The sequence below is a fragment of the Nonomuraea sp. PA05 genome (assembly GCF_008086045.1).
Taxonomy (GTDB): Bacteria; Actinomycetota; Actinomycetes; order Streptosporangiales; family Streptosporangiaceae; genus Nonomuraea; species Nonomuraea monospora.
Genome location: NZ_VSEY01000015.1, coordinates 56,113 through 253,036, shown reverse-complemented (window position 1 = coordinate 253,036; position 196,924 = coordinate 56,113). Strand labels below are relative to the sequence as shown.

Genomic DNA, 196,924 nt, shown 5'->3' with positions numbered 1-196,924 from the left:
GCCCCACGGGCCCCTGCGCCCCCACATCGGCGCTCCAACCCCCACTCGTGCCTGCCACCCTCGCCCGCGCCTCTCACCCCGGCGCCGTTGCTTCGCGCCCGCTGCTCCGTCGCCCAGCTCCACCCCCCGCACCTCCCGCCCGCGCCTTCGCCCACCCCATTGACAAGCCAGATTTTTACGTAAAAAATCCCTTTTGCAATGAGAGACGTCCTGTACCTCGAAGAGATCGAGCAAGCCGAGGCCCTGCTCAAGCCGCAGCGCATAGAAGTCCTGCGGCAACTAGCCGAGCCCCGAACCTGCTCAGAGATCGCCGAACGCCTAGGCCAAACCCCGCAACGCGTCTACTACCACGTCAAACGCCTGGTCGAAGCAGGCCTGGTCGACCAGGTTTCCGAGCGCAAGGTACGAGGCGTCCACGAGGGCATCTACCAGGCCGGCGCCCGCTCGTACTGGTTGTCTCCCCGCCTCGTGGGCAGGCTCGGCCTGCGCAAGACCCGCGACCACCTCAGCCTCGGCTACCTGCTCGATCTCATGGAGGAGGTCCAGGCCGACATCGCGGCACTCGACAAGACCGCCCCGGAGCTGCCGTCCATCGGCCTGTCCGGAGAGATCCGCGTACGTCCGGAAAACCGCCAGGAGTTCCTGAACGACTTGCAGAACCTGCTCCAAGACCTGTTCACCCGCTACGGCGGGGCGGAGGGCGACGCCTTCAAGCTGGCCCTCGCCTGCTATCCCCAGACCGCCGCCCAACCCCCAGAAGGAGAACGAGACACATGACAGAGCCACTGACCATCCGCGCGAGCATCCCGGCACCGGTCGAACGCGTGAGCCGTGCCCTGACGGACCCGGACGACCTGCGCGTCTGGCTGGCGGAGCACGTCGAGGTGGAGCTGCCGGAACGGTTCGCGTTCTGGGGACGTACGACGCCGGAGGGCGACGCGCCGCACCAGCGGCTGTTGCACGCGGACGAGCACACGGTGCGCTTCGCCTGGACGCTCGACGGTGAGGAGACCACCTCCGAGCTCTCGCTGGAGGCCGACGGGAACGACCGGACGATCCTCACCCTGTCGCAGACCCACTTCGACTTCCAGGACGTCATCACGGGCAAGAGCATCCGGGGGGTGCTCGAGACGTACTGGGGCCAGGTGCTGACCAACCTGGCCGAGCACCTGGAGGGCCGCACCCTCACACCGATGCAGGACTACACCTCCGCGGACATGCGGGTCGAGGTCGAGATCGACGCGCCGGCGTCCAAGGTGTTCCACGCGATCACCGACTCGGAGGCGGTGACGCGGTGGTTCGGCTACACGATCGAGATCGAGCCGTACGACGGCGGACGCTACGCCATGGGCGGCTTCGACAACAACCCGGCCCCGGCCAAGGTGCTCGAGGTCGTGCCCGACCAGAAGCTCTCCGTCGACTGGGGTGATGTCGGCGTCGGGACGTGGGAACTGGCCGGGTCCGGCGGGAAGACCCGGCTGACGCTGGTGCAGAGCGGCTTCGACCAAACGAATCCCCCGTACGCGGGGTGGGGCGGCTTCCTCTCGGGGGTGGCCGAGCTGCGGCGCTACCTGGAGGTGCCCGATTGGAAGCCGGTCATCATGGCGTAGACCGGCCTGGCCTGGCATGGGTTCGCGGCGCAGACGTACGCCGGCCTCCGGGTTCGACAGCGCCTGCGCCCGTTATCCACAGAACCCCGTTCGGCCCCTCCCGCCCAACCCCCTCACCGGCACCCTAAGCCCATGACTCCGCCCCCCCCCCCGCCCCCGCTTCCGCCCTCACCTCCGAAGCCACCCACTCCACGCACCCTTCCACCGAGCCCAGCGCCACCGCCACCGCCAGCGCCGAGCCCGTCACCGACGCAGTCCTCACCCCCGCCGCCACCGCTCTCACCGCGGCCACCGCTTTCCTCGGACCCAGCTCTCTCACCGGGCGCGCCTCTCTCAGCGGAGCCGCTGCCCTCACCCTCGCCGCCACCGCGCCCCTCGCCTTCACCGCCGCCACCACCGCGCCCCTCGCCTTCACCGCCGCCACCACCGCCCCCCTCGCCCTCGCGGCCGCCCTCCACTTCCTCCTCGCCCTCTACCTCGCCCTCAGCCTCCCTCCCGGAGCGCGCCCGCAACATCACCCGAGCAGTCCCCCAAGCCACCATCAGCCGTCAAACCGCCGCACACATCTGGGGAATAAAAACCCTCCCCACCCAGGAGGACGACTGGCCGGTGGAGCTGACCGCCCCCACCCACCTCGCAATCCCCGGCTGCGTCACCTACGTGGTGCCTCTCCCCGCCGAAGACATCACAGAGCACCGGGGCATCCGCCTCACCACCATGGAACGCACGGCCCTCGACTGCGCCCGCTGGCTGCCCCGCATGGAAGCAGTGGCCGTCCTCGACCAGTTCGCCCGCAGGGGCGTCGACCTGGAAGCCCTCTGGTACCGCCCTCTCAACACCTGGGCCCTGCGCGAAACCCTCAGCCTCGCCGACCGAGGCGCCGCCTCCCCCCGGGAGAGCTGGCTCAGGGTCATCCTGGTGGACGGCGGCCTCCCCAGACCCACCACCCAGATCAGAGTGCAACTGGGCGAAGACCGCTTCGCCTACCTCGACCTGGGCTGGGAGGAGTTCAAGGTCGCCGTGGAGTACGACGGCCAGGCCCACCACACCTCACCCGCCGACCAGCAGCACGACGCGGATCGCCGCGAGGAGCTCCGCCGACGTGGCTGGCGCGTGATCGCCGTCCGCCGGGACGTCATTCCGGGCCAGATCGCCGACCTCCTCCACCACGTGGCCAGCGCCTTGATCGAACGCGGCTGGAGCCCAGGCCCGCAAGGCACAGTTCGCATCCTGAGCCGCATCCGCGCCGCCCGCCGCAGCCGCCGCTACCGCTTACCCCCGGCCCCGGCACCCGGCCCCGGCACCCGGCACCGGCACCCGGCACTGGCACCCCGGCACTGGCACCCCGGCACTGGCACCCCGGCACTGGCACCCCGGCACTGGCACCCCGGCACTGGCACCCGATCCGGCGCTGACGTCGGCACCCTGGCACCCGATACTCGCACCAACACCGGCATTGGCACCTGCGGTGGCTCCCGCCGCTTGAGCTGACGAGGGCACCGGTCACCCCCTGCTGGCACCGGTCACCCCGAGGTGGCACCCCCGACTACGGCTGGCAGCGGCCTTGGCCTCGGCGCTGAAGGTCGTGCTCGTGTCGTGCTCTTGCCGCCTCGGCGCTGAGGTGGCCGGTCAACCGATGGTCGCCGGCAGTTCCTTGATGCCGTTGATGAAGTTGGACCGCAGTCGCCGAGCCTCGCCCGTCTGGCGCAGGCGCGGGTGACGGCGGGCCAGTTGCTCGAAGAGGACGCGCAGTTCCAGCTTGGCGAGGTGGTTGCCGAGGCAGAAGTGCGCTCCGCCGCCGCCGAAGCCGATGTGGGGGTTCGGATCGCGGGTGATGTCGAAGGTGCCGGCGTTCGGGAAGACGGAGGTGTCGCGGTTCGCGGAGGAGTAGAAGACCACGACCTTGTCGTTCTCCTTGATCTCCTGCCCGCCCAGTACCTGGTCGGTGGTGGAGGTGCGCCGGAAGAGGTTGACGGGGGAGACCCAGCGGACGATCTCGTCCGCGGCGGTCTTGGCCAGGGTCGGGTCGGCGACGAGGCGCGCCCACTGGTCGGGGTGCTCGAAGAGCGCGAGCATGCCGCCGGAGGCCGCGTTGCGGGTGGTCTCGTTGCCGGCGACGACCAGGAGGAGGACGAAGAGGTCGAATTCGTCTTCGCCGAGGGTTTCGCCGTTCTCGTCCGGTTGGAGGAGCTTGGTGACGATGTCGTTCTTGGGGTTCGCCTTACGCTGGGCGGCGAGCTGGTTGGCGTAGGTGTAGACCTCCATGGCGGCGCCGGAGCCCTCCTCGGGGCTGGCGGCGTAGTCGGGATCCTGGGAGCCGATCATCCGGTTGGACCAGTTGAACAGCTTGTCCCGATCGGCTGCCGGGGCGCCGAGCAGTTCGCAGATCACGTAGAGCGGCAGAGGCGCGGCGACCTCGGTGACGAAGTCGATCTCGCCGGTCAGTTTGTCGAGGAGGTCGTCGCAGATGTCGCGGATGTGCTGTTCGAGTGCTCCGATCGTGCGCGGGGTGAAGCCGCGGTTGACCAGGGAGCGCCGTCTCGTGTGCTCCGGGGGGTCCTGGTTGAGCATCATGAGGCGCTGGAGTGCGATCTGGTCCTCGGGCAGATCGTCGAAAAGCGCGAGTTTACGGTGGGAGGAGAAGAGGTCAGAGTGCCGCGACACGTGCACGACGTCTTCGTAGCGGGTCACGGCCCAGAATCCGGGCTCGCCCTCGTGCCAGTGGACGGGGGAGTTCGTGCGTAGCCAGGCGAGCTGGTCGTGGGGTGGTCCTGCGTTCGCGTAAATGTCCCTGTCGACGAGGTCGATGTGCACGCGGGTCACCTCTTGATCAAGCGCTTGGTTATGCGTATCTGAAACGTGTTCTATTACGGAGCTGTACGGGCGTCAAGGATGGGTGTGCATCGTTCCTGATTCGTCGTCTCTTTGGCTTGCCGTCGAGTTTGAATGACCGGGATCCTCTCGCTGGGGCTGGGGCTGGGGCTGGGGCTGGGGCTGGTCTTGCTGCTGTTGCGTTGCTGGCGTCGTCGTCCTGTGCTGCCGCCGTCTCACCTACCACTGTCGCGTCGGCTTATGTCGGATCGTCCCTATTTGGTGGTCAGGGCTGGGGTCGGCGCTTCGTGTAGGTGCCGCGTCGCCGTGTGGCGCCGTGTGTCGGGTGCCAGGCGTCAGGTCGGGCGTCAGGCATGGGTGTCGCGGGCGGGCATCTCGTGTGGTGGGTCGCGCCAAGAGTCGTGTTGCGGGGTGCGGCTCGCAGGTCTCGTGTTTTGGGTGGCGCGAGCGGGCGCCTCAGGGTGATGCGTGTCAGGAGGTGACGCCTCGGGTTTCTGGCGCTTCACCGCCCGGCTGGTGACGCCGGTGCGGTGTCCGGGCCGCTGGGTGATGGGAGGGGTCAGCTGGAGGGTTTGTGATCCGATGTATGAGGGGACGAAAATTCGGCTTTGCGGAGGGGGTGGGTGAGCGGGTTAAGTGTGTTCACAGGCGAATAAGGGCGATCTAGGGGTGTATGCCGGGTCGCGGATCCGATGTATCCGTCTTGTGGGCCTTGACACGCTCCTACCCCCAGCACCAGCATCATGAGACGAGACATCCGATGTATCGAATAAGAAGGATGCGGTGTGAAGCTGCTGCGAGTAGGACCCGTCGGTCAGGAGCGGCCGGTGGTCATGGACGACGCCGGTAACCTGCGTGACATCGGAGAGCCCGAGATCGACGGTGCTTTCCTCGCTTCCGGGGGAGTGGCGCGTGTCCGCGAGGCGCTCCAGCGTGGTGATCTGCCCGTCGTCGAGAGCGAGGGGGTACGGGTCGGGGCGCCGATCGCGCGGCCAGGGAAGATCGTCTGCATCGGGCTGAACTTCAGCGATCACGCCGCAGAATCAGGCGCTGCGGTGCCGGCCGAGCCTGTCGTGTTCATGAAGGCCAGCAACACCATGGTCGGTCCGTACGACGAGGTGCTCGTGCCCCGGAACAGCGTGAAGACCGACTGGGAGGTGGAGCTGGCCGTCGTCATCGGGCAGCAGGCTCGTTACCTCGGCAGCCGGGAGGAGGCGCTGGGGGTGATCGCCGGGTACGCGATCTCCAACGATGTCTCCGAGCGCGAGTTCCAGCTGGAGCGGGGCGGCCAGTGGGACAAGGGGAAGTCGTGTGAGACGTTCAACCCGCTGGGCCCGTGGCTGGTGACGGCCGATGAGGTGGGCGACCCGCAGAACCTGGCGATGCGGCTCTGGGTGAACGGGGAGCTGCGGCAGGACGGCGACTCCAAGAACATGATCTTCGATGTGGCCGAGGTCGTGCGGTATCTGAGCCAGTTCATGGTGCTGGAGCCGGGCGACGTGATCAACACCGGGACGCCGGCCGGGGTGGCCATGGGGATGTCCGGGCAGCCGTACCTGCGGGCCGGGGATGTGATGGAGCTCGAGATCGAGGGGCTCGGGCGGCAGCGGCAGACGGTGGGGCAGGCATGACCGCCGCCATGGATCCCAGCAAGGCAGGAGTGAGCACTGCCACGGCCGCTGGCGGGGCCAGCGTGGCCGCCGCCGATCCCGCTGCTGCCGGTGCGGGGGCCGGTGTGGCCGCCGCTGATCCTGGTGCTGCCGGTGGCGTGGCCGGTGTGGCTGCGGCCGATCCTGCTGCTGCCGGCGGCGGGGCGGTCGCGGGCGGGGCGTACAGGATTGTGCGGATGGAGACGCACGACGTGCGGTTCCCCACCTCGCGTGAGCTCGACGGCTCCGACGCCATGAACCCCGACCCCGACTACTCCGCCGCCTACGTGGTGCTCAAGACGGACGACGGCTTCGAGGGGCATGGGTTCGCGTTCACGATCGGCCGTGGCAACGACATCCAGACCACGGCCATCAGCGCCCTGGAGCCGTACGTCATCGGCAAGGACGTCGAGGACCTCGGCGCGCTCTACCGCGACATGGTCGGCGACTCGCAGCTGCGCTGGCTGGGCCCGGAGAAGGGCGTCATGCACATGGCGATCTCCGCCGTGGTCAACGCGCTGTGGGACCTCAAGGCGAAGCGGGCGGGCAGGCCGCTGTGGCGGTTGCTGGCCGAGATGTCGCCGGAGGAGATCGTCGAGCTGATCGACTTCCGGTACCTGAGCGACGCGCTGACCAAGGACGAGGCCCTCGAGATCCTGAAGAGGCAGGAGGCGGGCAAGGGCGAGCGGATCGAGCGGCTGATCCAGGAGGGATATCCCGCCTACACCACGTCTCCCGGCTGGCTCGGGTACGACGACGAGAAGCTGCGGCGGCTCTGCAAGGAGGCGCTGGAGCAGGGCTTCGGCCAGATCAAGCTCAAGGTCGGCGCCGACCTGGAGGACGACAGGCGGCGGTTCAGGGTGGCGCGCGAGGTGTGCGGACCCGACTTCCCCATCGCGATCGACGCGAACCAGCGCTGGGACGTCGGCTCGGCCATCGAGTGGGTCAACGCGCTGCGCGAGTTCAGGCCGCACTGGGTCGAGGAGCCGACCAGCCCCGACGACGTGCTCGGGCACGCCGCCATCGCCAGGGGCATCGACCCCGTCCCGGTGGCGACCGGGGAGCACGTGCAGAACCGGATCGTGTTCAAGCAGTTGCTGCAGGCCGAGGCCATCTCGTACGTGCAGATCGACTCCGCCCGCGTCGGCGGCGTCAACGAGAATCTGGCGATCTTGCTGCTGGCGGCCAAGTTCGGCGTGCCGGTGTGCCCGCACGCGGGCGGGGTCGGGCTGTGCGAGCTGGTGCAGCACCTGTCGATGTTCGACTACGTGGCGGTCACCGGCACCATGGACGGCCGCGTGATCGAGTACGTCGACCACCTGCACGAGCACTTCGTGGACCCGGTGGTGATCCGCGACGGCCGGTACGTGACGCCGTCCCTGCCGGGATTCAGCGCGCAGATGCACGCGGAGTCGATCGCCGCCCACACGTTCCCCGGCGGCGAGGTCTGGAGGGACGGCGGCACAGCATGAGCGGAGGACGAGGCGCGAAGGAGAGCGGCGTGAGTCTGAAAGCGGTCGTGACGGGCGGCGGGTCCGGCATCGGGCTGGCGGCGGCGCAGGCGCTGGCCGGGCGCGGCATGACGGTCGCCTGCCTGGACCTGAACCCGCCCGGCGAGCCGTTCGTCGGCATCAAGGCGGACGTCACCGACGACGCGCAGGTACGCGCGGCGGTGGCGGAGGCGGCCGAGCGGCTGGGCGGCATCGACGTGCTGGTGAACAACGCGGGCATCGGCGCGCAGGGCACCATCGAGGACAACCCGGACAGCGAGTGGCACCGGGTGTTCGACGTCAACGTGCTCGGCATGGTGCGGGTGGCGCGCGCGGCGCTGCCGTACCTGAGGAGGTCGGAGCACGCCGCGATCGTGAATACCTGCTCGATCGCGGCCACCGCCGGGCTGCCGCAGCGGGCGCTGTACAGCGCGACCAAGGGTGCGGTGTTGTCGCTGACGCTGGCCATGGCGGCGGACCACATCCGCGAGGGCATCCGGGTCAACTGCGTCAATCCGGGCACCGCCGACACGCCGTGGGTGGGCAGGCTGCTGGACGCGGCCGACGACCCGGAGGCGGAGCGGGCGGCGCTCAACGCCAGGCAGCCGATGGGCCGCCTGGTCAGCGCGGAAGAGGTGGCGGCGGCGATCGCCTACCTGGCGAGCCCCGACTCCGCCTCGACCACCGGCACCGCGCTCGCGGTGGACGGTGGCATGCAAGGGCTACGGCTCCGGCCCACGAGCTAGGCCTGCGAAGGTCCACGGGTCGAAGGCTTGTGAAGGTCCGCGGGCTGAAGGCTTGTGAAGGTCCACGGCCTGGGCCTGCGAGGGCCGCGGCTCCGGCCCACCAACTGAGGGCCAGGCAACTCAAGGAAGGTACCCCCCATGAAGTTCGGACGGGCGGTCGCGGCAGCGGCCCTCTTGGCGGTCGTGACCGCGTGTGGCTCAGGCACCACGGCAGAAGGAGGAGGCGGCGGCGGGAAGGTCGGCATCGACCACCCACGCGCCGACTCCGACTTCTGGAACTCCTACATCAAGTACGTCCCGCAGATGGCCGGCGAGCTCAAGGTGGACCTCATGCCCGCCACGAACTCGCAGAACGACGTGGCCAAGCTGGTCAACAACGTGCAGGCGCTGACCGGCCAGGGCGCCAAGGTCATCGTCATGGCCCCGCAGGACACCGGCGCCATCGCCAACACGCTCACGCAACTGGAGAACAAGAAGATCCCGGTCGTGACCGTGGACACCCGTCCGGACAAGGGCAAGGTCTACATGGTCGTACGTGCGGACAACCGCGCGTACGGCACCAAGGCGTGCGAGTTCCTCGGCGAGAAGCTCGGCGGCAAGGGCAAGGTGGTGCAGCTCCAGGGCGCGCTCAGCTCGATCAACGGCCGTGACAGGTCGGAGGCGTTCCTGGAGTGCATGAAGGCGAAGTTCCCCGGCATCACGGTGTTCAGTGAGCCGACGGAGTGGGAGGGCAGCAAGGCGGCGTCCATGCTGCAGACCCGCCTGGAGCAGAACCCGGACATCAAGGGCATCTATCTGCACGCGGGCGGCGTGCACCTGGCGCCCACGCTGCAGGTGCTCAAGCAGAAGGGCCTGCTGGTCGCGCCGGACGACCCCAAGCACATCTTCGTGATCTCCAACGACGGCATCCCGCAGGAGTTCGAGGCGATCCGCAAGGGCGACATCGACGCGACGGTGTCGCAGCCGGCCGACCTGTACGCCAAGTACGCCCTCTTCTACGCCAAGGCCGCGGCGGAGGGCAAGACGTTCAAGCCGGGCCCGACCGACCACGACAGCACGATCATCCAGCTCCCGAACGGCCTGGAGGACCAGCTCCCGGCGCCGCTGGTGACCAAGGAGAACGTGGACGACAAGGCCCTCTGGGGCAACCAGGTCAAGTAGATGAGCATTCACGTCGAAGCCAGGAACGTGGTCAAGCGCTTCGGTCCGACGACCGCGCTGAACGGCGCGCAGATCGCGATCGCGGAGGGCGAGACGCACGCGCTGGTGGGCAGGAACGGCGCGGGCAAGTCCACGCTCGTGTCGATCCTGACCGGGCTGCAGCGTCCGGACGAGGGTGAGGTGCGGTTCTCGGGAGAGGCCGCGCCCGCCCTGGCCGACCGGGACGCCTGGCGGCAGCGCGTGGCGTGCGTCTACCAGAAGTCCACGATCATCCCGGCGCTCACCGTCGCCGAGAACCTGTTCCTCAACCGCCAGTCGGACAAGCGCGCCACCATCAACTGGCGGAGACTGCGGGGCAGGGCACGCGAGCTGCTGGACACCTACGAGGTGGACGTGGACGCGCAGGCGCTGGCCGGCGACCTGAGCGTGGAGCAGCGCCAGCTCGTGGAGATCGCCCGCGCGCTGTCGTTCGGCGCGCGGTTCATCATCCTCGACGAGCCGACGGCGCGGCTGGACGGCCCGGCCATCGAGCGGCTGTTCACCCGTATGCGCTCGCTGCGCGAGCAGGGCGTCACGATGATGTACATCTCCCACCACCTCGACGAGGTCTACGAGATCTGCCAGAGCGTCACCGTCTTCCGCGACGCCCGGCACGTCACGACCAGGCCGGTCGCCGACCTGCCGCACGACGAGCTGGTGGCCGCGATGACGGGGGAGGCGACGGCGGCGTACGAGGCGCGCGAGCACACGCCCGGTGAGCGGGTGGTGCTGGCGGGCGCGGGCCTCAGCCTGACGGGCCGCTACACGGACATCGACATCTCCGTCAGAGAAGGCGAGGTCGTCGGCCTGGCGGGCTCCGCGAGCAGCGGCAAGGTCGGCCTCGCCGAGACCCTGGTCGGGCTGCGCAGGCCCGACACCGGCACGGTCACGGTGAACGGCACCCAGGTCAGGCCCGGCGACGTGCCCGCCGCGATGCGGGCCGGGCTCGGGTTCGTGCCCGAAGACCGCCACCACGAGGGGTTCGTCCCGCTGCTGTCGGTGGGGGAGAACGCCACGTTCCCGATCGCCCGCAAGCTCGGCCGCTACGGCATGGTCTCCCCGGCCAGGCGCCGGGCCAGGGCCGAGCAGCTGATCGGGGCGCTGGACATCAAGACGGAGGGCCCCGACCAGCCGGTCGGTGACCTGTCCGGAGGCAACGCGCAGAAGGTCGTCTTCGCCAGGGCGCTGGTGGACGACCCGACCGTGCTGGTGGTGATCAACCCGACCGCCGGCGTGGACGTCAAGGCCAAGCAGGCCCTGCTCGGCGCCGTCGAGGACGCGGTCGGGCGCGGGGCGGGGGCCGTGGTGGTCTCCGACGAGCTGGACGACCTGCGCATCTGCGACAGGGTGCTGGTGATGTTCCACGGCAGGGTGGTGAAGGACGTGCCGCGTGGCTGGACCGACCATGAGCTCGTGGCCGTGATGGAAGGCATGGAAGAGTGACGACTTTGACCGCACCGGCCCCCCGACTGAAGCTGGCCAGGTTCCGCGACCTGACGCTCGTGCCGGTGATCGTGCTCCTGCTGATCGTGGGCGCGTTCCTGGACCCGACCTTCCTGACCGCGGGCAACCTGACGAACGTGCTCCAGCAGCAGGCCGCCATCTCGCTGCTGGTGCTGGCCGAGGCGATGATCCTGATCGCCGGCAAGTTCGACCTCTCGCTGGAGTCCACGGTCGGCACGGCGCCGGCCATCGCGGTGATGCTGGTGGTCCCGGTGGCGGCCGGAGGGTTCGGCATCGGGCTGCCGGGGGCGCTGGTGATCCCGCTGGCGCTGCTCATCGGGGCGGCGATCGGCGCGTTCAACGGCTTCCTGATCATCAGGTTCCAGCTCTCGGCGTTCATCGTCACGCTGGCGATGCTGATCATCGTGCACGGGTTCCTGCAAGGCCCGACCGAGGGCAAGACGCTGTTCCAGCTTCCCGACTCGATCCTCTACCTGGGCAGCGCCATGTGGCTCGGCCTGCCGGCCGCCATCTGGATCGCCGGCCTGCTGTTCGCGGCCGGCATCTTCGGCCTCGGCTACCTCAGGATCGGCCGCGCGCTGTACGCGATCGGCGGCAACATCGACGCGGCCCGCGCCGCCGGCATCCGGGTGGACCGGGTCCTGTACGGCGTCTTCATCCTGGGCGGGACGCTGGCGGCCCTCGCCGGCATCCTGGAGACCGGTCGCCTCGGCGCCATCGGCAACAACCAGGGCGTCGGGTGGATCTTCATGGTGTTCGCCGCGGCCGTCATCGGCGGTGTCAGCATGGACGGCGGCAAGGGCACGATCCTCGGCGCGCTCACCGGCGTGCTGGTCATCGGCCTCGTCCAGAACATCCTCACCCTCATCGGGGTCTCCGGCTTCTGGCAGCCGGTGATCTACGGCTCGATCATCCTCATCGCGCTCATGATCAGCCGGATCGCGGGCGGAAAGGCACAAGATTGATGGCGATCACGGGTGAAGGGGCGCACGACTGATGGCGATCACGAGTGGAAGGGCGCACGACTGATGGCGATCACGAGTGGAAGGGTGCACGACTGATGGCAATCGACCTGCCCCGCCAGGGCTTCGGCGGCGCACCCATCGGCAACCTCTACGACGAGGTCGCCGAGGAGCAGGCCCGCGCCACGGTGGACGCGGCGTGGGAGAGCGGGGTGCGCCTGTACGACACCGCGCCCCACTACGGCCTCGGCCTGTCGGAACGCCGCGTGGGCGCGGCGCTCGCCGGCCGCTCCGGCTACCTGCTGTCCACCAAGGTCGGCCGCCTGCTGCGGCCCAAGGCGTCCGGAGACGGCCGCGACGACGACGTCTTCGACGTCGCCGGAGACCTGGAGCGGGTGTGGGACTTCTCCGGCGCGGGCGTCCGCACGTCCCTCGACGACTCCCTGGTACGCCTCGGGCTCCCGGCCGTGGACATCGCCCTCATCCACGACCCGGACGACCACGTGGACCAGGCGATCGCCGAGGCGTACCCGGCGCTGGCCGAACTGCGCGCCGAGGGGCGGGTGCGGGCCGTCGGCGTCGGCATGAACCAGTGGGAGGCGCCGCTGCGCTTCGTCCAGGAGACCGACATCGACGTCGTCATGCTCGCCGGCCGCTACACGCTCCTCGACCAGTCGGGCCTGCCCCTCCTGGACGAATGCGCCAAGCGGGGCGTGCAGGTGCTGGCGGCCGGGGTGTTCAACAGCGGCATCCTGGCCACCCACGAGCCCGCGGGCACCTACAACTACGCGCCGGCGCCGCCGGAACTGCTCGATCGGGCCACCAGGATCGCGCGGGTCTGCGAACGGCACGACATCACGCTGCCGCACGCGGCCATGGCGTTCCCGCTGCGCCATCCGGCGACCGCCACGATCGTGCTGGGGGCGCGCACGCCGGAGGAGGTACGGCGGAACGCCGAGCTCTGGTCGCGGCCGGTGCCTGAGGAGTTGTGGGCGGACCTGGAGAGGGAGGGGCTGCTGGCGGCCGTCTGACAGCCGCGGGCCCGTCACCTCGGCGGGCCTACCCGACCTCCCACAGCGCGCCGACCGGCATGGCTCTCATCCGATCCCTGAACGGGAGAGCCTGCGTGCCGGTGTAGAGGACCACGCCGGCGACGAAGTCGTCCCCGAGCCGGTCGGCGAGGTGTTTGAGCCCCTTGAGATCGTCGGCGCGCACGGTGGAGGCGGCCTTGACCTCGACGCCCACCACGCGCCCCTGCCGGTTCTCCAGCACCGCGTCCACCTCGGTGCCGTCCTTGGTCCTGTGTTGGTAGAGATCCAGCAGCTCGTCCGACCAGGTGAGCTGGCGGGCGAGCTCCATGAGCACGAACCCGAAGCGATCGGCCGTGCCGTCGATCTCGCCCTGGGCGAACGGCCACAGCTCGATCGTCTCCATCCTCCCCGGCGGCGTGTCGGGAAGCTCCTTGAGCCCGAGCAGTCTCGACGAGCCGGTGAGGAGGAAGCGGCCGGGCCTCGGGTCGTGATCCACCTGTGCCTTGATCGCGAGCAGCAGCCCGGGAGCCCGCTGTATCTCGTCGATCACCATCAGCTCAGCTCGGGGAAGGCCACGAAGCCGTCCGGATCGGCGGGGGCCGCCTGCCTATCGGCTGCCGGTTGTGTGACGGGATGGCCGTCATTCTCGGGCTCTGGCGCTGATCTTGTTCTGGTGCCGGCCAGGTTCGTGTCGCTCCCGCGTCGAGGTGAGTGGGTTGGTGATGCTGGTTCGCGTGCATAAACCAGGGGTTTGAGTTACTTCTGCCGCACCTTGCATCAGCCCGGGTGGAGTCAGTGCAGATCGAGGAAGGTGCGGTCGTATTCGCGGTCGGCTCGGCGATGCCCACGGCTACGTGCCCGAGCTGCGGCACGGTCTCGGCCAGGACGCACGGCAGCTACCGCCGGAGGCTGGCCGACTTGCCGATTTCTGGTCGTCCGGTGCGGATGGACGTCGGCGTCCGACGGTTCCGTTGCGATGATCCCGGATGCGGTGCGGCGACGTTCGCCGAGCAGATACCCGGCCTGACCGCGCCGTTCGCGCGGCGCACGGCCGGGCTGACTGACTGCTTGGCCACGATCGGGCTGGCGCTGGCCGGCCGGGCCGGAGCCCGGCTGGCCTCGAAGCTGGGCATGCCTGCCTGCCGAGACACGCTGATCCGACTGGTCCGTGCGCTGCCCGAGCCGCCCGCAGCGGTGCCGACGGTGATCGGGATCGATGATTTCGCCCTGCGCAAGGGCGCCGTGTACGGAACTGTGATCGTCGACATGGAGACCCACCGGTCGATCGACATCTTCCCCGGCCGCGACGCCGACACGCTGGCCGCATGGTTGGCCGAGCGTCCCGGCATCACGGTGATCTGCCGCGACCGCGGCGGGTCCTACGCCGACGGAGCCCGCCGCGGCGCACCGGACGCCATTGAGGTGGCCGACCGGTGGCACCTGTGGGCGAACCTGGGCGCGGCGGTGGACAAGACGGTCTCTGCACACGCCGCCTGCCTGCCTGAGCCGCCGCCGGCGGACAACCTCGCAGCCGACGGGCGCAGCGAGGCCGGCCCGCCACCGCAATCGGATCCACCGATCGAGTATCCGCTGGCCCGGCGGCATCGGGAACGCCACGCCGCGATCCACGAGTTGCTGGCTGCAGGCTGTTCCCGCGCCGAGGCCGCCCGCGAGCTCGGGATCAGCGAACGCACCGTCTACCGCTTCGCCGGCACACCCCTGGAGCAGCACCTGGGCAGGGCCAACAACCGCGCGAGCCGTCTGGACCGGTTCATGGACCACCTGCATCAGCGCTTCGCTGACGGGGTCCACAACGCCAGGGTGCTGCACCGCGAGATCGAACTCCTCGGCTGGCGCGGCAGTCTGCGCACCGTCGAACGCTACATCGCCCAGTTGCGGGAACGGGCGAACCCGCCACCGACCGCGCCGACACCCCCAAAACCGCGCAAGGTGGCCGGCTGGATCATGTCCGATCCCGACCACCTGACCGCGGGCGCCGCCATGCAGCTCAAGGCCATCCTCGCGCGTTGCCCCGAGCTGGAGGCCACGCGCAAGCACGTCGGCAGCTTCGCCAACATGATCCAGAACCTTACCGGAGACAGGCTGCCGAGCTGGATCGACGCCGTCCGGGCCGACGACCTGCCCGCCCTCCACAGCTTCGCGACCGGCCTCACCCGCGACCAGGCCGCCGTCACCGCCGGACTCACCCTGCCCTGGAGCAACGGCCCTACCGAGGGCACCGTTAACCGACTGAAAATGATCAAGAGAAGCATGTACGGCCGCGCCAACCTCGACCTACTCCGCCGACGACTCTTGATCACCTGAACGCAACAAGATCAGCGCCAGAGCCCATTCTCGTGACGGGATGGCCGTCATTCTCGTGACGCGTTGGTCGCCGGTCCTGTGACGCGACGGTAGCCACCACTCACGACTCGATGAACAGCCAAGCCTTCGACGGCCCCGCCTCGTACGGCGAATCCAGCCGCTTGGCCACCACCCCCGGCAACCCCTGCTCCCGGGCCGCCTGCCGCACCGCCCCCGCCTCACCGGGCCAGGACGGCGCGGTCTGCCAGTGCGGGCCGGTCAGCTCAAGCGCCTCCAGGGCGGCTCGCCGCACGGTGTAAGGCGCGTCGAGCAACGACCGCCCGTCGTCGTACAGCAGGTCGTAGAAGAGCAGGATCTCCGCCCCGCCGAGCGTGGCCACCTCCCCGTCCAGCACGGCGGTCCGGCTGCCGAAGGACTCGGCGAGCCCGCGCAGCCACGGGTGCTCGCGGGCCGCGTCGGTGCGCCCGCCGTCGATGGGCACCAGGAGCCGCCGCCCGCCCCAGGCGAACTCGAAGGCGTAGGCGGCGGCGTCCTTGGGGAGCCTGGCGCGCGGCGTCGGCAGCATGGGCCGCACGGACGGGAACGGGTCGCGGACCGCGGCGCCCATCCGGTGGATCATCCAGTTCTTGCCTCGCGTCTGGAACAGCACGAACCGGCCGGAGGCCCGCTCGCCGCGCAGGACGAACTTGACCTCGCGATCCGACCACTTCTCCGTCTCGTACGTGCCGGTGTCCCAGACGGTCATGGTGCCGCCGCCGTACTCGCCCTGGGGGATCTCACCGTGGAAGGTGAGGTACTCCATCGGGTGGTCCTCGGTGTGCACGGCCAGATGGTTGGTGCCGGGGTCGGCGGGCAGGCCCTTGGGGACGGCCCAGGAGACGAGCACGCCGTCGCGTTCGAGGCGCAGGTCCCAGTGCAGGGAGCGGGCGTGATGTTCCTGGATGACGAAGGCCCTGCCACCAGCGGGGCCGTCAGGGGATGGGGAAGGGACGTCGGGGACGGGCTCTGGGGTGCGTTTCGGGTCGCGTTTGCTCCGGTATTTCGAGAGTTTGTCGGACACAGGACCGGTACTACCCGTTAGTGGTCTCCCTGATCACCAGCAGGTACGGCACTAGCACCTGTCCGGTTGAGCCCGCCGGGGCAGCCCGCGCGAAGTCCTCCGATGTGTAGCGTCAAGCACGCAGGTCCTGGGTGCCGATGACCTTGAGCAGCCGCAACGCCTCGTACGACGGTGAGCCGGGCGCGGCCGTGTAGAGCACCACGAACTGGTCGCCGTCCGCCACGTGCAGCGTCTCGCAGTCGAGCTCCAGCCACCCCACGGCGGGATGGCGCAGCCGCTTGCGCATCGACCGGGCGACGGTCACGTCGTGCCCGGCCCACAGCTCGGCGAACTCGGCGCTGCGTTCCAGCAGCCGTTCGACCAGCCGCCGCAGGGCGGGGTCGTCGGGGTAGCGGGCGGCGGCGGCCCGCAGGTCGGCCACCGATTCCCTGGCGAAGCGCCGCGCCCCCTCCGGGTCGTGGCGCTCTCTGGCGGCCGGGTCGGTGAAGAAGCGCCAGATGAAGTTGCGCTCGCCGGGCGGCAGCGCGGAGAAGTCCGCGATGAGGGCCGCGGCGAGGGGGTTCCAGGCGAGCACGTCGTAGGTGGCGTCCATCACGAACGCGGGGGTGTCGTCGAGGCGGTCGAGCAGGTGCAGCACACCGGGGCGCACCTCGCGTGACGGGCCGGGCGGCGGTCCGGGCGGCTCGCCGGTCAGGTAGTGCAGGTAGGCGCGCTCGTCGTCGGACAGGCGCAGCGCCCTGCACAGCGCGCCGAGCACCTGGCGGGAGGGCCGCGGGCCACGCGCCTGCTCCAGGCGGGCGTAGTAGTCGACGGACATTCCGGCCAGGCGGGCGACCTCCTCGCGGCGCAGCCCCGGGGTGCGCCGGCGCTCGCCGCGCTCCAGGCCCACGTCGGACGGCTGCACCAGCTCGCGCCGGCTGCGCAGGAAGCCGGCCAGCTCCGTTCTGCTCCTCCTGTCCATGTCCTTCAGCATGCCTGGCCTGAGGCGGTGCCATCCAGGGACTGCTGGTCCGAGGCTGCGCGCTCCGGGAACCGGCACGTCTCTCCCGCTCCCGCTCAGGCGCGCCGAAGCTGGGCGCATGATCGTAGTCATCACAGGAGCGAACAAGGGCATCGGGTACGCCACCGCGCGCGTGCTGGGCAGGGCCGGTCACACGGTCTACCTGGGCGCCCGCGACGAGGAGCGGGGCACGAAGGCGGCGGCCGAGCTGACCGCGCAGGGCCTGGACGCCCGCCACGTCCGCCTCGACGTCACCGACCCGGACACGGCCGAGGCCGCCGCCGCCCGCGTCGAGCGCGAGCACGGTCACCTCGACCTGCTCATCAACAACGCCGCCATCAGCCTCGACCACCACCACAAGCCGAGCGAGCTGCCCGTCGCCGCGCTGCGCGAGGTCTACGAGACCAACGTGCTCGGCGTCGTCACCGTCACCAACGCGATGCTGCCGCTGCTGCGCAGATCCTCCGCCGGCAGGATCGCGAACGTCTCCAGCGGCCTCGGCACCGCCGCCTTCCTCTCCGACCCGGATCCCGCGCTGCGCGGGTACGCCACGCTGCTCGGCTACAACTCCTCCAAGGCCGCGCTGAACGCCGTCACCCTCATGTACGCCGAGGAGCTGCGCGACACGTCCGTCAGGGTGAGTGCCGTGTCGCCCGGCTTCTGCGCCACCGACCTGAACGGGCACCGCGGCGTGCTGACCGCGGACGAGGGCGGCGCGCACGTCGCCCGCCTGGCCACCCTGCCCGACTTCCCGACCGGCGCCTTCCTCAGCGAGCGGGGCGGCACCTACCCCTGGTGAGGGCTCAGTCCATCTCCAGCGCACGCCGCAGCCACGACTCCACGCCCGCCACGTGCACGGTGGCCCAGGAACGGGCGACGTCGGCCTGACGGGCGGCGATGGCCTCGTAGATCGCGGTGTGCTGCTCGCGGGTCTTCTCCATCGCGCCCTCCTGTGTGAGGCCGCGCCAGATCCGCGCCCTGGTGGTGGGCCCCGACAGGCTCTCGATGAACGAGCACAGCACGCTGTTGCCCGACCCCTGCGCGATCCGGAGGTGGAACTCCAGGTCGTTGGCCACCAGCTCCTCCACCGTGGGCCGGGCGGGCAGTGACTCCAGGATCACCCGCAGCTCGGCGATGTCGGTGTCGGTCATCTGCTCCGTCGCCATCGCCGTGGCGGCGGGCTCCAGGATGCGCCGCACCTCGAAGAACTGCAGCACGGTGTCGTCCCTGTGCAGGTCGAGGACGAACGACATGGTGTCGAGCAGCAGCCCGGGCTCCAGGCTGGTGACGTACGTGCCGTCGCCCTGCCGCACGTCCAGCACGTTGATCAGCGACAGCGCGCGCACGGCCTCGCGCAGCGAGTTGCGTGACAGGCCGAGCCGTTCGGCGAGGTCGGCCTCCTTCGGCAGCCGGTCGCCTGGGGCCAGCTCGCCGGAGAGAATCATCTGCTTGATCTTGTCGATGGCCGCATCGGTGACCGCCACGCTTTTCTCCCTAGACATCGGATGTCTAGGAGTCTAGAGCGTGAAAGCGGACGGCATCGACCCCGGCGACGCGGCGCACCTGGCCCCTGGCCTCCAGGGCGCGCAGGTGGGCCGCGGCCTCGCCGGCCGCCATGCCTCTCAACGCGGGGGCCAGCTCGTCCCACGGCCTGTTCCACGTCATCATCGCGGCGACCTCCCAGATGGTCAGCGGTTGCGGCCGCTGGGCCAGGAGGGCGCGCAGCCGTTCGAGCTTCTCCTCGTGATGGTGGCGGATCTCGGCGGCGCGCGCCGCCACATCAGGAAATATCCACTCATGAGCGGGGAGGGCGTCGAGAGGGCCGAGGTCGCGCACGCGGTCCAGGGAGTCCAGGAAGTCGCCGAGGGGATCGACGTCCTCCCGGTCGTAGGGGTAGATGCCGACGTGGGGGGTGATGTCGGGGAGCACGTGGTCGCCGGTGAACAGCCGGTCGGCGTCCTCCAGGTGCAGGCAGATGTGGCCGGGTGTGTGCCCTGGGGTGTGCACGGCGCGCAGTTTGCGGCCCGGCAGGTCCACCAGGTCGCCGTCACGCAGCTCCCTGTCGGGCAGCGCCGGCGGTGGCGGGCGCTCGCCCATGGCCTCCTGAGCCTCGTCCGGGCCGGCCCCCGCGCGCCTGAGCATGTCGGTCTGGAACGCCGCGTGCTCGCGGGCGGCGAACTCGTTCATCAGCCTGACCAGCGCCGCGTCGTTCTCGTGCATCGCTATCCAGGCGCCGGACGCCTGCCTGACCTGCCCGGCCAGCCCGGCGTGGTCCGGATGAAAATGGGTGACGACCACCCCGCTCACCGCGCTCACGTCCAGCCCGAGCGCGGCCAGCCCGCCGCTGAGCGCCTCCCAGGCGTCGGGGTGGTTCCAGCCGGCGTCGACCAGCACCGGGCCGCGCGGCGACTCGATGGCGTAGACGAGCGTGTACCCGAGCGGGTTGCCTGGTATCGGCACCGGCACGCTCCACACCCCGCCGCCGAGCTCCTGCGGGCGCTGCTCTGCGTACGGCCTGCGCCTGGACTTCATCTGCCCCCCGATCGAGAAAAGTGCATACGTTCTCCGAGCGCCTGGGACGGCGCCCAGATACCTGGTCAGCCGATGCGTTCGAGAATGGTCGCCGTGGCCAGCGCGCCGCCCGCGCACATGGTGACCAGCGCGGTCGCCGAGTCCGACCGCTCCAGCTCGTGCAGCGCCGTGGTGATCAGCCGCGCTCCCGTGGCGCCCACGGGGTGGCCGAGGGCGATGGCGCCGCCGTTGACGTTCACCCGGTCGAGGTCGGGCTCGTGCACGCTCGCCCAGGACAGCACGACCGAGGCGAAGGCCTCGTTCACCTCGAACCTGTCGATGTCGCCGATGGTCATGCCGGACGCGGCCAGCACGCGCGCGGTGGCGTCCACGGGGCCGTCCAGGTGGTAGTACGGCTCCGCGCCGACGAGCGCCTGCGCCAGGATCCTGGCCCTGGGCCGCAGCCCGTGCCGCCGCGCGGCCTGCTCGCTGGTCACCAGCACGGCGGCGGCCCCGTCGGAGATCTGCGACGAGGTGCCGGCCGTGTGCAGCCCGCCCTCGATCACCGGCTTGAGCGCGGCCAGGCCCTCCGCTGTGGTCTCGCGTAACCCCTGGTCCCTGCGGACGTCGCCGATGGGCACGATCTCGCGCTCGAACCGCCCGTCGGCCCACGCCTTCCCGGCCCGCTGCTGCGAGCGCGCGCCGAACCAGTCGAGCCGCTCGCGGGTGATCCCGCGCCGCCGCGCGATCCGCTCGGCGGCGGTGAACTGGTCGGGCAGGTCGATGCTCCAGTCGTCGGGCCTGGGCCGGGCGGGGCGCACGTTGCTGCCCAGCGGCGCGCGGCTCATGACCTCGACGCCGCACCCGATGCCGACCTCGATCACGCCCGCGCCGATCATCGCCGCGGCCAGGTGCACCGCCTGCTGGGAGGAGCCGCACTGGGCGTCGACCGTGGTGACACCCGTCTGGTACGGCAGCCCGGCGTACAGCCAGGAGTGCCGGCCGACGTGGCCGCCCTGCTCGCCGGCCTGGGTCACGCAGCCGGCGAACACCTGCTCCACCGCCGACGGATCAAGGCCTGAGCGTTCGACGAGCCCGTTCACCGCCGCGGCCAGAACCTGTTGCGGTTTGAGCTCCGACAACCATCCAGCCCGCTTGCCGATGGGCGTGCGAACGGCTTCGACTATTACCGGTGTGCTCATGGCCGCCTCCAGAACGACGCTCTGGCGCGACTGTAACGCGTTCTACTTTGTTTCGGAAGGACCCTCCCACTTGGACGGCAGCCCGAACGTCTCGAACAGGCCCTCCTCGAAGAACATGCCGACGTGGCCGATCCGCTCGCCCGAGAACGTCAGCACCGCGATCGCGAACTGCTCGTAGACGTCGCCCCGGCGGAAGTAGAGCGCGAAGGCCGGCTGGCCGTTGGCCGCGATGGGCACCAGCTTGAGATCGCCGGGCTTCTCGGCCGGGCACTGCGTCCTGGTGAGCTCCGCGATCGTCTCCGGCCCCTGGTACCAGCCGACGAACGGCGGCATCTCCCAGACCGCGTCCTCGGTGAACAGGTGCACCAGGCTGTCGACGTCATAGCTCTCGAACGCCGCCACGTAGCGGTCGAGCAGGGCCCGCTGCTCCTGCGTCAGCGGCTCCACCGGGTCGTCGAGGCTCGGCGACACCTCGCTGAGCTGCGCCCTGGCCCGCTGCAGGATGCTGTTGACCGCCGCCACGGAGGTGCCGACGGCCTCGGCCACCTCGGCGGCCCGCCACTTGAGCACGTCGCGCAGGATCAGCACGGCCCGCTGCCGGGGCGGCAGATGCTGCAGCGCGGCGATCAGCGCGAGCCTGATGCTCTCGCGCGAGGTCACGATCGAGGCGGGGTCGTCGCCGCCCACGCCCGCGAGCGCGTCGGGCACGGGCTCCAGCCACGGCACCTCGTTGTCCTGCACCAGAGGCGCGCTCGCGTCGAGACTCGGCGCGCCGAGCCCCGTCGGGAGGGGTCGCTTGGCGCGGTTGTCGAGCGCGGTCAGGCAGGTGGTGGTGGCGATGCGGTAGAGCCAGGTGCGCAGCGAGGAGCGCCCCTCGAAGTTCTCGTAGCCGCGCCACGCGCGTAGATACGTCTCCTGCACGAGGTCCTCGGCGTCGTGCACCGAACCCATCATGCGGTAGCAGTGCGCCAGCAGCTCGCGCCGCATGGGATCAGCCTGTCGGAGGAAATCCTCGTTCGTCGGCTTGTCGGTCATACCCCCTGTATAGCTCCCGGCACCGACAGAAAGCCGGGCGCCCGGACGAGGAGGCCCAACACTTAGCCCTTGCGCTAACCATCGCGCGCCGAAATACTTAGCCGCATGGCACAGTATTCGGCGCAACTGGACGGCGTGCTCGTCGCCCTGGCCGACCCGACCCGGCGCGCCGTGGTCCGGCGGCTCGGCCTCGGGCCCGCCAGCGTCGGCGACCTCGCCCGCGAGTTCCCGATGACGCTGCCCTCGTTCATGAAGCACGTGCGGACACTCGAGGCGAACGGCCTCATCCGCACCGTCAAGTCCGGCCGGGTGCGCACCTGCGTGCTCAACCGCGAGCGCCTCGTCCTCGTCGACGACTGGCTCGCGGAGCAGCGCCGGATCTGGGAGGGGCGCACCGACCGCCTCGAACGACTCGTCACCGGCCCTGAGGAGAGCAGCCCGTGAACCCCGATCTCGACCTCGTCCTGGAGCGGATCATCCGCGCCCCGCGCGCCACCGTCTGGAACGCCTGGACCGACCCGGCCAAGCTGGAGCAGTGGTGGGTCCCCGCCCCGTCCCGCTGCCGCGTGGACCAGCTCGACCCCAAGCCGGGCGGTGCGTTCGTCACGCGGATGAGCGAGGACGGGGCCGTGTTCGTCCCGAACCTGGACGCGTGCTTCCTGGTCGTGGACGAGCTCGAACGCCTCGTCTTCACCAACGCCGTCACCAGCGCCTGGCGGCCCGCGAACCCCGCCCCCGTCGCCATGACCGCCACCGTCACCCTGGGCGACCACCCCGACGGCACCGACTACCGGATCATCGTGCGGCACGGCGACCCCGAGTCCCGTGCCCGCCACGAGAAGCTCGGCTTCGCCGAAGGCTGGGGCCTGGTCGCGGCCCAGCTCGCCGCCATCGTGGAAGGCGCCGCGTGAAGATCACCCTCATCGAGTTCGTCACGCTCGACGGGGTCAGCCAGGGGCCGGGCTCGCCCGACGAGGACACCAGCGGCGGCTTCACCCGGGGCGGCTGGCTGGTGCCCCACCTCGACGAGACGTTCGTCCGGCGCACCTCGGAATGGCTCGGCCTCGCCGACGGACTGCTGTTCGGACGGCGCACCTACGAGGCGTTCGCGCGCGACTGGCCGAAGATCACCGACCCGGCCGATCCGTACGCCGAGCGGATGAACACGCTGCCGAAGTACGTCGTGTCCAGCACTCTCACCGAGGGGGCCTGGCATCCCACGACCGTGCTCGGCGGGGATCCCGTCCACGCGGTCACCGAGCTCAGGGCGCGGGCGGGGCGGGAGATCCAGATTCACGGCAGTGCGCGGCTGGGGGACGCGCTGCTGGCGGCGGGCCTGATCGACGTCCTGCGCCTCGTGGTCGCCCCGACGGTGCTGCGCACCGGCCGGCGCCTCCTGTCGCCGGACGCCACCCCCACGTCCGGCCCTGCATCCACAACCGGCCCGATGCCCGCGTCCGGCCCTGCATCCACAACCGGCCCGATGCCCGCGTCCGGTCTGCGCCTGGTTTGTCATGAGGCGACGCCGAGCGGGCTGCTGCTCCTGGAGTACGAGCCGGCGGGGCAGGCCACCCAGGGCACCTACGAGGGCGTCGCCGCCTTCGTGGTCTAGATGCCGGACAGCAGCCTGGCGGCGGCGGTCTCGATGCGGCGCTGGATCTGGTCGTAGGTACGACGGCCGCGCAGCATCTCCAGCAGCTCCTGCACCCACACGCTGGACAGCGACCCCGCCAGGTCGATCTGCTCCTCGCTGGCCTCCTGCAGCGTCAGCCCGTCGGCCGAGACGCGCAGCAGCAGCCCCGTCATGCGGTCGCCGAACGGGGTCTGCACCTCCGCCAGGATGAGCGACCGGATCAGCGCGTCGGCCAGCTCAGGCTCGCGCATGAGCCCCCGGGTGGCCCGCATCAGCACGTCGACCGCACGGCTCGACGCGGTGGCGGCCCCCGGCGGGCGGCGCTCGATGCTGCTCTCCAGCAGGTCGATCTCCTCGCCGACGACGGCCACGACGAGGTCCATCTTGGAGGGGAAGTAGCGGTAGAGCGTGCCGAGCGCCACGCCCGCGCGCTCGGCCACCGTGCGCATCTGCATGGCCTCGACACCGCCGCGTGAGGCGAGTGCGGCGGCGGCCTGGACGATGCGCTTGCGTCGTTGGTGCTGGCTGCGCGTACGGACGCTGTGGCCGCCCGGCGCGGGGTGGCTGTCCAAGGATCCCTCGGTCTCGCTCGGGGGTGCGGGGATTGCGGGCTGCGGCGTACGCATAAGAACACGTTATCTGATTTCTCGATTACGCGGCTTGTTACTCGCGAGTTACAAACGAGGCGTATCGGCCCATGTCTCCGGCGTTACACGGATATATCGGGGTTTATCTACACAGGTTGATACTGGACAGCTATTAGAATCTGTTCTAGTTTGCGAATCGGCTTACCTAGCGCTTGCTGGAGGAGCGATGACCGCGGACACGCTCGCCTCCCTGCTGCTCGCCCGGGCCGGCGACGACCGGCCGGGGCTCGTCTTCGAGGGCGGGGTGTGGTCGTGGCGCGAGCACATCGCCGCCTGCCTCGCCGCCGGCGCCCGGCTGTCCGCCCGAGGAGCAGGGACGCACGTCGGGGTGCTCAGCGAGAACGTGCCCGACCTGGTCTTCCTGATCGGCGGCGCGGCGCTGGCCGGGCACGTGGTCGTGGCGCTGAACCCGACGCGGTCGGTGGACGAGCTGATCCGCGACGCCCGCGCCACCGACGTGGACCTGGTGCTGGCCGACGGGCCCTACGAGGGGACGGGGCGGGCGGTGTCGGAGGCCCTGGGCGTCCCGGCGCTGCCGCTCACACCGGAGTCGCAACTCGCACCGGAGACGCCGTTCGCGTCGGAGGGCGACGCCGTGCGGGCCCCCGGCGACCTCGTCATGCTGATCTTCACCTCGGGCACGTCCGGCCGCCCCCGCGCCGTCCGGATCACGCAGCGCAAGCTGGCCGTCCCAGGGCTCAGCCTGGCCGCGCTGCTCACCCCCGAGGACGCCGTCTACTGCTCGATGCCGCTCTTCCACTCCGGAGCCCTGATGGCCGCCTACGCCCCCGCCGTGGCGTCAGGTGCGGCGCTGGTGTTGCGGCGGCGCTTCTCGGCCTCTGGCCTGCTGCCCGACATCAGGCGGTACGGCTGTACGTACCTCCACTACGTCGGCAAGGCGCTCTCCTACGTCCTCAACACCCCGGAAAGCCCCGACGACGCCACCAACCCCCTCAAGATCGCGTTCGGCAACGAGGGCAGCGCGGTGGCCGTCAAGAGGTTCGGCGAGCGGTTCGGATGCCTGGTCATCGACGCGTTCGGCTCCACGGAGACCGCCATCTCGCTCACCCCCGACCCGTCCGGCCCGCCGGGCTGCCTCGGCCGCCTGCCCGAGGGCGTGCGGATACTCGACCCCTTCACCGCCCGGCCCTGCCCGGCCGCGCGGATCGAGGACGGCCGCCTGCTCAACCCGGAGGAGGCCATCGGCGAGCTGGTCAACACGGCCGGGATGGGCCTGTTCGAGGGCTACTACAACGACCCGGACGCGGACGCCGAGCGGATCAGGGACGGCGCGTTCTGGTCAGGAGACCTGGCCTACATGGACGACGGCGGCTTCGTCTTCTTCGCCGGCCGGGGGACCGAGCGGCTGCGCGTGGACGGCGAGAACCTGGCGGTCGCGCCCATCGAGGCGGCGATGCGGGAGTTCGGCGGGGTGGTGGAGGCGGCGGTCTACCCGGTGCCCGATCCGGCGGCCGGCGACCAGGTCATGGCGGCACTGGTGCCGGAGGGCGCGTTCGATCCGGGTGCGTTCGGCGCGTTCCTGGCCGCGCGGCGCGACCTCGGCGTCAAGTCCCTGCCCCGCTTCGTCCGCATCTGCCGGGAGTTACCCCAGACGGCCTCGCACAAGGTCATCAAGCGGCACCTGGCCAGGGACGCCTGGCGCACCGCCGACCCGGTCTGGGTGCGCGGCCCGGACGGGTTCCGGCGGCTGACGGACGCGGACGTGAAGGGGATCGAGGAGGAGTTCGTACGGCACGGCAGGCAACACCTCTTGGAGACGTAGTGGATTTCAACCTGGACGAAACCCAGCAGGATCTGAAGAAGCTGGCCGCCGAGGTCCTCGCCAGGGAAGGGGACGAGGAGCGGCTGTGGCAGGCCGGGCTGATGGGCGTGTGCGTGCCGGAGGAGGCGGGCGGGGCCGGGCTCGGGCCGGTGGAGATGGCCGTGGTGCTGCGTGAGGTGGGCGCGCGAGCGGCGATGGTGCCCGCGCTGCCGACGTTGGCCGCCACGCTGCTCCTGGCCCGCCACGGCACCCCGGACCAGCAGCGACGCTACGCGGACCGGCACGCGGGCCGCCTCACGCTCGCCGTCCGCGAGCCCGGCCGCGCCCTCGCCGACCCACCCACCGCCACCGCCGCGCAGAACGCCCAAGGCACGGCGGCGGAAGGCGCGGCGGCGGCCGGAGGGCGGTCGGTGGGGGAGCCGGGGTGGAGGCTGACCGGTAGGAAGGTGGCGGTGCCGTACCCGGGAGGCGCGGCGCTGGTCACCGCCGACGAGGGCCTGTTCCTGGTGGCGGAGCCCGTGACGGCGGCCGAGTTCACCTCCACCGGCGAGCCCGCGGCCACGATCGTGCTCGACGGCGCCCCGGCGGAGCGGGTGGCGGGCCCCGAGGCGGTCGCGGACGCGCGGCGGGTCTTCACGGCGGCCGTCGCCGCGCAGGCCAGTGGCGTCCTGGCCGGGGCGCTGGAGCTGACGACCGCCTACATCAAGCAGCGCAGGCAGTTCGGCCGGGCGCTGGCCGAGTTCCAGGCCGTGACGATGCAGATCGCCGACGTCTACATCGCCGCCAGGGCGCTGGACGTGGCCATGTGGTCGGGGGTCTGGCGGCTGGGCGAGGGGCTGCCGGCGGAGGAGGACCTGGCGCTGGCGGCGTACCACGTCAGTGAGGCGCTCAAGGCCCTCTACACCTGCCAGCACCTGCACGGCGGTCTCGGCCTCGACGTCACCTACCCGCTGCACCGCTACTTCGCCCAGGCCAGGCACCTGTCCCAGGCGCTCGGCGGCGCCGACGCCCAGCTCGACCTGATCGGAGCGCTCGTCTGATGCTCATCGACCTCACGCCCGAGCAGCGCAAGCTCCGTGACGAGCTGCGCGAGTACTTCCAGGGCTGCCTGACCGCGGAGGACCGCGCCAAGATCACCCAGGATCCGTTCGGCGAGGCGTACATGGAGCACTGCCGCCGCCTCGGCCGCGACGGCAAGCTCGGCCTCGGCTGGCCCAAGGAGTACGGCGGCAGCGGCTACGGCCCCCTGGAGCAGCAGATCTTCGCGAACGAGATCGCCCGCGCCGGGGTGCCGTACCCGATCATCACGGTGCAGACGGTCGGGCCGACGATCATGCAGTACGGGACGGACAAGCAGAAGGAGCACTTCCTGCCGCGCATCCTGGCGGGCGAGTGCCACTTCGCGATCGGCTACAGCGAGCCGGAGGCGGGCACCGACCTGGCCTCGCTGCGCACCACGGCGGTGCTCGACGGCGACCACTACGTCGTCAACGGCCAGAAGATCTTCACCAGTGGCGCGCACTACGCCCAGTACATCTGGCTCGCCGCCCGCACGAACCCCACGGCGAAGAAGCACAAGGGCATCACCATGATGATCGCCTCCACGGACGACCCCGGCTTCTCGTGGACCCCGATCGTGACCATGGACGGCCGCCACCACACCAACGCCACCTACTACTCCGACGTGCGCGTACCGGTGGACATGGTGGTCGGCGAGGTGGACAAGGGCTGGGACCTGATCGTGAACCAGCTCAACCACGAGCGCGTCACGCTCGGCCCCGCCGGGAACCTCGGCCAGACCTACGACCGCTTCCGCGCCTGGGCCCGCCGCACCGGCCTGGACGCCGACCCCGACGTGCGGCGGGCGCTGGCGCGGGTGTGGGCGGCCTTCCGCACGAACGAGCTGCTCAACTGGCAGGTGGCGGCGAACATGGACCTCGGCTGGCTGGGCGCGCCCGACGCGTCGGCAACCAAGATCTACGGGTCCGAGCGCATGCAGGAGATCGGCCGGATCGTCGGGGACGTCCTGGCCAGGCACGGCGACCCGGCCGACCCGGAGACGGCGGAGCTGCTCGAACGCCTGGACCACGGCGTGAAGGGGGCGGTGGTGCTGACGTTCGGGGGCGGCGTCAACGAGGTGCAGCGCGAGCTGATCGCCATGCTCGGCCTGAGCCTGCCGAGGCCGCCGCGATGACGGAGAACACCGCGCGCTCCATGACGGACGAGGAGTTGCACGAGCTGGCGGGCAAGCAGGTGGCGCTCGGCGAGATACGCGGCGCCCCGGCCGCCGACCCCGTGAACATCCCCATGATCAGGCACTGGCTGACCGCCATGGGCGACGAGAACCCGCGCTACCTGGAGCAGGGCCTGGCCCCGCCCGCGATGGCGCAGGTGTGGACCATGCCCGGCCTGCGCAGGGGCCCCAGGGAGCGCTCGCCGGTGGACGACATGATGGCCGCGCTCGACGGCAGCGGCTACACGGGCGTGGTGGCGACCAACTGCGAGCAGACCTACCACCGCTACGTCAGGGTCGGCGAGCTGCTCACGCCCGCCACCAGGTTCTCGGGCCTGGTGGGCCCGAAGCGGACGGCTCTGGGCGTCGGCTACTTCGCCACCTGGAACATCACCTGGTACACCGAGGACGACGAGCCGGTCGCCGACATGATGTTCCGTGTCCTGAAATTTCGCCCACCGGCGAAGAAGGAAGCCACCGAGCCGTATCCCCTCCAGCCCGCCGTCAACCAGGACACCGCGTTCTTCTGGGAGGGCGTGGACAAGGGCGAGCTGCGCGTCCAGTCGTGCGCCGACTGCGGCGAGCTGCGCCACCCGCCAGGCCCGCTGTGCCCGCGCTGCCGCTCCACCGAGCGCGCGTACCGGCTCGCCGCAGGCACGGGCACCCTGTTCAGCTACGTCGTGCACCACTATCCGCCCGTGCCGGGCAGGGAGGCGCCGTTCGTGGTGGGCGTGGTGGAGCTGCCGGAAGGCGTGCGGATCGTGGGCAACGTCGTGGACTGCCCCGTCGAGGAAGTGAGGATAGGCATGCCGCTGCGCGTGACGTACCGGCGGATGGACGACCGGCTGGTGCTGCCCATGTGGGCGCCGGCATGATCGGGACCGCGCTGCCGGAGCTGTCGATCGAGCTGACGCCCACCATGGTGGTCTCCACGGCCCTGGCCACCATGGACTACACGCCGGTGCACCACGACACGGCGCTGGCCCGCGCCCAGGGCTCCACGGACATCTTCCTCAACATCCTGACCACCATGGGCCTGGTCGAGCGCTACGTCACCGACTGGGCGGGCCCGGCTGCCGTGATCAGGAGCATCGACGTCAAGCTCGGCGTCCCCGCCTACGCCGGCGACCGCCTGACCTTCAGCGGCACGGTCGTGGCGGGCGAGGGCGACCGGCTGACCGTCGAGGTGCGCGGCCGGGTGAGCCTGGGCGAGCACGCCACCGGCACCGTCACGCTGGAGGGCACGTGAGCACGGCCATCGCGGGCATCGGCGCCACCGAGTTCAGCAAGCAGTCGGGACGCTCGGAGCTGCGGCTCGCCGCGGAGGCCGTGCTGGCGGCGCTGGACGACGCCGGCCTGTCACCCGGCGACGTGGACGGCCTGGTCACCTACAGCCAGGACGCCAACCAGGAGATCGCCGTCGCCAGGGAGACGGGCATCGGCGAGCTGACCTTCTTCTCCCGCGTCGAGTACGGCGGCGGCGCGGCCTGCGGCACCGTCGCCCACGCCGCCATGGCGGTGGCCACCGGCGCGGCCCGCACGGTGGTCTGCTACCGGGCGTTCAACGAGCGCTCCGGCCGCCGCTTCGGCCGCCCGAACGCGGGGCTCACCGGGCAGCCCAGCTCGCAGGGGCTGGAGATGAGCTGGCACGTGCCGTACGGGCTGATGACGCCGGCGGCGTGGGTGGCCATGTTCGCGCGCCGCTACATGCACGTCCACGGCGCCACCTCCGAGGACTTCGGCCGCGTGGCGGTGGCCATGCGCAGGCACGCGGCCACCAACCCGGCCGCCTGGTTCCACGGGCGGCCGATCACGCTGGAGGAGCACCAGGCGTCCAGGTGGATCGTGGAGCCGCTGCACCTGCTCGACTGCTGCCAGGAGAGCGACGGGGCGGTGGCGCTGGTCGTGACCTCCACCGAACGCGCCCGCGACCTGCGGCGCTCGCCCGCCGTCATCGCCGCCGCGGCCCAGGGGGCGGGCGCCGACCAGCTCATGATGACCAGCTACTACCGCGATGACATGACCGGCCTGCCGGAGATGTCCGTGGTCGGCCGCCGGCTCTGGGAGATCTCCGGCCTGTCGCCCGCCGACATCCAGACCGCCATCCTGTACGACCACTTCACCCCGTTCGTCCTGACCCAGCTCGAAGAACTGGGCTTCTGCGGGCGCGGCGAGGCGCCCGGCTTCCTCGCCGGCGGCGGCATCGAGCTGGACGGCCGCCTCCCGGTCAACCCGCACGGCGGCCAGCTCGGCGAGGCCTACATCCACGGCATGAACGGCATCGCGGAGGCCGTCCGCCAGATCCGCGGCACCGCGGTCAACCAGCTCCCGAACGTCACCAACGTCCTCGTCACGGCCGGCACCGGCGTGCCGACCAGCGGCCTCATCCTGTCGGCCGGTTAGGCCCGCGCGGCCCCTCCGGCGCGGTCGGGGGGCCGACGCGAGCGACGTCACATCCACCCGCTTTCATGGGTCACAGCAATGACGCGGAAGGATTGTGACGGATGAACGACGACGAGTTCCTGACCAGCCTGTTCGAGGCGCAGCGCGGCCAGTTGAGAGCGGTCGCCTACCGGATGCTGGGGTCGGTGAGCGAGGCCGACGACGCCGTCCAGGAGGCGTGGCTGCGGCTCAACCGGGCCGACACCGGCGACGTGCGGAACATGGGCGGGTGGCTGACCACGGTGGTGTCCCGCGTCTGCCTCAACATGCTGCGCTCCCGCGAGCACCGCCGCGAGGACCCGCTGGAGGAGCGCATGCCCGAGCCGGTGGTGAGCTCGGCCGACGGCGCCGACCCCGAGCAGGAGGCGCTGCTGGCCGACTCGGTGGGGCTGGCGCTGCTCGTGGTGCTGCAGCAGCTTGAGCCGACGGAACGGCTGGCGTTCGTGCTGCACGACATGTTCGCCGTGCCGTTCGACGACATCGCCCCGATCATCGACCGCACGTCCGCCGCCACCAGGCAGCTCGCCAGCCGCGCCCGCCGCCGCGTGCGCGGCGCCGCGCCGGCGCCCGACCCGGACGTGTCGCGGCAGCGGGAGGTGGTGAACGCCTTCATGACGGCGGCCCGCGACGGCGACTTCGACACGCTCGTGTCGCTCCTGCATCCCGACGTCGTCCTGCGCACCGACGTGGGGCCCTCGGCGGCCAGGGGCTGGAACGAGCTGCGCGGGGCGCTCACGGTCGGGCAGCAGGCGCTCATGTTCCGGCGGATGGCGCCGTACGCGCACCCCGTGCTGGTCAACGGCGTCGCGGGGGCGATCGTGGTGCTGGACGGCAGGACGACCGCGGTGGGGTCCTTCACCATCGCGGACGGCAAGATCGTGACCATGGAGATCCTCGGCGACCCGGCGCGCCTGACCGGGCTCGACGTGGCCGCGCTCACCGGCCGGGCCTGATCACCGGCCGGGCGGCGGTCCGGGGTTCCCGGCCCGCCACCCGGTGGTCCGGTCAGTGGTTGAAGACCGGCATGGAGAAGAACACGATCATCGCGATCGCCACGCAGAGCAGGAACCCGACGACCTCCCAGACCCAGTCGTAGTGCCGGTCCTTGCGGCGGCGCACCTTCTTGGGACGGGCGGCGTCGGGGCGCCGCTTGGGGACGGGCCTGGCACGGACGGGGCGGGGCGCCAGGACGGAGGTGTCCTTCCTGGGCGGCTCGCCGGGCCGTCCGGGCCTGTCGAGGGGCTTGTCCAGCGGCTTTTCGAGTGGCTTCTCCAGGGGCCTGCCGAGCGACTCCGCCGGAGCCGGACCGTCCTGGCTCGGGCCGGGCAGCCGGTAGACCGGCTCGGCCGGGGGCTTCGGCGCCTGCTTGGACGCCTGCTTGGGCGCCTGCTTGGGCGCGGACTTCGGCTTGGTGCGGGGCTTGAACAGCGGGGCCGCGGGGCCGCGTGCCGGAGCCTCGTCCGCCCGGGACGGCTGCCGCCGCAGGGCGGGCGCCGAGGGCGGCCGGGCAGGCGCTGAGGGCGGCCTGAACCCCTCAGGAGCCGGCGGCGGGCGCCGGAACTCCTCAGGCGTCGGCTGTGGCTCAAGCGGCGGCTGGCGCCGTTCCGCACCCCGCCCGCGCGGCGGGGGGAGCGGCCGGGAGATGCCCTCGTGCAGGAGCACGTCGCCGGTCATGTACGGGTCCGGCGCGTCCTTGGGCAGGATCACGTCACCCGTCGCGAACGGCTCGGCGGACCCGGGATCGGGAGCGGCCATGAAGAACGGCCGCTCCGCCGTCCCGGAGGACGGCCCGGCGACCCACCGGTCCCCGGCGTACGGTGCGGAGTCCCGCCCGTTCCCCACGGATGGGGTGGGCGGCCGGGACTCGCCGAGCGGGTCCCGCAGCGGCGGGCCGGGGGCGAGCACGTCGCGCGGCGGTGAGAACGGGTCGCGGAGCTTGGGCATCGGCGCGGTGGTCGCCTCGTGCACGGGGGTGCGCGACGGCGACGGCGGCGACAGCAGCTCCGTGGGGAAGATCACCGTGCTGGTCGCCGGATCGCCGTCCGCCAGCGGCTGCGGCCAGACGGGCGGGCTGGGCCAGCGCGGCTTGACGAACAGCGGCGCGGGCGCCGCCGTACGGGAGCCGGCGAAGTGGATGCGCAGCGCTCCGGGAGGCTGCGGCCACGGCAGGCGGCCGAGCACGTCACGCAGGGGGGCGACCCCGAGCGCGCCGTAGACGTCGGCCACGGGCTTGGGCACGCGGACCCCGGTCGAGGCCAGCGCCGTTCCCAGCGACTGCCTGAACCGGTGCCCCGCCCCCACCGCCAGCTCCTCGGCGGTGTCGGGCGCGACGTCGAGCACCCAGGCCAGTTCCTGCTTGCTCAGCCCGCACACCGCGCACAGCATGAGCACCTCGCGCTGGTGCGGGCGCAGCTCGCGCAGGGAGCGCTCGACGAGCGCGGTGGCCGGGTCGATGAGCGGGTCGACGGCGGGCGGGGCGTAGACGACGTCCCGCCGGTGGATCTCTCGGCGGGCGAACGCGTAGAGCGCCGCGCGGGGCGGCGCGGTGGCGGGGACGCTGCTGAGCACGGCCACCAGGACGTCGGAGGCCGAGCCGAGGTCGCCGAGCTGGTCGGCGCAGTACGCGAACAGCCCGGCGGCATGGAGGTCGTAGAGCTCTGCGATCAGTTCTGCGCGCTGGCGCTGATCGGTGAGCGACTGAGACACGGGGCCGGTTCCTCTTGCTGGATGCGGACGCTGGGGGGTGAGGGGCGCGTCAGGAGATTGTGAGCTGATGCGTCAAGAATTGTGAGGGTTATCATGCCAACTCACCGCGGTCCGGCGCACTACCAGATCGAGATTTGGTCGGAATCTCCCAGCTCAGCTGAAACGCTTCAGGAAAACCCGAGGGGACAGGGCGGCGGGCGTCGCCGTAGTCTGTGGGTTCAGCAGATCATGCGGCGGTCGTGGCACGGGGGCTGCGGCGCTGCCGCCGGAGGCCCCTAAGCGAGAGTTCGCGCGTGATCACATTCGAGTCTGTCACCAAACGTTATCCGGACGGAACGGTCGCCGTGGACGACCTCAGCCTGGAGGCGCCCACCGGGGAGATCACGGTGTTCGTCGGCCCGTCGGGCTGCGGGAAGACGACCTCCCTGCGGATGATCAACCGGATGATCGACGCAACGGAGGGCCGCATCCTCCTCGACGGGGAGCCGGTGCAGGGCATCGACCCGCCGGCGCTGCGGCGCGGCATCGGATACGTCATCCAGCAGGCCGGGCTCTTCCCGCACCGGAAGATCGTCGACAACGTCGCCACCGTCCCCTACCTGCTGGGCTGGGACAAGAAGAAGGCCCGCGCCACGGCCATGGAGCTGCTGGAGCGCGTCGGCCTCGACCCCGCGCTGGCCGATCGCTACCCGTTCCAGCTCTCCGGCGGCCAGCAGCAGCGCGTCGGCGTGGCCAGGGCGCTGGCCGCGGACCCGCCCGTGCTGCTCATGGACGAGCCGTTCAGCGCCGTCGACCCCATCGTCCGCACCAACCTCCAGGACGAGCTGCTGCGGCTGCAGAGCGAGCTGAACAAGACGATCGTGTTCGTCACCCACGACATCGACGAGGCCATCAAGCTCGGCGACCGGGTGGCGGTGCTGCGCGTCGGCGGGAAGCTGGCCCAGCTCGCCGACCCGAAGACACTGCTGTCGGAGCCGGCCGACGACTTCGTGCGCGAGTTCCTCGGGCAGGACAGGGGGATCAGGCGGCTGCGTTTCGTCTCCACGGCGGGGCTGCGGCTGCGTACCGACCTGACGGTGCCGGAAGGTTTCGAGGGCAGCTCCGCGGAGCAGTGGCTGCTGGTGGTGGACGACGACGGCCGGCCGCTCGGCTGGCGCCGCGGTGACCGGCCGGGCGAGCTGGAGCCGTACGGGACCTTCGTGCACGGCGGCGACAACATGCGCTCGGCCCTCGACGCGGCGCTGCTGTCGCCGTCCGGCTGCGCGGTGGCCGTGGACGAGCGCGGCAAGGTCGTCGGCGTGGCCACCCGGCAGGCGCTGGACGAGGCGCTGACGGAGGCGGCGGATGGGTGACGGGCCTCCTTCCATCTGGGAGTGGATCGCGCGCAACTGGGACACCGGCCGGGCCGACAGCATCAGGAACCTGCTGACCGACCACCTCACCATGTCGCTGGTGCCGATCGTGCTCGCGCTGCTGTTCGCGCTCCCGCTCGGCCTGGCCTCGGTGCGCTGGCGCTGGCTCTACCAGCCCACCACGGGGCTGATGAACGTGGTGTACGCGCTGCCGTCGCTGCCGGTCTTCATGTTGCTGATCTCGGTGACCGGGCTGTCGCAGACCACGGTGATCATCCCGCTGACGTTCTACGGCATGGCGGTGCTGATCCCGGCCGTGGTCGACGGGCTCAACTCGGTGCCCGACCACGTGCGCCAGTCGGCCGTCGCGATGGGCTTCACGCCGCTGCGCCGCCTGGTGCAGGTCGAGCTGCCGATCGCGGTGCCGGTGGTGCTGGCCGGGATGCGGGTGGTCGCGGTCTCCAGCATCAGCCTGGTCAGCGTCGGGGCGCTGATCGGGCAGGGCGGGCTCGGCGGGCTGTTCACCCGGGCCTACCAGAACCCGTTCATGCCGCCGGTGATCGTCGGCATCGTGCTGATCGTGCTGCTGGCGCTGATCGCCGACGGGCTGCTGGTCCTGGCGCAACGGCTGCTCACCCCCTGGGTGCGGGCGCGGAAGGGGCAGGCGTCGTGAGCTGGCTGACCTCGTTCCTGAGCTGGCTCGGCGAGTTCTTCGGCAACCCCGAGAACTGGTCCGGGCCCGGCGGCATCCCCGCCCGCCTGCTGGAGCACCTGGAGTTCTCGGCGCTGGCCCTGGTGCTGGCCGTGCTGATCGCCGTGCCGCTTGGCCTGGCGATCGGGCACAGCGGGCGGGGCGAGCTGCTGGTCGTGGTGTCCGCGAACCTGGCCAGGGCGCTGCCCACGCTGGGCCTGCTGGTGATGTTCGTGCTGCTGCTGGGCACGGCGTCGATCTGGCCGGTGATCATCCCGCTGGTGCTGCTGTCGGTGCCGCCGATCCTGGTCAACACGTTCGAGGGGATCAAGGGGGTCGATCCCGAGCTGCGTGACGCGGCGTACGGGATGGGGCTGCGCGGCGGGCAGGTGCTCGGCCGGGTGCTGGTGCCGGTGGCGCTGCCGCTGATCCTGCTCGGCTGCCGGCTGTCGGCCATCCAGGTGGTGGCCACCACCACGGTCGCCGCCTACACCGGGCTCGGTGGGCTCGGGCGGTACGTGATCGATGGTTTCGCGACGAAGGATTACGCGAGCGTGGTCGGCGGTTCAGTACTGATTGTGCTGTTCGCGCTCGTGGTGCAGGTCTTGTTCGCGCTCGTCCAGAGGGTGACGGTCTCCCCGGGGGTGAGCCAGCGACTCAAGGTCCGATAATCTCCTGTATTACCTCCCGGCTTAGAAGGGAAAAGCAAGATGAGACGCAAGTACGGCATCGCCGGCGTGTTCGTCACGGCGATGCTCGCACTCGCCGCGTGCGGAGGCGGCGGCAGCACCGGGGGCAACCCGCTCGACACCACGAGCGCAGCCCCCACCGGCTCGGCTTCGGGCGCAGGAGACACGGGGGGTAAGGCCGTCATCGGCTCCTTCGACTTCGACGAGAGCGTGCTGCTCGCCTCGATCTACGCCCAGGCGCTGGAGGCCAAGGGCGTGCAGGTGGAGGAGAAGCCGCGCATCGGCAGCCGCGAGGTCGTCTACGACCAGGTCAAGAGCGGCGGGCTGACGATCGTCCCCGAGTACAACGGCAACCTGCTCGCCTTCATCGACCCGAAGGCCACGGCCGCCACCACCGACGAGGTCAACACGGCGCTCAAGGAAAAGCTGCCCGCCGAACTGGAGGCGCTCGACTCCTCGCCCGCCGAGGACAAGGACAGCCTGTCCATCTCCAAGGACGCCCAGACCAAGCAGTCGCTGAACACCATGGAGGACCTCGCCAAGGTCTCCAAGGACATGGTCGTCGGCGGCCCGCCCGAGTTCAAGAAGCGGTGGGAGGCGCGCTTCAAGGAGGTCTACGGCCTGGAGTTCAAGGAGTGGAAGCCCACCGGGCCGACCACCTCCGACGCCATCAAGGACGGCACGATCCAGGTCGGCAACGTCTTCACCACCGACCCGAAGATGGCCGCGAACAACCTCGTCGCGCTGCAGGACCCCAAGAACATCTTCCCCGCCCAGAACGTGACGCCCCTGCTGCACAAGGCCTCGGCCAGCGAAACGATCAGGACCACCCTGAACGGCGTCTCCGCCAAGCTGACGACCGAGTCCCTGCTGCAGATGATGCAGAAGATCTCCGTCAACAAGGACGAGCCCGCGACCGTGGCCAAGGAATGGCTGACCACCAACGGTCTCGGATGACCTGCGCCACACGGGCCCCCGGAACGCGGGGGCCCGCGCGGTGAGCGAGCTGTTCACGGAGGCGATGGCGCAGCTCGCGGCCGGCGTGGCGGTCGTGACCGCGCGCGACGGCCGCGACGACCTCGGCACCACCGTGTCGGCGCTGATGTCCGTCTCCCTGGAGCCGCCGCTGGTGCTGGTGAGCCTGGCCGGCAGCGGCTACCTCACCGAGGTCCTGCTCCGGCAGGACCGCTGGGCGGCCTCCCTGCTGTCGTCGGGGCAGGCCGCCGTCGCCAGCCGCTTCGCCACCGCCGGACGGCCCAGCGCGCGGCTGCTGGTGGCGGGCACCCCGCACCACCGGGGAGAGCACACGCAGGCGCTCGTGATCGAGGGCGGGGTGGCCGCGATCGAGGCCGAGACCACCAAGGTGGTGCCGGCCGGAGACCACACGATCTTCATCGCCGCCGTGCTGGCCGTCGACTACGTGGAGACGGCCCTGGCGCCGCTGGTGCGCCTGCGCGGACGCTACCGCCCGGCCTGACCCCGACGCCGGTCAGCGGATGGTGTACCAGCCGGGCAGGATCAGCGGCCCCACCGCGGGCAGCCCCAGCTCGGCCGACAGCCGGGCGAGCGGCCCCCAGGCGTCCATCCGGATCCTGGCCAGCGCCGCCGACTTGTCCTCGCTCGAATCCGGCCCGCGCAGCCGCTCCAGCGGGTTGAGCCGCGGATAGGTGCGCACCGGGGCGTCGTCCGCCAGCCCCGCGCGCTTCCTGGCCATCGCCAGCGCGTCCTCCAGGCCGCCCAGCTCGTCCACCAGGCCGCTCGCCCGCGCGTCGGCGCCCGTCCAGACCCGGCCGCGGGCCAGCTCGTGCGTCCGCTCGCGGGACAGGTCGCGGCTCTGCGCCACCTTGCCCACGAAGTCGTCGTAGATGCGGTCCAGCCAGGCGTTGATGCGCTCCCACTGCTCCGGGGAGAAACTCCGCGAGGTGGAGAACATGCCGGCGTTGGCGCCCTCGGCCACCAGCTCCGAGCTGACCCCGGCTTTCTCCAGCAGCTCCGAGAAGACGGGCTTGCCGCCGTACACGCCGATCGAGCCGGTCAGCGTGCCGGGCTGCGCCACGATCACGTCGGCCGCCATCGCGATGAAGTAGCCGCCGGAGGCCGCCAGGTCGCCCATGGACACGATCACCGGCTTGACCTTGCGCGTCAGCGTCACCTCGCGCCAGACGGTGTCGCTGGCCACGTACGAGCCGCCGGGGCTGTCCACCCGGAACACGACCGCCTTGACGTGGTCGTCGCGCCTGGCCGCGCGCAGCGCCGCGCTGATCGTGTCGGACCCCATCGCGCCGCCACCGCCCAGCGGGCTACGGCCGCTGCGGCCGGTCCTGATCATGCCGGTGGCGTGGACCAGCGCGACCGCGTCGGCCATCGGATGCGGCAGCTTGCGGACGGCCGCGCCCCTGGCGTAGCGGGAGACGTACAGCAGATGGGCGTCCTCGCCCGCCGACCGCTTGAGCTCGTCGTACACCTCGTCCCGGTAGGCCAGCCCGTCGACCAGCCCGGCCTCCTGCGCCTCCGACGCGGTGAACGGGCCGCGGTCGATCAGCTCCCGCACCTTGCCGGGGTCCAGCCGCCGGCCGTCGGCGATGCCCGCCACGAGCCCCTCGGTGACCGACTCGACGATGCGCGCCATGGACTCCCGGTGCGGCTCCGTCATGTGGTCCTGCGTGAACATGTTGGGCGCCGTCTTGTACTCGTGCCGCTGCCCGGCCTCGAACCCGACGCCCAGCTTGCTCAGCGCCCCCTTGACGAAACGCTGCTCCAGCGCCACCCCGGTCAGCCCGACGTCGCCGCTGGGCTGCAGGTAGAGCCGCTCGAAGGCGGTCGCCAGGTAGTACGGCACCGTCCCGCCGCCGAACTCCCCGAACGTCTCGGAGAACGCGACGGTCAGCTTGCCGGAAGCCCTGAAGTGGATCACGGCCTGGCGCAGCTCCTGCACCATCGCCAGCCCCAGCGGCTGCCCGCCGATCTTCACCACCAGCGCCTTGACCCTGGGGTCCTGCCTGGCCCGCTTCAGCCCGGACAGGACGTCGGCCAGGCGCGTCTTGCGCATGGACAGCACCGCGGCGAGCGGATCCGCCGGCGGGCCCTCGGTGAGGCCCTCGGTGAGATCGAGCTCCAGGATGAGCGGGGCCGTGCGCCGCTGGCGGAGCTTTTCGACGGTTTCGATGATCGCCTTGCCTGCGTCCATAGAAGCCACCCTAAGCGACACAAATGGAAAAGCGCCTGAGACCGTTCGGGCAGGAGGTGTAGACCTCCTGCATGAGATGCATGGCCAAACCCGCGCATGTCTTCGAGCGTGATCGTGAATGGGCGGGTCTGGTGCGATTTGCGACCTCTCCATGCCCGGACGCGCGGCTCGCCATCGTGAGCGGCAGGCGCAGACAGGGCAAGACGCTTCTCCTGAACGAGCTGGTCAAGATGGTCGGCGGGTTCTTCTTCGCCGCGACAGACGAGACGGAGCACCAGGCGTTGGCCCGGTTCGGACGGGCGCTGGCCGCGCAGACCGGAGGCGGGCGGTACGCGTTCGCCGATTGGCACGAGGCGCTGGAACGGCTGTACATCGACGTGCCGGAGGGGCTCATCGTGATCGACGAGTTCCCCTACCTGACCAAGGCGTCTCCATCACTGGCGTCGGTGTTCCAGCTCGCCCTGGACCCACGTGGCTATGCGAGAGGTGCGAAGTCGCGGTTGCTGTTGTGCGGATCGGCCATGGGGGTGATGGGCCGGCTGCTGGCGGGCAACGCGCCCCTGCGAGGCCGGGCGAGCCTGGAACTGGTGGTGAAGCCGCTGGACTACCGGGCCGCGGCCAGGTTCTGGGGCATCGATGACCCCCGTCTCGCGGCGCTCGTCCATGCGATCGTCGGAGGCACACCTGCCTATCGGCGGGAATTCGTGGCACATGACACGCCGCAGTCCGTGGACGACTTCGACGACTGGGTGGTGCGTACCGTACTCAACCCGCAGATCCCGATCTTCCGTGAGGCCCGCTACCTCCTGGCGGAGGAGGCGGACATCCGTGAGACGGCCATCTATCACGCGGTGCTCGACGCCATCGCCTCCGGCAACGCCACGCGTGGCGGGATAGCGAATCACATCGGACGCAAGTCTCCGGACATCGGCCATCCGCTGACCGTGCTGGAGGACTCGCAGCTGATCACCCGCGAGGCGGACGCGTTCAGAAGGGGAAAGTCGCTCTTCCGCATCAGCGAGCCGCTGATCGTCTTCTACGAGGCCGTGATGCGCCGTGAGTGGACGCGGCTCGAACGCGGTCAGCAGGAAGCCGCCTGGCGCGACTCCCGTGCGACCTTCCTGTCCCAGGTGGTGGGGCCGCACTTCGAGGCCCTGTGCCGGGAGTGGGTGTGGACGGTGGACGCGGACGTGTTCGGTGAGCTGCCCAGCGAGGTGGCCGCCGGCACGGTGGCGGACCCCCACAACCGTACGCAGATCGAGGTGGATGTGGCCGTGCTGGCCAGGGAGGAGCACGGCCGGCCACGCCGGGTGTTGTCGCTGGGCGAGGTCAAGTGGGACAAGGCCATGAACGCGGGCCATGTGGACCGGCTCCGCCGGGCCAGGGATCTGCTGTCCGTGAAGGGATACGACACCAAGGATACGATCCTCACCTGCTACACCGGCGCCGGCTTCCAAGGGGACCTCCCCAGAGACGCCCGGCTGGTCACCATCGAGGACCTGTACGCCTGACCCCGCTCACACCCGGACGACGACCTTCCCAGGGGCGTGTCCCTCCTCCTGGTACCTGACCGCCGCCCGCAGCTCCGCGAAGTCGTAGACCCGGTCCATCACCGGCATCAGCTTCCCGTCCTCGACGAGCCCGGACAGCTCCTCCAGGTTCCGCCGGTTCCCCTTGGCGCTGAGCACGTCCGTGAGAACCGCCTTCTGGGAGACGAACGCCGACGCGGCGAGCGTCCCGAAGACGTGGCCGGCGGGCTGCAGCCAGCGACTCGCCGCGCCGCCGATCAGGACGCAGACGCCCTTGCGCGTCATCACCCTGCGGCACTGCGCGAACGAGCGGTTGCCCGCGACGTAGAGGAGCACGTCGTAGACCTGGCCGCTGCGGGTGAAGTCCTCCTTCGTGCGGTCGAAGACCTCGTCAGCGCCGAGCGAGCGCACCAGGTCCAGGTTGCGGGTGCTGCACACGCCCGTGACGTGGGCCCCGTACGCCTTGGCGATCTGCACCGCGAACGTGCCCACGCCGCCCGACGCCCCGTTGACCAGCACCCGGCTGCCCGGCCGGACCCCGCCCTGGTCGCGCAGGGCCAGCAGGGCGGTGCAGGCGGCCAGCGGCACGGCCGCCGCCTCCTCGAACGACAGCTTGGCGGGCTTCGGCGCGAGCTCCGTCTCCGGGACGCACACGTACTCGGCGAACCCGCCGCCCCCGGCCGCCATCGCGAACACCTCGTCGCCAGGCCCGAACCCCGTCACGCCAGGACCGACCGCCTCCACCTCCCCGGCCACGTCCGCGCCCAGGATGGTGATCCTGGGGCGGCGCAGCCCCAGGGGGCCAGGCATGAGCCGGGAGATGAACGGCTCGCCGCGCATCAGGTGCCAGTCCGCGGGCTGGACGGAGGCGGCGCGCACCCGCACCAGCACCTCGCCGGGGCCGGGGACGGGCTTGTCGAGGTGCTTGAGCTCCAGGGCGTCGGGGGAGCCGTACGAGCTGAGAACGTAGGCCTTCATCGGGGTCTCCTTCCGGGGTCGATGGGCCTCAGTGTGCGAGCGACCTGCGGGAAGGCTCAACGGTCGAAAGTACGATCTCCGGACTGGCCGAACGGCTCATCCAGGACGGGCCGTCAGGGCGATGAGCGGGGGCGGCCCAGGCGGTCACCATCGGGGCATGTCCAACGACCTCGCAGCCCCCAGGACGAGCTGGCTCGTGCCGGCCGGGCTGATCCTGCTCAGCCTCGTCCCCGTGCTGGCGGGCGGCGTCCGCCTCACCGAGCTGGCCGGGGGCGCCGAGATCACGGCCGCCAACAGCCGGTTCTTCGCCTCGCCAGGGCCGATCGTCGCGCACATCGTGGCCGTGACCGTCTACAGCGTGGTGGGCGCCTTCCAGTTCGCGCCCCGGTTCCGGCGGCGCCGGCGCGCGTGGCACCGGGCGGCGGGGCGGGTGCTGGTCGGGTTCGGGCTGGTGGCGGCGGGGTCCGGGTTGTGGATGACCGCCTTCGCCGAGCTGCCGCCCGGTGACGAAGGGCTGGTGGGGGTGTTCCGGTGGGTGGCAGGGACGGTCATGCTCGGCTCCCTGGTGCTCGGCCTCGCCGCCATCCGCCGGCGGGACGTGCGGCGGCATCGTGCCTGGATGATGCGCGCGTACGCCATGGGGCTCGGGGCGGGCACGCAGGCCTTCACCCAGGCGGTGTGGATCGGGGCCGCGGGGGAGCCCGATCACTTCACCCGGGCGATGCTGCTGGGCGCGGGCTGGGCCATCAACGCCGTCGTGGCCGAGGTGATCATCCGGCGGCGGGGGTGGCGGGTCAGCGCGGCTTGACGCGGTTCGTCTCGTACGCCCACATGGCGATCTCGACCCTGTTGCGGACGCCGAGCTTCGTCATCAGGCTCGCGACATGGCTCTTCACCGTGGACAGCGAGATGTGCAGCTCGTCGGCGATCTCGCTGTTGGTCCGCCCCCGCGCCACGGTGAGCAGGATCTCCTCCTCCCGCTCCGTCAGCGGCTCGATCGGCTGGACGCGCGGCTGGGCCGGGTCCGTGCCCGCGAACGCGGACAGCAGGCGGGCCGTGATGCTCGGGGCGATGAGCGCGTCCCCGCCCGCCGCCGCCCGCACCGCCTGCGACAGGAGCTGCGGGCCCGCGTCCTTCAGCAGGAAACCGCGGGCGCCCGCCCTGAGCGCGGCGTAGACGTACTCGTCCAGGTCGAACGTGGTGATGACGACCACGGCCATCGGGTCGGCCACGTCGGGGCCCGCCAGGGAGCGGGTGGCCTCGATGCCGTCGCAGCGGGGCATGCGGATGTCGAACAGGCACACGTCAGGGCGCAGCCGCCTGGCCAGCTCGACGGCGCGGTGGCCGTCGGACGCCTCGGCGACGACCTCGATGCCGGGCTGGGCGTCGAGGATCATCCGCAGGCCGGTGCGGGCGATCTCCTGGTCGTCGGCGACGATCACCCGGATGGCTTCGCCCTGGCTCGGGTGCCCCGCCGGTGCTGTGGTCATCTGGAGGCTCCCGTTCGAGGCAGTACGGCGGTCACGGTCCAGCCGCGACCGGGGTTGGGACCGGCTTCACAGGTACCGCCGAGCAGCCCGGCACGTTCGATCATGCCGAGCAGCCCGTATCCGGGCGAGGTGACGGAACGCCCCGCCGTGCTGTCGCCGTCGTCGCTCACCCGCAGGCGCACGGCGGTGTCGTCGGCGGCCACGCTGACCTCGATCCGGGTGGCGTGCCGGGCGTGCCGCCGGGCGTTGGTGACCGACTCCTGGGCGATCCGGTAGACGGCGGCTCCGACGGACGAGGGCACGCCGTCGAGGTCACCGTCGATCCGCACGTCCACGGCCGGCCCGACGCGCCCCCGTCCGGCGAGCTGCTGGAGGTCGGCGAGGTGCGGGTTGGGCGCCAGCTCCGGCATCGCCGCGCCGTGGTCGCGGCGCAGCACCCGCACCATGGTGCGCATCTCGGCGAGAGTACGGGACGCCTCCGCCTCGATCACCCGTAACGCGTCCACGGCGGCGTCCGGGTCGGCGGCGGCGGTCGCGATGCCCGCCTGGGCCCTGATCGCCATCGCCGAGACGTGATGGGCCACGGTGTCGTGCAGGTCGCGGGCCAGTTGCTCGCGTTCGAGCAGCTTGACCTGGTCGAGCTCGCGCAGCCTGGCCCTGGCCCGGTAGCGGAAGGTGCCGCCCAGCGCGACCCCCGCGAGCACGACCGCGTACGCGCCGGCGGTGTCCGGCCCCCTGATGTGCCCGGTCACCACGGCGGCCAGCACCGCGACGGTGATCAGCAGCAGCCCGGCGGCGATCTCCCGGCCCGAGCCCCAGCGGGACAACGCGTACAGGAGAATCAGGATGTAGGCGGAGGTGGTCATCTCGGCCGGATCGGCGCCCGTGACGAGCTGCACCAGCGCCGAGCCGACGACGGGGATCGCCAGGGCGGGCAGCGGTCGCGTACGGCGCCATAACAGCGTCGGCACCATCACCAGCGGGAAGATCACCGAGATGGGGCGCCACTGGAGGTCGGTTCGCAGCGCGCCCTCCAGGAGGGTGGCGACGGCGAGCAGCCCCACGAGCGCCCAGTCGCGCCACACCCGGCGCGGCGCCTGGGGCGGACGGGGCTCGTCCCACAACGAGCGGAGAAGGCCCTGCACGCAATCATGGTACGAGAGCCTGCCTCAGGGAGTCGTGCCTGAGTTCGCCAAGCTGTCGCCCAGGGACGTCACCGCCGCGGCGAGCGCCGCGTCCACCTGTCCCGCCTCACCCAGCGCCGCCCGCAACGTCTCCTCGTACGTCCGGCTGGCCTCGGCGTACCGATCACGCCCCGCCTCGGTGATCACCGTGTAGACGCCGCGCTTGTCATCCGGGCACAGATCCCGATACGTGAACTCGGCCGTGTTCAGGCGAGCCACCAGCCGCGTCACCGAGCTCTGGTTCAGCCCGAGCCTGTCGGCGAGCTCCTGCATGCGCAGCTCACTGCGGGGAGCGGCCGCCAGGTGGCCGAGCGCACGGTACTCCGACAGCCCGATGCCGTGCCGCCGCTGAAGGGCCGTGCCGAGCCTGCTCTCCACGCGGGCGTGCAGGAGCAGGACGTGGTTCCACATCGAGGCCACGTCGGAGACGGGCGGTGCGGCGGTCATGGTGCCTCCCGGGTGCTGGGGCGTGCTCTCGCGAGTGCCCGCTTGACAACAAGATACATGTACATACATTCTCTTGCTGTTCCTAACTGCTTGCATATACATGCATATTTCTGAGGAGAGCCCCCGATGGCCTGGATTTACCTGCTCATCGCGGCAGTGTTCGAAGTCGTCTTCGCGCTGGCGACCAACGCCACCGAAGGATTCACCCGGCTCGGCCCGTCCCTGCTCACCGCGGGCGCCGCGGCCGGCGGGATCTTCTTCCTGAGTCTGGCGCTGAAGACCCTGGACGTCGGCGTCGGCTACACCGTCTGGACCGGCATCGGCTCCGTCGGCACCGTCGTGCTTGGCACTGTGATCTTCGGTGAGGAGATGACCGTGTGGAAGGCACTGGCCTTCGTTCTCATCATCGGCGGCGTGCTCGGCCTCAAACTCGCCGACCGCCTGTCCTCCGCCCGCCCCTCAGCCGCTGCTTGAACTCGTCTGAACCCGTCTGAACCGCAGGAGCGTCATCATGGCCTGGATCTACCTGTCCGTCGCGATCGTCTTCGAGATCGGCTTCGCGCTCGGCACCAACGCCACCAAGGGTTTCACCCGGCTCTGGCCGTCCGTCTTCACCCTGCTCTCGGCCGCCGGCGGCATCTTCACGCTCAGCCTGGCACTCAAGACCCTCGACGTCGGCGTCGGCTACACCATCTGGACGGGCGTCGGCTCCATCGGCACCGTCGTGCTCGGCGCCCTCATCTACAAGGAGAAGATCACCCCGGCCAAGCTCGGCTCGTTCGCGGCGATCATCGCGGGCGTCGTCCTCCTCAAGGTCGCGGCGGGCATCTGAACGCGCTGGCGGACTCGGGTGGTGGGGTGGTGATGGCCATGGGGGGACCTTGGCTGCGGATTGATGCGTCGCACCGCTTCTCAAGGTCGTGCGGACAGGCGAATGCATGCCGGACAGGCTCGTGTAGCCGTGGGCAGGAACGGCAGGCACCAGCCGAGAGTCGGAAGCGGCCGCACCACCTCACCGCACAAGCTGACCTTACGGTTGGCTGGTACGGCATGTTGTACGGCGTTCCTCTTCTCGTCGGAAAGACCGAGTCGGTAGCCGCGGGCCGCATGTCTTGCCAGCTCCGTCGCGTTGCCGTGGATCAGGAGATCGTCCCACTGGATCGGCCAGCGCCGCACCCCGCCGGGCATCTCACCCGCTTGCCCGTCGAGTTCGAGCACGGCCAAGGTGTCGTTACGGAGCACCCCCACGACGGTGCCGTGCCGGCCGAGCAGCAATGCGGCGAAGGTGCGAGTGCGTGCCGGGCTGTGCAGCATGCCCACGATCTCGGCGCGACGGCCCATGCGTGGCGAGGAGAAACTCATGGTGCCTCCTCCACTGCTTCCTGCCGCCTCAACTGCTCAGCGAGCGAGGCGACGTCGTCAGCGTCGAGCGTCTGGCACAGGCCATGATTCACCTCCGCTCGGGATAGCCGCCTGCCGTTTCTGGTGGCCCATAGGCGCCCGGCAGAACTACGCCATATACACCAACCGGGAAAGGCGTCCTGGAGGTCTTCGAGAATGACCGGTGTAGGCATGAGGCCAGCGTGCTTACCCGGGCGTGACAAACACACCGCGTTATCAAGACGTCCAGGACGTTCTGGCATTACGCTCGAAAACGTCCCTGACGTCCTTCGCTGAGAGGTGACTGTGGCCAACGTCTCCCTGCGTAGCGCCATGCTGAACGCCCAGGTCACCAACCGGACCTTGGCGGATCGATGTGGCGTGGACGTCAAGACGGTGGAACGCTGGCTGCAGGACGAAAGTCGAATTCCGCACCTTCGACACCAATGGGCCGCTGCAGAGGCGCTAGGAGTTGAGACAGTCGTGCTTTGGCCGGATGCAATCCGCAATACAGTGAAAACAGGGCCGGATAAGGAAGTATTGACGGTTTATCCGTATCGGTCCGCATGTCCGAAATCGATCTGGCGCAATCTCATCAACACGGCGCGCAATGAGATCGTGTTCGCCGGTTACACGAACTACTTCCTCTGGCTGGAACACCCGAACCTGGCCAAGGCCCTCAAGCGGAAGGCACAGCAGGGCTGCAAGATCCGATTCCTAGTCGGTGACCCGGAGAGCGACGTCACCCGGCGCCGCGAGGAAGTGGAGAACGTCCCGCTGACCGTGTCCACGCGGATCCGGATCACCTTGTCGGAGATCGAGCGGCTAAGCGACGTCCCCGGAGTCGAGGCCCGGTACGGTGACGAGCACATCGCCATGAGCGTGTTCCGGTTCGACGCGGAGATGCTCGTCACGCCTCACCTGGCCAAGCTCGTCGGGCACGACTCGCCGATGTTGCATCTGCGGCGGTGTCAGGACGATGGGTTGTTCGATCGGTTCGCTTACCACGCGTCCGAGTTGTGGAGTGGGGGGCGTGACGTCTGGCATCAGACCCAGCCCACGGGGTGAGGGCTGGGGTGATGTTGGGTGGGACAACGCTGGGTGGGAGCCCTTGCGGGGATCGGGAGACGGGCAAGGACGCGGGCCGAATGGCGCCGCAGGCGCTGGGGTTGCGCCGGAGGCGCCTCATCAAGCGCCTGAGCGCGCCTGCGCGAAGCGCCTCTCGCGAAGCCCTTGTTTCGGGGTGGGCTCTCAACGGCCAACCCGGTAAATGGGATTGGGGCGGGCGAGAGGCGCCGGAGGCGCCTGGGGTGCGCCGGAGGCGCCTGAATAAGACGCCTGAGCTGTGTGCGCGAAGCGCCTCCGGCGAAGCCCTTTCGGGGCGGGCAACTACCCCACCGTGCAAGTGGTTACCCCTTGCGCAGGGCGGACCAGACGTCGATGCGGGGCGTGGTGATCTCCGTGTCCCCGCTCAAGTAAGCGATCGGCTTCCCCGTCCGCTGCAACGCCCCGACCAACTGCTCCACCGTCGCACGTTTACGCTGCTGCCGCAGCAGCGCAAGAGCCCCCGTGACGTGCGGGGCCGCCATGGAGGTGCCGTTCAGGCCGGCGTAGGTGTTGCCGGCGATGGCCGCCGTGATGCCGACGCCCGGGGCGTACAGGTCGAGGAGAGGGCCGCGGTTGGAGAAGGCGGCGACGGCGTCCTGCTTGGAGGTGGCGCCGACGGCGACGGTGTTGGAGACGCAGGCCGGCCATGAGACGGCCGCTTCGAAGCCGTTGTTGCCGGAGGCGACCACGGTGGCGGTGCCCTTGGCGAGGAGTTTGTCGACTTCGGCCTTGAAGTCGGCGCCGTCGCCCTCGTCGCAGGCCTCGTCGTACTGGCCGCCGCCGAGGCTGAGGTTGACGGAGGCGATGTTGTGCTGGTCGGCGAGCAGGTCGGCGTAGGCCATGCCGGTCAGGATGGAGGAGTCGTAGGCCAGGACGCAGACGGGGCGGCCCGGGCAGTAGGGGGAGTTGTCGAAGCGGCTGAAGACCTGGACGGCGACGATCTTGGCTTTGGGGGCGACGCCGGAGGCGGGGAACTCGGGGGTGCGCTGGCCGGCGGCGATGCCTGCCACGTGGGTGCCGTGGTAGCAGAGGCCGTACTGGGGTTGCGGGGCGCCGGTGGTGCACGCGGGCGTGTCGGCGTCGGCTGCTCCGTCGCCGATCTGGAACTGGCTGCCGTTGGGGCACAGCGGGGTGGAGCCGTCCACGGGGTCGGTGGCGGAGAAGCAGGCCTGGGCGACGATGCGGTCGCCGAAGGCGGGGTGGTCGTTGTCGATGCCGGAGTCGAGGATGGCGACGGCGGTGCCCTTGCCGGTGTAGCCGACGCGGTGTGCCTTGTCGGCGCCGATGAGGGGGATGCTCTCCACGAGGGTGGGCTCGTTGAGCTTGTCCTTGCGGATGGAGATCACGTCGGACTGCTGGGCGATCTGTTCCAGCTCGGCGCGGGTGCCGCGGTAGACGAAGAAGCCGAGTTCGAGGGGCGGGGACGGCTCGACGTTCCTCCTGTCCTGCTTGACCGCCTCGGCGCTGGATTGCGCGGCCGTGACCTGGGCGGGGCGGCGCACGTGGACGATCGTGCGGTGCTCGCCGCCGGCGGTGATCGCGGGGTCGATCTTGGTTTCCGGGTCGGCGAGGGCGGGTGTGGCGACCAGGGCCGCCGAGGCGGCGGCTAACGCGATGGCGCCGGCCAGCAGAGACGAGAGTCTCAACTGCTCCTCCGGGGGGTGATTTCTACGGGAGTGTAGTAATTGAACAGCTGATGTCAGAGTTATAGCCCCGAAAGGGGCCGGGGAACAGCCCCCGGCCCCTCAAGGTCAGACGCCGGGGTTGACGGGCGCGCGGGTGGTGGTGGTGGCGCGTTCCATGTCGATCCGCGACTTGATCACGGCCGTTCCCGACGAGTCGAACGAGATCGGCGTGCCGGTGTCCTGCAGCCGCTGCAGGCTCTGCGCCACCGTGAACTCCGGGAACGCCTGCCGCATCAACGCGAACGCCCCCGCCACGTGCGGCGCGGACATCGAGGTGCCGGCCTTCTCCCCGTACGCGTCGTCCGGCACCGCCGAGTTGACGGCCACGCCCGGCGCGAACAGGTCGAGCAGGTTGCCCCGGTTGGTGAACGGCGCCAGCGCGTCGGCGTCGTCCGTGGCTCCCGTCGCCACGGCCGTGGAGATGCAGGCGGGCGAGGAGACGGCGTTCGGCAGGCCGGCGTTGCCCGCCGCGACCACCGGGGCCACCCCGAGGCCCACCAGCGCGTCGAACTCCGGCTTGACCGCCGCGGCGGTCGCGTCCGTGTCGCACGCCTCGGTGTAGCCGCGGGCGCCGCCCAGGCTCATGTTCACCGACGCCACGTTGAACGTCCGCACCACCCGCGTCACGTACTCCAGCGCCAGCTTCTGATCGGAGGTGTAGCTGAGGAAGCACGGCGCGGTCGAGCCGCCGATCGCGCAGGTCAGCGGGTTGTCGATACGGCTGAACACCTGGATCGGCAGCAATCGCGCCTCGGGCGCGACGCCGTTGGCGGGTGCGCCCGTGGCCATCTTGCCCGCGGCGATCCCCGCCACGTGCGAGCCGTGCGAGCAGGCGTTCTGGCCGTTGACCGTGCACTGCGGGATCTCGACGTTGGCGGCGCCCGGGCCCGTCTGGCTGGGCTGGTTGTTCGGGCAGAGCGAGACGGCGCCGTCCCGGCCCGAGGATGAGGAGAAACACGCCTCGTCCGCGATCCGTCCCGTGAAGAACGGGTGGTCGCTGTCGATCCCGGTGTCGAGCACGGCGACGGTGGTGCCCGTGCCGTTCCACCCGGCCGCGTTCGCCTGGACGGAGCGGATCCTGGCCGTGCTGGAGTCGAGGAAGGGCGCGCTCAGCTCGTCCTTGTAGACCGACTGGACGCGCGCGTCCTGCTTGAGCTTCTCCAGCGTGGCGCCGTCGAGCTCGGCGACGAAGAAGTTGGGCGACTCCGCCGCCTCCAGGACGCGGCTGCCCTCCGAGGCCTGTTCGAGGTCGGCGGCCACGGCTTCGACGCTCTGGCCTGGCTTGAGCTGGATGATGGAGCGGACCGCGCTCTTCTCGGCGATCTCCGAAACGAGCGCGGGGCTGATGATCGGGTCACCCGTGTCGGTGGTGTCGGCTTGCAGAGCCGGCCCGGCGCAGAGGGCGCCGGACGTCATGGCCAGCGTTGTCGCGCCGACCAGTAGAGACCGTAGCCTCACTTTTCCTCCCGGAGGCTGGAAGCCGTGAAGCTTTTGCGGCTCCCGGCTGCGTACAGCCGCTTACATCCCCACCTGCGACAACTGTGATGTCAGTGACGTATGTAACCCGATTAAACGTTGGAGGCGTTTTTGCTTAGTAGCGATAGAAGAGAAAAGACCGGTCTGAAGTGACCGGCCTTTTCAGGAAATCGAGTTATTTGACGGTTTTGAGGATGTTAGTGGTGGCCTTCTTCAGCGCCGCCGCGGACGGCTTGCTGCTGAGCCTGACCTTCTCGGCAGTGGCCAGAGCCGTCGTGCCGTTCGTGCCGTTCGCCCAGTTCAGCCAGGCCGTCAGCAGCGCGCTGTCCAGCTTGGCCTTGCGGGTCTTGGGGCTCTTCAGCACGCGGTAGGCCTTGCCCAGCGACGAGGCCTTCGTCAGCTCGGGGAACACCTTGCTCGACTTGCCGACCAGCTTCAGGTAGCAGGTGAGCGTCTCGTCCGAGATCGTCCCGGTCGAACGGTGCAGCTCCACGGCCCACTTCTTGGCCGTCAGCTTCTCGGCGGAGGTGCCCCGCGTGCAGACCGCGGCCGGCGGCTTGGCCGTCTCCGTCACGGTCACCGTGACCGTCACCGTCGGCAGCGGCACCGGGGTGGAGGACGACGACGGCGTGGGCTCCGGCTCCGCCGGGTCGTCGGGCTCCGGGGTGGGGCCGCTGCTGTCGCTCGGGTCGGGCTCGGGGGTGGTGTCGTCCGTCACAGGGGACGGGCTCTGCGTGACGGGCGGCTGCACGGCCGCGCCGGTCAGGGCCGCCGCCAGGTCCAGGCGCGGGGTGGTGACCTGGGTGCCGGCCACGTCGTAGACGTACGGCCTGCCGGTGCTCTTCAGCGTCTCGATCAGCTCGGTCATCGGCTTGTCCGGCGAGGCCGCCTTCATCAGCGCCAGCGCGCCGGCCACGTGCGGGGTCGCCATCGAGGTGCCGCTGTAGGCGACCGTGGTGTTGTCGGGCACCGACGACTCGATGTCCACGCCCGGCGCGAACAGGTCGAGCAGCGGGCCGCGGTTCGACCAGTCGGCGATGACGTCGGAGTTGTCGTTGGCGCCGACGGCCACCGCCGTGGAGACGCAGGCCGGGTGGGCCGTGCCCTCGTAGTACTCGTTGCCCGCCGCCACCACCGTCGCGATGTTCTTGGTCAGCAGCGCGTCGAACTTCTCCTTGAAGATCGCGCCTTCCTCGGTGGCGTCGCAGCTCGCGTCGTACAGCATGCCGCCGAGGCTCATGTTGACCGCCGCGACGGGCTGGTTCAGGCTCGCCACGTAGTCCAGAGCCTGGCGCAGCGACGACTCGTACGCCACCAGGCAGGCGGGCTCGCCGCAACTGTCCTCGTCGTTGAGCCGGCTGAACACCTGCACCGCCACGATGCTCGCGCCGGGCGCCACACCTCCGGTGCCCGCCGCGATGCCCGCGACGTGGGAGCCGTGGTCGCACAGGTTCACGCCGTCGAGCAGGCAGTTGGCGGTCATCGCGTCCGCCGCGTTGCCGTCCGTCTGCTGGTTCTGGCCGTTCGGGCAGAGCGAGACGACCCCGCTGTCCTCCGTGGCGGAGAAGCACGCCTGGGCGACGATCCGGCCGGCGAACCACGGGTGGTCGACGTCGATGCCGGTGTCGAGGACGGCCACGGCCTGGCCCGCGCCCGCCTGGCCGTTCGCGTGCACCTTGTCGGCGCCGATCAGGGAGAGACTGGGGGCGACCTCGGCCGGCGTGTACGTGCGGTCACGGTGGATGGAGGAGACCCGAGGATCCTCGGCGAGCTTGGCCAGCTCCTCCGCGGTGCCCTCCACGACCATGAAGTTCTGGCTCTGCGGCTGCAGCACCACGTCCACGCTCTCGGCCGCGGCCTGGGTGGCGACGGGGGCGGTCTCGGCCGGGTCGGTCAGCTCGACGATGGCCCGCTCGGTGCCACCGTCCACGCCTAAGCCGTCCTCGACCTTGCTGCCCGGGTCGGCGGGATCCTCCGTCGGCGGCTGTTGAACAGAGGTCGGCGTCGGCGTCGGATCCTCCGCGTAAGCGGGGCCCGAAAGCGGCAGCAGGGCCAGGGCGATCGTGCTGACGATCAGTGGGCGGAATCGCACGCGTCCTCCGAAGGGGATGATCTCGGAGTTTAGGGCGATTTGCCCCAGAGGCACAGGCCCCCGGGGCGTTTCTCACCGAACTTTCAGCGGGTGCACCTCAATCGTTCAGCCTGCTTCCCTCGTGCGTGAGCCACACCGCGCCCAGCGGCGGCACCCGCAACGTCGTGGAGTACGGCAGCCCGTGCCACGGCTCGCTCTCGGCCTCGACCGCCCCGAGGTTGCCCACGCCGCTGCCCCAGTAGTCATAGGCGTCGGTGTTGACCGCCTCCGTCCAGCGCCCCCCGTACGGGAGCCCCAGCCGGTAGTTCTCGTACGGCCCGCCGCTGAAGTTCACCACGCACGCCACCGCGGACCCGTCGGCCGCGAACCGGACGAACGACAGCGTGTTGCCCGAGGCGTCGTCGGCGTCGATCCACCGGAAGCCCTCCGGCCGGGAGTCCTGCTCCCACAGCGCCGGCGTCTCGCGGTAGAGCCGGTTCAGGTCGCGCACCAGCCGCTGCACGCCCTGGTGCCCGTCGAACTCCAGCACCCACCAGTCGAGCCCGCGGCTCTCCGACCACTCCGAGCCCTGGCCGAACTCGCCGCCCATGAACAGCAACTGCTTGCCCGGATGCGCCCACATGAACGCCAGCAACGCTCTGAGCTGCGCGAACCGCTGCCACTCGTCACCCGGCATCTTGCCCAGCAGCGAGCCCTTGCCGTGCACGACCTCGTCGTGCGACAGCGGCAGCACGTAGTTCTCCGAGTAGGCGTACAGCAGCGAGAACGTCATCTCGTGGTGGTGGTACTGGCGGAAGATCGGCTCGTGGCTCAGGTACTTGAGCGTGTCGTGCATCCAGCCCATGTTCCACTTGAAGCCGAAGCCCAGACCGCCCAGATGCACCGGACGCGAGACCCCGGGCCAGGCCGTCGACTCCTCGGCCACGGTCGAGATACCGGGGGCCTCGCGGTAGGCGACGGAGTTCATCTCCTTGAGGAACTCGACCGCGTCGAGGTTCTCCCTGCCGCCGTACACGTTCGGCGTCCACTCGCCCTCGCGCCGCGAGTAGTCGAGGTAGAGCATCGAGGCCACCGCGTCCACCCGCAGGCCGTCGATGTGGAACTCCTTCAGCCAGAACGAGGCGTTGGCCACCAGGAAGTTGCGCACCTCCCTGCGGCCGAAGTCGAACACGTACGTGCCCCAGTCGGGGTGCTCGCCCCTGCCCGGGTCGGCGTGCTCGTACAGCGGCGTGCCGTCGAAGCGGGCCAGCGCCCAGTCGTCCATCGGGAAGTGCGCGGGCACCCAGTCGAGCAGCACGCCGATGCCGTGCTGGTGCATGCGGTCCACGAAGTGGCGGAACTCGTCAGGCGTGCCGAAACGCGCCGTCGGCGCGTAGTAGGAGGTCACCTGGTAGCCCCACGACCCGCCGAACGGGTGCTCGGCCACCGGCAGCAGCTCCACGTGGGTGAAGCCCAGGTCGGCGACGTACTCGGAGAGCTGGTCGGCCAGCTCCACGTACGACAGGCCGGGCCGCCACGAACCCAGGTGCACCTCGTAGATGCTCATCGGCCCGGTCTGCGCCTGCCGCTCGCGGCGCTCGACCATCCAGGCGTCGTCCTGCCAGCTGTAGTCGGACTTGTCGATCACGGACGCCGTCATCGGCGGCACCTCGGTCCGCCTGGCCATCGGGTCGGCCTTGTCGCGCCACACCCCGTCGGCGCCCAGGATCTGGTACTTGTACCGCTGCCCCGCACCCAGCCCCGGCACGAACAGCTCCCACACTCCCGACCGGCCCAGCGACCGCATCGGATGGGCGACGCCGTCCCAGTGGTTGAAGTCGCCGACCACCCTGATGCCGCGCGCGTTCGGCGCCCAGACGGCGAACGCCGCGCCCTGGACGTCCTCGTGCTCCAGCACGCGCGCCCCGAGCACCTCCCACAGCCGCTCGTGCCGCCCCTCGCCGATCAGGTGCAGGTCCACCTCACCGAGCGTGGGCCAGTGCCGGTACGGGTCGCGCACCTCCAACGGCTCCGAGCCCGCGTACTTGACGCTCAGCGTGTACGCGGGCACCTTGTCCAGCCCCGGCACCGTCACCTCGAACACCCCATGAGCCTGATGTCTCATGTCGTGGGCAGAGCCGTCCTCCAGCACCACCCGCACACGCTCGGCGAGCGGCCGCAGCGCGCGGAACACCACCCCGCCGCTCACGGGGTGTGCTCCGAGTACGGAGTGGGGATCGTGGTGCGCGCCGCCCGCCAGGCGGTCGAGCTCTGTCCTCATCGGCATGCTCCCAACAGTGCCTCATGATGACCCGTCCATCACAGGCACTGCCCGCTTTCACCGGGACAATCACGGGAAGTGCGAAAATCAGTGGTGTTCTTGGGTTTAGGGGATGGCTCGGGCGACTCCCATGACGATGCCGTCATCGGGCGAGGACACCCCGCTGGGACGGCCCTCCCGCGCAGGGCCGCCGTGACCCGACCCACGTCGCCCCGCTCGCCGCGCGGCAGCGGCGCGCCCACCGACTCCCTGAGCGCGGCGGCCCTGCCCAGCAGCCCCGCCACGTCCTCGACCCAGCCCAGCCAGGCCCGCAACCGCCGCTCCGCCTCCTCCAGCCTGCTGCTGCCGCTGAAGGCCCTCATCGACCAGCGCACCGCCCGCGGGCTGGGGCACGAGGGTCTGTCGGGCCTGGTCGAAGAACTCCAGGCGAAGGAGCGTCAGGCGGCGCGGGGGCGGAAGGCGGCGAGGGGGATCGGGATCCAGGAGGGCCGGTTGCGGGCCTCGTACACGACCTCGTAAACCGCCTTCGACAGCTCGAACGCCCGCAGCAGCGCCGCGTCCGCCGGGGTGATGACGCCGCCGCCCTGCGTGTAGCCGTCGAGAAAGGCGGCCCGGTTGCGGTCGGCCCACTCCTGGGCCCTGGTCTCCAGCTCGTCGGCCTGCGGATGGCCGGCCAGCAGGTGCCTGGCCGCGTAGTCGAACGAGCGCAGCATGCCCGCCACGTCCCGCAGCGGCGAGTACAGCGCCCGCCGCTCGGCCAGCGGCTGCCCTGGCTCGCCCTCGAAGTCGAGGATGATCCAGTCGGTCGGCGTCCGCATCACCTGGCCGAGGTGGTAGTCGCCGTGAACGCGTTGCACAGGCACCTCGTTGGTGAGCAGCTCCACCTGGTGGTAGGCCTCCTCAATGGCGCTCACATGCTCGCGCAGCTCGGGCACCTCGGACACGGCCCGGCCCAGCCGCCGCCTGAAGCCTTCGGCCATGCGTTTGACCTCGTGGATCTCCACGACGCCCGTGGGGAAGGCCGCGGCCAGCTCGTGGTGCACGCGGGCGGTGGCGCTGCCGAGCCGCAGCGCCTCGGCGGCGAAGTCGCCGCCCGCGTCGCCGGCGGGCAGCTCGGGCATGGAGGCGTACAGGTCGCGGACGCTGGCCAGGGCGAGGTCCCAGCCGTCGTTGGCGGGGCTGAGGAACTCCTGCGTGATCGCGAGGGTGGTGTTGACGCCGTCGAGGTCGGCCTCGATCCACCCGTACGGCTGAGCGATGTGCGGCGCGTTCCTGGCGGCCAGGGCGGTGACGATCTCCAGTTCGGGGTTCACGCCGGGGATGAGCCGGCGGAACAGCTTGCAGATGTAGGAGTCGCCGAACACCAGGGAGGTGTTGGACTGTTCGGCCCCGAGCACGAGGCTGCGCGGCGTGGTGTCGATGGTGACGCCGTCCACGTGCCGCATGCGCAGGCCGCTGCGGGTCTCGTCGTGGGCCATGCCGTCGAGCAGCCAGCTCGTGCGCTCGCTGTCGTGCACGGCGTCGTAGAGATAGCTGTCGCCGATGGTGCCGATGAGGGCGTGGGTGAGCCGGTCGGGAAGATCGTCCCGCTCGCCCAGCAGGACCTGGTAGCGGTCCCGCGAGCCCTCCTGCCAGACGGCGACGATCAGGTGCCGTAGCCCGGGCGTCAGCTCGACGTCCGAGTCGATCGACAGTTCGTCGATCGGGCGCCCCTTGCCGCCGAACCATCGTTGGCGGTTGATCCATGCGGCAAGGAGCTCGTCAAGCACGGCTTACTCCTCCTGGATGATGGCCGGCGGGAGTGTGAACCAATAGAACCCATGCCCGGGAAGCGTCAAAAGATACGGAAGTTCGCCAATTGCCGGGAATGGTACGCCTCCCATGGTTTCCACGGGGGAGACACCGACGAACCTGCGCAGGTCGAGCTCGACCGGTTGCGGGAAGCGTGACAGGTTGTTCACGCACAGCATCCGGTCGTCGCCCAGCTCCCTGACGAAGGCGAGCACGCTGGGGTTGGAGGAGTTCAGCTCCGCGTAACCGCCCAGCCCGAAGACCGGGTGCCGCTTGCGGATCTCGATCATGCGGCGTGTCCAGTGCAGCAGCGAGCCGGCGTTCTTCTGCTGCGCCTCGACGTTGATCGCCTGGTAGCCGTAGATGGGGTCCATGATCACCGGCAGGTAGAGCCGGCCGGGGTCGCAGTCGGAGAAGCCCGCGTTGCGGTCGGGGTCCCACTGCATGGGGGTGCGGACGCCGTCGCGGTCGCCGAGCCAGATGTTGTCGCCCATGCCGATCTCGTCGCCGTAGTAGAGCACGGGGGAGCCGGGCAGCGACAGGAGCAGGGCGGTGAACAGCTCGATCTGGTTGCGGTCGTTCTCCAGCAGCGGCGCCAGGCGGCGGCGGATGCCGACGTTGGCCCGCATGCGGGGGTCCTTGGCGTACTCGGTGTACATGTAGTCGCGTTCCTCGTCCGTGACCATCTCGAGCGTCAGCTCGTCGTGGTTACGCAGGAAGATGCCCCACTGGCAGTGCTCGGGGATCTTCGGCGTCTGGGCGAGGATCTCGGAGATGGGGTAGCGCGACTCCCTGCGCACGGCCATGAAGATGCGCGGCATCAGCGGGAAGTGGAAGGCCATGTGGCACTCGTCCCCGCCGCCGACCGGGTCGCCGAAGTACTCCACGACGTCGGAGGGCCACTGGTTCGCCTCGGCCAGCAGCACCCGGTCGGGGTAGAGCCTGTCGACGTCGGCCCTGATCCGCTTGAGGTACTCGTGCGTCCTCGGCAGGTTCTCGCAGTTGGTGCCCTCCTCCTCGAAGAGGTACGGCACCGCGTCCAGCCGGAACCCGTCGATGCCCAGGTCCAGCCAGAACCGCAGGACCTCCAGCATCGCCTCCTGCACGGCCGGGTTCTCGTAGTTGAGGTCCGGCTGGTGGTGGAAGAAGCGGTGCCAGTAGTACTGGCCGCGCACCGGATCGTAGGTCCAGTTGGACGTCTCGGTGTCGATGAAGATGATCCGGGCGTCCTGGTACTTCTCATCAGTGGACGACCAGACGTAGAAGTCGCCGAACGGGCCCTCGGGGTCGTGCCGGGAGGCCTGGAACCACGGGTGGGCGTCGCTGGTGTGGTTCATGACGAGGTCGGCGATGACGCGCATGCCGCGTTTGTGCGCCTCGTCGACCAGTTTCACGAAGTCCCCGAGGTCGCCGAACTCGGGCAGGATCTTCATGAAGTCCGCGATGTCGTAGCCGCCGTCCCGCAGCGGCGACTCGTACAGCGGCAGCAGCCAGAGACAGTCGACGCCCAGCCATTGCAGGTAGTCGAGCTTGCTGATGAGCCCTCTGACGTCGCCTGTCCCGTCGCCGTTGGAATCGGCGAACCCGCGGATCAGGACCTCGTAGAAAACCGCTCGCTTGTACCAGTAAGGATCGCGCGGCTTTTCCTCGTCAAAGGTGTTGGGAATGGGTGTGGAGCTCATGAGCCGCCCCGCAGGTGGCTCATGAGGGAGGCGCTAACACACACGTTGAAGACTCCCCGCTGAATTCAGTTCTACCGTGGCGCGGCTCGTACGGTGAGAATGTGGGCAGGCTGGATGTGGGGGTCGAGGCGCACATAGTTGCGCTGCCGCCATCGGTACGACTCGCCTGACAGTTCGTCGTCCACGACGAACTCGGCGTTCCAGTCGAGACCGAGGGCGGGCAGGTCAAGTTCGACCGTTGCCTCGTGGGTATGGTGCGGATCAAGGTTGATGACCGCCAGAACGACGTCGCCCAGCCCGTGCCTTCGTGTGGCCGTGTCATAGGCGCCCGGGAGTCGTTTGGAGAAGCAGACGATGTCCGCCTGGTCGACCCTGTGGAACCGTAGATTACGCAATTCCTGTAGCGCCGGATGCGCTCTTCGGAACAAATTCAGATGCGTGATGAAGGGAGCCAGGCTCCGCCCTTCACGTTCAGCCGCAGCCCAGTCGCGCGGTTTGTATTGATATTTCTCGCTATCGAGGTATTCCTCGCTTCCCGGGCGAACCGGGACGTTCTCTGTGAGTTCATACCCCGAGTAGACGCCCCACGTGGGTGAGGCGAGCGCCGCCAGAACGGCCCTGATCTTGAACGCGGGCACGCCGCCGTGCTGCAGGAACTCGTGCAGGATGTCGGGCGTGTTGACGAACAGATTGGGCCGCAGATAGCAGGAGGTCTCGTGGGCGAGCTCCGTCAGATATGTCTCCACATCGGATTTGGAGTTTTTCCAGGTGTAATACGTATATGACTGGTGATAGCCGGTCTTGGCCAGCGTGCGCATCATCGCCGGCCGGGTGAACGCCTCGGCCAGGAAGATCACGTCGGGATCGGTGCGGTGCACGTCAGCCAGCAGCCGCTCCCAGAAGGCCACCGGCTTGGTGTGCGGGTTGTCCACCCGGAAGATGCGCACCCCGTGGTCCATCCAGTGCCGCAGCACCCGCTTGACCTCGGTGTAGACGCCCTCGGGGTCCTTGTCGAAGTTGACCGGGTAGATGTCCTGGTACTTCTTCGGCGGGTTCTCCGCGTACGCGATCGACCCGTCGGCCCTGACCGTGAACCACTCGGGGTGCTCCTTGACCCACGGGTGGTCGGGGGAGCACTGCAGGGCGAAGTCCAGCGCGATCTCCATGCCGAGCTCCCTGGCCCGGCCGACGAACTCGTCGAAGTCCTCGATGGTGCCCAGGTCGGGATGGATGGCGTCATGGCCGCCGTCCTCCGAGCCGATCGCCCACGGCGAGCCCGGCTCGTCGGGCTCGGGGCTGAGCGTGTTGTTGCGTCCCTTGCGGAACGTGGTGCCGATCGGGTGGATGGGCGGCAGGTAGACGACGTCGAAGCCCATCTTGGCGATGGCGGGCAGCCGCTTGGCGGCCGTCTGGAACGTGCCCGACTTCGAGATGCCGAGCTCGTTCACCACCGCGCCTTCCGACCTGGGGAAGAACTCGTACCAGGAGCCGTAGAGCGCCCGGCGCCGGTCCACCCTGATCTTGTGGAACTTCGACCTGGTCACCAGCTCGCGGAGTGGGTGGGCCTCCAGCAGCGCGGCCGTCTCGGGAAGCTGGGCGATCGAGAGCCTGGCCCGCGGGTCGAGGTCCTCGTCGCGCAGCGTGGCCGAGATCGACAGCAGGGCCGCGCGGTGCCCGCAGGCGGTGTCGCCGTTGCCCGTCTGTCTGGGAGTACCACTCTTCTGCTTGGCGGTACCACTCTGCTGAGAAGTGCCGTTGGGACAGTCGGCGGCGCGCACGCCCTTGGCGGCGCGCTCGAACAGCCGGGCGCCCTCCTCGCACATGAGGTCGACGTCCATGCCGCGCGGGATCTTGATCTCGGCGTCATGCAGCCAGGTGCTGATCGGGTCGCTCCACGCCTCCACGCGGAACAGCCAGTCGCCCTCGGCGGGCAGGCACACGTCCACGCCCCACCGGTCGGTGCCCGGGGCGAGTTCGCGCATGGGTTTCAGGCGGCCTCGCTGGCCGTCGGGCGAGGTCAGCACCACACCCGAGGCCACGGCGTCATGGCCCTCTCTGAAGACGGTCGCCGAGACCTGGAGGGTCTCGCCGGCGACCGCTTTGGCGGGCCACTGCCCGCAGTCGACGACGGGGGAGATGTCCGTGATGGGAATTCGTCCGATCATCGCATTCGAGAGTTTGCGGCGGCACTCCCGGTGCCGCCGGAGGCTTCCCTGGCAGGAACGATCCTTGCATGTAAATTGTGGACAGGCTCGGATAGACCTCCCGTCGGTGTGTACGGGAGAGCCCAACAACCTGGAAAGTTGCCCCAATAGTCCCTCTTCATGCTTGTTCCCGGAAGGGGTTTGAACGGCCTTCATGAGGGTGAAGGACTCAGAGGTCCCTCCTAGCCCGTAGGGTGCAGAAACGTGAGAGCTATCCGTCGGTTTACCGTCCGCACCGTCCTGCCCGCGGAGCTGGCCGCCCTCGGCGAGCTCGTCCACAATCTCCGATGGTCCTGGCATCCGGAGACGATGGACCTCTTCGCGGAGGTCGACGCCGCTCTGTGGGAACAGGTCGGCCACGATCCTGTCGCGTTGCTCGGCGCCGTCTCGCCGGCCAGGCTGAGCGAGCTGGCGGCCGACCGCCGCTTCCTGCGCCGCCTCGCCGACGCGGCCGACGACCTGCGCGAATACATGACCTCGCCGCGGTGGTACCAGACGTTGCCCGAGGCCGCGCGGGCCATCGCCTACTTCTCGCCCGAGTACGGCATCGCCGCCGCGCTGCCGCAGTACTCCGGCGGCCTCGGCATCCTGGCCGGAGACCACCTCAAGGCCGCCAGCGACCTCGGCGTGCCGATCCTCGCGGTCGGCTTGCTCTACCGCCACGGCTACTTCACTCAGTCGTTGTCGCCAGAGGGCTGGCAGCTCGAGCACTACCCGTCGCTCGACGCGGGCGGCCTGCCGCTGAGCCTGCTCAAGGACACCGAGGGCACGCCCGTCAAGATCCGCCTGGCCCTGCCCGATGACCGCGTGCTGCACGCGCAGGTGTGGGTGGCGCAGGTCGGGCGGGTCCCGCTGCTGCTGCTCGACTCCGACGTGGCCGACAACGACACCGCCGCGCGCGACATCACCGACCGCCTCTACGGCGGCGGCACCGACCACCGCCTCATGCAGGAGCTCCTGCTGGGCGTCGGCGGCGTGCGCGCCATCAGGGCCTACTGCAAGATCACCGGCCACGCCGAGCCCGAGGTGTTCCACACCAACGAGGGGCACGCCGGCTTCCTCGGCCTGGAGCGCATCCGTGAGCTGACCGAGGCCCGGATGTCGTTCGACGAGGCGCTGGAGGCGGTGCGCGCGGGCACCGTGTTCACCACGCACACGCCCGTCCCCGCCGGCATCGACCGCTTCCCCGTCGACATGATCGCGCGGCACTTCGGTGGCGCCAGCGCCTGGCCGACGGTGCCGGTGGAACGCATCCTCGCGCTGGGCGCGGAGGCCGACCCCGGGCGGTTCAACATGGCCGTCATGGGCATGCGGCTGGCCCAGCGGGTCAACGGGGTGTCCGTGCTGCACGGCGAGGTCAGCCGGGAGATGTTCAAGAATCTTTGGCCCGGGTTCGACCTGGACGAGGTGCCGATCGGCTCGATCACCAACGGCGTGCACGCGCCCACCTGGGTCGGCAGGGAGCTCATGGAGCTGGCCGGCCGGGAGGTGCCGTCGCTGCTGGAGCGGGCCCGCGGCTGGGAGGCGATCCAGAAGATTTCCGACGCCGACATCTGGGAGATCCGCGGCGTGCTGCGCAGGCGGCTCGTCGAGGGCGCCAGGGAGCGGCTGCGCAGGTCGTGGCGCGAGCGCGGCGCCTCCGACGCCGAGCTGGGCTGGATCGACGACGCGCTCGACCCCGGCGTGCTGACCATCGGGTTCGCCCGGCGGGTGCCGTCGTACAAGCGGCTCACGCTCATGCTGCGCGACCCCGCCCGCCTGACCGAGCTGCTGCTCGACCCCGACAAGCCGGTGCAGATCGTCATCGCGGGCAAGGCCCACCCGGCCGACGAGGGCGGCAAGAAGCTGATCCAGCAGATCGTCAAGTTCGCCGACCGCGCCGACGTGCGGCACCGGATCGTGTTCCTGCCCGACTACGACATGTCGCTCGGGCAGCTCATGGTGCAGGGCTGCGACGTCTGGCTGAACAACCCGCTGCGCCCGCTGGAGGCGTCCGGCACGTCGGGCATGAAGTCCGCGCTCAACGGCGGGCTCAACCTGTCGATCCGCGACGGCTGGTGGGACGAGTGGTACGACGGCACCAACGGCTGGGCCATCCCCACCGCCGACGGCGTCAGCGACGCCGACCGGCGTGACGAGCTGGAGGCCGCCGCCCTGTACGACCTGATCGAGCACGAGGTGTCCGACCGGTTCTACGACCGGGCGCTCGACGGCCTGCCGCGGCGCTGGATGGAGATGGTCAAGCACACGCTCACCTCGCTCGGGCCGAAGGTCCTGGCCGGGCGCATGCTCCGCGACTACGTCGTCGACCTGTACAACCCGGCCGCCGCTTCCGCCCGCGCGCTCAGCGCCGACACCTACGCCCCGGCGAAGGCGTTCGCCGCCTGGCGGGTGCGGGTGACCAGGGCCTGGCCGGGGGTGCGGGTCGAGCACGTGGAGGCCGCCGGGGTGGGCGACACGCCGGAGGTGGGCGCCGCCATCGAGCTGCACGCCACGATCGCGCTCGGCGACCTGGAGCCCGACGACGTGCTGGTGGAGGCCGCGTACGGGAAGGTCGGGCCGCACGACGAGCTCGTGCACCCGTCGTACGCGAAGCTGACCGTCCGGTCGGTGGACGACGACGGGCGCGCCCACTACACGGGCGTGGTCCCGCTCGACCGCACGGGCGCCTTCGGTTACACGGTGCGCGTGGTGCCGTCCCACTCGCTGCTCGCCACCCCGTCCGAGCTCGGCCTGGTCGCCGTGCCGGAGGAGCCGGCGGGCATGACGAACGGGACCCTGCGCTAAGGATCGCCGCCGGACGGCGGGATCCGGCGCGTGGGCCACGGCGAGCGCGGCGGGTCTCCGACACGCATGGCGGCGGCCCGCCCGTGGGGGTTCCCAGAGGCTCGTGATCTTTGGAGGGGTGGCCGGCACGCATGACGGCGCCCCGCCCGCGGGGTTGATCTTGAAGTGGTGCGGAGCGTTGGCGGAAAAGGCGGCATAATCGGCATGGTGGACGACAGCGGCCTGCGGGCCGACACTCTGGTGGCCACGGTCCGCGGTGTGCTGCCGTCCCTGACGCCTGCCGCCCAGACCGTCGCCCGCCTCATCCTGGAGGACCCGGCGACCGTCGCCAGGAGCACCATCACCGAGCTCTCGGCCGCCTCCGGCACCAGCGAGGCCACGATCGTGCGCACCGCGAGGCTGCTCGGCTTCGCCGGCTACCCCCAGCTCAGGCTGGCCCTGGCGGCCGCCGCCGCGCAGCCCGACCGGCTGGTGCCCGGCGACCTGGCCCCCGACGACCCCCTGTCGGAGGTCATCCAGAAGGTGGCGCGGGCCGAGTCCGAGGCGATCAACGACACCGTCGCCCAGCTCACCTCCGAGCGGCTCGGCCTGGTCGTCGACGCGATCGTCGGCGCCCGGCGGATCGACGCCTTCGGGGTCGGCGCCTCCGGCCTGGTCGCCGAGGACGTCGCCCAGAAGCTGCTGCGCATCGGCCTGTCCAGCCACGCCTTCCAGGACGCGCACCTGGCGCTGACCAGCGCGGTGCTGCTGCGCGAGGGCGACGTCGCCATCGGCATCAGCACCTCGGGCGAGACCCCCGACGTGATCGAGCCGCTGAGCCGGGCCAAGGAGGCAGGGGCCACCACGGTGGCGATCACCAACAACCCTCGTTCGACCATCGCGGAGCTGGCCGAGCACGTGCTGATCTCGGCCGGGCGCGAGACGGAGTTCCGTCCCGGCGCCCTGGCCAGCCGGATCAGCCAGCTCCTCGTGGTCGACTGCGTGTTCGTCGGCGTCGCCCAGCGCACCTTCGACTCCTCTCAGGAGGCGCTGGCGAGCACCAGGCGCGCCGTCAAGGAGTTCACCCGGAGAACGTCACCTGCACGTCGTCAGCCTTGACGAACATCACGCGGTGGCCGAATTGGATCTCCAGGTACTTCGTCCTGCCGCGGACCACCTTGTGGTCCTCCAGGTTGAAGGTGACCGCGCGGTAGTACTCGGTGGCGGCAAGTCCCGCGAGCGTGTACTTCTCGCCCGCCGAGAACGTGTACTGCAGCGGCGTCACCGCCTGGTACGGGATGCCCTCGGGGTAAGCCTCCTGCTCCGGGTACGCCCTGCCGTACACCGGCACGGTCGCCTTGCCCGGCTTGGGCGTGACCACCAGCCCCATGGACGGCACCGCGGTCGGCGCGTCCGCCGGGTTGTGGAACCAGGCCTTCTGCCCCAGGTACCAGATGGCCGTCCAGTCGCCCTGGCGCTCGGCCACGGCGTAGCGCTGGCCGGTGGTGGCGCGGGCGCTGTGGTCGTAGACGCTGTAGAGGGAGTCGCCGGTCGGGTGCTTGCCGATGTCCTTGACCAGCGGCGCGTCCGCGCGGGGCTCGGTGCGCAGCCACACGGTGCTCGCGGGCAGCGGCGGGCAGGCGGCCGACGGGTTCTTGCGGTCGCAGCCGTAGAAGTACGGCTTGTTCGTGGCGAAGTCCGGCTTGATCATGATGGAGCCCGACCTGGGGCTGCCGAAGGCGTGCAGCGGGGCGCCCATGAGCTGGAAGTAGTGCGCCCAGTCCCAGAACGGCCCCGGGTCCTCGTGCATGCCGCGCACGGTCGTCGGCAGGGTGCCGGGAACGTTGTCGTGGCCCAGGATGTGGGCGCGGTCCATCGGCACGCCGTGCTTGAGCGCCAGGTAGCGGACCAGGCGGGCGCTCGACCGGTACATCGCCTCGGTGTACCAGGTGCCGCCCTCGGCCAGGAAGCCCTCGTGTTCGAGACCGATGGACTTGGCGTTGATGTACCAGTTGCCGGCCTGCCAGCCGACGTCCTTGGTCTTGATGTGCTGGGCGATGTGGCCGTCCGACGAGCGGAGGGAGTAGTGCCAGCTCGCGCCGTAGTTCGGGTCCTGGTTGAGGCGGATGGAGGGCAGGAAATATCCCTCCATGTCGTGGATGATGATGTAGTCGACCTTCTGGCTGAACGGGCGGTTCGCCAGGTCGTAGTGGCCGTAGTCGTTGTCCGGCAGCTCCTGGTAGGCGGCCGGGATCCACTCGCAGGAGATCGAGGCGGGGCACTCCACGCCGTCGGTGCGCGCCGGGCGCAGGCCCAGCTTCTCCAGCCACTTCTCGATCTTCTCCAGGCCGGGCACCGCCGGGAGCGCGATCCGCTCGCCGTCGTCGGTGGTCCGGGTGACGCCCTGCTCGATCGTGGCGAAGACCTCGTCGGCGAAGAACTTGGCCGCTCCGGCCTCCTCGGCGCCCGAGTAGCGGGCGACCGCGCCGTACCACTCGCCGGGGTCGTCGCTGAGCGGCGCGCCGAGCGCCTTCTGGTAGTCGGCCAGCAGCGCCGCGCCGCCGCGGATGTTGGCGGCGTCGTCGGTGCGCAGCTTCTCGTGGCTCTCACCGGTCAGCGCCGCGGCCCGCTCCATGGTGCGCAGCGAGGCGGGGACGTCGGCCGGGGCGGGCTGCTCCGCGGGGGCGGGCAGCGGGCGGCTGTCGTCGCCGCGGGCGTCCTCCTCCCCCTCGTCGTGGTGGTTGCCGCCGGTGAACGCGGCGGCGTCGGTCAGGTGCATGGGGCCGAACCCGGCGTCGCTGGAGGGCTGCCCGGCGTGGGCGTCCCAGCGGGACTCCAGGTAGGAGACGCCGAGCAGCACGCTCTGCGGCACCTGGAACTGCGCGGCGGCGGCCGCGAACGCCTGCTGCCGGTCGGCGGGCTCCTGGGCGTGAGCTGCGCTGATATTGCTTAACGGGAGCACGGCGACCAGGGAGATCGCCAGTAGTCTGCGCATGGACCACTCCTCGGGACTGGGGGGCGCGTACGTGCGATTCAGCGTCTCAACATTTTCCTTCGCAGGCGAGATCTTTGCGAAGATATTTTTCAGTCCTTAACGTCCATGCCACGAGTGCCACAGAGCCGCGTACGCCCCCTCGGCCGCCACCAGCTCGTCGTGTGTCCCCAGCTCAGTGAGCCGCCCGTCCTGCATCACCGCCACCCGGTCCGCGTCGTGCGCGGTCTGCAGCCGGTGCGCGATGGCGATGACCGTGCGGCCCCGCAGCACGGCCGCCAGCGCGCGCTCCGTGTGCCTGGCCGTGCGCGGGTCCAGCAGCGCGGTCGCCTCGTCGAGGATCAGCGTGTGCGGGTCGGCCAGCACCACGCGGGCCAGCGCCAGCTGCTGGGCCTGCGCGCCGTCCGGGTGGTGGGCGCCGTGGCCGAGGCCGGTGTCCAGGCCGCAGGGCAGGTCGTCGATCCAGTCCGCGCCCACCGCCGCCAGGGCCGCGCGCAGCTCCGCGTCCGTGGCCGAGGGGGCGGCGATCCGCAGGTTGTCGCGCACGGTGCCGAGGAACACGTGGTGCTCCTGGGTGACCAGGATGACGCGCTCGCGGAGCTGGGCCGGGCCCAGGTCGGCCACCGGGACGCCGCCCACCGTGACGGAGCCCGCCCTCGGCGCGTCCATGCCCGCCAGCAGCCGGCCGAGCGTCGTCTTGCCCGCGCCCGACGGGCCGACGATCGCCAGCCGCTCGCCGGGGCGCACCCGCAGGTCAACCCCGTGCAGGACGTCCGGGCCGCCCTCGTAGGCGAAACGCACCCCCGACACCTCGATGCGGTCGTCGGCCGGCACGGGGGAGTTCTCGGCCGGCGTGGCGGTCAGGGCCAGGCCCTCCACGCGGGCGAACGAGGCGGTGCTGCTCTGCAGGCGTTCGAGCTGCTCCAGAATGGTGTTGAGCGGCGCGGAGAGCTGGGTCAGATAGAGCGCCGCGGCCACCACCGTGCCCAGCGTCACCGTGCTCGGCTCCCGCATCAGCAGCGCCCCGCCCAGCAGCAGGACGGCCGTGACCGGCAGCACGTGCGAGACGTCCACCACCGGGAACAGCACGCTGCGCAGCCCGAGCGTCTTCAGCCGGGTCCGCCGGCACTCCTCGATCGCGCCCTGGCAGGCGTCGATGCGGCGCTCCTCCAGACGCAGCGCCTCCATCGTGCGGGCGCCGCCCGTGGTCGACGCCAGCTCCTCGGCGAGCGCCGAGTTCGCCGACCCCTCATCCAGGTACGCCGTCACCGCCCGCCGCAGGTACCACCGGGACGCGAACCAGATGCCCACCAGGCTCAGCAGCCCGCACGCGCCCAGCAGCGGATCCAGCACGAAGACCGCCACCAGCACGAACACCGCCCGCACGGCCGAGATCGCCACGTCCGGCCCCGCGTCACGCAGCGTCGCCCCCACGGAGGCCACGTCGGTGGTGCCCCGCGTGGTCAGGTCGCCCGTGCCGGCCCGCTCGACCGCCGACGACGGCAGGGCCAGTGCCCGCTCCGTGAACTGCTCCCTGATGCGGGCCAGGGTGCGTTCGCCGAAGCGGTGGCCGACGTAGCTCGCGTACCTGGACAGGATGAGCTGGGCGACGGCGCAGACCAGGATGGCCAGGGCCAGGCGGTCCACCGTGGTCAGGCCGGCGCCGGCCTTGACCTCGTCGATGATGCGGCCCAGCAGCCATGGTGCGGCCAGGCCCGCGATGGCGGCGAGGGCGTTGAGGGTGAGCATGCCGGTGAAGGCGCGGGCGTCCAGGCGGATCAGGCGGAGGGCGGCGCGGCGGGTCTGCTCGGGCTCGGCGATGGGCAGGGCGCCGGGGGCGTCGTTCTGGGCGGGGGTCGGTTGCGGGGCGGCGGCGCTCATCCGACCCGCTCCTCGGTCGCGACGCCGCCACTTCCGTCCCTCCCGCTGCCTTCGCCGCCACCGCCACCGCGGCCACCGCCGTTAGCGCCGCCACCGCCGCCACCGCGGTCACCGCCGCCGGCGCTGTCGTGGCCGGAGTCGTCGGCTTCCGTGCCGTTGTCGTCGTCGTCATCCGTGCCGCGCGAGACCAGCGCGCGGTAGCCGGGCTGGTCGCGTAGCAGGTCGTGGTGGGTGCCCGAAGCCGCCGGCACGCCGTCCACCAGGTAGTGCACGATGTCCGCCCGGTCCAGGACGAGCGGCGAGGTGGTGGCCACCGCCGTGGTACGCCCGGCGCGGGCCGCCCGCAACCGGGCCGCCACCGTCGCCTCCGTGTGGGCGTCCAGGGCGGAGGTGGGCTCGGCGGCCAGCAGGATCTCCGGGTCGGCCAGCAGCGCGCGGGCCAGCCGAAGGCGCTGCCGCTGCCCGCCCGACAGGTTGCGGCCCTGGGCGGCGATCGGCGCGTCCAGCCCATGCGGCAGAGCCTGGACGACGTCGTCCGCCATGGCCGCGTGCACCGCCCGCATGACAGCCTCGTCCACCATGGCCGTGTGCGCGGCCCGCATGACAGCCTCGTCCACCATGGCCGTGTGCGCGGCCCGCGTGACGGCGGTGTCCGCCGATGCGGTTCCGCGGCCCGCGATGACCGTGCGCAAGGTGCCCGCGAACAGGTCGGCCTCGTTGTCGGCGACCAGGATCCGCTCCCGCACCTGCGCGGGGTCGATGTCGCCGAGCCGCACCCCGCCCCACGTCACGTCCGACGCCGCGAACCCGCCCAGCCGGTCCAGCACCGCCACCGTCTCCGCCGGACGCGCGCTGACCAGCGCGGTCAGCGTGCCGGGCGGGATCTCGACGCCGGACGCCGGGTCGCGCAAGGGGGCGGGCGACGAGGGGGCGTCGAGGCCGCCGTCCGGCCGGCCGGGCTTGAGGGTCAGGAAGTGCACGACCCTGCGGGCGGCGACGAGGCCGCGCCCGATGTCGTAGCCGCCCTCGACGAAGAACGCGACGGGCACGACCAGCACGGCGGCGTACCCGTACACGGCGACCAGTTCGCCGACGGTGATGTCCCCCTGCACGGCCATCCGGGCCGCCAGCCACGTCACCGCGCCCAGGAACAGGGTGGGCAGCCCGACCCCCAGGGCGTGGATCCAGCTCGTCACCGCTCCCACGCGGTACCCCTGCTCCCGCAGTTCCTGGGAGCCCTGCCGGTAGCGGGCGGCGTACACGTCCTTGCCGCCGATGCCGTTCAGCACCCGCAGGCCGCCCGCGATGTCGGCGAAGCGCGCGGCCAGGTCGCCCTGCCGGATCCGGTAGGCGGTCTCCGCGCCGCGCAGCCGTCCCAGCAGGGGGCCGAGCAGCACGACGAGCAGCGGCACGCCGAGCAGCACCACGGCGGCCAGCAAGGGGGAGACGGTCAGCAGCAGGCCTGCCACGACCGCGTAGGCCAGCACCGCGCCGACGCCGGGCCCGGTGACGGTGAGCGTGCCGCTCATCATGGCGGCGTCGCCGAACCCGATCGTGACCACTTCTCCGGCCGTCACCTTGCGTGGCAGCGCCGCGCCCAGGCGCGTCGCCTGCAACGCCACCACCTGGACGGAACGGAACGCGGCGTCCATGCGCACCCGGGTCATCGTCCGGTGCCGCATGATGGCCAGCCAGGCGTTCAGCACGCCGACGCCGAACACGGCGGCGACCCAGCCGGCCAGCACGGGGTAGCGTCCGGTGGCCAGGCCGTCGTCGATGGCGCGGGACAGGAAGTACGGCGGCAGCGTCAGGGTGACCATCCACGCCGTGCCCAGGGCGGCGCCCGCCATGACCCGGCCGCGCTGCTGGGTGACGAGCCACCACAGGTAGCGTCCGGCGCTGCGGCAGTCAGGGGTCCCCGGGTGCATTGTCCGATCCGCCATATCTCGCACCCTATTGAGCGGGAAGTCCCGTTCCTGGGGCGGGTCACGGCACGAGGACGACCTTGCCCGTCGTCTGCCTGGCCTCCAGCGCCGCGTGGGCCGCGGCGGCCTGCGACAGCGGGAACACCTGCACGTCCGGCACCAGCGTGCCGTCGGCCGCCGCCGCCAGCGCCTTGACCTCGTACGCCGGACGCTCCTCCGGCCGGCCGATCAGCAGCAGCAGGGCGTTCGTCACGGTCAGCCCGCGCTCCTCGACCGTTGCGGCGTCCGGCGTGAAGTCGCCCTGCGAGGCGTTGCCGATGGTGACGTACCGGCCGCCGTCGGCCAGCAGCTCGAACGCCGCCCGCGCCTTGTCGCCGCCCACCCCGTCCAGCAGGGCGGTGACCTTCCTGCCGCCCAGCCACGAGGCGACCTCCTCCTGCCAGGACGGCCGGTCGTAGTCCACGGCGAAGTCGGCCCCCAGCTCGCGGACCGCCGCCACCTTGGCGGGGCCGCCCGCCGCGCCGATCACCTTGGCGCCGAGGCGGCGGGCGTACTGGATGACGAGCCGCCCGATCCCGCCCGCCGCCGAGGTCACCAGGACGACGTCGGACGCGGTCAGCTCGGCCACGTCCAGGAACTGGAGCGTCGTGACACCGGTGACGATCATCGACACGGCGGCCTCGTGGCTCAACCCGGCGGGCAGCCGATGCACGCTCCGCACGTCGGCCACGGCCAGCTCCGCGTACCCGCCTGGCCGGCCGCCCGCCGTCACCACCGCACGGCCGATCCAGGCGGCGTCCACCCCGGGGCCGACCGCGTCCACCACTCCGGACACCTCACCACCGAAGATCGTCGGCAGCTCGGGCTGCGGCGGCAGGGAGTCACTGGCCCGGCCGGAACGCAGGATGGCCTCCACGAAGTGCACCCCGGCCGCCTTGACGGCGATGCGCACCTGGCCGGGGCCTGGCTCGGGGTCGGGGACGCTCTCGTAGGACAGGTTCTCGGCGGGGCCGAAGGCGTGCAGGACGACGGCGCGCATGATGTTCTCCCGTAGGTCGCGGTACTTGCCTACGAGCCTGCAACCTCAACTTTGCTTCAGGTCAAGCCGTCGTCCGCTGCCTCGCTCGTGCGACCGGCTCGCCCTGTCATCGGACGTCGAGCACCGCCTTACCGTGCAACCGGCCCTCCATCAGGGCGGCGACGGCCTCGTCCGCCCGCTCCCACCCACCCCGCCACGAGATGCCGGGATCGAGGTCACCGGCGGCCACCCGCCCGGCCAGCCAGGTCAGATCGGGCACCAGATCCCCGCCGTCCAGCAGGTAGAACGTGACGAGAGCCCGATCGTGCCGCCCGTCGTTCCCGAACAGCGCCCCGAACGGGAACGTCTCCGCCTCACCCGTCCCGTGACCGACGGCGACGAGCGTGCCGTGCGGCGCCAGCTTGCCGAACGCCGCCACGAGCTGGGGCCCGCCCACGTTGTCCACCACCCCGTCCACCAGGCCGTCGGCCTGCCCGGGGTGCGCCACCACCTCGTGGGCGCCCAGCGCGCGCAGCCCGTCGCCGTGCCGCGCAGGGTCGCCGGTCGAGGCGATGACGTGGGCGCTGGCGCGGCGGGCGAGCTGCACGGCGTACCGTCCGACACCGCCGGTCGCGCCCGTGACCAGCACCCGCCTGCCCAGCAGCGGCCCGATCCTGCGCAGCGCCCGCACGGCGCTGGCCCCCGCCACCGGCACGGTGCTGATCGCCCCGAGGTCGGCCCCTTCCGGAACGACGCCGAGCGCCGAGGTGTCCACGGCCCGCGACTCCGCCCACGCGCCGCCGAGCCCGACAGTGACCACGGAGGTGCCCACGGCCGGGCCCGAGCCGTCGGCGGCGGCGCGCTCGACCACCCCGGCGGCGTCCCAGCCGGGCACGGCGCCGTCGGCGGAGCCGCCGATGCCGTGCTTGACCTCGCCGAAGTTGAGCGAGGTGGCGTGCACCCTGACCAGGGCCTGGTGCGGCTCGGGCACGGGGTCGGGCGCCTCGCCGAGGCGCAGGCCGGAGGCGGTCGAATGGTCGATCAGCAAAGCACGCACGAGAAGGCGCCTTCCCACTGGGACAGCAACAACCCCTCCTTTATGCCACTCAGTGGCGAAAGCGCGCAAGTGGCCTTCGCGCCTCGAATACACTGTTGCCCATGACCGTCGCACCGCCCCCACTGCGCGAACGCAAGAAGCTGCGCACCCGGCAGGCCCTGATCGACACCGCCCTCGACCTGTTCACCAGCCGCGGCTTCAGCGGGGTCACGCTGGACGAGCTCTGCGAGGAGGTGGAGGTCTCCAAACGCACGTTCTTCCGGTACTTCGCCGGCAAGGAGGACGTCGCGATGGCGCCGCTGCACGACATGTGGCGGGCCTTCCTGGAGGAGCTGGAGACGGTCCCGGCGGATGGGCGTCCGCTGGTGGAGCTCATGGAGGCGACGCTGCTGGCCGCGCTGGAACGGGTCGCCGACGAGGCGTGGGCGGGCCGGGCGGTGCTGAGCTACCGGCTGTCGCAGGAGACGTCCTCCATGGACGCGCACAACCTGCACTTCTGCGAGAGCACCCTGGGGACCGTGGTGGAGGTGCTGCACCGGCGGCTCGATCTGCCCGACGACCCGCGTACGCGGCTGGCGGGGGACATGCTGGTGGCGGCCTGGCGGGTCGCGGCCGGTGGGTGGGCGGCCACGGCGGGCGATCCACCGTCCGTGCCGGACCTCGCCGCCCGCTTCCACGAGGCCGTCGCCGCCCTGCCGGGCAGCCTCACCCTGACCGCCAGCCCACGCCCTCAGCAGCCCTGACCACCGCGGGTCAGGGAACGAGCTTGAGCGAAGGCCGCCGATCCGGCAGCCCGATCAACTCACGTACCCGCGCGATGGGCCAGGCCAGCTCCTGCGCCAGCATCGCGGCACTCAACCCGCTCTCCCGCCCCGCCAGCTCGAAGGCCTGAGCCAGCAGCACAGGCTGCTCCCCCGGATACCCGGACACCGGCTCATTCGTGAACCCGGGCTGCTCACGCAACGCAGCCAGCCGCTGATAGGCGCGCCCAGCGGCGGAGTCGGACAGCAGCCCCGTCTCCCTGCACCGGTACAGCAGCGAGTCAACCGAAACCCCCCACGTGAGCCGCAACTCCGCCAGCCGCCGCAGATCGGCCCGGAGCGGAAGCTGAGGCAGGATGCTGTCGCGCGGCGTGAGGAACTCGGCCGCGAACGCGTCGGCCTCCCGCTCCTGATGCGTGTCACCCGCCGCCGTGTCGCCGTGCAGCACCAGATGTCCCAGCTCGTGAGCGGCGGTGAAGCGGTGCCGGTAGATGTCGTCGAACCGGTTGGGCGTCAGCACCACGATCGGCCGCGGCAGGCTGGAGGTGGAGAAGGCGTCGACGGTGACCGCGTCGGGGTCGTGGCGCGGGAAGGCCACGACGATGCCGTGCGACTCCATGCGCCGCACGAGGTGCCCGATCGGGCCGGTGCCGAGCCCCCAGTGGGCGCGCAGCGCGCGGGCCGCGCCCGCCGGGTCGCGCGGCAGGTCGGAGTGCATCTCGCCGCCCGCGAAGCCCGGCAGGTCGACGAGGGGCAGCTGGACGCGTTTCTCCAGCGCGTACGTGAGCTCCCACACCTGCTCGACGAACGCCACGGCCTTGGCCCGCTGGTAGGCACGCGTGGAGCGGAGGCTGCGGAAGTGCGCCATGGAGCCGTCGAGCTTGCCGTGCGGCCGCCCCGGCAGGAAGAACGCCATCGGCACCGCCAGCACCTCGGCCAGCCTCGGGATCAGGTCGGGGCGCGGCCGGGTGACGCCGGACTCGTACTGGCCGACGGCGGCGGGGGAGACGCCGAGGTGCTCGGCGACCTCCTTCTTGGTGAGCGCGGCCAGATGGCGGGCCTGGGTGAGGCGGGTGGCGTCGAACGCGTCGGCGACCGCCTGCGGGCTCGGCCCGCCCGCCCTCGCACCCCGCCCGCCCGCCTCCCGCTCCATGCCGACGTCGCGCACCGATGGCGGCTCATGCTCCGTCCTGGAGCCGCGCACCGATGGCGGCTCATGCTCCGTCCTGGAGCCGCGCACCGATGGCGGCTCATGCTCCGTCCTGGAGCCGCGCACCGATGGCGGCTCATGCTCCGTCCTGGAGCCGCGTACCGACGGCGGCTCGTGGCCCGTGCCGGAGTCACGCACCGCTGGCGGCTTCTGGCCCGAACGGGAGCTGCTCGCTGACCGGCACCGCGAGCCGGCCGGCGCCCGTGCGCGGGTTGAGCGCGGGCGCGGGCGGCACGCCCTGGTCGAACGCCGCCGCCTCGCCCTCACGCCGGGCCGGCGCCGCGCTCTCCTGGACCAGCGGGATCTCCTCGCAGTGGTGCCAGCGCAGGCTGCCGGTGCGGTCGAGCAGCTCGGCCTCGCCCCACCAGGCGTCGAGCAGCCCGGCGTGCGCGTTGCAGGCGTACGCGATGAGCACCAGCCGGGTGTCCTCCGGCAGGTCGCCGAGCGCTTCGGCGACCGGGACGGCGTGCGGCGCGACATCCTGCAGTGCGAGCTGCCGCATCCGCGGCTCGGGCCCGAACCGGTTGAACAGCGCCTGCACCAGCGCGGACGGCCGCCCGTCGCCGATGCGCGCGCTCATCACGCTGATCGAACGGTCCTTGGCGTAGCGGAACGGGAACAGCAGCTTGCCGTCGAGCACCACCAGCTCGTGCTGGGAGCCGCCGGGCTTGACGACGTGCACGTCGCCCAGGTCCTCGAAGGCCTCGGCCAGCGCCTCGAACTTGCGCGACATGAGCGTGAACCCGAACGGGTGCAGGTGATCGGTCTGCGCCACCTTCTGCGCGTCGAGCGCGTTCTCCAGCGCCACCGACAGCGCCTCGGCCACGCCCTGTCTGATCAGGGGAACGCGCTGCCCGAACGTGTCCTGGGCCCACTGGGACATCCGCATGCCCGACCTCCCGCCGCTTTACTTTCCAACATCATAGACCCGCTGCGGCTTCATGTTGCCCTTGCGACACACCCGCCTCTTGGCCGCCTTGTAGGCGTGTATGACAATATTTCGCGCGTGACCAAGTGGACCGTCAACTGCTCGATCCTCTACACGGATCTCCCCCTCCTCGAACGCCCCGCCGCGGCGGCGGCCGACGGGTTCGGGGCCGTGGAGTTCTGGTGGCCGTGGCCGGTGGCGGTGCCGGGTGACCGCGAGGTGGACACGTTCGTCCGGGCGGTCGAGGACGCGGGCGTACGCCTCACCGGCCTGAACTTCTTCGCCGGCGACATGCCCGGCGGCGACCGCGGCGTGGTGTCGTGGCCGGGCCGAACGCGCGAGCTGCTCGACAACATCCCCGTGGTGGCGGCGATCGGCGAGCGCCTGGGCTGCCGCGCCTTCAACGCCCTGTACGGCAACCGCGTCCCGGAGTCCGACGCCCGCGAGCAGGACGAGCTGGCCGTCGAGCTGCTGGCCGCCTGCGTGGCGGGCGTGCCGGGCACCGTCCTGCTCGAACCGGTCAGCGGCGCGCCCCGCTACCCGCTGCTGACGGCGGCCGACGCGGTGGCGGTGCTCGACCGGGTGCCCGGCGCGGGGCTGCTCGCCGACTTCTACCACCTGGCCGTCAACGGTGATGACGTGCCGGCCGTCATCGAACGGTACGGCTCGCGCATCGCACACGTACAGATCGCCGACGCGCCGGGCAGAGGCGCGCCGGGGAGCGGCGAGCTGCCGCTGCGGCAGTGGCTCGACGACCTGCGCGCCGCCGGGTACGACGGCCACGTAGGCCTGGAGTACCAGGCGAAGGGCGGCCAGGACGCGTTCGCCTGGCTCCCCAGAGAACACCGCACACCCGCGTAACCCACCACCTGGAAGGGACATCGACGTGACCGCCATCGCCTTCATCGGCCTCGGCATCATGGGCAGCCCCATGGCCGTCCACCTGGTCAAGGCGGGACACGCCGTGTCCGGCTACAACCGCACGCCCGGGAAGGCCGGGCCGCTGGCGGGGGCGGGCGGCCGGGTGGCGGAGTCGATCGCCGACGCCGTGACGGGCGCCGAGGTGGTCGCGCTCATGGTGCCCGACTCACCCGACGTCCAGGACGTGCTGACCGGCCAGGACGGCGTCTTCGAGCACGCCGCCCCCGGCACGCTGATCATCGACTTCTCCTCGATCCGCCCGGACGTCACGCGCGAGCTGGCCGGGGAGGCGGCCCGGCGCGGTCTGCGCTACCTGGACGCGCCCGTCTCGGGCGGCGAGGCGGGCGCGAAGAACGCGACCCTGTCGATCATGGTCGGCGGCGAGGCCGACGCGTTCGAGGCGGCGGGGCCGGTCTTCGAGGCGGTCGGCAAGACCGTCGTGCACGTCGGCCCGAGCGGCTCCGGCCAGACGGTCAAGGCCGCCAACCAGCTCATCGTGGCGGCCAACATCGAGGCGCTGGCGGAGGCGGTGGTGTTCCTGCGGGCGTACGGGGTGGATCTGGAGGCGGCGCTGGACGTGCTCGGCGGCGGCCTGGCGGGCTCGGCCGTGCTCGCGCAGAAGCGCGCCAACATGGCCGGCCACTCCTTCGAGCCGGGCTTCCGCCTCGCGCTGCACCACAAGGACATGGGCATCGTCACCACGGCCGCCCGCGAGGCCGGAGTGGTGCTGCCGCTCGGCGCGCTGGTGGCCCAGCTCGTCGCGTCGGCGAACGCGGTCGGCGACGGCGACCTCGACCACTCGGCCCTGCTGCGCGGCGTCGAACGCCTTTCCGGAACCACCTGACATTCCCAAGGCAACCCCAAGATTGTCACTCTAAGTGACAAGTGCTGCGGGTCTTTGATTACTTAACGTAATCACCGCTGTAGACGTGGGCCATGTTCACTTTGCGATCATGGCCTGCCCGCGCGGCGGCCGCCACGACCATGACCCTCCTGGTCCTGGCCCCGGCGTCCCCCTCGGGCGCAGCCTCTCCCACCGAACTCCCGCCCACCCTCTCCGCCCCCGCCGCCCACGCCCAGCTCCAGCGGCTCACCGTCGCGGAACCCCGAGCCATGGCCGGCTACAGCCGCGCCCGCTTCCCCCACTGGACGTCGCAGGGCCGCTCCTGCGACACCCGCGAGACCGTCCTCGCCCGCGACGGCGCCGACGTCAAGCAGGACGAGAACTGCCGCGCCATCAGCGGAACCTGGCACAGCGTCTACGACGGCAAGGACATCACCAGCGCCTCGGCCATCGACATCGACCACATGGTGCCGCTCGCCCAGGCCTGGCGCTCAGGAGCCGACACCTGGACCGACGCCCGGCGCAAGCAGTTCGCCAACGACCTCGAAGGGCCGCAGCTCCTCGCCGTCTCGGCCGGCTCCAACCGGTCCAAGGGCGACCAGTCGCCGGACCAGTGGAAGCCGCCGCTGCGGTCGTACTGGTGCACGTACAGCCGGGCCTGGATCGACGTCAAGGCCCGCTACGACCTCACCATCACCGCCGCCGAACGGGACGCGCTGGCCGAGATGGTGGCGACCTGCTACGGGGCGCAGTGAGCGTCGAAACCTACGAGAGCAGCGTCGTCGCGGGGCCCGGCGGGGTGATGACCGAGGAGGTCGGCGTCATCACCGGCGAGGTCACCGTGCGGACCGTGGTGGCGGGGGAGCGCGTGACGGTGCGCGTGCAGTACCTCGACGCGGATGAGTGGTACGAGGTCGAGGGCAGCCCGCTCGGGCGGGCCGCCGATCGGGGGGCGCACCTTCATCAGGAGATCGTGCAGGCTGTGCGGCGTGGCATGCCGACAGGCCTGAACGGGTTCCGTTCACCTGCCTGACCGTCCGAACAGGCCGCGGCGCGTCGCCTCCATGTGCGGCGCGCCGTCTCGGCACCCCGGCGTGTCGCCTTCGCGTACGGCGCCCCAGCCCTACCCGGAGACGCGCCGGGCCAGCTCCTCGACCGTCAACGCCGCCCCGGGCGGCGCCGGCGCGGGATGGGCCCGCATCCCGGCGAGCACCAGTCGGGCGGCCCGCTCCCGCAACTCCTCACCCACCCCGGCAGGCACCGTGGGCAGCCCCCGGACGACCAGCCCGACGACCCCCACCACATCGCCGGCCCCCACATCGGCACGCAGCGCACCTTCGTCATGCCCTGCCCGCACGATCTCCTCGAGCACCTTCACGAGCCGGTCACCCGCCGCACCGTCCTCAGACGCGTCCGCCCCTCCGCCCTCAACGGCCACCAGCGGATCCAGCCCAGCCTCCGCGCACCCCACCACGAACCGGCTGAGCGCATCGAACGCCCAGGTCTCCTCCGACTGCGCCTCCTCGGCCAGCGCGATCATTCGATTCACCTGGTCAGCGAGCACAACCCCTCGATCGTTCGGGTTCCCCGCTGTCGGATGGCCCGGCGCGCTCATGCGGTCAGCCGCCTTCCCTGCTAGTCCTCAGCTTCCTCACAGCACCCTAACCCGCAGTGTGCGGGCCTGCCGTCCTACGCATTACTGTCGGTGCCGCCCCGTTCAATGTCCCCATGGAGACACGCGAAGGCCCGTTCTGGGACGTGATGGCCGGCCGGGTGCCGCCACCTCCCGCCGCGACCACGCTCGGCTGGGAGCTGCTGCGCATCGACCCCGACGAGGGGACGATCGAGGTGGCGTTCGAGGCGGACGCGAGCTTCACCAACCCGGTGGGCGCCGTCCAGGGCGGTTTCCTGGCGGCGATGCTCGACGACACGCTCGGTCCTGCGCTGGTGGCGACACTCCCGCCGGGCCAGTTCGCGCCGACGCTCGACCTGCACGTGCAGTTCCTCCGCCCGGCCCGCCCTGGCCGCCTGGTGGGCCGGGGCAGGGTGGTCCGGCGGGGGCGTCAGGTGTGCTTCATGTCGGGCGAGCTGCTCGGCCCGGACGGCGAGCCCGTCGCCGTGGCGACCGCGACCGCGCACATCCAGGCCATCACCCAGCCCTGACCGCCCAGCCCTGACCGCCCAGTTCCGCTGGGGCCTGGAGCGGGTGCTCGCCGGCGTGTCCCGCTGACCTGGCCGCCTCGGGGTACGGGGCAGGCATGACGCACACCATCGCCCGCGAAGCCGTACAGGATCTGCTGGCCACCAGGCAGGCGCAGCTCGTCGAAGTGCTGCCGGAACCCGAATACCAGTGGGCGCACCTGCCCGGAGCCGTCAACCTGCCGCTGGGCCGCATCGACGGCTCGCCGCCGCTGGAGCGGGATCGTCCGGTCATCGTCTACTGCCACGACGCGCTCTGCGACCTGAGCCCGCGCGCCGCGCACCGCCTCGAACGGCTGGGGTTCGGCGAGGTGTACGACTACGTGACCGGCAAGATGGACTGGCTCTCCGCCGACCTGCCCTACGACGGCCACGCCGCCCTGGTGTCCAGGAACGTGCGCAGGGACCCGGTGATCGCCGCGCTGGACGACCCGCTCGGCACGCTGACCGAGCGTCTCATCGCCGACCCGGCGGGGATGGCCGTCGTGGTGGACGAGGACGACGTCGTCCAGGGCGTCGTCGGGTCGCGCGGCTGAGGGGCGCCGACCTCGACGGCACCGCCGAGAGCGTGATGCGGGCCGGCGCCACCACCGTGCGGCCGAGCGAGGAGATCGACCCGCTGGTCCAGCGCATGGACCGGGCGAAGGTGGCTCACGTGGTGGTGACCCGGGCGGACGGGACGCTGGTGGGCCTGTTCGGCCTCGGCGACACCCGCCCGCCCGAGAACGACTCCGACCAGGGCTGACCCGGCCGGTGCCGGAACAGGCGCCACAACCGGGGCGTGGCTCAGGCGCGCCGGTCGAGGCGGAACGTCGGCTGCCCCGGCGCCCCCGGCTGCGCGTCGAGCGCCTTGTCGTCGAGGATCGGCACCGCGTCCTCGGCGACGAACACCCGCACGTCCTCCTTCTCCACCACCTGGTCCCCGGCCTGCGGGGTGCTCGTGAGCGTGACCTCCAGCGTGCCCGCCTCGTCGGCCTTGGGGGAGATCCGCAGCCCCGCGTCGGCGGGCACGTCCTCCCCGACCATGAGATCCCGGATGGCGACCACGGCGTTGTCGGTCAATGTCAGCACAACTTGCTCCTTCACTAGCGGAAGAACTCCGACTAACCCGCCTCCACGTACCCAAACACGGCATGCCGGGGCGGGGACCGGGTAGGCGCAACGGCATGGCTGAGACCGATGGAGCCGTGCTGGACGCCCTGCTCGACCGCTACGGCCGCACGTACGCGGCGGAGGCCGGCATCAAACTGTCCGACCAGCCGAAACCGCTCTACCAGTTGCTCGTCCTGGCCACCCTGCTCAGCGCCCGCATCTCGGCGGAGGTCGCCGTGGCCGCCGCGAAGGAGCTGTTCGCGGCCGGGTACGGCACGCCCAAGGGCATGCGCGAGGCGAGCTGGCAGGACCGGGTGGACGCGCTGGGCCGCGGCCACTACCGCCGCTACGACGAGCGCACTGCCACGATGCTCGGCGACGGCGCCGCCCTGATCGTCGACCGCTGGCGGGGCGACCTGCGCCGCCTGCGCGACGAGGCGGACGGCGACGAGCGGCGCATCACGGACCTGCTGATGGAGTTCCCCGGCATCGGGCCGACCGGCGCCGACATCTTCCTGCGCGAGGTCCAGGCCGTGTGGCCGCAGGTCGCCCCGCACCTGGACAAGCGGGTGCTGGACGGCGCGGGCAAGCTGGGGCTGCCCCGCCAGGCCCGCCCGCTGGCCGAGCTGGCGCACTCGGGCGCCGAGCTGGCTCGCCTGTCGGCCGCGCTGGTGCGCGTCTCGCGCAGCAAGAAGTCGGTGGACGCGGTCAAGTCCGCGGCGGCGGGCCGGTGACCACCTGTTAGGTTCGATCACATGGGTGAGTTTGTGAGCGTCGAGGTGGCCGACCAGATCGCCACGATCCGTCTCGACCGGCCGAAGATGAACGCCCTCAACGGCCAGGTCCAGCGCGAGCTGGCCGAGGCGGCCGGCATCGTGGACGCCGATCCGCAGGTGCAGGCGGTGATCCTGTACGGCGGGGAGCGGGTGTTCGCCGCCGGTGTGGACATCAAGGAGATGGCCGACATGTCGTACGCCGACATGGCCGCCCACTCCGGCACGCTCCAGGCCTGCTTCACCGCGGTCGCCAAGATCGGCAAGCCGGTCATCGCCGCGATCACCGGCTACGCCCTGGGCGGCGGCTGCGAGCTGGCACTCTGCGCCGACTTCAGGGTCGCGGGGGAGTCGGCGAAACTGGGGCAGCCGGAGATCCTGCTCGGGATCATCCCCGGCGCGGGCGGCACCCAGCGCCTGCCGCGCCTGGTCGGGCCCGCCCGCGCGAAGGACCTCATCTTCACCGGCCGCCACGTGCCCGCCGCCGAGGCGCTGGCGATCGGGCTGGTCGACCGGATGGTGCCGGACGAGCAGGTCTACACCGCCGCCCTGGAGTGGGCCGCCACCTTCGTGGGCGGGCCGGCCGTCGCGTTGCGTGCCGCCAAGCAGGCCGTGGATCACGGGCTGGAGACCGATCTGGACACGGGCATGGAGATCGAGCGGCTGCACTTCTCGGGGCTGTTCGCCACGGAGGACGCCAAGATCGGGTTGCGGGCGTTCGCGGAGAAGTCCAAGCCCAAGTTCACAGGTCGTTAGCGGGCTCAGACGAACAGCTCCTCGACGGTCAGGGCGGTCGCCGCGCGGTGCGCCCACTCGTCGAGCTGCTCCTGATCGCCGCACCCGGTGATGGCCGTCAACGCGTCGTCCGTGACGTTCACCCCGCGCGCCCGCAGCACGGCCAGCACGGCCCGCACCTTGCCCTCCGACAGCCCGGCGGCGCGTCCCCTGGCGAAGTGCTCGCGGGCGAACGGGCTGTACACCGGCCAGGTGGTGGACGACATGGTCTCCTCCAGAACCCGCCGGACGTCGGTCGAGGCCAGGCGGTAGGCGTACTCGTAGTAGCGGGCCCCGTGGCTCTCCTCCGTCTTGGCCAGCGCCTCCAGGAACGTCCCTGCGACCGCCGCGTCACCCCCGTGGGACAGGACGGACAGCACGGCCAGTTCCAGGCACTCCGCAGCCAGGGCGGGGTCGGAGATGGGCGTCACCTGGTCGGGCCCGACGACGAGCGGGTGCAGCACGTACCCGGGCAGGCTGGTGACCACGGGCTGGGCGGCCCAGTCGCAGACCAGGGCGTCGGGTGCGAGCACCAGCACCAGCACGGGGCGCCGGAGCAGCAGCCAGAGCGCCGCGCTGCGCCGCGCCCAGCCCTGCCGGTCCTCCTCCGACACGGTGTGCTGCAGCTCGACGATGACGCCGTGCGCGGGCTCGCACCAGGTCATGGGCACCGCCACGGCCGTGCCGGCGGGGGCCACCTCGACGAGGGTGCCGGAGGGCAGATCGATGTCGAACACGTCGCAGAGCAGATCGACGGCGAGGGTGGGCCGGTTCCGAAACAAGGCGTTCAGCGCCTCATGCACGGAGGAGGGCATGTCGCGGAACGTTAGCAGTCATGCACTGCATGTGTCCGACCGTTCGCCATATCCGGTCCGCGAACGGGCGGGCGCGGGCGGTGCAAACAGAAGTCAATGCATTCGGTAAGGGTCGTCCATACCGATGTTGGTTTGCCACTATGGTGGCCTTTCATGATGCGCGTCCCCGTCCCTGCCCGGCTCAGAAAGGCCGTGCGCACGTGGTTCGACTCCCGCTACATCTCCATCGCCGATCATCGCCAGGACATCCGGGACGCGCTCTGGGAGGTCCAGACCCTGAGGCGGGAGATGGCGACCCTGCAGAACGAGGTCGAACGGCTGCGGGACGCCCGTCCGGCGTCGTCGTCCATCAAGACTGACCCCGCGCTCAAGGCGAGGATCGACGACACCCAGCGGCTCGCGCAGGAGACGGCCAAGGCCATGGACGGGGTGCTGCAGAACGAGGTACTGGTCTGGCAGGCCATCGACGACCTGCGGGCCCGGCGCGACGAGCCGGGCCGGCCGGAGGAGCAACCGTGCGCGTGACCTGGAGCGCCGGCGCGAACCTGACGTTCCGGCTCGACCCGGAGGACGAGATCACCGGCCAGGCGTCCGACGAGTACCCGATCAAGCTGGCCATCAACTCGTGCTCCATCGGCGGGGTGCCCGGCGACGCCCACCCCGACCTGTACGCGGTGGCCGCCTGGACGATCGTGGCCCCGTGGACCAGGAAGCGCATCACGTTCGACCGGGCGATCTCGGCGGAGCTGGCGCAGGCGCTGCACGACGGCTGGGGCGTCGAGGCGGGGCCGGTGGGCGCGGAGCCGAGGCGGCCGGGGGCCAGGCTGGCGATCTCGTACAGCGGTGGCGCCGACTCCGTGGCGGCGGCCACGATCTTCCCCGAGGCCCCGTTCGTGCACTTCCGCCGGGTGGCCCACCCACGCGTGCCGAACCGCTGGCCGCACTACCGCTCCGACGTGCTGGCCAGGCTGGCCGCGAAGACCGGCCGCGAGCTGAGCACGGTCACCTCCGACCTGGAGTACACGCTCGCCGAGCCCCGCCCCGGCTACCCCGAGCACCACGCGGTGGCCGCCGGCGCCCTGCTCCTGGCCGACCGGCTCGACCTGGGCGGCCTGGGCTTCGGCTACGAGATGGGCTCCCGCTGGCTGGGCGGCGGGCGTTATCTGTGGCGCTTCACCCCCGACAACCCCATGTGGGCGCCGCACGGCAGGTGGGGCCGCCTGTTCGCCGCCTCGGGCGTGCACATCGTGCTGCCGGTGGGCGGGGTGAGCGAGGCCGTCACGATGCGCCTGGCCCTGGGCTCGCCGCTGCGGGAGCAGGTCCGCTGGTGCCTGCGCGGCACCGACGGCCCGTGCCGCAACTGCGGCAAGTGCCTGTACAAGGAGCTCATCCAGGCCGCCGTGGAGCGCCGCCCGCTCGACACGCCGATCACCGCCGACCGCCCCATGGCGCGCAAGTACCTCAAGAAGCCGCCGTACGGGGGGCAGGAGATGATCCAGTACGGGCTGGCCCGCGTCCCCGGGATCGAGAACACGCTGTTCGCCCCGGCCCTCGACTACTTCGACGTGTCGGAGGAGGCCACGAGCTGGCTGGAGCACTGCTACCCGCCGGCCCTGGAGGAGATCCCGGAGCGGTGGCGGGCGCAGGCGGCGGCGTTCGCCGAGGAGAACGTCGGGCTGATGACGGAGTCCGAGGTGCGCAGGGTCGAGTCGTGGGGGAGCGCGTGAAGGTCTATCTGTCGGTGGACATGGAGGGCGTGACGGGGCTGACCGACCCCGAGGAGATGCACGCCGGCAAGCGCGGCTACGAGCGGGGCTGCGAGCTGATGACCGCCGACGCGAACGCGGCCGTCGAGGGCGCCTTCGCGGCGGGGGCGAGCGGCGTGCTGGTCAACGACGCCCACGGCTCCACCAAGAACCTGCGCATCGACCTCCTCGACCCCCGGGCGAGCCTGATCAGGGGGCCGGGCAAGGCGCAGCGGATGGCGCACGGGCTCGACGGCTCCTTCCAGGCGGCCTGCTTCGTGGGCTACCACGCCCGCGCCGGCGTCCCGCACGGGGTGCTCAACCACACGTGGATGGGCAAGGAGATCCAGAACGTCTACCTCAACGGCGAGCTGTGCGGCGAGACACGGCTGGTCGCGGCGTGCGCCGGGTTCCACGGGGTGCCGGTGGTGCTGGTGACCGGTGACGAGGCCGTCGGCGACGAGGCCCGCGAGCTGCTCGGCGACGTGGAGACCGTCGCGGTCAAGAAGGGCATCGACAAGTTCTCCGCCGAGCTGCTGCCGCCGGTCGTGGCCCAGGCGCGGATCCGTGAGGCCACGGAGCGGGCGCTGGGGCGGTTGACCGACTTCACGCCGTACGTGGTGGAGGCGCCGTACACGCTCGGGGTGGAGTGGAACTCCACCGCCATCGCCGCGGCCGTCTCGCTGATCCCCGGCGTGCGGACGGCGGGAGCGCGGCACACCGAGTTCACCACCGAGGACTTCACCCAGATCATGGCCCTGTTCGGCCTGTTCGCCAGCATCGCCGGGCAGGTGGCCTGCGGCAGCGGCCCCTATGGCTGAGAACCAGCGTGCCACGCTGACCCGGCGGGGGCTGCTCGTCGGGATCGGCGCCGCCGGCGGCGCGGGCGCCATGTACGCCGCCATGGGCGCGCTCGGCCTGGCACCCGCCGAGCAGGACAAGGAGTTCACGCCGCCACGCACCGGCGACTTCACGCTGAGCGGCAGGGCGTCCGCCAAGGTCGTGATCATCGGGGCGGGCGTGGCGGGGCTGACCGCCGCGTACGAGCTGGGCAAGGCCGGCTACGACTGCACGCTGCTGGAGGCCCGGCAGAAGGCCGGCGGGCGGAACCTCACGCTGCGCGGCGGCGACCGCCTGACCGAGCTGAACGGCGCGGCCCAGGACGTGAAGTTCGGCGCCGGCGTCTACTTCAACGCGGGCCCCGGCCGCATCGCCCAGTGGATGGTGACCCTCGACTACTGCCGCGAGCTGGGCATCCCCATCGAGACGTTCATCAACAACAACGCCTCCGCCTATGTCCACACCAACGGCCGGACCGTCAGGGCCCGCACGGCCCGAGCCGACATGTACGGATACATCGCCGAACTCCTGGCGAAGGCCACCGACGCCGGAGCGCTGGACAAGGCTCTCACCAGGAACGACAGGGAGAGCCTGCTGGAGTTCCTGCGGCGCTTCGGCGACCTGGGCCCCAAGCTCGACTACGCGGGCTCCGAGCGCCGCGGTTTCACGAAATTTCCGTCTATAGACGGCGGGACGCCCATGCCGGACCCCGGCACCCTCCACCAGGTCCTCGCCGCCGGCACCGGCCGGGCCATCACCAACGACTTCGGCTACGAGCAGGCCACCCCCATGTTCCAGCCCGTCGGCGGCATGGACGCCATCGTCACCAAGCTCCAGCAGGCCGTCGGCCAGGACAGGATCAGGACCGGCGCCAAGGTCACCAGGATCACGACCATGGCCGACGGCGTCGAGGTCACCCACACCGGCGGCACCGTCAAGGCCGACTACTGCATCGCCGCCCTCCCGCCGCACGTCCTCGCCAGGATCCCGCACAACCTCGGCGCCCAGATCACCACCGCGCTCGCCACCCCCGTCCCGATCGCCGCGGGCAAGATCGGCCTGGAGTACGGCAGGCGCTGGTGGGAGCTGGAGGACCGGATCTACGGCGGCGTCACCGAGACCGACCTCGACCTCACCCACATCTGGTACCCCTCGCACGACTACCACGCCGAGCGCGGCCTGCTCGTCGGCTACTACAACACCGAGCGCGTCGCCGAGCTCTACAGCGCGCTCACCCCGGAGGACAGGCGGCGCAGGGCGCTCACCCAGGGCAAGAAGATCCACGGTGAGAAGTACCGGCAGAACCTGCTGTCCAGCGTCTCCATCGCCTGGGAGCGCCAGGAGCACATCCAGGGCGGCTGGGTGCGCTGGCCGTCCTTTGATTCGTCCTTCACTCTTCTGCAACGCCCCGCCGGAAGGGTGTACTTCGCGGGCGACTGGCTCACCCATCTGATCGCCTGGCAGGCGGGGGCCATGGAGTCCGCCCGCGCCGCCGTCACGCAACTGCACAGGAGAGTGCTGCAGTCTCCGTGACGCCGCCCGCGGCTCCCGGAAGCGCAAGTAGGCTCCTGGGAGAGGCGATCGAGGAGATGGAATGACGTTGCACTGGGTGCCCGCCACCGAGCGGATCGACCTCCTGGCCGATCCGGTGGCGCGGGCCGTACCTGACATGGAGGGCGTCGAGGTGGCCGAGATCGATCCCGATCTGGCCGACACGGCGGCGTTCTGCGAGAAGTACGGCGTGACCCTCGACGAGTCGGCCAACTGCGTGGTCGTGGCGGCCAAGCGGGGCGGCGAGACGCGTTACGCCGCGTGCATGGTGCTCGCCACGATGCGGGTCGACGTGAACGGCGTGGTGCGCAGGCACCTCGACGCCCGCAAGGCCAGCTTCGCCCCGATGGCGGAGGCGGTCGAGCTGACCGGCATGGAGTACGGCGGCATCACGCCGCTCGGCCTGCCGGAGGAGTGGCCGATCCTGGTGGACGCGCACGTCGCGGAGCACCCGAAGGTGGTGATCGGAAGCGGTGTGCGCAGGTCGAAGCTGGCCGTCTCCGGCGCCACGCTGGCCGGGCTGAAGAGGGCAGAGGTGCTCTCCTTGGCCGGCTGAACGAAATCGAGGCCGATTCGAGACCGTTGGATGGGAAACCGATGAGGCCGTTCTGGACGTTGTACGAGTGGGAATGTGGCCTCATGGTTCATCTCGTGGGCGGGGATTAAGCCGGTATGGTGCTTCATGCCATGAACGATGACCGACTAGGCCCTTACCGGCTGCTCAGGCGGCTCGGTGAAGGCGGGATGGGCGTTGTCCACCTGGCTGTCGACCCTCAGGGGCGGCAGGTGGCCATCAAGGTCCTGCGCGGAGAGGTCGCCGGCGACGAGGTCGCCAGGCGGCGGCTTTCGCGCGAGGTCGAGACCATGCGCCGGGTCCGCAGCAAGTACATCGCCGAGGTGCTCGACGCCGACGTGACCGGTCATCGTCCGTACATCGTCACGCGTTACGTGGCGGGCCCGCCGCTTGACGAGATCGTCAAGAACGACGGCCCGCTCGACCTGCCCGCGCTGCTCAAGGTCGCCCACGGGGTGGCCTCGGCGCTGGCCGTCGTGCACTCGATGGGCGTCATCCACCGCGACCTCAAGCCAGGCAACGTGCTGATCCTGGACGGCGAGCCCGTCCTGATCGACTTCGGCATCGCCCAGGCGGTCGACGCGACGCGGCTGACGCAGACCGGCATGTTCATCGGCACGCCCGGCTACCTCGCGCCCGAGATCATCGAGGGCCAGGAGGCGGGCCCCGAGGTCGACATCCACGCGTGGGCCGGCACGCTGCTGTACGCGGGCACGGGCCAGCCGCCCTTCGGCAAGGGCACGCTGGAGATGATCTTCTACAACATCACGGCGGGCAAGGCCGACATCAGCGCCGCCCCCGCCGAGCTGCAGCCGCTGCTCAAGGCGGCCTTCCAGCGCAACCCCAGCAAGCGCCCCAAGGCCGCCGAGCTGGCCGAGCAGACCGCCCGCATGCTGCCGAAGCCGGCGCGGAGCACCTCGCCCGACGAGATCTCCACCGTGCCCAGGCCCGACCCCGTCGTGCCGCCCAAGGTCACGGAGCGGCCGTCGTACGAGATCTCCACGCCGCCGGTCACGCCCAAGCGGCTGCTGGAGAACCAGGAACAGCCGGCCCCGCCGGCGCCCGACCAGCAGTACGTCTCGCTGCTGCCCAACCAGCCCGACCCGTGGCCGACCCGCAGGGTCTCGCCCGAGGAGCTGCGGCAGATCCAGCGCGAGGCCGGGGTCTACCCGCCGCAGACGCCGCCGGCCACCGGCAACGGCCCGGCCGCGCCCGCGCCCGCGCCCGGCGAGACCGACGTGCCCACGAGACGGGTGCGCCCCGACTCCGCCGACTACCGCCGGATGAACCCGGGCCCCGGATCAGGCCCGCAGCCAGGTCCCCCCGGGCCTGACTACGGCCGCCCGAACCCCATCCCGGTGCAGCCGCCGCCCTACATCCCGGCCCAGCAGCAGTTCCCGCCCGCCCAGCCCGACCGGCTGACCAAGCGGGAGCCGTACATCCCCGGCGTGCAGCCCGGCAAGCCGCTGCAGCGGTCCAGGGCGTACGGCGTGGCGGGCGCCATGCTGCTGATCCTGATGATCGTGGCGGCCGTGTTCAAGCCGGTGCTGGTGGCGATCGTGGCCCTGCCGGTCGCGATCCTGCTGCGTGGGGCCGACCTGGCCCAGCCGCAGCTCGCCACCCGCAGGGCGGCCGGCGCGGCGGCGCTCGACGTGGTCCGGGTGTTCGCCTTCCCGGCGGCGCTGGCCAAGTCGGCGGGCATCACGCTGGCACTCGTGCTGTACGCGCTGATCCTGGGCCTCCCGGTGACGCTCCTGCTCACCGTGGTGGCCGGGATGAACTCCTACTACGCCCTGGCCTGGGGCGCGGCGATCGCGTTGTGGACCGTTTGCGCGGGCCCGGGAGTCGAGGGTCCCGGCAAGCAGATGCGCAGAACGCTCTCATCGCTCGTACCCTCGAGAACAGCGGCGATGGTGATGGCGGGAGTCCTCGCGGCGGGTGCCGCGCTCTCGCTCACCCTCGCTTACAGCACGTTCGGGGACAAGCCTGAGGGGGAGGCCGTATGGACTCCGCTGAACGTCCAAGAAGTGGCGAACCAGCTCGACAACCTAGGGGGGAATTCCGGGGGATGACGCGGGGAAGGCGGCGATGAGCACCCAAGCACCAGAACGCCTCGGCCCCTACCGCCTCGTCAGGAAGATCGGCGAGGGCGGGATGGGGGTCGTCCACCTAGGTCTCGACGGTGAGGGACGCGAAGTCGCCATCAAGGTGCTGCATCCCCACGTCGCCGCCGACCTCAAGGCGCGCGACCGGCTCACCCGCGAGGTCGAGACGATGCGGAGGGTGCGCTCACCGTTCGTCGCGGAGGTGATCGACGCCGAGCTCGTCGGGAGCCAGCCGTACGTGGTGACCCGCTTCGCCCCCGGCCGCACGCTGGAGGACACCGTGCTGGCCCAGGGGCCGCTGGAGGCCAGGCAGCTCATCCAGCTCGCCCAGGGGCTCTGCCAGGCGCTGGTGGCCATCCACACGGCCGACGTGATCCACCGTGACTTCAAGCCGTCCAACGTCATGCTGGTCGACGAGCGGCCGCTGGTCATCGACTTCGGCATCGCCCACCTGGTCAACGCCACCCGGCTGACGCAGACGGGCATGTTCGTGGGCACGCCCGGCTATCTGGCGCCCGAGATCATCCGCGACTCCGACATCACCCAGGCGGCCGACGTGCACGCGCTGGCCTCGACGGTGTTCTTCGCCGCGACGGGGGCGCCGCCGTTCGGCACGGGCACGTTCGAGTCGGTCTGCTTCAACATCATGGAAGGGCGGGCGCAGATCGACAAGGCGCCCGCGTGGCTGCGCGGCTGGCTCACCCGGGCGCTGCAGGTCGAGCCGTCGGCCCGGCCAGGCGCCCACGAGCTGCTACGGCTGGCCAAGGCGCTCGACCCGGCGGTGACCACGTTCAACGAGGGGCCCACCGGGACGAAGCCGGTGGTGCCCCGCACGCGGACCATGGACACGTTCTCCGACCTGCTGCCGCCGGTCGAGTACGGCAAGGCCGCGCCGCCGCCCGCGCCCTCACCTGCGCTGACCCGGCACGAGGAGCGGCCGAAACGCCGCGAGGAGCGGCCGAAGCGCGGAGAGGAGCGGCCTCCGCCCTACGTGCCCGCGCCGATGTCCGCCAGGCCAGCGCCCCATCCCGACCAGCGCGTCGCCGGCTACCCGCCGCCCGACCGGCGACTCGTCCCGGCGCCCACCGCGCCGTCGCAGGTGCGGCCCTACACGCCGCCGCCGCAGTACACGCCGCCGTCGGAACGCAAGCGGTACCTGTTCGGCAGCCAGGTCGTCGGGCTGCTGCTGCTGGTCACGCTGGTGGCGCTGACGGTGATGATGCCGGTCATGGCCGGGGCCGTGGCCGTCGCGCTCGCGCTCGTGCTGCGCCTGGGCGAGTACCTCTTCGGCGACCTGGTCAAGCGCCGCCAGGTGCGCGGCAGCAGCGCGGCCGACCCGCTGCTCGCCCTCGTCGGCACACCTTGGGCGCTGGTCAAATCGGCCCTGGTGACGCTGGTGCACGTGCCGCTGGCGCTGCTGTTCGGCGTCTGCGTCTGGGGCGTGCTGTACTGGGCCGGGCAACTGGGCGTCAACGAGGCCGCGGCGTACGCGGCGGGAGCCTTCGCCGCCGGCCTGTTCGTGCTGCCGGGCGGCGGCGCGCCGCGCAAGGCCGTCACGCGCACGCTCACCGGCGTGCTGCGCAGCCCCGGCGCCGCCCTGGTTGCGGTCGTGCTGGTGGGCACGGCGGCGCTGTTCGCGGTGATGTTCGCGCTCGGCCAGGACGCCTCGTGGGCGCCGTGGCGGCCGCCGGAGTCGGTGATCGACGATCTGGCGAGCGACGCCAGGCAGAGCACGATCGGCCTGATCACAGGGCTGATCGGCGATCTGCTGAACGGTCTGGGGCTGGGGTGGCTGAATCCCTGGGCATGAGTGTCCCCGCCGTCCCCGCTGGGGAGAGATGAGGTATGAGCGAGCGCCTCGGCCCGTACGAGCTTCTCTCCCGTCTGGGGGCCGGCGGGTTCGGCGAGGTGCACCTGGCGCTCGACCCTGAGGGTCGTACGGTCGCGGTCAAGGTCCTGCACCCGCACGTCGCCGCCGACGGCGTGGCGCTGGCGCGGCTGGCGCGCGAGGTCGAGACCATGCGCATGGCCGGCGGGCCGCACATCGCCGAGGTGCTCGACGCCTCGCTGAAGGGCCCGAGGCCCTACCTCGTCACCCGGTACGTGCAGGGCCGCCCGCTCAGCTCCGTCCCCCTGCCCGTGGCCGACCTGCGGCGGCTGGCCTCCGGGCTGGCCGACGCGCTGCAGGCCATGCACGAGGCCGGGGTCGTGCACCGCGACCTCAAACCGGCCAACGTGATGATGACCGAGGGCGAGCCCGTCGTGATCGACTTCGGCATCGCCAGCGCGCTCGACTCGCTGTCCGTCACCGCCTCGGGCGCGGTGGTGGGCACGCCCGGCTACCTGGCCCCCGAGGTGCTCGAAGGGCGGGCCGTGGGGGTGGAGGCCGACGTGTTCGCGTTCGGGGCGACGCTGGCGTACGCGGCCACCGGGCGGCAGCCGTACGGGCAGGGGCCCGCCTCCGCGGTCGCCTACCGGGTCGTGCACCATCCGCCCGACCTCGAAGGCGTGCCCGAGTGGCTGGAGCCGTTGTTACGCGAGTGCCTGTCCACCGATCCCGCCGCGCGCCCCACGGCCGCGCAGATCTGCGCCAGGCTGGGCGTCGCGCCGATGTCGTACGTGCCGCGCCCCGTTCCCGCTCCCGCCCGTCAGGCCACCGATGAGCTGGACACCAGGGAGTGGCGGCCCGGCAAGGAGCGGTACCGCCGTTCGGTGGAGGAGTCCAGGGCCAGGCATCGGGAGAAGGTGCGCAGGCGGTGGCTGATCGGTTCGGGATTGTTCGTGGCGTTGCTGGCGGCTGCCGCGCGCGAGCCGCTGCCCGAGGTGTCGCTCTTCCTGCTGGCGGCGTACGCGCTGGGTGTCGTGGCCGACGGCGGGGTGGCGCTGTTCTCGCGTGGGCCGTTCAGGCGCAGCCGCATGGTCGTCGACCTGGTCAGCGTGGTGGGGGCGGTCGGATTGTGCTTCGGGCTGGCGGCGTCGTTCAGCACGTTCACGCTGGCGCTGTTCGCGGGGACCGCGTTGGTGGTGGGCGTAGTGTTCCTGCTGTCGGCGTGACCGGCGACCTGTGAGCAACGACCGAATAAAGTTCGGTATGGTGGGGATGGTAGGCACGGGCTGTGGGTTTGCACGTAAGCTACCCATGGGTAACATAACGGCGAAACCACGGCAGACCCTCTGTCGGATGCCCGTCGGGCACCTGGCAGTCTGGACAGATGCATTTCGGCGCCCACCGCAGCGAGGCGGGGGCGCACGCGAACTACGGGAGGTCGGCCACCGGCCATGAACATCGTCGTCTGCGTGAAGCAGGTCCCCGACACGGCGACCGAGCGCAAGCTGCGGTCCGATGACAACACGCTCGACCGCGACGCCGCCGACGGCGTGGTCAACGAGCTTGACGAGTACGCGGTCGAAGAGGCGCTGAAGCTGAAGGAGGCCCACGGCGGTGAGGTGACCGTCCTCACCATGGGCCCCGGCAAGGCGACCGACACCATCCGCAAGGCGCTGGCCATGGGCGCCGACAAGGCCGTCCACCTCAGCGACGACGCGCTGCACGGTTCCGACGCGCTGTCCACCTCGTACGCGATGGCCCAGGTGCTCAAGAAGATCGGGTTCGACCTGGTCATCCTGGGCTCCGAGTCGACCGACGCGCGCACCGGGATGCTGGCCGCCATGCTCTCCGAGCGGCTCGGCGCGTCCCAGCTCACCCTGGCCAACAAGGTCGAGGTCGACAAGGGCGCCATCACCATCCAGCGCCTGACCGACTACGGCTACGACCGGGTCGAGGCCCCGCTGCCGGCCGTCATCTCCGTCGTGGAGAAGATCAACGAGCCCCGCTACCCGTCCTTCAAGGGCATCATGGCGGCCAAGAAGAAGCCCGTCGAGACGCTCGCCATCGGCGACGCCTCCATCGACGCGGCCCAGGTCGGCCTGGCAGCCGCCTGGTCCGAGGTCGTCGACTTCGCCGCGGCCCCGCCGCGCGCGGCCGGCACGATCGTCAAGGACGAGGGTGACGGCGGCGAGAAGGCGGCCGACTTCCTGGCGTCCAAGAAGTTCATCTGAGAGCGGGGGTTACACGGAAATGTCGGAAATTCTCGTTCTCGTCGAGCACGCCGAAGGCGAGGTCAAGAAGGTCACCCTTGAGCTGCTGACCCTGGCCCGCACCCTCGGCACGCCCGCCGCCGTCTGGGCGGGCCCCGGCATCACGCCCGAGGCCAAGGCCCGCCTCGCCGAGTACGGCGCGGAGAAGATCTACGTCGCCGGCGCCGACGACATCGTCGACCACGTCGTCGCCCCCAAGGCCGAACTGCTCGCCCAGCTCGTCGCCGGCAAGTCGCCCGCGGCGGTGCTGGTCGCCGCCACGGCCGAAGGCAAGGAAGTCGCCGGCCGCCTCGCCATCAAGACCGACTCCGGCGTCATCACCGACGCCGTCGGCCTCAGCGACGGCTTCGTCGCCGACCAGTCCATCTTCGGCGGCGGCATCAACGTGCACTCCCGGGTGCGCAAGGGCACGCCCATCGTCGCCGTCCGCCCCAACTCCACCGCCCCCGTCGCCGCCCCCGGCGCCGGAGCGGAGGAGGAAGTCTCGGTCACCCTCTCCGACGCCGCCAAGGCCGCCCGCGTGGTCGAGCGCGTCAAGCAGGAGAAGGGCGCCCGGCCCGAGCTGACGGAGGCCGCCATCGTCGTCTCCGGCGGCCGCGGCGTCGGCTCCGCCGAGAACTTCGTCGTCATCGAGGGCCTCGCCGACGCCCTCGGCGCCGCCGTAGGCGCCTCCCGCGCCGCCACGGACGCCGGCTGGTACCCGCACCAGTTCCAGGTGGGCCAGACGGGCAAGACCGTGTCGCCCCAGCTGTACGTCGCGGCCGGGATCTCGGGCGCCATCCAGCACCGGGCCGGGATGCAGACCGCCAAGACGATCGTGGCCATCAACAAGGACCCTGAGGCTCCGATCTTCGAGCTGGCGGACTATGGGGTGGTGGGCGACCTTCACCAGGTCGTGCCGCAGCTCACCGAGGAAGTCAACAAGCGCAAGTAGGGGAAGAGCACGGTCTTTCCTGATGGTCAGGCTGTGACAGCGGGAGGCCCAGGTCTACAAGCTCGGGCCTCCCGGTCGGCGCTTTCGCGCCTTGGGGTCAGGCTGTGACTTTGGGGGGCGCAGGCCCCCAAACCCCCGCTCACAAGCCGCTTGCGCCGTCTGGTTGGGCGGTTAGTTGCTGAGGATGAGGGCCGATGCTTCATCCCGTGCTCGTGTCGCCAGGGCCGTACAAGGATTGTGTAGCCGCAGTGTGATGCTGGGCAGGTTCAGGGCTGGCCGATGGGCGACAATGATCGGCATGACGGAGCGTGTTCGCGCCATTGCAATTGACCCAGACGGTCGGTTGCTGACCATCAAGCGCATCAAAACCGGTCAGAGTCCCTACTGGGTGCTTCCAGGAGGCGCCAGGGAGCCGGAGGACGCGTCCCTTGAAGATGCGTTGCTTCGTGAGCTGCGGGAAGAAGTGGCAGGCGATGCCGAGATTCTGGCGCTCGCCCATGTCCTGTCCGTAGGCGATGAGCGTCAGTACTTCTACGTCGCCCGGATACGCTCCTACGACTTCAACCAGCGCACTGGTCCTGAATTCACTGAGGAGGGCCGAGGGCGGTACGTCCTGCAGCCAGTACCGCTCACCGTCGACGGCCTCGATGCGATCGACTTGAAACCACCGCAGATTGCGGCCTTTCTCCGGAAGGGTGTGGATGCCGGGTTTGACCTGCTCGCCTTGCCGGGCGTCGTCGACCAGGGAGGGCGTGGACGCGTTCACGCGTGAGGGGCAGCCTTTCTCAAGGCAGGATTAGCACTGTCAGTGCAGCAAAAAGCCGCCGTCGACGTGCAGGCTCTGACCGGTGATGAACGCGGCACCGGGGCCGGCCAGGAAGGCGACAGCCGCGGCGACGTCCGCCGGTTGCCCGCGCCGGGGAAGGCACTGGCGGGCGATCTGCTCCTGCACGGGTGTGCGGTCGGCGAGCGGCAGTCGGCGTTCGTGGCCTACCTGGATGGGGCCGGGCACCACCGTGTTGACGGTGACGCCGTAGCCGCCGAGTTCCCGGGCCAGCGCGCGGGTCAGGCCGTGCAGCCCGGCTTTGGCCGCTGCGTAGGCGGCCAGACCGGCGCGGCCGCTGCGGGCGGTGATGCTGCCGACGTTGATGATGCGCCCGGCTCGGCGTTCGACCATGGACGGAGTCACCGCCCGGGCACACCGGTAGTGGCCGGTCAGGTTGAGGTCGATGGCCGCCGTCCAGCGGTCCTCGGTCAGGTCGGCCCAGGCGGTGCGCGGGTAGTCCCCGGCGTTGTTGACCAGGATGTGGATGGGGCCGATCTGTTCGGCGGCGTCGGCGACCATGGCGGTCACCTCAGCGGTGCGGGTGATGTCCGCTCTCACGCTGATTCCCCGGCTGCCCGCGCGGCTGATAGCGGCGATGATCGTGCTCGCCTCGTACTCCTGGTGGCCAGGGTGGGCGACGGCGACGTGCGCACCCGCTTCGGCCAGGGCGAGGGCGATGGCGGCTCCGATGCCGGTGCTGCCGCCGGTGACGATGGCGGCCTGGTCAGCGAGGGGACGTATCGGCTTGGGCATGGTCTGGTCCTGAGGGGAGGGTGGTGGCCAGGTCGGTCAGGCTTAGTGAGGGGTCGAGGATGCGGCCGAGCTCGGCCAGGCAGATCGCCCCATCTGAGGGGGACAGCGACGCCAGCGGGACGACACCGAGGATGCGCAGAGCCAGCCAGGGAGCCAGCACAGTGGCCGGCCCGGGGGCCCGCGCGGGGGCATGCATGGTGGCCGAGTCGTGGCCGGGCGGGGTGAGCAGTCGGCCCAGGTCGCCGTTCAGCCGCTCCAGTAGCGCGTCGAGGGCTGTGCGCCGGCCGGGCCCGGCGCACAGCGACGCGTCCACGTCGATGCGCCCGCCGGTGATGTGCAGGTGGCGGACGTGGGGCCGGTCCACGGCGATGGCGCGCCGGCGTACGGTGCGGGCGTAGGTGCCGGGCTGGTAGGCGGGTACTAGCCAGCCGCCGAAGAAGAGGAGGTAGGCCAGGAGGTTGGCCACTTCTCCTGCGACGGTGGTGCGTCCGGCATGCTCGAGGTCGAGCCAGCACAGCGACGGGCCACCGGCGATGTTGGGCTCGGTCGGGTCGCCTTGGGAAATCATGCTGGGCCACAGGCTGCCGGGCGGTAGCTGGGTTCGCAGGCGGGTGAGGAGGGCGGGCAGATCGAGCCGATAGCTGCCTGTCGGGATGTGAACGGTGCACGGGCGGGCTCTGCCGTACCAGCGTTCCAGGCGGCCGCCGGGGTTCAGCCTGGTCGCGTACAGGGCGGGCACGGTGGCGTGCAGCGGAGTCAGGCGGCCGGTGCGGTCGTGGCTTTCCTGCCAGGAGTCGCAGACGGCGTCGATGAGCGCGCGGATGGCCGGGATCCGGGCGGGGTCGGCGTCGGCCTCGGTAAGGAGGTCAGCGAGCAGGTGCGTGCAGCGACCGCTGGCGAATACGTCCTCGTAGATCAGTGTGGTGCGGGAGCCGTTGTGGCGGCGGCGGAGCAGGTGCGGCACCGGCGCCAAGCCGCGCAGCGCGCGCCAGCCCTGATATTCGCCTTCGGCTCGGTGGGTGGACATGGTCTTGTGGAAGGTGCCGTCGGCGAGGTGCTGCCAGCTGCGTTCGCCGCGGATGCGGGTGTGCTGGTCGGTTGCATCGGTCGGGCTCATCGCGCCTCCAGGCCGGCCAGCCACCAGCCGAGCACCCGCTGAGCCAGCGCGGTGACGTCCTCCGCGCTGCTGCCGGGACCCCGGCAGCTGATCGGTTCGCCGGTCAAGGCGGCGAAGGCAGCCAGGGCCTCGTGGTCGGCGGCGTGGTGGCTGCCTTGCGCCCCGAGGACGATCTTCGCCAGGAGCGCGGCCGTCTTGTACAGCGCGCGTACCTGGAGCGGGCGGCGCAGCAGCAGCCGCCGGATCTGGACGGCGGCTTGGGCGGCGTCGGTGGCGCCGGCCACCGCCACGGTGTGCGGGTCGGGGCAGGGCAGGCGCAGGCCGGGCACGTGCCACAGAACCGCCGTAGTGCCGGCGGCGATGGCGGCGACAGCGTGCAGCAGCCGGGACGGCAGCACGCCGGCGCGGCATTCGGCCGTGCTGATCAGGGTGATTCCGAGTTTCACGCCGCCCAGCAGGCCTTCGTGGCGGGCCACTACCTCGGCGGTCGCGGTCACGGCCGCTTCGTCGGCCAGCAGCAGCACGTCCAAGTCGCTCCACCCGTCGGTGTAGCCCCCGCGGGCCGCACTGCCGGTGACGGCGACGAGGTCGACGAGCGGCCGCGGGTGCGTGAGGCCGGCGGTGAGCCGGTGCAGGAAGGCGTTCAACGGCTCAGGCAGGGACAGGCCGGCCAGACTGGTGCGGTGCGGCGCCGTCTGCGGCCACGCCTGGGCGTGCTGCCGGATCAGCCGGTCCAGACGGTGCTGCAGCGCGTACAGCGGGCCGTTGTTGGGCACGACCACGTCGGCGATCTGGTGGATCCGGTCGGCTCCCCTGGCGTGTTTGACCGTGTCGCGGTCGGCCACGTCGCCGGGTCCGTCCACCCCGCGCTCCTGCCGGGCCTGCAGCACGGTGTCGAGGTAGCAGAGCAGGACGCCGTCGCCGAGCAACGGCTTGAGTGCGGCCGCGAGCTGGTCGCTGTGCAGGCTCTCGATGCTGGCCAGGCGCTGGTAGTGGTGGGCGGCGCAGAAGCGGTCGAGTTCGTCCACCAGTAGCTCGGCCGCCTCCACAGGCGTCACGGCATACACGTCGGCGATGCGATGGCGTGCGGCGGCCAGCTCCAGCAGGTAGCCGATCTTGAGCCGGGCGCTGCCGTGGCGCTCGGCGAGGTAAGCGCCGGCGGTGCTTTTGCCGCTCTCGGACAGCCCGCCCAAGGCGATGACGCGCACCCGGTCGATCACCGGTAGAGGGACGTCGATCCCGCGCGTGCGCAGGCGGTGGCACAGCTGCCGGTGCACCTGCATGATCGGGGCGGTTCCGGTCACGATGGTCTCGTCGCTGGGGTGCGGGTCGGCGTGCAGGTGCTGATGCAGCGTGTGCTGGTAGGCGCGGTAGAGCGGGCTGGTCGAGTTTCGGCGGGCCAGCGCCTGGGCGGCGCCGTCCTGCGGGTCGGCGGCGTGCAGCAGGAGCAGCTCGCTCACACCGTCGAAGGCCGCCGTAAGGTCGTCGGCGTAGGGGGCGAGCAGCGCGCGGGCGTGTTCGGCGGCCCGGGCGTGGCCGAGGCCGAGCCGTACCGCGGCGGTGGCGGTCACGCTGGCTTCCAGCATGGCCGGGCCACGGTCGATCAGCACCAGGCCGCGCCGGGTGCGGGCGTGCCGGGCTCGCTCCAGGTAGGAGCAGGCCAGCACGTCGGCCACTTCGGACAGCGGTGCGTCGGTGAACCACCACGCGGCCAGGCCGCCATCATTGTCGTGAGCGGCGCGCCATCGCGGGTCGAAGGCGTCCAGCGGGCCGGCGTCCCAGGTGTCGGCCCTGCGGCGGGTCAGCAGCCGGATCTGCGTGGTCTTGCCGACGGCATCGGGGCCGCTGAGAGCCACCATGGTCAGCGCCGTCGCGGGGGGCGCATCGAGCGCCGCCCGGAGCAAGGGGCCGGACTCGCCGGATGGCTCGGCGAGCAGGTTGCCAGGGTCAATCATCGGATCGAGGGCCTTTCGCGTCCCGGCACCTTCGCGGCCGGCTCAGCCCCTACCGTGCCCGCGTGATCAGCGCACTGTGAGAGGGCGTGCACGAAGTGCACGCGGCATGCGGATTCTGCAATCTGTCTGTGCATCTGCCGCGACGCCGCGTAGCCTCTGGCTGGCACCTGCTCCGACCGGCCGGGGAGCTCGATGGGTAGCGATCCGTGGACCACGACGCGAGCCGCAGGCTTCCTCAGTACCAGGGACGTGGGAAGCGCCCTGCGTTATGCCCGCACCCTGCTCGGCCTGCGTCAAGCCGATGTGGGGCGTGCCGCCTACTGCTCGGCCTCCACCATCTCCCGCCTGGAGACCGGACGCCACGGCGCCGATCTGGATCTGATCCGCCGGGTGGCCACCGCGGTGGCCATCCCGCCGCACGTGCTTGCCGCTCTTACCGGACTGGGACCGCCTGCTCGCGCTACGGTTACATCACCGACCACCGCCGAGCGGGAGGACGACCCGATGCGCCGCAGGACGCTGTTCACGGCCGCCGCCACGGCAGTGCCCGCCGCCCTGCTGGCCCGCATCGAGGACGCGCTGGCCGTGATCCCTTCCGCCCCGGCACGTCCACTCACGCTCACCGCCCGGCTGGCCCACGCCACCAGGCTCTTCGACCGAGGCGAGCTCGCTCCGCTGGTGGCCGACCTGCCGGACCTGCTGGCCGTCGCGCACGAGAACACCGAGCAGGAGCGCACGCCCGATGCCTTCATCCGGGCTGCCGCCTGCTACGGCCTGGCCACCGAGGCTCTGTCCAAGGCAGGGCGGCAAGCCAGTAGCCGGCTCGCCGCCGACCGCGCCGTCATGTTCGCCCGCCTGTCCGGCTCGCCCACCAGCGTCGCTCTGGCGGCGCGCTGCCTGGGAGTGGTGCTGCGCCATGAGGGCAGGCACGCGCTCGCCGACCAGGTGGTCCTGGAGTCGGCCGGCCACCTGGAAGCGACCGGTCTCACCCGCGCGTCGGAACTGGCGGTCTATGGGCAGGTACTCTGTTCCGCCGCCTACACCGCCGCGCAGCACGGGGACCGGGCCCGCGCGCTGGAGCTGATCCGTGAAGCCGCTGCCGCGGTGCGACGACTTCCCCGCCCGCTGCCTGCGGCCCTGCCTGGACAGCCCCCGGTCATTACGCCGGCCCAGGTGCGGCTGTACGAGATTGGCGTGCATTGGAGCCTGGGCGACCCCGCCACCGCCTTGCGCGTCGGCCGCACACTCACCGCCAGCCAGTTCGCGACCCCGGAACGTCGCGCACGTCTTCACACGGACCTGGCCAGAGTCTGTTGGCAGCAGGAACGACCAGAGCGGACCATCGCCCAACTACTGGCGGCCTACCAGCACGCCCGGGGCGAAGTGAGTCATCGCTTCAGCATCCGCCAGATCGCCGTCGAGGTCACTGACCGGTTTCCCCGCGCCTCTGGCGCGGTGCGGCTGCGCACCGCGATCGGACATGGACCCGACGCTGTGACCTGATCTTGGGCGGTACACCCGATCACTCAATGAACTGGTGATCGCTACGGACCCGGCCGTCTCCGTCCACAGCCAGAACGTCCAGCCCACCCCCCACAACCTCCCCCGTACGCGTGGACACCATCGACCACCGCACGCCGACCACCTGCGGCATGAGCAGCACCGCCTCCCCAGCCGGCTCGAAGACGTGCTCGCCCGGCTCCACGAACATCTCGTAGGCGCGCCCCACCCTGGCCTCCAGCGCGGCATGACCCCGAGCCTCCAGCGGCGGCGCGGGGAGTGCGAGTGACGCGGCGGCGTCGCGGATCGCCTGGGGCGGGTTGGTGAGAACGTGGACGGCGTCGCTCGTCCACAGCTCGTGGACGAGGGCGGCGCGGGTCGCCGGGTCGGGCTCGTTCCACTGGGCGATGTAACGGTCGGTCAACTGCTGGACATCGAAGCTCATGCGCAGCAGTGTGCGGGCGCGGGCTGCGGCTGCGCGATTCCCCGCAGGGAATGGCGCAGCAGCAGGGGTGCAGTATGAATGGGGGCATGACGGTGTCGACGGAGCCTGATCGGTTCGCGAGCGAGCTGCGGCGCTGGCGGACGCGGCGCCGCTTCAGCCAGCTCGATCTGGCGATCAGAGCCGATACGACGCAGCGGCATCTGAGCTTCCTCGAACAGGGGCGTTCCCGGCCGGGGCGGGCGATGGTAGTGCGGCTGGCCGAGTCGTTGGATTTGTCGTTGCGGGAGCGGAACGGGCTGCTGCTCGCCGCTGGGTATGCACCCGTTTACGCGGAGTCGAGGTTGGATGCTCCTGAGCTGAGTCCGGTGCGGGAGGCGCTGGAGCGCATTCTGGACGGGCATCTGCCGTATCCCGCCGTCGTCGTGCGGCCGTATGGGGAGTTGGTGGCGGCGAACGCGGCGTTCGGGGTGCTGGGGGAGGGGGTCGCGCCCGCGTTGCTGGAGCCGCCGGTCAATGTGTTGCGGCTGGCTCTGCATCCGGAGGGGATGGCGCGGCGGGTGGTGAACCTCGCCGAGTGGGGGCGGCACATCACCGGGAGTCTGCGGGAGCAGGCGTTGCGCAGCCCCGATCCGGGGCTTGACGCGTTCATCGCCGAGTTGGACGGTTACCTGCCCGAGCTGGAGCCGCCGGCTGAGCATCTCGGGTTCTCCGTGCCGTTGCGGTTGCGGGCGCCTGAGGGGGAGTTGCGGCTCATCACCACGCTGACGTCGTTCGCGACCGCTGTGGATGTGACGTTGTCCGAGCTGCGGCTGGAGGCGTTTCTGCCCGCTGATGAGGCTACGGCGAAGGTCCTCAGGCAGCGGGGGTGAGGCGGACGGATCCGGATCGATCAAGGCCGGCATCTCACTCAGATCTCCACGAACCCTGCAAGTGATCGTCAATCGCGCCGGCCTACCGTGATCACGCACCGGTACGGAGGAGCGTGGTGATGAGAGGGTTCGGGCTGGTCGTGGCGGGCGTGCTGGCGGGGGCGGCGCTCGTCGGGGGCGGCGTGGCGCTGGCGGACGGGCTGCCATGGAGGGGCGACGCGGAGATCGGTTACGTCAAGGAACGCAGGCTGATCCCCGCCGGATACCTCTCCACGAACGTGGTGTGCCCGGAGGGGCGGCAGGCTGTCGGCGGCGGTTACGCGCATCTCGGCGAGCACGACAGGGAGAGCCCAGTGATCGCCGAGGTGAGCGCCCCCAGCAACACCAGCGGCGATCCAGGCAAGGTGAACAACGCGTGGAGCCTCTTCTTCATGAACGACAAGGAGGACCCGACCCCCGTCGACGTGTACGTGATCTGCGCGCCGATCGGCGGCTGACGGGTCAGGGCGAGGCGGCGGGCGCCGTCCAGCTCGTGAGGAGGCGGAGCGCCTCGGCGGTGGGGGAGCCCGGCTCGACGTTGTAGACGCACAGTGTCTGGTCCGGGTCGCCGGGCGGCTGGAGTGACTCGTAGGAGAAGTGCAGCTCGCCGACGAGCGGATGGTGGTAGCGCTTGGTGCCGTGGGTGCGGCGCAGCACGCGGTGGTCGTTCCACCAGGTGCTGAACTCGGGCGAGCGCAGGGTGAGCTCGCCGACGAGGTCGCCGAGGCGGCGGTCCTGCGGGTAGCGGCCCGCTTCGAGGCGGAGCATGGCGACGGTCTCCGCCGCGATCTGCTCCCAGTCGCCGGTACGGGTGCGCGCCGCCGGGTCGAGCAGGTAGTAGCGGGCCAGGTTGCGCTGGGTCGCGGGCAGGGCGTCGAAGTCGGTCAGCACCTCGCGGGCCAGGCGGTTGGCGGCCAGGACGTCCGTGCGGCGGCCCAGGATGAAGGCGGGCACGTGGTCGAGGGTCTGCACCATCAGGTGCAGCCCCGGCCTGACCCGTTGCGGGGCGATCGGGGCGTGGCGGGCGGGACGGGCCAGCAGGTCCGTGAGGTGCTCGCGCTCGGCGGCGTCGAGTTGCAGAGCCTGCGCGAGCGCCTCGGTGACCTCGGGCGACGGGTTGCCCGCGCGGCCCTGCTCCAGCCGGGTGTAGTACTCCGTGCTGACACCGGCCAGCCGGGCCACCTCGTCGCGGCGCAGGCCCGGCACGCGGCGGGCACGCCCGTCGGCGGGCAGCCCCGTGCGGTCGGGGGTGATCCTGGCGCGGCGTGAGCGCAGGAAGTCGGCTAGCTCGCGGCTGCGGTCCATGGTTTCCAGTGTGGCCCGCCTCTCGTGGGCGCGATGACCCAGGGGTGGCCCCGCCAGTACCTGCCTCACGATTACCTGCCTGGTCAGGGCATGCTCGGGCGCCCTGCGGAGGGTGCTTTCCCTGGTGTGCTGTTGGAGGAACGCGGTCAGCCGGCCGCTTGTGACTTTGGAAGGGCGTACCTCATGAGCACCTCTCTTTCCGGACGTGTCGCCGTCGTCACCGGTGCCTCCAGCGGGATCGGCGAGGCCACGGCCGAGCACCTGGCCGGGCTGGGCGCGCGGGTCGCCGTGCTGGCGCGGCGCGCCGACCGGCTGGACGATCTGGTGGCCCGCATCGAGCGGGCCGGGGGCCGGGCCGTGGCGCTGGCGGCCGACGTCACCGACGCGGCGGCCGTGCAGGCGGCGGCCGGGCGGGTGGCCGCCGAGCTGGGCGGGGCCGACCTGCTGTTCAACAACGCGGGCGTCATGCTGCCCGCCCCGGTCGAGGAGCTGGCCGCTGACCAGTGGCAGCGCCAGATCGACCTCAACGTGACGGGTCTGATGAACGTGATCGGCGCGTTCGTCCCCCAGCTCGTACGGGCCGCAGGGGAGCGCGGAGTGGCCGATCTGATCAACACCTCGTCGATCGCGGCGCAGAACATCTTTCCGAACTTCGCCGTCTACTCCGGCACCAAGGCGTTCGTCACGCACTTGTCGCGGCACCTGCGGGCCGAGCTGGGGGCCAAGAACGTGCGGGTCTCGGCGATCGAGCCGGGGATCGTCGGCACCGAGCTGCAGGGGCACGTCACCGATGAGGGGGCGCTGGCGTGGCTGGAGGGTTCGAAGCAGGCGATGGAGTGGCTCACGCCTCAGGACGTCGCGCAGACGGTGGGGTTCGTGGCGAGCCTGCCGCCCCGGGCGAACCTGCAGCAGGTCACCATCATGCCCACCGGCCAGGCGAGCTGACGCCGTCCTGACGGGGAGCTCACCGCGTGGCCCGTACGATCAGCGCGGCGAGCCGTTCGCCGGCAGAGTCGTCCAGCGGCGCGTGGTCGAGCAGCAGCCGGTACCAGAGCACCCCGTAGACGACGTCCATGAGCAGTTCGAGGTCGGCTCCCTCGGCCAGCTCGCCCCGTGCGGCGGCCCGCTCCAGCACGACCCGCAGCGCGGCCCGCCGCTTGAACAGGAACTTCTCCTTGAACGCGGTCGCGAAGACGGGATCGAGCAGCGCCTGCGCCATCAGCCCGACCAGGGTGGGGCGCTGCCCCCGCTGCCGGAACGTGGCCGTCAGGAAGGCGAGCAGGTCGTCGGAGAGCGACCCCTCGTCCGGGATCTCGATCGTGGTCTCGGCCCGTTCGAGCAGCGCCTCCAGGACGACGTCCGCCTTGGACGGCCACCAGCGGTAGATCGTCTGCTTGCCGCATCCTGCGCGGCGCGCGATGCCGTCGATGGTCAGCGCGGCGTAGCCGCCGGTCTCCAGCTCTTCCAGGGCCGCCGCGAGGATCGCGGTGCGCGTGCCCTCGCTGCGGGGTCGTCCCAGCCGTCGCTCGCCTGTCATGCCGCCCACTTTACAAGACTCAACGTCTCGTATAAAAACGAGACAGAACGTCTAGAAAAGAGGATGGAAGATGCGTGTAGTGATCATGGGCGGTACGGCGGGCATCGGGCTGGCCACGGCGCGGCTGCTGGCGGGCGACGGCGCCGAGGTGATCGTCACGGGCCGCGACCCGGAGAGGCTGGCCGCCGCCAAGGAGAGCGTGGCGGCGGCGGAGCAGGTGGACGGCACCTCGCAGGAGGAGGTGGCCGCCTTCTTCGACCGGGTGGGCGAGCTGGACCACCTGGTGCTCGCCTTCAGCGGAGGCGCCGACGCGATGGGGCCGCTGGCGGAGCTGGAGGTGTCCGCCGTGCGGGACGCGTTCGACGGCAAGCTGTTCCCGTACCTGTACGCCATCCAGCGGGCCCGCGTGACCGGCTCCATCACCATGGTCTCCGCAGCGAGCGCGCGCGCCGCCCTGCCGGGGACCGCGGGTCTGGCCGCCGTGAACGGGGCGATCGAGCGGATCGTGCCGCCGCTGGCCGCCGAGCTGGCCCCGGTGCGGATCAACGCCGTCTCGCCGGGCGTCGTGGACACGGCCTGGTGGTCGTTCCTGCCCGAGGAGCAGCGGCGGGCCCAGTTCGAGGCGGTCGCGGGGACGCTCCCCGCCGGCCGCGTCGGACGGCCGGAGGATGTGGCTGGCGCGATCAGGTACGTGATCGGCGCGCCCTACGTCACCGGCTCGATCCTGCCGGTGGACGGGGGGTTCACCGTGTCCTGACGGCGATGCGTGATCCCGGGCGATGAGTTTCCTGAGCGGGATCGGTCTGCACGGGCCGAAGACCCGCGCCGCTCCAGGAGCCCCAGCCCCGGCCTCTTGCCCGCCTCGTTCGGGCCCAGGCAGCCGCGGAATGTCTCAGGACAGCGCCGCCCTGAGGCGGGCGGCCAGCTCCTCGGCCTGTTCCTGGGTCCAGGGGAGCACGCCGTTCTCCGCCATCAGGGCGTGGAACTGCTGCTGGTCGTACGGCGTGCCGGGAGGTAGCGGGGCGATGTGCCAGTGCAGGTGGGCGTTACCCTGCCGGCTGCCCAGGGACAGCACGTACGTGCGCTCCGACGGGACGACCGACTCCACGGCCAGGGCCACCCTTCTGACGACGGCCATGATCGCGTGGAAGGCTCGCTCGTCGAGGTCGCGTACGACGTGCTCGACGTGCCGCTTCGGGCTGACCAGGACGTAGCCGGGCAAGGTGGGGTAACGCGCCAGGAACGCCAGATGCTCCTCGTCCTCGTAGACGATCTGCTCCAGCGCGTACTCCGGGTCACCGGCCGCGATGGCGCAGATGAAGCAGGGGCCTGATCGCACCCGTTCCACGTAGGCGGCGACGTCGAAGGGCACCTTCTGCTCAAGATCCATCGCCCGATGATGTCAGGCCGCGGCCTCCACGGTCTCGCGTACGGGCAGGGAGTCCAGCTCGGTCACGGGCTCGCGGCGGGGCAGCATCCGCGCCGACAGCGCGATCAGCACGCCGAGCACCACGCCGATGCCCAGCGCCGTACGGAGCGAGGTGGCGTCCGACAGGAACCCGATCACCACGGGCCCGAGCAGCAGCCCGGTGTACCCCATGGCCCCCGCCTGGGCGATCGCGGGCCCGGGGGTGTCGGTCGCGGTGCCGGCGAGCGACAGCGTGAGCGGCGAGATGGTCGCCACGCCGAGCCCGACGAAGAACATCGCGGACACCGCCACCACCGCCGCCGGCGCCAGCAGCACGACCGCGAAGAACCCGGCCGTGGCCACCCCGGACACAGTCAGCATGCCGCGCACCCCGAACCGGAGGCGCAGCCGGTCACCCGTGAGCCGGGCGATCAGCATGCCCACCTCGAAGACCGGGTAGCCGAGCGCCGCCACGGCCTCGGGTGCGCCGAGCTCGTCGCGCAGGTACAGGCCGTTCCAGTCGGCGACGGTGCCCTCGACCATGAACGCGAAGAACATGATGACGCCGAGCAGGTAGACGATCGGCGGCATGCGGCGGCGGCCCGCCTGCGCGGTCTCGGCCGCCGGGGGCTCCGGCAGGTACGTGCGGCCCAGCAGCACCATGACCGGCAGGGACACGAGGGCGATCAGCGCCACGTTCGCGGTGAACGGCAGGCCGACGGCGATCGCCAGGCTGCCGAGGCCGCCCGCCGAGATGGCGCCCACGCACCAGCCGGCGTGCATGCCGTTCATCAGGGGCCGCCCGTAGGCCTGCTCGACAGCGGAACCTTGGGCGTTCATGGAGACGTCCACGGTGCCGAAGGCCATGCCGAACAGCGCCACGGCCACCAGGAGCAGGGGAAGGTCGGGGGCGACGGCGACGCCGAGGAGGCTGAGTGCCGTCAGGGGGCCGCCTGCCCGCAGGAGCGTCCGGCTGCCCACGCGTGCCATGACGCGGCGCATGGACTGCATGGTCACCAGCGCGCCCAGGCCCCACACCAGCAGGATGGTGCCGACCATGGCTTCGGACAGGCCGAGCTTGTCGGTCAGGGCGGGGATGCGCACGGTCATCGTGCCCACCATCAGGCCGGCAAGGACAAAGGTGAGGATCGCCCCGTAACGGGCATTCCTCAGCTCGCGGGTCATCAGGCCACCTCACAAGAAGTCATGAAAAGGGCGGGCGGGTTGGGGCCGCCCGTGAAATGTGTCTGTCTGGGATGTGGGCAGAACGCCCCGATTGCGCGCTGGGCAGCGGTGACCGGCGGGTCGCCGCTTCAGCGTTCCGTGGCGCGGAGCCGTGCCGGTCGGATGCGGGAACCGGGCGGGCGGCGCGGCGTGGCGGATGAAAGGGGGAAGGACTCAGGCGGACGTCGGGGCGATCAGCGCTTTGAGGCGCCGCTCCAGGGCCTGGAGGTCGGCCTCCGTGTTCAGCTCGGGGTCGTGGCTGGCCACGTCCCACAAACCTTCACACGCGAGGCGGACGATCTGCGAGGCCACCGGGTCGGGCTCTTCGCTCAGCTCCTCGCGATGCCATCGGGTCATGGCCTCGCGCAGCGGTGCGAGCAGGAAGAGGTTGCCCGACGCCCCCGTGACGACCGCCCATCGTCGCAGCCGGCCGGAGCGGACGGCTGCGAGGGTGGCACCCAGGTAGCGCTCGGTGTACGTGTCGCCGGGCTGAGCGGCCGTCAGTGCGTCGAAGTCTTCGATCAACCGCTCCACCATGCCCTTGATCAGGGCCTCTTTGGAGCCGTAGTGATAGAGGAGACCGCCCTTGCTCACGCCCGCCCGGTCGGCCACGGCCGCCAGGGTGAGCGCGGCCGAGCCCTGGTCGCAGAGCAGATCCTCTGCCGCGTCCAGCAGCTCGTCCCTTCGCATGCGATTACTGTACCGTCCGGACGGTACAGTTGCAAGCGAGATACCCTGAGCACGTGACCAGACCGTCTGCCTACCTTGATCATGCGGCGACCACCCCCATGCTGCCCGAAGCGATCGAGGCCATGACGGCTCAACTCAAACGCGTCGGAAATGCTTCCTCCCTGCACGCGACCGGCCGCCAGGTGCGCAGAGTGGTGGAGGAATCGCGCGAGACGATCGCCGGCGCGCTCGGCGCCCGTCCCAGCGAGGTCGTCTTCACCTCCGGCGGCACCGAGGCCGACAACCTGGCGATCAAGGGCCTCTACTGGGCGCGCCGCCCGCGCAGGCGGGTGCTGATCAGCTCGGTGGAGCACCACGCCGCGCTCGACCCCGCCCACTGGCTGGCCGACAGCCAGGGCGCCGAGGTGGAGCTGCTGGAGGTGGACGAGCACGGCCGCCTGCACCCCGAGACGCTGCGCGCCGCCATCGAGCGCGACCCCGGCGACGTGGCCATGATCAGCATCATGTGGGCCAACAACGAGGTCGGCACCGTCCAGCCCGTCCACGTGCTGGCCGCCATCGCGCACGACCACGGCATCCCGTTCCACACCGACGCCGTCCAGGCCGTCGGGCAGTTGCCCGTGTCGTTCTCCGGCTCGGGGGCCGACGCGCTCACGCTGACCGGCCACAAGATCGGCGGGCCGATGGGGGCCGGGGCGCTGCTGCTGGCCAGGGGGCTGACGCCGGTCTCCGTCCAGCACGGCGGCGGGCAGGAGCGCGACGTGCGCTCCGGCACGCTCGACGCGCCCGCCATCGCGGGGCTCGCCGCCGCCGTCAGCACCGCCGTGCGCGAGCAGGAGGAGCTGGGGCGGCGGCTGGTTGAGCTGCGTGACGAGCTCATCCAGCGCGTCCGCGACGCGGTGCCGGACGTGGTGCTCAACGGCGACCCCGTCGACCGGCTGCCCGGCAACGCGCACTTCTCCTTCCCCGGCTGCGAGGGCGACGCGCTGCTCATGCTGCTCGACGCCAAGGGGGTGGAGTGCTCGACCGGGTCGGCCTGCTCGGCCGGGGTCGCGCAGCCGTCCCACGTGCTGCTGGCCATGGGCGCCGACGCGGCGGCGGCCCGCGGGTCGCTGCGGTTCACGCTGGGGCACACCTCGACGCGCGAGGACGTCGATCGGCTGATCGAGGTGCTCCCGGCAGCAGTCGAACGCGCCCGCCGCGCGGGCCTGGGCTAGACCAAGAACAGGCTCAGGTCAGGAACGGGGCCACCGCGGTCCAGGCGGGGTCGGAGGTCACGTCCACCCGGGGCTCGCCCTCCTCCCACCCCACGATCAGCTCCTTGGCGTGGATCGCCGCGTCCCCCGTCGGGTCGGCGTACACGTGGATGATCCGATGCCCCTCGGCGCTGAGGTGGGCGGCCAGCACGGCGTCGTCGCGCAGCTTGAGCAGGCGGGCCGCCAGGCGCTCCTCGAAGTCGCGCAGCGCGGTCAGGGAGTCGCCGACCGGCAGGCCGTTCTCGTCGCGGTGCGCGTACGGCAGCGTGATGGCGATGTGCTGGTCGAACAGCGGATGGTCCACCGGCCGCAGCGGGTGGCGGGCGGTGGCGACCAGGGGCGCGCCGGTGCCGGTCTGGCCCTCCAGCAGCACCCACTCCTCCTGCGCGTAGCCGGAGGCCACATCGGCGACGACGGCGGGCAGGTGCACGGCCGCCACGGAGTCGATCGGCTCGAACGTGACCGCGGTGATCTCGCCCACCCACCTGGCCACGTCGTCCTCGCCGAGCAGCCAGTCGAGGGCCAGCAGCGTGGTCTCCATCCTGGTGTCCTCGTCGAGCTCGCCGAAGATCGGATGGTAGGCGGACACGTCCACCCTGGGCTGGTTGCGGGGCACGCGCAGGCCGAGCGTGAGCTTGTCGAGCTCGAAGACGAAGCCGCCCACGTCGATCCTGAGCTCCGTCGCCTGCGGGTTGGGCTGGCGCGAGGGGTGGAACTCCCACAGCAGGTCGGACGGCGGCGCCGCCTTGGCCCACCGGTGCGCGAGCGAGCGCAGCTCGGCGTCGCCCGCCGCGGTCACCACGAGGGCGTGCGCGGCCTCCTTGCCGGGGGCCACCTCGTAGACCAGCCCCGGATGGATCGCGGTGACCGCCGGGGTGAGCAGCTCCTCGACCCCCTCGCCGTCACCCGCCCCCAGCAGGGCGTCGAGTCGTGGCCTGGCCTCCTGCCACCACGTCCAGAATCCGGCGATGGCCTCGGCCGGCCCACCGGCCCCTTCGTCCGCGTCCTTGCGCCCGAACAGTCGCATGGTCGAATACTCCCAGACGGAGGGCATGGTCGCGCACCCCCGGGCGGACAGTACGCTGGAACGGTCATGGGACTGCGTGTGCTTGCCGCCATGTCGGGCGGCGTCGACTCGGCCGTGGCCGCCGCTCGCATCGCCGAGGCCGGTCACGACGTCACTGGTGTCCATCTCGCGCTCTCGGCCAACCCCCAATCCCACCGCACGGGAGCCAGGGGCTGCTGCACGATCGAGGATTCACGCGACGCGCGGCGGGCCGCCGACGTGATCGGCATCCCCTTCTACATCTGGGACATGGCGGAGCGCTTCCAACGCGACGTCGTCGAGGACTTCGTGGCCGAGTACGCCGCGGGCCGCACGCCCAACCCCTGCCTGCGCTGCAACGAGAAGATCAAGTTCGCGGCGGTGCTCGACAGGGCGCTGGCCCTGGGCTTCGACGCCGTCGCCACCGGGCACCACGCCAAGCTGGCCGACGGCGTCCTGTCGAGGAGCGTCGACCAGGGCAAGGACCAGTCGTACGTGCTCGGCGTGCTCACCCGCGAGCAGCTCGGGCACGCGCTGTTCCCGCTGGGCGACTCGACCAAGGCCGAGGTGCGCGAGGAGGCGGCCAGGCGCGGCCTGACCGTCGCCGACAAGCCCGACAGCCACGACATCTGCTTCATCGCCGACGGCGACACCCGCGGTTTCCTGGCCGAGCGGCTCGGCTCGGCCGAGGGGCCCATCGTCGACCAGAGCGGCGAGGTCGTCGGCAGCCACCTGGGGGCGCACGGGTTCACGGTGGGGCAGCGCAAGGGCCTGCGCATCGACCGGCCGGCGCCTGACGGCAGGCCGCGTTACGTGCTGTCCATCGAGCCGGTGTCCAACACGGTGACGGTCGGCCCGCGCTCGGCGCTGCAGGTGACCACGATCGTCTGCGGCACCCCGGTGTGGAACGGCCCGTCCGGCCGCGAAGACCTGACCGTGCAGCTCAGGGCGCACGGTGAGGTCTATCCGTGCCGGTTCGAGGAGCGCGGGGGCGGGCTGTCGATCGAGCTCGACCGGCCCGCCACGGGTGTCGCGGCGGGCCAGGCCGCGGTGCTCTACTCCGGTGCGACGGTGATCGGCTCGGCGACCATCGTCTCGGCTAGCTGAGCGTGGTCGACTCGCCGACCGGGATACGGCGGATGTCGGCGCCCTGCTTCTGCGCCTCCAAGCGCAGCCAGTTGTCCACCAGGCCGAGGCCGACCTCGCTGTAGAGGCCGTCATGGGTGGAGTACGCCCGCGCGGGACGGATCTCGCGGAGATACTCCACCATGTCCCACAGCTTCATCCACGGCGCGCCGGTCGGCACCAGCAGGGTGCCCACCTCCGCCTGGGGGACGGTGAGCGCGTCACCCGGGTAGAACAGCTCGTCGTCGAGCAGGAAGCCGACGTTCTGCACGACGCGCATGTCGGGGTGGTTCTTGGCGTGCCACTCGCCGAACACCCTCACCTGGAACCCGGCCGTCTCGAAGTCGTCGCCGTGCCGGACCACCTGCACCTTGCCCGGCACCTCGGTCAGGTCCGCCGCGACGCCCTCGCAGGTCCAGATCTCCAGCTCGGGTGAGGCCGCCTTGAGCTTGTCCACGTCCACGTGGTCCGCGTGCTCGTGGGTGATGAGCACCGTGTCGGCGCCGTCGAGTGCCGCGCCGTCCGTGAACGTGCCCGGGTCGATGACCAGAGTCTTGCCGTTCTTCTCCACGCGGACGCAGGCGTGGCCGAACTTCGTGAGCTTCATTCGGCAGAGCCTACGCTTGTGCCCATGTCTACGTGGGAAGCCACCGGGGTCGGTTCGCATCCGGGTGAGGATCATCTTGAGGCGATCAGGGTCGTGTTCGGCGAGGTGCCAGGGCTGCCGTACCTGCCGGAGCTGCCCGCCAGAGGCGTCGGCGCGGACATGGTGGGGCGGACGGCGGCGCTGCTCGTCGATCTGCCCGTGGAGGTGCAGCCCTCCGGATGGCGGCTGGCCGACCGGCCGGGGCGCGATCACCAGCGGGCCGTCGATCATCTGCGGCGCGACCTCGACGGGCTGGAGGAGATCGGCCACGACTACGCGGGGCCGCTGAAGGTGCAGGTCTGCGGGCCGTGGACGCTGGCCGGGTCGATCGAGCTGAGGTTCGGCGACAAGATGCTCTCGGACGCGGGCGCCGTCCGCGACCTGACCGCCTCGCTGGCCCAGGGCGTGGCCGAGCACTGCGCCGAGATCCGGCGGCGGCTGCCGGGCGTGAGCGAGATCGTGCTGCAGCTCGACGAGCCGGGGCTGCCGGGGGTGCTGGCGGGGACGGTGCCGACCGCCTCGGGGTTCGGGCGGCTGGCGGCGGTCGAGGAGTGGCGGGTGGAGGACTCACTGGGCTCCTTCGAGTCGCCGGTGATCCACTGCTGCGCGCCGGGCGTGCCGTTCGCGCTGCTGCGCAGGGCGGGGGTGCGGGGCATCTCGGTGGACGCCGCGATGCTGCGGCGCAGGGACGACGACCGGCTGGGCGAGCTGTTCGAGGCGGGCGCGACGCTGTTCATGGGGGTCGTCCCTGGTACGGACACGCGGCTGGCCGGGCCGGGAGTGGTGGCCAAGCCGGCGCTGGAGCTGTGGCGGCGGCTGGGGTTCGCGCCTGACCGGCTGGCCTCGCAGGTCGTGCTGACCCCGGCCTGCGGGCTGGCGGGGGCCTCGCCGGCGTACGCGCGGGCGGCGCTGGCGGCCTGCCACAAGGCGGCGCAGGTGCTCAGGGACGATCCGCGGGAGGGTTGAGCGGTGGTTCTGTCGGTGCTCGGCGATAGCGTTTGCACAGGTCGTCGTACGGAAGGGGGCTCACGTGGCTGAGGTCGAGGGTGTGCCGGTCGAGGTGTTGAAGCGGCACGCGGAGCTCAGTGAGCTGGTCGAGGACGCCCGCTGGCGTTACTACGTGCTCGACCAGCCGACGGTGAGCGACGCCCAGTTCGACGGGTGGTTCAAGGAGCTGCTCGCGCTGGAGGAGGCGCATCCGACGCTGCAGACGCCCGATTCGCCCACCCAGAAGGTGGGCGCGCCGGTGTCGGGCGATTTCGCCAAGGTTCAGCACCTCAACCGGATGGAGAGCCTCGACAACGCCTTCAACGCCGAGGACATCGCGGCCTGGCAGGCGCGGGCCGAGCGGCTGGCCGAGGGCGACCCGGGTCCCTACCTGTGCGAGCTGAAGATCGACGGGCTGGCCGTGGCGCTCGTCTACCGGGACGGCAAGCTGGAGCGCGGCGCGACCCGCGGCGACGGGCGCACGGGTGACGACGTGACGGCCAACGTCCGCACGATCAAGGGCGTCCCGCACCGGCTCACGGGCGACGACATCCCGAGCCTGGTCGAGGTCCGCGGCGAGGTCTACATCCCGGTCGAGGATTTCAAGCAGCTCAACGAGCAGCTCGTGGAGCAGGGCAAGCCGCCGTTCGCCAACCCGCGCAACTCGGCGGCGGGCACGCTGCGGCAGAAGGACCCGCGCATCACCGCGCAGCGGCCGTTGCGGATGCTGGTGCACGGCATCGGCGTCTGGGAGGGCACCGAGGAGCCGCGGGCGCAGTCGCACTGCTACGACCGGCTGCGGGAGTTCGGGCTGCCGGTCAGCGATCTGGTCAAGGTGGTGCCGGGGCTCGACGAGATCAACGAGTTCATCGAGCACTACCACGCGCACCGGCACGACCCTGCCTACGAGATCGACGGCGTGGTGGTGAAGGTCGACGACTTCCGCACGCAGCGGGAGCTGGGCTCGACCTCGCGGGCGCCGCGCTGGGCGATCGCCTTCAAGTATCCGCCGGAGGAGGTCAACACCAAGCTGCTCGACATCCAGGTGGGGGTGGGCCGCACCGGGCGGGTCACTCCGTTCGGCGACATGGAGCCGGTGGTGGTCTCCGGCTCGACCGTGCAGCGGGCCACGCTGCACAACGCCGCGATCGTGGTGAAGAAGGGCGTGCTCATCGGCGACACGGTGGTGCTGCGCAAGGCGGGCGACGTCATCCCGGAGATCGTCGGTCCTGTCACGGCGCTGCGCGACGGGTCCGAGCGGGAGTTCGTGATGCCCACGCACTGCCCGGAGTGCGGCACGGAGCTGGCCTACGAGAAGGAGGGCGACGCCGACCTGCGCTGCCCGAACGCGCGGGGCTGCCCGGCGCAGATCCGTGAGCGCATCTTCTTCGCGGCGGGCCGGCGCGCGCTCGACATCGACGGGCTCGGCTACGTCGCGGCCACGGCGCTGACCCAGCCGCTGCCGCCGCAGCAGCCGGTGGTGCGCACCGAGGCCGACCTGTTCGACCTGACGCTGGAGCAGCTCATCCCGATCAAGTCGGTGGTGCGCGACCAGGACACCGGCCTGCCCAAGGTCGACCCCAAGACGGGTGAGGAGAAGGTCGTCACGTTCTTCTCCAACCTCAGTGGCGAGCCCAGCCAGAACGCGCTGCGCCTGATGGAGGAGCTGGAGCGGGCCAAGGAGTGCTCGCTGGCGCAGGTGCTGGTGGCCCTGTCGATCCGGCACATCGGCCCGCCGACCGCGCGGGCGCTGGCCGACGCGATGCGCTCGATCGACGCCGTCATGAACGCCTCGGAGGAGGAGCTGGCCGCGGTCGAGGGCATCGGGCCCAGGGTGGCGGCCACGATCAAGGAGTGGTTCGAGGTCGACTGGCACCGGGAGATCATCGAGCGGTGGCGGGCGGCCGGGGTCCGCATGGAGGACGAGCCGGCGCCGGAGAAGGGCCCGCAGACGCTGGAGGGGCTGACGTTCGTGGTGACGGGCACGCTGGAGGGCTACACGCGTGACACCGCCGCCGAGGCGCTGACCAGCAGGGGCGGGAAGGTCTCCGGGTCGGTGTCGAAGAAGACGTCGTTCCTGGTCGCGGGGGAGAACGCCGGGTCGAAATACGACAAGGCGGTCACCCTCGGCGTGCCGATCCTCGACGGGGCCGGGTTCGAGGTGCTGCTGGAGGAGGGGCCTGAGGCGGCGGCAGGGGTGGCCGTGACGCCGGAGGGTTAGCCCTGGAGATCGAGGAGAGGGTCCGTTCGCGGGTGACGCGGGCGGGCCCTTCGTCGTTGTGTGTTCGGTTTGCTACTGAGGGTGCTTTTTGGGTATATGTCGGAAGAGAGAATTACGGACCGTACGCGGTTGGTTTCGCGAAGTGGGGTGAAGGTCGTACCCTCCCATAGTGACCTAATGGGGGTTCTGTTACCGATGACTGACCCAACCGACACCCGCGACACCGGACCACGCGTCGGCACACCCTTGTGGGGCTACCTCGCGGGCATCACTGTGATCGGCTTCACCGCCCTGGTGGTGGCCATGCTCAGGCTGGACTCGGCCGGGGTGGCCGGGCTCGCCCGCACGCCGCTGTTCTGGGTGCTGGCCGTGCTGGTGGTCCTGGGAGAGCTGCGGCCCGTCATGGTGTCGTCCGCGACGGCCGTGGGCGGCACGTACCCGTCCACCATGTTCACCTTCGCCGTGCTGCTGCACCTCGGGCTGCCCGTGGCGGTGCTGATGCAGGCCGTCGCCGTCGTGATCAACGGCGTGGTGACGCGCAGGTCGTGGCACCGGGTCATGTTCAACATCGCCCAGTCCACGCTCGCGCTCACCGCCGCCGCCGTGGTGCTGGGGACGTTCGGCATCGTGCCGAGCCCCGCCGAGCCCTGGGTGCCGGGCGGGGACGACCTGCTGGCGATCGCGCTGGCCGGCATCGCGTACTTCGTCACCAGGGCCACCCTCGTGAGCGGCGCGGTCGCGCTGCACGAGCGGCGCTCGATCATGCGGGTGGTGAAGGTCACCGTCGGCCCGCAGAGCCTCGTCTACACCGGACTGCTCGGCCTGGCGCCCCTCGTCGTGGTGGTCATGAGCCACTCGCCCGGCCTCGTGCCGCTCTTCGTCGCCCCGCTGGCCGCCGTCTACTTCACCGCCACGCTGTCCATGCGCCGCGACCACCAGGCGCTGCACGACGAGCTGACCGGCCTGCCCAACCGCAAGATGCTCATCGTCAGCACCGAGGAGGCGCTGGCCGAGTCGCGCCAGGACGAGCGGGTCGGGCTGTTCCTGCTGGACCTCGACCGGTTCAAGGAGGTCAACGACACCCTGGGGCACCCCGTGGGCGACCGGCTGCTGCAGCTCATCGCGCACCGGCTCACCCACTCCGTGCGGCCCGGCGACGTCGTGGCCAGGCTGGGCGGCGACGAGTTCGCCGTGCTGCTGCCCTCGATCAGGGACGCGCACGCGGCCAGGGAGGTGGCCGCCCGGCTGCGGGCCGCGCTGACCGAGCCCGTCCGCCTGGAGGGCATGACCTTCGACCTCGACGCGTCCGTCGGCATCGCGCTCTACCCCGACCACGCGCCCGACTTCGAGCTGCTGCTGCAACGCGCCGACGTGGCCATGTACCTGGCCAAGGAGGGCCGCACCGGCGTCGAGCTCTACCAGCCGGACAAGGACCGCAACTCGCCCGAGCGGCTCACCCTGCTCGGCGACCTGCGCCGCGCCATCGACAACCGCGAGCTGCGCCTGCACTACCAGCCCAAGGTGGGGCTGGGCGGCGGCGACGTGCGGGGGGTCGAGGCGCTGCTGCGCTGGCGGCATCCGGTGCACGGGCCGATCGCGCCTTCCGACTTCGTGCCGCTGGCCGAGCAGTCGTACCTGATGCGGCAGCTCACCGCGTACGTCATCGAGGAGGCCCTGGAGCAGGCCGCGGCCTGGTGGCACACCGGGCTGCGGGTGCAGATCTCGGTGAACATCTCCGCCCGCGACCTGCTCGCCTCCGCGCTGCCCGAGCAGCTGGAGGTGGGCCTGGCCAGGTACGGCCTGCCGCCCGCCGCCATCCAGCTGGAGGTCACCGAGCGCATCCTGACCGGCGACCAGGCCTACACGCAGGAGACCATCAAGGCGCTGGCCGCGCTCGGCGTCCCCCTGGCGCTCGACGACTTCGGCACCGGCTACTCCTCGCTGATCAGGCTCCAGCGGCTGGCGGTGTCGGAGGTCAAGATCGACGCCTCGTTCGTGCGCCGGATCGCCGAGTCGGAGGACGACTACCGCATCGTGCGCTCCATCGTCGACCTGGTCCGCTCGCTCGGGCTGCGGTCGGTCGCGGAGGGCGTGGAATCGGACGACGTGGCGATGCGGCTGGTGGAGATGGGGTGCGACGTGGGGCAGGGCTGGCTGTTCTGCCACCCGATGCCGGCCGAGGAGGCCGCGGTGTGGCTGCGCGACCGGGCGGGCGCCTCCGTCGAGTACGGCTACCAGCCTGAGGTCAGCAGCTCGGCCTGAGCGGTAAAGGTTCGGGGCTGCCGGGTCAGGCCCCCTAGGATGGCAGTGTCCAAAGACTCCATCCACGAAACGGGTTCAACGACTCATGTCCGCCATAACCCGCGACGAGGTCGCCCACCTGGCTCGGTTGTCCAGGCTGGCGCTCACCGACGACGAGCTCGATCACTACGCCACCCAGCTCGATGCCATCATCGAGTCGGTCGCGAAGGTGGCCGAGGTCGCCGCCGAGGACGTGCCGCCTTCGTCGCACGCGCTTCCGCTGACCAATGTCTTCCGTGCCGACGAGGTGCGACAGTCCCTGACGCCCGACCAGGCGCTCGCCGGCGCCCCCGCCGTCGAGGACGACCGCTTCCGGGTGCCGCGCATCCTCGGGGAGGAGGCATGAGTTTGATCCGCAAGACCGCCGCCGAGCTGGGCTCGATGATCGCCGCAGGCGAGGTGTCGGCCGAGGAGGTGGCCGCGGCGCACCTCGACCGCATGGCCGAGGTGGAGCCCAAGGTCAAGGCGTTCCTGCACGTCGATCGCGAGGTCACGCTGGAGCAGGCGCGCGCCGTGGACGCCAGGCTCCGGGCCGGCGAGAAGCTGGGGCCGCTGGCCGGCGTGCCGATCGCGCACAAGGACATCTTCACCACCCGCGACATGCCGACGACGGCCGCCTCCAAGATCCTGGAGGGGTGGCGGCCGCCGTACGACGCGACCGTCACCGCCCGCCTGCGCGAGGCCGGGCTGGTCATCCTGGGCAAGACGAACCTCGACGAGTTCGCCATGGGCTCCTCGACGGAGAACTCCGCCTACCACGCCACCCACAACCCGTGGGACCTGACGAAGATCCCCGGCGGCTCCTCCGGCGGCTCCAGCGCGGCGGTGGCCGCCTACGAGGCGCCGCTGTCCACGGGCACCGACACCGGCGGCTCGATCCGGCAGCCCGCCTCCGTCACCGGCATCGTCGGCATGAAGCCGACCTACGGCGGCTCGTCCCGCTACGGCCTGATCGCCTTCGCCAGCTCGCTCGACACGCCGGGGCCGTTCGCCCGCAACGTGCTCGACGCGGCGCTGCTGCACGAGGCGTTCTCCGGCCACGACCCGATGGACTCCACCTCGATCGACGCGCCCGTGCCGTCGGTCGTCGAGGCCGCGAAGAACGCCGACGTGGCCGGCATGCGGATCGGCGTCGTCAAGGAGTTCGCCGGCGAGGGCTACCAGGCCGGCGTGCTGGCCCGCTACCACGAGACCGTGCAGCTCCTGGAGTCGCTCGGCGCCAAGGTCGTCGAGGTCTCCTGCCCGTCCTTCACCACCGCGCTGCCCGCCTACTACCTGATCGCGCCGTCGGAGTGCTCGTCCAACCTGGCGCGCTTCGACGCGATGCGCTACGGCCTGCGCGTCGGCGACGACGGCACCCGCAGCGCCGAGGAGGTCATGGCGCTGACCAGGGCCGCCGGGTTCGGTCCCGAGGTCAAGCGGCGCATCATGCTGGGCACGTACGCGCTGTCGAGCGGCTACTACGACGCCTACTACGGCCAGGCCCAGAAGGTGCGCACGGTCATCGCGCGCGAGTTCGAGGCCGCCTACCAGCAGGTGGACGTGCTGGTGTCGCCGACCACGCCGACCACGGCGTTCCCGATCGGCGAGCGCGCCGACGACCCGATGGCGATGTACCTCGCCGACCTGTGCACGATCCCGTCCAACCTGGCGGGCAACGCGGCCATGTCGGTCCCGTGCGGCCTGGCCGACGAGGACGGCCTGCCGGTGGGCCTGCAGATCATGGCCCCGGTCCTGGCCGACGACCGCTGCTACCGCGTCGGCGCGGCCGTGGAGCAGGCGCTGGAGAGCCGCTGGGGCGGCAGCCTGCTGTCCAAGGCCCCGGAGCTGTAGGGCTTAGGAGGACGGCGGCATGCTCACGCGAATCGAGATCGACGGGTTCAAGTCCTTCTTGGACTTCGAGCTCGACGTGCCGCCGTTCCTCGCCCTGGTCGGGCCGAACTCGAGCGGGAAGTCCAACCTTCTGGACGCGCTTGCCTTCGCCCGCGCGGCGATCGGGCTGGGCGAGCCGCACATGAGGAGCGGGGAGGACCCGCTGCTCGACGCGCGGCGAGGAAAACCACAGGAGCTTTTCCACCAGCCGGCGGGCCAGCAGCCCGTCCCGCGGTTCGACATCCGCGTGGAGGCGGAGGTGGGCCTTCCTGGCCAGATCGAACGCTTCCGCGCCGTCATGGAGGCCCACCGGGCATCGGGAGACTGGTCCCTGGACGTGATGCCGGAGTGGTCGGCGATCGAGGGATGGCGGCGAGAGGCGGAGGCCTGGCACTTCCACGTTCCGGCTCCGCAAGCGATGCGGCGGCCGGTCACGGCCTTCAACCAGAGGCCGCTGACAGAGGACGCCGGCAACCTGGCGGCCGTGCTGGGCAGGATGAAGGCTACGGGCGAGCTGGACGACCTGGTGGTGGATCTGTCCGCTCTGGTGCCCGACGTGACGGGTGTGCGGCCGGTGCTGGACGAGCGCGAGCAGGAATGGTCGTTCGACATCCTCGTCGACCACGAGCCCATGCCGGCCCGGCTCGCCTCGGACGGCACGCTCCGGGTGCTCGCCTTGCTGGCGGCGCTCTACGACGAGCCCTCCGCGGGTCTGCTCATGGCGGAGGAGATCGAGAATGGTCTGCACCCCAGTAGGCTCGGCCAGTTGCTCGAAAGGATCTCGCAGCGGGTGGGCAGGTCCGGGCAATCGTGGCGGCAGGTCATCCTGACGACCCACTCACCTGTCGCGGTGTCCACGCTCTACAGGACGGCTCCGGAAGCGCTGGTCTTCCTCGATTCGGCGTGGCGGACTGGAGGGGGAAGCCCCCGCTCCCGCGTCACCGTCGCCAAGCCGGTGCGTCAGGAAGGCGCGCTGGGAACATTCGTCTCCCCGCGTCAGGTTCGCACCTACCTGAGCTCCGTAGGACAACCATGAGCCGGCCGCTCGTCGCCGGGTTGGTCACGGAGGGCGACACCGACGAGCTCTTCCTCGGGCCTGTCATCGGGCGTCAGCTCCGCGCGCTGACGGATCTCGCGCCACGTCCTGTGGACGTGCAGGCCGTCCAGTACGGTTCATGCCGCATGACCAAGGACGACGCCCGGATCCGGCGAGCCGTCGAGGACCTCGCGAGTGACTGCCACCTGATCTTCCTGCACAGCGACCATCGTGAGCGGGAGAAGGCGGCCAGGCACGCGGACGACGCCGTTGTCCCGTTGGTCCCGGTCAAGGAGACGGAGGCGTGGTTGCTGGCCGATGCCGAGGTGTGGGCCAGCGTGCCGGGCGCGGACCTGCGCCACTTGCCCGCCAGGCCGCGTGACGTGGAGAGAGTCGCCGACCCGAAGGCTGTGTTGCGTGCGGTGCTGGCAGGGGTCTCCCATCGGAAGGTCTCCGAGCACTTCGCCTTCGCCGGCGACCGTGTGGGTCTTCCCGTACTGGCACAGCTTCCCGCCTATGCCACCTGGGTGGAGGCGACCGCCAAGGCGCTGAGGAACCATGGATTCCTCTGAGTATCGACGCGATAACGTGAACGAACGATCTGAACGAAGGACCTCACCATGACTGCCGGCACGATCATGCCGTACGACGAAGCGCTCGGGCGCTTCGAGCCGGTGCTCGGCCTCGAGACGCATGTCGAGCTGGGCACCAAGTCGAAGATGTTCTGCGGTTGCAAGACGACCTTCGGCGCCCCGCCCAACACGCAGGTCTGCCCGACCTGCCTGGCCTTCCCCGGCGCGCTGCCGGTGGCCAACGCCCAGGCCATCGAGTCGACGATCCGCATCGGCCTGGCGCTCAACTGCTCGATCGCCGAGTGGTGCCGCATGGCACGGAAGAACTACTTCTATCCGGACATGCCGAAGAACTACCAGATCTCGCAGTACGACGAGCCGCTCTGCTTCGACGGCTACCTCGACGTCGAGGTCGGCGGCGAGACGGTGCGGATCGAGATCGAGCGGGTGCACCTGGAGGAGGACACCGGCAAGTCCACCCACGTGGGCGGCTCGACCGGGCGCATCCACGGGGCCGACTACTCGATCGTCGACTACAACCGCGCGGGCATCCCGCTGGTCGAGATCGTGACCAAGCCCATCCCGGGCACCGACCGGCTCGCGCCCGAGGTGGCCAGGGCGTACGTCACCGAGCTGCGCGAGATCATGCGCTCGCTGGGCGTCTCCGACGTGCGCATGGAGGAGGGCTCGCTGCGGTGTGACGTGAACGTCTCGCTGATGCCGCGCGGCTCGTCCGAGTGGGGCACCCGTACGGAGACGAAGAACGTCAACTCGCTGCGCAGCGTCGAGCGGGCGGTGCGGAGCGAGATCGAGCGGCAGGCGGCGATCCTGGCCGAGGGCGGCACGATCTTCCAGGAAACCCGGCACTTCCACGAGGACACCGGCACCACCACGTCGGGCCGGTCCAAGGAGGAGGCGCAGGACTACCGCTACTTCCCCGAGCCCGACCTGGTGCCGATCGCGCCCGACACGGCGTGGGTGGCCGAGCTGAAGGCGGCCCTGCCGGAGCTGCCGTCGGTCAAGCGCAAGCGGTTGCAGGCCGAGTGGGGCCTGTCCGACCTCGACATGCAGGCCATGCACAACGCCGACGCGATCGAGCTGGTCGAGGCCACGGTCGCGGCCGGTGCGCCGGCGGCCGACGCGCGCAAGTGGTGGATGGGCGAGCTGGCGCGCAAGTCCAACGAGAGCGGCACGCCGCTGGCCGACCTGCCGATCACGCCTGAGCAGATCGCCCGGGTGACCGAGCTGGTGGCCTCGGGCGCGCTCAACGACAAGCTGGCGCGCGAGGTGCTGGAAGGCGTGCTGGCCGGTGAGGGCACGCCGGACGAGGTGGTCGAGCGGCGCGGCCTGAAGATCGTCAACGACGAGGGCGAGCTGTCGGCGATCATCGACCAGGTGCTGGCCGACAACGCCGACGCGGCCGAGAAGGTGCGCTCCGGCAAGATCGCCGCGGCGGGCGCGCTCGTCGGCGGCGTCATGCGGGCCAGCAGGGGCAAGGCCGACGCGGCCAGGGCCCGCGAGCTGATCCTGGAGAAGCTGGGCGTCTCCGAGTAGTGAGACCGGTTGGCCCCGTCGATCCGGACAGATCGGCGGGGCCACTCCAAGAACCACGATGAGGATTCCCGGCCCGGGCCCCGGCTACTCCTCGTTCCTGGGCGCGGGAGCGAAGCCGCGCCGGGCCAGGAGCTTCCTGAACAGCGGTGTCAGCAGCGCCAGCGCCGACAGCGCGAGCAGCACGGCCGCGATCGGGCTGCGCACCAGCACGCTCACGTCGCCCGCTCCGATGGCCAGCGCCCGGCGGAGCTGGATCTCCGCCATCGGGCCGAGGATCATCCCGATCACCGCGGGCGCGACGGGCAGCCCGAAGCGCCGCATGGCGTAGCCGAGCAGGCCGAGCACGTACAGCACGAACAGGTCCACCACGGTGCCGTTCAGCGCGTAGACGCCGAGGGCGGCGAAGAGCACGATCCCCGCGTACAGGTAGGGCCGGGGGATGCGCAGGACGCGCGCCCAGAGCGGGGCCATCGGCAGGTTCAGCACCAGCAGCATCGCGTTGCCGATGAACAGCGACGCGATCATGCCCCACACCAGGGCCGGGTTGTGGTCGAAGAGCTGCGGCCCCGGCTGCAGGCCGTACTGCTGGAAGGCGGCCAGCAGGATCGCGGCCGTGGCCGAGGTGGGCAGGCCCAGCGTGAGCAGCGGCACCAGGGTGCCGGCCGCGGAGGCGTTGTTGGCCGCCTCGGGGCCCGCGACGCCCTCGATGGCGCCCCTGCCGTACTCCTCGCGCGCCACGCCGCGGGCCAGGCGCTTCTCGGCCGCGTACGACAGGAACGTGGGGATCTCGGCCCCGCCGCCGGGCAGCGCGCCGAACGGGAAGCCCAGGGCGGTGCCGCGCAGCCAGGGCCGCCAGGAGCGGCGCCAGTCGGCGCGGCCCATCCACGCCCGGCCCACCGGCACCACCTCGGGAGGCGCGTGGCGCAGGCGGGAGGCCACGTACAGGGCCTCGCCGAGGGCGAAGAGGCCGACCGCGACGATCACCACGTCGATGCCGTCGAGGAGCTGCGGGATGCCCATCGTCAGCCGGGCCTGGCCGGTCTGCTGGTCGATGCCGATCAGGCCGATCACCAGGCCGAGGCCGAGCGAGGCCAGGCCGCGCACGACCGAGCGGGACAACACCGACGACACGGCCGTGAAGGCCAGGACGGCCAGCGCGAAGTAGTCCTCGGGGCCGAACGCGATCGCGAAGCTCACCACCGCGGGCGCCGCCACGACCAGCAGCGCCGTGGCGATGGTGCCGGCCACGAACGAGCCGATCGCGGCCGTGGCCAGCGCCTGGGCGGCGCGGCCCCGCCTGGCCATCTTGTTGCCCTCCAGCGCCGTGATCATCGAGGCGGACTCGCCGGGCGTGTTGAGCAGGATGGAGGTGGTGGAGCCGCCGTACATGCCGCCGTAGTAGATCCCGGCGAACATGATGAACGCGCTGGCCGGCGGCACCGTGAAGGTGATCGGCAGCAGCAGCGCCACCGTCATCGCGGGGCCGATGCCGGGCAGCACGCCGACCAGGGTGCCGAGGGTGACGCCGACGAGCGCGTACAGGAGGTTGACGGGGGTGAGCGCGGCGGCGAAGCCGTCGAGCAGGAGCTGGAGCGAGGTCACGGCGCGAGCACCCCGCCCGGCAGGTTCACGCCCAGGCCGTGCACGAACAGCAGGTACGTCGCCACGCCCATGACCACGGCCACCACGGCGGCCCGCAGCCTGTGCTCGGCCCCGAGCACCACCGACAGGCCGAAGAACAGCAGGCTCGCGCCGAGGATCCAGCCGAGCAGGTCGAGGAGCGCGGCGAAGGCCAGGAAGACGCCGCTGACCAGGCCGACGCTGCGCCAGTCGGTGGGCGCGGCGGCGTCCACGTCCTCGCTCTCCTCGGGGTCGCCGTGCCCGCCGCGCAGCACGTCGGCCACGTAGAACAGGCCGATGACCACCATGGCGCCGCCCACCAGCATGGGGAAGAAGCGCGGCCCGACGCCGAGCTGGGAGGCCGCCGCCGACACGTCCAGCGTGCCGATCACCACGAGCACGCCCAGCACCAGCACCACGACCGCCAGCCCGAGCTCGGGCCGCCACCGGAACCTGATCATCAGGAGACGAGCCCCATCTCGGCGATGATGCCCTTGACCCTGGTCTGCTCGGCGCCGAGGAAGTCGGCGAACTGCTGCCCGGTCTGGAAGGAGTCGATCCAGCCGTTCTTGGCGACCGCGTCCTTCCACGGCTGCGAGCCGTGCATCTTGGTGACCGCGTCCGTCAGGGTCTTCTTGTCGGCCTCGGACAGCCCGCCGGGGGCGACGAAGCCGCGCCAGTTGGCCAGCACGACGTCCAGCCCGCCCTCCTTGAGGGTGGGGGCGTCCAGGCCGGACACCCGCTCGGCGGAGGTCACGCCGAGGGCGCGCAGCTTGCCGGACTTGACGTGCTCGGCGAACTCGGCCACGCCCGAGATGCCCGCGCTGACCTTGTTGCCGAGCAGCTCGTTCAGCGCCTCGCCGCCGCCCGAGTGGGCGATGTAGTTGACCTGCTTGGGGTCCACGCCGGCGGCCTTGGCCATCAGCCCGGCCACGATGTGGTCGGTGCCGCCCGCCGAGCCGCCCGAGATCGACACCTTCGCCGGGTCGGCCTTCCAGGCCGCCACCAGGTCGGCCAGCGACTTGTACGGCGACGCGGCCGGCACCACGACCAGCTCGTACTCCTCGGTCAGCTTGGCGATGGGGGTGGTCTCGGCGAGCGTGACCTTGGACTTGTTCTGCTCGATGGCGCCGACCATGACCAGGCCCATGGTCATCAGCAGGTTGCCGTTGCCCTTCTCGCCGGCGAGCTGCGCCAGGCCGATCGTGCCGCCCGCGCCGGGCACGTTGTAGACCTCGACCTTGCGCTGCGGGTCGGCCGCCTTGAACGCCTGCTCCGCCGTTCGGGACGTCTGGTCCCAGCCGCCGCCGGGCGCGGCGGGGGCCATGATGCGCAGGGGGCCGGCGGCGGAGGCGCCGCCGCCCGACTGGCCGCACGCCGTCAGCGCGCCGAGAGAGAGTGCCGCGAGAGCGGCGAGTACGCGCAAGCGCATGATCACTCCAGGGGGGATTTTCACCGTTATGGAACTGGCATGGTGAAGTCCCGGCCGCGACGCGTACAGCCTTTGCGCGCTTGGCGTCATAGTGGTCGTATTGGTCGCGACCCGGACGTGACCTGGGTTTGTTTCCATGGGCCGGGTGAGACGGGTTCGTGACGCCTCCCTGGGGACTCAGCTCTTCGTCCTCCAGATGGTGATCGTGCTGCTGGCCGTCGGCGGCACCGGTGGCGTGTGGGCCGAGCACACGCGTGCCCAGCTCGACGAGCTGCATCAGCAGCGGGCGCTGGCGATCGCGCAGGCGGTGGCCGGGCTGCCCGAGGTCAGGAGGGCGTTCGCGCTGGAACGCCCGGAGGCCGTGCTGCAGCCGCTGGCCATGAGCGTCCAGCACGAGACCGGCGCCGACTACGTCGTGATCGCCAACGTCGAGCAGGAGCGCTACGCCCATCCCAACGCCACCCTGATCGGCAAGCGGCTGTCCACCGACGGCAGCACGGTGCTGCGCACGGGCCGGAGCTGGGTCGGCACCGAGACCGGCACGATCGGCACCACGGTCAGGGGCAAGGCGCCGATCCGTGACGAGTACGGCACGGTCATCGGCCTCGTCTCGGTCGGCGTGCTGGAGACCACGGTCATCAGCCAGGTCTTCCAGGCGCTGCCGCCGCTGATCTGGACGGCGCTGGCGGTGCTGCTGGCCGGGCTGGCGCTGGCCGTGCTGATCACCGCGCGGGTGCGCAGGCAGACGTTCGGGCTGGAGCCGCGCGAGATCGCGGCGCTGCTGGAGCAGCGCGAGGGCGTGCTGCACGGCGTCAAGGAGGGCGTGCTCGCGCTCGACCTGGCGGGCAGGGTGACGCTGGTCAACGACGCCGCCCGCGAGCTGCTCGGGGACGTCGGCGAGGACCTGACGCAGATGCCGGTCTCCGAGCGCATGCGCGACGTGCTCGGCGGCGCCGACCCCGGCGAGGACCGCATCGTGCTGCACGGCGACCGCGTGCTGGTGCTCAACCGCACCCCCGTCTGGGTGCGCGGGCGACACCGCGGCTGGGTGGTCACCCTGCGGGACCGCACCGAGCTGATCCGCCTGGCCCGCGAGCTGGACGACGCCTCCAGCGCGACCGAGGCGCTGCGGGCGCAGGCGCACGAGTTCGCCAACCGCATGCACACCGTGGTCGGGCTGCTGGAGCTGGGCGAGCACGAGGCGGCCGTCGGCTTCATCACCCGCATCACCCACGGCGCCTACGCCACCGGCCTGCGCGAGCGCATCCAGGACCCCACGCTCGCCGCCCTGCTGCTGGCCAAGTCGGCGGAGGCGGCCGAGCGCGGGGCCGAGCTGGTGCTCGCCGACGACTCCTCCGTGCCCGACGGGCTGATCGGCGACCCGCGCGACGCGGTCCTCGTGGTCGGCAACCTGGTCGCCAACGCCATCGACGCGCTCGACGGCGCGCAGGGCACGATCGAGGTCTCGGTGCGGGCCGACGCGGGCGGGCTGCGCGTGCGGGTCGGCGACTCGGGCCCCGGCATCGCGCCCGGCCTGGTGGAGGAGGTCTTCAGGGAAGGCTTCACGACGAAGGCCGCCCAGTCGGGGCCGCGCGGGCTGGGGCTGGCGCTGACCCGGCAGGTGTGCCTGCGCAGAGGCGGCTGGGTACGTGTACGGAACGCGGGCGGGGCGGTCTTCACCGCGCTGCTCCCGGCGAAGGCAGGCTCATGATCGGCGTACTGGTCGTCGACGACGACTTCATGGTCGCCCGCATCCACAGCGGCTACGTGAGCCGGGTGCCGGGCTTCAGCGTCCTCTCCGTCGCGCACAGCGGCGCCGGCGCGCTCGCGGCGGCGGCCGAGCTGCGGCCCGACCTCGTGCTGCTCGACATCTATCTGCCCGACATGTCCGGCCTGGAGGTGCTCAAGGCGCTGCACGACGTGGACGTCCTCATGGTCAGCGCCGCCCGCGACGTGCCCACCGTCAGGGAGGCCATGCGCGGCGGCGCCGTCAACTACCTCATCAAGCCGTTCACCGCCGCCGCCCTGGCCGAACGCCTCCAGCAGTACGCCGACACCCGCAACCGCCTGACCGCCATCGGCGCCGAGGCCCGCCAGGACGACGTGGACCGGCTCTTCGGCACGCCCAAGACCGCCGCGCCCATGCCGAAGGGGTTGTCGGCGGCCACCTGCGCGCTGGTCGCCGATACCCTGCGGGACGCGGGCCGCGACCTGTCGGCCGCCGAGGCCGCCGAGCTCACGGGCCTGTCGCGGGTCAGCGCCCGCCGTTATCTGGAACATCTGTGCGCGGCGGGGCAGGCCGAATTTCGGCCACGTTACGGCACGGCCGGCCGACCTGAACATCGCTACCGGTGGCTAGGTTGACACATTTCCGTAGCCATTTCCCGTGACATATGCGGATGCGCGTGCCTTACTGTTGCCTGAGACTTGGCTGCGGACCGGGAGGAGATTGAGGCGTGCGTAACGCCGGACCGATCGAATCACCGACCGACCCGTTCGCCTCGGTGCCCTTACCGACGTCGGCCGTCTCCAGAAAACCGCGGATCGAAGGACTGCCCCCGGGGGTCTCCCGGGACATCTTCGGACCGCCGGAGAGACAGGAACCCCGGCCGGCCCAAGGCCCGAGCGCTCCGGGCGGTCCGGCGGGCAACGGCGCGCTGCCACCGGTGGCGCCGCCCGCGCAGCCCTGGCCCATGGCCGCGGAGAAGGATCAGAAGGGCCAGCCCGCCGCGTTCGGCATGCCGGAACGGCCCTCGCCGTTCGAGCCCGAGCCGCCCCGCCGAGGCCGGCTGCTGCCGAGCCTCGTCGTTCTCGTGCTGGTGCTGGCCGCGCTCGCGTACGTGGTGCCGGCCGTGCTCATGTCCGGCTCCGTCCTGCGTGGCACCCACGTGTCAGGCGTGGACATCGGCGGCCTGACCGTGACGCAGGCGGCCGACAAGCTCCGCACCGAACTGGGCGCCAAGCTCGCCAAGCCCGTCATCGCCGACATCGGCGGCAAGAAGGACACGATCCAGCCCGACGAGGCCGGGCTCGAACTCGACGTCGTCGCCACCATCGGGCAGGCGCCCAGCGGGTTCCCCGGCCCCGAGGAGGTGTGGCGCGGGCTGGTCGGCAGGACCGACCTCCAGCCCAAGATCACCGTCGACTCCTCCCAGCTCACCAGGACCGTCGAGGGCCTGGCGGAGAGCATCGACAAGCCCGCCGTCGAGGGCCGCGTGACCTTCACCGGCCTCCAGCCCAGGGCCCGTCAGCCGGAGGACGGCGTGCTGCTCGACAGGGACGACGCCGTGAGCAGGGTCAGCCAGGCCTTCCTGAACGGCGGCGGCCCCGTCGTCCTCACGCTCAGGCCCGCCAAGCCCGCCACCACCCCGGAAGCCGTCACCACGGCCGTCGCCAAGGCCAAGGCCGCCGTCGCCGCGCCGCTCACCCTGACGCTCGGCGACAAGCAGGTGCAGATCCCGCCGGCCATGATCGCCGCGAACCTCACCTTCAACGCCGACGGGGACGGCTCGCTCGTGCCCGAGTTCGACGCCGGGAAGGTGCTCACCTCCGTCGAGGGCAACCTCGTGGACGCGGCGCAGCAGCCGCGCGACGCCTCGTACCAGATCGTGGACGGCAAGCCCGTCCTGGTGCCCGCGCGCGCGGGCCGCGGCGTCAACGACAAGCTGCTGGCCAGGGACGCCGAGAAGGTGTTCGCCGAGGGCGGGACGCGCGTGATCCCGGTCCGGCTCGGCACCGTCGCGCCCACCGTGGAGACCACGCAGATCCAGGGGCTCGGCATCAAGGAGCTCGTCGGCGAGTTCACCACCACGTTCGACTGCTGCCAGGCCCGGGTGAAGAACATCCAGCTCATGGCGCAGGAGGTGGACGGGTACCTGGTCAGGCCGGGTGACACCTTCTCCGTCAACGACGTGCTGGGGGAGCGGACCGTCGAGGACGGGTACGTCGAGGCCGGGCAGATCGTCGGCGGCCGCATGGTCAACATCGTCGGCGGAGGCGGGTCGCAGTTCGCGACCACCATGTACAACGCGGCGTTCTTCGGCGGCTTCGACGACGTCGAGCACCAGCCGATGGACTACTACGCGCCGCGCTACCCGGCCGGGCGCGACGTGGCGCTGCTCCATCCCGACCTGGACCTGAAGTGGCGCAACGACTCCGAGCACGGCGTGCTGATCAAGACCGCGTCCACCGCGACGTCGGTGACGGTGTCGTTGTGGAGCACCAAGCGGTACGACAAGGTCGAGGCATTGGAGTCGGAGCGGCGGGACTTCACGCCGTTCCGCAGGGAGAGCAGCTCGGCGGCCGACTGCCTGCCGACCGTGGGGGAGCAGGGGTTCACCATCGACGTGACCCGGGTGTTCCACCAGGACGGCAAGGTGGTCAAGAAGGACAAGAAGCTGACCACCAAGTACCGGCCGCAGACCCAGATCACCTGCACCGCCGTCACCCGCTGAGGTCCGTCACCCGCTGAGGTCCGGGCCACGCTGCGGGCCGGGGCGCCGTACTGCACGCCAGCGCCCCAGCCCCAGCGCGCCCCAGCCCCAGCGCGCCCCAGCCCCAGCGCGCCCCGCCTCAGCGCCCCGCCTCAGCGCCCCGCCTCAGCGCCCCGCCTCAGCGCCCCGCCTCAGCGCACCTCCGCGCCGGCCCCAGCGCGCCAGCGCCCCCGCGTTCTCTGAAGGACCTCAGCCCGCTACGGCGGCGTAGCGGGGTCAGGACGGCGTCACGGACATGATGCGGTCGTCGCCGTCCTCGGGTGAGCCCCGCCCGTCCTTGTTACTGGTGCCCACCCAGAGCTTCCCGTCGTCCGGCGTCGCAGCGACCGCCCGCAACCGCCCGTACCGCTCGGTGAAGTGCGCCACCGGAGCCCCGGCGGAGCCGTCCTCACCCAGGGGGATCTGCCACAGCCGGGCCCCGCGCAAGGCCCCCACCCACAGTGACCCGTTCGCGTACGCCATCCCCGACGGCGACGCCTCCGCCGTGGACCAGGTGAGGATCGGGTTGACGTAACGCTGGTCGTTGCCCCGCCCCTCCACCTCGGGCCACCCGTAGTTGGCCCCCGGCTCGATCCTGTTGACCTCGTCGTAGCTGTTCGCGCCGAACTCGGAGGCGTACAGCCGGCCGGAGCCGTCCCAGGCCAGCCCCTGCACGTTGCGGTGGCCGTAGCTGTAGACCAGCGTCCCGAACGGGTTGCCAGGCGCGGGCGCGCCGTCCACGGTCATGCGCAGGATCTTGCCGCCGAGCGAGTCGCGCTGCTGGGCCAGGTCGCGGTCGCCGGTCTCGCCGGTGGTGGCGTACAGGAAGCCGTCGGGGCCGAAGGCGAGCCGGCCGCCGTTGTGGATGCCGCCCTTGGGGATGCCCTGTACGAGGAGTTGCTGGTCGGTGAGGCCGTCGCCGGTGAGGCGGTAGCGCACGATCCGGTTGTCCAGCTCGGCGGTGTAGTAGAGGAAGACCTGGTCCTCCTTGACCGCCACGCCCATGAGGCCGCCCTCGCCGTCGGGACGGGCGTCCTCGATCCTGGCCAGGTCCGTCACCTGGCCGGTACGGCTGACCCGCAGCACGCGGGCCGTGTCGCGTTCGGTGACCACGGCGTCCCCGCCTGGCCCGGGCAGGAAGGCGATCCCCCACGGCACGGCGAGCCCGGTCACGACGTCTTCGGGATCACTCGGGGCGGCCCCCGCCGACACGGCCGCCGTGGGGAGCACTTCTCCGCCGCGGTTCGTACAAGCCGTGAGCCCGGAGCATGCCGTGAGTGCGGTCAGTAGCATGATCGTCCAGAGCTTCCTCATGTGTTCCATACTTCCCCCGTAGTCGTAAGGTTCTCGGCATGAAGACCTGGGTTCCGTCCGATTCGGTGGCTGATGAACTGTCCAAGCTTCCCGGCGTCGAATGTGCCGTATATGACGGCACGTCCCCGATGCCGGATGGGGTGGAGGAAGTGGAGGTGTGGATCCCTCCGCTGGTCACCGTGCCGGACGTGCCGGGGACGCTGGCCAGGATGAGCTCGCTGCGGCTGCTGCAGACCGTGACGGCGGGGGTGGAGCCGTACCGGCCGCACATGCCGGAGGGCGCGGTGCTGTGCAACGCGCGCGGCGTGCACGAGGCGGGGACCGCCGAGTGGGCCGTGGGCGCCATGATCGCGGTGCTCAGGGAGTTCCCGGGGTTCGTGGACGCGCAGCGCAGGGGCGAGTGGACCTACCACCACACCGGCGTGCTGGCCGACTCGACGGTGCTGATCGTCGGGTACGGCTCCATCGGCGCCGCGCTGGAGCGCCGCCTGGACGGGTTCGAGGTGGAGGTCGTCCGGGTGGCCAGGAGCGCCCGCGACGGCGTGCACGGCATGGACGAACTGCCCGCGCTGCTGCCGGAGGCGGACGTCGTGGTGCTGCTGGTGCCCGCCACCGCCGCCACGGCCGGGATGGTGGACGCCGCGTTCCTGGCCAGGATGAAGGACGGCGCGGTGCTGGTGAACGCCGCCAGGGGCGGGGTCGTCGACACCGAGGCGCTGGTGGCCGAACTCAAGACCGGCCGGCTGCGCGCCGCGCTGGACGTGACCGCGCCCGAGCCGCTGCCCGAAGGTCACTCTCTGTGGAGCGCGCCGGGCGTGCTGATCACCCCGCACGTGGCCGGCAGCACCCCCGCCTCCGTACGCCGCACGCTGCGTCTGGTCCGCGCCCAGGTGGAGAGATACCTGGCAGGAGAGCCTTTGGTGAATGTCATCACCGACTCGTACTGAGAGGATCCCGGAACGTGGCTGGTCCGTGACCTTCGGTGCGTACGGTTGCCTTTGCAGGGAGTTCCTGACTCACTGTCAAGGAGCTCTTGGCGGCAATTGGTCTGTCTGGTTATCAGATCGGTGACGACATCGGCGTTGTCACCACCCGCGCACCCACGACAGCACACACTGGCGAAGTGATCGACCGGGCTTCGGCGGTCACTGGTGCAGAGTTCGAGACGGGATGGGCAACGACTGTGATCCGCTGGCGTGATCCCCGGGTGCCGCCGGCCGCCGCTGCGGCGGCCGGCGCGGTGGCGTTCGCCGCCGCCCTCCTGACGGAGAGCCCGGCCTTGGTCACCGGAGCGGTCGCCGGAGGAATGGCGGCACTGATCGCCGCCGCCTCCTTGCTGATCGCCTCGGTGAAGCAGACCGCGCACCGCCCGACGGCCATGGGTGCCCGCTGGATGGGCGGCGGGGCCGTGATCTGGACCGCCGGGGTGGCGCTGCGGCCGTTCACCGAGAGCTTCTTCGACAGCTTCGCGGACATGTTCATGCTGCTCGGCACGGTCGTCATGGCGAGCGGCGCGCTGCTCGCCGCCGACCGCAAGTTCCCGGCCAGGGTCGCTTTACGGCATCTCACCGACGCCTACCTGTGCACGGCCGCGCTCTTCCTGATCGGCTGGATGGTGGCGCTGCGCCACGTGTACGCCGAGACCGCCGACGCGGCCGCCTTCACCCTGGTCATGCTGCCGCCGATGGTGGGGCTGCTGGTGACGTTCGCCGTGGTCCCGTCGGTGCTGACCAGCAGGTCGTCGTCCTGGCTGCTGGGCCTGGCGGGCGTCGGCGCGCTGGCCGCGATGACCGTGGCCGGCATCTCGGCGGCGGTGGCCCGGCTCATGGACGCCGAGCCGCAGCTCTGGGGCGTCATGCTCGCGCCCGTCGCGTTCCTGCTGCTGGCGGCCGTCCCCTGGGGGCCGCGGGTCAGGCAGGCCAACCGGCCGTCGGTCGGTCACGCGGTGGCGCTGGTGCCCCTGGCGCTGGTGGCGGTGGCCGCGGGCACGCTGCTGTTGCATCAGGCGGGCGGGCGCGTCGGGCCGCCGGTCACCGGCGTCGTGGTGGTCGCGGTCTCGGTGGTGCTGCTCCTGCTGGTGCGCCTGTTCGTGGTCTCGGTGGCCAACGTACGGCTGCGCGGCCTGGTCAAGCTGAGCGAGCGTCAGCTCAAGGAGCTGGCGGAGAGCACCGGCGACGTGGTGTTCACCTGCGACTACGAGGGCGTGGTGCGCGAGATCGGCGCGGGCGTCGAGGTCACGTACGGCTACAGCCCGCAGGAGCTGGTCGGCGGGTCGATCTTCGACTACATCCACCCGGAGGACGTGCCCGGCATCCAGGTCGCCATGCGCGCGATGAACCTCGACGAGGACAACACCGCGCCCGGCGCCTGCCTGATCGCCTGCCGTGTGCGCGCCGCCGACGGCACCTGGCGGCCCACCGAGTCCGTCGCCACCCGCCACGCCGGCGGGCGAGACCTGATGCTCGTGACGACCCGCGACGTCAGCGACGAGGAGGCGCTGCGCAACCAGGTCGCCCACCTGACCTTCCACGACGGCGTCACCGGGCTGCCCAACCGCGCCTACTTCGAGGAGCGCACCCGCGAGGTGCTCTCGGGCCGCACGTCCGGCACCGGCACGGGGAACGTCGCGGTGATCTTCCTCGATCTCGACGGGTTCACCTCGGTCAACGACTCGGTCGGCCACGCCAGCGGCGATTACCTGCTCGGGCAGGCGGCCCGCAGGCTGCGCGGGGCCGTGCGCGCCGACGACACGCTGGCCCGATGGGGCGGCGACGAGTTCGCGGTGCTCGTGGAGACCGGCGGCGACGCGCAGATCGCGGTGGACCTGGCCGAGCGGCTGGTCCGCGCGGTCTCGCAGGAGCCGTTCCGGGTCGCCGACCGCGACGTGGCGCTGACCGCGAGCGTGGGCGTCGCCTTCGCCGAGGACGACCTGCCCGCCGGCGACCTCATGCGCAACGCCGACGTGGCCATGGCCCGCTCGAAGGAGCTGGGCGGGCGGCGCGTGGAGGTCTTCGCCGCGCAGATGCACGCCGACGTCATGCGCCGCCTGGAGCTGGCGGCCGACCTGCAGCGGGCGCTGATCGAGCAGCAGTTCGCGATCGAGTACCAGCCGGTGGTCGACCTGGCCACCTCGCGGGTGACCGCGGTGGAGGCGCTGGTGCGCTGGTGGCGCGGGTCGGTGTTCGTGCCGCCGGAGCAGTTCCTCGGCGCGGCGGAGGACACCGGGCTGATCGTGCCGCTGAGCGAGTGGATCCTGCGTGAGGCGTGCCGCGAGGTGGCCGCCTGGCGGGCCTCGTCCTGGGACATCGGGCTGTCGCTGAACCTGTCGGCCCGCCAGATCATGGCACCCAGGTTCGTCGAGACCGTCGAGGAGGCGCTGACCGAGAGCGGGCTGCCCGCCTCCGTGCTCACCCTCGAAGTGATCGAGGAGATGCTCGTCGAGGACGCAGAGGAGACCATCAAGCGGCTGTCGGAGCTGCGGGCGCTCGGCGTGCGGCTGGCGATCGACGACTTCGGCACCGGCTACGCGTCGCTGGCCTTCCTGCGGCAGCTGCCCGTCGACATGATAAAGATCGATCCGTCGTTCGTCTCGGGGCTCGGCAAGGACGACACGCTGACCCTGCTCACCCGCACGATCGTGCGGCTCGGGCACGACCTCGGGCTTATCGTGGTGGCCGAGGGGATCGAGCGTCCCGAGCAGCTCGAACTGCTCAAGCAGATGGGCTGCACAAGGGGGCAGGGTTTCCTGGTGGCCCGGCCGATGGCGGCGCGCGGAGTCGACTCGCTGATGCGGACGAGTCTCACTGTTTGAGACTTGTGTCCACGAAGTTGGCGCGATGGCGTTCGGAGCGGCTATGGTGTAGGGCATGCTTCGCAGTGAGATTCTCGTAGTACTTCGCCGGCGCGCAGGCCGATAGCGAAGCACGACGACCTGCGCGCCGCCCCAGACCCGCCGCCTGGTGGGAAGGGGCATTTTTTATGTCCTTAAGCGAGTAGCCACGCAAGGAACGAGCCGATGACCGAACGGATGACAGGTGCACAGGCCCTGGTCAGGGCGCTGGAGCACGTTGGAGTCGACACAGTGTTCGGGATCCCGGGCGGTGCCATTCTGCCGGCCTACGATCCTCTCTACGACTCGACCAAGGTCCGGCACGTGCTCGTACGGCACGAGCAGGGCGCGGGTCACGCGGCCGAGGGCTACGCGCAGGCCACGGGCAAGGTCGGGGTGTGCATGGCGACGAGCGGCCCGGGCGCCACGAACCTGGTGACCCCCATTGCCGACGCCTTCATGGACTCCGTGCCGATCGTGGCGATCACCGGTCAGGTGGCCTCCCCGATGATCGGCACGGACGCCTTCCAGGAGGCGGACATCTCCGGCATCACCATGCCGATCACGAAGCACAACTTCCTGATCACCGACGCGGCCGACATCGCCCGTACGATCATGGAGGCCTTCCACATCGCCTCCACCGGCCGCCCCGGGCCCGTCCTCGTGGACATCTCCAAGGACGCGCTGCAGGCCGAGACCACGTTCAGCTGGCCGCCCACCATGCAGCTGCCGGGCTACCGCCCGGTCACCAGGCCGCACTCCAAGCAGATCCGCGAGGCCGCCAAGCTCATCGCCGAGTCCAGGCGGCCGGTCCTCTACGTCGGCGGCGGCGTCCACAAGGCCCGCGCCTCGGCCGAGCTGCTCCAGCTCGCCGAGCTGACGAACATCCCGGTCATCACCACCCTGATGGCGCGCGGCACGTTCCCCGACAGCCACCCGCAGCACATGGGCATGCCCGGCATGCACGGCAGCGTCTCCGCCGTGGGCGCGCTGCAGAAGTCCGACCTGATCATCGGCCTGGGCGTGCGCTTCGACGACCGGGTGACCGGCCACCTGCCGTCCTTCGCGCCGTTCGCGAAGGTCGTGCACGCCGACATCGACCCGGCCGAGATCTCCAAGAACCGCCACGCCGACGTGCCGATCGTGGGCGACTGCAAGGAGGTCCTCACCGACCTCATCGCCGCCGTCCAGGCCTCCGGCCAGCAGGGCGACTACGACGAGTGGTGGACGATACTCAACGGCTACAAGCAGACCTACCCGCTGGGCTACGACACCTTCGACGACGGCTCGCTGGCCCCCCAGTACGTCATGGAGCGGCTGAGCGCCATCGCGGGCCCCGACGCCTACTACGTGGCCGGAGTCGGGCAGCACCAGATGTGGGCCTCGCAGTTCGTCGACTACGAGAAGCCGGGCACGTTCATCAACTCCGGCGGCGCGGGCACGATGGGCTTCGCCGTGCCGGCCGCGATGGGCGCCAAGATGGGCCAGCCGGACGCCACCGTGTGGGCGATCGACGGCGACGGCTGCTTCCAGATGACCAACCAGGAGCTGGCCACGTGTGCGCTTGAGGGCGTGCCGATCAAGATCGCCGTCATCAACAACGGTAACCTCGGCATGGTCCGCCAGTGGCAGACGCTGTTCTACGACCAGCGTTACTCCAACACCGACCTTCAGGCTCCCCGCCGCATCCCTGACTTCGTCAAGCTGGCGGAGGCCTATGGTTGTGTGGGCCTGCGGTGCGAGCGTCCCGAGGACGTGGACGCCGTGATCAAGAAGGCCATGGAGATCAATGACGTGCCTGTCGTGGTCGACTTCGTCGTCCACCAGGACGCCATGGTCTGGCCCATGGTCCCGGCGGGCACCAGCAACGACACCATCCAGATCGCCCGTGACATGGCTCCGAAGTGGGAGAACGACGATGAGTAGACACACGCTGTCCGTGCTTGTCGAGAACAGGCCGGGCGTCCTGGCACGCGTGTCGGCGCTGTTCAGCCGCAGGGGGTTCAACATCGACTCCCTGGCCGTCGGGCCCACCGAGCACGACGACATCTCCCGCATGACGATCGTGGTCAGCGTCGAGGAGCTGCCGCTGGAGCAGGTCACCAAGCAGCTCAACAAGCTGGTGAACGTGCTCAAGATCGTCGAGCTCGACCCGTCGCAGTCGGTGCAGCGCGAGCTGATGCTGATCAAGGTCAAGGCCGACGCCGAGAGCCGCTCGCACGTGCTTGAGCTGGTCAACCTCTTCCGTGCCCGCTGCGTCGACGTGGCGGCCGACGCCGTGACCATCGAGGTCACCGGCACTCCCGACAAGCTGGAGGCCTTCGTCAAGGTCCTCGAGCCGTTCGGGATCAAGGAACTCGTCCAATCGGGCATGGTGGCCATCGGCCGCGGCGCCCGCTCCATCACCGACCGGTCCCTCAGGGCACTGGACCGTACCGCCTGAAAGGTTTTGAGCAAGTGACCGAGATTTACTACGACGACCAGGCCGACCTGTCGATCATTCAGGGACGCCACGTGGCCGTGCTGGGGTACGGCAGCCAGGGCCACGCCCACGCGCTCTCCCTGCGTGACTCCGGCGTGGACGTGCGCGTCGGCCTGCCCGAGGGCTCCAAGAGCCGCGAGAAGGCCGAGAACGACGGCCTGCGCGTGCTGTCCCCGTCGGAGGCGGTGGAGGAGGCCAACCTCACGATGATCCTGGCGCCGGACCACATCCAGCGCCACCTGTACGCCGAGCACGTCGCCCCCAACCTGGTCGAGGGCGACGCGCTGTTCTTCGGCCACGGCCTGAACATCCGCTACGGCCTCATCGAGGCGCCGGAGGGCGTGGACGTGTGCATGGTGGCCCCCAAGGGCCCCGGTCACCTCGTCCGCCGTCAGTTCGAGGCCGGGCGCGGCGTGCCGTGTCTGGTGGCCGTGGAGAAGGACGCCTCGGGCAAGGCGCTCGACCTCGCGCTCTCCTACGCCAAGGGCATCGGCGGCACCCGCGCCGGCGCGCTGCGCACCACGTTCAAGGAGGAGACCGAGACCGACCTGTTCGGCGAGCAGGCCGTGCTGTGCGGCGGCGTCTCCGAGCTGATCAAGGCGGGGTTCGAGACCCTGATCGAGGCCGGCTACCAGCCCGAGGTGGCCTACTTCGAGTGCCTGCACGAGATGAAGCTCATCGTCGACCTCATGTACGAGGGCGGCATCTCGAAGATGTACTGGTCGGTCTCCGACACGGCCGAGTACGGCGGCTACACCCGCGGCCCGCGCGTGATCAACGAGGAGTCGCGTCAGGAGATGCGCCGCATCCTGGCCGAGGTCCAGGACGGCACCTTCGCCCGCCAGCTCGTCGAGGAGTTCGACAGCGGCCAGAAGGAGTTCCAGCGCTACCGTGACGAGCTGGCCGAGAACCCGATCGAGAAGACCGGCGCCAAGCTCCGTCCGATGATGAGCTGGCTCAAGGCCTGACGTTCCGCTGAGCGGCGGGCGGGAGGATCCACCTCCCGCCCGCCGCTTTTTCGTGCGCGCGCAGCTCCCCGGAGAGGTAGCGTTTCACGTGTCAGCTTTTCTTTTCACGTGTAACAGGAGCCGCCATGAAGGCCATCCGCTACCGCGTCTACGGCCCGCCTGACGTCATCGAGCTGGAGGAGACCGCCAAGCCAGGGATCGCCGACGACGGCGTGCTCGTCCGCGTGCGGGCGGCCTCGGTCAACCCGGGCGACTGGCACCTGCTCAGGGGCGACCCCTACATCTTCCGCGCCGTGGCGGGCCTGACCAGGCCGAAGGCTCACGGGCTGGGCGCCGACCTCGCCGGGGTCGTCGAGGCGGTCGGCAAGAGCGTCAGCCGGTTCGCGCCCGGCGACGAGGTGTACGGCTGCGCCCCCGGCTCGTTCGCCGAGTACGTCGCCGTCCCCGAGAGCGGCCCGCTGACCCGCAAGCCGGCCGGGTTCACCTTCGAGCAGGCCGCGGCCGTGCCCACGTCGGCGCAGACCGCGCTGCAGGCGTTACGCGACAAGGGGCGGCTGGCGCCGGGGCAGCGGGTGCTGGTCAACGGGGCGGCGGGCGGGATCGGCACGTTCGCGGTGCAGCTCGCCAAGGCGTACGGGGCGGAGGTCACCGGCGTGTGCGGCGGCGGGAACGTGGAGCTGGTGCGGTCGATCGGCGCCGACCACGTGATCGACTACACCAAGGAGGACTTCACCCGCACCGGTCACCGCTACGACGTCGTCCTCGACAACGTGGGCAACCGCCGGGTGGCCGACTGCCGGCGCATCCTCACCCCGACGGGCACCTACCTGCACAACAACGGCACAGGGGGACGCTGGGTCGGCGTGATGAGCCGCATCGCCGGGCTGAGCGTGCTGAACCTGTTCGTCCGCCACAGCCTGCCCGTCTTCACCACCCGCGAGAACGCCGATGACCTGGCCGTGCTGCGCGAGCTGGCCGAGGCGGGCAAGCTGACGCCGGTCATCGAGCGTACGCACCCGCTGAGCGAGGTGCCCGAGGCCATCGCGCACGTGGAGCGGGGGCACGCCAAGGGCAAGGTGGTGATCACCGTCTGAACGCGCGCCGCAACCCGGGCGGCTCGGCGGCCGGGTCCGAGGTGCTGGTGGACGCGGTCAGGAAGCTGGCGCTGCCTGACGGGCCGCAAGGACGTGCGGACGAAGCCGTTCTGGACCCCGGGCAGGAGAGGGATGGACTGAGCCGGGGTAGGGGCCCCTCCACGTCGCCCCGAGATCCGTGATAATAATACCGGTATAGTTATCGGCAAGGAGGGGCTGTGATCGAGTACAAGTCTGCCGGTGAGATCGCCGTGATGCGGGAGTCCGGCAAGGTCGTCGCCGCCGTCCACGCCGCCGTGCGCGAGCAGGCGGCCGTGGGCGTGTCGCTCAAGGAGCTGGACGAGGTGGCCAGGACGGTCATCGAGGAGGCCAGGGCGAAGGCGTCGTTCCTCGGGTACCACCCGTCGTTCGGGGCGATGCCGTACCCCGGTGTGATCTGCACCTCGGTCAACGGCGTCATGCTGCACGGGCTGCCGTCGCCGTACCGGCTGCGGGACGGTGACCTGATCAGCGTCGACTGCGCCGCCTACATCGACGGGTGGCACGCCGACGGCACGGTCAGCTTCACCGTCGGGGAGCCGCTGGCGGAGGACCTCAAGCTGATCAGGGTCGCGGAGGAGACGCTGGCGGCGGGCATCGAGGCGGCCAGGCCCGGCGCGCGGATGGGCGACATCGGGCACGCGATGTCCACCGTCGGGCGCGGCGCCGGATACGGCATGCAGAACGACTTCGGCGGCCACGGCATCGGCCGGGCCATGCACGAGGAGCCGTTCGTGCCCAACGAGGCCCGCGCCGGGCGCGGGCTGCGGTTGCGACCGGGGCTGGTGATCGCGATCGAGCCCAGCCTGATGGCGGGCGGCGGCGACCGGTACTACATGTCCTCCGACGGGTGGTCGGTGTGCACGGGCGACGGCAGCAGGAGCGTGCACGTCGAGCACACGGTGGCCATCACCGAGGACGGGCCGGTGATCCTGACCCTGCCGTAGGCTCGCGCATCCCGAACAGGAACCTGGTCACCCTGGTGCGCCGCACCAGCAGGTCGTAGGCGAGCAGGGTCAGCGCCAGCGAGACCGCCACGATCACCAGGTACTCGACCAGGATGGGCGCCCGCCAGCCGACCACGAAGTAGGCCGCGGCCACCACGATCGGCTGGTGCAGGATGTAGAGCGGCAGCACGGCGGGCGCGAGGTAGGCGTACCAGCCACGACGCCTCCCGGGGGAGGCGGAGGCGGGGCGCGGGCGGTCGAGGGCGCCGAGTATCGCCACCAGCGCGCACCAGCCGGCCAGGCCGTACAGCGTCCGGACCCCGACCGCGAGCGGGGTCAGGTCCCTGAACGGGTCGGTGCCGGGGTCCTGGCCGACGAGGATGAAGCCCGGCATCCCCACCGCCAGCAGCGTCACGGCCGCCACCGCGGCAGGCACCCGGTCGCGGCGCATCGCCGCACGGAAGTCGCGATCGGTCACGAGCAGGAAGCCGTACAGGAAGAACACCAGGTACGCCCAGCGGTCCCAGCCGCCGAACTCCTCGGCCAGCCCGATCACCGCGCAGACCGCCGCGACGGGCAGCCCGAGCAGCAGCAGCGCGCCGCGCGGGCGCGAGAGCGCGACCAGCCGCGCGCGGGCGCGCCTGGCCCGCTCACGCGGCACCCACCGCGCCAGCGGCGCCAGCAGCAGCGAGAACGTCAGCAGCAGCACGACGAACCACAGGTGCCCGGTCTCGAAGTGCTCACCCTCCAGGATGAACGGGAAGTCGCTGAGTTCGAGCCGCACCGTGAAGAAGCGCGGCCAGAACTCCCAGTAGGACTCCGCGTAGCCCGGCGTGCCGCGCGCCCGCAGCCACTGCGGCAGCGGGAGCAGCACCACCAGGGCGAACACCAGCGGCACCCCGAGCCGCAGCAGCCGCTCCACGGCGAACCCGCCTGGCCCCCTGCGCCGCATCGAGTGCCAGGTGCCCAGCCCGGCGATGAGGAACAGCAGCGGCATCGCCCAGATCACGCAGAGCCCCGCGATGATGAACGTGATGCCGGTCGTCTCGGCGTTCTTGACGTAGAAGTCGTCGCGCGAGTCGAACACCAGCGACGCGTGGAAGAACACCAGCCCGACGACCACGAGGGCGCGCATCGCGTCCAGCTCGGGGCGCCGTTCCGTGACCGTCCCGCCGGACGGGCCCGCGTGTGTGGTCATGATCTGCCTCCCCGTGACACGCCCCAGTGTGAAGCCAGGGCGGGCTGGACGCCATAGTCATGGGACGTACAGGAAAAGGTCGGTCGTTGTGCACCCCCGCACATCTATGCGTCAAGTAGCACGATGTGCCTCACTGTTTGGCTAGACGCGGCATTTTTGCAGGTCAACAGCGAAAATGTCGGTGTTTGTCTGTCTAAGGCGAGGGGGAGATTTCCCACCGATAGCTACGGAGAGTAGTCGAGAGGTATCAGGGAGAAACGCAATGTACAGAAACGGACTCGTCCTCGCCGGGCTCGTCGGCGGGATGGTCATGTTCGGTGGCACCGCCCTCGCCGCGGCGCCCAGTGTCACCGCCGAGTCGCACATCCTGCCCGGCCCCAACCACGGCAAGGACGACGAGACGAAGTGGGACTTCGGCGAGTGGAACAACTTCGGTGAGGACAACGACATCCTCGACCTGGACCTCCTGAACGAGCTGCTCAGCAGTGTCCTGAGCGGCTGACGAGACGCCCTGATGGGGCCCGCCCGGCAAGGGGCGGGCCCCATCCGCGCGTTCAGAGCCGGGCTTGCACGAAGGACGCCTCGAAGGAGTTGCGGGCGATCCGGTCGAGCTGGTCGTCGGTCATCCCCAGCTCCCGCCGCAGCGCCTCGTAGTTGTCGTCCACGTAGCCGCCGAAGTAGGCGGGGTCGTCGGAGTTGACGGTCACGAGCAGGCCCTCGTCCAGCATCGCGGGCAGGATGTGGTCACGCAGGGACGGCACGGCGCGCAGCCGCACGTTCGACAGCGGGCACACGGTCAGCGGGATGCGCTCCGCCCGCAGCCTGGCCACGAGCTGCGGATCCTCCATCGCCCTGATGCCGTGGTCCACCCGCTCGACGCGCAGGATGTCCAGCGCCTCCCACACGTAGTCGGGCCCGCCCTCCTCGCCGGCGTGCGCCACCCGGTGCAGCCCCTCGCCGGCGGCGATCTCGAAGACCTTGCGGAACAACGACGGCGGGTACCCCACCTCCGCCGAGTCCAGCCCCACTCCGATGAAGTGCTCCCGGTACGGCAGCGCCGCCCGCAGCACCTGCTCGGCCTCCTCCGCGCCCCGGTCCCGCAGGAAGCACAGGATCAGCTCGGCCGACAGCTCGCTCTCCTTCAGCGCCGCCGACAGCCCGTCGAACACCACGTTCAGCGGCACGCCCCTGCTCAGATGCGCCTGCGGGTCGAAGAAGATCTCCGCGTGCCTGACCCCCTGCCCGGCGGCCCGCCGCAGGTAGGCGGCGGCCAGGTCGTGGAAGTCCGCCTCGGTGCGCAGGACGGCCATGTTCTCGTAGTACACGTCCAGGAACGACTGCAGGTTCGCGAAGGAGTAACGCGCGCGGATGGCCTCCACGTCGAAGGTGGGCAGGTGGATCCGGTTACGCCGGGCCAGCTCGACGACGAGCTCGGGCTCCAGGGTGCCCTCGATGTGCAGGTGGAGTTCCGCTTTGGGACGCATGCATGCAGTAAACCGGACCCCGGGGAGTGGCGGCATCGTGCGAACCTCTGAACTCTCCCGCTCTGAGCTGGCATAACATCAGATTTCATGAGGCTGTCGGATCTGCTCGCCCGCGAGGACCTACGGCTGACGCTGGTGACGGGCGCCGACGCCGTCGAGCGGGAGGTGCTGCGCGCGTACCCGACGGACCTGCCCGATCCCCGCCGCTACCTGCGCTCCGGCGATCTCGTGCTGACCAGCGGCGTCTGGTACGCCCAGCCGTCCGACTGCGAGCGCTTCGCCGACGCGCTGTGGGCGGCCGACGTCGCCGGCCTGGTCGTCGGCCTGATCGTGCTCGGCGAGCTGCCGGAGGCGCTGGTCGCGGCGTGCGAGCGCAGGCGGCTGCCGCTCCTGCTGGCCGCGCCCGACCAGGCGTTCGGCGCGATCAGCGAGGTGGTGACGGCCGACGGCTTCGCCGCCGAGCAGCGCAGGGCCGAGCGGGTCAGGGCGCAGACGCTGCTCGACGTGCTCGGTCACATCCCGCCGGGCGAGGTGTCGGCGCACCTGCGGCTGCTCGGCGCCGACCCCGGCCTGCCCACCGCCGCCATGGTGGTCACCCAGACCGGCGGGCCCGAGCTGGACCTGCCCGAGCTGCTGCACGAGGGGCTGGCGCGCAAGGGCCGCCACCTGGTCGTGGGTGGCACGCCGCGCGAGGCGGTCGTGCTGGTCAACGGCCGCGCCTCCCGCAAGAGCCTGTCGGACGAGCTGCGCGCCCTGATGGCAGCACGGCAGGAGGAGGAGACGCGGCGGCGCACGACGGGCGGACCCGCGACAGGCGCCTCAGGCAGGCACGCGGCGGGCGCCTCAGGTGGGCAGGCGGCGAGCGGCTCAGGCGGGCACGACGCGGACGTCCCAAGCGGGCGGGCGATCAGCATCGCGGCCGGGATCAGCGAGATGGCGGCCAGCGTGTCGCAGCTCGGCGAGGCCCTGGAGACGGCCAGACGCGGCATGGAGTCGGCCCGCGGCGGCCCCGGCCCTGTGTCGATCATGTCGGTGGCCGACATCGACAGCTTCGACCTGCTGCTGGCCTCGCTCCCGACGAGCATGCGCCGCTCGTTCCGCGACCACCTGCTCGGCCCCGTCGAGGAGTACGACGCCCGGCACGGCTCCGAGCTGCTGCGCACGCTCGACACCTTCCTGGAGACGTGCGGCTCCTGGCAGCGCACGGCCGACGAGCTGTACGTGCACGTCAACACGTTGCGCTACCGGATGCAGCGGATCGAGGAGCTCACCGGCCGGCGGATGTCGTCGATGCGCGACCGTACGGACCTCTACCTGGCGCTCAGGTCAGGGCAGGCGGCCCGCGACGACCAGGCCCCGTGAGACGACGGCCACGATGTTCTCCGTGGCCAGGTCCTCGATGCGCTCCCACGGCCGGCCGCGCAGCACGATCAGGTCGGCGCCCAGCCCCTGCGCGACCCTGCCGACGGGCATGCCGATCGAGTCGGCCGCGTCGGAGGTGGCCGCGCGCAGCGCCGACTCCGCGTCGATGCCGAGGATCCGCGTCATGTGCACGACCTCGGCGAGCTGGTCGCCGAACTGCACGTGGTGCCCGTTGGCGTCGGTGCCCAGCACGAACCGCACGCCCAGCGCCGCGGCCTGGGCCAGCAGCACGTCGCGGGTGGCGACCAGCTCGGCGGCCTTGGCCATCGCCTCGGCCGTGACGGGCACCCGGCCCTGCGCGATGGCCTCGTTGATCAGCAGCGTGGGCGCCACCGGCGTGCGGCGGGCGGCCAGCGTCTCGGCCAGGTCCCGGCTCATCAGCGTGCCGTGCTCGATCGAGTCGACGCCTTCCTCGACGGCGACGCGGATGCCGTCCTCGGAGTGCGCGTGCGAGGCGACGAGCATGCCGAGCGCGTGCGCCTCGTCCACCACGGCCCTGATCTCGTCGCGGGTGTAGTTGCGCCAGACGTTCTTGTCGCCGATGGACAGCACGCCGCCGCTGGTCGTCAGCTTGATGCCGTCCATGCCGGCCCTGGCCCAGGTCCGTACGAGCTTGCGGCACTCGTCGGGCCCGTCGGCCGTCGGCTTCCGCATCGGGAACGCTGGCGGCACGAACAGGTCGTTGTGCCCGGCCGTCATCCCCACGACACCGTGCACCTGGATGCGCGGCCCCGGCAGCACCCCGGCGTCGAAGACCCGGCGCAACGCGATCTGCGCCTCGTCGCCGGCCAGGTCGCGCAGCGTCGTGACGCCGTGCCGCATGGCCCGCTGGGCGTGTGCTGCGCCGTGCAGCACCTGCTCGTCGCGGGTGGTGGTCAGCGGCCAGGTCGCGAAGTCGGGCGGTTCGCCGGGCCCGGCGTAGCCGACGAGGTGGACGTGCGTGTCCACCAGGCCGGGCAGCACGCACAGGTCGCCGTGGCGCGGCGCGGCGGCGGGGCCGACACCGGTGATCCGGTCGGGCTCCCAGGTCAGATCGACCGGGCCGCGGTATTCGGTACCGTCCCAAAGGGGGATTCCGTCGAGTCTCATCTCCCGCTCGACGCTACCGGAGCCCTTGGACGGCTGGAGGGATCTACGGTCCTCGCGCGGCGCTCTCGTAGGGACCTACAGGGGCCGCCAGCGGTTTTCCCGGGTTCCGGGGCCGGACCCCTTCCCTGGGCGGTGCTGTCCGAAACCACCGTCACACGATGGTAATAATCGATAGATACCGTCCTGACCTGCACGTTCTCGGCCGTTCAAGGAGAATTAATGGCTACCTTCGACCGTCGCGCGTTCCTGCGGACGACCGGTCTGGCCGGTCTGGCGCTCGGTCTGGCCGCTTGCGGGGAGTCCGCCCCGTCCGGAGGCGGAAGCGGAAGCGGCGGCGGATTCGGGTCGGTCAAGCTCCAGCTCTCCTGGAAGAAGAACGTCGAGTTCGCCGGCGAGTACTTCGCCGACACCAACGGCCACTTCAAGTCGGCCGGGTTCTCCCAGGTCGAGCTGCTGTCCGGCGGCGGCTCCGGCACCTCGGTCGAGTCCGGCCTGGCCACCGGGCGCTGCTGGGCGGGCCTGTCGGCACCGACCATCACCGCGCCCGCCGTGCTCCAGGGCGCGCCGCTGAAGATCGTCGGCGCGACGTTCCAGAAGAACCCGTTCGCCATCATCTCGCTGAGCAAGAACCCGATCGAGAAGGCCGAGGACCTCGTCGGCAAGAGGATCGGCGTCCAGGACTCCAACGAGCTGGTCTGGAACGCGCTGCTCAAGGCCAACGGCCTCGACGCCGCCAAGGTGACCAGGGTGCCGTTCCAGTCGGACCCGTCGATGCTCACCTCCGGCCAGCTCGACGGTTACGTGGGCTTCGTCACCAGCGGCCCGGTCAACCTGCGGATGAAGGGCCACGACCCGGCGTACCTGCTGCTCGCCGACGCCGGCCTGCCGCTGGTCGCCGAGACGTTCACCGTCACGCAGGAGACCATCGACAACGAGCGCGACAAGCTCAAGGCGTTCCTCACCGCCGAGATCAAGGGCTGGAAGGACGCCGTCGCCGACCCGGCCAAGGCCGCCGAGCTGGCCGCCACCGTCTACGGCAAGGACCAGAACCTCGACGTCAAGGAGCAGACCGAGGAGGCCAAGATGCAGAACGAGCTCGTCGTCACCGACGACGCCAAGGCCAACGGCCTGTTCACGATGACGCCCGAGCTGATCGAGCAGAACATCGAGTCGCTGGCCAAGGCCGGTCTGACCATCAAGGCCGAGCAGCTCTTCGACCTGTCGATCCTGAACGAGATCTACCAGGCCGACCCGAGCCTGAAGCTCTCATGAGCGGGATCAGCATCTCCGGGCTGAACAAGACCTTCGGCAAGGGCGTGACCGCCGTCGAGGGGGTGGATCTCCAGACGCCGAAGGGTTCCTTCCTGTCGCTGCTCGGCCCGTCCGGCTGCGGCAAGTCCACCGTGCTGCGCATCCTGGCCGGCCTGGAGGAGCCCACGGCGGGCGAGATCCGCGTCAACGGCGAGACGCCGCACGAACTGCGCAGGAGCCACCACCTCGGCATCGCCTTCCAGGACTCGGCGCTGCTCGCCTGGCGCAGCGTCGCGGCCAACATCCGGCTGCCGCTGGAGGTGGCCGGCATCAAGCCGGAGCCCGGCGTGATCGAGGACCTGATCAAGCTGGTCGGCCTGGAGGGCTTCGAGAAGGCCCGCCCGGCCGAGCTGTCCGGCGGCATGCGCCAGCGCGTTTCCATCGCCCGCGCGCTCGTGGTCAAGCCCAGCGTGCTGCTGCTCGACGAGCCCTTCGGCGCCCTGGACGACATGACCCGCCAGCGGCTCAACCTGGAGCTGCTGCGCATCTGGACGGAGAAGCCCGCCACCACGCTCATGGTCACCCACGGCATCGGCGAGGCGATCTTCCTGTCCGACCTGGTGGCCGTCATGAGCCCGCGCCCCGGACGGGTCGTGGAGATGGTGGAGATCGACCTGCCCCGCCCGCGTACGCCGGAGATGATGCGCACCCCCGAGTTCCACGCCTTCCACGACCACCTCAGCGACCTGCTGTTCGGGCACGGCTCATGAGGCGAGTCCAGGGGCTGGCCGGCGTCGTCGCCCTCGTCGCGATCTGGTGGCTGCTGGCGGCGACCGTGTTCGCCGACGGCGGCGCTGTGCCCACCCCTGCCGCGGTGCTGACGTCCATGGGCGCCGACGGCTGGGCCTTCTACGGCCCGAACGCCACCGCCACCCTGTCCGCCGCCGTCCAGGGCTTCCTGTGGGGCAACGGGCTGGCCATCGGCGTGGCCCTGCTGGTGCTGCTCGTGCCCAGGCTCGAAGCCGTCGCCACGCAGCTCGCGGTGATCAGCTACTGCATCCCGCTGCTGGCCATCGGGCCGATCGTGCTGGTCGTCTTCGGCGGCGACGCGACCGTGGTGTTCCTCGCGGCCATCTCCGTCTTCTTCACCACGCTCATCGGCGCCCTGCTCGGGCTGCGCTCCGCCGACCGGACCAGCCTCGACCTCGTCACCGTGTACGGCGGCGGCCGCCTGGCCAGGCTCCGCTACGTCCAGGTCATCTCCGCCCTGCCCAGCACGTTCGCCGGCCTGAAGATCTCCGCCCCGTCGGCGCTGCTCGGTGCCATCATCGGCGAGTACCTCGGCAGCAACGACCAGGGGCTCGGCGTCTCCCTGATGATCTCCCAGCAGCAGTTCCAGGTGCCGCGCACCTGGGGCCTCGCGCTGGTGGCCGGCCTGATCGCGGGCCTCGGGTACGCGCTCGTGGCGCTCCTCGCCCGCGTGGTCACCCCCTGGTCGAGAGGGGAGGCCGCGTCATGATCGGCCGTACCGTGCTGCGCATCGTCGGGCCGCTGGCGCCGTCGGTCGTCATCGTCGTGGCCGCCTGGTGGCTGGCGCTGGAGGCGTTCGGCATCAGCCCGCTCGTGGGCAAGCGCCCGCCGCAGGTCTGGGAGTACCTGACGTCCTCGCAGGCCCACAGGGAGGCCGTGTTCGGCGCGCTGGGCATCACGATCAGGGACGCGACCATCGGATTCGTCGCCGGCATGGTCGCCGCGATCGCCGTCGCCGTCGCGTTCGTGCTGTTCAGGGCCGTCGAGCAGACGTTCATGCCGGTCGCCATGCTGCTGCGTTCGGTGCCGCTGGTGGTGATGACGCCGCTGATCACGCTGATCTTCGGCCGTGAGCTGCTCGGGGTGGCCGTCATCGGCGGCATCGTGGTGTTCTTCCCCGCGCTGGTGAACATCGCCTTCGGGCTGCGCTCCGCCTCGCCGCAGGCCACCGACCTGATCATGGCGTACGGCGGCAACCGCCTCACCGTCCTGCGCAAGGTGGCGGTGCCCACGGCCATGCCGTCGGTGTTCGCCTCGGCCAGGATCTCCGTGCCCGCCTCCATCATCGGCGCGCTGATCGCCGAGTGGCTGGCCACCGGGGAGGGCATCGGGGCCGAGATCCTGCGCGCGATCGGCGGGTTCCGCTACGACGAGGTGTGGGCGGACATCGTGGTCGTCACCGGGGTGTCGATCCTGGCGTACGCGGTCGTGGGGGTCGTCGAGTCGCTCGTCCTGGCCCGCTTCTCGGACCGCCGCCCGGAGTAGCCCGGAGTCGCGGAGTGCGCTGGTTGTGCGGACCCGGCCGCGGTCCTGTGTGCGGGGGGAGGCGCGGCCGGGTCCGCCCGGAGGGGAGCGCATGGGCGTGCGGTGGGAACCGGCTCGGGGTGGGGCCGGTGAAAGCCCGTCGCTCCCTTGGTCGGGGGAGTGGTGCTGGTGCTAACGCGTGCCGAAGTCCTGTGTCCAGGTGGGGCCCTTGGCGTTGTGCCCGACCCCGATGTGGGTGAACGCGCAGTTCATGATGTTGGCCCGGTGTCCCGGGCTGTCGAGCCAGGCCTTGACCACGGCGGCGGCGGAGGGCTGGCCCTTGGCGATGTTCTCGCCGGCCTGGCGAAAGACGAAGCCGGTCGCCTTGATCCGCTGGTCGAAGGTGCGGCCGTCGCGCGAGGTGTGCGAGAAGTAGTTGTTGCGCGCCATGTCCGCCGAGTGGCGCTCGGCGGCCAGGTGCAGCTTGGCGTCGTGGACGAGGGGGCGGCAGCCGTTCTTGGCCCTGGCGGCGTTGGTGAGGGAGACGACCGCCGTCTCGGGCGCCGAGGAGAAGCTCCCGCCGGCGGCGGGCCGCCCGCACGACAGCTTGACCGAGCGTGACTGGCTGGTGCGACCCTGCGAGTCGAGCGCGACCGTGTAGTAGCGGCGCGGGGTGGCGGCGCAGGCCACCTTGGCGGTGATCCGGCCGTTGCCGACGATCTGTGAGCCGCTCTTGACGACCCGGTCGGGGCCGGAGACGGCGACCTTGATGCGTACCCTCAGCCGGGCCTGGTCGGCGCAGCCGGACCGCGCGGCGGTCGCGCGCACCTTGCCCTGGACGACGGACGGCTTGACCGCGAGCACGCGGCACGCCTGCTGCCTGGCCTGGGACGCGGCGTTCCGCGTGCCGGTGGCCTGCGCGGTGGTGGCCGACTCTGCGGAGGCGGAGGCGGAAATGGGGAGGCTCAGTGCCGCCAGACAACCGGCACAGGCCACGGCCTGGAGCTCTCTACGCATTCCGTCCTCCGGATGAGGGATTCGACTGTGCGTCGAACCCGCATTCTGGTCCCCCCAAGTCGGCTATGTACGGAAATCGCCGAGCGAACTTGGAGCTCCAAGTAGCTGAATCGTAATGTCACCTACTCTGATCTCGGTAAACCACAGCGGCCCCCTGCGCGTCAGGGGGCCGCTGATTTTTTTACGTCAGCACGGTGCTAGCACTGCGCCGGCTTGAGCCACGAGCACTCCAGGTCGCCCGTCGCGCCCCCGGCGGCGCTGCGGAGCCCGGCGGTGTCTCCCGCCGCCGCCGACCGCGAGAACTGGGCGAGCCGGACGGCGATCTTGTCCTCGATGTCCTTCGGCGAAGCCGACAGGTACTGGTTGAGCATGATCGAGAAGATCAGCGGCTCGCCGTCGGCGCTCGTCACGTAGCCGGACAGCGAGGTGACGCCGGTGAGCGAGCCGGTCTTGGCGTGCACGTTGTTCTCGGCGGGCGTGCCGCGCATCCGGCTGCGCAGGGTGCCGCCGGTGAACCGGTCGGCGTTGCCCGCGATGGGCAGGGACTCGTACCAGGTGGAGAACCACGGCTTGGCGCGTACGGCCGACAGGAGCTGCACGATCGAGCCCGGCGAGAAGCCGTCGCGGCGCGACAGGCCCGAGCCGTCCCGCATGTTGATCACCTGGACGCCGTTCGTCTTGGCGAAGTCGGTGCTCACCTTCAGGCCCGCCGACCAGGTGCCCTGGTTCGACACCTGGCGGCCCATGGCCTTGGTGAGGATCTCGGCGTGGATGTTGTTGCTCAGCTTCATGAACGGCACGAGCAGCTCGCCCAGCGTCATCGACTCGTGCTTGGCCAGCTCCTTGGCCCCCGAGGGCGCGGCGCCGGCGGTCGTCGGCCCGAGCACCTTGACGCCGTGCTTGGCCAGCGACTTGCGGAACAGCGAGGAGACGTAGGCCGTGGGGTCGTCCACCGCCACCCACTCCTGGTACGGGTCCGCGACCGTGCCGGTGATCACCACCGTGCGGGTGCCGTGCTGCCGCTCGATGAGCACGTCCGTCTCGGCGCCCGCCGTGGCCTTGTTGACGATCTTCAGGTAGTCGGTCTCCGGCGTGGTGGACACCTTGACCCGGTCGCCGTCGGCGGCCACGGACACGATCACCGAGCCCGCGTCGTAGTCCCTGTCGGGCGAGGCCGTCAGCGCCGAGATCGGCGCCGCGTAGTAGGCGGTCTCGTCGTCCCAGGACCAGTCGTTGCCGAGCCGCTGGGAGTCGAACCAGGTGTCGTCGGCCACCAGTTTGCCGGTGACGACCTTGATGCCCGCCTCGGCGACCTCGGACGCCAGCGCGTCGTAGTCCTCGGCCAGCATGGTCGGGTCGCCGGTGCCGCGCAGCACCAGGTCGCCGGTCAGCAGCGAGCCCGCCTTGCGGCCGGTGCTCAGCACGGTGGTCGGGAAGCGGTAGTCCAGGCCGAGCGTCTCCGCCGCCGCGGCCGAGGTGAACAGCTTGGTGTTGGAGGCCGGGGTCAGGAGCTTGCCGGCGTCGGTGGCGTACAGCTCCTCGCCGGTCTGGGCGCTCTTGACCACGACGCCCGCCCTGGCGATCGTGAGCCGCGAGTCGCTGAGGATCTGGTTGATGTCCTGGGTCAGGTCCGCCACGCCCACGGAGGGGTCGAGCGCGACGGCCGGGGTGGAGGGTCCTGACGCCCACGCGAGGGCCGCGACGAGCGCGCCCGCGACGAGGGAGGCTGAGGTGCGCCGCATGGGGTCTCCAAGTGACTGGGGAAACGCATGGAAGCATGGATCAGCACAGTCAGCCTGTAATCCGCAAATATCCGTATTTATGGTCGGTCAGGTGGGCTGTTCCGACGTCTCGGGCCGCCGCTCCGGCGTCTACGTCGGCTGCTCCGACGTCACCATGAACCCGCAGTCGCCGAACGAGACCTCGTCGCCCGACCTCACCCGTGCCGGCCCCACCAGCCGCCACCCGTTGAGCCGGGTGCCGTTGAGCGAGCCGAGGTCCACCAGCATCCACCCGCCGTCACCCTCGCGCCGCAGCTCGGCGTGCACCCGGGAGACCGTCAGGTCCGACAGCACGAGATCGCAGGCCGACCCGCGGCCCACCACGTAACGCAGGCGCTCGTCGTCCGGCAGCGCCAGCCGGGGCAGCCGCGGCCGGCGCCAGGCGGACTGCAGCTTGGTGGTGAACTCGGAGACCGAGGAGACGGCGTCGGTCAGCCGCTGCCGGAGCGTGGCCCGCCGCGGCAGGTCCGCGACCAGCTCGTCGAGCTCGACCTGGTGACGCGCCCGCAGGGCCTGGTCGACCCGGCCCACGAAGGTGTCGTGCGAGATGCGGCCCTCCACGGCGCGTTCCTTGAGCTCGTCGATCGCACGGTCACGTTCCCCATCTGAGGCGCGAAAGGGCGGATGCGTGGAGCTCATAGAGCGAGTATCGGCCTCAACCTCGGCCCCTGTCCAGAATACGCGGATCCGGTTGCCATAGGCATACTCAGTATGCATACTCAGTATCCATGTCGATCAGGCACGGGCTGCTCTCTCTGCTGAGCAGCGGACCGAGATACGGCTACCAGCTACGGGTGGAGTTCGAGGCGTCCACGGGGGCGACCTGGCCGCTGAACATCGGCCAGGTCTACACGACGCTCTCCCGCCTGGAGCGCGACGGACTCGTCGCGCCCGGTGGTGCCGATGAGCAGGGCCGCGCGGTCTACACGATCACCGAGGCCGGTCGGGAGGAGCTGGCGCGATGGTTCAGCACCCCCGTCGCGCAGACCGACCGGCCTCGGGACGAGCTCGCGATCAAAATCGCGATGGCCGTGGCGGGCGACGTGGACGTCGCCGAGGTCATCCACACCCAGCGCACCGCCACCATGCGCGCGCTGCAGGAGCTCACGAGGGCCAAGCGAGCCGCCGGCGGCGGGCTCGCGCAGCGGCTGGTGCTGGATTCGTTGATCTTCAAGGCCGAGGCGGAGCAGCGCTGGCTGGACCACTGCGAGGCCGTTTCCAAGGAGAAGAACCGATGAGTGTGGTCGAGTTGCGGGACGTCACCCGCGAGCACGGTCAGGTGCACGCGTTGAGGGGAGTGAGCCTGGAGGTCGCGGCGGGCGAGCTGGTCGCGGTCATGGGGCCGTCAGGGTCGGGCAAGTCCACCCTGCTCAACCTGGCGGGCGGCCTCGACCGCCCCACCACGGGGACGGTGGTGGTCGAGGGCGAGGACCTGTCCAGGGTCAAGGACCTGGCGGCGCTCAGGCGCGGCCACGTCGGCTACGTCTTCCAGGACCTGAACCTCATCCCGTCCCTGACCGCCGCCGAGAACGTGATGCTGCCGAGGGAGCTCGACGGCGTGCGCGCCGGACAGGCCCGCGCCGAGGCGCTGGCCGTGCTGGCGGAGACGGGCGCGGCGGAGATCGCCGACCGCTTCCCCGAGGAGCTGTCCGGCGGCCAGCGCCAGCGCGTGGCCATCGCCAGGGCGCTGGTCGGCGAGCGGCGGCTGCTGCTGGCCGACGAGCCGACCGGCGCCCTCGACACCGCCACCGGCGACGAGATCCTGGAGCTGCTGCGGGCCCGCTGCGACGCGGGCGCGGCGGTGCTGCTCGTCACCCACGAGCCGCGCTACGCCGCCTGGGCCGACCGGGTGATCTACCTGCGTGACGGGCTGGTCGCCGAGTCGAGCGCCGTGCGGCTGGAGAGCGCCAGATGAGCGCGTTCCGCGCCGCGCTGCGCATCTCCCGCAGGGACGCCGTGCGCGCCAAGGGCCGCACCGCCCTCGTCCTGGTCATGATCGGCCTGCCCGTCCTGGTCATCACGGCGCTGCTGACGCTTTCCAGCACCACGGAGCTGAACGTGCGTGAGGAACTGCCGTCCCGCCTGGGCCCGACCGCCGACGCGGCCGTCTACTCCCAGGCGAGCAGGATCCCCATCACCCAGGATCCCGCCGGCCGCTCCGGCCAGCAGGCCATCGACGAGGTCGGCCGCCCGCCCAAGTGGACGGACGCCGAGGTGGCACGCCTGATCGGCGGCCGGGTCATCCCGTTCTACCTGTACTCCGCCGAGGCCCGCCTCCAGGACGGTTTCGACCGCGTGGAGCTGCTGGAGGTGGATCTGCGCGACCGGCTCGGCGCCGGTCTGCGAACCCTGACCGACGGCAGGCTCCCGGCCACCCCGCAGGAGATCGCGGTCACCCCCGCGCTGCTCGACCGCGGCGTGAGCGTCGGCGGCATTCTCCAGCTCACCAGGAGCGGCGAGCCCAAGCGCGTGGTCGGCGTCGTGCGGAACCCGACCAGGCCCGGCGTCCTGGAGGTCGTCGGCCTGTACGGGTCGGTGCTGCACACGAAGACGGACCCGCAGGGCAACGGCTGGCTCGCCGACACCCCGGCGCCGGTCACCTGGCAGAAGGTGCGCGAGCTGAACCAGGCAGGCCTGCGTGTGGCCTCCCGCGCGGTGATCGAGAGCCCGCGCGCGGAGCAGCACAGATACACGCACGCCAGCCCGGAGACGCCGTTGTGGCTGGCCATCGGCGTGCTGCTCGTCGTCACCGAGACGGTCCTGCTGGCCGGCCCCGCGTTCGCGGTCGGGCTGCGGCGGCGCAGGCGGGAGCTGGCGACCATCGCCGCGCAGGGCGGTTCCCCAGGGCATCTGCGGACGATCGTGCTGGCCGACGGCCTGGTGCTGGGCGGCGTGGCCGCGCTGGCGGGCGTCGTGCTGGGCATCGGCGCGGGGGCGCTGGCGGAGTCGATCGCGGCGCGCTGGCTCGACTGGCGCAGCGGCCCGATCGACGTGCCGTGGGCGCAGGTGCTCGGCGTGGCCGCGCTCGGCCTGACCAGCGCGCTGGTCGCGGCCGTGGCCCCGGCCGTGCGGGCGGCGCGGCAGAGCCCCGCGCGGGTGCTCGCCGGCCGCCCCGACGAGCTGCGCGAACGCGCGGCCCGCCCGCTGGCCGGCGTCGTGCTGCTGGTGCTCGGGCTGGGCGCGACGATCTTCGTCTCGTCCCGGCGGGAGCTGCTGGTGGTGGCGGCGTCCACGGTGGTCCTGTTCGCGCTGATCATGTTGACGCCGTGGCTCGTCCGCCGCAGCGCGCTGCCGGCCGCGCGCCTGCCGCTGCCCGCGCGTCTGTCGGTCAGGGACGCCACCCGGCACCGGGCCCGCACCGTCTCGGCGGTGGCCGCCGTCATGGCCGCCACGATGGCCGCCGTCACCGTCAGCCTCGCCTTCACCAGCTACTACGCCACGCAGAGGGAGCGCTTCCTGCTCGACGCCCCCGAGGGAACCCTGATCGTGAGCGCCGACGACCTCGACGAGCCGACCTGGTCGAGGCTGCGCGCCGTGACCGAGGAGAAGGTGCGCGGCGCGAGCCTCGTCACCGGGCTGCGGGCCGTGGACGGCGGCGGACGCAGCATGACTCCCATGGTCCAGCCCGCGCCCGGCCCCTGCGCCGGCGAGTGCCCCGTCTACTACGACGTGCCGATCGGTGACGACCGGCTGCTCGCCCTGTTCCAGGGGCGGCGTGATCCGCAGGCGGCGGCGGCGCTCGCGGCGGGCAAGGCCGTGGTGTTCGACCCCCGCCTGATCAGCGGCGGCACGATCAGCGTGTCATGGTCGCGGGTGGGCGAGGAGCGCTCAGGCAAGGGCCCCTTCCGGGTGCCCGCCGTGGTGGCGAGGGCGGCGCATGAGGGTCAGGGCGGCCTGATCCTGCCCCCTTCGGCCGTGACGTCGGCCGGGTTCGAGACGGCCGAGCGGCGTGTCTACGTCCGGAGCGTCTCGGAGGGCATCCTGCGCGACCAGGAGGAGGTGGAGCGCTTCGGCCGCGATCTCCAGGCGGTCGCCCGCACCGCGTTCGTGAACCTGACCTCGGACTACACCGAGGAGAAGATCGCGATCGTGCTCGCGGTGGCGCTGGCCGGGTCGGTGGTCCTGGTGCTCGGCGGCACGTTCGCCGCGACCGGGCTGGCCGTCGCCGACATGCGCCGCGACCTCGACACCCTGTCCGCCGTGGGCGGCAGGCCGATGACGCGCAGGCTGGTGGTCGCGGCCCAGGCGGGCTACCTCGCCGGGCTCGGCGCGGCCGTGGGCCTGGTGGCGGGGGCGGTCACGGGAGGCGCGCTGTCCCGGTCGATGATGTCCGCGCTGCCCGGCGGCGGCACGGTCGTGGTGCCGTGGGCGTTCCTGGCGGTGCTCGTGCTCGGCCTGCCCCTGCTCGCGGCGCTGCTGTCGGGCCTGGTCACTCGGACGCGGATGGAGCAGGCACGGCGGGTGGCGTGAGCCGGTACTTCAGCGTGATCAGCGCCGAGGCGAAGATGATCAGTGCGGGGATCAGGGTCTGACCGATGAGGACCGCGGTCACCGCGCTGTCCGGCTGCTGCACGGGGTTGCTCGGCTCGGACGGGATGAAGCCGCCGATCGACAGGATGATGCCGAAGATCAGCGCGCCGAACGCGCTGAAGCCGCTCTCGATGGCCGTCCACAGGCCGGTCAGCACCCCGGCCCGCCGCTTGCCCGTCTCGGCCGCGTCCACCGCGATCACGTCCGCGAGCATCGAGAACTGCATGAGCTGGAGCCCCGCGTACCCGACGCCGACCAGCAGGATCGTGAGGTGCGCCCACACCGGGCCGAACAGCGGCGTGGCCATGGCCGCGAGCGTGCCGCCGCCGAACAGCAGCACGGCCAGGAGCATCGCGCCGCGCTTGTCGAAGCGCCTGGCCACCCGCACCCACAGCGGCATCGTCAGCAGGATCGGGCCGACCAGCGCGGCGAAGAGCGTCTGGGTGGCGCTGGCCGAGCCGAGCGTGTAGGTGGCGAAGTAGGGGGCGGCGGCCAGCATCATGCTGACGGCGAACATCTGCACGCAGGCCAGCACGGTCAGCCAGAGGAACGCCGAGTTCCCCTTGATCGCGGCGAACTGCTCGCGCCATCCGCCGGGGTCGGGCTCGGGGGCGCCGGTCATGGGGGCGCGGGCGGTGCCGAAGAACGAGCCGAGCATGGCCAGGAGCAGGATGGCCGAGATCACGACCGCCATCGTCCGGTAGCTGTCCAGCGTGCCCTCGCCGCCCTCGCTGGTCGCGATGGCGGGCGCCAGCACGCCGCTGATGGCGGTGGCCACGCCGACGAACACCATCCGCCACTGCAGCAGCGACGTGCGCTCGTGGTAGTCGTTCGTCATCTCGCCGGGCATCGCCTTGTACGGCACCTCGAACAGCGCGTACGCCGTCGCCGCGGCCAGGAAGCAGACCCCCACGTACAGCGCGGCGGGCACCCCGGTCAGCGGCGGCCCCGCGAAGACCAGGAAGAACATGATCGGCAGCGTGCAGGCCCCGGCCAGCAGCCACGGCCGGCGCGGCCCCCAGCGGGTGACGGTCCGGTCGGACCAGCGCCCCACGAGGGGGTTGATGATCAGGTCCCAGACCTTCGGCGCGCTGACGACGACGCCGGCCAGCCACGGGGGCACGGCCAGGAAGTTCGTCATGTAGAACAGCAGCAGCAGCCCCGGCACGCCGTTGAAGGTGGCCGTGCAGAACGAGCCGACGCCATAACCGAGGCGCACGCCCTTCGGGACGGAGGCCGTGCCCACCGCCGGTGTGATCATCCCCTCATTACAACTGAGCGAGGGCTTGTTTGGGAGGGCCCAGTTTTCCCGGGCCCTCCCCTGAAGCCTCAGTCGGAGACGTTCGCGCAGACGACGTGCGCGCCGATCTCGATCATGCGGCGCTCGCTGCGCGCGTCCGCCACCCTGGCCATCAGGATCGGCGCCCCGGAAGCGGCGAACTGCGGCAGCCTGGCGCGCACCAGGCGGTGCAGGTCGCGCACCACGTCCTCGGCGGCCGACATGTGCACCTTGACGTGCAGCATGATGCCGGTCGCCCCGGACGCCGTGCCCGCCTCGGAGATCCACACGTGGTGCACAAGCGGGAAGTCCATGAGCAGGTACGCGATCGCCTGCCGCAGCGCGGGCAGTATCGGATGCGTGCACCGGCGGTAGCCCGGATCCACCTGCTGCATCGGCCCCGACAGGTGCGGCCGGGGCGCGGGCACCCACGGCAGCGACGGGGCGTGCGGGCTCGGCGGAGCCACCTGGGCCAGCGCGGCACCTCGCGACACGGTGGCCATCGCGCCCGTCGCGTAGGCGGCCGGAACGGCCCCCGACAGGACAGGCGTGGGCCCGTTGCGTGTCGTGGTCATGAAGTGCTGGAGATCGTCGATCGGCACGGCCGCGGCGGCTGGTCCGGCCGCGTCGATCACGATCTCGCGCACCCCGGTGACGCGCTGGATGTCCAGGATGGTGTCGGCGTCGCAGGCCGACAGGGCATGGCTGCCGCGGTGTCTGGCATAGGTCGCGGGGCTGGTGTACCCGAGCAGAACCCGGTCACCGGCCTGAGTCGTCCCCAGGACGACGGAACGATCTGGTCGCACTGCCACCAGGACTCCACCGTCGGCAAGAGCGCCCAGCAGGCGATGGGGGGTGCCATGCTGTGCGAGCACGTCGGCAAGCGCAGGATTCCCGATGCTCATATGACGAACCATAGGTAGTCGGCCACGGCTTATCAGGCTAATGGCGAATAAATCTCCCGATCAAGACAAAGATGGGCCCGGAGTGGATGAGTTTGCCGCGCGGCGGGTACGCCGGAACCCGTCTCACATGCTGGCCCCTCGTGAATACGTTCACAAGCTGCGGATACACTCTGTGGGACCGCCGGGGGGTTCCGTGGACGGTGACCCCCCTCCGCCGTGCCTTAAGGATGCACAGACGTGAACAAGCCCGTCGTTCTGGTCGCAGAGGAGCTGTCCGAGGCTGGCCTCGCCGTACTCGGTGCTGATTTCGAGGTCCGCCACACCGACGGCGCCGACCGTTCCCAGTTCCTGCCCGCTCTCGCCGACGTGGACGCGCTCATCGTGCGCTCCGCCACCCAGGTCGACGCCGAGGCCATCGCCGCGGCGCCCAAGCTGCGTGTGGTCGCCCGCGCCGGCGTCGGTCTCGACAACGTCGACGTCGAGGCGGCCACCAAGGCCGGTGTCATGGTCGTGAACGCCCCGACCTCCAACATCACCAGCGCCGCCGAGCAGACCGTCGCGCTCATCCTGGCCAGCGCCCGCAACACGGCCCAGGCCCACGCCGCGCTCAAGAACGGCGAGTGGAAGCGCTCGAAGTACACCGGTGTCGAGCTGGACGAGAAGGTCGTCGGCATCCTCGGTCTCGGCAAGATCGGGCAGCTCGTGGCCCAGCGCCTGGCGCCGTTCGGCGTCGAGCTGATCGCCTACGACCCCTACCTGCCGCCGGCCAGGGCCGCGCAGATGGGCGTCAAGCTGCTCAGCCTCGAAGAGGTGCTCAAGCAGGCCGACTTCATCACCGTGCACCTGCCCAAGTCCAAGGAGACGCTCGGGCTCATCGGTGACAAGGAGCTGCACCAGGTCAAGCCGAGCGTCCGCATCGTCAACGTGGCCCGCGGCGGCATCGTCGACGAGGCCGCGCTCTACTCGGCGATCAAGGAGGGCCGGGTCGCGGGAGCCGGCCTGGACGTCTTCTCCAAGGAGCCGTGCACCGACAGCCCGCTGTTCGAGCTGGACCAGGTCGTCGTCACGCCGCACCTGGGCGCCTCCACGCACGAGGCCCAGGAGAAGGCCGGCACCCAGGTCGCGCGGAGCGTGAAGCTGGCGCTGGCGGGCGAGTTCGTGCCGGACGCGGTCAACGTCCAGGGTGGCGCCGTCGCCGAGGACGTCAAGCCGGGCCTGCCGCTGGCCGAGAAGCTCGGCCGGGTCTTCACCGCGCTGGCCGGCGAGGTGGCCACCAAGCTCGACGTCGAGGTGCGCGGCGAGATCGCCGCCCAGGACGTGCGGGTGATCGAGCTGGCCGCGCTCAAGGGCGTCTTCGCCGACGTGGTCGAGGAGCAGGTCACCTACGTCAACGCGCCGCTGCTGGCCAAGGACCGCGGCATCACCGTCGAGCTGGTCACCAGCTCCGAGAGCCCCGACTGGCGCAACGTCGTGACCGTGCGCGGCGTGCTCGCCGACGGCCGCACCGTCTCGGTCTCCGGCACGCTGTCGGGCCCGCGCCAGATCACCAAGATCGTCGAGGTTAACGGCTACGAGATGGAGATCGAGCCGACGGCCCACCTGTGCTTCTACACCTACGCCGACCGCCCCGGCATCGTCGGCGTGGTGGGCAGGCTCCTCGGCGAGCACGGCATCAACATCGCCTCGATGCAGGTGGCCCGTGACGCCAAGGGCGGCAAGGCGCTCATCGCGCTGACCGTCGACTCGGCCATCCCCGCCGAGGTCGTCGAGCAGATCGGGGCCGAGATCGGCGCCGAGAGCGGCCGCTCGGTGGACCTGGAGGACTGACCCGAGGGACCTCTCGCAAGGGCCGTCACCCGTCCGGGTGGCGGCCCTTCTTGTCTCACCATGCAAGATAGTAGGACTTCCGAGCAGATCCTCGGGTAGTCTGGCTGCTGATGCGCCAGGTGTTCGTACTCATTGCCTGCCGCGGCGGGGCCTGTTAGGGCAGGTCGGCTACCCGTCGCGGAGAGCGGCGTTGTGTCGGCCAGTAAGTCCCATTCGTCCGGTCCGTAACCCGGACCCACGAGATCAGGCCCGGTCGGATTCGCGACCGGAGTCCGGCTTCCCCACTGGAACACGTCCGCGAAGTGAGCTGAGTGACATGTACGACATGTATGCCTGGAACCGCACGGAAGAGCAGCAGGACGAGGCCGCCGAGGCCCTGCAGACCGCGCTGGACCGCCGCGACAACGGCGGCGCCCCTCATCAGAACTCGAGCCGGTAGAACACGGCCGTCCGCTTCAGCGCGGGCACGACCTTGATGATCGCCATCACCGCCCGGTGCGTGGCCGACAGGCGCTCGACGCCCTTGAGGTCGAACGCGCTCACCGCCTCCACGCAGCGCAGCCCGGGGTGGATGGCCTGTAGCGCGCCGGGGCCGTCGATCGCCCAGTGCATCGTGGCCCCGGCCTTGCGCACCGGCCTGTTGAGCCGCTGGAGCCGCAGCCCGAGCGGGCTCAGGGCGTCGAAGACGAACCCGCCGCCAGGGAAGCGGTCCACGATCGCGCGCATCAGCGCGGCGCCGCCCGCCGGGTCGAGGTAGTAGAGCAGGCCCTCGGCGACGACCAGTGCGGGAGCGTCCGCCGGCACCTGCTCCAGCCAGGCCAGGTCGGTGACGGACGTGCCGATCTCCTCGTGGCCCGGCCGCTCGGGGAACAGCCGCCGGCGCAGCTCGACGACGTCCGGGTAGTCCACGTCGTACCAGCGCGAGGTCGGCGGCGGGTCCATCCGGTATACGCGGGTGTCGAGCCCGCAGCCCAGGTGCAGCACGGTCGCGTCCGGGTGCGCGGCGAGGAAGCCGGCCACCCATCCGTCGACGAAGCGCGCCCGCAGCGCCACGGCACTGGCCATCTTGGCGTCGAGCCCGGTCTCGCGGAAGTCGTGGTCGATCCGCTCGATCGCTTCGGCGGCCAGGTGGTCACCGAGTATCGGCTGCGCGGATCGCGCGTCGAGCGCCCTGCCGTACAGAGTGGCGAGGAGAGTGGCCTTCTCCTCGGTGAAACTCACCTTTTCCGGTGACATATCCCGACACGCTACGCCTGTGCCGGGGGTACGGACACCTGCCCTCATGGATACGAAGCGTATTGATATCGTCGCTCTGCGTATTCAATCCTTCAGGAGGTTCCCCCATGCGCGCTGCCCTGAGCCTGATCCGCCGTGCCGCGACCGCCGCCCTGCCCGCCGTGGCCGCCGCCGCGTTGATCGCCAACCCGGCCCACGCGCAGGAGTCCTACCTGCGCATCACCACCTACCACGGTGGCGACGTCGCGCAGTGGTATCTCACCTGCGGCCCGTCGGGCGGCATCCATCCCGACCCGGCCGCCGCCTGCGACAGGCTCGACGAGATCGGCGGCGACCTCGACCAGATCAGGTTCCGGCCGGACGCCGCGTGCCCGAGAATCTACGACCCGGTGCACGTCGAGATCTACGGCGACTACCGGGGCGAGCCGAAGGATTTCGCCGAGGACTACCCGAACCCCTGCTTCGCGCAGCGGCTCGCCGCACCCATCGTGCCCTGACCCTCGGCGTGAGTACGGGCGGCCCCGCGGGGGAAGGCGGGACCGCCCGGGTCTCTCAGAGGGTCGCGGTGAGCGAGGCGGGGACGGGCTCGCGGCGCTGTTCGAGCCGCTCGGCCCACTGGCGCACGCCCCTGGGGTCGGGCCGGACGGCGCCGACGAAGGCCTGCCTGCGCCAGCTCGACAGCTTCTCCTCCTTCACCACGTCGCCCGAGTGCGGCGCGTGCACCATGTAGCCGGGCTTGGAGATCATTCCGACGTGACCCAGGTTGCTGAAGAACACCAGGTCACCGGGTTCGAGATCCTTCCAGGAGATCTTCCTGGAGAACGCCCCGTACTGTTCGCGGGCGGTGCGGGGCAGGTCGATCCCCGCCCGCTCGTACGCCCGGAGCATCAGCCCCGAGCAGTCGTACCCCCGGTCGCTCGTGCCGCCCCACACGTAGGGGATGCCGCGCTTGTTCATGGCGAAGTCGAGTGCGACCTTCCAGGCGGGCTTGGGGGTCTGTGCCAGCCTGATGCGCTTGATCTCGGCGCCGGTGAGGGTGGTGGTGTCCTTGTCGGGGATTGCCTGCGCGGTGGAGGCCTGCGCGGTGGAGGCCTGCGCGGTGGAGGCCTGAGCTGTGGAGGCCTGTGCTGCCGTGGTGGCCAGGATGAGTCCGGCAGATGCCGCTGCCAGGACGATGGCGATGCGAGACAGAAGACTGTCCTTCCATACGGCCGACCGGGTTAGCTGACGGGCTCGGGCCTGGAAGACAGCCCTACGGCGATGACCGCCGATTCGCCCCTGGGGGGAAAGTGGGTCCCCGGCTCCACGCAGCGGCTGCGTGGATTAGGCCCGACGGACTCTAACGAAACGGTCAAAAGGTCGCAAACCCCTCAAAGCGGACGTCCGCGAAATGAGATGGTGTGTTCGTCAGGCGAGACGAGCCGGTATGGTTGCCGTCATGGAGTCGCGTAACATCCGCTTGGCCGTCATCCCCGGGGATGGCATCGGCACCGAGGTCGTCGCCGAAGGGCTCAAGGTCCTGGAGGCAGTGGGCACGAAGATCGAGCCCACCCACTACGACCTGGGGGCCGCTCGCTACAACCGTACCGGCGAGACGCTTCCCGACACGGTGCGCGAAGAGCTGCGCGGCTACGACGCGATCCTGCTCGGCGCCATCGGCGACCCGAGCGTGCCGCCCGGCATCCTTGAGCGCGACCTGCTCCTGCGGCTCCGGTTCGACTTCGACCACTACGTCAACCTGCGCCCGGTCAAGCTGTTCCCCGGCGTGACGACCCCGCTGGCCGACACGCCGACCGAGAACATCGACATGATCGTGGTCCGCGAGGGCACCGAGGGCCTCTACGCCGGCACCGGCGGCGTCATGCGGCGCGGCACCCCGCACGAGATCGCCACCCAGGAGTCGCTCAACACCGCCCACGGTGTCGAGCGCGTGGTGCGTTACGCGTTCGAGAAGGCCAAGGCCCGCCCGCGCAGGAAGCTGACGCTCGTCCACAAGACGAACGTGCTCACCTTCGCCGGCGACCTGTGGCAGCGCACGGTCAACCGCGTGGCCGAGGAGTACCCCGAGGTCACCACCGACTACTGCCACATCGACGCGGCCTCGATGTTCTTCGTGACCCAGCCCGAGCGCTTCGACGTGGTCGTCACCGACAACCTGTTCGGCGACATCATCACCGACCTCGGCGCGGCCATCGCCGGCGGCATCGGCCTGGCGGCCTCCGGCAACATCAACCCGGAGCGCTCGGCGCCCAGCATGTTCGAGCCGGTGCACGGCAGCGCCCCCGACATCGCCGGCCAGGGCAAGGCCGACCCCACCGCGACCATCCTGTCGGTCTCCATGCTCCTCGACCACCTCGGCCTGCACGACGAGGCGGCCAAGGTCGAGCAGGCGGTCGCCGCCGACATCGCCGAGGGCCGCACGGGTCGCGGCACCAGCGAGATCGGCGACGACATCACCGCGCGAGTATCCGGCTAGGGCCGCCTAGCACCGTACGCGCCTGGCGGTCCGAAGAGGACTGCCGGGCGCGTTTTCGTGTCCCCAGGTAGCGGCGGTATCGGGGCCAAGCACCCCATCAATCGCTTGCCATCCCATATAGCGAGACAATAGGAAGTACGGACCGCCCCGCGGGTGCACATCGTTCCCGGACGGGTGACCGGATTCCGGTAGATTTCGGTAGACCGTAGAGAGAAGGATCGCCGTCATGACCATCGCTCCGAAGCTCAGCTTCGACGTGCAGCTATCCGACCACGCTCGCACCGCGGCCGAGCGGGAGCAGGTACTGGCGAACCCGGGGTTCGGGCAGACGTTCACCGATCACATGATCTCGATCGACTACACCGAGGGCGAGGGCTGGCACGACGCCCGGCTCCTGCCGTACGGGCCGCTCTCGCTCGACCCCGCCACCTCGGTCTTCCACTACGCGCAGGAGCTGTTCGAGGGCCTCAAGGCCTACCGGCAGATCGGCGGCTCGATCGTCGCCTTCCGGCCGTACGCCAACGCCGGCCGCTTCAACCGCTCGGCCGCCCGCATGGCCATGCCCGAACTGCCCGAGGAGACGTTCGTCGAGTCGCTGGAGCTGCTCGTCCAGACCGACAAGGAGTGGGTGCCCACCACCGAGGGCCACAGCCTCTACCTGCGCCCCTTCATGATCGCCACCCAGGCGGGGCTCGGCGTGAACTACCCGTCCAGGACGTACAAGTACATGGTCATCGCCTCGCCGGCGGCCTCGTACTTCACCGGCGGCATCAAGCCCGTCTCCGTGTGGCTGTCCACCGAGTACACGCGGGCCGCCCCCGGCGGCACCGGCTTCGCCAAGTGCGGCGGCAACTACGCCGCGGCGTTCGTGGCGCAGCGCCAGGCGGTGGAGAACGGCTGCGACCAGGTGGTCTGGCTGGACGCCCAGGAGCACCGCTACGTCGAGGAGATGGGCGGGATGAACCTGTTCTTCGTCTTCGGCGACAAGCTCGTCACGCCCGCCCTCACCGGCACCCTGCTGCCCGGCATCACCCGCGAGTCGATCCTGGAGCTGGCCGGCGACCTGGGGCTGGAGACGGAGGAGCGGCTCATCACGGTGGACGAGTGGCAGGAGGCGAGCGCGTCCGGCGACCTCACCGAGGTGTTCGCGTGCGGCACCGCGGCCGTGGTGACGCCGGTCGGCACCGTCAAGGGCGCCGACCGCTCGTGGACCGTGGCAGACGGCACGCCAGGCCCGGTGACGATGCGGGTGCGCGAGGAGCTCGTCGGCATCCAGTACGGCGCCCGCCCCGACACCCACAACTGGGTGCACAAGATCGGCTGACCCCCTCCGGTGAGCCCTTCGCGCGAAGGGCTCACCAGAATGCGGCCCTTCGCGCGAAGGGCTCACCAGAATGCGGCGATATTCAGCGGCAATTCCCACGGGGCCGGCAGGAACAGCGGCTCGGCGACGCTCGCGATCGTTTCCCGGCCGTATGCGAGGCCGCCCGGCTCGCTGTGCAGCCGCACCGTCCGTTGCGCCGGATCGACCACCAGATAAAGCGGCACCCCGGCCGGTGAGTAACCGCGCGGTTTGACGTAGTAATCGTCGTAGGAACTGCCCGAGGAAACGACGTCCACGATGAGCAGCGTCGAATCCCCGTGCACCGCGTACTCCTTGTGCAACCGCGGCGACCGCGGCACCACCGTCAGGTCCGGCACGTACCGGTCGGACTGAAGGCCCAGGTGGATGGTGATGTTCGGCCAGATCTGCCAGCCGCGCTCGACGGCCGGGGCGAACAGCGCGCGCATGACCCGGAAAAGCGAGGTGTTGTGCTGCCAGGTGCCCGCCTCGTTGACCACGATCCGGCCCTGCACCGTTTCCACCCGATATTCGGGATGCAATTCACGGACGGTTCGGAATCGCTCTTCGAGGGGAGCGGCCATGGCTCCGCCTCCTTTCTTCCGGCGGAGTGACCGAGCGTATGCCGGGCCGGGGGTGTGAATACAGGGCGTGCGGCCGCGATTTACCGGTCGATCCTGCTCAGGTAACCCTCGTCCCCCTGCTCGCCCGCCACCGCCTCCGGCGGCACCAGTGCCTCCAGCCGCCGCAGGGTCGCCTCGTCCAGCTCCACCTCGGCGGCTGCCGCGTTGGCGCGCACGTTCGCCGCCCTGCGAGTGCCGGGGATCGGCACCGTGCCCCGGTGCACGAGCCAGGCCAGCGCGAGCTGGGCCACTGACAGCCCGTTCTCGGCCGCCAGGGCGGCCACCGCGTCCGTCAGGGCCAGGTTGCGCTCGATGTTGCCCTCCTGGAAGCGCGGGTTGCCCCGCCGCCAGTCGCCGGCCCGCAGGTCGGAGCGGTCGCGCAGCGCGCCGCCGAGCAGGCCGCGGCCGAGCGGGCTGTAGGCGACGAAGCCGACGCCCAGTTCCTCGCAGGCCGGCAGCACCTCCTTCTCCGGCGCCCGGTTGAACAGGGAGTACTCGGTCTGCAGGGCGGCCACCGGGTGCACGGCGCAGGCCCGCCTGAGGGTGGCGGGGGAGACCTCCGACAGCCCGACGTGGCGCACCTTGCCCTCCTGGACCAGCTCGGCCAGGGCGCCGATGGTCTCCTCGATCGGCGTCGTCGGGTCGAGGCGGTGCAGGTAGTACAGGTCCACGTGGTCGCGCTGGAGGCGGCCGAGGCTGGCCTCCAGTGCCGTGCGCACGTATGCGGGCCGGCCGAGACCGGGCCGCAGCCGGCCCCGCTCGTCCGCGTTGCCGCCGAACTTGGTGGCCAGCACCACCTCCTCCCGGCGACCGCGCAGCACCCGCCCGATCAGGGACTCGCTGTACCCGGCGCCGTAGATGTCGGCGGTGTCGATCAGCGTGACGCCCGCCTCCACCGCGGCCAGCAGGGCCTCGGTGGCCTCCTGCTCGCTGACGTCGGCGTAGACCCGGGGCGCCAGCGTCATCGCGCCGAAGCCCAGCGCCGAGACCGCCGGGCCGTGCCGTCCGAGGGTGTGGGATCTCATGGCTCTCCTAACTCTTCCTGATCATCGTCATCCCGTCGGCGACGGGCAGGGTCAGGACCGTCACCCGCGGGTCCTCCATCACCAGGTCGTTGAACTGCCGCATCTGCACGGTCGTGGGCTCGTCGTGCGCGGGATCGGCCACCCAGCCCCTGCGCAGCGTGTTGTCCGCCAGGATCAGCCCGCCGGGCCGCAGCCGGTCCATCAGCAGCTCGTAGTAGACCGGGTAGTTGTGCTTGTCGGCGTCCAGGAAGGCCAGGTCGATCGGCTGGTCGAAGGCGGCGAGCGTGTCGGCGGCCGGCCCGATCGTGAGCGTCACCCGGTCGGCCACCCCAGCCTCCTGCCAGTAGCGGCGGGCCACGGACGTCCACTTCTCGCTCACGTCGAAGCAGTGCAACGTGCCGCCGGACAGCCCGCGCGCGATGCAGACGGACGAATATCCGGTGAACGTTCCCACCTCCACGGCCACCTGGGGCGCCATGAGCTGGGTGATCATCGTCAGGAACCGGCCCTGGTCGAAGGAGATCTGCATGGCCGCGTCGTCGCCCGCGACCTCGGTCGTCTCCCTCTCCAGCGCGTCCAGCAGGGCGTCGGGCGCGGTGGTGTGCTCGGACACATAACGCGCTACGGCAGAGTCGAGGAGGTATGCCTTCATGCGGCCATTGTTTCCGTTTCAGGTAGGGTCTGCGCGATCAATGAGGTGAGAGTGGGCTGATGAAGAAGCGGTTGATGGCGGTCGCGCTGGCGTGCGCGGCGATCGTCGTACTCGGGGTGCTGGCGTTCTCCCAGCCGGGCGTGTCGTCGTCCGGCGAGGTGACTCTGACCCGGCAGGCTGACGGCTCGATGGTCCTGGCCGACCTGGGGAGCGACGCCCCCGTGCTCGACGTGTACGAGGACTTCGACTGCCCCGTCTGCAAGGACATGCACACCAAGGTAGACGCGACGATCAGGAAGCTCGCGCAGGCAGGCAAGGTCAAGGTCGTCTTCCACACCGTGACGATCTTCCGGGACGAGCCCTCGCGCTCCAACTCCATCCGCGCCGCCGCGGCCGCGCGCTGCGTCCCCGCGGAGAACTGGCTGGCCTTCAGGGACGAGGTGTACGCCATGCAGCCCGCGCCGCACGGCGTGGCGTCCGGGTACAGCGTCGAGGAGCTGATCGGGGCGGCGCGCAAGGCGGGCGCGGCGGTGGACTCGTGCGTCACGTCGCAGACGTACGCGCAGGCGCACCTGGCGCAGACGGCCAAGATCCCGCTGGAGGGCACGCCCACCGTGGTCCTCGACGGGCAGTTGCTGGGCAACGAGGCGTTCGACCCGGCGGCGCTGGAGCGCCTCATCACCGGAGGCGTCGGCGTGCAGGTCTGAGCCGCGGTGTCCCAAGTGGCGAGACCGGTGTGCCAAATGGTGAATGCGTATGGCAGACTGGGCGGCACCATGTTCTACGGTCTGCTCATTATCGGCAGGCGCGCTGGCTAACGCAGGGACACCGCCAGCGCGCAGACCTCTCACGTCCGTGAGGGGTCTTTTTGTTTTCCCGAACCGCACGGACCTCAGACTCCCGCTTCCGCAGAGAAGAGAAACTCATGGCCGACGACCGCTTCCACGTATACGACACGACGCTACGAGACGGCGCACAGCAGGAGGGGCTCAACCTCACCGTCGCCGACAAGCTCGCCGTCGCGCGGCACCTGGACGGCCTGGGCGTCGGCTTCATCGAGGGGGGCTGGCCGGGCGCCAACCCCAAGGACACGGAATTCTTCAGGCGCGCCCGAACAGAGCTCGACCTGAAGCACGCGCAACTGGCCGCGTTCGGCGCGACCCGCCGGGCCGGTGTGAAGGCCGCCGACGACCCACTGGTGGCCGCCTTGCGCGAATCCGGCGCGCCGGTCGTGACCCTTGTCGCCAAGAGTCACGACCGGCACGTGGAGCTGGCCCTCCGCACGACTCTCCAGGAGAACCTCGCGATGATCCGCGACACGGTCTCTCACCTTCGTGCGGAGGGACAGCGAGTCTTCCTCGACGCCGAGCACTTCTTCGACGGCTACAAGTCCAACCCAGCCTACGCGCTGGAGGTCCTCAGGACCGCCGCGGAAGCCGGCGCCGACGTCATCGCCCTGTGCGACACCAACGGCGGCATGCTCCCCGACGAGCTCGCCGAGATCGTCCAGGACGCCGTACGCACCAGCGCCCGCGTCGGCATCCACTGCCACGACGACACCGGCTGCGCCGTCGCCAACACCCTGGCGGCCGTCAAGGCGGGCGCCACGCACGTCCAGGGCTGCGCCAACGGCTACGGCGAGCGCTCCGGCAACGCCAACCTCTTCACGGTCGTCGCCAACCTCCAGCTCAAGCGCGGCTTCGACCTCGTCCCGCAGGAGTCGCTGGCCGAGATGACCCGCATCGCCCACGCGATCACCGAGGTCACCAACGTCACCCCCAACTCCCACGCTCCCTACGTCGGCACCTCCGCCTTCGCCCACAAGGCCGGCCTGCACGCCAGCGCCATCAAGGTGGACCCCAACCTCTACCAGCACATCGACCCCGCCCAGGTCGGCAACGACATGCGCATGCTCGTCTCCGACATGGCGGGCCGCGCGTCGGTCGAGCTCAAGGGCCGCGAGCTGGGCTACGAGCTGACCCCCGAGCACACCAAGACCCTGGTCGACCGGGTCAAGGACCTGGAGTCCAGAGGCTTCACCTTCGAGGCCGCCGACGCCTCCTTCGAGCTGCTGCTGCGCGACACCGTCCACGGCGAGCGCAGGCGCCACTTCGAGGTCGAGTCCTGGCGCGTCATCGTCGAGCGCACCAAGGGCGGCGAACTGGTCAGCGAGGCCACCGTCAAGCTGCACGCCAAGGGCGAGCGCATCGTGGCCACCGGCGAGGGCAACGGCCCCGTCAACGCCCTCGACAAGGCCGTCCGGCTGGCGCTGGAGAAGCTCTACCCCGAGCTGGCCAAGCTGGAGCTGGTCGACTACAAGGTGCGCATACTCGAAGGCACCCACGGCACCGACGCCATCACCCGCGTCCTGATCACCTCCAGCGACGACACGGCCGAGTGGGCCACTGTGGGCGTCGCGGAGAACATCATCGACGCGTCGTGGCAGGCGCTGGAGCAGGCGGTCACGTACGGGCTGCTGCGCGCGGGCCGCGACTGCGGATAGGGCGGTCAGCCCTGCGGCCTGGGCATGTTGAACGGATCGATGCTCGGATACTGCGGCTCGCCGCCCTGCCCTCTGAAGAACTGAATGATCGCCAGGACGGCGGCGAGCTGCGCGAGCAGGAACGTCGCCTGCGCGGGGATGCTCTCCAGCCGGTAGACCTCCAGCAGGTGGCGGCCGACCCGGCTCCACGGCGGGATGACGTCGCGGATCGTCCGGACGTCGACGATCAGGCCCGCCATGGTGAGCACCGCGAACAGCAGCAGGGCGCGCAGCGTCGTCTCGGCGGCCCCGCCGAGGTCCAGGAGCGCCGCCATGGCCAGGTGGGCGCCCGCGCCCAGGGCGTACGCACCGCTGATGGGCAGTGACTTGACCGGCCCCGTGCGGCCGGGCAGCTCCCGCCAGAGCAGGCCGAGCAGGTAGCCGGGGACGAACCAGAACAGCAGGTCCCAGATCAGGTACGAGGGATAGAGCAGGCCCGCCTCCCAGGACAGGTTCGCCGGGCCGCCTGCGATCAGGAGGTCCCGCCACCACAGGTAGACCATCGGGATCACGCCGAGGAACGTGGTCATGAGTCCGAGCCGCAGCGCCAGGGCGGAGGGAGAGCCGCCGGTCTTCGGGCCGGTGAGCAGGGCCAGGTGGATCGGGCTGACGTCGCGGGGGAGCCGGGTCGCGCTCCCCGGCGGCCAGCGCACCGCCTTGCCGAAGTCCTTCTCCAGACCGTCCGGAGCGGACTGCGACTGGCTGTCAGAGGTACGGCCCCGCCTTCTCAGGTCCAGGAAGCGGCGGGCGAGGTCATGGGCGGGCCCGGTGCGGTCCGGGCCGAGAGTCGCGAGGAGGCTGGGACCGCCCGGCCGTTCGAGCGGCCACAGTGAGATGACCCTGGGGCGGCTCAAGCGCAGGAGCCACCAGAACGCCAGCGCCCCGACAGTCACCTTGACGGGGAGCCACAGCCCGGCGTACGACTCGCTCCAGCTGAAGAGCGGCACGGCGAACACCCACACGATGACCTGCCGCCGGTGCCTGGACAGCCGGGCCCGCTCGCGGGACGCGCCCGGGGCCGGATGCCACAGCGGGTCACCCCTGTCGGGACGGGCGACGGCCTGCCCGCGCAGCCATCCGGCCAGAGCCGCCAGCGGCCAGATCCACAACAGGCCGCCGCACAGCCATTTCGCCACCTGCCGCGGCAGCCAGAGCAGATCCCACGTCACCCCCTTCGAGCAGGGAGAGATCGGCGACCAGCCATCCCGCCCACACCCGGTCGCGGGCCAGCGCGTAACAGGCGTAGCCCACGACCAGCGCCGCCATCGCGGTCGCGGCACGCCAGACCCAGGGCGGAGCGGCAGCCCAGGCGGCGTCGTCCGGCGGGTGAGCGGGCTCGTTCCAGGCGAGCCGGGCGCCGTTGAGCACGGCGCTCATGAGCAGGACGAGCAGCAGCAGGGCCGCGGCGATCGACACGGCGGGCGTCCAGCCGCTGGACGGGAGCCTGTCGGGGAAGGCCGGCTCGCTCAGGCCGATGCCGGCGTAGGCGGCCGCCACCGCCGCCATGGCCACCGCCGTGGACGGTCGGAGCACGTGACCCGCCCACAGCACGAGCACCGACACCACGAGCACCACCGCCGAGCCCCACCAGTAGGAGGACGCCGACTCGTCGATGAGCTCCTCGACCAGAGTGCCGCCGCCCGCCAGGGCGACGAACAGGCACGGCACGGCGAAGACGCGTAACCGCGAGCGCGCCCGCCACCGCCTTCTCCGGCGCGCCCTGACGGCACTCGCCTGGCGCACCCGCATCGCGCGGGCGTCGTGCGCAGGGTCGGGCTGGCCTGCGGGCTCCGGCCAGCGAGATCGGCGCAGCTCCACCGTGCGGGTGCAGGCCAAGGCCAGCAGCAGGATCACCAGATCCCAGAAGTGGACCATCACCGCGCGGATCGGGTGCTGGTTCACCGCCGCCGCGATCCGCGTCTCGGGATCCGGCAGCAGCGTGAACGAGACCAGCGCCGGGGGATGCCACCACACCGTGCGCCGGGAGTCGGTGGAGTGGGGGAGCGGGCGGGCGTTGAGCAGCCATCGCGACGGGGCCTCCACCGTGACGTCGTACCAGGGCATGAGGCCGGAGGCGGGCAGATCGAAGGACCAGTGCTCGTTGCTCGCCTCCCGGTAGAACGTCCAGGGGCCGAACTGCTTGTAGTCGGCGGCGGTGAGGTCGTCGCTGTCGATCCGCACCGTGTCGGTGACCACGACGGCGTCGTTCTCGACCGTCACGAGCGGCATGGACGCCCGCCTCTCCTCCCACTGCCACCCGGAAGGGCTCGCCCCCAGGAGGCAGCCCACCAGTTCCTGGTAGCGCCGCTCCCGAGGGCCGGTGAGCAGCGGCTGCGCCAGCGTCGAGTGGCGCGCCACCGTCGCCACCGTGGTCGAGATCAGCAGGGGGACGTTCACGTCGGAGTCATGGATCTTCAGGCGCGTGGTGCGGTGCACCTCCCCGTAGGGCAGGGGCGGGCAGCCGGGCGTCAGGTTCTCCTCGACCCGTCTGACCGCGTCGACCCGGGCATCGGCCAGGCCGAGCAGAGCCACCGAAATCCCGGTCATTCCCGTAAGCGCCAGGGCCATCAGGAGAACGCGCCGCATACCCGGATGATCGGACCAGCACCGCCTGCGGTTACCTCTTAGATCAGCCGAGACGAGAACGACACGCCGTCCACGGTGACCTTCCCACCGGAGCACGACACCTTGGGCGAGTCCGTCCCCGGCACGATCACCGTCAGCAGCGACTTCGCCGCCGGCGACACCACCACGTTCGTGGCCTGCTTCGACAGGTACGTGGGCGAGACCCAGCCCAGCTTCCCGCCCCGCTCCACCCGCTGCCCGCCGACCTTGTCGCACGAGGAGAACTGCAGCAGGGTGACCTTGAACTTGCCGTCGCCCAGCACCACCTTGCCGCCGCCGCTGGAGACGACCCTGAGCGACGGGGCGAAGCGCCAGATGTTCTTCACCTTCTTGCCGCCTGACGCGGTGTCCAGCACCGCCATCACGTCCTGGCCGTGGTTGACCAGCACCGACCGGGTACGGCTGACCCCGTACGCCTTGTCGGTCACCTTGAACGCCTGCCGGTCCTTGCCGTACGAGCTGTCCACGAGCTTGCTGGCCGTCCGGGGCCGGAACTTCGCGCCCACCACGGTCGGCACGTTGTGCGCCTCGGGCGAGAGCGTCCAGTAGCGGTAGGAGCTCTTCTCATAGGAGTGGAACCCACCGTCCATCAGGATGTCGCGGCCCTGCGCGTAGTAGGTGACGCCCAGGTGGTCCTCGTGGCCGTGGAACTTCATGCCGGGCCCGTACCTGATCGAGTAGTACGCCGACTCCGGCTTGCCCCAGGCGGTGCGGCCGAAGACGTAGCCCGCCCGGTAGGCCTTGACCTCCTGCTTCGGTGTGCCCGTCTCCATCTTGGGCTCGGTCTCGGCGCTGCCGTCGCCGATGGGCACCATGTAGCCGTTGGGCATGGTGGAGTGGGCGATGAAGTCCTTCATGGCCTCGGCGCGCCTGGCGATCTCACCGGGCACCTTGCGGCCGCACGCCTTCATGTTGGTCATGGCGACCTGGAGGCGGCCGTACACGTAGACGGCGTACCTGGGCGCCTGCTCCATGAGCGCGCCCTGCGAGTCGACGTCCAGCTTCACCGTGCCCGTCAGGCGGCTGGAGGCCAGGTTCGCCCAGTCCTTGCGGCCGTATCTGCAGCCGATGCCCATGAGGGCGATGTCCTGGTCGATGCCGTGGTTGTGGCCCTTCTTGTACAGGCTCGCGTTCGACAGCAGCTTGGCGTGCGCGGCCAGGCTGTCCTTCAGCCAGCTCGCGCTGACGTGCCTGCTGAGGCAGAGCAGCGGCTGGGTGCGCAGCGAGACCGGGTGGTCCTTCCAGGCGTAGGAGGGGGTGCCCCTGGCGCCGTACTTGTTGTCGGCCACCCAGTCCTGGGCGATCTCGGTGGCGCGGTCCAGGTAGCGGCGCTCGCCGGTGTTCTCGTACTCGACGACGAGGGTGCCCATCCAGCGCAGCGACTGGAAGACGAACTCCCACGACCGGTTCCTGTACGGGCTGGCGCCCCAGTTCACGTTCTTGCCCAGCTTGTACGCGGGCAGCCCCACCAGCGAGATCTCGCCCTGCATGACGTCCTCGGCCGTCGGCGTGCCGGGCAGCCAGTCGCCCTGGCACTCGGCGGTGCGCGTCACCTTGTCGGCCGCCAGCGCCGGCACCGCGACGGAACCGGTTGCGAGCATGAGGGCAAGAGGGATCGCGAGGCGGCGCACGCCGGGGTTCCTTTCGGGACAAAAAGGTGAAGGCGCGACATGCTTTCGGAATCTCGATCAACTGGTCAAGTCGCGTGCCCGATTCGTTAGCCGCCCGATGAGATGCTGGTGTGCGTGAGATACGACGACCTGGTGATCCCCGACACGCCCGCCGCCCGCGGCGCGCTCGAGGTGGCGGCCCGGTACCACACGCCTTCGCTGCTCAACCACTCGATCCGCGCCTACCTGTGGGCCGCCGCCCACGCGCGCGGCAACGGCATCGCCTTCGACGCGGAGCTGCTCTACGTGTCGGCCATGCTGCACGACATCGGGCTGGCCGCCGAGTTCGACAGCCACACCGTGCCGTACGAGGAGGCCGGCGGGCACGTGGCCTGGGCCTTCTGCGCCGGGGCCGGCTGGTCGCCCGAGCGGCGCGAACGCGCGTGCGAGGTCATCATCCGGCACATGTGGCAGGAGGTGCCCCTGGAGGAGGACCCCGAGGGGCACCTGCTGGAGCTCTCGACCGGCATGGACATCTCGGGCCGCCGCACCGACGAGATCCCCGCCGAGGTACGGCGGGAGGTGCTGGAGCGGCACCCGCGGCTGGAGATCGCCAAGGAGTTCAGCGTCTGCGTCGCCGATCAGGGCGCGCGCAAGCCGTCGAGCTTCGCGGCGCGGTTCGTGCGCGACGGCATCGTCGACCGCATCATCCGCAACCCGCTCGACGGCTGAGCCGGGCTCAGCCCTTGGGGCCGGTGCTCTCGGCGACCTCGAACGTCCACACCTCGGACCCCGTCGCCGCGGGCCCCTGGCCGTGACCATGCCCGTGCCCGTGCCCGCTCTGCGCCGCCGCCTGAGCCGCCTGCGCGTGGCCGCGCTGGAACGCCTCGCCCTGCTGCCACTTCTGGAAGTCCTCCTCGGAGCGCCAGCGCGTGTAGACGAGGTACCGCTCCGTGCCCTCCACCGGCCGCAGCAACTCGAACCACTCGAACCCGTCGGCCGACTCCACCATCCCGGCACGGTTGGAGAAGCGCTTCTCGAGCTCTTCCCGCATCTCGGCGGGCACGGTAAGCACGTTGATCTTCACGACGGACACCGGAGGAACCCCTCTCGTCAGCGCACCACGCGGTGCGGCGAAGGTGAGGGCTCCAGGCTAACGCGAGCCACCGCCGGCACCCGATCCCGGTCCAGCGCGTCCCGCACGTGCGGCAACGCCACCGTCGCCAGGTGACGGCTCAGCTCCTCCATGGGGGCCGACTCGTCGGCGACCACCCGCAGCCGCACCTCCGGACTCGGCCCCACCAGGTGCGCGGCGGCGTGGAACACCGCGGGGCTCGACTCCACGTCGGCCGCCACCGCCTGCGCCATGCCCGACTCCGACACCTCCGTGACGCCCGTCGGGCCGTCCTCGATGCGCAGCACGCGCCGCGCCTGCCTGCGTCCCTGCACGAGCAGCCAGCGCACCGCCAGCACCGCCACGACCAGCGCGGCCAGCGCCAGCAGCCACCAGATCCACGGGCTGTTGCGGGCGAAGAAGGAGACCACGTTGGCGTCCACGACCGTCGTGCGCGCGGCGGCCCAGTTCTGCGGGAACGCGCCCAGCCCGCGGGCCAGCGCCGACCCGCCGAGGATCAACAGCGCCAGCCCCACCAGCGCCAGCCCCCAGCGGTTGCCCCGCCCGGTCTTCCTGCTCACCGCCGCCACCTCCGTCCGTCCCTCCGGCTGCTCACCGCTGCTCCTTGATGTTCACCGACACTCGGTACGGCTCCACCAGGTCGAGCGCCGCCAGCCGGGACAGCACGGCGCCCCGCACGTCCTGGCCGAACCCGTCCACGCCCCGCCCGCACGTCGTCGGCGTGACCGCGATCGTGCGTCCGCGCAGGGTGGCGCGGGCCGAGCGCACGCCCGGCACCTGCTCGGCCGCGTGCGCCAGCGCCCTGGTGACGCTCCTGGGCCGCAGGCCGATGATCAGATCGGGGTCACCGCTGCGCACGGGCACCATCCGCGGCCGTCCCGGCACCAGCGCGATGGCCAGCAACACCAGCCCGAGCAGCGCCGCGACCGCCGCGCCGAGCAGCACCCGCGGGTCCGACCACAGCGTGGTGGTCGCCCAGGCCAGCATGCGGTCGTACGGGATCCAGCGCAGCGGACGCCCGGCCAGCGCCGAGATCGTCTCGGCGAGCACGAGCAGGCTCAGCAGGGCGAGCAGGGCGGCCACGATCACGGCCGGGATTCGCCGGTACGGACGAAAAGCCCGCACCGCGGCCCTGTCGGCGGTCCTGTCGCGCGGCGGCGGAACCGGTGCCCGGTGGGCGCCCGTCTGCTCCTCCGCGGTGGCCGCGTGCCGCGTCCCGTGTGTCGTCCCGTGTGTCGTCCCGTGTGTCGTCACGGCAGGTCACCGCCCACGTCCGTCATCGTGATGTCCAGGCGCGTGACGTGCAGGCCCGTCTGGGCGGCGACGCGGGCGATCACGTGCTCCCTGAGCCGCGCCGCCACGGCGTGCAGCGGCGCCGGGTAGGCCACGCTCACGTTCAGCCGCACCACGGCCTGGTCGCCGTGCACCTCGCTCGCCGACGGCGTCCACGGCAGGCCGCGCGGCTGCACGTCGCGCACCTCGGGCACCTCCGCTGCGGCCACGCAGGCGATCTTGCTGACCACCCGGTCCGCGATCTCCGTGCGCCCGCGCCGCTCGGGCGCGGGCAGGGGAGCGGGCCGCTGGGCGGGCACCGTCATGGTCATTTACGCCTCGCGGACAGCCCGGACAGGTTGATCTCACCTGTCTCGGCGATCCGCCCGACCAGGAAGCCGACCGCGCCCAGGACCAGCACGAGCAGGAACGCGCCCAGCCCGCCGAACGCCCCGGCCAGGCCGAGCACGATGCCGACGGCCATGCCGACGAGCGGCATCCATTGGATGTTGTTCATGATCCCTCCACGATGATGTCGTCGATGCGGACGTGCACCGGGCGGTCCCCGGCCAGGTCCGCCACGGCCCCGCGCACCTCGTCGGCCGTCTGCGGCAGCGGGCGGTGCAGGGTGGCGACGATGGCGATCTCCACCGCGCGGTCGTCCGCGTGCACGCCGGTGAGGCGCTCGCCGGGCAGGTACGTGGCCACGGTGCCGAACGGCCCGCCGGACAGCCGCACCACACCGTCACAGGCCAGCGCCCGATCGGCGATCAACCGCGTCTCGGTGCCGGCGCCGGAATCAGCGCTTGCCGGGCCGGTCGGTGCGGCGGCCGTCATTGGACCCGGGGCTCCTGCTCTCCGTCCCCCCTCTGGCCGTCCTGCCCCCGGTCGCGGTCGCGGTCCTGATCGGGCAGGTGAACGTCGTCCACCCGGATGTTGACCTCGGTCACCTCCAGGCCGCACATCCGCTCCACCGCGCCGATCACGTTCTTCCTGACGGCGGCGGCCAGGTCGGGGATGGCGGTGCCGTACTCGGCCACCAGGTCGAGATCCACGGCCGCCTGCCGCTCACCCACCTCGACCGACACGCCCTGGGAGACGTTCCTGTCCCCGCCGACGATGCCGCGCATGCTCCCGAGTGCCCGTGCCGCGCCTCCGCCCATGGCGTGCACTCCGGACACCTCCCGGGCCGCCAGCCCGGCGATCTTGGCGACGACCCCGTCGTCGATGCTCGTGGTGCCCTTCTCCGTGACCAGCGAGGTCGTGCTCTCCTGGGTCCTGGCCCGTGGCACGGTCCCCGTCGCGCCGGCCCCACCGGGCCGATTGGACATCGTGTCCGACACGATCCGTCACCTCCCTAAGTGTCTTCTCCATGGGCAGAGATAACCGCTGCAACACCCGCGAAGCCCCCCAAAACGGACTTGGGGCCTAAAAATGGACAGCTCCTGACCTGTGCGGGGTGGCGCGCGAAAAAGGTGACGGACCCCTCCGGCGGCGGCGATAGCCTTGTCAGGTGCGTATAGCGAGGTTCTCCACAGGCGAAGGCGTCTCGTTCGGCGTGGTCGAGGGCGGCCCCGGCGAGGAGTTCATCTCCGCGATCTCCGGCCACCCCTTCGGCCAGGTGCAGTTCACCGGCGAGCGCCTCCCGCTGTCCCAGGTGAAGCTGCTGGCCCCGATGCTGCCCAGCAAGGTGGTCGCCATCGGCAGGAACTACGCGGAGCACGCCGCCGAGATGGGCAACGAGGTGCCGGAAGAGCCCCTCATCTTCATGAAGCCGTCCACCACCGTGATCGGCCACGGCGAGAACATCGCCTACCCCACGTCGCTGTCCGACCGCGTCGACTACGAGGGCGAGCTGGCCGTGGTGATCGGCAGGCTCTGCCGTGAGGTGCCGGTCGAGCGGGTCAAGGACGTCATCTTCGGCTACACCTGCGCCAACGACGTGACCGCACGCGATCTGCAGAAGAAGGACGTGCAGTTCACGCGGGCCAAGGGCTTCGACACGTTCTGCCCGCTCGGCCCGTGGATCCAGACCGATCTCGACGCGAGCGACCTGGCGCTGACGACCACGGTCAACGGCGAGATCCGGCAGAGCGGGCGCACCAGCCAGCTCATCAACGACATCCCCGCGCTGGTGGCCTACGTCAGCGCGGTCATGACGCTGATCCCCGGCGACGTCATCCTGACCGGCACGCCGGCGGGCGTCGGCCCGCTCGACATCGGTGACGAGGTCAGCGTCGGCATCGAAGGCATCGGCACACTCACGAACAAGGTGGTCTCCCGTGACTGACGTACGGGTGCGGTTCGCACCGTCCCCAACCGGCATGTTCCACGTCGGCGGCGCTCGCACGGCGCTGTTCAACTGGGCGCTGGCCGAGCAGTCGGGCGGCCGCTTCGTGCTGCGCATCGAGGACACCGACGCCTCCAGGAACCGGCCGGAGTGGACCGAGGGCATCATCTCCGCCCTCGACTGGATCGGCATCAACGGCACCAACCCGGTCTTCGAAGGCCCCTACTTCCAGTCGGCCTACGAGCCGCAGCACCGCGAGGCCGTGGCCAAGCTGCTGGCCGACGGCCGGGCGTACTACTGCGACTGCACCCGCGAGGTTCTCGTCGCCCGCACCGGCTCCGAGCACAAGGGCTACGACGGCCACTGCCGCGACCGCGGCCTGACCGAGGGCGCCGTCCGCTTCCGCACGCCCGACGAGGGCGTCACCGTCGTCAACGACCTGGTGCGCGGCAGCGTCGAGTTCCCCAACGCGGCGCAGGAGGACTTCGTCATCGCCCGCACCGACGGCTCGCCGCTGTACGTGCTGGCCAACGCGGTCGACGACATCACCCAGAACATCACCCACGTCGTACGCGGCGAGGAGCACCTGGGCAACGCCGCCAAGCAGATGCTGCTCTGGCCCGCCCTGGGCGCGAACCCGCCGGTGTGGGCGCACCTGCCGGTGATCGTCAACGAGCAGCGCAAGAAGCTGTCCAAGCGCCGCGACAAGGTGGCGCTGGAGGACTACCGCGCCGAGGGTTACCTGGCCGAGGCCATGGTCAACTACCTCATGCTGCTCGGCTGGGGCCCTGGCGACGACCGCGAGATCATGCCGTGGTCGGAGATGGCGCCGCTGTTCAAGCTGGAGGACGTCAACTCCGCCGGCGCGTTCTTCGACGAGAAGAAGCTGCGGGCCTTCAACGGCGAGTACATCAGGGCGCTGCCGCTGGAGACGTTCGAGGAGCGCTGCGCGCCCTACCTCGACGCGTCCTGGGACCGCGAGCTGTTCAGCAAGGTCGCGGCGCTGGCGCAGACGCGCATCGCGGTGCTGTCGGAGATCCGGCAGAACGTCGACTTCCTCTTCCTGGAGGAGCCGGTCTTCGACCAGGTGTCGTGGGACAAGGCGATGAAGAACGCGCCCGAGGAGATCCTCGGCGGCTACCTCGACCGGCTGGAGACCGTGAGCTGGGATCCCGAGTCGCTCAAGGAGGCGCTGGAGGAGGTCGGCACCGCCCACGGGCTCAAGCTCGGCAAGGCCCAGGCGCCGGTGCGGGTGGCGGTCACCGGGCGGACCGTGGGGCTGCCGCTGTTCGAGTCGATCGAGGTGCTGGGGCGGGAGCGCGCCCAGGAGCGGCTGCGGGCGGCTCTGGCGCGGCTGAAGGGCTGACCTGACGCGTCCGCGGGCTTGGCGGCTCGCGGACGCGTCCCGTCTTACTCGGCTGTGCTTTTCGGAAGCGCGAGCATTCCGAGCGCCGTGATCAGGTAGAGCACCGCGGAGACCACCAGCACGATGCCGAGCGCGTGACCATAGTCCGGTTTCGCGGTGATGGCGTCGAAGAAGACCGTGCCGAGCACGGCGATGCCGACGGCGCCCCCGATCTGGTTGACGGTCGAGAGCACCCCGCCCGCGGCGCCCGCGTTGCGTCCTGGCACGCCTGCCAGGACGACGCTGACCAGAATGGGCGCCGCGAGGCCGAGCCCGAGGCCACCGAGGAAGAGGGCGAGGGCGAGCGGCCAGTATCCGGGATCGCCGCCGCCCCTGACGACGAACCACAGCACGAGCTGGGACACCGCGATGGTGAGCGAGCCGGTGACCAGGAGCGTCCTGCCCGCTCTGGCGGCGAGGGCGACTCCGAGGCCCGAGGTGATGATCGAGCCGGCCGCGTACGGCAGGATTACCAGGCCGGTCTCCCACGCGGTCCGGCCGGTGCCGTTCTGGAGGTAGAGCGAGAGGGTGAGGAAGTACGGCCCGATGCCGCCGAAGAAGAGCACTGAGGCGCTCAGGCCGACGGTGAAGGCGCGGATTCTCAGCAGGGCCGGGTCGAAGACGGGTTCGCCCCCGCGTCCGGTGAGGCGGCGCTCGTGGCCGAGGAAGATCCCGAGCACGATGATTCCCGCTGCTAGGAGGGCGTAGCCGGCCCAGGTCCATCCCGAGGTCATCGGCAGCAGGAGGAGAAGGACGCCCGTGGCGGCGAGGAGCGCGCCGGGGAGGTCCAGCCGGGCGGTCGAGGCGGAACGGGACTCCGGCAGGACCTTCGCGCCGATGACGAGCGCCAGGATCGAGACCGGCACGTTGATCCAGAAGATCGTCCGCCAGCCCAGGCCGAACAGGTCGAGGTCGACGAGCAGCCCGCCCAGCAGCGGCCCGGCGACCGAGGCGAGGCCCTGGACCGCTCCGTAGGCGCCGAACGCCTTGGCGCGCTCGCCGGGAGCGAAGGACGACCGGATGATCCCGAACACCTGCGGGACCATGATCCCGGCGGTCAGCCCTTGCCCGGCCCGCATGCCGATGAGCGTCCCCGGATCGGCGGCCAGCGCGCACAGCGCCGAGGTGAGCATGAACCCGGCCATCCCGATCAGGAACAGTCGTTTGCGGCCGTACTGATCACCGAGCCGTCCGCCGGTGATCAGGCCTGCGCCCAGGGCGAGGGTGTAGGCGGCGATCGTCCACTGGATCTGAGCGTCGGAGGCGCCCAGATCCTGCGCGATCGCCGGGGCCGCGACGGTGACGATCGTCGCGTCGAGAAGGTCCATGAAGGAGCCGAAGAGCACCACCAGCAGCGCCATCGTCGCGCCGGTGCCCTCCCGGAGGCTCGGTGAGTCGGTCATGGCGGTCACCATCGCGGGCATGGTTGCCACCGAGTGACCGCTTCCGGTGAGAACATCGGGGCCATCATGGCTGCTACCTCCGCGCGGGCGCTCAAACTGCTGTCGATCTTCGGGGTCGGCGCGACCCTGACCGCCGGGGAACTCGCCTCCCGGCTCGGAACGTCGGTGCGGACCGTGCGCCGCGACATCGACACCCTCAGGGACCTCGGGTACGAGATCGAAGCCGTCCGCGGCGCGGGTGGCGGATACCGGCTCGGCCGCGCCACCCGGTTGCCGCCGGTCGTCTTCGACGAGGACCAGGCCGTCGCCACGGCCGTCGCGCTCCAGACCGTGCCGGCGGTCCTGTCCGGCATCCGTGAGAACGCGGCCCGTTCCCTGGCCACGCTGCACCAGGCGATGCCCGCGCGCAGCCGCCTGCTCGCCGAGGCGTTCACCGTCTCCTCGGCCCGCAACTACTGGGAGTTCCCCGCGCCGCCGATCGACGCCGAGGTCGTCCGCGCCGTGGGCAGCGCGATCAGCCGCCGGCACCTCGTTCGCGTGGACTACACCGGCGACGGCGAACCCGTCACGCTCACGCTGGAGCCGCACGACCTCGTGGTCTGGGCCGCACGCTGGTACCTGGTGGCCTTCGACCCGGACGCGGGCCGGTGGCGCGCGATGCGCGTGGACCGCGTCAGACCGCACCCGCCCACGCACACCCCGTTCGACCGGCGCGACCTTCCACACGGCGATCCCGTGGCCTTCGTCATGACCGCGCACGACCGCGGAGACGCCGCCGCCGAGTGGCCGTGCCGCGGCTCGGCCGTCCTCGCCCTGCCCGCCTCCACCGTCGCCCGGTTCGCGCCCGGCGGTTCGACGGTCGAGTACGACACCGAGACCACGTGCCGGCTCACCCTCGGCGCCTGGTCGTGGCCAGGCTTGGCGGGCCTGCTCCTGACCTTCGACGCCGACCTCACCGGCATCGAACCGGCCGAGCTCAGGCAGGCCCTGCACTCCCTGCGCGCCCGCATCAGCAGGGGACTCGAACCCGTGACAGCCTCTCCAGCGACAGGCCGAGGCTGATCGCCGCCCCGGCGGCCATCGACAGCCACACCCCCGTGACGCCCAGCCACGCGCTCAGCCCGTACGCGAGGGGCAGTTGCACGGCGAACCCCGCCAGCGTGGCGGCGAGCAACCGGCTGCCCCGCCCGCTCGCCTGCAGCACCCCGCCCACGGCGATCAGCCCGCCGAACGGCACCAGGTAGAGCGTCATCCACCGCAGGAACGCCACGGCCGGAGCGGGATCGCCGGTGAAGAGCCCGGCGGCCGGCGCGGCGAGCACGTTCAGCACGACCGCGACCACAGCACCGGAGCCGAGCCCGAGCAGCAGCGGCGACCTGACGGCCTCGCCCCGGGCGGTGCGGATCATCGCCGCCTGCCGCAGCGCGTAGAACACCATCACGCCGGCCAGCATGATCTTCTGCCCGATCCCGTATCCGGCCACCGCCGCCGTGCCGAACCCGGCGACGATCTCCACCAGGGCCATCCCCACGAGCGCACGTGCCAGGAAATCTCCGGACATGGGCAGCCCGGTACGAACGACCTCCCACCCACGTGCCCGGCCGCCGTCCGCGTCGCGCGGGCGCAGCACCGACCTGAGCGCGACCGCCAGCGTGATTCCCCTGGCCGCCACCGTGGCCACCGCCGCCCCCCGCACCCCCATCCCGAGCCCGTAGATGAACACCGGATCCAGCACCACCACGAGCACGTTGCAGATGATCGCGTGCCGCATGGGCCGCCGGGTGTCCCCCCGCCCCTTCAGCACCCCGTCCACCACCGTCTGAGCGAAGTACACCGGCAACCCGCCCAGCGAAACCAGCAGGAACCCGGCCGTCAGCTCGGGAGAGCCGCCGAACAGCGCCGCCAGCGGCTCCCGCAGCAGCACCCCCGGCACCGCGACCGCCGCCGAGAAGACCGCCCACAGCACCCATCCCGTCCTGATCACCGGCCCCAGCGGCGCCCGACCGTCCCGCCGCCCGACCAGCACCGTCACCCCCGTCGGCACGGCCAGGAACAGCCCGTAGGCCAGGTACTCGACCGTCGTGCCCACGGTGACGGCCGCGATCGCCGCCTCGCCCAGCCCCGCCACCCAGAGCAGGTCGATCACGCCGACCGCGACGACGGCGGTGAGCAACTCCACGTAGATGGGCAGCGCCAACCTGAACATCAAGACGTACCTCGTTTCGATATATATCGTTTAGAGGTATAGCGTTACGATGCACCATATGGCAAGCGGCGGCGACCTCGCTCTCACGATCCTGGGCTTCCTCAACGAGCAGCCCATGCACGGCTACGAGCTCAAGTCCCGCCTCGCCGCGCTGACCGGCCACCTGCGCCCGGTCAGCGACGGCGCGCTCTACCCGGCGATCACCAGGCTGGAGTCCAAGGGCCTGGTCGAGCGGCACGAGGAGGCCGGCGCGGCGGCGGCGCGCAGGCAGGTGCTGACGATCACCGAGGCGGGCCGGGAGGAGTTGCTGCGGCGGCTGCGCGAGCCCGCCGACCTCGACATCAGCGACCAGACCAGGTTCTTCGCGCTGCTGACGTTCCTGTCGGCGCTGCCCGGCGCGGCCGACCAGGCGCGAGTGCTGAGCCGCAGGCTGGCCTTCCTGGAGGCGCCCGCCAGCTTCTTCTACGAGGGCGGCGCGCCGGTCAGGGCGCGCGACGAGCCCGACCCGTACCGCCGGGGCATGCTGCTGATCGCCCGCGCCTCCAGCCAGGCCGAGAAAGAGTGGCTCCGCCAGCGAATCGCGGAACTGAACGTGCCGCAATAGCTCATAACGTCGCAGGCATGACCTACTTGGTGACCGGAGCCACGGGCTCCGTAGGCAGGCACGTCGTCGCCCACCTCCTCGACGCGGGCCACCGCGTCCGTGCGCTCACGCGCGACCCGGCCAGGGCCCGGCTGCCCGAAGGGGCCGAGGTCGTCCAGGGTGATCTCAGTCGCGTCGAGACGCTCGTGCCCGCGCTGAAGGGCGTCGAGGGCGTGCACCTCATCGACGCCGCGGACTCCGGCTACACGCCGCTCCAGAACGGCGCGGAGATCGTCGAGGCGGTGCGCGCGGCGGGGGCGGGCAAGGTGACGCTGCTCAGCAGCTGGTCGCCCGGCACCCTGGAGGCCGCCGTGACCGGCAGCGACCTGGCCTGGACGTACGTGCAGCCGACCGAGTTCATGGCCAACGCGCTGGCGTGGGCCGAGCCCGTACGCACGAAGAACCTGATCGAGGAGCCGTTCGCGGCGACGAGGACGGCGATGGTGCACGAGGCCGACATCGGCGCCGTGATCGCCACCGCGCTCACCGAGGACGGCCACGCGGGACAGTCGTACGGCCTCACAGGGCCCGAGCTGCTCGACGTGCCGACCAAGGTGCGGATCCTGTCGGAGGCGATCGGCCGCGAGATCGCCTTCCGCGAGCTGACCGTGGACGAGATGCGCGAACGCTACCGCGCCCAGGGCGTGCCCGAGCAGATGATCGAGTTCCAGATCGAGGTGTTCGGCAACACTCCGGAGGGCGCCTACCAGGTCACGCCCACGGTCGCGCAGGTGACGGGGCGGCCACCGCGCACGTTCGCGCAGTGGGCCGCCGAGAACGCCAGGGCGTTCAGTCCAGGCCGCGGCGCTTGAGCAGCGGCTGGATGCTGGGCTCACGCCCCCTGAAGTTGCGGAACGCGGTGAGCGGGTCGAGGCTGCCGCCCCTGGACAGCAGCTCGCGGCGGAAGTGGTCGCCGTTCGCCCGGGTGAGGCCGCCGTTCTCCTTGAACCACTCCACGCTCTCCGCGTCGAGCACCTCGCTCCAGATGTAGGAGTAGTAGCCGGCGCTGTAGCCGCCGGAGAAGATGTGCGCGAAGTAGTTGGTCCGGTAACGCGGCCTGACCAGCGGGAACGCGATCCCGGCCGCCTCCAGTGCGGCCAGCTCGAACGCCTCGGGGTCGGCCACGGTCTCGCCGGCGGCCAGCTTGTGCCAGGCCCAGTCGAGCAGCGTGGCCGCGAGGTACTCGACGGTCTTGAAGCCCTGGTTGAACTTCTCGGCCGCCTGCAGCTTCTCCACCAGCTCCGACGGCATCGGCTCGCCCGTCTCGTGGTGCTTGGCGTAGTTGGCCAGCACCTCGGGCCAGGTCACCCACATCTCGTTGACCTGCGACGGGTACTCGACGAAGTCGCGGGGCACGCTGGTGCCCGAGACGCGCGGGAAGCGCACCTGGGAGAAGAGCCCGTGCAGCGCGTGCCCGAACTCGTGGAAGGCCGTGTTCACCTCGTCGTAGGTCAGCAGCGTCGGCCCGGAGGCCGGCTTGGTGACGTTGAGGTTGTTCATCACCACCGGCCGCTGCCCGAACAGGAACGACTGGTCGACCAGGTTGTTCATCCACGCGCCGCCGCGCTTGGTGGGCCTGGCGTACGGGTCGAGCACGAACAGCCCCAGCGGGCTCCCGTCCTCGTCGGACACCTCGAACACGGTCACGTCGGGGTGGTAGCCGCCCAGCTCGGGCCGCTCGGCGAAGGTGATCCCGTACAGCTTGGTGGCCGCGAAGAACACGCCGTCGCGGTAGACGCGGTTCAGCTCGAAGTACGGGCGCATCGCCGCGCCGTCGAACTCGTAGCGGGCCTGGCGCACCTTCTCGGAGTAGTACGACCAGTCCCACGGCTCGATCGCGAACCCGGCCTGCTCGGCCAGCGCCTCGGCCTCCTTGCCGGCGTTGCGCACCGCCGGCCCGACGAGCTGGCCGAGCATCTCCTCGACCGCCTCGACGGTCTTGGCCGTCTGGTCGGCCACCGTGTAGGCCGCGTGGCTGGGGAACCCGAGCAGCGCCGCCCGCTCGGCCCGCAGCGCCGCCATCGTGGCCGCGATCTCGAAGTTGCCGGGCGCCCTGCCGACGCTCAGCTCGTACAGGCGGCGGCGCACGTCACGGTCGGTGAGCTGAGCCAGGCCGGGCTGGCTGGTGAAGTTGAGCAGCGGCAGGACGTAGCCGCCGTCGTCCTTGCGCAGCGACTCGATCTTGGCCTCGTCGAACCCGTCGAGCTCCTTCGGGTCCGTCACCACCAGCGCCGACTCCGTGGACGCCTTGAGCAGGCTCTGCGCGAACCGCGTGGAGAGCTTCGACAGCTCCTCGTTGAGGGCGCGCAGGCGGTCCTGCTCGGGCTCGGACAGGTCGGCCCCGGCCCTGATGAAGTCGTCGCGGTACTTCTCCAGCAGCCAGGACTCCTCGGCGTCCGCGGTGCTGACCTGCTTGATCCTGGCCCACAGCGCCCGGTTCAGCCGGATCGCGTCGCTGTGGCGGGTGAGCTGCGGGGAGATCTCCTTCTCGATCTCCATGGTGCCGTCCGTGGTGTTGGACGCGGCGATGCTGAAGAAGACGGTGGCCGTGCGGTCGAGGATCCGCCCCGACCGTTCGAGCGCGGCGATCGTGTTCTCGAACGTCGGGGTCTCGGTGCTGCTCGCGATCGCCTCGACCTCGGCGAGCTGCTCCGCCATGCCGCGCTCGAACGCCGGCAGGTAGTGCTCCTCACGGATGTCCGCGAAGGGCGGCAGCTCGTACGGCAGGTCGCTTGGGGCGAAGAACGGATTCTCGGCCAACGCTCGGGCTCCTCCACGTGGTGTTTTGTCCCCTTCAGCTTGGCACGATCGGGCTCGTGGTGTGGGCCGTGGAGGACGGGTCGGCCAATCGTTTTGGTCTTAGCCCCGGAGCTGGGCTATTCTTTCGGACGTCGCCAAAGCGCTCCGCGAGGAGATCGCAGCGGTGGGGTATGGTGTAATTGGCAGCACGACTGATTCTGGTTCAGTTAGTCTAGGTTCGAGTCCTGGTACCCCAGCCATTCTCAACGGATGTCTCTTCGGAGATGTCCGTTTTTTCATTTCGCCAGCCCGTCGAGGATTTTCGTGATCTGCCGATATGCCTCGCGGGTCGGCGCGTGCGGCGTCCGCACCGTGAAGACCTCGAACCTGTTGCCCGGCGTCGCCTCGTCCGCCTCCCTGATCATGCGGTCCTGCAAGGCGGGCGGGATCACCCGGTCGAGCGACTGCCGTACGTAGACGCGCGGCACCCGCCCCCAGGCGTCCCGGCGGCCACGGGCGTCGGCGCTCGACACCGCCAGGCTCTCGTCCGGCAGCGACGCGTTGAGCAGCGCCAGGAACTCGCCCTCCGTTCCCTCGGCCATGAACGCCGCCTTCGCCGCGTCCAGGAACTTCGCGTCGTTCGTGCGCCAGTTCACCCTGATCGCCTTCAGCACCCGGGGATCGCCGATCACGCCCGGCAGGATGCTCGCCGCCAGGCTCGTCCTGCCCTCCGGCGTCTCCAGGTACTCGGCCGGTGAGCGCAGCTTCGTGCAGCAGTAGGCGCCGACGTAGACCAGGCGGTCGATCAGGTCGGGCACCTCGTCGGCCGCCTTCGTGATCGTCGAGCCGCCCAGGCTGCCGCCCACGAGGATCACCGGGCCGTACCGGGAGACGCGGCGGACGGCGTCCACCGTCGCCTCGACGTAGTCGTCCAGCGTCACTCCGGCCATGGGGGAGGGGAGGGTGGCCAGCTTCGCCAGGTCCTGCGGGGCCTGGTAAGCGCGGTGGAGCTGGTCCTCGGGGCCGTGCCCCGGCAGGCCCACGCCGACGGTGCGGTGGCCGCGCAGGGTCAGCTCGGCGTCGCCGGTGGCCGTCCCGTTCGAGCCGGTCACGAAGACGAACGTGGTCACCTCCTTGCGCTTGGCGGCCGACGTCGTGGCGGCTCCCGCGCCGGCCGCGGCGGCGAGCTGGAAGGCGGTTCTGCGAGTGAGTGCGTTCATGGCTTCGATGCTCGCCTCTGCGGGGCGCCGGCCACATCGACCGTCGGGGCGGAGAAGCGGTTGACGGCGGCCATCCACCGATCGGTTGACGGCGTGCCAGGCTTGGGGGCATGAGCTGGGTCGACGGGCGTGAGAGGTGGGTTTACGCGGGGGTGGCGTACGGGCTGCTCGCGATCTCGGTGATCATGGCGGCGGCCCAGGACGCGGGCGCCTGGCCGGGCACCATCCTGCTCGGCGGCGCGGGCGGTGGTGTGGCGGGTGCCGTCCCCCTGTGGGCGGGGGTGCCGTGGCCGCCGGTGGCCCTGGTCGCGGCCGTGTGGCTCGCCTTCATCCCCTGGCTGCACCCCCGCCGCGACACCCGCAGAGCGCTCGTCGTCACCCACTACCTCGTCCTCCTGGCCCTGGCGGCCGCCCTGGCCACCAGGAGCCAGGCCTTCGTGGTGTTCGCCTCGACCGGCTACCCCCTGGCCATCGCGATGCTCCCCGGCCGCCTCGTCATGGCGGGCGTCACGCTCACCGCCCTGATCAACGTCACCACCCAGGCGGGCCCCGAGGCAGGCCCGACCCTGCTCACCGTGATCGCCGGCGTGGCCGTGCCGCTGATCCTGGCCGGCTGGTACGTCTCCGCCGAGCACGACAGACGCCGCCGCCTGGTCGATCGCCTGCGCGCCGCCATGGACGAGAACGCCGACCTCAACGCCAGGCTCCTCGACCAGGCCAGACGGGCGGGCGTGCTGGACGAGCGGCACCGGGTGGCGGGCGAGATCCACGACACGCTCGCGCAGGACCTCGTCGCCCTGATCGGCCAGCTCACCGCCGCCGACCGCGCGACCGGGGAGGAGTCCCGCCGCCGCCACCTCGGCAGGGCGGCCGAGCTGGCCCGCCGCGGCCTGTCCGAGACCCGCAGGTCCGTACGTGCGCTGCGGCCCGAGCCGCTGGAGGACGCGGAGCTGCCGGACGCGATCGGCCACATGGCCAGGTCGTGGGCGGAGGCGGCGGGCGTGGACCTGCGGTTCGAGGTCACCGGAACGCCGGTCGCGCTGGCCGCCGACGTGGAGGCGGCGCTGTTCCGGGTGGCGCAGGAGGCGCTGGCGAACGTGGCGAAGCACGCCGATGCCACCAGGACGGGCCTCACCCTGTCGTACACGGACGAAACCATCCTTCTCGACGTCCGAGACGACGGGGCGGGCTTCGACCCGCAGCGGCCCTCTGACGGCTTCGGGCTGGACGGCATGCGGCAACGGGTTCGCGGCGTGGGCGGCACCCTGGAGGTCGAGTCGGAGCCCGGCAGGGGGACGGCCGTCGCCGCCGCCGTCCCGGCCATCCCAGGACGTTGAGGTGCCGCCGTCCCGGCCGTCCCCGGACGATGAGAGGCTGACGATGAGAGGCTGGAGCGATGCCACTGCGGTTGCTGATCGCCGATGACCATCCGATCGTGCGCGACGGCCTGCGGGCGGCGCTCGGCGGCGAGCCCGACCTGGAGATCGTCGGCGAGGCGGCCGACGGCGAGGAGGCCGTGCGGCTGGCGGGCCGGCTCGCCCCGGACATCGTCCTCATGGACCTGCGGATGCCCGGCCTCGACGGGGTCAGCGCCATCCGGCTGCTCAGCGGCACGGGGCCGCGGGTGCTGGTGCTGACCACGTTCGACACCGACGTCCTGCCGGCGCTGGAGGCGGGAGCCAGCGGCTACCTGCTCAAGGACGCCCCGCCGGAGGAGCTCGTCCGGGCCGTGCGCGCCACCCACCGCGGCGAGACCGTGCTCGCCCCGGCCGTGGCAGGGCGGCTGGCCGAGCACCTGCGCAGGCCGGCCAGGGGGCGGCTGAGCAAGCGGGAGCTGGAGGTGCTGCGGCTGGTGGCCGGCGGGGCGACGAACAAGGAGGCGGCGGCCGGCCTGTTCATCAGCGAGGCCAGCGTGAAGACGCACCTGCTGCACATCTACGCCAAGCTCGACGTGCGCGACCGCGCGTCCGCCGTCGCCGAGGCCTACCGCAGGGGGCTGCTGGGCTGATCTGGTGGGCGGATAAGCGGTTTGGTGTGGTCTTGCGGGTGCGGTAGAGTTACCTGCGTTGCCGGGGAGACCCGGCAGAGCAGCTTGTGGGCAGGGTCCCGTCGTCTAGTGGCCCAGGACGCCGCCCTCTCAAGGCGGTAGCGCCGGTTCGAATCCGGTCGGGACTACCACTGCCACAAGCCCGCGAAGGTCCCGTCGTCTAGTGGCCCAGGACGCCGCCCTCTCAAGGCGGTAGCGCCGGTTCGAATCCGGTCGGGACTACGCCTTCTTCTTCAGAAGAAGGCGTTTTTGTTTTTACGGCAAGCGGTGGGCGACCCCACCCGCCGTTCATGGCTGATCCCCGTCCAGGGGAACGCTCCTCCGGTTCACAAGCTGACCGCCGTTACGTGCGCATTCTTGGCCGGGTAAGCGAAACATGCCGGCCGCCCTCCTGATGCCTCTCGCAAGCGAACGCGCCCCCGCCGTCGTACGGCGGGGGCGCGTCCGTGTGGCGTCAGACCGAGCGGGCCTTGAACAGGGCGCGGCGGGCCGCCTTGGCGACCTGCTTGTCCGGGTGCACCTGGGAGATGAGGTCCAGCAGCTCCTCCACGTGGGCGTGCGGGATCTTCCAGATCACCTCCAGCAGCTCGTTGACCATCTCGGGGCCGATGTCCCGCAGGCTGCTCACGAACTCCGACCGGCCCAGGCCGGCCGAGATCGTCCACATGTCGAGGATGAGCCAGTGCGTGTCGTCCTGCGTGGGCTCGGGCGCGCCCTCCACTTCGAGCTGGCTCAGGTGGGTGGCCGCGTAGGGGCGCAGCGAGGGCTGCTTGAGCGCCTCCTGCCAGGCGGGGACGGCGGCCTCGCCCAGGGTGCCGACGACGCTGGCCGCCTGCACCCTGATCAGCGCGTCGCTGTCGTCCTCCGCCGCGGCCTCCAGCAGCTCCTCGGCGGCCTTGGCGGGCTCCCTGAGGCGCATCCAGGCGGCGAACTCGGCGTCGGCCTCCTCCTCCGGCAGCTCGGCGCTCAGCGCGAGCAGCTCGTGGGCGCTCATGGACTCGATGGCGGGCCGCGCGTCGACCTCGATGTCGGCGTCGTCGATGAGGTGGACGACGCCCTCGGTGCCGAGCGGGGTGAGGCGCACGGTGTCGCCGTCGAGCTCGACCATGCCGTAGCCGGTCAGCCAGTCGATCGCGGGGGCGAGCGGGTCGCCCGCCGCCTCCCACGCGTCGGAGCCCAGCTCGTCGAGGTCGGCGGCGGCCTCCGACAGCTCCCGCGCCAGGTCGGCGCGCTCGCGGGAGCCGCCCGCCAGCAGCAGCCGGACGAGCATCCCCCTGGTCAGGCCCGCCAGGGCCATGGTGAGGTCGTCGTCCTCCAGCTCGGGGTCGCCGTAGTCGACGGAGTGGAGCCCGAGCATCCAGGCGTCGAGCACGTCCTCGTCCTCGTCGAACGGCCACTCGGCCGTGTCGTCCTGGACGGCCACCGTGCCCGCCTCGCCCGGCTCCAGGAACTCCAGGTCCACGGCGAGGTTCCAGATGTTCCAGAGCTGGGGGACCGCCTCGGCGACGGGGCCGTCGGTCTCCGGCCTGGGCAGGCCGACGGCGGCCAGCGCCTCTTCGACCTCGGCGTCGGTGAGGAGTGTCTCCTCGCCCACCTTGCGGCCTGAGCCCACCCAGACGGCCAGATCGCGGGCCTTGGCGACCAGCGGCGCCTGCCGGGCCGCCTCCGCCAGCTCGGTGTCGGGCCGCAGCCTGATCGTGTCGAGCTCGGCCAGCTCGTCGGCGAACGGCTCGAAGTCGCCCAGGTCGCCTGTCTCGCCCTCCTCGTCGTCGCCTTCACTGTCGTCGAGCAGCTCCTCCATGAGGTCGACGAACTCGTCCTCGACGTCGTCCAGCTCGGCCTGCAGATCGGCGAGGCTGTCGGAGCCCTTGGCGAGCCGGCCGGTCTGGGAGAGGAACGTCAGGTACGCGTCGACGGCGGGAAGCATCCCGTCGGCGGCTGCGTCGGGATCCTCCACGACCTTGGGCATGCGGTCGAGCAGCAGGTTACGCAGGTCGGCGCGCTTCCACGTGCCGAGGTCCTGCGAGAAGGCGAGACGGTGCCACAGAGCGGCGGGCCCCACGAGCTCGGGGTCGCTCCCGGGGGCGTTCGCACGCGCCCACATGATGAACTCTTCGAGCAGGGGTCGCAGCTCAGTGGCGGCTACCTCGATGCGATCTGTCACGCACTCAGGCTAGTGCGCCGGGGAGGCAGTCGGCTCCCCAAATACATCCTTTTCCCGATCATGACGTGCGGCGCATCGCCTCCGTGATGCGTTCCGCGGCCGCCATGACGGGCACCGCGTGGAGCCTTCCAGGCGCCCGCGTGAGTCGTTCGATCGGCCCGGAGACGGACACGGCCGCGATCACCTTGCCGCCGCTGCCCCTTATCGGCGCTGAGACGCTCGCCACACCCTGCTCCCGCTCACCCACGCTGTGGGCCCAGCCCCTGCGGCGGACGGAGGCGAGCGTGGCGGCGGTGAACTTGGCGCCGCGCAACCCGCGGTGCAGCCGGTCGGGCTCCTCCCAGGCCAGCAGTATCTGCGCCGCGGAACCCGCCGTCATGGGCAGCGCCGAACCCACGGGGACGGTGTCGCGCAGGCCGCTGGCACGTTCGGCCGCGGCCACGCAGACCCGTTCATCGCCCTGGCGGCGGTAGAGTTGCGCGCTCTCCCCGGTCAGGTCCCTGAGCTGCATCAACACGGGGGCGGCCACCGCCAGCAGCCGGTCCTCGCCGGCCGCCGTGGACAACTCGGAGAGCCGCGGGCCGAGCACGAACCGGCCCTGCGTGTCACGGCTCACGATGCGGTGGTGCTCCAGAGCGACGGCCAGCCGGTGGGCAGTGGGGCGGGCCAGGCCGGTGGCCTGGACGAGCTGCGCCAGTGAAGCGGGGCCCGCTTCCAGGGCATTGAGTACAAGAACTGCCTTGTCGAGTACTCCGACTCCGCTAGAGTTGTCCATACACCGATACTGCAGTCTCGACATATGAGAAAGCAAGTCGGAGGATTCTCAAGGAGGAGATCATGGGCCGCACACTGGCCGAGAAGGTCTGGGAGCAACACGTAGTCCGTCGCGCGGAGGGCGAACCGGACCTGCTCTATATCGACCTGCACCTCATCCACGAGGTGACCAGCCCGCAGGCGTTCGACGGGCTCCGTCTCGCCGGCCGGAAGGTGCGGCGGCCCGATCTCACCATCGCCACCGAGGACCACAACGTCCCGACCGTGCTCGGCCCGATCGCCGACCCGGTGTCGAAGACGCAGGTCGAGACGCTGCGCAAGAACGCCGCCGAGTTCGGCATCCGCCTGCATCCGATGGGCGACGCCGGCCAGGGCGTGGTGCACATCATCGGCCCGCAGTTCGGCCTGACCCAGCCCGGCATGACGATCGTGTGCGGCGACTCCCACACCTCCACGCACGGCGCGTTCGGCGGCATCGCGTTCGGCATCGGCACCTCCGAGGTCGAGCACGTGCTGGCCACCCAGACGCTGCCCGCCTACCGGCCCAAGACGATGGCCATCGAGGTCTCCGGCGAGCTGCCGGTCGGCGTCACGGCCAAGGACCTGATCCTGGCCATCATCGCCAAGATCGGCACCGGCGGCGGCCAGGGCTACATCGTCGAGTACCGCGGCGAGGCCGTGCGCAAGCTCTCCATGGAGGGCCGCATGACCGTCTGCAACATGTCGATCGAGGCGGGCGCCCGCGCCGGCATGATCGCGCCGGACGAGACCACGTTCGCCTACCTCAAGGGCCGCAAGCACGCCCCCGAGGGCGAGGCGTGGGACCAGGCGGTCGAGTACTGGAAGTCGCTGCGCACCGACGACGACGCCGTGTTCGACAAGGTCGTGGAGATCGACGCCTCGACGCTGACCCCGTTCGTCACGTGGGGCACCAACCCGGGCCAGGGCCTGCCGCTGGGCGACTCCGTCCCCAGCCCCGAGTCCTTCGACGACCCGGTCGCGCGCTCGGCCGCCGAGCGGGCGCTGGAGTACATGGGACTGACCGCCGGCACGCCGCTGCGCGAGATCGAGGTCGACACGGTGTTCGTCGGCTCGTGCACCAACGGCCGCATCGAGGACCTCCGCTCCGCCGCCGAGATCCTGCGCGGCCGTCAGGTCACCACGCGCACGCTCATCGTGCCCGGCTCGATGATGGTCAAGAAACAGGCCGAGGAGGAGGGCCTGGACGAGGTGTTCAAGGCCGCCGGCGCCGAGTGGCGCGAGGCCGGCTGCTCGATGTGCCTGGGCATGAACCCCGACACGCTCAAGCCAGGCGAGCGCAGCGCCTCCACCTCCAACCGCAACTTCGAGGGCCGCCAGGGCAAGGGGGGGCGCACCCACCTGGTGTCGCCGCAGGTCGCCGCCGCGACCGCCGTCACCGGCCGCCTGACCGCGCCCGCCGACCTGTAAGGGAGACCACGTTCCATGGAAGCCTTCACCACCCACACCGGTACGGCGGTGCCGCTGCGCCGCAGCAACGTCGACACCGACCAGATCATCCCGGCCGTCTGGCTCAAGCAGGTCAGCCGCACCGGGTTCGAGAGGGGCCTGTTCGCCGCCTGGCGCGAGGACCCCACGTTCGTCCTCAACGACCCCTCCTACGAGGGCGGCTCCATCCTGGTCTCAGGCCCCGACTTCGGCACCGGCTCCTCCCGCGAGCACGCCGTGTGGGCGCTGCAGCAGTACGGGTTCCGCGTCGTGATCGCCGCCCGCTTCGGCGACATCTTCCGCAACAACTCCACCAAGATGGGCCTGCTGCCGGTCATCCTGCCCGGCGACGAGGTCGAGGCGCTGCAGGCCGCCGTCGAGGCCGACCCCAAGCTCGAAGTCACCGTTGACCTGGTCGAACGCCAGGTCAGGTGGGCCGGCGAGGCCGTGCCGTTCGAGATCGACGACTACACCCGCTGGCGGCTGATGGAGGGGCTCGACGACATCGGGCTGACCCTGCGTCACGCCGAGGATGTGGCGGCGTACGAGAATGGTCGGCAGCCATGGCTGCCGACGACCGTCTAGAAGACGACGAACTGGCGCGGCGGTTGCGCGATGCGCACCGCCGCGTCCGCATGCTGCCCGCCGACGTCAAAGCGCGCAGTGCGCGCCGCTATCTCGCGATTTGCGACCTGGCGAAACGCGATCCGGACAGGGCGCTGGCCCGCCTCGACGCGTTTCTGGCGGCGCTCGACGAGGCTTTTCCGGGAACGCCCGACACGCCACGCGATGAAGAAAACACGCTGGGTGATTGAGTTCCCCCGCGATCCCGCCTACTTTCGAGCGCGTAAGGGGTTTCTACGTCGAAGTCGAGAGCTGGAACCCCGAGCCGTAACTGGGGGA

At 71.0% G+C, this 196,924-nt stretch carries 185 protein-coding genes, 3 tRNA genes and 1 riboswitch; of the genes, 111 read left to right on the top strand and 77 right to left on the bottom strand.

Translation table 11 applies throughout. From position 1 onward, the window contains the following. The first annotated feature begins 198 nt into the window (after positions 1 to 198). The 3 genes from FXF51_RS24650 to FXF51_RS24640 all read left to right on the top strand — a co-directional run bounded on the left by FXF51_RS24650 (position 199) and on the right by FXF51_RS24640 (position 3,101). On the top strand, positions 199 to 777 hold the full coding sequence (locus FXF51_RS24650) for a winged helix-turn-helix domain-containing protein (protein WP_148437014.1): 579 nt from the start codon (positions 199 to 201) through the stop codon (positions 775 to 777). After that, positions 774 to 1,610: an SRPBCC family protein gene (locus FXF51_RS24645; RefSeq protein WP_148437013.1), complete on the top strand. Its 837-nt coding sequence runs from the start codon at positions 774 to 776 to the stop codon at positions 1,608 to 1,610. Before FXF51_RS24650 ends, FXF51_RS24645 begins: the two co-directional genes overlap by 4 nt. A 609-nt stretch (positions 1,611 to 2,219) precedes the next feature. Further along, on the top strand, positions 2,220 to 3,101 hold the full coding sequence (locus FXF51_RS24640; RefSeq protein WP_148437012.1) for an endonuclease domain-containing protein: 882 nt from the start codon (positions 2,220 to 2,222) through the stop codon (positions 3,099 to 3,101). Between the two features lie 138 nt (positions 3,102 to 3,239). On the opposite strand, the gene FXF51_RS24635 is transcribed toward FXF51_RS24640, so the two are convergent. Next, entirely contained in the window at positions 3,240 to 4,424 is a 1,185-nt protein-coding gene (locus FXF51_RS24635; RefSeq protein WP_148437011.1) for a cytochrome P450, read from the bottom strand. 803 nt (positions 4,425 to 5,227) lie between these two features. On the opposite strand from FXF51_RS24635, the gene FXF51_RS24625 reads away from it, so the two are divergent. The 7 genes from FXF51_RS24625 to FXF51_RS24595 all read left to right on the top strand — a co-directional run bounded on the left by FXF51_RS24625 (position 5,228) and on the right by FXF51_RS24595 (position 12,984). Continuing rightward, positions 5,228 to 6,073: a fumarylacetoacetate hydrolase family protein gene (locus FXF51_RS24625; protein WP_148437009.1), complete on the top strand. Its 846-nt coding sequence runs from the start codon at positions 5,228 to 5,230 to the stop codon at positions 6,071 to 6,073. A 215-nt stretch (positions 6,074 to 6,288) separates the two neighbouring features. After that, positions 6,289 to 7,563, top strand: a complete 1,275-nt coding sequence (locus FXF51_RS24620) for an L-fuconate dehydratase (RefSeq protein ID WP_148437008.1) — start codon at positions 6,289 to 6,291, stop codon at positions 7,561 to 7,563. Positions 7,564 to 7,592: 29 nt separating this feature from the next. Further along, positions 7,593 to 8,327 carry an SDR family NAD(P)-dependent oxidoreductase gene (locus tag FXF51_RS24615; protein ID WP_262379806.1) on the top strand — a complete coding sequence of 245 codons (735 nt, stop codon included), beginning with the start codon at positions 7,593 to 7,595 and terminating at the stop codon, positions 8,325 to 8,327. A 138-nt stretch (positions 8,328 to 8,465) separates the two neighbouring features. Next, the gene (locus FXF51_RS24610) at positions 8,466 to 9,488 is read left to right on the top strand and encodes a sugar ABC transporter substrate-binding protein (protein WP_148437006.1); all 1,023 of its coding nucleotides are present in this window, start codon (positions 8,466 to 8,468) and stop codon (positions 9,486 to 9,488) included. Continuing rightward, complete coding sequence (locus FXF51_RS24605; RefSeq protein ID WP_148437005.1) at positions 9,489 to 10,970, top strand: sugar ABC transporter ATP-binding protein; 1,482 nt, start codon at positions 9,489 to 9,491, stop codon at positions 10,968 to 10,970. It abuts the gene before it with no gap. Continuing rightward, a complete protein-coding gene (locus tag FXF51_RS24600) occupies positions 10,967 to 11,956 on the top strand; it encodes an ABC transporter permease (protein WP_411268373.1) in 990 nt (329 codons plus the stop codon). The genes FXF51_RS24605 and FXF51_RS24600 overlap by 4 nt, the downstream gene beginning before the upstream one ends. Positions 11,957 to 12,051: 95 nt before the next feature. Continuing rightward, the gene (locus FXF51_RS24595; RefSeq protein WP_148437003.1) at positions 12,052 to 12,984 is read left to right on the top strand and encodes an aldo/keto reductase; all 933 of its coding nucleotides are present in this window, start codon (positions 12,052 to 12,054) and stop codon (positions 12,982 to 12,984) included. Between the two features lie 28 nt (positions 12,985 to 13,012). Here the strand turns inward: FXF51_RS24595 and FXF51_RS24590 are convergent, their stop codons facing one another. Continuing rightward, positions 13,013 to 13,537 carry an ATP-binding protein gene (locus FXF51_RS24590; RefSeq protein ID WP_148437002.1) on the bottom strand — a complete coding sequence of 175 codons (525 nt, stop codon included), beginning with the start codon at positions 13,535 to 13,537 and terminating at the stop codon, positions 13,013 to 13,015. A gap of 287 nt (positions 13,538 to 13,824) precedes the next feature. On the opposite strand from FXF51_RS24590, the gene FXF51_RS24585 reads away from it, so the two are divergent. Next, a complete protein-coding gene (locus tag FXF51_RS24585) occupies positions 13,825 to 15,309 on the top strand; it encodes an ISL3 family transposase (protein ID WP_148437031.1) in 1,485 nt (494 codons plus the stop codon). A gap of 100 nt (positions 15,310 to 15,409) precedes the next feature. Here FXF51_RS24585 and FXF51_RS24580 read toward each other — a convergent pair whose 3' ends face one another. Together FXF51_RS24580 and FXF51_RS24575 are read right to left on the bottom strand one after the other, a co-directional pair. After that, entirely contained in the window at positions 15,410 to 16,369 is a 960-nt protein-coding gene (locus tag FXF51_RS24580) for a DNA polymerase ligase N-terminal domain-containing protein (protein ID WP_148437001.1), read from the bottom strand. Positions 16,370 to 16,481: 112 nt separating this feature from the next. After that, positions 16,482 to 17,330: a helix-turn-helix transcriptional regulator gene (locus tag FXF51_RS24575; protein ID WP_148437000.1), complete on the bottom strand. Its 849-nt coding sequence runs from the start codon at positions 17,328 to 17,330 to the stop codon at positions 16,482 to 16,484. A gap of 118 nt (positions 17,331 to 17,448) precedes the next feature. Between FXF51_RS24575 and FXF51_RS24570 the strand changes: the two genes are divergently transcribed. Continuing rightward, the gene (locus tag FXF51_RS24570; protein WP_148436999.1) at positions 17,449 to 18,168 is read left to right on the top strand and encodes an SDR family oxidoreductase; all 720 of its coding nucleotides are present in this window, start codon (positions 17,449 to 17,451) and stop codon (positions 18,166 to 18,168) included. Between the two features lie 4 nt (positions 18,169 to 18,172). On the opposite strand, the gene FXF51_RS24565 is transcribed toward FXF51_RS24570, so the two are convergent. The 4 genes from FXF51_RS24565 to FXF51_RS24550 form a co-directional block, all read right to left on the bottom strand. Continuing rightward, positions 18,173 to 18,853 (bottom strand): FadR/GntR family transcriptional regulator, encoded by a 681-nt coding sequence (locus FXF51_RS24565; RefSeq protein ID WP_148436998.1) that lies wholly within the window; start codon positions 18,851 to 18,853, stop codon positions 18,173 to 18,175. Positions 18,854 to 18,878: 25 nt separating this feature from the next. Continuing rightward, on the bottom strand, positions 18,879 to 19,901 hold the full coding sequence (locus tag FXF51_RS24560; RefSeq protein ID WP_148436997.1) for an MBL fold metallo-hydrolase: 1,023 nt from the start codon (positions 19,899 to 19,901) through the stop codon (positions 18,879 to 18,881). Between the two features lie 65 nt (positions 19,902 to 19,966). Next, complete coding sequence (locus FXF51_RS24555) at positions 19,967 to 21,082, bottom strand: steroid 3-ketoacyl-CoA thiolase (protein WP_148436996.1); 1,116 nt, start codon at positions 21,080 to 21,082, stop codon at positions 19,967 to 19,969. A 42-nt stretch (positions 21,083 to 21,124) separates the two neighbouring features. After that, positions 21,125 to 22,117, bottom strand: coding sequence for a sigma-70 family RNA polymerase sigma factor (locus tag FXF51_RS24550; protein WP_148436995.1), 993 nt, complete (start codon positions 22,115 to 22,117; stop codon positions 21,125 to 21,127). 105 nt (positions 22,118 to 22,222) lie between these two features. Between FXF51_RS24550 and FXF51_RS24545 the strand changes: the two genes are divergently transcribed. The 3 genes from FXF51_RS24545 to FXF51_RS24535 are packed head-to-tail and all read left to right on the top strand — an operon-like array spanning position 22,223 to position 23,729. Then, positions 22,223 to 22,561, top strand: coding sequence for an ArsR/SmtB family transcription factor (locus tag FXF51_RS24545; protein WP_148436994.1), 339 nt, complete (start codon positions 22,223 to 22,225; stop codon positions 22,559 to 22,561). Then, a complete protein-coding gene (locus FXF51_RS24540; protein WP_148436993.1) occupies positions 22,558 to 23,028 on the top strand; it encodes an SRPBCC domain-containing protein in 471 nt (156 codons plus the stop codon). The genes FXF51_RS24545 and FXF51_RS24540 overlap by 4 nt, the downstream gene beginning before the upstream one ends. Then, entirely contained in the window at positions 23,025 to 23,729 is a 705-nt protein-coding gene (locus FXF51_RS24535) for a dihydrofolate reductase family protein (protein WP_148436992.1), read from the top strand. Before FXF51_RS24540 ends, FXF51_RS24535 begins: the two co-directional genes overlap by 4 nt. On the opposite strand, the gene FXF51_RS24530 is transcribed toward FXF51_RS24535, so the two are convergent. Continuing rightward, complete coding sequence (locus FXF51_RS24530; protein ID WP_148436991.1) at positions 23,726 to 24,376, bottom strand: TetR family transcriptional regulator; 651 nt, start codon at positions 24,374 to 24,376, stop codon at positions 23,726 to 23,728. The genes FXF51_RS24535 and FXF51_RS24530 overlap by 4 nt on opposite strands. Positions 24,377 to 24,563: 187 nt before the next feature. Between FXF51_RS24530 and FXF51_RS24525 the strand changes: the two genes are divergently transcribed. The 7 genes from FXF51_RS24525 (at position 24,564) to sigJ (ending at position 31,808) form a co-directional block, all read left to right on the top strand. Next, on the top strand, positions 24,564 to 26,180 hold the full coding sequence (locus FXF51_RS24525) for an AMP-binding protein (protein WP_148436990.1): 1,617 nt from the start codon (positions 24,564 to 24,566) through the stop codon (positions 26,178 to 26,180). Continuing rightward, entirely contained in the window at positions 26,180 to 27,220 is a 1,041-nt protein-coding gene (locus tag FXF51_RS24520) for an acyl-CoA dehydrogenase family protein (protein WP_148436989.1), read from the top strand. Before FXF51_RS24525 ends, FXF51_RS24520 begins: the two co-directional genes overlap by 1 nt. Next, the gene (locus tag FXF51_RS24515) at positions 27,220 to 28,374 is read left to right on the top strand and encodes an acyl-CoA dehydrogenase family protein (RefSeq protein ID WP_148436988.1); all 1,155 of its coding nucleotides are present in this window, start codon (positions 27,220 to 27,222) and stop codon (positions 28,372 to 28,374) included. Before FXF51_RS24520 ends, FXF51_RS24515 begins: the two co-directional genes overlap by 1 nt. Continuing rightward, positions 28,371 to 29,288: a bifunctional MaoC family dehydratase N-terminal/OB-fold nucleic acid binding domain-containing protein gene (locus tag FXF51_RS24510; RefSeq protein ID WP_148436987.1), complete on the top strand. Its 918-nt coding sequence runs from the start codon at positions 28,371 to 28,373 to the stop codon at positions 29,286 to 29,288. Before FXF51_RS24515 ends, FXF51_RS24510 begins: the two co-directional genes overlap by 4 nt. Continuing rightward, positions 29,285 to 29,662: a MaoC/PaaZ C-terminal domain-containing protein gene (locus tag FXF51_RS24505; protein ID WP_148436986.1), complete on the top strand. Its 378-nt coding sequence runs from the start codon at positions 29,285 to 29,287 to the stop codon at positions 29,660 to 29,662. Before FXF51_RS24510 ends, FXF51_RS24505 begins: the two co-directional genes overlap by 4 nt. Continuing rightward, the gene (locus FXF51_RS24500) at positions 29,659 to 30,816 is read left to right on the top strand and encodes a lipid-transfer protein (protein ID WP_148436985.1); all 1,158 of its coding nucleotides are present in this window, start codon (positions 29,659 to 29,661) and stop codon (positions 30,814 to 30,816) included. The genes FXF51_RS24505 and FXF51_RS24500 overlap by 4 nt, the downstream gene beginning before the upstream one ends. A 101-nt stretch (positions 30,817 to 30,917) precedes the next feature. Further along, positions 30,918 to 31,808 carry an RNA polymerase sigma factor SigJ gene (gene sigJ, locus FXF51_RS24495; RefSeq protein WP_148436984.1) on the top strand — a complete coding sequence of 297 codons (891 nt, stop codon included), beginning with the start codon at positions 30,918 to 30,920 and terminating at the stop codon, positions 31,806 to 31,808. 52 nt (positions 31,809 to 31,860) lie between these two features. On the opposite strand, the gene FXF51_RS24490 is transcribed toward sigJ, so the two are convergent. Then, entirely contained in the window at positions 31,861 to 33,561 is a 1,701-nt protein-coding gene (locus FXF51_RS24490) for an RNA polymerase sigma factor (RefSeq protein ID WP_148436983.1), read from the bottom strand. Positions 33,562 to 33,854: 293 nt separating this feature from the next. Here FXF51_RS24490 and FXF51_RS24485 point away from each other — a divergent pair, with 293 nt between their 5' ends. Genes FXF51_RS24485 through FXF51_RS24465 form a run of 5 tightly spaced genes read left to right on the top strand, consistent with a single transcriptional unit; the run spans position 33,855 to position 37,770 of the window. Next, positions 33,855 to 34,913, top strand: a complete 1,059-nt coding sequence (locus FXF51_RS24485) for an ABC transporter ATP-binding protein (protein WP_148436982.1) — start codon at positions 33,855 to 33,857, stop codon at positions 34,911 to 34,913. Beyond that, a complete protein-coding gene (locus tag FXF51_RS24480) occupies positions 34,906 to 35,586 on the top strand; it encodes an ABC transporter permease (protein ID WP_148436981.1) in 681 nt (226 codons plus the stop codon). The genes FXF51_RS24485 and FXF51_RS24480 overlap by 8 nt, the downstream gene beginning before the upstream one ends. Continuing rightward, positions 35,583 to 36,275 (top strand): ABC transporter permease, encoded by a 693-nt coding sequence (locus FXF51_RS24475; RefSeq protein WP_148436980.1) that lies wholly within the window; start codon positions 35,583 to 35,585, stop codon positions 36,273 to 36,275. Before FXF51_RS24480 ends, FXF51_RS24475 begins: the two co-directional genes overlap by 4 nt. A gap of 39 nt (positions 36,276 to 36,314) precedes the next feature. Next, the gene (locus FXF51_RS24470; protein ID WP_148436979.1) at positions 36,315 to 37,250 is read left to right on the top strand and encodes an ABC transporter substrate-binding protein; all 936 of its coding nucleotides are present in this window, start codon (positions 36,315 to 36,317) and stop codon (positions 37,248 to 37,250) included. Positions 37,251 to 37,290: 40 nt separating this feature from the next. After that, positions 37,291 to 37,770 (top strand): flavin reductase family protein, encoded by a 480-nt coding sequence (locus FXF51_RS24465; protein ID WP_148436978.1) that lies wholly within the window; start codon positions 37,291 to 37,293, stop codon positions 37,768 to 37,770. Positions 37,771 to 37,782: 12 nt separating this feature from the next. On the opposite strand, the gene sppA is transcribed toward FXF51_RS24465, so the two are convergent. Continuing rightward, positions 37,783 to 39,480, bottom strand: a complete 1,698-nt coding sequence (gene sppA / locus FXF51_RS24460; protein ID WP_148436977.1) for a signal peptide peptidase SppA — start codon at positions 39,478 to 39,480, stop codon at positions 37,783 to 37,785. Positions 39,481 to 39,656: 176 nt separating this feature from the next. Between sppA and FXF51_RS24455 the strand changes: the two genes are divergently transcribed. Continuing rightward, complete coding sequence (locus FXF51_RS24455; protein WP_222871433.1) at positions 39,657 to 40,991, top strand: ATP-binding protein; 1,335 nt, start codon at positions 39,657 to 39,659, stop codon at positions 40,989 to 40,991. A 6-nt stretch (positions 40,992 to 40,997) separates the two neighbouring features. Here the strand turns inward: FXF51_RS24455 and FXF51_RS24450 are convergent, their stop codons facing one another. Next, positions 40,998 to 41,987: an NAD(P)-dependent alcohol dehydrogenase gene (locus FXF51_RS24450; protein WP_148436975.1), complete on the bottom strand. Its 990-nt coding sequence runs from the start codon at positions 41,985 to 41,987 to the stop codon at positions 40,998 to 41,000. Positions 41,988 to 42,144: 157 nt separating this feature from the next. Here FXF51_RS24450 and FXF51_RS24445 point away from each other — a divergent pair, with 157 nt between their 5' ends. Beyond that, a complete protein-coding gene (locus FXF51_RS24445; RefSeq protein ID WP_262379804.1) occupies positions 42,145 to 42,795 on the top strand; it encodes a DUF2306 domain-containing protein in 651 nt (216 codons plus the stop codon). Here the strand turns inward: FXF51_RS24445 and FXF51_RS24440 are convergent. Genes FXF51_RS24440 through FXF51_RS24430 form a run of 3 tightly spaced genes read right to left on the bottom strand, consistent with a single transcriptional unit; the run spans position 42,782 to position 45,108 of the window. Then, positions 42,782 to 43,477, bottom strand: a complete 696-nt coding sequence (locus tag FXF51_RS24440) for a response regulator (RefSeq protein WP_148436973.1) — start codon at positions 43,475 to 43,477, stop codon at positions 42,782 to 42,784. The genes FXF51_RS24445 and FXF51_RS24440 overlap by 14 nt on opposite strands. Beyond that, positions 43,474 to 44,622 carry a sensor histidine kinase gene (locus FXF51_RS24435; protein ID WP_148436972.1) on the bottom strand — a complete coding sequence of 383 codons (1,149 nt, stop codon included), beginning with the start codon at positions 44,620 to 44,622 and terminating at the stop codon, positions 43,474 to 43,476. The genes FXF51_RS24440 and FXF51_RS24435 overlap by 4 nt, the downstream gene beginning before the upstream one ends. A gap of 24 nt (positions 44,623 to 44,646) precedes the next feature. Further along, positions 44,647 to 45,108, bottom strand: a complete 462-nt coding sequence (locus tag FXF51_RS24430; RefSeq protein ID WP_148436971.1) for a MarR family winged helix-turn-helix transcriptional regulator — start codon at positions 45,106 to 45,108, stop codon at positions 44,647 to 44,649. Between the two features lie 126 nt (positions 45,109 to 45,234). On the opposite strand from FXF51_RS24430, the gene FXF51_RS24425 reads away from it, so the two are divergent. Further along, on the top strand, positions 45,235 to 45,582 hold the full coding sequence (locus tag FXF51_RS24425; protein ID WP_148436970.1) for a DMT family transporter: 348 nt from the start codon (positions 45,235 to 45,237) through the stop codon (positions 45,580 to 45,582). A 37-nt stretch (positions 45,583 to 45,619) separates the two neighbouring features. Continuing rightward, positions 45,620 to 45,940, top strand: a complete 321-nt coding sequence (locus FXF51_RS24420) for a DMT family transporter (protein ID WP_148436969.1) — start codon at positions 45,620 to 45,622, stop codon at positions 45,938 to 45,940. Positions 45,941 to 46,020: 80 nt separating this feature from the next. Here FXF51_RS24420 and FXF51_RS24415 read toward each other — a convergent pair whose 3' ends face one another. Beyond that, positions 46,021 to 46,470, bottom strand: coding sequence for a hypothetical protein (locus FXF51_RS24415; RefSeq protein WP_148436968.1), 450 nt, complete (start codon positions 46,468 to 46,470; stop codon positions 46,021 to 46,023). Positions 46,471 to 46,794: 324 nt separating this feature from the next. On the opposite strand from FXF51_RS24415, the gene FXF51_RS24405 reads away from it, so the two are divergent. Then, positions 46,795 to 47,556 (top strand): hypothetical protein, encoded by a 762-nt coding sequence (locus FXF51_RS24405; RefSeq protein ID WP_148436966.1) that lies wholly within the window; start codon positions 46,795 to 46,797, stop codon positions 47,554 to 47,556. Between the two features lie 341 nt (positions 47,557 to 47,897). Here the strand turns inward: FXF51_RS24405 and FXF51_RS24400 are convergent, their stop codons facing one another. The 4 genes from FXF51_RS24400 to glgB form a co-directional block, all read right to left on the bottom strand. After that, positions 47,898 to 49,241, bottom strand: a complete 1,344-nt coding sequence (locus FXF51_RS24400) for a S8 family peptidase (RefSeq protein ID WP_187414546.1) — start codon at positions 49,239 to 49,241, stop codon at positions 47,898 to 47,900. A 105-nt stretch (positions 49,242 to 49,346) separates the two neighbouring features. After that, on the bottom strand, positions 49,347 to 50,738 hold the full coding sequence (locus FXF51_RS24395) for a S8 family peptidase (RefSeq protein WP_148436964.1): 1,392 nt from the start codon (positions 50,736 to 50,738) through the stop codon (positions 49,347 to 49,349). A gap of 193 nt (positions 50,739 to 50,931) precedes the next feature. After that, positions 50,932 to 52,848 carry a S8 family peptidase gene (locus FXF51_RS24390; protein WP_148436963.1) on the bottom strand — a complete coding sequence of 639 codons (1,917 nt, stop codon included), beginning with the start codon at positions 52,846 to 52,848 and terminating at the stop codon, positions 50,932 to 50,934. 97 nt (positions 52,849 to 52,945) lie between these two features. Then, positions 52,946 to 55,108 (bottom strand): 1,4-alpha-glucan branching protein GlgB, encoded by a 2,163-nt coding sequence (glgB, locus tag FXF51_RS24385; protein ID WP_148436962.1) that lies wholly within the window; start codon positions 55,106 to 55,108, stop codon positions 52,946 to 52,948. Between the two features lie 192 nt (positions 55,109 to 55,300). Between glgB and FXF51_RS60960 the strand changes: the two genes are divergently transcribed. Then, complete coding sequence (locus FXF51_RS60960) at positions 55,301 to 55,627, top strand: hypothetical protein (RefSeq protein WP_187414545.1); 327 nt, start codon at positions 55,301 to 55,303, stop codon at positions 55,625 to 55,627. Here FXF51_RS60960 and FXF51_RS24375 read toward each other — a convergent pair. The 3 genes from FXF51_RS24375 to FXF51_RS24365 form a co-directional block, all read right to left on the bottom strand. Then, positions 55,546 to 56,877 (bottom strand): maltokinase N-terminal cap-like domain-containing protein, encoded by a 1,332-nt coding sequence (locus FXF51_RS24375; protein WP_148436960.1) that lies wholly within the window; start codon positions 56,875 to 56,877, stop codon positions 55,546 to 55,548. The genes FXF51_RS60960 and FXF51_RS24375 overlap by 82 nt on opposite strands. 3 nt (positions 56,878 to 56,880) lie before the next feature. Continuing rightward, entirely contained in the window at positions 56,881 to 58,581 is a 1,701-nt protein-coding gene (gene treS / locus FXF51_RS24370; RefSeq protein ID WP_148436959.1) for a maltose alpha-D-glucosyltransferase, read from the bottom strand. Positions 58,582 to 58,652: 71 nt separating this feature from the next. Next, entirely contained in the window at positions 58,653 to 60,746 is a 2,094-nt protein-coding gene (locus FXF51_RS24365; protein WP_148436958.1) for an alpha-1,4-glucan--maltose-1-phosphate maltosyltransferase, read from the bottom strand. A gap of 243 nt (positions 60,747 to 60,989) precedes the next feature. Between FXF51_RS24365 and glgP the strand changes: the two genes are divergently transcribed. Further along, on the top strand, positions 60,990 to 63,572 hold the full coding sequence (gene glgP, locus FXF51_RS24360; RefSeq protein WP_148436957.1) for an alpha-glucan family phosphorylase: 2,583 nt from the start codon (positions 60,990 to 60,992) through the stop codon (positions 63,570 to 63,572). Positions 63,573 to 63,776: 204 nt separating this feature from the next. Next, the gene (locus tag FXF51_RS24355; protein WP_187414544.1) at positions 63,777 to 64,670 is read left to right on the top strand and encodes a MurR/RpiR family transcriptional regulator; all 894 of its coding nucleotides are present in this window, start codon (positions 63,777 to 63,779) and stop codon (positions 64,668 to 64,670) included. Here FXF51_RS24355 and FXF51_RS24350 read toward each other — a convergent pair. The 5 genes from FXF51_RS24350 to FXF51_RS24325 all read right to left on the bottom strand — a co-directional run bounded on the left by FXF51_RS24350 (position 64,633) and on the right by FXF51_RS24325 (position 72,424). Beyond that, positions 64,633 to 66,546, bottom strand: a complete 1,914-nt coding sequence (locus FXF51_RS24350; protein ID WP_148436956.1) for an N-acetylmuramoyl-L-alanine amidase — start codon at positions 66,544 to 66,546, stop codon at positions 64,633 to 64,635. The genes FXF51_RS24355 and FXF51_RS24350 overlap by 38 nt on opposite strands. Before the next feature lie 96 nt (positions 66,547 to 66,642). Further along, positions 66,643 to 68,424: an ABC transporter ATP-binding protein gene (locus tag FXF51_RS24345; RefSeq protein WP_148436955.1), complete on the bottom strand. Its 1,782-nt coding sequence runs from the start codon at positions 68,422 to 68,424 to the stop codon at positions 66,643 to 66,645. Further along, complete coding sequence (locus FXF51_RS24335; RefSeq protein WP_262379803.1) at positions 68,421 to 70,367, bottom strand: ABC transporter transmembrane domain-containing protein; 1,947 nt, start codon at positions 70,365 to 70,367, stop codon at positions 68,421 to 68,423. Before FXF51_RS24335 ends, FXF51_RS24345 begins: the two co-directional genes overlap by 4 nt. 43 nt (positions 70,368 to 70,410) lie before the next feature. Further along, the gene (locus FXF51_RS24330; RefSeq protein ID WP_148436954.1) at positions 70,411 to 71,388 is read right to left on the bottom strand and encodes a zinc-binding dehydrogenase; all 978 of its coding nucleotides are present in this window, start codon (positions 71,386 to 71,388) and stop codon (positions 70,411 to 70,413) included. A gap of 106 nt (positions 71,389 to 71,494) precedes the next feature. After that, positions 71,495 to 72,424: a zinc-binding dehydrogenase gene (locus FXF51_RS24325; RefSeq protein WP_148436953.1), complete on the bottom strand. Its 930-nt coding sequence runs from the start codon at positions 72,422 to 72,424 to the stop codon at positions 71,495 to 71,497. A 101-nt stretch (positions 72,425 to 72,525) separates the two neighbouring features. Between FXF51_RS24325 and FXF51_RS24320 the strand changes: the two genes are divergently transcribed. Next, positions 72,526 to 73,167 (top strand): TetR/AcrR family transcriptional regulator, encoded by a 642-nt coding sequence (locus FXF51_RS24320; protein ID WP_148436952.1) that lies wholly within the window; start codon positions 72,526 to 72,528, stop codon positions 73,165 to 73,167. Between the two features lie 10 nt (positions 73,168 to 73,177). Here the strand turns inward: FXF51_RS24320 and FXF51_RS24315 are convergent, their stop codons facing one another. Beyond that, on the bottom strand, positions 73,178 to 74,533 hold the full coding sequence (locus FXF51_RS24315; RefSeq protein ID WP_262379802.1) for a helix-turn-helix domain-containing protein: 1,356 nt from the start codon (positions 74,531 to 74,533) through the stop codon (positions 73,178 to 73,180). Beyond that, positions 74,526 to 75,284 (bottom strand): hypothetical protein, encoded by a 759-nt coding sequence (locus tag FXF51_RS62750; protein ID WP_148436951.1) that lies wholly within the window; start codon positions 75,282 to 75,284, stop codon positions 74,526 to 74,528. The genes FXF51_RS24315 and FXF51_RS62750 overlap by 8 nt, the downstream gene beginning before the upstream one ends. A gap of 108 nt (positions 75,285 to 75,392) precedes the next feature. Between FXF51_RS62750 and FXF51_RS62745 the strand changes: the two genes are divergently transcribed. The 4 genes from FXF51_RS62745 to FXF51_RS24290 all read left to right on the top strand — a co-directional run bounded on the left by FXF51_RS62745 (position 75,393) and on the right by FXF51_RS24290 (position 78,121). Further along, positions 75,393 to 76,184, top strand: coding sequence for a hydroxypyruvate isomerase family protein (locus FXF51_RS62745; protein ID WP_148437028.1), 792 nt, complete (start codon positions 75,393 to 75,395; stop codon positions 76,182 to 76,184). A 19-nt stretch (positions 76,185 to 76,203) separates the two neighbouring features. Further along, positions 76,204 to 77,088, top strand: coding sequence for a 2-hydroxy-3-oxopropionate reductase (locus tag FXF51_RS24300; RefSeq protein ID WP_411268375.1), 885 nt, complete (start codon positions 76,204 to 76,206; stop codon positions 77,086 to 77,088). 92 nt (positions 77,089 to 77,180) lie between these two features. Beyond that, entirely contained in the window at positions 77,181 to 77,843 is a 663-nt protein-coding gene (locus FXF51_RS24295; RefSeq protein ID WP_148436949.1) for an HNH endonuclease family protein, read from the top strand. Beyond that, positions 77,840 to 78,121 (top strand): hypothetical protein, encoded by a 282-nt coding sequence (locus FXF51_RS24290; RefSeq protein ID WP_148436948.1) that lies wholly within the window; start codon positions 77,840 to 77,842, stop codon positions 78,119 to 78,121. Before FXF51_RS24295 ends, FXF51_RS24290 begins: the two co-directional genes overlap by 4 nt. A 90-nt stretch (positions 78,122 to 78,211) precedes the next feature. Here the strand turns inward: FXF51_RS24290 and FXF51_RS24285 are convergent, their stop codons facing one another. Then, the gene (locus FXF51_RS24285) at positions 78,212 to 78,637 is read right to left on the bottom strand and encodes a hypothetical protein (RefSeq protein WP_148436947.1); all 426 of its coding nucleotides are present in this window, start codon (positions 78,635 to 78,637) and stop codon (positions 78,212 to 78,214) included. Positions 78,638 to 78,816: 179 nt separating this feature from the next. Here FXF51_RS24285 and FXF51_RS24280 point away from each other — a divergent pair, with 179 nt between their 5' ends. From FXF51_RS24280 to FXF51_RS60955, 3 genes are all read left to right on the top strand, one after another. Continuing rightward, the gene (locus tag FXF51_RS24280) at positions 78,817 to 79,251 is read left to right on the top strand and encodes a PaaI family thioesterase (protein ID WP_148436946.1); all 435 of its coding nucleotides are present in this window, start codon (positions 78,817 to 78,819) and stop codon (positions 79,249 to 79,251) included. Between the two features lie 95 nt (positions 79,252 to 79,346). Beyond that, positions 79,347 to 79,823, top strand: coding sequence for a rhodanese-like domain-containing protein (locus tag FXF51_RS24275; RefSeq protein WP_148436945.1), 477 nt, complete (start codon positions 79,347 to 79,349; stop codon positions 79,821 to 79,823). Positions 79,824 to 79,855: 32 nt separating this feature from the next. Continuing rightward, on the top strand, positions 79,856 to 80,032 hold the full coding sequence (locus tag FXF51_RS60955; protein ID WP_187414543.1) for a hypothetical protein: 177 nt from the start codon (positions 79,856 to 79,858) through the stop codon (positions 80,030 to 80,032). A 41-nt stretch (positions 80,033 to 80,073) separates the two neighbouring features. Here FXF51_RS60955 and FXF51_RS24270 read toward each other — a convergent pair whose 3' ends face one another. Beyond that, positions 80,074 to 80,358 carry a hypothetical protein gene (locus FXF51_RS24270; protein WP_148436944.1) on the bottom strand — a complete coding sequence of 95 codons (285 nt, stop codon included), beginning with the start codon at positions 80,356 to 80,358 and terminating at the stop codon, positions 80,074 to 80,076. 95 nt (positions 80,359 to 80,453) lie between these two features. On the opposite strand from FXF51_RS24270, the gene FXF51_RS24265 reads away from it, so the two are divergent. Both FXF51_RS24265 and FXF51_RS24260 read left to right on the top strand, forming a co-directional pair. After that, positions 80,454 to 81,113 carry a hypothetical protein gene (locus tag FXF51_RS24265; RefSeq protein WP_148436943.1) on the top strand — a complete coding sequence of 220 codons (660 nt, stop codon included), beginning with the start codon at positions 80,454 to 80,456 and terminating at the stop codon, positions 81,111 to 81,113. 21 nt (positions 81,114 to 81,134) lie between these two features. Further along, on the top strand, positions 81,135 to 81,908 hold the full coding sequence (locus FXF51_RS24260; protein ID WP_148436942.1) for an enoyl-CoA hydratase/isomerase family protein: 774 nt from the start codon (positions 81,135 to 81,137) through the stop codon (positions 81,906 to 81,908). Positions 81,909 to 81,913: 5 nt separating this feature from the next. Here FXF51_RS24260 and FXF51_RS24255 read toward each other — a convergent pair whose 3' ends face one another. Next, positions 81,914 to 82,741 carry a hypothetical protein gene (locus FXF51_RS24255; protein WP_148436941.1) on the bottom strand — a complete coding sequence of 276 codons (828 nt, stop codon included), beginning with the start codon at positions 82,739 to 82,741 and terminating at the stop codon, positions 81,914 to 81,916. 153 nt (positions 82,742 to 82,894) lie between these two features. Between FXF51_RS24255 and FXF51_RS24250 the strand changes: the two genes are divergently transcribed. From FXF51_RS24250 to FXF51_RS24200, 11 genes are all read left to right on the top strand, one after another. Continuing rightward, positions 82,895 to 83,266 carry a hypothetical protein gene (locus FXF51_RS24250; protein ID WP_148436940.1) on the top strand — a complete coding sequence of 124 codons (372 nt, stop codon included), beginning with the start codon at positions 82,895 to 82,897 and terminating at the stop codon, positions 83,264 to 83,266. Beyond that, entirely contained in the window at positions 83,257 to 84,468 is a 1,212-nt protein-coding gene (locus FXF51_RS24245; protein ID WP_148436939.1) for a DUF6395 domain-containing protein, read from the top strand. The genes FXF51_RS24250 and FXF51_RS24245 overlap by 10 nt, the downstream gene beginning before the upstream one ends. Continuing rightward, the gene (locus FXF51_RS24240) at positions 84,453 to 85,307 is read left to right on the top strand and encodes a M55 family metallopeptidase (RefSeq protein WP_262379801.1); all 855 of its coding nucleotides are present in this window, start codon (positions 84,453 to 84,455) and stop codon (positions 85,305 to 85,307) included. The genes FXF51_RS24245 and FXF51_RS24240 overlap by 16 nt, the downstream gene beginning before the upstream one ends. Then, positions 85,300 to 86,859: a flavin monoamine oxidase family protein gene (locus tag FXF51_RS24235; protein WP_148436938.1), complete on the top strand. Its 1,560-nt coding sequence runs from the start codon at positions 85,300 to 85,302 to the stop codon at positions 86,857 to 86,859. Before FXF51_RS24240 ends, FXF51_RS24235 begins: the two co-directional genes overlap by 8 nt. 61 nt (positions 86,860 to 86,920) lie before the next feature. After that, the gene (locus tag FXF51_RS24230; RefSeq protein ID WP_148436937.1) at positions 86,921 to 87,433 is read left to right on the top strand and encodes a YbaK/EbsC family protein; all 513 of its coding nucleotides are present in this window, start codon (positions 86,921 to 86,923) and stop codon (positions 87,431 to 87,433) included. A gap of 131 nt (positions 87,434 to 87,564) precedes the next feature. Continuing rightward, positions 87,565 to 89,523, top strand: a complete 1,959-nt coding sequence (locus FXF51_RS24225; RefSeq protein ID WP_187414542.1) for a serine/threonine-protein kinase — start codon at positions 87,565 to 87,567, stop codon at positions 89,521 to 89,523. A 16-nt stretch (positions 89,524 to 89,539) separates the two neighbouring features. Then, complete coding sequence (locus tag FXF51_RS24220; protein WP_148436935.1) at positions 89,540 to 91,366, top strand: serine/threonine-protein kinase; 1,827 nt, start codon at positions 89,540 to 89,542, stop codon at positions 91,364 to 91,366. A gap of 35 nt (positions 91,367 to 91,401) precedes the next feature. Beyond that, positions 91,402 to 92,610, top strand: coding sequence for a serine/threonine-protein kinase (locus tag FXF51_RS24215; protein WP_148436934.1), 1,209 nt, complete (start codon positions 91,402 to 91,404; stop codon positions 92,608 to 92,610). A 225-nt stretch (positions 92,611 to 92,835) separates the two neighbouring features. Continuing rightward, on the top strand, positions 92,836 to 93,615 hold the full coding sequence (locus tag FXF51_RS24210) for an electron transfer flavoprotein subunit beta/FixA family protein (protein WP_148436933.1): 780 nt from the start codon (positions 92,836 to 92,838) through the stop codon (positions 93,613 to 93,615). Between the two features lie 19 nt (positions 93,616 to 93,634). Further along, positions 93,635 to 94,588 (top strand): electron transfer flavoprotein subunit alpha/FixB family protein, encoded by a 954-nt coding sequence (locus FXF51_RS24205; RefSeq protein ID WP_148436932.1) that lies wholly within the window; start codon positions 93,635 to 93,637, stop codon positions 94,586 to 94,588. Between the two features lie 298 nt (positions 94,589 to 94,886). Beyond that, complete coding sequence (locus FXF51_RS24200; protein ID WP_148436931.1) at positions 94,887 to 95,360, top strand: NUDIX domain-containing protein; 474 nt, start codon at positions 94,887 to 94,889, stop codon at positions 95,358 to 95,360. 33 nt (positions 95,361 to 95,393) lie between these two features. Here FXF51_RS24200 and FXF51_RS24195 read toward each other — a convergent pair whose 3' ends face one another. Genes FXF51_RS24195 through FXF51_RS24185 form a run of 3 tightly spaced genes read right to left on the bottom strand, consistent with a single transcriptional unit; the run spans position 95,394 to position 99,239 of the window. After that, the gene (locus tag FXF51_RS24195) at positions 95,394 to 96,167 is read right to left on the bottom strand and encodes an SDR family NAD(P)-dependent oxidoreductase (RefSeq protein ID WP_148436930.1); all 774 of its coding nucleotides are present in this window, start codon (positions 96,165 to 96,167) and stop codon (positions 95,394 to 95,396) included. Next, the gene (locus FXF51_RS24190; protein ID WP_148436929.1) at positions 96,139 to 97,284 is read right to left on the bottom strand and encodes a hypothetical protein; all 1,146 of its coding nucleotides are present in this window, start codon (positions 97,282 to 97,284) and stop codon (positions 96,139 to 96,141) included. The genes FXF51_RS24195 and FXF51_RS24190 overlap by 29 nt, the downstream gene beginning before the upstream one ends. Continuing rightward, positions 97,281 to 99,239: a nucleotidyltransferase domain-containing protein gene (locus tag FXF51_RS24185; protein ID WP_148436928.1), complete on the bottom strand. Its 1,959-nt coding sequence runs from the start codon at positions 99,237 to 99,239 to the stop codon at positions 97,281 to 97,283. Before FXF51_RS24185 ends, FXF51_RS24190 begins: the two co-directional genes overlap by 4 nt. A gap of 192 nt (positions 99,240 to 99,431) precedes the next feature. On the opposite strand from FXF51_RS24185, the gene FXF51_RS24180 reads away from it, so the two are divergent. Next, positions 99,432 to 100,742 carry a helix-turn-helix domain-containing protein gene (locus FXF51_RS24180; RefSeq protein WP_148436927.1) on the top strand — a complete coding sequence of 437 codons (1,311 nt, stop codon included), beginning with the start codon at positions 99,432 to 99,434 and terminating at the stop codon, positions 100,740 to 100,742. Between the two features lie 19 nt (positions 100,743 to 100,761). On the opposite strand, the gene FXF51_RS24175 is transcribed toward FXF51_RS24180, so the two are convergent. Next, positions 100,762 to 101,184 carry a hypothetical protein gene (locus FXF51_RS24175; protein ID WP_148436926.1) on the bottom strand — a complete coding sequence of 141 codons (423 nt, stop codon included), beginning with the start codon at positions 101,182 to 101,184 and terminating at the stop codon, positions 100,762 to 100,764. 86 nt (positions 101,185 to 101,270) lie between these two features. On the opposite strand from FXF51_RS24175, the gene FXF51_RS24170 reads away from it, so the two are divergent. Together FXF51_RS24170 and FXF51_RS24165 are read left to right on the top strand one after the other, a co-directional pair. Continuing rightward, entirely contained in the window at positions 101,271 to 102,053 is a 783-nt protein-coding gene (locus tag FXF51_RS24170) for a helix-turn-helix domain-containing protein (protein WP_148436925.1), read from the top strand. Between the two features lie 119 nt (positions 102,054 to 102,172). Next, on the top strand, positions 102,173 to 102,550 hold the full coding sequence (locus tag FXF51_RS24165) for a hypothetical protein (protein WP_148436924.1): 378 nt from the start codon (positions 102,173 to 102,175) through the stop codon (positions 102,548 to 102,550). A 4-nt stretch (positions 102,551 to 102,554) separates the two neighbouring features. On the opposite strand, the gene FXF51_RS24160 is transcribed toward FXF51_RS24165, so the two are convergent. Next, complete coding sequence (locus FXF51_RS24160; protein WP_148436923.1) at positions 102,555 to 103,397, bottom strand: helix-turn-helix transcriptional regulator; 843 nt, start codon at positions 103,395 to 103,397, stop codon at positions 102,555 to 102,557. A gap of 183 nt (positions 103,398 to 103,580) precedes the next feature. Between FXF51_RS24160 and FXF51_RS24155 the strand changes: the two genes are divergently transcribed. Next, complete coding sequence (locus FXF51_RS24155) at positions 103,581 to 104,342, top strand: SDR family oxidoreductase (protein WP_148436922.1); 762 nt, start codon at positions 103,581 to 103,583, stop codon at positions 104,340 to 104,342. A 19-nt stretch (positions 104,343 to 104,361) separates the two neighbouring features. Here FXF51_RS24155 and FXF51_RS24150 read toward each other — a convergent pair whose 3' ends face one another. Then, a complete protein-coding gene (locus FXF51_RS24150; protein ID WP_187414541.1) occupies positions 104,362 to 104,934 on the bottom strand; it encodes a TetR/AcrR family transcriptional regulator in 573 nt (190 codons plus the stop codon). Between the two features lie 70 nt (positions 104,935 to 105,004). Here FXF51_RS24150 and FXF51_RS24145 point away from each other — a divergent pair, with 70 nt between their 5' ends. Next, positions 105,005 to 105,691, top strand: a complete 687-nt coding sequence (locus FXF51_RS24145; protein WP_148436921.1) for an SDR family oxidoreductase — start codon at positions 105,005 to 105,007, stop codon at positions 105,689 to 105,691. 135 nt (positions 105,692 to 105,826) lie between these two features. Here the strand turns inward: FXF51_RS24145 and FXF51_RS24140 are convergent, their stop codons facing one another. The 3 genes from FXF51_RS24140 to FXF51_RS24130 form a co-directional block, all read right to left on the bottom strand. After that, entirely contained in the window at positions 105,827 to 106,324 is a 498-nt protein-coding gene (locus FXF51_RS24140) for an HIT family protein (protein WP_148436920.1), read from the bottom strand. Between the two features lie 12 nt (positions 106,325 to 106,336). Further along, positions 106,337 to 107,527 (bottom strand): MFS transporter, encoded by a 1,191-nt coding sequence (locus tag FXF51_RS24135; RefSeq protein WP_148436919.1) that lies wholly within the window; start codon positions 107,525 to 107,527, stop codon positions 106,337 to 106,339. Positions 107,528 to 107,740: 213 nt separating this feature from the next. Next, complete coding sequence (locus tag FXF51_RS24130) at positions 107,741 to 108,256, bottom strand: TetR/AcrR family transcriptional regulator (RefSeq protein ID WP_148436918.1); 516 nt, start codon at positions 108,254 to 108,256, stop codon at positions 107,741 to 107,743. Positions 108,257 to 108,309: 53 nt separating this feature from the next. Between FXF51_RS24130 and FXF51_RS24125 the strand changes: the two genes are divergently transcribed. Next, entirely contained in the window at positions 108,310 to 109,473 is a 1,164-nt protein-coding gene (locus FXF51_RS24125; RefSeq protein ID WP_262379799.1) for a cysteine desulfurase family protein, read from the top strand. A 13-nt stretch (positions 109,474 to 109,486) separates the two neighbouring features. Here the strand turns inward: FXF51_RS24125 and FXF51_RS24120 are convergent, their stop codons facing one another. After that, a complete protein-coding gene (locus FXF51_RS24120; protein ID WP_148436916.1) occupies positions 109,487 to 110,539 on the bottom strand; it encodes a DUF695 domain-containing protein in 1,053 nt (350 codons plus the stop codon). 66 nt (positions 110,540 to 110,605) lie between these two features. Between FXF51_RS24120 and mnmA the strand changes: the two genes are divergently transcribed. After that, positions 110,606 to 111,664, top strand: a complete 1,059-nt coding sequence (gene mnmA / locus FXF51_RS24115; protein ID WP_148436915.1) for a tRNA 2-thiouridine(34) synthase MnmA — start codon at positions 110,606 to 110,608, stop codon at positions 111,662 to 111,664. Here the strand turns inward: mnmA and FXF51_RS24110 are convergent. Continuing rightward, positions 111,657 to 112,289 (bottom strand): MBL fold metallo-hydrolase, encoded by a 633-nt coding sequence (locus FXF51_RS24110; protein WP_148436914.1) that lies wholly within the window; start codon positions 112,287 to 112,289, stop codon positions 111,657 to 111,659. The two genes, mnmA and FXF51_RS24110, sit on opposite strands and share 8 nt — an antisense overlap. Before the next feature lie 24 nt (positions 112,290 to 112,313). Between FXF51_RS24110 and FXF51_RS24105 the strand changes: the two genes are divergently transcribed. From FXF51_RS24105 to gatB, 8 genes are all read left to right on the top strand, one after another. Then, positions 112,314 to 113,294: a methionine synthase gene (locus FXF51_RS24105; protein ID WP_148436913.1), complete on the top strand. Its 981-nt coding sequence runs from the start codon at positions 112,314 to 112,316 to the stop codon at positions 113,292 to 113,294. Between the two features lie 64 nt (positions 113,295 to 113,358). Further along, the gene (gene ligA / locus FXF51_RS24100) at positions 113,359 to 115,536 is read left to right on the top strand and encodes an NAD-dependent DNA ligase LigA (RefSeq protein WP_148436912.1); all 2,178 of its coding nucleotides are present in this window, start codon (positions 113,359 to 113,361) and stop codon (positions 115,534 to 115,536) included. A gap of 195 nt (positions 115,537 to 115,731) precedes the next feature. After that, positions 115,732 to 117,798: a putative bifunctional diguanylate cyclase/phosphodiesterase gene (locus FXF51_RS24095; protein WP_148436911.1), complete on the top strand. Its 2,067-nt coding sequence runs from the start codon at positions 115,732 to 115,734 to the stop codon at positions 117,796 to 117,798. Between the two features lie 85 nt (positions 117,799 to 117,883). Then, positions 117,884 to 118,183, top strand: coding sequence for an Asp-tRNA(Asn)/Glu-tRNA(Gln) amidotransferase subunit GatC (gatC, locus tag FXF51_RS24090; RefSeq protein ID WP_043618492.1), 300 nt, complete (start codon positions 117,884 to 117,886; stop codon positions 118,181 to 118,183). Further along, positions 118,180 to 119,670: an Asp-tRNA(Asn)/Glu-tRNA(Gln) amidotransferase subunit GatA gene (gatA, locus tag FXF51_RS24085; RefSeq protein ID WP_148436910.1), complete on the top strand. Its 1,491-nt coding sequence runs from the start codon at positions 118,180 to 118,182 to the stop codon at positions 119,668 to 119,670. Before gatC ends, gatA begins: the two co-directional genes overlap by 4 nt. A 19-nt stretch (positions 119,671 to 119,689) precedes the next feature. Next, positions 119,690 to 120,745 (top strand): AAA family ATPase, encoded by a 1,056-nt coding sequence (locus tag FXF51_RS24080; RefSeq protein WP_148436909.1) that lies wholly within the window; start codon positions 119,690 to 119,692, stop codon positions 120,743 to 120,745. Further along, positions 120,742 to 121,317 (top strand): DUF4276 family protein, encoded by a 576-nt coding sequence (locus FXF51_RS24075; protein ID WP_148436908.1) that lies wholly within the window; start codon positions 120,742 to 120,744, stop codon positions 121,315 to 121,317. Before FXF51_RS24080 ends, FXF51_RS24075 begins: the two co-directional genes overlap by 4 nt. Positions 121,318 to 121,365: 48 nt before the next feature. Then, positions 121,366 to 122,871 carry an Asp-tRNA(Asn)/Glu-tRNA(Gln) amidotransferase subunit GatB gene (gatB, locus tag FXF51_RS24070; protein WP_148436907.1) on the top strand — a complete coding sequence of 502 codons (1,506 nt, stop codon included), beginning with the start codon at positions 121,366 to 121,368 and terminating at the stop codon, positions 122,869 to 122,871. A gap of 84 nt (positions 122,872 to 122,955) precedes the next feature. Here the strand turns inward: gatB and FXF51_RS24065 are convergent, their stop codons facing one another. The 3 genes from FXF51_RS24065 to FXF51_RS24055 are packed head-to-tail and all read right to left on the bottom strand — an operon-like array spanning position 122,956 to position 125,923. Continuing rightward, complete coding sequence (locus FXF51_RS24065; RefSeq protein ID WP_148436906.1) at positions 122,956 to 124,473, bottom strand: tripartite tricarboxylate transporter permease; 1,518 nt, start codon at positions 124,471 to 124,473, stop codon at positions 122,956 to 122,958. Then, positions 124,470 to 124,952: a tripartite tricarboxylate transporter TctB family protein gene (locus FXF51_RS24060; RefSeq protein ID WP_148436905.1), complete on the bottom strand. Its 483-nt coding sequence runs from the start codon at positions 124,950 to 124,952 to the stop codon at positions 124,470 to 124,472. The genes FXF51_RS24065 and FXF51_RS24060 overlap by 4 nt, the downstream gene beginning before the upstream one ends. After that, on the bottom strand, positions 124,952 to 125,923 hold the full coding sequence (locus tag FXF51_RS24055) for a Bug family tripartite tricarboxylate transporter substrate binding protein (protein ID WP_148436904.1): 972 nt from the start codon (positions 125,921 to 125,923) through the stop codon (positions 124,952 to 124,954). The genes FXF51_RS24060 and FXF51_RS24055 overlap by 1 nt, the downstream gene beginning before the upstream one ends. 136 nt (positions 125,924 to 126,059) lie before the next feature. Here FXF51_RS24055 and FXF51_RS24050 point away from each other — a divergent pair, with 136 nt between their 5' ends. The 3 genes from FXF51_RS24050 (at position 126,060) to FXF51_RS24040 (ending at position 130,377) form a co-directional block, all read left to right on the top strand. Beyond that, on the top strand, positions 126,060 to 127,634 hold the full coding sequence (locus FXF51_RS24050; protein WP_148436903.1) for a sensor histidine kinase: 1,575 nt from the start codon (positions 126,060 to 126,062) through the stop codon (positions 127,632 to 127,634). Further along, positions 127,631 to 128,287 carry a response regulator gene (locus FXF51_RS24045; RefSeq protein WP_148436902.1) on the top strand — a complete coding sequence of 219 codons (657 nt, stop codon included), beginning with the start codon at positions 127,631 to 127,633 and terminating at the stop codon, positions 128,285 to 128,287. The genes FXF51_RS24050 and FXF51_RS24045 overlap by 4 nt, the downstream gene beginning before the upstream one ends. A gap of 329 nt (positions 128,288 to 128,616) precedes the next feature. Further along, positions 128,617 to 130,377 carry a VanW family protein gene (locus tag FXF51_RS24040; protein ID WP_148436901.1) on the top strand — a complete coding sequence of 587 codons (1,761 nt, stop codon included), beginning with the start codon at positions 128,617 to 128,619 and terminating at the stop codon, positions 130,375 to 130,377. A gap of 255 nt (positions 130,378 to 130,632) precedes the next feature. Here FXF51_RS24040 and FXF51_RS24035 read toward each other — a convergent pair whose 3' ends face one another. After that, positions 130,633 to 131,709 (bottom strand): PQQ-dependent sugar dehydrogenase, encoded by a 1,077-nt coding sequence (locus FXF51_RS24035; RefSeq protein WP_148436900.1) that lies wholly within the window; start codon positions 131,707 to 131,709, stop codon positions 130,633 to 130,635. A 38-nt stretch (positions 131,710 to 131,747) separates the two neighbouring features. Here FXF51_RS24035 and FXF51_RS24030 point away from each other — a divergent pair, with 38 nt between their 5' ends. The 7 genes from FXF51_RS24030 (at position 131,748) to map (ending at position 141,068) form a co-directional block, all read left to right on the top strand. Continuing rightward, positions 131,748 to 132,656 (top strand): 2-hydroxyacid dehydrogenase, encoded by a 909-nt coding sequence (locus tag FXF51_RS24030; protein WP_148436899.1) that lies wholly within the window; start codon positions 131,748 to 131,750, stop codon positions 132,654 to 132,656. Between the two features lie 236 nt (positions 132,657 to 132,892). Then, on the top strand, positions 132,893 to 135,520 hold the full coding sequence (locus tag FXF51_RS24025) for a putative bifunctional diguanylate cyclase/phosphodiesterase (protein WP_262379796.1): 2,628 nt from the start codon (positions 132,893 to 132,895) through the stop codon (positions 135,518 to 135,520). Between the two features lie 204 nt (positions 135,521 to 135,724). Next, a complete protein-coding gene (locus FXF51_RS24020; RefSeq protein ID WP_148436898.1) occupies positions 135,725 to 137,464 on the top strand; it encodes an acetolactate synthase large subunit in 1,740 nt (579 codons plus the stop codon). Continuing rightward, positions 137,457 to 137,981, top strand: a complete 525-nt coding sequence (ilvN, locus tag FXF51_RS24015) for an acetolactate synthase small subunit (protein WP_148436897.1) — start codon at positions 137,457 to 137,459, stop codon at positions 137,979 to 137,981. The genes FXF51_RS24020 and ilvN overlap by 8 nt, the downstream gene beginning before the upstream one ends. A 23-nt stretch (positions 137,982 to 138,004) precedes the next feature. After that, on the top strand, positions 138,005 to 138,988 hold the full coding sequence (gene ilvC / locus FXF51_RS24010) for a ketol-acid reductoisomerase (protein ID WP_148437024.1): 984 nt from the start codon (positions 138,005 to 138,007) through the stop codon (positions 138,986 to 138,988). A 125-nt stretch (positions 138,989 to 139,113) separates the two neighbouring features. Beyond that, positions 139,114 to 140,082, top strand: a complete 969-nt coding sequence (locus FXF51_RS24005) for an NAD(P)-dependent alcohol dehydrogenase (RefSeq protein WP_148436896.1) — start codon at positions 139,114 to 139,116, stop codon at positions 140,080 to 140,082. 218 nt (positions 140,083 to 140,300) lie between these two features. Then, complete coding sequence (gene map / locus FXF51_RS24000; protein ID WP_148436895.1) at positions 140,301 to 141,068, top strand: type I methionyl aminopeptidase; 768 nt, start codon at positions 140,301 to 140,303, stop codon at positions 141,066 to 141,068. Here the strand turns inward: map and FXF51_RS23995 are convergent. After that, positions 141,031 to 142,266 carry an acyltransferase family protein gene (locus FXF51_RS23995; RefSeq protein ID WP_148436894.1) on the bottom strand — a complete coding sequence of 412 codons (1,236 nt, stop codon included), beginning with the start codon at positions 142,264 to 142,266 and terminating at the stop codon, positions 141,031 to 141,033. The two genes, map and FXF51_RS23995, sit on opposite strands and share 38 nt — an antisense overlap. A gap of 262 nt (positions 142,267 to 142,528) precedes the next feature. On the opposite strand from FXF51_RS23995, the gene FXF51_RS23990 reads away from it, so the two are divergent. Continuing rightward, on the top strand, positions 142,529 to 142,768 hold the full coding sequence (locus FXF51_RS23990) for a hypothetical protein (RefSeq protein ID WP_148436893.1): 240 nt from the start codon (positions 142,529 to 142,531) through the stop codon (positions 142,766 to 142,768). Positions 142,769 to 142,820: 52 nt separating this feature from the next. Here the strand turns inward: FXF51_RS23990 and FXF51_RS23985 are convergent, their stop codons facing one another. Then, entirely contained in the window at positions 142,821 to 143,750 is a 930-nt protein-coding gene (locus FXF51_RS23985) for an adenosine deaminase (RefSeq protein ID WP_148436892.1), read from the bottom strand. A gap of 87 nt (positions 143,751 to 143,837) precedes the next feature. Between FXF51_RS23985 and FXF51_RS23980 the strand changes: the two genes are divergently transcribed. Next, positions 143,838 to 145,112 carry a PucR family transcriptional regulator gene (locus tag FXF51_RS23980; protein WP_148436891.1) on the top strand — a complete coding sequence of 425 codons (1,275 nt, stop codon included), beginning with the start codon at positions 143,838 to 143,840 and terminating at the stop codon, positions 145,110 to 145,112. Here FXF51_RS23980 and FXF51_RS23975 read toward each other — a convergent pair. Beyond that, positions 145,077 to 146,261: an amidohydrolase family protein gene (locus tag FXF51_RS23975; RefSeq protein WP_148436890.1), complete on the bottom strand. Its 1,185-nt coding sequence runs from the start codon at positions 146,259 to 146,261 to the stop codon at positions 145,077 to 145,079. The genes FXF51_RS23980 and FXF51_RS23975 overlap by 36 nt on opposite strands. A gap of 219 nt (positions 146,262 to 146,480) precedes the next feature. Here FXF51_RS23975 and FXF51_RS23970 point away from each other — a divergent pair, with 219 nt between their 5' ends. The 4 genes from FXF51_RS23970 to FXF51_RS23955 are packed head-to-tail and all read left to right on the top strand — an operon-like array spanning position 146,481 to position 149,807. After that, entirely contained in the window at positions 146,481 to 147,533 is a 1,053-nt protein-coding gene (locus tag FXF51_RS23970) for an ABC transporter substrate-binding protein (RefSeq protein ID WP_148436889.1), read from the top strand. Beyond that, positions 147,530 to 148,282, top strand: coding sequence for an ABC transporter ATP-binding protein (locus FXF51_RS23965; protein WP_148436888.1), 753 nt, complete (start codon positions 147,530 to 147,532; stop codon positions 148,280 to 148,282). The genes FXF51_RS23970 and FXF51_RS23965 overlap by 4 nt, the downstream gene beginning before the upstream one ends. Beyond that, positions 148,279 to 149,031: an ABC transporter permease gene (locus FXF51_RS23960; protein WP_148436887.1), complete on the top strand. Its 753-nt coding sequence runs from the start codon at positions 148,279 to 148,281 to the stop codon at positions 149,029 to 149,031. The genes FXF51_RS23965 and FXF51_RS23960 overlap by 4 nt, the downstream gene beginning before the upstream one ends. After that, a complete protein-coding gene (locus tag FXF51_RS23955; protein ID WP_148436886.1) occupies positions 149,028 to 149,807 on the top strand; it encodes an ABC transporter permease in 780 nt (259 codons plus the stop codon). The genes FXF51_RS23960 and FXF51_RS23955 overlap by 4 nt, the downstream gene beginning before the upstream one ends. 171 nt (positions 149,808 to 149,978) lie before the next feature. Here FXF51_RS23955 and FXF51_RS23950 read toward each other — a convergent pair whose 3' ends face one another. The 3 genes from FXF51_RS23950 to FXF51_RS23940 form a co-directional block, all read right to left on the bottom strand. After that, the gene (locus FXF51_RS23950; protein ID WP_148436885.1) at positions 149,979 to 150,803 is read right to left on the bottom strand and encodes a CAP domain-containing protein; all 825 of its coding nucleotides are present in this window, start codon (positions 150,801 to 150,803) and stop codon (positions 149,979 to 149,981) included. A 197-nt stretch (positions 150,804 to 151,000) separates the two neighbouring features. Further along, the gene (gene dacB, locus FXF51_RS23945) at positions 151,001 to 152,545 is read right to left on the bottom strand and encodes a D-alanyl-D-alanine carboxypeptidase/D-alanyl-D-alanine-endopeptidase (protein ID WP_148436884.1); all 1,545 of its coding nucleotides are present in this window, start codon (positions 152,543 to 152,545) and stop codon (positions 151,001 to 151,003) included. Positions 152,546 to 152,674: 129 nt separating this feature from the next. After that, the gene (locus FXF51_RS23940) at positions 152,675 to 153,223 is read right to left on the bottom strand and encodes a DUF1707 and FHA domain-containing protein (protein WP_148436883.1); all 549 of its coding nucleotides are present in this window, start codon (positions 153,221 to 153,223) and stop codon (positions 152,675 to 152,677) included. Between the two features lie 89 nt (positions 153,224 to 153,312). Here FXF51_RS23940 and FXF51_RS23935 point away from each other — a divergent pair, with 89 nt between their 5' ends. The 3 genes from FXF51_RS23935 to FXF51_RS23925 are packed head-to-tail and all read left to right on the top strand — an operon-like array spanning position 153,313 to position 157,054. Next, the gene (locus FXF51_RS23935; protein ID WP_148436882.1) at positions 153,313 to 153,822 is read left to right on the top strand and encodes a PadR family transcriptional regulator; all 510 of its coding nucleotides are present in this window, start codon (positions 153,313 to 153,315) and stop codon (positions 153,820 to 153,822) included. Further along, a complete protein-coding gene (locus FXF51_RS23930) occupies positions 153,819 to 154,499 on the top strand; it encodes an ABC transporter ATP-binding protein (protein WP_148436881.1) in 681 nt (226 codons plus the stop codon). The genes FXF51_RS23935 and FXF51_RS23930 overlap by 4 nt, the downstream gene beginning before the upstream one ends. Continuing rightward, positions 154,496 to 157,054: an FtsX-like permease family protein gene (locus FXF51_RS23925; protein ID WP_148436880.1), complete on the top strand. Its 2,559-nt coding sequence runs from the start codon at positions 154,496 to 154,498 to the stop codon at positions 157,052 to 157,054. Before FXF51_RS23930 ends, FXF51_RS23925 begins: the two co-directional genes overlap by 4 nt. Here the strand turns inward: FXF51_RS23925 and FXF51_RS23920 are convergent. Together FXF51_RS23920 and FXF51_RS23915 are read right to left on the bottom strand one after the other, a co-directional pair. Then, a complete protein-coding gene (locus FXF51_RS23920; protein WP_148436879.1) occupies positions 157,014 to 158,375 on the bottom strand; it encodes an MFS transporter in 1,362 nt (453 codons plus the stop codon). The two genes, FXF51_RS23925 and FXF51_RS23920, sit on opposite strands and share 41 nt — an antisense overlap. 68 nt (positions 158,376 to 158,443) lie before the next feature. Then, the gene (locus FXF51_RS23915; protein ID WP_262379794.1) at positions 158,444 to 159,205 is read right to left on the bottom strand and encodes a hypothetical protein; all 762 of its coding nucleotides are present in this window, start codon (positions 159,203 to 159,205) and stop codon (positions 158,444 to 158,446) included. Between the two features lie 330 nt (positions 159,206 to 159,535). Here FXF51_RS23915 and serA point away from each other — a divergent pair, with 330 nt between their 5' ends. After that, on the top strand, positions 159,536 to 161,125 hold the full coding sequence (gene serA, locus FXF51_RS23910; protein WP_148436877.1) for a phosphoglycerate dehydrogenase: 1,590 nt from the start codon (positions 159,536 to 159,538) through the stop codon (positions 161,123 to 161,125). Positions 161,126 to 161,441: 316 nt separating this feature from the next. Beyond that, a complete protein-coding gene (locus FXF51_RS62740; protein WP_262379793.1) occupies positions 161,442 to 161,564 on the top strand; it encodes a hypothetical protein in 123 nt (40 codons plus the stop codon). On the opposite strand, the gene FXF51_RS23905 is transcribed toward FXF51_RS62740, so the two are convergent. After that, the gene (locus FXF51_RS23905; RefSeq protein ID WP_148436876.1) at positions 161,546 to 162,361 is read right to left on the bottom strand and encodes a class I SAM-dependent methyltransferase; all 816 of its coding nucleotides are present in this window, start codon (positions 162,359 to 162,361) and stop codon (positions 161,546 to 161,548) included. The genes FXF51_RS62740 and FXF51_RS23905 overlap by 19 nt on opposite strands. A gap of 107 nt (positions 162,362 to 162,468) precedes the next feature. Here FXF51_RS23905 and FXF51_RS23900 point away from each other — a divergent pair, with 107 nt between their 5' ends. Then, on the top strand, positions 162,469 to 162,858 hold the full coding sequence (locus FXF51_RS23900) for an SSI family serine proteinase inhibitor (RefSeq protein ID WP_148436875.1): 390 nt from the start codon (positions 162,469 to 162,471) through the stop codon (positions 162,856 to 162,858). A gap of 55 nt (positions 162,859 to 162,913) precedes the next feature. On the opposite strand, the gene FXF51_RS23895 is transcribed toward FXF51_RS23900, so the two are convergent. Next, positions 162,914 to 163,318, bottom strand: a complete 405-nt coding sequence (locus tag FXF51_RS23895) for a C40 family peptidase (RefSeq protein ID WP_148436874.1) — start codon at positions 163,316 to 163,318, stop codon at positions 162,914 to 162,916. A 237-nt stretch (positions 163,319 to 163,555) separates the two neighbouring features. After that, a riboswitch (cyclic di-AMP (ydaO/yuaA leader) is annotated at positions 163,556 to 163,701 on the bottom strand. A 98-nt stretch (positions 163,702 to 163,799) separates the two neighbouring features. Here FXF51_RS23895 and FXF51_RS23890 point away from each other — a divergent pair. Both FXF51_RS23890 and FXF51_RS23885 read left to right on the top strand, forming a co-directional pair. Then, positions 163,800 to 164,837 carry a 3-isopropylmalate dehydrogenase gene (locus FXF51_RS23890; protein ID WP_148436873.1) on the top strand — a complete coding sequence of 346 codons (1,038 nt, stop codon included), beginning with the start codon at positions 163,800 to 163,802 and terminating at the stop codon, positions 164,835 to 164,837. Between the two features lie 226 nt (positions 164,838 to 165,063). Next, complete coding sequence (locus FXF51_RS23885; RefSeq protein WP_148436872.1) at positions 165,064 to 166,161, top strand: branched-chain amino acid aminotransferase; 1,098 nt, start codon at positions 165,064 to 165,066, stop codon at positions 166,159 to 166,161. A gap of 62 nt (positions 166,162 to 166,223) precedes the next feature. On the opposite strand, the gene FXF51_RS23880 is transcribed toward FXF51_RS23885, so the two are convergent. From FXF51_RS23880 to FXF51_RS23870, 3 genes are all read right to left on the bottom strand, one after another. Further along, complete coding sequence (locus FXF51_RS23880) at positions 166,224 to 166,763, bottom strand: Uma2 family endonuclease (RefSeq protein ID WP_148436871.1); 540 nt, start codon at positions 166,761 to 166,763, stop codon at positions 166,224 to 166,226. Positions 166,764 to 166,843: 80 nt separating this feature from the next. After that, complete coding sequence (locus tag FXF51_RS23875) at positions 166,844 to 167,827, bottom strand: aldo/keto reductase (protein WP_148436870.1); 984 nt, start codon at positions 167,825 to 167,827, stop codon at positions 166,844 to 166,846. A 7-nt stretch (positions 167,828 to 167,834) separates the two neighbouring features. Further along, entirely contained in the window at positions 167,835 to 168,479 is a 645-nt protein-coding gene (locus FXF51_RS23870) for an O-methyltransferase (RefSeq protein WP_148436869.1), read from the bottom strand. A 59-nt stretch (positions 168,480 to 168,538) separates the two neighbouring features. On the opposite strand from FXF51_RS23870, the gene FXF51_RS23865 reads away from it, so the two are divergent. Together FXF51_RS23865 and cimA are read left to right on the top strand one after the other, a co-directional pair. Next, complete coding sequence (locus FXF51_RS23865) at positions 168,539 to 169,186, top strand: DsbA family protein (RefSeq protein ID WP_148436868.1); 648 nt, start codon at positions 168,539 to 168,541, stop codon at positions 169,184 to 169,186. Between the two features lie 218 nt (positions 169,187 to 169,404). Beyond that, the gene (cimA, locus tag FXF51_RS23860) at positions 169,405 to 170,982 is read left to right on the top strand and encodes a citramalate synthase (protein WP_148436867.1); all 1,578 of its coding nucleotides are present in this window, start codon (positions 169,405 to 169,407) and stop codon (positions 170,980 to 170,982) included. 5 nt (positions 170,983 to 170,987) lie between these two features. Here cimA and FXF51_RS23855 read toward each other — a convergent pair whose 3' ends face one another. Genes FXF51_RS23855 through FXF51_RS23845 form a run of 3 tightly spaced genes read right to left on the bottom strand, consistent with a single transcriptional unit; the run spans position 170,988 to position 175,247 of the window. After that, complete coding sequence (locus FXF51_RS23855) at positions 170,988 to 172,157, bottom strand: DUF6185 family protein (protein ID WP_148436866.1); 1,170 nt, start codon at positions 172,155 to 172,157, stop codon at positions 170,988 to 170,990. Then, positions 172,057 to 173,607 (bottom strand): hypothetical protein, encoded by a 1,551-nt coding sequence (locus FXF51_RS23850; RefSeq protein WP_148436865.1) that lies wholly within the window; start codon positions 173,605 to 173,607, stop codon positions 172,057 to 172,059. Before FXF51_RS23850 ends, FXF51_RS23855 begins: the two co-directional genes overlap by 101 nt. 38 nt (positions 173,608 to 173,645) lie before the next feature. Then, positions 173,646 to 175,247, bottom strand: a complete 1,602-nt coding sequence (locus tag FXF51_RS23845; protein ID WP_148436864.1) for a heparinase II/III family protein — start codon at positions 175,245 to 175,247, stop codon at positions 173,646 to 173,648. Positions 175,248 to 175,391: 144 nt separating this feature from the next. Here FXF51_RS23845 and FXF51_RS23840 point away from each other — a divergent pair, with 144 nt between their 5' ends. Continuing rightward, positions 175,392 to 175,988: an HD domain-containing protein gene (locus tag FXF51_RS23840; RefSeq protein WP_148436863.1), complete on the top strand. Its 597-nt coding sequence runs from the start codon at positions 175,392 to 175,394 to the stop codon at positions 175,986 to 175,988. 7 nt (positions 175,989 to 175,995) lie between these two features. Here FXF51_RS23840 and FXF51_RS23835 read toward each other — a convergent pair whose 3' ends face one another. From FXF51_RS23835 to FXF51_RS23805, 7 genes are read right to left on the bottom strand one after another with little or no spacing between them, the layout of a single operon-like run. Then, entirely contained in the window at positions 175,996 to 176,352 is a 357-nt protein-coding gene (locus tag FXF51_RS23835) for an antibiotic biosynthesis monooxygenase family protein (RefSeq protein ID WP_148436862.1), read from the bottom strand. A 17-nt stretch (positions 176,353 to 176,369) separates the two neighbouring features. Then, positions 176,370 to 176,951: a hypothetical protein gene (locus tag FXF51_RS23830; protein ID WP_148436861.1), complete on the bottom strand. Its 582-nt coding sequence runs from the start codon at positions 176,949 to 176,951 to the stop codon at positions 176,370 to 176,372. Between the two features lie 31 nt (positions 176,952 to 176,982). Beyond that, complete coding sequence (locus FXF51_RS23825) at positions 176,983 to 177,645, bottom strand: DUF6286 domain-containing protein (protein ID WP_148436860.1); 663 nt, start codon at positions 177,643 to 177,645, stop codon at positions 176,983 to 176,985. Then, a complete protein-coding gene (locus FXF51_RS23820) occupies positions 177,642 to 177,995 on the bottom strand; it encodes an Asp23/Gls24 family envelope stress response protein (RefSeq protein ID WP_148436859.1) in 354 nt (117 codons plus the stop codon). Before FXF51_RS23820 ends, FXF51_RS23825 begins: the two co-directional genes overlap by 4 nt. Beyond that, positions 177,992 to 178,180 carry a hypothetical protein gene (locus tag FXF51_RS23815; RefSeq protein ID WP_148436858.1) on the bottom strand — a complete coding sequence of 63 codons (189 nt, stop codon included), beginning with the start codon at positions 178,178 to 178,180 and terminating at the stop codon, positions 177,992 to 177,994. The genes FXF51_RS23820 and FXF51_RS23815 overlap by 4 nt, the downstream gene beginning before the upstream one ends. After that, entirely contained in the window at positions 178,177 to 178,500 is a 324-nt protein-coding gene (locus FXF51_RS23810; RefSeq protein WP_262379791.1) for a hypothetical protein, read from the bottom strand. Before FXF51_RS23810 ends, FXF51_RS23815 begins: the two co-directional genes overlap by 4 nt. After that, a complete protein-coding gene (locus FXF51_RS23805) occupies positions 178,497 to 178,994 on the bottom strand; it encodes an Asp23/Gls24 family envelope stress response protein (RefSeq protein ID WP_148437022.1) in 498 nt (165 codons plus the stop codon). Before FXF51_RS23805 ends, FXF51_RS23810 begins: the two co-directional genes overlap by 4 nt. Positions 178,995 to 179,176: 182 nt before the next feature. Here FXF51_RS23805 and FXF51_RS23800 point away from each other — a divergent pair, with 182 nt between their 5' ends. Both FXF51_RS23800 and gltX read left to right on the top strand, forming a co-directional pair. Then, positions 179,177 to 179,953, top strand: a complete 777-nt coding sequence (locus FXF51_RS23800) for a fumarylacetoacetate hydrolase family protein (protein WP_148436857.1) — start codon at positions 179,177 to 179,179, stop codon at positions 179,951 to 179,953. 34 nt (positions 179,954 to 179,987) lie between these two features. After that, positions 179,988 to 181,319, top strand: a complete 1,332-nt coding sequence (gltX, locus tag FXF51_RS23795) for a glutamate--tRNA ligase (RefSeq protein ID WP_411268374.1) — start codon at positions 179,988 to 179,990, stop codon at positions 181,317 to 181,319. Between the two features lie 44 nt (positions 181,320 to 181,363). Here the strand turns inward: gltX and FXF51_RS23790 are convergent, their stop codons facing one another. Further along, positions 181,364 to 182,761, bottom strand: coding sequence for an MFS transporter (locus tag FXF51_RS23790; RefSeq protein ID WP_262379789.1), 1,398 nt, complete (start codon positions 182,759 to 182,761; stop codon positions 181,364 to 181,366). A gap of 66 nt (positions 182,762 to 182,827) precedes the next feature. Between FXF51_RS23790 and FXF51_RS23785 the strand changes: the two genes are divergently transcribed. Then, the gene (locus FXF51_RS23785) at positions 182,828 to 183,823 is read left to right on the top strand and encodes a helix-turn-helix transcriptional regulator (RefSeq protein ID WP_148436854.1); all 996 of its coding nucleotides are present in this window, start codon (positions 182,828 to 182,830) and stop codon (positions 183,821 to 183,823) included. On the opposite strand, the gene FXF51_RS23780 is transcribed toward FXF51_RS23785, so the two are convergent. Continuing rightward, on the bottom strand, positions 183,771 to 184,967 hold the full coding sequence (locus FXF51_RS23780; RefSeq protein ID WP_148437021.1) for an MATE family efflux transporter: 1,197 nt from the start codon (positions 184,965 to 184,967) through the stop codon (positions 183,771 to 183,773). The genes FXF51_RS23785 and FXF51_RS23780 overlap by 53 nt on opposite strands. A 58-nt stretch (positions 184,968 to 185,025) precedes the next feature. On the opposite strand from FXF51_RS23780, the gene FXF51_RS23775 reads away from it, so the two are divergent. Both FXF51_RS23775 and FXF51_RS23770 read left to right on the top strand, forming a co-directional pair. Beyond that, positions 185,026 to 185,571 carry a PadR family transcriptional regulator gene (locus FXF51_RS23775; protein ID WP_148436853.1) on the top strand — a complete coding sequence of 182 codons (546 nt, stop codon included), beginning with the start codon at positions 185,026 to 185,028 and terminating at the stop codon, positions 185,569 to 185,571. Between the two features lie 17 nt (positions 185,572 to 185,588). Next, on the top strand, positions 185,589 to 186,422 hold the full coding sequence (locus FXF51_RS23770) for an NmrA family NAD(P)-binding protein (protein ID WP_148436852.1): 834 nt from the start codon (positions 185,589 to 185,591) through the stop codon (positions 186,420 to 186,422). Here FXF51_RS23770 and FXF51_RS23765 read toward each other — a convergent pair. After that, a complete protein-coding gene (locus FXF51_RS23765) occupies positions 186,400 to 188,370 on the bottom strand; it encodes a M3 family metallopeptidase (RefSeq protein ID WP_148436851.1) in 1,971 nt (656 codons plus the stop codon). The genes FXF51_RS23770 and FXF51_RS23765 overlap by 23 nt on opposite strands. A gap of 164 nt (positions 188,371 to 188,534) precedes the next feature. Between FXF51_RS23765 and FXF51_RS23760 the strand changes: the two genes are divergently transcribed. Next, positions 188,535 to 188,609, top strand: a tRNA-Gln gene (locus FXF51_RS23760). 36 nt (positions 188,610 to 188,645) lie between these two features. On the opposite strand, the gene FXF51_RS23755 is transcribed toward FXF51_RS23760, so the two are convergent. Next, complete coding sequence (locus FXF51_RS23755; protein WP_148436850.1) at positions 188,646 to 189,569, bottom strand: alpha/beta fold hydrolase; 924 nt, start codon at positions 189,567 to 189,569, stop codon at positions 188,646 to 188,648. A 110-nt stretch (positions 189,570 to 189,679) separates the two neighbouring features. On the opposite strand from FXF51_RS23755, the gene FXF51_RS23750 reads away from it, so the two are divergent. The 4 genes from FXF51_RS23750 (at position 189,680) to FXF51_RS23735 (ending at position 191,838) form a co-directional block, all read left to right on the top strand. Further along, positions 189,680 to 190,906 (top strand): sensor histidine kinase, encoded by a 1,227-nt coding sequence (locus FXF51_RS23750; protein WP_148436849.1) that lies wholly within the window; start codon positions 189,680 to 189,682, stop codon positions 190,904 to 190,906. Between the two features lie 59 nt (positions 190,907 to 190,965). Continuing rightward, complete coding sequence (locus FXF51_RS23745) at positions 190,966 to 191,577, top strand: response regulator (protein WP_148436847.1); 612 nt, start codon at positions 190,966 to 190,968, stop codon at positions 191,575 to 191,577. Between the two features lie 94 nt (positions 191,578 to 191,671). Continuing rightward, a tRNA-Glu gene (locus FXF51_RS23740) sits at positions 191,672 to 191,747 on the top strand. A gap of 18 nt (positions 191,748 to 191,765) precedes the next feature. Next, a tRNA-Glu gene (locus tag FXF51_RS23735) sits at positions 191,766 to 191,838 on the top strand. Between the two features lie 232 nt (positions 191,839 to 192,070). On the opposite strand, the gene FXF51_RS23730 is transcribed toward FXF51_RS23735, so the two are convergent. Together FXF51_RS23730 and FXF51_RS23725 are read right to left on the bottom strand one after the other, a co-directional pair. Further along, positions 192,071 to 193,780: a hypothetical protein gene (locus FXF51_RS23730; RefSeq protein WP_148436845.1), complete on the bottom strand. Its 1,710-nt coding sequence runs from the start codon at positions 193,778 to 193,780 to the stop codon at positions 192,071 to 192,073. Between the two features lie 58 nt (positions 193,781 to 193,838). Then, on the bottom strand, positions 193,839 to 194,555 hold the full coding sequence (locus tag FXF51_RS23725) for an IclR family transcriptional regulator (protein ID WP_043618626.1): 717 nt from the start codon (positions 194,553 to 194,555) through the stop codon (positions 193,839 to 193,841). Between the two features lie 62 nt (positions 194,556 to 194,617). On the opposite strand from FXF51_RS23725, the gene leuC reads away from it, so the two are divergent. Genes leuC through FXF51_RS23710 form a run of 3 tightly spaced genes read left to right on the top strand, consistent with a single transcriptional unit; the run spans position 194,618 to position 196,836 of the window. Then, positions 194,618 to 196,003, top strand: a complete 1,386-nt coding sequence (gene leuC, locus FXF51_RS23720) for a 3-isopropylmalate dehydratase large subunit (RefSeq protein ID WP_148436843.1) — start codon at positions 194,618 to 194,620, stop codon at positions 196,001 to 196,003. Between the two features lie 15 nt (positions 196,004 to 196,018). Next, positions 196,019 to 196,606, top strand: coding sequence for a 3-isopropylmalate dehydratase small subunit (leuD, locus tag FXF51_RS23715; RefSeq protein WP_148436841.1), 588 nt, complete (start codon positions 196,019 to 196,021; stop codon positions 196,604 to 196,606). Further along, on the top strand, positions 196,585 to 196,836 hold the full coding sequence (locus tag FXF51_RS23710) for a hypothetical protein (RefSeq protein ID WP_187414539.1): 252 nt from the start codon (positions 196,585 to 196,587) through the stop codon (positions 196,834 to 196,836). Before leuD ends, FXF51_RS23710 begins: the two co-directional genes overlap by 22 nt. Positions 196,837 to 196,924 lie beyond the last annotated feature (88 nt).

Bases quoted from the DNA above. Each gene is read 5' to 3' on its own strand.
- FXF51_RS23815 (WP_148436858.1), bottom strand. From the start codon at position 178,180: ATGAACAACATCCAATGGATGCCGCTCGTCGGCATGGCCGTCGGCATC.
- FXF51_RS23935 (WP_148436882.1), top strand. From the start codon at position 153,313: ATGTCGATCAGGCACGGGCTGCTCTCTCTGCTGAGCAGCGGACCGAGA.
- FXF51_RS23985 (WP_148436892.1), bottom strand. From the start codon at position 143,750: ATGCGTCCCAAAGCGGAACTCCACCTGCACATCGAGGGCACCCTGGAG.
- FXF51_RS24020 (WP_148436898.1), top strand. From the start codon at position 135,725: ATGACCGAACGGATGACAGGTGCACAGGCCCTGGTCAGGGCGCTGGAG.
- gatA (WP_148436910.1), top strand. From the start codon at position 118,180: ATGAGTTTGATCCGCAAGACCGCCGCCGAGCTGGGCTCGATGATCGCC.
- FXF51_RS24425 (WP_148436970.1), top strand. From the start codon at position 45,235: ATGGCCTGGATTTACCTGCTCATCGCGGCAGTGTTCGAAGTCGTCTTC.
- FXF51_RS24345 (WP_148436955.1), bottom strand. From the start codon at position 68,424: ATGAGCGCCGCCGCCCCGCAACCGACCCCCGCCCAGAACGACGCCCCC.
- FXF51_RS23965 (WP_148436888.1), top strand. From the start codon at position 147,530: ATGAGCGGGATCAGCATCTCCGGGCTGAACAAGACCTTCGGCAAGGGC.
- sigJ (WP_148436984.1), top strand. From the start codon at position 30,918: ATGAACGACGACGAGTTCCTGACCAGCCTGTTCGAGGCGCAGCGCGGC.
- FXF51_RS24080 (WP_148436909.1), top strand. From the start codon at position 119,690: ATGCTCACGCGAATCGAGATCGACGGGTTCAAGTCCTTCTTGGACTTC.
- FXF51_RS24575 (WP_148437000.1), bottom strand. From the start codon at position 17,330: ATGGACAGGAGGAGCAGAACGGAGCTGGCCGGCTTCCTGCGCAGCCGG.
- FXF51_RS24595 (WP_148437003.1), top strand. From the start codon at position 12,052: ATGGCAATCGACCTGCCCCGCCAGGGCTTCGGCGGCGCACCCATCGGC.
- FXF51_RS24160 (WP_148436923.1), bottom strand. From the start codon at position 103,397: ATGGACCGCAGCCGCGAGCTAGCCGACTTCCTGCGCTCACGCCGCGCC.
- FXF51_RS24585 (WP_148437031.1), top strand. From the start codon at position 13,825: ATGCCCACGGCTACGTGCCCGAGCTGCGGCACGGTCTCGGCCAGGACG.
- ilvN (WP_148436897.1), top strand. From the start codon at position 137,457: ATGAGTAGACACACGCTGTCCGTGCTTGTCGAGAACAGGCCGGGCGTC.
- FXF51_RS24155 (WP_148436922.1), top strand. From the start codon at position 103,581: ATGAGCACCTCTCTTTCCGGACGTGTCGCCGTCGTCACCGGTGCCTCC.
- treS (WP_148436959.1), bottom strand. From the start codon at position 58,581: ATGAGCTCCACACCCATTCCCAACACCTTTGACGAGGAAAAGCCGCGC.
- FXF51_RS23905 (WP_148436876.1), bottom strand. From the start codon at position 162,361: ATGTCACCGGAAAAGGTGAGTTTCACCGAGGAGAAGGCCACTCTCCTC.
- FXF51_RS24480 (WP_148436981.1), top strand. From the start codon at position 34,906: ATGGGTGACGGGCCTCCTTCCATCTGGGAGTGGATCGCGCGCAACTGG.
- FXF51_RS24220 (WP_148436935.1), top strand. From the start codon at position 89,540: ATGAGCACCCAAGCACCAGAACGCCTCGGCCCCTACCGCCTCGTCAGG.
- FXF51_RS23990 (WP_148436893.1), top strand. From the start codon at position 142,529: ATGTACAGAAACGGACTCGTCCTCGCCGGGCTCGTCGGCGGGATGGTC.
- FXF51_RS23710 (WP_187414539.1), top strand. From the start codon at position 196,585: ATGGCTGCCGACGACCGTCTAGAAGACGACGAACTGGCGCGGCGGTTG.
- FXF51_RS23955 (WP_148436886.1), top strand. From the start codon at position 149,028: ATGATCGGCCGTACCGTGCTGCGCATCGTCGGGCCGCTGGCGCCGTCG.
- FXF51_RS23875 (WP_148436870.1), bottom strand. From the start codon at position 167,827: ATGAGATCCCACACCCTCGGACGGCACGGCCCGGCGGTCTCGGCGCTG.
- FXF51_RS24140 (WP_148436920.1), bottom strand. From the start codon at position 106,324: ATGGATCTTGAGCAGAAGGTGCCCTTCGACGTCGCCGCCTACGTGGAA.
- FXF51_RS23950 (WP_148436885.1), bottom strand. From the start codon at position 150,803: ATGCGTAGAGAGCTCCAGGCCGTGGCCTGTGCCGGTTGTCTGGCGGCA.
- FXF51_RS23925 (WP_148436880.1), top strand. From the start codon at position 154,496: ATGAGCGCGTTCCGCGCCGCGCTGCGCATCTCCCGCAGGGACGCCGTG.
- FXF51_RS23725 (WP_043618626.1), bottom strand. From the start codon at position 194,555: ATGGACAACTCTAGCGGAGTCGGAGTACTCGACAAGGCAGTTCTTGTA.
- FXF51_RS24005 (WP_148436896.1), top strand. From the start codon at position 139,114: ATGAAGGCCATCCGCTACCGCGTCTACGGCCCGCCTGACGTCATCGAG.
- FXF51_RS24230 (WP_148436937.1), top strand. From the start codon at position 86,921: ATGACGTTGCACTGGGTGCCCGCCACCGAGCGGATCGACCTCCTGGCC.
- FXF51_RS23895 (WP_148436874.1), bottom strand. From the start codon at position 163,318: ATGAACAAGCGCGGCATCCCCTACGTGTGGGGCGGCACGAGCGACCGG.
- FXF51_RS23820 (WP_148436859.1), bottom strand. From the start codon at position 177,995: ATGACCATGACGGTGCCCGCCCAGCGGCCCGCTCCCCTGCCCGCGCCC.
- FXF51_RS23920 (WP_148436879.1), bottom strand. From the start codon at position 158,375: ATGATCACACCGGCGGTGGGCACGGCCTCCGTCCCGAAGGGCGTGCGC.
- FXF51_RS24330 (WP_148436954.1), bottom strand. From the start codon at position 71,388: ATGCGCGCCGTCGTCCTGCACGCCTTCGGCCCCGCCGAGAACCTGTCC.
- FXF51_RS24430 (WP_148436971.1), bottom strand. From the start codon at position 45,108: ATGACCGCCGCACCGCCCGTCTCCGACGTGGCCTCGATGTGGAACCAC.
- FXF51_RS24590 (WP_148437002.1), bottom strand. From the start codon at position 13,537: ATGGTGATCGACGAGATACAGCGGGCTCCCGGGCTGCTGCTCGCGATC.
- FXF51_RS24120 (WP_148436916.1), bottom strand. From the start codon at position 110,539: ATGCGACTGTTCGGGCGCAAGGACGCGGACGAAGGGGCCGGTGGGCCG.
- sppA (WP_148436977.1), bottom strand. From the start codon at position 39,480: ATGGACGCAGGCAAGGCGATCATCGAAACCGTCGAAAAGCTCCGCCAG.
- FXF51_RS23870 (WP_148436869.1), bottom strand. From the start codon at position 168,479: ATGAAGGCATACCTCCTCGACTCTGCCGTAGCGCGTTATGTGTCCGAG.
- FXF51_RS24180 (WP_148436927.1), top strand. From the start codon at position 99,432: ATGGGTAGCGATCCGTGGACCACGACGCGAGCCGCAGGCTTCCTCAGT.
- FXF51_RS23940 (WP_148436883.1), bottom strand. From the start codon at position 153,223: ATGAGCTCCACGCATCCGCCCTTTCGCGCCTCAGATGGGGAACGTGAC.
- FXF51_RS24255 (WP_148436941.1), bottom strand. From the start codon at position 82,741: ATGCCCTCCTCCGTGCATGAGGCGCTGAACGCCTTGTTTCGGAACCGG.
- FXF51_RS24645 (WP_148437013.1), top strand. From the start codon at position 774: ATGACAGAGCCACTGACCATCCGCGCGAGCATCCCGGCACCGGTCGAA.
- FXF51_RS24060 (WP_148436905.1), bottom strand. From the start codon at position 124,952: ATGATCAGGTTCCGGTGGCGGCCCGAGCTCGGGCTGGCGGTCGTGGTG.
- FXF51_RS24350 (WP_148436956.1), bottom strand. From the start codon at position 66,546: ATGCGCAGACTACTGGCGATCTCCCTGGTCGCCGTGCTCCCGTTAAGC.
- FXF51_RS24620 (WP_148437008.1), top strand. From the start codon at position 6,289: ATGGAGACGCACGACGTGCGGTTCCCCACCTCGCGTGAGCTCGACGGC.
- leuD (WP_148436841.1), top strand. From the start codon at position 196,019: ATGGAAGCCTTCACCACCCACACCGGTACGGCGGTGCCGCTGCGCCGC.
- gatB (WP_148436907.1), top strand. From the start codon at position 121,366: ATGACTGCCGGCACGATCATGCCGTACGACGAAGCGCTCGGGCGCTTC.
- FXF51_RS24570 (WP_148436999.1), top strand. From the start codon at position 17,449: ATGATCGTAGTCATCACAGGAGCGAACAAGGGCATCGGGTACGCCACC.
- FXF51_RS24110 (WP_148436914.1), bottom strand. From the start codon at position 112,289: ATGAAGCTCACGAAGTTCGGCCACGCCTGCGTCCGCGTGGAGAAGAAC.
- FXF51_RS24260 (WP_148436942.1), top strand. From the start codon at position 81,135: ATGGGTGAGTTTGTGAGCGTCGAGGTGGCCGACCAGATCGCCACGATC.
- FXF51_RS24280 (WP_148436946.1), top strand. From the start codon at position 78,817: ATGGAGACACGCGAAGGCCCGTTCTGGGACGTGATGGCCGGCCGGGTG.
- FXF51_RS24170 (WP_148436925.1), top strand. From the start codon at position 101,271: ATGACGGTGTCGACGGAGCCTGATCGGTTCGCGAGCGAGCTGCGGCGC.
- FXF51_RS24415 (WP_148436968.1), bottom strand. From the start codon at position 46,470: ATGAGTTTCTCCTCGCCACGCATGGGCCGTCGCGCCGAGATCGTGGGC.
- FXF51_RS24295 (WP_148436949.1), top strand. From the start codon at position 77,181: ATGTTCACTTTGCGATCATGGCCTGCCCGCGCGGCGGCCGCCACGACC.
- FXF51_RS24235 (WP_148436938.1), top strand. From the start codon at position 85,300: ATGGCTGAGAACCAGCGTGCCACGCTGACCCGGCGGGGGCTGCTCGTC.
- FXF51_RS23785 (WP_148436854.1), top strand. From the start codon at position 182,828: ATGGCTGCTACCTCCGCGCGGGCGCTCAAACTGCTGTCGATCTTCGGG.
- FXF51_RS24275 (WP_148436945.1), top strand. From the start codon at position 79,347: ATGACGCACACCATCGCCCGCGAAGCCGTACAGGATCTGCTGGCCACC.
- FXF51_RS23865 (WP_148436868.1), top strand. From the start codon at position 168,539: ATGAAGAAGCGGTTGATGGCGGTCGCGCTGGCGTGCGCGGCGATCGTC.
- FXF51_RS24505 (WP_148436986.1), top strand. From the start codon at position 29,285: ATGATCGGGACCGCGCTGCCGGAGCTGTCGATCGAGCTGACGCCCACC.
- FXF51_RS24215 (WP_148436934.1), top strand. From the start codon at position 91,402: ATGAGCGAGCGCCTCGGCCCGTACGAGCTTCTCTCCCGTCTGGGGGCC.
- FXF51_RS24355 (WP_187414544.1), top strand. From the start codon at position 63,777: ATGGTGGACGACAGCGGCCTGCGGGCCGACACTCTGGTGGCCACGGTC.
- FXF51_RS24225 (WP_187414542.1), top strand. From the start codon at position 87,565: ATGAACGATGACCGACTAGGCCCTTACCGGCTGCTCAGGCGGCTCGGT.
- FXF51_RS23775 (WP_148436853.1), top strand. From the start codon at position 185,026: ATGGCAAGCGGCGGCGACCTCGCTCTCACGATCCTGGGCTTCCTCAAC.
- FXF51_RS23930 (WP_148436881.1), top strand. From the start codon at position 153,819: ATGAGTGTGGTCGAGTTGCGGGACGTCACCCGCGAGCACGGTCAGGTG.
- FXF51_RS24525 (WP_148436990.1), top strand. From the start codon at position 24,564: ATGACCGCGGACACGCTCGCCTCCCTGCTGCTCGCCCGGGCCGGCGAC.
- FXF51_RS24470 (WP_148436979.1), top strand. From the start codon at position 36,315: ATGAGACGCAAGTACGGCATCGCCGGCGTGTTCGTCACGGCGATGCTC.
- FXF51_RS24150 (WP_187414541.1), bottom strand. From the start codon at position 104,934: ATGACAGGCGAGCGACGGCTGGGACGACCCCGCAGCGAGGGCACGCGC.
- FXF51_RS24440 (WP_148436973.1), bottom strand. From the start codon at position 43,477: ATGACCACAGCACCGGCGGGGCACCCGAGCCAGGGCGAAGCCATCCGG.
- FXF51_RS23770 (WP_148436852.1), top strand. From the start codon at position 185,589: ATGACCTACTTGGTGACCGGAGCCACGGGCTCCGTAGGCAGGCACGTC.
- FXF51_RS24030 (WP_148436899.1), top strand. From the start codon at position 131,748: ATGAAGACCTGGGTTCCGTCCGATTCGGTGGCTGATGAACTGTCCAAG.
- dacB (WP_148436884.1), bottom strand. From the start codon at position 152,545: ATGCGGCGCACCTCAGCCTCCCTCGTCGCGGGCGCGCTCGTCGCGGCC.
- FXF51_RS24450 (WP_148436975.1), bottom strand. From the start codon at position 41,987: ATGAAGGCCTACGTTCTCAGCTCGTACGGCTCCCCCGACGCCCTGGAG.
- FXF51_RS24550 (WP_148436995.1), bottom strand. From the start codon at position 22,117: ATGACCGACAAGCCGACGAACGAGGATTTCCTCCGACAGGCTGATCCC.
- FXF51_RS62750 (WP_148436951.1), bottom strand. From the start codon at position 75,284: ATGCGGATGTCCCAGTGGGCCCAGGACACGTTCGGGCAGCGCGTTCCC.
- FXF51_RS24075 (WP_148436908.1), top strand. From the start codon at position 120,742: ATGAGCCGGCCGCTCGTCGCCGGGTTGGTCACGGAGGGCGACACCGAC.
- FXF51_RS23745 (WP_148436847.1), top strand. From the start codon at position 190,966: ATGCCACTGCGGTTGCTGATCGCCGATGACCATCCGATCGTGCGCGAC.
- gltX (WP_411268374.1), top strand. From the start codon at position 179,988: ATGTTCCACGTCGGCGGCGCTCGCACGGCGCTGTTCAACTGGGCGCTG.
- FXF51_RS23790 (WP_262379789.1), bottom strand. From the start codon at position 182,761: ATGACCGACTCACCGAGCCTCCGGGAGGGCACCGGCGCGACGATGGCG.
- FXF51_RS24135 (WP_148436919.1), bottom strand. From the start codon at position 107,527: ATGACCCGCGAGCTGAGGAATGCCCGTTACGGGGCGATCCTCACCTTT.
- FXF51_RS24610 (WP_148437006.1), top strand. From the start codon at position 8,466: ATGAAGTTCGGACGGGCGGTCGCGGCAGCGGCCCTCTTGGCGGTCGTG.
- FXF51_RS24190 (WP_148436929.1), bottom strand. From the start codon at position 97,284: ATGAGCCCGACCGATGCAACCGACCAGCACACCCGCATCCGCGGCGAA.
- FXF51_RS24530 (WP_148436991.1), bottom strand. From the start codon at position 24,376: ATGCGTACGCCGCAGCCCGCAATCCCCGCACCCCCGAGCGAGACCGAG.
- FXF51_RS24210 (WP_148436933.1), top strand. From the start codon at position 92,836: ATGAACATCGTCGTCTGCGTGAAGCAGGTCCCCGACACGGCGACCGAG.
- FXF51_RS24040 (WP_148436901.1), top strand. From the start codon at position 128,617: ATGGCCGCGGAGAAGGATCAGAAGGGCCAGCCCGCCGCGTTCGGCATG.
- FXF51_RS62740 (WP_262379793.1), top strand. From the start codon at position 161,442: ATGTACGACATGTATGCCTGGAACCGCACGGAAGAGCAGCAGGACGAG.
- FXF51_RS24420 (WP_148436969.1), top strand. From the start codon at position 45,620: ATGGCCTGGATCTACCTGTCCGTCGCGATCGTCTTCGAGATCGGCTTC.
- FXF51_RS23995 (WP_148436894.1), bottom strand. From the start codon at position 142,266: ATGACCACACACGCGGGCCCGTCCGGCGGGACGGTCACGGAACGGCGC.
- FXF51_RS23900 (WP_148436875.1), top strand. From the start codon at position 162,469: ATGCGCGCTGCCCTGAGCCTGATCCGCCGTGCCGCGACCGCCGCCCTG.
- FXF51_RS24605 (WP_148437005.1), top strand. From the start codon at position 9,489: ATGAGCATTCACGTCGAAGCCAGGAACGTGGTCAAGCGCTTCGGTCCG.
- FXF51_RS24200 (WP_148436931.1), top strand. From the start codon at position 94,887: ATGACGGAGCGTGTTCGCGCCATTGCAATTGACCCAGACGGTCGGTTG.
- FXF51_RS23850 (WP_148436865.1), bottom strand. From the start codon at position 173,607: ATGCGGCGCGTTCTCCTGATGGCCCTGGCGCTTACGGGAATGACCGGG.
- mnmA (WP_148436915.1), top strand. From the start codon at position 110,606: ATGGGACTGCGTGTGCTTGCCGCCATGTCGGGCGGCGTCGACTCGGCC.
- FXF51_RS23805 (WP_148437022.1), bottom strand. From the start codon at position 178,994: ATGTCCAATCGGCCCGGTGGGGCCGGCGCGACGGGGACCGTGCCACGG.
- FXF51_RS23885 (WP_148436872.1), top strand. From the start codon at position 165,064: ATGACCATCGCTCCGAAGCTCAGCTTCGACGTGCAGCTATCCGACCAC.
- FXF51_RS23750 (WP_148436849.1), top strand. From the start codon at position 189,680: ATGAGCTGGGTCGACGGGCGTGAGAGGTGGGTTTACGCGGGGGTGGCG.
- FXF51_RS24175 (WP_148436926.1), bottom strand. From the start codon at position 101,184: ATGAGCTTCGATGTCCAGCAGTTGACCGACCGTTACATCGCCCAGTGG.
- leuC (WP_148436843.1), top strand. From the start codon at position 194,618: ATGGGCCGCACACTGGCCGAGAAGGTCTGGGAGCAACACGTAGTCCGT.
- FXF51_RS24185 (WP_148436928.1), bottom strand. From the start codon at position 99,239: ATGATTGACCCTGGCAACCTGCTCGCCGAGCCATCCGGCGAGTCCGGC.
- FXF51_RS24205 (WP_148436932.1), top strand. From the start codon at position 93,635: ATGTCGGAAATTCTCGTTCTCGTCGAGCACGCCGAAGGCGAGGTCAAG.
- FXF51_RS24545 (WP_148436994.1), top strand. From the start codon at position 22,223: ATGGCACAGTATTCGGCGCAACTGGACGGCGTGCTCGTCGCCCTGGCC.
- FXF51_RS24510 (WP_148436987.1), top strand. From the start codon at position 28,371: ATGACGGAGAACACCGCGCGCTCCATGACGGACGAGGAGTTGCACGAG.
- FXF51_RS23890 (WP_148436873.1), top strand. From the start codon at position 163,800: ATGGAGTCGCGTAACATCCGCTTGGCCGTCATCCCCGGGGATGGCATC.
- FXF51_RS23880 (WP_148436871.1), bottom strand. From the start codon at position 166,763: ATGGCCGCTCCCCTCGAAGAGCGATTCCGAACCGTCCGTGAATTGCAT.
- FXF51_RS23970 (WP_148436889.1), top strand. From the start codon at position 146,481: ATGGCTACCTTCGACCGTCGCGCGTTCCTGCGGACGACCGGTCTGGCC.
- FXF51_RS24650 (WP_148437014.1), top strand. From the start codon at position 199: ATGAGAGACGTCCTGTACCTCGAAGAGATCGAGCAAGCCGAGGCCCTG.
- FXF51_RS24055 (WP_148436904.1), bottom strand. From the start codon at position 125,923: ATGCGCTTGCGCGTACTCGCCGCTCTCGCGGCACTCTCTCTCGGCGCG.
- FXF51_RS24095 (WP_148436911.1), top strand. From the start codon at position 115,732: ATGACTGACCCAACCGACACCCGCGACACCGGACCACGCGTCGGCACA.
- FXF51_RS24130 (WP_148436918.1), bottom strand. From the start codon at position 108,256: ATGCGAAGGGACGAGCTGCTGGACGCGGCAGAGGATCTGCTCTGCGAC.
- FXF51_RS24250 (WP_148436940.1), top strand. From the start codon at position 82,895: ATGATGCGCGTCCCCGTCCCTGCCCGGCTCAGAAAGGCCGTGCGCACG.
- glgB (WP_148436962.1), bottom strand. From the start codon at position 55,108: ATGAGGACAGAGCTCGACCGCCTGGCGGGCGGCGCGCACCACGATCCC.
- FXF51_RS23755 (WP_148436850.1), bottom strand. From the start codon at position 189,569: ATGAACGCACTCACTCGCAGAACCGCCTTCCAGCTCGCCGCCGCGGCC.
- FXF51_RS24035 (WP_148436900.1), bottom strand. From the start codon at position 131,709: ATGAGGAAGCTCTGGACGATCATGCTACTGACCGCACTCACGGCATGC.
- FXF51_RS24045 (WP_148436902.1), top strand. From the start codon at position 127,631: ATGATCGGCGTACTGGTCGTCGACGACGACTTCATGGTCGCCCGCATC.
- FXF51_RS24165 (WP_148436924.1), top strand. From the start codon at position 102,173: ATGAGAGGGTTCGGGCTGGTCGTGGCGGGCGTGCTGGCGGGGGCGGCG.
- FXF51_RS24145 (WP_148436921.1), top strand. From the start codon at position 105,005: ATGCGTGTAGTGATCATGGGCGGTACGGCGGGCATCGGGCTGGCCACG.
- FXF51_RS24265 (WP_148436943.1), top strand. From the start codon at position 80,454: ATGGCTGAGACCGATGGAGCCGTGCTGGACGCCCTGCTCGACCGCTAC.
- cimA (WP_148436867.1), top strand. From the start codon at position 169,405: ATGGCCGACGACCGCTTCCACGTATACGACACGACGCTACGAGACGGC.
- FXF51_RS24105 (WP_148436913.1), top strand. From the start codon at position 112,314: ATGTCTACGTGGGAAGCCACCGGGGTCGGTTCGCATCCGGGTGAGGAT.
- FXF51_RS23975 (WP_148436890.1), bottom strand. From the start codon at position 146,261: ATGAGACTCGACGGAATCCCCCTTTGGGACGGTACCGAATACCGCGGC.
- FXF51_RS23780 (WP_148437021.1), bottom strand. From the start codon at position 184,967: ATGTTCAGGTTGGCGCTGCCCATCTACGTGGAGTTGCTCACCGCCGTC.
- FXF51_RS24560 (WP_148436997.1), bottom strand. From the start codon at position 19,901: ATGAAGTCCAGGCGCAGGCCGTACGCAGAGCAGCGCCCGCAGGAGCTC.
- FXF51_RS24445 (WP_262379804.1), top strand. From the start codon at position 42,145: ATGTCCAACGACCTCGCAGCCCCCAGGACGAGCTGGCTCGTGCCGGCC.
- FXF51_RS24195 (WP_148436930.1), bottom strand. From the start codon at position 96,167: ATGCCCAAGCCGATACGTCCCCTCGCTGACCAGGCCGCCATCGTCACC.
- gatC (WP_043618492.1), top strand. From the start codon at position 117,884: ATGTCCGCCATAACCCGCGACGAGGTCGCCCACCTGGCTCGGTTGTCC.
- FXF51_RS23960 (WP_148436887.1), top strand. From the start codon at position 148,279: ATGAGGCGAGTCCAGGGGCTGGCCGGCGTCGTCGCCCTCGTCGCGATC.
- FXF51_RS24320 (WP_148436952.1), top strand. From the start codon at position 72,526: ATGACCGTCGCACCGCCCCCACTGCGCGAACGCAAGAAGCTGCGCACC.
- FXF51_RS24365 (WP_148436958.1), bottom strand. From the start codon at position 60,746: ATGATCGGACGAATTCCCATCACGGACATCTCCCCCGTCGTCGACTGC.
- FXF51_RS23810 (WP_262379791.1), bottom strand. From the start codon at position 178,500: ATGACGGCCGCCGCACCGACCGGCCCGGCAAGCGCTGATTCCGGCGCC.
- FXF51_RS24335 (WP_262379803.1), bottom strand. From the start codon at position 70,367: ATGGCGGATCGGACAATGCACCCGGGGACCCCTGACTGCCGCAGCGCC.
- FXF51_RS23845 (WP_148436864.1), bottom strand. From the start codon at position 175,247: ATGCTCGCAACCGGTTCCGTCGCGGTGCCGGCGCTGGCGGCCGACAAG.
- FXF51_RS24050 (WP_148436903.1), top strand. From the start codon at position 126,060: ATGGGCCGGGTGAGACGGGTTCGTGACGCCTCCCTGGGGACTCAGCTC.
- FXF51_RS24515 (WP_148436988.1), top strand. From the start codon at position 27,220: ATGCTCATCGACCTCACGCCCGAGCAGCGCAAGCTCCGTGACGAGCTG.
- FXF51_RS24555 (WP_148436996.1), bottom strand. From the start codon at position 21,082: ATGAGCACACCGGTAATAGTCGAAGCCGTTCGCACGCCCATCGGCAAG.
- FXF51_RS23980 (WP_148436891.1), top strand. From the start codon at position 143,838: ATGAGGCTGTCGGATCTGCTCGCCCGCGAGGACCTACGGCTGACGCTG.